The sequence below is a fragment of the Agrobacterium sp. fls2-241-TYG-188a genome (assembly GCF_030209845.1).
On the sequence record NZ_JARVRD010000006.1, the window covers coordinates 57672 to 241131 of the forward strand.

At 56.3% G+C, this 183460-nt stretch carries 158 protein-coding genes, 3 pseudogenes and 1 riboswitch (1 of these 162 running past the window's edge); of the genes and pseudogenes, 62 read left to right on the forward strand and 99 right to left on the reverse strand.

The features are described 5' to 3' along the window. The 5 genes from QRN85_RS18100 to QRN85_RS18120 form a co-directional block, all read left to right on the forward strand. A protein-coding gene (locus QRN85_RS18100) for a cytochrome-c peroxidase (RefSeq protein ID WP_284759647.1) crosses the window boundary here: on the forward strand, positions 1-740 show its 3' portion. Its footprint begins 286 nt before the window's first position; only the last 740 of its 1026 coding nucleotides appear in the window; its start codon lies off the left edge, out of view; its stop codon occupies positions 738-740. After that, a complete protein-coding gene (locus QRN85_RS18105) occupies positions 697-3210 on the forward strand; it encodes a two-component system VirA-like sensor kinase (RefSeq protein ID WP_284759648.1) in 2514 nt (837 codons plus the stop codon). Before QRN85_RS18100 ends, QRN85_RS18105 begins: the two co-directional genes overlap by 44 nt. Before the next feature lie 658 nt (positions 3211-3868). Continuing rightward, a complete protein-coding gene (locus tag QRN85_RS18110; protein ID WP_062588499.1) occupies positions 3869-4606 on the forward strand; it encodes a response regulator in 738 nt (245 codons plus the stop codon). Between the two features lie 302 nt (positions 4607-4908). After that, complete coding sequence (locus QRN85_RS18115; protein ID WP_284759649.1) at positions 4909-5772, forward strand: DODA-type extradiol aromatic ring-opening family dioxygenase; 864 nt, start codon at positions 4909-4911, stop codon at positions 5770-5772. Further along, positions 5765-6136 carry a hypothetical protein gene (locus tag QRN85_RS18120; protein ID WP_284759650.1) on the forward strand — a complete coding sequence of 124 codons (372 nt, stop codon included), beginning with the start codon at positions 5765-5767 and terminating at the stop codon, positions 6134-6136. Before QRN85_RS18115 ends, QRN85_RS18120 begins: the two co-directional genes overlap by 8 nt. Before the next feature lie 18 nt (positions 6137-6154). Here QRN85_RS18120 and QRN85_RS18125 read toward each other — a convergent pair whose 3' ends face one another. Beyond that, on the reverse strand, positions 6155-7237 hold the full coding sequence (locus QRN85_RS18125; protein ID WP_284759651.1) for a GAF domain-containing protein: 1083 nt from the start codon (positions 7235-7237) through the stop codon (positions 6155-6157). A gap of 210 nt (positions 7238-7447) precedes the next feature. Here QRN85_RS18125 and QRN85_RS18130 point away from each other — a divergent pair, with 210 nt between their 5' ends. From QRN85_RS18130 to QRN85_RS18150, 5 genes are all read left to right on the forward strand, one after another. Then, the gene (locus tag QRN85_RS18130) at positions 7448-7660 is read left to right on the forward strand and encodes a hypothetical protein (RefSeq protein ID WP_112962516.1); all 213 of its coding nucleotides are present in this window, start codon (positions 7448-7450) and stop codon (positions 7658-7660) included. Positions 7661-8016: 356 nt separating this feature from the next. Beyond that, on the forward strand, positions 8017-8796 hold the full coding sequence (locus tag QRN85_RS18135) for an alpha/beta fold hydrolase (protein WP_502870799.1): 780 nt from the start codon (positions 8017-8019) through the stop codon (positions 8794-8796). A 186-nt stretch (positions 8797-8982) separates the two neighbouring features. Further along, a complete protein-coding gene (locus QRN85_RS18140) occupies positions 8983-10596 on the forward strand; it encodes a GMC family oxidoreductase (protein ID WP_284759652.1) in 1614 nt (537 codons plus the stop codon). Between the two features lie 128 nt (positions 10597-10724). Further along, on the forward strand, positions 10725-11828 hold the full coding sequence (locus QRN85_RS18145; protein ID WP_284759653.1) for an FAD-dependent monooxygenase: 1104 nt from the start codon (positions 10725-10727) through the stop codon (positions 11826-11828). 558 nt (positions 11829-12386) lie between these two features. Then, positions 12387-13301, forward strand: a complete 915-nt coding sequence (locus tag QRN85_RS18150) for a fumarylacetoacetate hydrolase family protein (RefSeq protein WP_284759654.1) — start codon at positions 12387-12389, stop codon at positions 13299-13301. A 93-nt stretch (positions 13302-13394) separates the two neighbouring features. Here QRN85_RS18150 and QRN85_RS18155 read toward each other — a convergent pair whose 3' ends face one another. Both QRN85_RS18155 and QRN85_RS18160 read right to left on the reverse strand, forming a co-directional pair. Further along, positions 13395-14003, reverse strand: a complete 609-nt coding sequence (locus QRN85_RS18155; protein WP_284759655.1) for a Urease operon accessory protein — start codon at positions 14001-14003, stop codon at positions 13395-13397. 2 nt (positions 14004-14005) lie between these two features. Next, entirely contained in the window at positions 14006-14356 is a 351-nt protein-coding gene (locus QRN85_RS18160) for a lysozyme inhibitor LprI family protein (protein WP_284759656.1), read from the reverse strand. 557 nt (positions 14357-14913) lie between these two features. Here QRN85_RS18160 and QRN85_RS18165 point away from each other — a divergent pair. Together QRN85_RS18165 and QRN85_RS18170 are read left to right on the forward strand one after the other, a co-directional pair. Next, on the forward strand, positions 14914-16239 hold the full coding sequence (locus QRN85_RS18165; protein WP_284759657.1) for an O-antigen ligase family protein: 1326 nt from the start codon (positions 14914-14916) through the stop codon (positions 16237-16239). A gap of 180 nt (positions 16240-16419) precedes the next feature. Beyond that, complete coding sequence (locus QRN85_RS18170; protein WP_284759658.1) at positions 16420-17511, forward strand: polyamine ABC transporter substrate-binding protein; 1092 nt, start codon at positions 16420-16422, stop codon at positions 17509-17511. 136 nt (positions 17512-17647) lie between these two features. On the opposite strand, the gene QRN85_RS18175 is transcribed toward QRN85_RS18170, so the two are convergent. Beyond that, positions 17648-18553 (reverse strand): LysR family transcriptional regulator, encoded by a 906-nt coding sequence (locus QRN85_RS18175; RefSeq protein ID WP_284759659.1) that lies wholly within the window; start codon positions 18551-18553, stop codon positions 17648-17650. A gap of 151 nt (positions 18554-18704) precedes the next feature. On the opposite strand from QRN85_RS18175, the gene QRN85_RS18180 reads away from it, so the two are divergent. Both QRN85_RS18180 and QRN85_RS18185 read left to right on the forward strand, forming a co-directional pair. Then, a complete protein-coding gene (locus QRN85_RS18180; RefSeq protein ID WP_284759660.1) occupies positions 18705-19484 on the forward strand; it encodes an SDR family oxidoreductase in 780 nt (259 codons plus the stop codon). A gap of 99 nt (positions 19485-19583) precedes the next feature. Beyond that, positions 19584-19913 (forward strand): nuclear transport factor 2 family protein, encoded by a 330-nt coding sequence (locus QRN85_RS18185; protein WP_284759661.1) that lies wholly within the window; start codon positions 19584-19586, stop codon positions 19911-19913. Positions 19914-20030: 117 nt separating this feature from the next. Here the strand turns inward: QRN85_RS18185 and QRN85_RS18190 are convergent, their stop codons facing one another. After that, on the reverse strand, positions 20031-20531 hold the full coding sequence (locus QRN85_RS18190; protein WP_284759662.1) for a cupin domain-containing protein: 501 nt from the start codon (positions 20529-20531) through the stop codon (positions 20031-20033). Positions 20532-20908: 377 nt separating this feature from the next. Here QRN85_RS18190 and QRN85_RS18195 point away from each other — a divergent pair, with 377 nt between their 5' ends. From QRN85_RS18195 to QRN85_RS18205, 3 genes are all read left to right on the forward strand, one after another. Further along, entirely contained in the window at positions 20909-21715 is an 807-nt protein-coding gene (locus QRN85_RS18195; protein WP_284759663.1) for a GNAT family N-acetyltransferase, read from the forward strand. A 169-nt stretch (positions 21716-21884) separates the two neighbouring features. Continuing rightward, complete coding sequence (locus QRN85_RS18200) at positions 21885-22751, forward strand: methyltransferase domain-containing protein (protein ID WP_284759664.1); 867 nt, start codon at positions 21885-21887, stop codon at positions 22749-22751. Positions 22752-22861: 110 nt separating this feature from the next. Continuing rightward, complete coding sequence (locus QRN85_RS18205) at positions 22862-25114, forward strand: heavy metal translocating P-type ATPase (protein ID WP_284759665.1); 2253 nt, start codon at positions 22862-22864, stop codon at positions 25112-25114. Positions 25115-25301: 187 nt separating this feature from the next. Here QRN85_RS18205 and QRN85_RS18210 read toward each other — a convergent pair whose 3' ends face one another. From QRN85_RS18210 to QRN85_RS18235, 6 genes are all read right to left on the reverse strand, one after another. Continuing rightward, on the reverse strand, positions 25302-27236 hold the full coding sequence (locus tag QRN85_RS18210; RefSeq protein ID WP_284759666.1) for a beta-galactosidase: 1935 nt from the start codon (positions 27234-27236) through the stop codon (positions 25302-25304). Beyond that, the gene (locus tag QRN85_RS18215; protein WP_284759667.1) at positions 27236-28327 is read right to left on the reverse strand and encodes an ABC transporter ATP-binding protein; all 1092 of its coding nucleotides are present in this window, start codon (positions 28325-28327) and stop codon (positions 27236-27238) included. Before QRN85_RS18215 ends, QRN85_RS18210 begins: the two co-directional genes overlap by 1 nt. Beyond that, a complete protein-coding gene (locus tag QRN85_RS18220; RefSeq protein ID WP_284759668.1) occupies positions 28320-30425 on the reverse strand; it encodes an alpha-galactosidase in 2106 nt (701 codons plus the stop codon). The genes QRN85_RS18215 and QRN85_RS18220 overlap by 8 nt, the downstream gene beginning before the upstream one ends. Further along, entirely contained in the window at positions 30422-31273 is an 852-nt protein-coding gene (locus tag QRN85_RS18225; RefSeq protein WP_284759669.1) for a carbohydrate ABC transporter permease, read from the reverse strand. Before QRN85_RS18225 ends, QRN85_RS18220 begins: the two co-directional genes overlap by 4 nt. Next, positions 31273-32181 carry a carbohydrate ABC transporter permease gene (locus tag QRN85_RS18230; protein ID WP_284759670.1) on the reverse strand — a complete coding sequence of 303 codons (909 nt, stop codon included), beginning with the start codon at positions 32179-32181 and terminating at the stop codon, positions 31273-31275. The genes QRN85_RS18225 and QRN85_RS18230 overlap by 1 nt, the downstream gene beginning before the upstream one ends. An 89-nt stretch (positions 32182-32270) precedes the next feature. Further along, entirely contained in the window at positions 32271-33500 is a 1230-nt protein-coding gene (locus QRN85_RS18235; protein ID WP_284759671.1) for an ABC transporter substrate-binding protein, read from the reverse strand. Between the two features lie 143 nt (positions 33501-33643). Between QRN85_RS18235 and QRN85_RS18240 the strand changes: the two genes are divergently transcribed. Next, a complete protein-coding gene (locus QRN85_RS18240) occupies positions 33644-34555 on the forward strand; it encodes a helix-turn-helix domain-containing protein (protein ID WP_284759672.1) in 912 nt (303 codons plus the stop codon). Between the two features lie 11 nt (positions 34556-34566). On the opposite strand, the gene QRN85_RS18245 is transcribed toward QRN85_RS18240, so the two are convergent. The 5 genes from QRN85_RS18245 to QRN85_RS18265 all read right to left on the reverse strand — a co-directional run bounded on the left by QRN85_RS18245 (position 34567) and on the right by QRN85_RS18265 (position 39645). Then, the gene (locus QRN85_RS18245) at positions 34567-35367 is read right to left on the reverse strand and encodes a phosphodiesterase (RefSeq protein ID WP_284759673.1); all 801 of its coding nucleotides are present in this window, start codon (positions 35365-35367) and stop codon (positions 34567-34569) included. Between the two features lie 66 nt (positions 35368-35433). Beyond that, positions 35434-36726 carry an ABC transporter substrate-binding protein gene (locus tag QRN85_RS18250; protein WP_062586151.1) on the reverse strand — a complete coding sequence of 431 codons (1293 nt, stop codon included), beginning with the start codon at positions 36724-36726 and terminating at the stop codon, positions 35434-35436. Between the two features lie 41 nt (positions 36727-36767). After that, positions 36768-37589, reverse strand: coding sequence for a carbohydrate ABC transporter permease (locus QRN85_RS18255; RefSeq protein ID WP_062586149.1), 822 nt, complete (start codon positions 37587-37589; stop codon positions 36768-36770). After that, complete coding sequence (locus QRN85_RS18260; protein WP_284759674.1) at positions 37589-38503, reverse strand: carbohydrate ABC transporter permease; 915 nt, start codon at positions 38501-38503, stop codon at positions 37589-37591. Before QRN85_RS18260 ends, QRN85_RS18255 begins: the two co-directional genes overlap by 1 nt. After that, entirely contained in the window at positions 38500-39645 is a 1146-nt protein-coding gene (locus QRN85_RS18265; protein WP_284759675.1) for an ABC transporter ATP-binding protein, read from the reverse strand. Before QRN85_RS18265 ends, QRN85_RS18260 begins: the two co-directional genes overlap by 4 nt. A 401-nt stretch (positions 39646-40046) precedes the next feature. On the opposite strand from QRN85_RS18265, the gene QRN85_RS18270 reads away from it, so the two are divergent. Next, complete coding sequence (locus tag QRN85_RS18270) at positions 40047-40697, forward strand: BA14K family protein (RefSeq protein WP_284759676.1); 651 nt, start codon at positions 40047-40049, stop codon at positions 40695-40697. Positions 40698-40902: 205 nt separating this feature from the next. On the opposite strand, the gene QRN85_RS18275 is transcribed toward QRN85_RS18270, so the two are convergent. Continuing rightward, entirely contained in the window at positions 40903-42675 is a 1773-nt protein-coding gene (locus QRN85_RS18275; protein WP_112962494.1) for an SLC13 family permease, read from the reverse strand. A 231-nt stretch (positions 42676-42906) separates the two neighbouring features. On the opposite strand from QRN85_RS18275, the gene treY reads away from it, so the two are divergent. Further along, complete coding sequence (gene treY / locus QRN85_RS18280; RefSeq protein ID WP_502870800.1) at positions 42907-45402, forward strand: malto-oligosyltrehalose synthase; 2496 nt, start codon at positions 42907-42909, stop codon at positions 45400-45402. A gap of 116 nt (positions 45403-45518) precedes the next feature. Here treY and QRN85_RS18285 read toward each other — a convergent pair whose 3' ends face one another. From QRN85_RS18285 to QRN85_RS18310, 6 genes are all read right to left on the reverse strand, one after another. Beyond that, entirely contained in the window at positions 45519-45836 is a 318-nt protein-coding gene (locus QRN85_RS18285) for a hypothetical protein (RefSeq protein ID WP_112962492.1), read from the reverse strand. Between the two features lie 131 nt (positions 45837-45967). Next, entirely contained in the window at positions 45968-46933 is a 966-nt protein-coding gene (gene corA, locus QRN85_RS18290) for a magnesium/cobalt transporter CorA (RefSeq protein ID WP_284759677.1), read from the reverse strand. A gap of 119 nt (positions 46934-47052) precedes the next feature. After that, the gene (locus QRN85_RS18295; protein ID WP_284759678.1) at positions 47053-48081 is read right to left on the reverse strand and encodes a hydroxyacid dehydrogenase; all 1029 of its coding nucleotides are present in this window, start codon (positions 48079-48081) and stop codon (positions 47053-47055) included. Positions 48082-48123: 42 nt separating this feature from the next. Continuing rightward, positions 48124-48765: a ThuA domain-containing protein gene (locus tag QRN85_RS18300; protein ID WP_113098206.1), complete on the reverse strand. Its 642-nt coding sequence runs from the start codon at positions 48763-48765 to the stop codon at positions 48124-48126. A 17-nt stretch (positions 48766-48782) separates the two neighbouring features. Further along, positions 48783-49883, reverse strand: a complete 1101-nt coding sequence (locus tag QRN85_RS18305) for a Gfo/Idh/MocA family protein (RefSeq protein ID WP_284759679.1) — start codon at positions 49881-49883, stop codon at positions 48783-48785. A gap of 33 nt (positions 49884-49916) precedes the next feature. Further along, complete coding sequence (locus QRN85_RS18310) at positions 49917-51122, reverse strand: ROK family transcriptional regulator (RefSeq protein WP_284759680.1); 1206 nt, start codon at positions 51120-51122, stop codon at positions 49917-49919. A 262-nt stretch (positions 51123-51384) separates the two neighbouring features. Between QRN85_RS18310 and QRN85_RS18315 the strand changes: the two genes are divergently transcribed. Then, positions 51385-51726 carry a hypothetical protein gene (locus QRN85_RS18315; RefSeq protein WP_284759681.1) on the forward strand — a complete coding sequence of 114 codons (342 nt, stop codon included), beginning with the start codon at positions 51385-51387 and terminating at the stop codon, positions 51724-51726. Here the strand turns inward: QRN85_RS18315 and QRN85_RS18320 are convergent. From QRN85_RS18320 to QRN85_RS18335, 4 genes are all read right to left on the reverse strand, one after another. Beyond that, a complete protein-coding gene (locus tag QRN85_RS18320; RefSeq protein ID WP_284759682.1) occupies positions 51721-52842 on the reverse strand; it encodes an RHE_PE00001 family protein in 1122 nt (373 codons plus the stop codon). The two genes, QRN85_RS18315 and QRN85_RS18320, sit on opposite strands and share 6 nt — an antisense overlap. 71 nt (positions 52843-52913) lie before the next feature. Beyond that, the gene (locus QRN85_RS18325) at positions 52914-54242 is read right to left on the reverse strand and encodes a sensor histidine kinase (protein WP_113098211.1); all 1329 of its coding nucleotides are present in this window, start codon (positions 54240-54242) and stop codon (positions 52914-52916) included. Positions 54243-54247: 5 nt separating this feature from the next. Continuing rightward, positions 54248-54901, reverse strand: coding sequence for a response regulator (locus QRN85_RS18330; RefSeq protein ID WP_062586122.1), 654 nt, complete (start codon positions 54899-54901; stop codon positions 54248-54250). Between the two features lie 83 nt (positions 54902-54984). Beyond that, positions 54985-56646: a phosphoethanolamine transferase gene (locus tag QRN85_RS18335; protein ID WP_284759683.1), complete on the reverse strand. Its 1662-nt coding sequence runs from the start codon at positions 56644-56646 to the stop codon at positions 54985-54987. A 318-nt stretch (positions 56647-56964) separates the two neighbouring features. On the opposite strand from QRN85_RS18335, the gene QRN85_RS18340 reads away from it, so the two are divergent. Next, complete coding sequence (locus tag QRN85_RS18340; RefSeq protein WP_284759684.1) at positions 56965-57570, forward strand: hypothetical protein; 606 nt, start codon at positions 56965-56967, stop codon at positions 57568-57570. Between the two features lies 1 nt (position 57571). On the opposite strand, the gene QRN85_RS18345 is transcribed toward QRN85_RS18340, so the two are convergent. Both QRN85_RS18345 and QRN85_RS18350 read right to left on the reverse strand, forming a co-directional pair. Continuing rightward, positions 57572-58588 (reverse strand): DNA topoisomerase IB, encoded by a 1017-nt coding sequence (locus QRN85_RS18345; protein ID WP_284759685.1) that lies wholly within the window; start codon positions 58586-58588, stop codon positions 57572-57574. A 107-nt stretch (positions 58589-58695) separates the two neighbouring features. Next, positions 58696-59925: a PQQ-dependent sugar dehydrogenase gene (locus QRN85_RS18350; RefSeq protein WP_284759686.1), complete on the reverse strand. Its 1230-nt coding sequence runs from the start codon at positions 59923-59925 to the stop codon at positions 58696-58698. A 178-nt stretch (positions 59926-60103) separates the two neighbouring features. On the opposite strand from QRN85_RS18350, the gene QRN85_RS18355 reads away from it, so the two are divergent. Beyond that, positions 60104-60289 carry a hypothetical protein gene (locus QRN85_RS18355; protein ID WP_062586112.1) on the forward strand — a complete coding sequence of 62 codons (186 nt, stop codon included), beginning with the start codon at positions 60104-60106 and terminating at the stop codon, positions 60287-60289. A gap of 8 nt (positions 60290-60297) precedes the next feature. On the opposite strand, the gene QRN85_RS18360 is transcribed toward QRN85_RS18355, so the two are convergent. Genes QRN85_RS18360 through QRN85_RS18370 form a run of 3 tightly spaced genes read right to left on the reverse strand, consistent with a single transcriptional unit; the run spans position 60298 to position 62232 of the window. Beyond that, positions 60298-60921 carry a class I SAM-dependent methyltransferase gene (locus QRN85_RS18360; RefSeq protein ID WP_284759687.1) on the reverse strand — a complete coding sequence of 208 codons (624 nt, stop codon included), beginning with the start codon at positions 60919-60921 and terminating at the stop codon, positions 60298-60300. Positions 60922-60928: 7 nt separating this feature from the next. Then, positions 60929-61597: a pseudouridine synthase gene (locus QRN85_RS18365; protein ID WP_284759688.1), complete on the reverse strand. Its 669-nt coding sequence runs from the start codon at positions 61595-61597 to the stop codon at positions 60929-60931. 44 nt (positions 61598-61641) lie between these two features. Further along, a complete protein-coding gene (locus QRN85_RS18370) occupies positions 61642-62232 on the reverse strand; it encodes an IMPACT family protein (protein ID WP_284759689.1) in 591 nt (196 codons plus the stop codon). A gap of 80 nt (positions 62233-62312) precedes the next feature. Here QRN85_RS18370 and QRN85_RS18375 point away from each other — a divergent pair, with 80 nt between their 5' ends. Further along, a complete protein-coding gene (locus QRN85_RS18375) occupies positions 62313-63527 on the forward strand; it encodes a TIGR03862 family flavoprotein (RefSeq protein ID WP_284759690.1) in 1215 nt (404 codons plus the stop codon). Positions 63528-63666: 139 nt separating this feature from the next. Next, positions 63667-66264 (forward strand): response regulator, encoded by a 2598-nt coding sequence (locus tag QRN85_RS18380; RefSeq protein WP_284759691.1) that lies wholly within the window; start codon positions 63667-63669, stop codon positions 66262-66264. A gap of 12 nt (positions 66265-66276) precedes the next feature. Here QRN85_RS18380 and QRN85_RS18385 read toward each other — a convergent pair whose 3' ends face one another. The 10 genes from QRN85_RS18385 to QRN85_RS18430 form a co-directional block, all read right to left on the reverse strand. After that, complete coding sequence (locus QRN85_RS18385; RefSeq protein WP_284759692.1) at positions 66277-67221, reverse strand: 2-hydroxyacid dehydrogenase; 945 nt, start codon at positions 67219-67221, stop codon at positions 66277-66279. 119 nt (positions 67222-67340) lie between these two features. After that, positions 67341-69689 (reverse strand): polysaccharide biosynthesis tyrosine autokinase, encoded by a 2349-nt coding sequence (locus tag QRN85_RS18390; RefSeq protein WP_062586097.1) that lies wholly within the window; start codon positions 69687-69689, stop codon positions 67341-67343. Positions 69690-69764: 75 nt separating this feature from the next. After that, positions 69765-70670, reverse strand: a complete 906-nt coding sequence (locus QRN85_RS18395) for a UTP--glucose-1-phosphate uridylyltransferase (RefSeq protein ID WP_062586095.1) — start codon at positions 70668-70670, stop codon at positions 69765-69767. Positions 70671-70710: 40 nt separating this feature from the next. Beyond that, positions 70711-71706, reverse strand: a complete 996-nt coding sequence (locus QRN85_RS18400; protein ID WP_502870801.1) for a glycosyltransferase family 2 protein — start codon at positions 71704-71706, stop codon at positions 70711-70713. Continuing rightward, entirely contained in the window at positions 71703-72647 is a 945-nt protein-coding gene (locus QRN85_RS18405) for a glycosyltransferase family 2 protein (RefSeq protein ID WP_284759693.1), read from the reverse strand. Before QRN85_RS18405 ends, QRN85_RS18400 begins: the two co-directional genes overlap by 4 nt. Beyond that, positions 72644-73660, reverse strand: coding sequence for a glycosyltransferase family 2 protein (locus QRN85_RS18410; protein ID WP_284759694.1), 1017 nt, complete (start codon positions 73658-73660; stop codon positions 72644-72646). Before QRN85_RS18410 ends, QRN85_RS18405 begins: the two co-directional genes overlap by 4 nt. Positions 73661-73672: 12 nt before the next feature. Next, positions 73673-74854: a glycosyltransferase gene (locus QRN85_RS18415; protein ID WP_284759695.1), complete on the reverse strand. Its 1182-nt coding sequence runs from the start codon at positions 74852-74854 to the stop codon at positions 73673-73675. Between the two features lie 50 nt (positions 74855-74904). After that, the gene (gene exoK / locus QRN85_RS18420) at positions 74905-75765 is read right to left on the reverse strand and encodes an endo-1,3-1,4-beta-glycanase ExoK (protein WP_284759696.1); all 861 of its coding nucleotides are present in this window, start codon (positions 75763-75765) and stop codon (positions 74905-74907) included. Continuing rightward, a complete protein-coding gene (locus QRN85_RS18425; RefSeq protein ID WP_284759697.1) occupies positions 75762-76910 on the reverse strand; it encodes an acyltransferase family protein in 1149 nt (382 codons plus the stop codon). The genes exoK and QRN85_RS18425 overlap by 4 nt, the downstream gene beginning before the upstream one ends. 370 nt (positions 76911-77280) lie before the next feature. Continuing rightward, positions 77281-78753: a lipopolysaccharide biosynthesis protein gene (locus QRN85_RS18430; RefSeq protein ID WP_284759698.1), complete on the reverse strand. Its 1473-nt coding sequence runs from the start codon at positions 78751-78753 to the stop codon at positions 77281-77283. Positions 78754-78870: 117 nt separating this feature from the next. Here QRN85_RS18430 and QRN85_RS18435 point away from each other — a divergent pair, with 117 nt between their 5' ends. Beyond that, a complete protein-coding gene (locus QRN85_RS18435; protein ID WP_284759699.1) occupies positions 78871-79836 on the forward strand; it encodes a glycosyltransferase family 2 protein in 966 nt (321 codons plus the stop codon). A gap of 37 nt (positions 79837-79873) precedes the next feature. Beyond that, the gene (locus tag QRN85_RS18440) at positions 79874-80833 is read left to right on the forward strand and encodes a polysaccharide pyruvyl transferase family protein (RefSeq protein WP_113092742.1); all 960 of its coding nucleotides are present in this window, start codon (positions 79874-79876) and stop codon (positions 80831-80833) included. An 18-nt stretch (positions 80834-80851) separates the two neighbouring features. Here the strand turns inward: QRN85_RS18440 and QRN85_RS18445 are convergent, their stop codons facing one another. After that, a complete protein-coding gene (locus QRN85_RS18445; protein ID WP_284759700.1) occupies positions 80852-81847 on the reverse strand; it encodes a glycosyltransferase family 2 protein in 996 nt (331 codons plus the stop codon). Positions 81848-81956: 109 nt separating this feature from the next. Continuing rightward, positions 81957-82310, reverse strand: coding sequence for an exopolysaccharide production repressor protein (locus QRN85_RS18450; protein ID WP_284759701.1), 354 nt, complete (start codon positions 82308-82310; stop codon positions 81957-81959). 328 nt (positions 82311-82638) lie between these two features. Between QRN85_RS18450 and QRN85_RS18455 the strand changes: the two genes are divergently transcribed. Beyond that, the gene (locus QRN85_RS18455) at positions 82639-82908 is read left to right on the forward strand and encodes a DUF6074 family protein (RefSeq protein WP_284759702.1); all 270 of its coding nucleotides are present in this window, start codon (positions 82639-82641) and stop codon (positions 82906-82908) included. A 36-nt stretch (positions 82909-82944) separates the two neighbouring features. Here the strand turns inward: QRN85_RS18455 and QRN85_RS18460 are convergent, their stop codons facing one another. Continuing rightward, positions 82945-83976 carry a LacI family DNA-binding transcriptional regulator gene (locus QRN85_RS18460; protein ID WP_062586068.1) on the reverse strand — a complete coding sequence of 344 codons (1032 nt, stop codon included), beginning with the start codon at positions 83974-83976 and terminating at the stop codon, positions 82945-82947. Between the two features lie 160 nt (positions 83977-84136). Between QRN85_RS18460 and QRN85_RS18465 the strand changes: the two genes are divergently transcribed. The 3 genes from QRN85_RS18465 (at position 84137) to QRN85_RS18475 (ending at position 87732) form a co-directional block, all read left to right on the forward strand. Continuing rightward, on the forward strand, positions 84137-85663 hold the full coding sequence (locus tag QRN85_RS18465; protein WP_113092744.1) for a sugar ABC transporter ATP-binding protein: 1527 nt from the start codon (positions 84137-84139) through the stop codon (positions 85661-85663). 48 nt (positions 85664-85711) lie between these two features. Beyond that, a complete protein-coding gene (locus tag QRN85_RS18470) occupies positions 85712-86719 on the forward strand; it encodes an ABC transporter permease (protein WP_284759703.1) in 1008 nt (335 codons plus the stop codon). Positions 86720-86784: 65 nt separating this feature from the next. Next, positions 86785-87732: a substrate-binding domain-containing protein gene (locus tag QRN85_RS18475; protein WP_062586062.1), complete on the forward strand. Its 948-nt coding sequence runs from the start codon at positions 86785-86787 to the stop codon at positions 87730-87732. Positions 87733-87789: 57 nt separating this feature from the next. On the opposite strand, the gene QRN85_RS18480 is transcribed toward QRN85_RS18475, so the two are convergent. The 3 genes from QRN85_RS18480 to QRN85_RS18490 all read right to left on the reverse strand — a co-directional run bounded on the left by QRN85_RS18480 (position 87790) and on the right by QRN85_RS18490 (position 93142). Further along, positions 87790-89043, reverse strand: a complete 1254-nt coding sequence (locus QRN85_RS18480; RefSeq protein WP_284759704.1) for an NAD(P)/FAD-dependent oxidoreductase — start codon at positions 89041-89043, stop codon at positions 87790-87792. Positions 89044-89116: 73 nt separating this feature from the next. Further along, entirely contained in the window at positions 89117-90601 is a 1485-nt protein-coding gene (locus QRN85_RS18485) for a glycosyltransferase family 39 protein (RefSeq protein ID WP_284759753.1), read from the reverse strand. 252 nt (positions 90602-90853) lie between these two features. Then, positions 90854-93142: an NADP-dependent malic enzyme gene (locus QRN85_RS18490; RefSeq protein ID WP_113098235.1), complete on the reverse strand. Its 2289-nt coding sequence runs from the start codon at positions 93140-93142 to the stop codon at positions 90854-90856. 320 nt (positions 93143-93462) lie between these two features. Between QRN85_RS18490 and QRN85_RS18495 the strand changes: the two genes are divergently transcribed. From QRN85_RS18495 to QRN85_RS18505, 3 genes are all read left to right on the forward strand, one after another. Continuing rightward, the gene (locus QRN85_RS18495) at positions 93463-94893 is read left to right on the forward strand and encodes a mannose-1-phosphate guanylyltransferase/mannose-6-phosphate isomerase (protein WP_284759705.1); all 1431 of its coding nucleotides are present in this window, start codon (positions 93463-93465) and stop codon (positions 94891-94893) included. Between the two features lie 279 nt (positions 94894-95172). Further along, on the forward strand, positions 95173-95706 hold the full coding sequence (locus QRN85_RS18500; RefSeq protein WP_113098237.1) for a DUF992 domain-containing protein: 534 nt from the start codon (positions 95173-95175) through the stop codon (positions 95704-95706). An 84-nt stretch (positions 95707-95790) separates the two neighbouring features. Next, positions 95791-96180 carry a c-type cytochrome gene (locus QRN85_RS18505; RefSeq protein ID WP_284759706.1) on the forward strand — a complete coding sequence of 130 codons (390 nt, stop codon included), beginning with the start codon at positions 95791-95793 and terminating at the stop codon, positions 96178-96180. 3 nt (positions 96181-96183) lie between these two features. Here the strand turns inward: QRN85_RS18505 and recX are convergent, their stop codons facing one another. The 4 genes from recX to QRN85_RS18525 all read right to left on the reverse strand — a co-directional run bounded on the left by recX (position 96184) and on the right by QRN85_RS18525 (position 99620). Next, entirely contained in the window at positions 96184-96735 is a 552-nt protein-coding gene (gene recX, locus QRN85_RS18510) for a recombination regulator RecX (protein WP_112962454.1), read from the reverse strand. A 95-nt stretch (positions 96736-96830) separates the two neighbouring features. Continuing rightward, positions 96831-98057: an adenylate/guanylate cyclase domain-containing protein gene (locus QRN85_RS18515; RefSeq protein WP_284759707.1), complete on the reverse strand. Its 1227-nt coding sequence runs from the start codon at positions 98055-98057 to the stop codon at positions 96831-96833. Positions 98058-98272: 215 nt separating this feature from the next. Continuing rightward, positions 98273-98503 (reverse strand): helix-turn-helix domain-containing protein, encoded by a 231-nt coding sequence (locus QRN85_RS18520; protein ID WP_284759708.1) that lies wholly within the window; start codon positions 98501-98503, stop codon positions 98273-98275. Positions 98504-98723: 220 nt separating this feature from the next. Next, positions 98724-99620 (reverse strand): helix-turn-helix domain-containing protein, encoded by an 897-nt coding sequence (locus QRN85_RS18525; RefSeq protein WP_113098241.1) that lies wholly within the window; start codon positions 99618-99620, stop codon positions 98724-98726. 84 nt (positions 99621-99704) lie between these two features. On the opposite strand from QRN85_RS18525, the gene QRN85_RS18530 reads away from it, so the two are divergent. The 5 genes from QRN85_RS18530 (at position 99705) to QRN85_RS18550 (ending at position 105887) form a co-directional block, all read left to right on the forward strand. Beyond that, entirely contained in the window at positions 99705-100979 is a 1275-nt protein-coding gene (locus QRN85_RS18530; RefSeq protein WP_113098242.1) for an ABC transporter substrate-binding protein, read from the forward strand. A 77-nt stretch (positions 100980-101056) separates the two neighbouring features. Continuing rightward, positions 101057-101917 (forward strand): carbohydrate ABC transporter permease, encoded by an 861-nt coding sequence (locus QRN85_RS18535; protein WP_062586042.1) that lies wholly within the window; start codon positions 101057-101059, stop codon positions 101915-101917. Beyond that, the gene (locus QRN85_RS18540) at positions 101914-102750 is read left to right on the forward strand and encodes a carbohydrate ABC transporter permease (protein ID WP_284759709.1); all 837 of its coding nucleotides are present in this window, start codon (positions 101914-101916) and stop codon (positions 102748-102750) included. The genes QRN85_RS18535 and QRN85_RS18540 overlap by 4 nt, the downstream gene beginning before the upstream one ends. Positions 102751-102765: 15 nt before the next feature. After that, positions 102766-103851 (forward strand): ABC transporter ATP-binding protein, encoded by a 1086-nt coding sequence (locus tag QRN85_RS18545; protein WP_284759710.1) that lies wholly within the window; start codon positions 102766-102768, stop codon positions 103849-103851. Between the two features lie 32 nt (positions 103852-103883). Then, positions 103884-105887 (forward strand): aldo/keto reductase, encoded by a 2004-nt coding sequence (locus QRN85_RS18550; RefSeq protein WP_284759711.1) that lies wholly within the window; start codon positions 103884-103886, stop codon positions 105885-105887. A 94-nt stretch (positions 105888-105981) separates the two neighbouring features. Here QRN85_RS18550 and QRN85_RS18555 read toward each other — a convergent pair whose 3' ends face one another. After that, positions 105982-107154 carry an AGE family epimerase/isomerase gene (locus tag QRN85_RS18555; RefSeq protein WP_284759712.1) on the reverse strand — a complete coding sequence of 391 codons (1173 nt, stop codon included), beginning with the start codon at positions 107152-107154 and terminating at the stop codon, positions 105982-105984. Between the two features lie 371 nt (positions 107155-107525). Between QRN85_RS18555 and bcsN the strand changes: the two genes are divergently transcribed. The 5 genes from bcsN (at position 107526) to QRN85_RS18580 (ending at position 116504) form a co-directional block, all read left to right on the forward strand. Beyond that, positions 107526-108422, forward strand: a complete 897-nt coding sequence (gene bcsN, locus QRN85_RS18560) for a cellulose biosynthesis protein BcsN (RefSeq protein ID WP_284759713.1) — start codon at positions 107526-107528, stop codon at positions 108420-108422. Between the two features lie 111 nt (positions 108423-108533). After that, entirely contained in the window at positions 108534-110729 is a 2196-nt protein-coding gene (gene bcsA, locus QRN85_RS18565; protein ID WP_284759714.1) for a UDP-forming cellulose synthase catalytic subunit, read from the forward strand. Further along, a complete protein-coding gene (locus QRN85_RS18570) occupies positions 110726-113182 on the forward strand; it encodes a cellulose biosynthesis cyclic di-GMP-binding regulatory protein BcsB (RefSeq protein WP_284759715.1) in 2457 nt (818 codons plus the stop codon). Before bcsA ends, QRN85_RS18570 begins: the two co-directional genes overlap by 4 nt. Beyond that, positions 113179-114228, forward strand: coding sequence for a family 8 glycosyl hydrolase (locus QRN85_RS18575; protein ID WP_284759716.1), 1050 nt, complete (start codon positions 113179-113181; stop codon positions 114226-114228). Before QRN85_RS18570 ends, QRN85_RS18575 begins: the two co-directional genes overlap by 4 nt. Next, complete coding sequence (locus tag QRN85_RS18580; protein ID WP_284759754.1) at positions 114228-116504, forward strand: tetratricopeptide repeat protein; 2277 nt, start codon at positions 114228-114230, stop codon at positions 116502-116504. Before QRN85_RS18575 ends, QRN85_RS18580 begins: the two co-directional genes overlap by 1 nt. A gap of 27 nt (positions 116505-116531) precedes the next feature. On the opposite strand, the gene QRN85_RS18585 is transcribed toward QRN85_RS18580, so the two are convergent. Further along, positions 116532-118178 carry a GNAT family N-acetyltransferase gene (locus tag QRN85_RS18585; RefSeq protein ID WP_284759717.1) on the reverse strand — a complete coding sequence of 549 codons (1647 nt, stop codon included), beginning with the start codon at positions 118176-118178 and terminating at the stop codon, positions 116532-116534. A gap of 169 nt (positions 118179-118347) precedes the next feature. Continuing rightward, positions 118348-119688, reverse strand: coding sequence for a dicarboxylate/amino acid:cation symporter (locus tag QRN85_RS18590; protein WP_284759718.1), 1341 nt, complete (start codon positions 119686-119688; stop codon positions 118348-118350). A gap of 257 nt (positions 119689-119945) precedes the next feature. Between QRN85_RS18590 and QRN85_RS18595 the strand changes: the two genes are divergently transcribed. Next, positions 119946-121766: a sensor histidine kinase gene (locus tag QRN85_RS18595; RefSeq protein WP_284759719.1), complete on the forward strand. Its 1821-nt coding sequence runs from the start codon at positions 119946-119948 to the stop codon at positions 121764-121766. 1 nt (position 121767) lies between these two features. Further along, the gene (locus QRN85_RS18600; protein WP_284759720.1) at positions 121768-123129 is read left to right on the forward strand and encodes a sigma-54-dependent transcriptional regulator; all 1362 of its coding nucleotides are present in this window, start codon (positions 121768-121770) and stop codon (positions 123127-123129) included. A gap of 30 nt (positions 123130-123159) precedes the next feature. On the opposite strand, the gene QRN85_RS18605 is transcribed toward QRN85_RS18600, so the two are convergent. The 6 genes from QRN85_RS18605 to QRN85_RS18630 form a co-directional block, all read right to left on the reverse strand. Beyond that, on the reverse strand, positions 123160-123642 hold the full coding sequence (locus QRN85_RS18605; protein ID WP_062586018.1) for a BA14K family protein: 483 nt from the start codon (positions 123640-123642) through the stop codon (positions 123160-123162). Between the two features lie 142 nt (positions 123643-123784). Further along, complete coding sequence (locus QRN85_RS18610; RefSeq protein WP_284759721.1) at positions 123785-124531, reverse strand: aspartate/glutamate racemase family protein; 747 nt, start codon at positions 124529-124531, stop codon at positions 123785-123787. Positions 124532-124541: 10 nt separating this feature from the next. Continuing rightward, on the reverse strand, positions 124542-125360 hold the full coding sequence (locus QRN85_RS18615) for an ABC transporter permease (protein ID WP_284759722.1): 819 nt from the start codon (positions 125358-125360) through the stop codon (positions 124542-124544). Position 125361: 1 nt separating this feature from the next. Continuing rightward, the gene (locus QRN85_RS18620; RefSeq protein ID WP_062586012.1) at positions 125362-126273 is read right to left on the reverse strand and encodes an ABC transporter permease; all 912 of its coding nucleotides are present in this window, start codon (positions 126271-126273) and stop codon (positions 125362-125364) included. 82 nt (positions 126274-126355) lie between these two features. After that, positions 126356-127645, reverse strand: a complete 1290-nt coding sequence (locus tag QRN85_RS18625) for an ABC transporter substrate-binding protein (RefSeq protein WP_062586010.1) — start codon at positions 127643-127645, stop codon at positions 126356-126358. A gap of 28 nt (positions 127646-127673) precedes the next feature. After that, positions 127674-128759: an ABC transporter ATP-binding protein gene (locus QRN85_RS18630; protein WP_062586008.1), complete on the reverse strand. Its 1086-nt coding sequence runs from the start codon at positions 128757-128759 to the stop codon at positions 127674-127676. Positions 128760-129018: 259 nt separating this feature from the next. Between QRN85_RS18630 and QRN85_RS18635 the strand changes: the two genes are divergently transcribed. Beyond that, a complete protein-coding gene (locus tag QRN85_RS18635; protein WP_284759723.1) occupies positions 129019-129729 on the forward strand; it encodes a GntR family transcriptional regulator in 711 nt (236 codons plus the stop codon). Positions 129730-129770: 41 nt separating this feature from the next. Here the strand turns inward: QRN85_RS18635 and QRN85_RS18640 are convergent, their stop codons facing one another. After that, positions 129771-131027, reverse strand: coding sequence for a D-amino acid dehydrogenase (locus tag QRN85_RS18640; protein WP_284759724.1), 1257 nt, complete (start codon positions 131025-131027; stop codon positions 129771-129773). Positions 131028-131034: 7 nt separating this feature from the next. Then, positions 131035-132201, reverse strand: a complete 1167-nt coding sequence (alr, locus tag QRN85_RS18645) for an alanine racemase (RefSeq protein WP_284759725.1) — start codon at positions 132199-132201, stop codon at positions 131035-131037. Positions 132202-132326: 125 nt separating this feature from the next. On the opposite strand from alr, the gene QRN85_RS18650 reads away from it, so the two are divergent. Continuing rightward, positions 132327-132788, forward strand: a complete 462-nt coding sequence (locus QRN85_RS18650) for an Lrp/AsnC family transcriptional regulator (RefSeq protein WP_062586000.1) — start codon at positions 132327-132329, stop codon at positions 132786-132788. A gap of 37 nt (positions 132789-132825) precedes the next feature. Here the strand turns inward: QRN85_RS18650 and thiD are convergent, their stop codons facing one another. From thiD to QRN85_RS18695, 9 genes are all read right to left on the reverse strand, one after another. Next, positions 132826-133626: a bifunctional hydroxymethylpyrimidine kinase/phosphomethylpyrimidine kinase gene (gene thiD / locus QRN85_RS18655; RefSeq protein WP_284759726.1), complete on the reverse strand. Its 801-nt coding sequence runs from the start codon at positions 133624-133626 to the stop codon at positions 132826-132828. Then, positions 133623-134279, reverse strand: coding sequence for a thiamine phosphate synthase (gene thiE / locus QRN85_RS18660; protein WP_502870802.1), 657 nt, complete (start codon positions 134277-134279; stop codon positions 133623-133625). Before thiE ends, thiD begins: the two co-directional genes overlap by 4 nt. Then, positions 134269-135006: a hydroxyethylthiazole kinase gene (locus QRN85_RS18665; RefSeq protein ID WP_284759727.1), complete on the reverse strand. Its 738-nt coding sequence runs from the start codon at positions 135004-135006 to the stop codon at positions 134269-134271. The genes thiE and QRN85_RS18665 overlap by 11 nt, the downstream gene beginning before the upstream one ends. Before the next feature lie 68 nt (positions 135007-135074). Continuing rightward, a riboswitch (TPP riboswitch) is annotated at positions 135075-135177 on the reverse strand. A gap of 73 nt (positions 135178-135250) precedes the next feature. Next, positions 135251-136243: an inositol 2-dehydrogenase gene (gene iolG, locus QRN85_RS18670; RefSeq protein ID WP_113221202.1), complete on the reverse strand. Its 993-nt coding sequence runs from the start codon at positions 136241-136243 to the stop codon at positions 135251-135253. Between the two features lie 243 nt (positions 136244-136486). Next, positions 136487-137824, reverse strand: a complete 1338-nt coding sequence (telA, locus tag QRN85_RS18675) for a telomere resolvase TelA (protein WP_113170790.1) — start codon at positions 137822-137824, stop codon at positions 136487-136489. Between the two features lie 80 nt (positions 137825-137904). Further along, complete coding sequence (locus tag QRN85_RS18680) at positions 137905-139047, reverse strand: M24 family metallopeptidase (RefSeq protein WP_113221203.1); 1143 nt, start codon at positions 139045-139047, stop codon at positions 137905-137907. Between the two features lie 89 nt (positions 139048-139136). Next, positions 139137-140501 carry an AcvB/VirJ family lysyl-phosphatidylglycerol hydrolase gene (locus QRN85_RS18685; protein ID WP_113221204.1) on the reverse strand — a complete coding sequence of 455 codons (1365 nt, stop codon included), beginning with the start codon at positions 140499-140501 and terminating at the stop codon, positions 139137-139139. Further along, positions 140498-143098, reverse strand: coding sequence for a bifunctional lysylphosphatidylglycerol flippase/synthetase MprF (gene mprF, locus QRN85_RS18690; RefSeq protein ID WP_113092779.1), 2601 nt, complete (start codon positions 143096-143098; stop codon positions 140498-140500). Before mprF ends, QRN85_RS18685 begins: the two co-directional genes overlap by 4 nt. A 176-nt stretch (positions 143099-143274) precedes the next feature. Further along, positions 143275-144312, reverse strand: a complete 1038-nt coding sequence (locus QRN85_RS18695) for a dipeptidase (RefSeq protein ID WP_284759728.1) — start codon at positions 144310-144312, stop codon at positions 143275-143277. Between the two features lie 114 nt (positions 144313-144426). Between QRN85_RS18695 and QRN85_RS18700 the strand changes: the two genes are divergently transcribed. Next, positions 144427-145938 (forward strand): serine hydrolase domain-containing protein, encoded by a 1512-nt coding sequence (locus QRN85_RS18700; RefSeq protein WP_284759729.1) that lies wholly within the window; start codon positions 144427-144429, stop codon positions 145936-145938. 22 nt (positions 145939-145960) lie between these two features. Here the strand turns inward: QRN85_RS18700 and QRN85_RS18705 are convergent, their stop codons facing one another. From QRN85_RS18705 to QRN85_RS18735, 7 genes are all read right to left on the reverse strand, one after another. After that, a complete protein-coding gene (locus QRN85_RS18705) occupies positions 145961-146827 on the reverse strand; it encodes a D-amino-acid transaminase (protein WP_112962425.1) in 867 nt (288 codons plus the stop codon). A gap of 12 nt (positions 146828-146839) precedes the next feature. After that, positions 146840-147904, reverse strand: coding sequence for a P1 family peptidase (locus tag QRN85_RS18710; protein WP_284759730.1), 1065 nt, complete (start codon positions 147902-147904; stop codon positions 146840-146842). A 117-nt stretch (positions 147905-148021) separates the two neighbouring features. After that, on the reverse strand, positions 148022-150025 hold the full coding sequence (locus tag QRN85_RS18715; RefSeq protein WP_284759731.1) for an acetyl-CoA carboxylase biotin carboxylase subunit: 2004 nt from the start codon (positions 150023-150025) through the stop codon (positions 148022-148024). Between the two features lie 11 nt (positions 150026-150036). Further along, complete coding sequence (locus tag QRN85_RS18720) at positions 150037-151569, reverse strand: acyl-CoA carboxylase subunit beta (RefSeq protein ID WP_113221209.1); 1533 nt, start codon at positions 151567-151569, stop codon at positions 150037-150039. 96 nt (positions 151570-151665) lie between these two features. Next, positions 151666-152421: an amino acid ABC transporter ATP-binding protein gene (locus tag QRN85_RS18725; protein WP_284759732.1), complete on the reverse strand. Its 756-nt coding sequence runs from the start codon at positions 152419-152421 to the stop codon at positions 151666-151668. After that, positions 152418-153098 (reverse strand): amino acid ABC transporter permease, encoded by a 681-nt coding sequence (locus QRN85_RS18730; RefSeq protein ID WP_062585969.1) that lies wholly within the window; start codon positions 153096-153098, stop codon positions 152418-152420. Before QRN85_RS18730 ends, QRN85_RS18725 begins: the two co-directional genes overlap by 4 nt. Positions 153099-153203: 105 nt before the next feature. Further along, complete coding sequence (locus tag QRN85_RS18735) at positions 153204-153977, reverse strand: amino acid ABC transporter substrate-binding protein (RefSeq protein ID WP_284759733.1); 774 nt, start codon at positions 153975-153977, stop codon at positions 153204-153206. Positions 153978-154350: 373 nt separating this feature from the next. Between QRN85_RS18735 and minC the strand changes: the two genes are divergently transcribed. From minC to minE, 3 genes are read left to right on the forward strand one after another with little or no spacing between them, the layout of a single operon-like run. Beyond that, on the forward strand, positions 154351-155088 hold the full coding sequence (gene minC, locus QRN85_RS18740; protein ID WP_162723360.1) for a septum site-determining protein MinC: 738 nt from the start codon (positions 154351-154353) through the stop codon (positions 155086-155088). A gap of 31 nt (positions 155089-155119) precedes the next feature. Further along, complete coding sequence (gene minD / locus QRN85_RS18745; RefSeq protein ID WP_062585963.1) at positions 155120-155932, forward strand: septum site-determining protein MinD; 813 nt, start codon at positions 155120-155122, stop codon at positions 155930-155932. Continuing rightward, the gene (minE, locus tag QRN85_RS18750) at positions 155929-156189 is read left to right on the forward strand and encodes a cell division topological specificity factor MinE (RefSeq protein ID WP_062585961.1); all 261 of its coding nucleotides are present in this window, start codon (positions 155929-155931) and stop codon (positions 156187-156189) included. Before minD ends, minE begins: the two co-directional genes overlap by 4 nt. 64 nt (positions 156190-156253) lie before the next feature. Here minE and QRN85_RS18755 read toward each other — a convergent pair whose 3' ends face one another. Next, positions 156254-157450, reverse strand: a complete 1197-nt coding sequence (locus tag QRN85_RS18755) for an MFS transporter (protein WP_062585959.1) — start codon at positions 157448-157450, stop codon at positions 156254-156256. A 114-nt stretch (positions 157451-157564) separates the two neighbouring features. Here QRN85_RS18755 and QRN85_RS18760 point away from each other — a divergent pair, with 114 nt between their 5' ends. Further along, positions 157565-158410, forward strand: a complete 846-nt coding sequence (locus QRN85_RS18760) for an AraC family transcriptional regulator (RefSeq protein ID WP_284759734.1) — start codon at positions 157565-157567, stop codon at positions 158408-158410. Here QRN85_RS18760 and QRN85_RS18765 read toward each other — a convergent pair. Further along, positions 158393-159316, reverse strand: a complete 924-nt coding sequence (locus QRN85_RS18765; protein WP_284759735.1) for a choline sulfate utilization transcriptional regulator — start codon at positions 159314-159316, stop codon at positions 158393-158395. The two genes, QRN85_RS18760 and QRN85_RS18765, sit on opposite strands and share 18 nt — an antisense overlap. A 94-nt stretch (positions 159317-159410) precedes the next feature. On the opposite strand from QRN85_RS18765, the gene QRN85_RS18770 reads away from it, so the two are divergent. Then, positions 159411-160364 (forward strand): choline ABC transporter substrate-binding protein, encoded by a 954-nt coding sequence (locus tag QRN85_RS18770; protein ID WP_284759736.1) that lies wholly within the window; start codon positions 159411-159413, stop codon positions 160362-160364. A gap of 14 nt (positions 160365-160378) precedes the next feature. Beyond that, positions 160379-161893, forward strand: coding sequence for a choline-sulfatase (gene betC, locus QRN85_RS18775; protein WP_113218296.1), 1515 nt, complete (start codon positions 160379-160381; stop codon positions 161891-161893). 467 nt (positions 161894-162360) lie between these two features. Here betC and QRN85_RS18780 read toward each other — a convergent pair whose 3' ends face one another. Together QRN85_RS18780 and QRN85_RS18785 are read right to left on the reverse strand one after the other, a co-directional pair. Then, positions 162361-162612, reverse strand: a complete 252-nt coding sequence (locus QRN85_RS18780) for a hypothetical protein (RefSeq protein WP_284759737.1) — start codon at positions 162610-162612, stop codon at positions 162361-162363. Positions 162613-162738: 126 nt separating this feature from the next. After that, the gene (locus QRN85_RS18785; protein ID WP_113218295.1) at positions 162739-163251 is read right to left on the reverse strand and encodes a cupin; all 513 of its coding nucleotides are present in this window, start codon (positions 163249-163251) and stop codon (positions 162739-162741) included. A gap of 161 nt (positions 163252-163412) precedes the next feature. Here QRN85_RS18785 and QRN85_RS18790 point away from each other — a divergent pair, with 161 nt between their 5' ends. Continuing rightward, entirely contained in the window at positions 163413-163721 is a 309-nt protein-coding gene (locus QRN85_RS18790) for a hypothetical protein (protein ID WP_113218294.1), read from the forward strand. A gap of 24 nt (positions 163722-163745) precedes the next feature. Here QRN85_RS18790 and QRN85_RS18795 read toward each other — a convergent pair whose 3' ends face one another. After that, a complete protein-coding gene (locus tag QRN85_RS18795; protein WP_062585942.1) occupies positions 163746-163985 on the reverse strand; it encodes a BrnA antitoxin family protein in 240 nt (79 codons plus the stop codon). Positions 163986-164351: 366 nt separating this feature from the next. On the opposite strand from QRN85_RS18795, the pseudogene QRN85_RS18800 reads away from it, so the two are divergent. Further along, positions 164352-164564: pseudogene (locus QRN85_RS18800) on the forward strand (nucleotidyltransferase); the annotation flags it as partial. A gap of 210 nt (positions 164565-164774) precedes the next feature. On the opposite strand, the pseudogene QRN85_RS18805 reads toward QRN85_RS18800, so the two are convergent. After that, positions 164775-165574, reverse strand: a pseudogene (locus QRN85_RS18805) (site-specific integrase); the annotation flags it as partial. 256 nt (positions 165575-165830) lie between these two features. Between QRN85_RS18805 and QRN85_RS18815 the strand changes: the two are divergent. After that, positions 165831-166424, forward strand: coding sequence for a recombinase family protein (locus tag QRN85_RS18815; protein WP_284759739.1), 594 nt, complete (start codon positions 165831-165833; stop codon positions 166422-166424). 255 nt (positions 166425-166679) lie between these two features. Further along, positions 166680-166968, forward strand: a pseudogene (locus QRN85_RS18820) (integrase core domain-containing protein); the annotation flags it as partial. A 230-nt stretch (positions 166969-167198) separates the two neighbouring features. On the opposite strand, the gene QRN85_RS18825 reads toward QRN85_RS18820, so the two are convergent. The 10 genes from QRN85_RS18825 to tssI all read right to left on the reverse strand — a co-directional run bounded on the left by QRN85_RS18825 (position 167199) and on the right by tssI (position 177141). Next, positions 167199-167681 (reverse strand): type VI immunity family protein, encoded by a 483-nt coding sequence (locus QRN85_RS18825; RefSeq protein WP_284759740.1) that lies wholly within the window; start codon positions 167679-167681, stop codon positions 167199-167201. Between the two features lie 290 nt (positions 167682-167971). Further along, positions 167972-168115: a hypothetical protein gene (locus QRN85_RS18830; RefSeq protein WP_284759741.1), complete on the reverse strand. Its 144-nt coding sequence runs from the start codon at positions 168113-168115 to the stop codon at positions 167972-167974. Positions 168116-168129: 14 nt separating this feature from the next. After that, entirely contained in the window at positions 168130-169122 is a 993-nt protein-coding gene (locus tag QRN85_RS18835; protein WP_113218291.1) for a type VI immunity family protein, read from the reverse strand. Between the two features lie 9 nt (positions 169123-169131). After that, a complete protein-coding gene (locus tag QRN85_RS18840; protein ID WP_284759742.1) occupies positions 169132-170268 on the reverse strand; it encodes a DUF4150 domain-containing protein in 1137 nt (378 codons plus the stop codon). Continuing rightward, entirely contained in the window at positions 170265-171332 is a 1068-nt protein-coding gene (locus QRN85_RS18845; RefSeq protein ID WP_113218289.1) for a hypothetical protein, read from the reverse strand. Before QRN85_RS18845 ends, QRN85_RS18840 begins: the two co-directional genes overlap by 4 nt. Beyond that, positions 171329-172354, reverse strand: a complete 1026-nt coding sequence (locus QRN85_RS18850) for a DUF2169 family type VI secretion system accessory protein (protein ID WP_113218288.1) — start codon at positions 172352-172354, stop codon at positions 171329-171331. The genes QRN85_RS18845 and QRN85_RS18850 overlap by 4 nt, the downstream gene beginning before the upstream one ends. A gap of 5 nt (positions 172355-172359) precedes the next feature. Next, complete coding sequence (locus QRN85_RS18855) at positions 172360-172608, reverse strand: hypothetical protein (RefSeq protein ID WP_284759743.1); 249 nt, start codon at positions 172606-172608, stop codon at positions 172360-172362. A gap of 77 nt (positions 172609-172685) precedes the next feature. After that, positions 172686-173768, reverse strand: coding sequence for a hypothetical protein (locus QRN85_RS18860; protein ID WP_113218286.1), 1083 nt, complete (start codon positions 173766-173768; stop codon positions 172686-172688). 105 nt (positions 173769-173873) lie between these two features. Next, on the reverse strand, positions 173874-175022 hold the full coding sequence (locus tag QRN85_RS18865; protein ID WP_284759744.1) for a hypothetical protein: 1149 nt from the start codon (positions 175020-175022) through the stop codon (positions 173874-173876). A 7-nt stretch (positions 175023-175029) separates the two neighbouring features. Beyond that, the gene (gene tssI / locus QRN85_RS18870; protein WP_284759745.1) at positions 175030-177141 is read right to left on the reverse strand and encodes a type VI secretion system tip protein TssI/VgrG; all 2112 of its coding nucleotides are present in this window, start codon (positions 177139-177141) and stop codon (positions 175030-175032) included. A 200-nt stretch (positions 177142-177341) separates the two neighbouring features. Between tssI and QRN85_RS18875 the strand changes: the two genes are divergently transcribed. Together QRN85_RS18875 and QRN85_RS18880 are read left to right on the forward strand one after the other, a co-directional pair. Continuing rightward, positions 177342-178286, forward strand: a complete 945-nt coding sequence (locus QRN85_RS18875; RefSeq protein ID WP_284759746.1) for a hypothetical protein — start codon at positions 177342-177344, stop codon at positions 178284-178286. Positions 178287-178382: 96 nt separating this feature from the next. Beyond that, positions 178383-178688 (forward strand): hypothetical protein, encoded by a 306-nt coding sequence (locus QRN85_RS18880; RefSeq protein ID WP_162746575.1) that lies wholly within the window; start codon positions 178383-178385, stop codon positions 178686-178688. A 129-nt stretch (positions 178689-178817) separates the two neighbouring features. Here QRN85_RS18880 and QRN85_RS18885 read toward each other — a convergent pair whose 3' ends face one another. The 4 genes from QRN85_RS18885 to QRN85_RS18900 all read right to left on the reverse strand — a co-directional run bounded on the left by QRN85_RS18885 (position 178818) and on the right by QRN85_RS18900 (position 182362). After that, on the reverse strand, positions 178818-179228 hold the full coding sequence (locus tag QRN85_RS18885; RefSeq protein ID WP_113218282.1) for a hypothetical protein: 411 nt from the start codon (positions 179226-179228) through the stop codon (positions 178818-178820). Between the two features lie 929 nt (positions 179229-180157). Then, complete coding sequence (locus tag QRN85_RS18890) at positions 180158-181090, reverse strand: hypothetical protein (protein ID WP_284759747.1); 933 nt, start codon at positions 181088-181090, stop codon at positions 180158-180160. A 397-nt stretch (positions 181091-181487) separates the two neighbouring features. Next, positions 181488-182141 (reverse strand): hypothetical protein, encoded by a 654-nt coding sequence (locus QRN85_RS18895; RefSeq protein WP_284759748.1) that lies wholly within the window; start codon positions 182139-182141, stop codon positions 181488-181490. After that, a complete protein-coding gene (locus QRN85_RS18900; RefSeq protein ID WP_284759756.1) occupies positions 182138-182362 on the reverse strand; it encodes a hypothetical protein in 225 nt (74 codons plus the stop codon). The genes QRN85_RS18895 and QRN85_RS18900 overlap by 4 nt, the downstream gene beginning before the upstream one ends. A 65-nt stretch (positions 182363-182427) precedes the next feature. On the opposite strand from QRN85_RS18900, the gene QRN85_RS18905 reads away from it, so the two are divergent. Continuing rightward, the gene (locus QRN85_RS18905) at positions 182428-183066 is read left to right on the forward strand and encodes a hypothetical protein (RefSeq protein WP_162729405.1); all 639 of its coding nucleotides are present in this window, start codon (positions 182428-182430) and stop codon (positions 183064-183066) included. Positions 183067-183460 lie beyond the last annotated feature (394 nt).

Below are 183460 nucleotides of genomic sequence, written 5' to 3' on the forward strand. Positions count from 1 at the left end.
TCGGCTATCAAGGCAAAACACATGCTTTCAATGCGCCGACAATTTTCAATGTTGGAAACAACTACCGGCTGGGATGGCGCGGGAAGTTCACGTCGCTGCTGGTTCAGAACGAGGCTATCTTGCATGATCCGAACCTCATGGCCGTGGACTGGCCCACCTTGCTGTCGAGGTTGAACGACGACAGCAGCTACGACGCGGTATTCAGGGCCCAGTATGGAAGAGCCGCGGACCGGGAAAGTGTCCTCGACGCGTTGGTGACCTATCAGCAGTCTTTGTTCACGCCAGACTCGGCATTTGATCTGTATATGCGAGGTGACCAGAATGCCCTTTCGCAAGCTCAGAAATCAGGTCTCAGGCTGTTCATGGAGTATGGTTGCGTGTCGTGTCACCAAGGGTCAAACATAGGTGGCAACATGTTCCAGATATTTGGCGTCTTTGGCGAACCCGGGACAACAACACTGCCGACGCCTGATGATCTGGACGAGCGCCTGAGATTGCATGATCGGGAGGAAAATGTCTTTCGGGTGCCGAGCCTCCGCAACGTAGAGCTAACAGCGCCTTATTTTCATGATGGTCGGACCGAGACCCTGGCAGAAGCGATAGCAATCATGGGAATGAGCCAGTTGGGACGTCAATTAAGGGACGAGGATATCGCTGCTCTCGAAGCATTTCTGAAGAGTTTGACTGGAGTATATGATGGCAAACATCTATCGACGGCTGTCGCTGACGAGCCTCGCTGATTTTTTGCCCATCGGGCTCTTGACCATATCAGCGATTGTTATCGGGTTTGCGCTGGCGGGCAGAGATCCAAGCCGGGCGGTCCATGAAGCCGTCATGACCAATCTGAGAGCAATCGATTTTCATTACGCCTCACTACAACGAGATGTCTTGAGAGCACGTGCGGGAATGCTCCCATCCTACGATCCGCTCGTTCGTTCTGTCGGCAACCTCCAGCGTACAAGCGGCGAATTGGCTGAACTCTTCAAAACCAAGCCTTTCGATGATGACTTGACGCTGCATCAGCTGCTCAAAGATCTTCGGGAGGGCATAGAGAGCGATGATGCGCTCGTAGAAGAATTCAAAACCCGCAATGCTCTTTTGCAGAACTCGATCAATGTCTTTGGGCAGACGATGACGGCTTTGCATGAATCGGACGATGATGTCGTCAAACGGGTCGTTTCGCGCGTAAGCGACCTCGGTACTCTCATGCTGCGCTTTTCGACCAGACCGGATGAAGAGCTGCACGAATTGATTGGACGTAGGCTGACCGAGATACCTGAGTTTGATACCGCGGCACCAGCCCTCGTAAGCCTTGGCGCTGTGATCGTGCATGCCAAAATGATCCTTGCCGTTCTTCCCCGCGTGGATTCCAAGATTGCAGCAATCCAGGCCTCCACAACGCCTGTGCGGGCGGAAAACCTCCAATCGGAATATGTGAGTATTGCTGCAGACGCAGCGTCTCGGGCATCGACCAGCCGCATCATGCTTGGCGTCGTGGCATCATTTCTTTCCATCTATATCTGTGTGCTCATTTACAGGCTCCGCGCGCAGACAAAGCGCCTCAGGCGTCGTCTCCACTACGAAACGATCATCGCAGATATCAAGGCCCAGCTCGCTGATTGCGAGGCGGGGCAGATCCAATCCTTTATGGACGAAGCACTGAAGCGAATGTCAGGCTTTTTTGGCGCTCGGAGTGTCGGTTTCGCGGTATATGGGCCTAGCCAGAACAGCTTCAGACACGCGTACCAGTTCGAGGATCACACCAGGAACCAGCAAATATTGGAGAGTTTCGCCCAACACACTGAATGGCGGCAGGAAACATCGACACGTCTGTTTCAAGATGATGCGCCGCACGGCAGCCCACTGCCGCTGGGCTGCATGTTGAAATTGCAAGAATGCAGATTGGTTGTCGGGACGCAGTCACATGAGCAGGACATTGCGGCTCTGATATTTGTCTTCGACAGGGGCCACCGTCATTTTACATCCGACGAAGCCCACCTGATGACGGCGACGCTGCAGACCTTTATGGAATTTCTAGACGCGTATAATGGTTGCCAGGAGCGCCAGGCGCTCGAGCATCGCTTGCAACATTCTCAGCGTCTGGAGGCAATCGGCACCCTTGCGGGCGGCATAGCCCATGAATTCAACAATGTGTTGAGTGCGATTCTCGGTTATGGAGAGATGACGGTTCAGCTGCTGAAAAAGCCATCTGCAGCGCTCAATTATGTTGAGGAGATTTTGAAAAGCGGCGCGCGTGCCAAATACATCGTTGATCAGATCCTGACGTTTAGCAGAAAGCGGGAACGTACGGTCAAGCCCTTTGATGTTTCAGACGCCATTGCCGATATTCTTCCCCTTCTGCACGTCACGATCTCCAATCACGTGGAACTGGATTGTCATCTTTCCACGACGCAGGCGGTGATCGAAGGCAACCCGGTCGAGATACACCAGCTTGCGATGAACTTGTGCAAGAATGCAAGCCAGGCGTCGGCGAGAGGTCAGAAAGTCACGATAGAGATCCGGACTATTGACGTGCCTAGCATGCGTCCATTGACGCACGGCGAGATTTCCCGCGGTGCCTATGTATGCCTGTCCGTCAAGGATGAAGCAGCGGGAATTCCCGCTCACGCCCTACCGCATATATTTGAGCCCTTCTTCACAACCAATTCCAGTTCCGGAGGCTCCGGTCTCGGCCTGTCTGCTGTCCATGGTATCGTGTCCGCACTCGGCGGTGCTATCAATGTTGAAAGCAGGCCTGGAAAGGGATCGACGTTTTCCCTGTATTTCCCTGCCTCTACCCTTCCGCCATTGCCGATAGACAGTTTCTACAACGAGCGTGCCGTGCCAATCGGAAACGGAGAGCAGGTGATTATCGTCGAAGACGACAACGCTCTACTCGAACTCTACGAGGAGAAGGTCGCAGCACTGGGTTATGAGCCAATAGGCATTTTGGGTATGGCGACTTTGAGACAAAAGCTGGATGCCGGCCTTCGTGCTGATCTGGTGATATTTAATCATAAGGCCATTAAGACGGCGGCCGAGCTTGCACGTGTCGAGAGCAGCATCGGTAACGGAAAATCACTGTTACTCTGCGAGCGAACCTCTGAGCTTCTTCCTGAATTTCAAAGCCTCGGCCCACGGATTTTAAAAACGCCCTTCAGTTCGGCCGTTCTGGCCAGTGCTATCTTTGACAGGCTGAAGCGATCATAATGCAGGGTGCCCCGGGTCAGGTTCGCTGAGATAGCTGATGCCTTTGTCTGACAGTGCAGCATAGGCGTCCACTGCAAAAGGGGCTCCGTCGAGGACTGCATCACTCAAGGCTTGTTTTCAGAAACAATTCCGTTGTGCGCTTGGTATTCCTCGGGGTCGGCCCGCGAACGCACGCGCTTTCCAAGTCTCATCGTCAACACTCTCTCGAGCATGATGATCGCGCATCAGGCCTGGCACGTCGCGTCCATTGCATCTGCAATCTTTGCCCACACTCTCGAAACCGCTTTGAAACCTCGAAGCGCGAGCACAACGCCAGCAGCATCTGCACATTATTTGCTACGCAGGCGCGAAGAAATCATCTTATTGCGCTTTACAAATTGATGGAAATGATACAAATGATATAAATATAAGTACAGCAGACATATATACGCGATATTTGCGACTTGTTGAATTGGAAGGAAGCGAACGTGAATGACTTGCTAGCGCACCGGCCGGGCGGAGATTGTAGCCGGCCCATCCAACCGAATCCTGGCTCCGAACACACTGCAAACTCCGTGCACCGAAAGCGTGGGGCTGCAGGATCGAAACCGCGAATGCCCCTCGGCACACCAAAAGCCCGTCTCGGGCGCAGTTGCCTCAAACGAGTTGGAGCGGGCCTGTGAAACACGTATTGGTGATAGATGACGACTCGGCCATTCGCAGTCTGTTGAGAGACTATCTCTCGCAGCACGCTTTCAGGGTAACCGTCGTCAGTGGAAGCCAGGACCTTCCGCGCATTATGGCAACAGATCCGGTCGACTTGATTATCGTTGATCTCAATCTCGGAAACGAAGACGGTCTGGATATCGTCCGGAAGCTTTCAAGTTCATCGGATTATCCCATCATAATCATAAGCGGTGATCGGCTTGAAGAAGCGGACAAAGTCGTCGGGCTGGAACTTGGTGCCGTCGACTATATCACGAAGCCCTTTGGTACCCGGGAACTTCTGGCACGCGTTCGTTCATCCCTGCGGGAACGACCGGTCATCGAGACCAAAAAAGACAAGAAAATATATACGTTTAATGAGTGGGAGCTGAATATCAAGCTTCGTCGGTTGACCTGCAGAGGCGAACAGGAGGTCAAGTTGACGGCAGGAGAATTTAACCTTCTGACCGCTTTTCTAAGATCACCTCGCCAGGTGCTGTCCAGAGAGCAACTGCTCTCGGCAAGTCGGGTCTATAATGAAGAGGTTTTCGATCGCAGTATAGACGTGCTGATCCTGCGGTTGCGCCGAAAGTTGGAAAAAGACCCTTCGCAGCCCGCCCTGATAAAAACCGAAAGAGGCGCGGGTTATCTGTTTGATGCAGAAGTCGCAGTCACGCACAGGGGAAACGGCAAAATGATCGGAAACGCCTAGAGGTATCACCCAGCGCTAGGGACGATTGCGACAACGGTATTTTATCCCGGGTAAGACCATTGGCACTGACAGGTGTGCTTGGTTGAATATTACAGAAGCAACGAAAAATCTTGGTTTGAAACGGCGGTGCAACGCTGGAGCACTAGTTGAGCCTCGTCAGGTCAGGGCGTCGCGGTGGTGCCGCAGCTCAGCATGCATGGAAGTACGGCAGTTGGAAACGCAGCGCCCTCGACCTGAAGACGTTTTGCCTTCGTTTCGGGGAACGTCGTTCCTAGACGCCAACTTACTGAGGGAGCCGACCTGTGGCCCAGCTCGTTGCTACATTAGCATCCACACATCACCCATTTTATTACAAGGCGACCACGGCATCACCTGAAGATCAGATGCCGCAAGCGGCGGAATGGAAGCGCAAGATTGAAGCATATCGCGCGACCTTGGCGCGCGCCGAACCAGACATTCTGGTGATGATAGGGTCGGATCATTTTCATCAGATTTTCCTGGATAATTGCCCGCAGTTTCTGATCGGCAAAGCCCCCCAATATGATGCAACATTTTATAATGAGGAGCGGGAATTCGGATTGCCGAGATACCTGTTGCAGGGTGACGAGGCTATGTCCCGCTTCATGCATCAGTCATTGATGGATCAGGATTTTGATCTGGCGTTTTCAAACGAGTTGAAGGTCGATCATTCGATTGTTTGCCCCATCATAACCCTGCGACCGCAAAATGATCTCCCGATCGTTCCTGTCTACACCAATATCTTTGCTCCGCCTCTCGCTTCGCCCCGTCGATTTTATGATCTTGGGCGGGCGATCAGGCAGGCGATCAACGAATATCCATCGTCGCAAAGAGTGGCGGCGATTGGAACTGGGCATCTCTCGCTGGAGCTGGGTGGACCGCGACAGTTCATGGAAACTGGCCCCGATCCTGTGTTTGATCGGCAGGCCATCGAGTGGCTAAGGGCAGGCGATGTCGATGCCATTCTCGAACACGTCACACACGAAAGCATGGAAAAAAGCGGAAATGCTACTCACGGCTTCCTCAACTTCCTGTTGATGCTGGGAGTGGCTGGTGCTCAGGGCGCCGACTATGTCGATAATCTCGATCTTTTTCACACGATGGAAGCCTATTTCACGTGGTATCCGCAGGAGGGAAAACATGAGTAAATACTACGTCAACAAGTTCCTCTACACGGTTGATCGTGATCCTGACCTCCTCAGGCGCTATATTGAGGAGCCGTCCAGCCTAGTTGCAAGCTGGGAGCAATCGATAGGTCCGGTGCTATGTGGGAATGCGACCGAGCTATCCACAGTCCATGCGCTGACAGAAGACGAGCGGGATGCGCTTGCCGGGCACGACTTCGTTGCGCTGTTCGAAATGGGAGCCCATTTCTTCCTGAATCTGACGATCTTTATCGGGGTCTATGACGAACCCTACATGGCGAGGTCAGGCCCGCTTTCCTTTCAACGGGAGTTCGCCAGCAAACTGGCTCACTGGAAGGGCAGGGAGTATCCGTCTGTCGCGACATGACCCGAGCGACAGACGCCTCTAGATCCCCGATGTAAGCTTATTGCGCTCTTCGCGTTGCTGCATGCGGACACGGATGAGATTCGACGTCGCTTCTGCGATCGTCGATAGCGCCTCTAGTTCGTTGCTATCAAGCTTTCGGGGAACGACATCGATGACGCATATTGAGCCGAGCGCGAAATCCTGAGGATCACGGACCGGCGCGCCGGCGTAAAAACGAAATCCGAATGGCTCCGCGAGAGCAGGGTTCTGGACGAAGTTCTCGACCTTGGACAGATCTTCGATCACCGTGAACTGGTTCGCCAAAAGTGTCTGATTGCAGAAAGACCAGTCGCGCGGCGTTGTCTCTCCGTCAAACCCGATGCGTGATTTGAACCATTGTATATCGCGCGTGATAAGCGTGAACATTGCGACGGGCGTACGGGCGGCGTGAGCTGCGAGGCGGACAAGACGATCAAAACTTGGGTCCGGCGCCGAGCCAAGAAGATCGGATTGTTGGACTGCCTCCAGGCGCGCGCTTTCATTCCAGGGCGGCAGGAAGCCTGCGGATCTCGGCGTGGCAGGTATCGTCGATCGCAAATAGTCCATAATCGCTGAACTCAGTTCCGCGACACTGCCCGACATTTTCAACTGTACGCGGTGATGCGCCCGAGCCACCGGGCGCTCAGGACCCTTGTCGACAAGGCTAAAAAGCCCGGTCTGTCTAAACCGAAAATTGCTCCCCACCGATGCAATGAATTTTCTGCGATCATCATCGTCGGCATTCTCAACAATGATCAGCATGGGAGGGGTCACTGCGAGTAGCCTGAACGCGGCCTCAACATCGTCAACCACGTCCAGAAGAAGACCTGAGCCAGGAAGGCCTACAAGTCGCCAATCCTCTGCACGACCTTTCGCTGCGACAACGACCGCTCTGGCCGCCATCGAGACCTGCTCCGCATTGCTTTCTTCTACCAGATCCAGCACGGCTTGACGGGGTATTCTTCGGTGCCCACCCGGCGTTTTCCAAGAGGGCAACTGGCCGCTTTCCACCCATAGCTGCGCCGTTCGCACCGATACGCCCAGTATTTCTGCTGCACTCGCAGTCGTCAGAATATCTTTCATGTCAATACCCACCCATGTGACAACATATATGGGAAAAAATGAAAGATATGCAAGAAGTGTTAGAATCGGCAGGCTGTTAGCTCGGTGAGCCCCACGGTTCTGTTGTCCATATTACATTTGCCAACGCTCTGTTCGGATTAAGTGCGATGCCGAAACACGAGCCGTCCATGCTGTGACCAAGCTCAGATTGGTAAAGCTGAAAGGACGGTCATGGCGCATCATGTTTCACCAAAAGAGAATGTCCCGCGCAAGCGCTTGCGCTCTTTTTTTCTATCCGCCTGCTCGCGAACAAGCAATCTGTTCAAGAAACTCGTCGAAGGTGGATCAGCGGCGTACTATCTTTCCCCGTATTATCCTCTTCCTGACGATGAACCGCTGACGGCGTTTGAAGAGAAAAAGGATCATCCCAACCCATCTGAGTGATGGGCCTAAGGTGCTTCGACCTTCAGCAAATGCATTGGCCATGCTCCGCAAACTTTCGCGGTAATCGACGGTGCCTCCGCGCGATCCGTCCCTCGATTTCCGCTTACAAGTTGGGGGCCATCACGCCAGTCGAACGAAAAGGTTCATTGGTATCATACCAACGGATGAGCCATCGATACGCACGTTCAATGGGCGCTACCGGTCCGTCCTGTCATCTTACTCGTGCTGAACAACGGCTCTGTTGCCTCCTGGAGCCCACGGCACATGCCTCCCGATGCCGGACAACGGTCCTTCCGTTGTCCGGAGAGGAGACGATCCTAAAACCGTAGAGACCTCAAACGAATAGGAACAAAGTCATGGATTTCGCTCACCTTACTCTCTCTCTCGCTGGTTCGGCTGCGCTGGCTCTTGCAGCGCTCACGCCCGTGATGGCCCAGGCCCAGCCAGTCAAAAATGTTGTTCTTGTGCATGGCGCTTTTGCCGATGGTGCCGGCTGGCGCGGCGTCTACGACGAACTGACGAAACGCGGCTACAACGTGACGATCGTGCAGAATCCGCTGACGTCTCTCGATGACGATGTTGCCGCTACCAATCGCGCACTCGACCGGACAAACGGCCCAACGATACTCGTCGGCCATTCCTGGGGCGGCACGGTTATTACGGAAGCAGGCGTCCATCCCAAGGTCGCAGGGCTTGTCTATGTCTCAGCGCTCTCGCCGGATGCTGGAGAGACCACGGCTCAACAGTATGAGGGCTTTGCGCCCGCCTCCGAATTCGTCCTGGATATTGGAAAGGATGGCTACGGGTTCGTTGAAGCCAGCAAGTTCAAGGTCGGATTTGCCAATGATGTCAGCGATGACGATGCCGCATTCATGCGCGACTCCCAGGTACCCATCAACATGTCTTCCTTCGCAACGAAACTCAAGAACGCTGCCTGGCGCACAAAGCCAAGCTGGGCCGTGATCGCCACCGAAGACAAGGCTTTCGATCAGGCGATGCTTCTCCATATGGCAGACCGGATCGGCGCCAAGGTCACCAAGGTTCCGGCAAGCCACGCGCTTTTCAAGACCCAGGCGAAGGTGGTTGCCGACACGATTCATGCGGCCGCCGAGAGCATTGACAAGCCTGCAAACTGACCATGCAAAACCTGGCAGGCGGCGTGCTGTCGCCTGCCAGGCCGGCATAATGTCCGGTGATACCTCCCATTACAAATGACATCGGAAGCCCGCGGCATGAAATCTGCGCCTGACAGGCCGCCGCTATGTCCGCCCCACTCCTTGCTTTCCAAGCGATGCGGAGTACCCCAACCTGCAAGGTGAAACATGGAACATTCTAGCAAGAACAACCACGACTCCGAAATCTGGGTAAACCCGGCTGATAAGCGGGGTGATTTTCGAACGCATTTTGACTTCATTATATGCGGCGGCGGCTCGAGTGGTTCTGTGGTCGCTGCTCGCCTCGCGCAGGACAGCAATGTGCAGGTTCTGCTGCTTGAGGCGGGTGGAGATGATACGGCCCCTTCGATCTCCAATCCGGCGCAGTGGCCGCTTAATCTGGGCTCGGCACATGATTGGGCTTTCCAAGGAGAACCATCGCCTTATCTCAATGGCCGCCGGATGCCGCTCAACATGGGCAAAGTCCTTGGTGGAGGATCTAGCATCAACGTGATGGTCTGGGCCCGAGGTCACAAGAGCGATTGGGACCATTTTGCTGAGGAATCCGGCGATTCTGGCTGGGGATATGAGTCCGTTCTGGATTATTATCGGCGAATTGAGAACTGGCAGGGTGATGCCGATTCCCTTCGTCGTGGTGTGGGCGGGCCCGTCTATGTTGCTCAATCGGATACGCCGCAGCCCTTGGCAAACGCGACGGTGGAAGCGGCCAATGCGATGGGTATCCGGAAATTCGAAAGTCCCAATGGAAAAATGATGGAGGCGGATGGCGGTGCGGCCATTGCCGATCTTCTGATCCGTGACAATAAACGGCAATCGATATTCAGATCCTACACCTATCCGAGTATGCACCAGATGAACCTTACGGTGCTGACCGGCGCGCATGTCACCCGGGTTATCTTTTCCGGCAAGAAGGCCGTCGGCGTCGAAGCTGTGATTGACGGCAAGATGTTGCGTCTGGGCGCCGATCGGGAAGTCATCCTGTCTTTGGGAGCTGTTCATACGCCAAAAGTTCTGATGCAGTCTGGCGTTGGACCGGCAAAAGAGCTCCAGCACCATGGAATTCCCGTTGTTCAGGATCTGCCGGGTGTAGGCGAAAACCATCAGGATCACATCGCCTTCGGGTGTACCTGGGAATATGTGAAGCCCCAACAGGTCGGCGGTGGCGGATGTGAAGCGGTGCTTTATGCCAAGAGTGATGCCAATCTGGCCGCGCCTGACATGGTACAATGCCAACTGGAGTTTGCCGTACCGCCGCCGCCGGAAGTCGGCATGGAGGCGCCCGAGCACGGCTGGACGATGTTTGCAGGGCTTGCACAGCCCAAAAGTCGTGGACGTGTCAAGTTGTCGGGCCCGCGCCCGGAGGACCCGGTCGTCATTGCGCCCAACTCATTGAGTGAGCCCGAGGACCTGGAGACAGCATTTCGAACAATCGAATTGTGTAGAGAGCTTGGGAATAGCGATCTTTTACGGCCACTGGTCAAGCGGGAGGTTCTTCCGCTTGAGAGGACCCGCAGTAGTATGGAGGACTTCATTCGCAACTCTGCAGTCACCTACTGGCATCAGTCCTGCACGGCCAAAATGGGTCGCGACAAGATGTCTGTCGTAGACGCTCGACTGCGGGTCTACGGGGTCGAAAACCTGCGGATCGCAGATGCATCGATCATGCCCAAAATACCAGTCGGAAATCTGATGGCTCCTTGCGTCGTCATTGGCGAGCGCGCCGCAGATATGCTCAAGGCAGACCATGGCATTCAGAGCTGAACCATAAGTCTGCCTTCAGGAACATGGCGATCGATTGCCAGGCCTCTCTCTGGGAAGCACTGGCGTCGGTGCTCACTCGCATCGCAGCAAGCTCACCAAGGTCGCGCATATTACAGGGAATATTTCTTATGAAAATCATCGTTGCCGGTGCCGGCATTGCTGGCCTTTCTGTTGCCAAGGCGCTGGAGCTGAAAGGGCACCAATGCCATATCGTTGAGCAATCGGAGGAGTCCATTTCCGGCGGCATGGGTATATTCCTGTTGGGAAACGCAACGAGGGCATTGCAGCAGCTTGGCGTTCTGGAAGCGATCGAGCCCAACGCATACCCGATTAAAAAACAATTGATCTTCGCGAGCAACGGCCAACTGATCCATGAAACGGGGTCCCAGGAGTTCTGGTCGGAGTGCGGTCCCTGTCTTGCTATGCCAAGGTCGCTTCTTGTCCAGTCGTTGCTGTCTTCGTTGGATAACACCGATATTTCCTACGGAAAGGCAGTCGTGGATGTAGAAAACACGATGTCGGGCGTCCGTGCCTTGTATTCCGACGGCTCGTCCCAGTCATGCAATCTGGTTATTGCGGCAGACGGGATCCATTCACGTCTACGCAACGCCGCGTTCAACATTCAGCCTCGCCCTCTCGGCATCACCTGTTGGAGAACGGTTGTGGACAATACGACCGGTATTGGCACATGGACCGCCATGCTCGGCCCTGGACGTACGCTTCTCGCCATTCCCCTTAGCGAGACAAAGGTTTATTTATATGCGGATTGTCGCACAGCCGATGTCCGAAACAATACCGTCCTCGGTCTTCGGGACCTATTTGCAGCGTTTCAATCTCCGCTGGGGGAACTTGTTGGCCAGTTGAATAGTCCGACCGAAATTCACTTTGGGGAGCTACAGGAGGTTCCCGAACACAATCGCAACAAACATGGTCTTGTTCTCATGGGCGACGCTGCGCACGCCTGTTCTCCCAGCATGGCGCAAGGTGCGGGCATGGCACTGGAAGACGCGCTGGTGCTGGCTGACCTGATTTCAAGATACGCGTCCACTGCGGTTATAAACAGGGCGTTCGTGGCACAGCGTCGTGACCGTGTGGCATGGGTCCGAAAACAGTCTCGTGTCCGTGACAAGGTTCGCAACCTGCCGCCCACTGTCAGGAACCTCATGCTGAGAAACTTGGGCGACAGGCTTTACACGCGGTCTTATGCGACGCTGAGAAAGCCCCTCATCTAGGCGGAAGCCTCAGACAGGGGGCAAATTGTTTCGTGTTTAAGAAACGGATGACAAATCGTAATCGCCGTGAAATCTGACGCTGAGATTCTGATGTCTCATCAAGAGGAGATCTCGGTATGAAACACCCAGAGGAGCATACCGACGGCGGGCAGACAACTCGCCTTGAGATCTCAGTGGGACGCCTGAGCAGCAAACGTACCCAGCGTCCAATGAAGGACACGACACGGAGCGGATGTTTGCTCCAAGCAAGCTCACGTTTGGCTTGGGTCGCTGCGGTCGAGCCGCCGCCGGAGTGCAGTTCAGGCACGTCCAGCCAGCAAGAAAATGATCAGTATGCAAGCCCTGGGGACAAAGGTCTGGACGAGACCGAAAAGCTGTTGCGAAGGGGCGTTATGGCGATCTCGCTCCTGAGTTTGGTTGCAACAGTGCATTTCCTGCTTTGCTCTCATTAAGCGCCTGGCCGATTAGGCTGTTTTGGAGCACTGCCGACCACACCGCACCGCACGGCAAGCTCGCCATCGGATTTCGCATTGAGTTTTATGTAAGAAGGATTGCAGCATGAAATTGGGTTTAAGTCAGGCCCGCACCGTAGGTTTTGACGAGGAGCAAAACACCTGGCGGCATTTGAGCCACCCACTCTTCAGTGATGTCGTCTCTCTGCTGTCAATTGGTTCTGGCGAACTACGCCAGTTCTTCGGTGAACAAAGTTCAACACCCGATGGCCTCCCGTTTGTGCCGGGCACCTTGCGGTCGTTTGCTCTGTGGGAAGAGCATATGATCAAGGCGGCCAAAGGCATGGTTTCGAAGTTTGGTTCCGGGTCACTTCAGGCCCTTGCCGCCGGGTATGAAAGGATGACGGGAAACGTGTTGGCGCCGATGCGTCCGCGCGCCAACTACTATCGCTACCCCCAGTATTATATGGGCAATGGGCGCTCTCTGATTGCTGATCAGGACGAACTGGAATGGCCACTATTTTCTACAGTCCTCGATTTCGAACTGGAAATCGGCCTGATAATTTCGAAACAAGTCCGCGATTGTTCCCCAGAAGAGGCTCAGTCCGCGATCGGCGGTCTATGCATCATCAATGACTGGAGTGCGCGCGACACCCAGTGGGACGATACAAGACGAGGGACTTTTGGCGGCGTGGTCAAAGCCAAAACATTTGCGGGTAGTATGAGCGCGATCGTTGTGACGAGCGACGACGTGTTGTCACAGTTCAGCAAGCTCCAGGGCAGAGTCCGTGTCAACGGCGAGATCTGGTGCGAGGGGCAGACCGCCGGTGCCATGTATGAGCCTTGGGAAATGGTGCGCTATGCGGCCACGGGTGAGACCTTGTATCCCGGCGATATTCTGGCAACCGGGTGCTTGCCGGGCTGCTCCGGCCTTGAACTGGGCCGTTTCCCGAAAAAGGGGGATCTGGTCCAGCTTGAAATTAACGGGATAGGCACGCTTGCTAACAGAATAAAGCCTTAGCCGATCAAATTAAACGCCATCAACCTGCACGCTTTAACCGACGCGTTGATGGCATTTCTGAACTTTCTGAGGATCGGTTTTTCATCGCCCTGATCAAGCGTCGTAACGGATCAACGACCCTGCGGCGACATATTGATCGACAATCTGCCTCTCTGCTGAAAACGGGTGTCCGGCCCATCCGGTATGATTAAATCCGGTTAGCGCAATATCCGCAGACGGGAATCTTCTGAGCGTCTCGACTATAGCTATCAACCCCGTACTCGGGACGACATAGGAAGGAGGCGCTAAGGCTGAGATCGCTTCGTCTGCAAATGCGTGAATTGCTCTGTCGATGACGACATGTTGCTTGCTGGACATCTTGCAAAACCTGTCGAAGGCGTCTGTGTAGTCGTCGCAGAAATCATCGAGATCGGGGTGTGTCTGTGCCAGCGGCTCACGCATTTCACGAAAAAGCGCCGGATCGCGTGCGCTCCATATCTCAACGGTATCTCTAACCGCAGGCAGATTGCGCCATTCATCAGCTTCTGCCATCCGTTTGCCAGGTCTGCCTGTATTGCAAACGGCAACGACGTCGGTGCGACAGGAGCTGGCCGCGTAGGAGCGGCACTCGTTGAACCGAATGATGAAGTCGGCCTTGGCGGCGGCCACGCGGCCATTTTCGCCAATTTCACCATTACCAACAATCATGATGTCGTGCCGCATATTCAGTTGTCCTCTGGAGAGGTTGCAAAGGCTTTGAGCTCTTCGACACGATTATCAGTTACATCCGCCAGGCAGCCGGCCACGACGACCGGTTGGAGTGTTCCGCCGCCTGACTGGACGCCCACGGCTTTGCAATGCAGATCACGGAAGCTGATCCATGCTCGTTGTGTATCAAGGAGTGCTTTCTCGACGTCTGGCTCATTGGCAATCCTCGCCAGTGCAAGACCCCATTGGGCGTTCAAAGCTCGGTCCGCGTCCAGATAGCGGGCCTGCTCGCATTGCCGCAATTCTGCTTGCGTTTCCGCCTTGTCGCAATCCGTGCTCTGTGCTGTCGCGCCACTTGCATCAGGCATAGGGCTGCTAGCCCCGGCAGGAGTTTCTTTGTCGGCATTTCCGCCCTCCAAATCTCACATACTACTTCGAATTTTTCATCCGGACAGAGCCGGGGTAGCGCGGCGGACACGAGTGTCTTCTGTCACGTCTGCGTCAGCCATCGCCACGGCATCTTTTTGAAACGGTAGGTTCATTTCCTTGTTTCACCGACAGGCGATCGTCTTTCATTTGTATTGGAGGAGTTGCCACGCCAGCTTTGTTTGCGAGCAAGCAGGAGACATCAGGCACGAACCAGTGCTTATGATCGGCGCCATGCACCGCAGCGACATGAACAATCGCTTCGCTTCAAATGTAACATCACCATCTTGATCCGAAATCATCCTGCAAGGTCCAAGCGTCAATCCCGTGTGGATTGTTCCTATCCCATGCTTGCCTCCGTGTGAGCCCATACAGGCGAGGTGCCGCGCGCTTGACGTTCTGACAATTGCCGAGAGGCTCGCTGCCGGGCGACACCAGCATGCAAAGCTGCGTTCGCTTGTTGCTGCCCACATTTTAATTTGGCTGTTCAACGATCTCAATGAAAATTCTGAAATCGACGCTGATCGACCCTGATCACAATAAAATATATGGTATATTTGCTATGGCAAGTTCATTCCTGGTCTTTGCATATTCGCAACAGATTGGCGCGATTGCTGTCGTTTTTTATTACGGGCTGTGGATCTCGCTCGTCTTTGTCGATTACCGCCGTGTTCTGGGCAATTATTCCCGCTATTTCTGGATTTTTGCTTTTGCGGTCTTTTGCTTTCTGTCGGCGTTCTGGTCGCAGGCGCCCGGCGTCTCGTTTAGAGCGGCGATCCAATATTTGTCCCACATTGCTTGCGCGCTGATTGCGATGCGCGTCTTATCGACCGCCACGTTGACGCAAGGTGGGGCGCTGGGGTGCGCTGCCGTGCTTGTTTATTCGCTTATTTTCGGCAGGTACGAAAGTGACGCGCTGGACGGTAGTTACACCTTCGTTGGAGCATTCGCGTCAAAAAATCAACTTGGCCTGTTTGCCTCGCTAGGCTGTCTGCTATCCTACGGGACCTTGATTCTGAGTGCGCGAAAGGGTTGGGTTTTTATCGCCCTGATCACTGGTGCGCTATCGTTCTATAATCTTCTGGCCTCTCAATCCGCGACGTCAATTATAACGACGATGGCGGTCCTTGCTTTGTCTGTCGCGATGCAATCGACCCTGGTCCTTGCGCCAAAGCATCGCGTCATATTGTGTCTGATGGTTTTTCTCGGTGCACTGTTGTGCGGAACTGTCGTCTTACAGATCGGCGGCACCGGATCGTTGCTTGAGGCTTTCGGCAAGGATTCGACGTTGACTGGCCGCACCTATCTTTGGCAACAAGGTATCGCTGCGCTCAGTGAAAGTCCCTTGTTCGGCGTGGGCTACCAAGGCTATTGGGTGACTGGTCTGGCGGATGCCGAGCGTTTGTGGGATGAGTTTTACATACCGTCGCGCAACGGATTCCATTTCCACAACACCTATATCGAAACCGCGGTCGAATCCGGCATCTTTGGAACCGTGTGTCTCATATTGGTCGTTCTGACGACCCTATGGGGCCATCTCGCCCGTTTTTTAACGCGGCGTAGACACGTGGAATCTCTGCTGTTGTTTGCAGTTGCAGCGCTGCTCACCTGCCGGTCATTTGTCGAAATCGATGTGCTTTTTGCATATCAGATAGGCTCGTTTCTCCTGTATTTTGTGGCGGGCAAACTGACGGTTTGCCGTGCCGTCATCGTCCGCCCAGTCACGCGAACAATAAGAACGGTGCGATACGCTTGCACCAAAGATACATGGGCGGAAGGATCGGGAGCAAAAATTCTCTCGTCGCTTAGCCACATCGCGGATTGATGCAATTGAAATTCAACATGGCGCGCTGGAAATATGGATGAAACCGGTTCGCTTCAAAGATCAGCCGTCGATCTCATCGTGAATGGGGGTGACGGCTGGGTCATGCATTGGTCTTCGTTGCGCCGCCGGGAACTCCTCAAAAGATCGACTGCGCAAATATCGAAAAAGTCGAGGTTCAAAATGTATAAAACCCTGCAAGGGCTCGCAGTGGCTGCTGTTCTTCTGAGTTCATCGTCCGTCATGGCGGCTGATCGCGTCGTTCATGTCTATAACTGGTCGGATTATATCGACCAGTCGATCCTTGAGGATTTCACGAAAGAGACCGGCATCAAGGTCGTCTATGATGTCTTTGATAACAATGAACTATTGGAAACAAAACTCCTCGCAGGCGCTTCCGGCTACGATGTCGTCGTGCCAACAGGCCCTTTCCTTGCCCGGCAAATCAAGGCGGGTGTCTTCCAGAAGCTCGATAAGACAAAGCTGCCGAATATCGGAAATCTGTGGCCAGATATCATGGACAGGCTGGCCGCCTATGACCCCGGAAACGAGTATGCCATAAATTATATGTGGGGTACGACGAGCATCGGTTACAACGTCGATAAGGTAAAAGCGGCTCTTGGCGATGTTCCGATCGACAGCTGGAACATCATCTTTGATCCCGCGAACGCAAAAAAGTTGAGCTCCTGCGGCATCAACATTCTCGATGCGCCTGACGAGACCATGGCCATCGCCCTGAACTATCTCGGGAAAAACCCCAACAGCAAAGAAACGGCTGACCTTAAAGCTGGCGCTGAGGTTTTCAAGAAGATCCGGGCCTCGGTGCGTTCGTTTAATTCGTCCGCCTATATCAACGAACTTGCGACGGGCGATATCTGCGTGACCATTGGCTTTTCCGGCGACGTGCTGCAGGCAAAGGCGCGCGCGGAAGAAGCCAAGAACGGCGTCAAGGTGGAGTATGCGATCCCCAAAGAGGGAACTTACATGTGGTTCGATAACCTCGCGATCCCCGCGGACGCCAAAAACGTAGAAGAAGCTCACGCATTCATCAATTATCTGATGAAACCGGACGTCATCGCCAAAGCCTCGAACTACGTCAGATACGCCAATGGAAATCTTGCTTCGCAAACGCTTGTGGACAAGGAGGTTCGTGAGAATGCCTCTGTTTATCCGCCGGACGCCGTGCTCGACAAGCTCTTCACGATCTCACCCTATGATCAGAAGCAACAGCGCGTTCTAACCAGGCTTTGGACGGGTATTAAGGCGAAAAACTAGCGCGTACGGTACCAGAAGAAAAGCGGCGCATCGCTCAATGGTACGAGATGCGCCGCCATCGACAGGTGAGACGGTCACCTTTGTTAGCTCAATTTGTTGAGCTGGACTCAACCGACCGTGAGGGCTTGACTGTTCTTCATCTGGCTTGAGCCGTTGCGTGAACCCTTGCCAGCGCCAGGAACGCCTTCACGCCTGCCGACAGGTTGCGGCGACCGGGATAGTAAAGGCAAAGTCCTGGAAAGGGTGGTGTCCAGTCATTCAGGATGCGTATGAGGCGGCCTTCTTCAATGTCGGCCAGAACGCTTTGCTCCATGAAGAAGCCGATGCCCGTGTCTTCAAGGACTGCCACTCTGGCGAGGCTGGCTTCGTCCAGGATAATCTGACCACGAACATCGATCTGTGCCGTCTCTCCGTCCTTCTCAAAGCGCCATCTGAAGATTGCTCCATCGGGCAAGCGTACGCGGATGCACTGATGGCTCAGAAGGTCGGGCGGCACCAAAGGGGTGCCGTGTTTTTCCAGGTATTTCGGGGAGGCAACGACGGCATATCGCTGCGGGCGCCCAAGAGCGACCGTGATCATATCGGTGGGAACGAGACCCGCGACACGGACGCCGATATCGAAGCCGTCAGCAACGATATCGACCAGCTTCCCCTCGGTCACGATGTCCACGACCATATCAGGATAGCGACGAAGATACTCCAAAACGAGCGGTGAAATGATCTCTCTGGCGGCAAAGGGTGCGGCGTTGATCCGTATCGTGCCAGATGGGGTATCGCGCTCTGACCGGACCGCCTCAAGCGCTCCGTGAATATCCTGTAGGGCCGGGCCCACCTGTTCTACGAAAAGCCGCCCTGCACCCGTCAGCGAAAGGCTGCGGGTCGTGCGATTGAACAGACGGACACCCAGATTCGCTTCCAGCTTGTTGATGGCAAGGCTCAATGCAGTCGTGGACATATCAAGATCAATAGCTGCCGCCCGAAATGTGCCTCTTCTGGCGATTGCGATGACGGCGTTGAGTTCTGTCAATCCTGCTTTGTTCATTGTCCCGATTTCCGCTGCAGCTCATCCCGGTTTATCCCACTTATAACTATAATTGTCGAATGTTAACTTTACTCATGGACGCATCAACCAAGAGGAAGAGAGACATGTCGACCGACAACGTGAACGACCGCATCACAGAGGAGATGTGCTGATGGACAATTTTCTCAATTTGAAAGGCAGACGCGTTCTCGTTACCGCGGGTACGAAAGGAACAGGCAGAGCGACTGTAGATCTGTTTCGCGACCTTGGGGCCCAGGTCATAGCGACCGCACGTTCCAGGCCAGAAGGGTTTCCAGAGGAGCTCTTCTTTGCCTCCGACCTCACGACTGTCGATGGCGCTTTGGCGGTGTCAAACGCGGTCAGAGAGCGCTTAGGAGGCGTCGACGTCATCGTGCACATGTTAGGCGGTTCTTCGTCCCCCGCTGGCGGCTTTGCTGCACTCGACGACAACCAGTGGGACGCCGAGATGAATTTGAACCTGTATCCGGCCGTCCGCCTCGACAGGGAGCTCGTGCCCGGCATGGTCGCCCAGGGACGGGGTGTCGTAATTCACATTACCTCAATCCAGCGGGTTCTTCCTCTGCCGGAATCGACGACCGCCTATGCAGCAGCGAAAGCCGCTCTTTCGACCTACAGCAAGGCGTTGTCGAAAGAGGTATCGCCCAAAGGCGTACGCGTGGTGCGGGTTTCACCGGGCTGGATCGAAACGGAAGCTTCCGTACATCTGGCTGAGCGTCTGGCTGAGCAGGCTGGCGGAGACTACGAGGCCGGGAAGAAGATGATCATGGACGGACTTGGCGGCATCCCGCTTGGGCGGCCTTCAAAACCTGCTGAGGTCGCGAACCTGATCGCCTTCCTCGCGTCTGACCGCGCCGCATCGATAACCGGCACCGAGTACACCATTGACGGTGGAACTGTCCCGACAGTCTGAGCACGATGGGCAGAGGTGACGGACCGGTTGCAAGGATCTGCCGCCCGCGCGTGGCAGAATGATGCTTCAAACTCGATCAATTCAACAAGGAGACTGATCATGACTATTGAACTGCCAAAGGCAATCCAATCCTATTTCGAAGCAGACAAGAATGGCGACACCGACGGTGTTTCGAAGTGCTTCGTGGAGACGGCCTTCGTAAAGGACGAAGGCAAAACCCATCTTGGCCGAGACGAAATTCGAAACTGGAAAAGCAACTCGTCAAAGGAGTACGAATATACGGTCGAGCCGTTCAAAATCGTAACGGAAGGAAACCGCACAGTGGTGACAAGTCATCTGAAGGGCAATTTTCCCGGTAGCCCGGTCGATTTGCGCTATTTTTTCGTTCTCGATGGCGACTTGATTCAAGAGCTTGAGATCAAGCCCTAGTCTGGGGGCATCGGCGAGAGCTACGGAAGCCCGAAAGCCGGCCTTTGCACCGGAGGGTGATTTCATCCTCCGGGCGTCGCGCCGACTTTCGGGCATTGGCCGCCGAGGCCACAGCACCTATTGCTTCGGTCGCGGTGACATGACGGAATAAACATTGTCGAAAGGCGGAGGCCCGACGATCGTAGAGCCGCCAGCATCCGCCAGTTCGGCAATGGCAGACAAATCGCCGTCTTTCAGTGAACCGATGAGCCTGAACGTCTTTTCCATGTGCCCAGGCGAAAAAAGGATCAACATCCGGACCGGCCTGTCTCCAAGATTACACCAGGCGTGCACTGTTCCCCTTTTGACGGTGGCAGAACCGCCAGCGGAAAGCACCAGTTTCTCGTCACCATTGGCCAGATGAAGGCTACCATCCAGAACGATGAAATGTTCTTCTTCGTTGGCGTGGATATGAAGCGGTACGCCATTGCGAGGTTCTGCGATAACCTCGATCATTGTGTACCTGCCTTCGGTCTCCGTGACAGACGTGCGCAGCGCAAATTGCTCGCCGGGCGTAACCTCACACCATTCACTGCCCGCAGCAGCTTTCTGGGTTAGCCCATTAACCGACGTATCCATTCGAAATTTCCTTTCAGACGTTGCATGACACCGTGTCAGCATGATGTGTCTTGGAAGGTCCGTGTTACATTTCGGATGCAGAGACATTTTTTGAAGTTACGATTGAAGCCTGAAGACGAAGCGTGAACTGGCGGTCGCAGCAAGAAAGATTGTCGCTCCCAGCCTCACGTCCGCGGCCTGCGATTGGGTTCCTGGTATCCTCATGTCATTCGTAACGTGAATTGCGAATTCGGAAACCTCAATTCCATCTTCAGCAAAGACACTCCCGCTTGCTGTGACCCATAAAATCTGTCGGCGGATGAGTCGGTTCGGTGCTGCTCAGATTTGGGAAGAGCAGGTCCTGTCGCCACTGGATTCGATGTATTGAGGAGCTGACTATGAACTCTCTGTTCCCTGTCTACGGGGCATCCGCGCACGAAGATGCTATAGAAGCGAAGGCCTTTGTAGACTGGCACCGGGTTTGTTCCAGCAAGGTTCAGGATGATCACGGCTTTCAGTGCCTTCCGCTCGAACGTGGATGCGCGATCTCACTTCCAGACGCGCCGGGCCCCACCCTCAACCGCATTTTTGGAGTGTCGACGGTTGAGGAACTGGAGGAAGCATTCACATGGATGAGCACAAAGGCTGGCACCAAATTTCTGCAGCTCAATATCGAATCCGCCTCTGACGAGGTGAGGCATTGGATCGATGTACGGGGGCTGCGTGAGCAAGGTCCTGCATGGGCCAAGCTGGTTCGTAGTAGCGAATTCGATCTGGCTTCTCCGCCACATGAGGTGACATGCCGCAAAGTTCGCTCGACTGAAGGTGAGCTCTTCGGGGCGATCATCTGTAGCGGCTTTGGCTTGTCTGAAGCGCTGATCCCCGTCTGGGCGTCAATTGTCGGAAAAGACGACTGGTCATGTTTTTTTGCTCTGGACGGAGATAGGCCGATTGGAACCGGCGCGATGTACTCGTCCGGAAACACAAGTTGGTTGGGTGGGGGAACCGTGCTGCCCGATTTCAGAAACCGCGGGGCACACAAGGCTCTGATTTTAGCCCGGCTAGACGAAGGCAAGGCGAGAGGGGCATCTGCATTCGTGGTTGAAGCCAAGATCTCTCCGCCCAGCACGGCCAGCGTTTCATACGAGAACCTGAAGAAGCTTGGTTTTGAGCATGTCTACAGCCGTAGCAACTTTGTTTTTTGAGCGCGTCAATTCTTATGACGCTGCCTGCTCCGACCAGCTCCCATAGGAAGTGTGTCCCACCCCGACCTGACGATAAACGTCCGCATTTCAAGCTTTGGGGAAGAACCTCCCATGCCGCGGCAATGTAAAACGGGTCGAATTGTCATTGAATATCCAGGAAGGTTACAAAATGTCTGAGACTTTCATTCCGCAGCTTCAGGAACTCGCCAAATCTGCACGGATGCTTGCGCTCGTGGGTGCTTCGATCAAGCTGCGCTCCGATGCTTCGGTTGCTCCAGCCATCCGCGAGCAAATCGACGCGGGCGCGCGCATGGCTCTGGGCGATGTGGTTGACGTGACCGATGAAGAACAGCTGTCTCTTGCCCTGGTTATGGTCGAGATGGCGTTGAGCGAGGCGAGTGAGCTCTTTCGCAATCCTGACCGAGGTTCAAACTGGGAAATATTGGATGTCGCTGCGATGCAGGCCATGGGTCGTGCGTCCAAGAGTGTTTTCACGCGCATCCAGTCCATAGCCGAGACGCATCTGGGAATGCGCAAGACGTTTCACGGTACTTTTCTCGACGTCGGTACTGGGGTGGGGGGAATCGCGCTTGAAGCGGCGCGGCTCTGCCCGGATATCAGGGTTGACGGGATCGACATATGGGAGCCAGCCCTGGAGCTTGCTCGACAAAATATCGCTGAAAGCCCCTATGCGGACCGTGTTAGTGTGCGCAACCTCGATGTTTCAATGCTGGACGAGGACAGAAGATACTCACTGGCCTGGTTGCCAACCATGTTCCTCAAACGTCCGATTGTTGAAGCCGCGCTGGACCGTATCGCCCGCGCCTTCGTCAGCGATGCCTATCTTGTAGCGGGTGTGTATAGCCGTCCAGACGATCCGTTTCTAGCGCTGATGTCCAGTCTGAGAACACTTCGGAGTGGCGGAGAAATCAGTGATCCGGCCGACATCAAGGCGATGATGGAAGCACGAGGATATGTTGATATAGGGACGAGCGCGACGCCCATTGCAACTTTCGTTTTCGGAAGGCTACCGTGAGGAGGTCGGACAATCTCGGCAGCCGCGATAGTCCATCGCATCAAATTTTTCTCTTGTAGCTACAGGGGCTAGAGGTCGTAGCACGCATACATGAGCAGGAGTAATGCCACATGAATACGTCGTTGCAGACCAGATTTCGCGTTGAAGGGATGGATTGCGCATCTTGCGCATCCAAGATTGACACTGCCGTGCGGAGAATGCCAGGCGTCGAAGATGTTTCCGTATCCGTGACCATGGGCACGATGACCATCAGCCATGATGACAAAAGCGACCTCGATGCGATCACGCGGAAAGTGAAAGGGCTCGGTTACAAGGCCGAGCCGCTCGTTGACACGGCCAGAACGAGGGAAGAGCCATCACACACCCATGGAGTCGGGTGTGATCACGGTCACCACGACCATGATCACAAACATGCGCATCCGCATAAGGAAACGCCGAGCGGCACCCGCGCCCCAGATCACGCCATGGAAGGCGTCCATGGCCATGATCATGGAATAAGCGAAGGCCCATGGTGGAAGACCAGGAAGGGACGCACGACAATTCTCGCCGGAGTGGCCCTCGTTATGGCCTATGGCATCGGGCACCGCTACCCGGCAATTGAGACCTACGCCTTCACAATCGCCATGCTGGTCGGGCTCATACCCATAGCACGCCGCGCGGCCATGGCAGCTATTGCTGGCACGCCCTTTTCCATCGAAATGTTGATGACAATTGCCGCTATTGGTGCGCTTGCGATCAATGCGACGGAGGAGGCTGCCGCCGTTGTTTTCCTTTTCCTTGTCGGAGAGTTGCTGGAAGGTGTCGCCGCTGGCAGGGCGAGAAAGAGCATCACGTCGCTCGCAGCCCTCGTCCCGAAAACCGCTTTACAGGAGGTGGACGGCAAGACGATGGAAGTGCCAGCCGAAACTCTCGAGATCGGTGCCGTCATCCTTGTGCGCCCCGGTGATCGCATCTCTGCCGATGGTGTCATTCTGTCGGGAGAAAGCGCAATCAACGAAGCGCCGGTCACCGGTGAAAGTGTTCCTGTCAGAAAGGGCAAAGGTGATGTCGTCTTCGCGGGCACGATCAATGGCAATGCAACATTGCGGGTACAAGTAACCGCTGCAGCACAGGACAACACGATTGCCCGTGTTGTGAAACTCGTTGAGGAGGCACAGGAGAAAAAAGCGCCGACGGAACGTTTCATCGACCGCTTTTCAAGATATTACACGCCCGCTGTTGTCGCTGTAGCCCTGCTTGTAGCGGTAATGCCGCCCGTGTTGTTTGGGGCCTCCTGGAACGAGTGGATCTATAAGGGGCTGGCCATTCTCCTGATTGGATGCCCCTGCGCTCTGGTCATATCAACTCCGGCGGCAATTGCGGCTTCGCTTTCGGCTGGTGCTCGGCGCGGGCTTCTGATGAAGGGTGGTGCCGTCCTTGAGGGCCTCGGCAAGCTGACCGCCATCGCATTCGACAAGACGGGAACATTGACCGAGGGAAAGCCTGAGGTCACCGATATCCTGGGATTTGATTTCGCCAACATGGACGTGCTGCGCATGGCTGCAGCTCTTGAAACGGGCTCGAGCCACCCGCTCGCACAATCCATCCTGGGCAAGGCGGCAGAGCTAGGCGTCGATATTCCATCGGCAAGCAATGCCCAGGCACTGGGTGGGAAAGGTGTTAGCGCCGATGTGGAAGGCCAGCCTGCGTTTCTGGGCTCACCGCAGGCTGCCAGTGAGCGCATATCGATTGCGCAAAGCTATCGGGACATGATTGCAGCGCTGCACGCAGAGGGTAAAACCGTCTCGGTGCTGGTGGTTGGCGAAACACTGGCTGGCGCCATTGCCATGCGCGATGAGCCTCGCGCGGATGCCATCAAGGGCATACAATTTCTCAAGGACAGGGGCGTTAAGGTTGTCATGCTGACCGGCGACAATGCCAGGGCGGCACAGGCCATCGGGCGTTCCCTTGGTATGGAAGTCCGCGCCGAGCTTATGCCGCAGGACAAGCAACGGATTGTCACGGAATTGCGTGACGAAGGCTTCACTGTCGGCAAGGTTGGCGATGGTATCAACGATGCACCGGCGCTTGCTGCGGCCGATATCGGGATTGCCATGGGTGGCGGCACGGATGTGGCACTGGAAACTGCCGATGCCGCGATCCTGCACGGCCGCGTGGTTGACGTGGCGCGAATGATCGATCTTTCCAAACGGACAATGCGCATCATTCACCAGAATATTGCCATGTCATTGGGCTTGAAGGTGGTCTTTCTTGTAACCACGGTTCTTGGCGTTACGGGCCTTTGGCCAGCCATTCTGGCGGATACCGGTGCCACGGTTCTGGTGACGCTGAATGCCTTGAGGCTTCTCCGCAGTGAGCGCTAGGACTTCGCGACCTCACCCAGACCAGGGACTTGACCGGTCTGGTCGTACGGTGGGTGAACAATGGTGATGGAAGATCCAATGCCAAGTCCCGAGGGATGGGCATTTGCCAGCCGAGGCGTTAACTGGAGCCGCAGGGTTTTGGGAGGCTGCATTCATCAAGAGCGAATGCAGCCTCCGCCATCGGCTGCTAGGCGTGTTTCCAGGCCGACACGGCCTGCGGTTCCAGAACCGCTTGACCAAACAAGACGCTCGCCTCTTGCGGGATGGGCCAGGCCTCTGTCCCATAATTGAAGGCGAAGGTCAGATTGCCTCTGCGGCGAATGCGGATATGGGCCGGCAGGGAAAGCGTCTCTAGGCCCGCCTTGCGCGCCGCGAGCGCCAGGACGCTCGTCAACAGCTCTTCGTCTGCCCAGCAGGCGAGGTAGAGCATGTTGCCGCTTTCGGTCAGCGCCGGGTCCCCGTTCGAGAAGCGGGCAAGAACATCAGCCGTTGTTTCAACGGTCTCGCGCCAGCGAATGGCCGCACCCTTGACGTCTCCCGCGACAGCGTCCGACAGACCCGGACGAAGCGTCGAGACCTGGATCACGCGGTTGCCGGTTCGTTGGCCAAGAGGTCCGGGCGGCAGGTTCTTCGGGATCACGAAGTTGCGGTCACGCGAACCTGTTCTTGCGCCGATCAGCACCGTGCCGGTTGCCTTTGCGAGTGCCGCTTCGGTTGCCAGGTCGACCTCGGTCATGCAGGGAACAACCACCAGCGGATAGCCTTCCAGAGACGTGCCCGGACGCACGAAATCGATATCGAGGCCAAGGCGGCGCAGGCTTTCATACCAGCGGAAGCACAGTTCCTCGTAGCGGAAGTCCTTGCCCTGCGGCTGGATCATCGTTGTCCAGTAGCTCTGGTAATCGAAGACCAGTGCCACCTGCGCCTTCTGGACATCGGGCAGGTTTCCGAAAAGGGTCAGCTCTTCGCCGGCCTGTCGGGCCTCAAGGCCACCGGGCGAAAGCTCATCCAGGCCTGCCATGTTCAGACCGGCGTGCATCTGCTCCTGCGCGAACGGTGCCTGGCGCCAGCGGAAATAGCTGACGACTTCAGCCCCGTGGGCCAAGGCTTCCCACGTCCACAGGCGCACCATGCCTGGCTTGGGCACCGGGTTCCAGGGCGCCCAGTTGACCGGGCCGGGCTGCTGTTCCATGACCCAGAAGCGGCCTCTTCCAACACCGCGATAGAGATCGTGATGGTAGGGCGCAATATCCGGATGCGAGGTCTCGGCCCAGCGATTGCGCTCCTCTTCGGTGAAAGGGAACTTCTCGACAAAGCCGATCGGGTAACTGTCCCAGGATGCCAGATCAAGATTGTCCGCCACCTTGAAATGATCGAAATCTGAAACGAAACCCATGAAGTTGTGGGTTATCCAGCGTTCAGGCGAATGCGCGCGGAGGATGTCACACTGCATCTTGTCGTAGGCGGCGACCTGATCCGACTGGAAACGCCAGAAATCAAGCCGTGTGGCAGGGTTTGCTTCCGTGACCGTAAGGTTCGGCAAACGCACGTCGTCGAAACTTTTCAGTTCCATCGACCAGAAAACCGAGCCCCAGGCTTCGTTCAATTGGTCCGCAGACTGGTAGCGCAGACGAAGCCACTGCCTGAATTCCTTCAGATCTTCGGGGCCCCAGGATAGTGTCGTATCGTGGCAGCCATATTCGTTATCTGTCTGCCATCCGGCAAGACCGGGATGTTCGCCGTACCTTTTGGCAACGACCTCAACGATGCGGGCGCTTTCGCGCCACCATGTTCTGGAGGAAAACGTATAGTGTCTTCGAGAGCCGAACCCGCGGATCTTGCCGTCTTCGTCATAGGGCAAAATGTCGGGATGCTCATCGACAAGCCATTTCGGCGGTGTCGCCGTTGGCGTGCCGAGCACGATCCTGAGGCCAGCGGCGTGAAGCACATCCATGGCCCTGTCCAGCCAGCCGAATTCAAACTGCCCGCGAGATGGCTCGATGCGGGACCAGGCAAATTCACCGATGCGCACAAAGGAAATGCCGAGTTCGACCATCCGGCGAGCATCATCGACCCACCGCGCTTCGTCCCAATGTTCGGGATAATAACATACACCCAGCATTAACGCGTCAAATCTCCGTTGATGATTGCCCTGCCATTGCTGTCGAAGAGGTGGCAGGCCTTTGCATTGATGCCGAGTTTCAGGCTGTCGCCGGGCTTGGCGGCGGCAAGACCATCAGCCTTGACGGAAATCTCCGAGCCATCGGCCAACTCGACAAAAAACAGGGTTTCCGATCCAAGATATTCAGCAAGCCGAACGGTGCCCTCGATGACCACATCGCCTGTGCCGGTTGCGCTGATATGTTCCGGGCGGACGCCTAAGGACGCTCCTGCAAGCGCAGTGTCGGTTTGGCCGTCGAGGGAAAGCATCGTGCCTGAGGGCAGTTCGACCAGGATTTTTCCGTCCTGGCTTGTCGCGTTCACCTTCAGCACGTTCATTTTTGGCGAGCCGATAAAGCCTGCGACAAAGAGATTGTTTGGACGATGGTAGAGTTCTAGCGGCGAGCCAACCTGCTCGATCTTGCCAGCCGAGAGCACGACGATCTTGTCCGCCATGGTCATGGCTTCGACCTGATCGTGGGTCACGTAGATCATGGTGGCCTTGAGGTCCTGATGTAGCTTGGAAAGCTCTCCGCGCATCTGGACGCGCAGGGCGGCATCCAGATTAGATAGCGGTTCGTCAAACAGGAAGACTTCGGGGTTGCGAACAATCGCACGACCAATGGCGACGCGCTGACGCTGGCCGCCGGAAAGCTGGCCTGGCTTGCGCTGAAGCAGCGGTTCGAGCTGCAACATCTTGGCTGCGGTTGCAGTGCGTTCGGCAATGAGGTCCTTCGAATGTCCCGTCATGCGCAGGCCAAAACCGATGTTTTCAGCAACGGTCATGTGCGGGTAAAGCGCATAGGACTGGAACACCATCGCCACGCCGCGCTCGGATGGCCCAATCTTTGTCATGTCCTGCCCGCCGATGGACAAAGCGCCGGAGGATATTTCTTCGAGCCCGGCGATCATCCGCAGGAGCGTGGACTTGCCGCAGCCCGAGGGGCCGACGAAGACGCAGAACTCGCCATCCTTGACGTCGAGATCGACGCCCTTGATGACGCTGAGCGCGCCGAACTCTTTCTTGACGTTGCGAAGACTTACGTCAGCCATTGGTCTTGCCTCCCATGACAGGTTCCAGTTCGAGGAGCAGCGCGCTTTCCGGCTTCAGCATCGGCAATGGCAAACCGGCAAGTCCGGCGCTGGAAAGCTCGAAGCTGATATTGCCCGCGAGCAGCTTTTTCTGGCCCTCGGATATACGAATGAATTCCGGCGTTGCCGGAAGAACGGTGGTGATTTTCCATTTGCCGCCAGCCGCGACGACATTTTGAGGCAGGATCAGGGGCGCGGGCTGCTCGCTGACCATCTGCGGCCCTTGAGCAACGATAACGGCGATTTTCTCCGCACTTACCGCACCCCAGACATAGCGTCCGTCCTGCGGCTCGACCTGAAAATTCGCACCCGGCGCATGGAAGAGGCTGCGCAGGCGTTTGTAGGTGCTGATGTAGAGCTCAAGCTCGGTACGCTCCTGCGGAGTGAGCTCCAGCGGATTGAGTTCAACGCCCATGTGATAGGCCACGGCAACGAGTGCGCGGAATGCCAGCGTGTGGCGGCGCCCTGTCTGGTGATTTGGCGACGCGGAAATGTGGCTGCCGAGAATTTCCGGCGGGACGAATGTCGATGCCCCGCGCTGGATTTCCAGCCGCTCAAGCGCGTCCGTGCAATCGGATGTCCAGACGCGGTGTGTGCGGGCCAGAACGCCAAAGTCGATGCGGCCGCCGCCGGAAGCGCAGCTTTCGATTTCCACATTCGGATGCGCCGCGCGGACACGGTCCATCAGCGCATAGACTGCGCGCGTCTGTGCAGAGATCTTTGCCTTGCCATCGCGTCCGCCGGCGTGGGTCAGGTCGCGGTTCATGTCCCACTTCACGTAGGAAACGGCGTGGTTGGCCAGGACAGCATCGATCTTGGAAAAGAGATAGTCGCAGACCTCTTTGCGGGTGAGGTCCAGCACCAGCTGGGTGCGCGATTGCAGCAAGGGTCGACCATTTATCTGCAAGGCCCAGTCCGGGTGCTTCTTGAAAAGCTGCGAAACGGGATTGACCATCTCGGGTTCGAACCAGATGCCGAACTGCATTCCAAGGCCTGTAACGTGATCGACCAGCGGCTTCAAACCATCCGGATATTTGCGGGCATCGATATCCCAGTCACCAAGGCTCGTCGTGTCGTCGTCACGCTTGCCGAACCAACCATCATCAAGCACGAAACGCTCGATGCCGACCTGCGCCGCCGCAGTCGCCTGCGCTTTCAAGGACGTCATCTTGTGGTCGAAGTAATTACCTTCCCACGTATTGAGCGTGACCGGTCTCGGCGACATTTCGCCGCCGGGCCAATCAAGGAGATCATTGCGCACGAAAGCATGGAATGCTGCGCTGTCCCGTCCGGCATAGGCAACGGGGCTCCGGTAGGTTTCGCCACGTCCAAGCACGATTTCGCCTGGCTCGAACAATTCGCCGAGATGGATCAGTCGCTTGCCGTCGTCCGTGCGGTCTACGACAATCTGGTGATTGCCGCTCCAGCCGAGTGTGACGCCGAAACGTTGTCCTGCAGTCTCCAGGAAGATCACGGGAAAACGATCATGCGACGTGCGACCGCGACGGTTTTCCTGAAGCCAGACGCCGTTGCCGAGCACCTCCCGGCGCATCTGGAATTCACGGCCCCACATGCCGGTGAAACTGGTCAGTTCCGTTGTGCCGACGGGTGCGGCAAAAGTGGCCGCCATGCAGCGATCAAGCTGGTAGTCGGTGTCGCCCTTGTTGGTGAGTGCCGTCGACATCGCGATAACGCCGGAGCGATGCGCAGTCAGCCGGATTGCAATGTCGATGCTTGCGACCGCATCCTGAGCTTTCAGGACTGTCGTCTCACCATCTTGCTGCACCGTCCATGAGCCGAATTGCAGGGTGAAGTCGCTGCCACCACGATGTCCTGATATCGCTGGCCATCCGAAGAAGCCCATTCCGCCCGTCGGCAGCAAGACTGACGATGGAACTGCGACATCCATGCCATTGACCCGGCTGGAACGCTCGATATCGAAGAGTGCATCATCGCTGGTCGCAAAACTGGCGAAGGAGAGGATTTCCGGCATACCGAGCTCGGGCAGGCGCAGATTGAGCGTGAAGCCATCTGCACCGATTGTGATTACCTCGTTCATCCCTTGGTCGCTCCCAATGTCAGTCCGGCTATGAAGTGTTTTTGCATGATGAAGAACATGGCGACCGGTGGCAGCGCCGCAACCAGAGACCCCGCCGATACCAAGTGCCAGGCGGCGACCCACTGACCGTTCAACGAATAGAGGCCTGCGGTAACCGGCATGGCGTGTTGTCCCTGCACCAGAACAGTCGCCCAGAAGTAATCATTCCAGACGAAGGTAAAGACGAGAACGGAAAGGGCCGCAATGGCAGGGCGCATCAACGGCAGCACGATGTGCCGGAAGATCTTCCATTCCGATACGCCTTCGACGCGCGCGGATTCGATCAGCGCAAAGGGCAGCCCCTTGATGAAATTGCGCATGAACAGCGTGCAGAAGCCGGTCTGGAAAGCGACATGGAAAAGCACCAGTCCCATCGTCGTGTCATAGAGACCGGCCCGCAGTGTCATGTCGCGGACCGGGACCATCAGGATCTGGAACGGAATGAAGTTGCCTGCAACAAACATGAAGAACAGCAGCAGGTTTGCCTTGAATTTGTAGACTGCCAAGGCAAAGCCGGTCAGGCAGGAGAGGGCGACGGCACCGATCACGGTCGGGATCGTGACCTTGAAGGAATTGAGGATGTAGAGGCCGATCGGCGAATCCCGGAAAACGGCCGTGTAGTTTTCAACGCCTGCGAAGCCGGAGGGAATGCCGAAATAGTTGCCAGCCGCAAAATCGCCGGCAGGTCTGATGGAGGTGATGGCGACACCGATCAGGGGCACGAGCCACACGAAGAGTGCGATGGGCAGCATGATCTTGTAGCCGCGCTGAACAAGGTTCGACGACTTTTGGATGGGTGCGGGGAACATCAGGAATTCCTTTCCTGGCTGAGCATACGCACGATGAAGAGCGTGATGAAAATCATCATGATGAGGAAGAGAACGACGGCAATGGCCGCGCCATAACCCATGCGGAAACCGTATTCGGAAAGAGCCTGCTCATACATGAAATAGGAGAGGACGGAACTGGAGCCGTACGGGCCGCCTGCCGTCATGACCGAGACGAGGTCAAAGGACCGGAGCGAACCAATGACGGTAACGACCATGGCGATGAAGGTTGCCGGGCCCAGTTGCGGCAGGATGATGTTCCACAAAAGCTTTAGACCCTTGGCGCCGTCCATGCGCGCAGCCTCTACCTGTTCGGGATTGATGTTGTTGAGACCGGTCAGATAGAGGATCATGCAATAGGCCGTCTGCGGCCATAGGCCTGCGGCGATGATACCGTAGGTGACGTAATTCTCGTCCGCGAGAACGGCGATCTGCTCGCCCGTCAGCCACTCCATAATCTTCGAAAAAAGCCCGAAATCCGGTGCGTAGAACCAGCTGAACATCAGGCCGACAACGACCTGGCTGATAACGAATGGGAAGAAGAAAAGCGACTTGTAGAGCCGGATGCCATAAACATTCTGGTTGAGGAACAACGCGACCGCCAGTCCCGCCGGGATGGAGAGCAGATATAGAACCAGCCAGATGATGTTGTTTTTCAGGGAAACATAGAACGTATCGTCGTGAAGCAGTTCGGCGTAGTTGCCGATGCCGATCCAGGTCATTTCGCCCATGCCATCCCAGTCGTGGAAGCTGATCCAGATGGACTCCACGATGGGAACGAGGACATAGATGATGAACATCAACAGTCCGGGAGCGAGAAAAAGCCACGGCGCCAGCTTTTGCTGATTGCGCTTCCAGAAACTGGGCGATGGGGTAACGGCGTTGCTCACGGCGGCACCTTTGGAATTTTACAGGAAGAAAGAGCTGCCGGGTGCCTTGTGGCTGTGCCTTTGTGACACCCGGCGCTGGGAGGAACGCTTTATTTGTAGACGCGAGCGCGTATCTTCTCGAGCCGTGCCAGAATGGCGTCGATCTTGTCCGGCTTCACCATGAACTCCTGGAAGCCCTCCATGCCAGCCTTCGCCATTTCCGCCTGTGCGTCGCGGTCGTAGAACTGGGCGATGGCGGTGGCCTTGGACAGCATTTCAAAGCCAGCAAGAAGGAACGGGTCGGCTGGCTTTTCCGCCTTGTTGTTGACAGGCAACTGGCCAAGCGTCGCGTTCATTTTGGCTTGCGCTTCAGGCGATGCGACATAGGCGAGGAATTTCTTCGCATCGTCCTTGTTCTTGGCACCTTTCGGAATGTGGAACGTGTCGGTCGGTGCTTCCTCCGCAACGGGAAGGCCCGCGGTAATTTCCGGGAAGGGCAGGAAGCCGATCTGATCTTCTTTCAGCCCGCCATTTTTCATGGTCGCAACAGCGAAGTTGCCCATGAGATACATGGCAGCCTTGCCCTGTACGAGCTGTGGAATAGCATCCTGCCAGTCGACGGCAGCATGATTTTCGATGAAGTAGCCGGGCTTGACCAGTTCTGCCCACTTCTCGAAGACAGCCTTCACGCGGGGGTCGGTGTAGGGAACCTTGCCAGATGTCAGCTGCATATGGAAATCATATCCGTTGACGCGCAGATCGAGATAGTCGAACCAGCCTGCTGTTGGCCACAAAACCTTGGTGCCGATGGTGAACGGCGTAATGCCAGCGTCCTTCAGCTTCTTCGAGGCAGCGAGAAGCTCATCCCAGGTCTTGGGCGGGTTGATGCTCTGGCTCTGGAAAATGTCTTTGCGGTAATAGATGCCCCACTGGTAGTAGGTATAGGGAACGCCCCACTTCTTGCCGTCAATCGTCATGGACGATGAGGCCGATTTCAACTGGTCGTCGAGACCATTTGCGGTCCATAGGTCGGTCACGTCCTCGAACAGTCCGGCCTTGACGAAGGGCTCCATCCGGTTGCCGGCATACCATGCCACGACATCAGGGGCATCGGCGGTCAGGAAGTTGCGGATGGCAGACTTGTAGCCTTCGTGATCGAAGTTGTTCCACTTCACCTTCACGTCCGGATTGGCCTTCTGGAAGTCTGCGATCAACTCTTCCATCGCCTTTTTCGGGACGGGATCGGAGTGGTCGGAATTGACGGTGATTTCTCCAGCAAATGCCGAAGAGACCAACGAAACAGACAATGCAAGCCCGCCAAGGCTTTTCAAAAGGGTCATGTTTTCCTCCCTATGACCGTTATGTGTCTGCTCCGGATGCATTTGCGCATGCCGGAGCCATGTCCAAGTTGGACTTGATCATCAAGCGCAAACCCGCAATAATCTACCGAAATTTTGGCTATTTTCTCCAGGATTCTAAGATTATGCACATTGTGACCACCGCTATCCGTGACGAATCCGTGCCGGTTCACCCCGAGCACGATCCGAGACACCCGCTGGTTGTCTTTGGTGATCACAGGTTTTGCAGCGGGGAAGCCTCTCTCGTGCAGGTCATGCCGGGTCCGCATATGCACAGCCAGGTCGAACTTAATTTCGTGCTTAAAGGCAAGATGACCTATTGGTTCGACGGTCGGGAACTCACGATTGACGAGGGGCGGCTCTGTCTGTTCTGGGGAATGATCCCGCATCAGGTCATCGCTCGAGATGAGGGAACCCGTTTCGTGTGCCTTTATGTGCCGATGTCCTTCTTTCTCGGGCTTGCAAGCCTCACCCGCTTCAGGGATGCGGTGTTTCGCGGGGCGATGATCGAGGCGTTGGAGCTTCGATCCTACGACAATGAAATCTTTGAGCGCTGGCGCGACGAGCTGCGCTCAGGCGACGAGGGCCTGATCGAGATCGTGCGCAACGAGCTTGGCGCGCGGGTGCTGAGAATCGAGCGCGATGGCTGGCGCGACCTGCGCGAAGAGGGCTCCGCAATTGCAAGGCTCGGGGTCAACGAAAGCGAGCGCGTGGAGCATGTGGAGCGAATGCTGCGCTACATTGCCGAAAATGCGCTGAACGACATTTCCGCAGATGATGTCGGCAGAAATTCCGGGCTTCACCCGAACTATGCCATGTCCGTATTCAAGCGTGCTGTCGGCATCACGATCAACCAGGCCATCATTCGCCACCGGCTGGATACGGCACAATCCCTTCTGATCGCCACGGATTTACCCATCACCGACGTGGCTTTCGATTCCGGCTTCGGTTCGGTATCTCGCTTCTATCAGGCGTTTTCGGAGCGTTTTGGCATGAGGCCGAAGCAATATCGCGCCAGTATGCGAAGCAAGGTATGAGTGGCCGAGCGTTACGGCCCTTCGCAGACCGGCGCCTGTCCGGTGATGGTTTCGCCGACTTCGACGCCGTAGGCGCGAAAGCCTTTCTCATCCAGCATGATGATGCGGTAGCAAGGATTGCCGCCCGTCCAGAAGGGTACTGGGCTGGTAATATCCGTGATGAAGCGATGGGCGCAGGCCTGGCCTGAGCTGTAGGCGATGCCCTCGGCACTGGTTCCGGCCAGTGGCACATGGATATGTCCGAATACGATATGCCGCACACCTCCCTCATGCGCAGCGAGCGTGCGCATCATCGCGCCATCGTCATGCATGCCGATCCTGTCGAAATGGGCGATGCCGCAATCCATGGGGGGATGGTGGACGAACAGCGTAACCGGCGTTTCGCCAGCCTGTGCCAATGCGTCCGAGAGAAAGGCCATGCGGTCTTCATCATAAATGCCGCCGATGACATCGCGCTGGTGGCTGTCGAGAAAGAGAAGTCGCCCGAAATCCGTATCCAGCCAGGACTGGATATAGTCCTTCCCATCACGTGGATGGTCCGGAAACGCCGCGATGAAATTGTCGCGATCATCATGATTTCCAAGAAGCAGTCGCACCTCTGTTTGCAGCGGCGCGAGAATGTCTCGCAATATCTCATAGGCTTCCGGCTCACCAAAGTTACAGAGGTCGCCGGTCATCACCAGCAGGTCGGCATCTCCATGCTTGGCAATGATATCATCGATTGCAGCCCTCAGATGCTTTTCGGGATCGACACCGTGGACGGTCTGGCCCGACTTGACGAGATGCGTATCTGTAATCTGGATAATCTTCACAAGAACCTCTGGCGTGTTGTCGGCCGCGGAACCTCGGTCCCGCGGCCTTTGTATCGGCTTGGTTGCTTATTTCATGAGACCGTTTGTCTGCTCGACAATCTGCTTTAGGCCATCTTCCGGCGTCACTTCACCACGCATGACCGTGCCGATGATATCGCGCTGGGTACGCCAGATGCGCACGGAATCGCCACCCGGATAACCTGCCCAGGGGAGCGAGCGTTCTGCCTGCAGCGAAGCGGTCTTCACGTTCGGATGCTCGGCATAGTAAGGCGCCAGAAAGTCAGGGCCGGTCGCCAGCTTGTTTGTGGGAAGGTAGCCGGTGATGCGCACGATCACGTTCTGGGCCTCAGGACCGGTAATCCATTTCATGTATTTCCAGGCGGCGTCCTGCTTTGCCTTGTCCTGGGTCAGCATGACAGCCGAGTTGCCGCCGGTCGGTACGCCACCCTTTTCAGGATTGTCGAGAGGGAAGGTGGCTGTCTTCAGCTCGAAACGGTTGCCGACGAGGCCTTCAACGGTCTGGACGTGGGCAGGAGTGGAGAAGATGAAGCCTGTAAGGCCAGCGCCGAATTGCTGGCGCGACTGGTCCCAGTCGAGCAGGTTCTGGCCACCTTCGGTAACGAAGCGACGTGTCAGCTTCAGCGCGTTGAGACCGATCTCATTGTTGAAGGCAACGGTCTTTGAGGCTTCGTCCACCAGCTTGCCGCCCTGCTGGAAGATCAGCGCCTGCCACAACCAGTCATCTGGCCAAAGGTTGATGTCGTAGCCCATGCCGGCAACCTTGCTGTCCTGCTCATGGATCTTGCTCGCAAGCTTGATCAGGCCATCGAAGGTCTTGGGCATGTTTTCCGGATCGCCACCGGCTTTGCGGACGAGTTCGGCATTGATGTAGATGATGGGCGACGACGCATTGACCGGCAGGCCATATTGCTTGCCGTCTATCTTGCCGAGTGCTGCCATGTTGGGCGTGTAGTTCTTGTCAAGAAACGCCTGACCGCCCTCAGCCTCGATAAATGGCGCAAGATCGGTGATCTGCTGGCGTGGTACCAGCGAATGCACCAGTTCCGCCGTCAGATTGTAGCCGGAGAAATACACGTCCGGCAGGCTGCCGGTAACAGCGGCGCGCAGAACCTGCTGCTGGCCTTCATTGTAACCCGGTGCCGGAGCCAGGAAGTTGATCTTGATATCCGGATTTTTCTTCATGAATTCATCGGCCAGCGGCTGATGGAATTTAGTGAAGCCCGGCAGATTGTAGAGCACATTCAGCGTGACATCGGCAGCAAGGCTCGGGGTCGCGACGCTGGCCATGGCAAGGCTTAGGGCCAGGCCACCAAGAGCGGTCCGTCGGTTGATTTTCATGGCGGTCTCCAGAGTTTACGTTTGGGAGGAGGAGAGGGAAGTTACTTCACGCCGGTCATGGTGATGCCTGCGATGAAATGTCGTCTGGCCAGCAGAAAGCAGATGACCATGGGAGCGGTGATGATGGTTGCGCCAGCCATGAGCGCGCCGTAGTTTGCGCCCGACTCGACATCGGCGAAGAACAGCATTCCAAGAGGCGGCGGTGCGAGATTGGTGTCGGTAACGACGATCATCGGCCAGTAAAGGTCGTTCCAGTGCGCGACCAGCGAGAAGACGGAAAAGGCCGCGAGTGACGGCAGGGAGCCGCGCAGCACAAGCCGCCAGCAAATCTCCAATTCTGAAAAACCGTCCATCCGCGCGGCCTCGATGACCTCATCCGGGTAGCTTCGAAACGACTGGTTGAAGAGAAAGATGGCGAAGACCGACAGCAGGAACGGCATCATCATGGCGAAATAGGTGTTGAGCATTTCCGCCTTCGCGAGCCCCACGAAAAGCGGCAGCGCCAAGGCCTGGATCGGGACGCAAAGCGCAGCGATAACCAGTGTCAAAAGCAGCTTTCTGCCAGGAAAGCGCAGTTTGGCCAGAGCGTAGGCTGCCGGGACGGCGGTCAGGATCTGTACGATCAGAATACCAAAGCAGACGATTACGCCGTTCAGCATGAAGCGCAGCATAGGCACCTGGCTGGCGGCACGTGCGTAATTATCCACCGCCGAGAATGTTTCCGGGATCGGCCAGAGAGATACGCTGAAGATTTCCGATGACGAACGGATGGATGTCAGGAACATCCAGTAGAAGGGCAGCAGCATCAAGAATGCGCCAATAGCCAGCACCAGATGCGGCAGATATTTGCGGATGATGACCATCAGTAATGCACCTTCCGGTCCATGTGCAGAGTTTGCCCAATGGAAAGAATGAGAACGATCATGAGGAAGATGAGCGTCAGGGCTGCCGCATATCCAGTGTTGGAATATTCAAAACCTTCAAGGTAAAGCGCAAACAGAAGCACTTCCGATCCCGAACGTCCCTTAGTCAGCACTGCAACAGTCTCAAACACCTTGAAGGCAGAGATGGACGTGGTGACGATGACGAACATTGTCGTGGGTCCGAGCATCGGCCATGTGACATTGAGAAAGCGATCGATAGGGTTTCTTGCACCGTCCAGCCGGATCGCTTCGTGAAGGTCTTTTGGAATGGCCGTCAGCCCCGCCAAAAACAGGACCATGTTGAAACCCAGCACCTGCCATATCCCGATGATGGCCATGGTGGGGATGAGAAGGGACGGGTTCGACAAAAAGCCGACCGGCTCAAAGCCCATCCATTTGATCGCGGCATTGACCGGACCAAGAGAGGGGTGCAGCAGGAACTGAAAAACGGTTGCCATGGCAACCAGCGTTGCCGTCACCGGAAGGAAATAGGCAACTTCCCAGAAGGCTCGGCTGCGTTTGCGATTATAGACGAGCAGCGCAATGCCGAGGGCCAGGAAGACGCCAACGGGAATGACAATGATCGCGTAGAGAACAGTGTTTGCCATGGCGCGCAGAAAGACTGGGTCGCTGAATGCTTTCTGGAAATTCTGCAGGCCGACGAATTTCGTAGACAGGGCGCCGAGCTGATAGTCCGTCACTGAAAAAATGGCGAGGACGATCATTGGGATGATGTAGATTGCCAGCAACAGAGCAACCGCTGGCAATACAAACAGAATGCCGCGCCGTGCCATGGACGATCTGCGCGCCTTTGCCTCCGGTGCCGCCGCTGTCATTGGAACGACCGCGCTCACGCCGGCACCTTTTCACAAAGTGCCGTCTCGCAGCGTTTCTCGTCAGTGCCAAAGAGATGCACCTTGCTTCTCGCAAAGCTGATGCGCAGGTTGCCGTCAACGATGGGACCGAGATCATCGCCAGTTCTTAGTCGCATGACAAGCTGGATAGAGCGATCATCCACCAGAGCGCAGGTCACATAACGATCCGCCCCTTGCGTTTCTGTTCGCAGAATGCGCGCGTCGAAACCGTCGGCAGCGGGAAAGATGTCTTCGGATCGAATGCCGAGTGTTGCAGGAGCAGATGCAATATTGGTTGCGCGCAGGCCAAGTTTCTGGCCGTGCAGGGCGATATTCCCCGATGCATCTGCTTCAACCGGGATGAGATTTATGGACGGTGTGCCGATAAACCGTGCGACCGTTAGAGTGGCGGGCTTTTGATAAAGCTCCTCCGGCGTGCCGAGTTGCTCTATGCCACCGTCGGACATCAAGGCAATTCGGTCCGACATGGTCATCGCTTCAATCTGGTCGTGCGTTACATAGATGAATGTCGCGCCGAGACGGCTGTGAAGATTTGTCAATTCGACACGCATATGTGCGCGCAGCTTGGCGTCGAGATTCGAAAGAGGTTCGTCCATTAAAAAGGCGGCAGGCGAACGGACCAATGCGCGGGCGAGTGCTACACGCTGACGCTGCCCGCCAGAAAGCTGTGCGGGCTTGCGGTCAAGCAGGTGGCTGATCTGCAGAACATCAGCTGCATCCTTGACCGACTGATCAATGTCACGCAGCGTGTCCTTGTTCGCAATGACGCGTCCGATCAGCGGAAATCTCTGCCAGAAGGTCAGACGACGCATCCTCAACGGCGTTGCGATGTTTTCATGCACTGTCATATGCGGATAAAGCGCATAGGACTGAAATACCATGGCAAGGTTGCGATCGGCAGGGTCGAGCTCGGTTACGTCGCGGGCGCCGATGGATATCCTTCCCCGGTCTGGCGTCTCCAGCCCGGCAATGATCCTGAGCAGGGTAGATTTACCGCATCCTGACATTCCGACCAGCGAAAGAAATTCACCGGGACGTATGGAAAGATCGATCCCCTTAAGGACATCATCGGCTCCGAAACCTTTTCCGATTCCAGAAATCGTAAGCGATTGAGGCTGCATACTGCGCTCCTTTTCAAGGGGGCGTATGCAGCCGCGACATGACGTTGGTGCGACAGTTTTGAGAAGTTTCCGTAACGCATCCCGGAGCCGAAAATCACAGGTTGCGCGTGACGCTTCGCTGTCTCGTCTGACGCGATAAATATCGAAAGATCAGATATTTATCACGCTTTTGGTATGGATTGCTGCCGATGCTGCGGGATTTGCAAACCTGACTTTGGAGCGAGGCTTGAATGTGCGCTTGCTTGAAGAACAATCAAACCATCTCGCAACTGTCCAACACGGTCTTTCGGATAATAGCTATTCGAAGGCAAGCTGTCTCATTGCGACCAAGATATGCTGCTGGAGTGGGAACCGATGAGAACAAAAAGCATTACCTGAACTGAAAAACAGGAAATGCTCAAATGCGCAATATCATCACCGGCTTGATCCTTACAGGTTGCATGTTGCCGATCGCGGCTGGCGGCATGAAGATCGCCACCGAACTGACGAAGGTTACGGCTCCGCACCAGTTTGCCGCTTTGGGCGGCGAGCCGCTGTGGACACCTGATGTCAAACGGGTTGATGTTGCTTCGCAGTCATATGAACGCGTGCCTGGCACCGCAATGCCAGAAACCCTTGTCGCAAAGGCGAAAAGCTCGGCCCCTGCGCTCTCCCCAACCCTACAAGCTGCAGCAGACAGTTCTGAGACAGCTGACAACAGGTTTGCTGAGCAGCAGATCGAGGCCGCGGCGCAACAGTGGTGCAGCGAACGCTACCGATCCTACGACGTTTCTGACAATAGCTACCAACCATTCGGCGGTGGCCCACGCAGACCATGTTCGGCCCCGCTTGCGGTAACCGCGTCAATACAACAGGCGGAAGTCGCATCTTCCCCTGCAGCGCTTGACGAACATGCCCGTTGGTGCAGCAGCCGGTACAGTTCCTACCGTGTTGAAGACAACACTTATCAGCCTTTTTCTGGTGGTAGAAAGCAATGCAACTCCCCAGAAATTCAATCTGCCAGCAATAACATGTCCGACGATACGAGCGATCTAAGCGCTTCCATCAACTAGGACGCCGAACTAGCTCCCTAACGAACTTCGACAAACGTCAGACAGATGGCCCGGTCAACTCTTTGACCGGGCCATCTGTGTTGGCGATCATTCTTGTTTCGAAAAGCCGGATTCTCAGCATTGGCTGACGCCAAAAAACACGGTGTTTGTCAGCCGCTTCAAAGCAGCTTTATAGGCCAGTAGACGTTTTACAGTCGTTACCCGGTCAGCTTACAGGCCACACGAAAAGCAAGGCGGGCACGCAGACCACGATAATCAGGACCGACAGAGGAAGCCCAAGCCTTGGGTAATCCGAGAATTTATATCCGCCGGGACCAAAGACGAGCGTATTGCACTGGTGGCCAACCGGGGTCAGGAAGTCCGACCCTGCACCAATGGCGACAGCCATCAGAAATGCTTCCGGTCTGAACCCAAGATTTGTGGCAAAGGTTGCCGCAATCGGTGCCATGACCAAAACGGTCGCAGCATTGTTGAGGAAAGGGGTAACGGCCATGGCTGTGACAAGGATCATCGCCAAAGCGCCCCATGCGGGCATATTTGCGGCCACGGTGCCAAGCCAGCCCGCAATCAGCTCACTACCGCCGGTCGTTCGAAGGGCATCGGAGACGGGTATCAGCGCGGCGAGCATGACCAATATCGGCCCATCGACCGACTTGTAGAAGTCCGTAAGTGGAATGGCTCGGAAGACGACCATACCTAGTGCTGCGCCAAAGAAAGCCACCGGAACCGGCGCAAAACCGAGAGCCGTTGTTGCCATTGCCAGCAAAAGGATGATTAACGGGATAATTGCGCGACGGCGCGTGCCCAGCAGTACCTCGCGTTGTGCCAATGGCAGAAGCTGGAAATCCTGAAGCATGGCAGTCAAACTGTTGCGGCTACCTTGTAGCACCAGAATGTCTCCCGTCGTCAGCGTAAGGCTGCCCAGCCGTTCCTTGAGCCTGTCGCCGCGGCGGCTTATGGCCAGAAGATTGACGCCTCGCGTATAGGACAAGGCGAGATCCTTCGCCGAACGGCCGGCGAGTGGAGAATCCTGACTGATGATGGCCTCAAGCGATATGATTTCAGTCTTGGCGTTTCCGTCCTCTTTGAGGGGTTTGCCAGAGAGCTGCAACTTGCCGCCGGAAACGATACGTTCTATTGCCGCCGATGGACCTTCCAGAAGAACGCTGTCATTCATGCGCAGCTTCAAATCTGGAAACGGCGCCATTCTCGTTGCACCACGAAGCACAGCATTCGCGATAACTTCGCCGTCTCCCATTTTCAGAAGGCCGCTTAGTGGCTGGTCGATAAGAACAGAGCCTTCATTGATGGCGACTTCACTGGTGTAATTCTTGATTTCGACCGCATCTTCTATCGAATTGTTCGATTTGGTGCGGCTTGGTACGAGCCAATGAAAAAACAGCAGGAACGTCACGCCGACAATCGTCAGCAGACCTCCGACCGGCGTAAAATCAAACATTGTGAAGGACGTTCCGGTCATCTCTTCCCGCAACCGCGAAACAACGATGTTGGGCGATGTCCCGATCTGCGTCATCAGGCCGCCGAGCAGTGCGGCAAAGGCCATCGGCATCAGATATTTCGAAGGGGAGACGCCGGACTTTTTGGCAAACTGAAACGCGACAGGCATCATGATTGCCAGTGCGCCGATATTCTTGATGAAAGCGGACAGCACCGCGACGACAATCATCAATAACGCAAGTTGGGTATGCACCGTCTTGAGATTGGGAAAGAGTTTCTTGATCGCAATATCAACAATGCCTGATCGTGCCACGCCAGCGCTGACCACAAGCGCGCTTCCCACGATGATCACGATATCATCGGAAAACCCGGAAAATGCCTGATCAGGCGGGACTATGCCGACTGCAACGGCAAGAACGAGCGCGCAGCACGCGACGACGTCGTATCGAAATCGGTCCCAGATGAATACCGCCATCATGATCGCGATAACGGAGAAGGCGAGAATCTGCTGAGTTGTCATGTGGAACCAGTATATGTGGCCGGGGTGTCACCGACAACCAGACATTGGGAAGAAGCTGCCCTCCAAACGCGCTGTCAGGGTGCAAGTTCCACCGTCATAAGCGGCAGGAGACGCTTCTGCAATATTTGTTGGCGCAGCACTCCCCAGCTTTTCAGCATCGCCTGTTTCGAGCGCATTGTGGAACCAGATGCTCCCTTTTCAGTTTGGGGTCCTCTCCCATTGGAGCCTCCCATGACTTTTCCGACCGCAACATATCGCATTCAATTCCGCGACGGCATGACCTTCGATCGCGCCGTAGCCATCGTGCCCTATCTCAGAAAACTCGGTATCAGCCATCTCTACGCGTCACCAATATTCACCGCGACAACGGGTTCGACCCACGGTTACGACGTGATCGATGCCAACGAGATAGACCCGGCAATTGGTGGAAGGGAAGGCTTCGACAGGCTGGTCGCCGCCCTCAAGGGTGAAGGGCTCGGCCTTATCCTCGATATCGTCCCAAACCACATGGCGGCGTCTCTCGAAAACGTCTGGTGGAAGGATGTCATCGAACACGGCGCTGACAGCCGCTTTGCCCGCCATTTCGATATCGATTGGTCTCGCCGTCTCACGCTGCCTTTCTTGGGAACGGATTTCACGGAAGCCCTGGAAAAGGGGGAACTGAGAGTCGAAAGCGATCCGCTAACAGACAAGCCATCTTTCAAATACCACGACGCCTTTTACCCGCTTAATCCCGCATCCTATGCCGGGCGAGAAGAGGAGCTGCTCGAAACAACCGATACGAAAACACTCAGCGCCCTCCATGATCAACAGCATTACCGCCTGATGTCCTGGCGGGATGCAAAATCAGACCTCTCATACCGACGATTTTTCGAGGTCACCGGCCTAGTGGGCGTGCGGGTTGAAGACCCCACAATCTTCGACGACACGCACCGTCTCATACTCGAACTGGTGCGGAGTGGAGCGGTGGATGGTCTTCGAATGGATCACGTCGATGGTCTCGCCGACCCAGCTGAATATCTTAGAAGATTACGAAGCGAAGTCGGCCCTGATTGCTACCTGGTCGTTGAGAAAATTCTGGGGCCTGGGGAAACATTGCCGGCCGACTGGCCGGTATCAGGCACGACCGGATATGAATTTATTGCCGCCTTGAGCAATCTCTTCGTTGACGAAAGCAATCTGCCGCAACTGAAGTCCGCTTATGAAACATACGTAGGCCGACCGCTCGATTTTGCGGAGGAGCTGCGGAACGCAAAACTTTTGATGGCCGATGTCAATTTTGGTGGCGAGTCGGCTCGACTGTTTGCATTAGCCAAGACCCTGCTAAAGAACGAAACTTCTGCTACCGCTTTCAGTGATGAGGAATTGCAGGAAGCATTGCGGACACTTCTCGTTTCCTTCGCCGTTTACCGAACCTATGGCGATGAAGATGGTCTTCCCGCAGAGAGCGAAGAGGTGTTGGCAAATGTGATCAGCGAGATCCGTAAGGCCGATCGCCGTGTCAATTCCGCAGCGCTTTCGAGCCTCCAAGATTTGCTGCGCAACGGGAAAGGCAAGGATGCGCTCGAATTCCGGACCCGTTTTCAACAGCTTACCGGCCCGCTCATGGCAAAGTCTGTGGAGGACACGCATTTCTACCGGCAAAACACGGCGTTAGCGGTGAATGAAGTCGGCGCCGAACCGTTGAAGACGACTTTCTCGGTGCAGAATTTCCATGCTGAAATGGCAGTTCGGCTGGAGACACAGCCGGACGGACTGTCTGCCACATCCACCCATGATACCAAGCGGGGCGAGGACGCTCGGGCACGCCTTTATGCGATTACGCAATCACCCGAAATGTGGACGCAAGCCGTCGGAAGATGGCGCGAAATGAACGCTCAACTGCGTCAAACATTAGAGGGTGAGCCATTGCCGGAGCCTTCGGTGGAATGGATGATCTATCAGGCGCTGCTGGGGGCTTGGCCATCCGATGGTGCTTTGATAGATGAGACCGAACTTGCCGATTTCCAGGAGCGGTTTGTCGCTTATCTGGAGAAAGCACTGCGTGAGGCGAAGCTGCGCACCAACTGGGGCGACAGCAATGAGGCTTACGAAAATGCGGTTGTGAACTACGTGCGAAAAATGCTCTCACCGGACAATCGTGCGTTTCTCAACGATTTTAACGACAGGATCGAGCCATTTGTCCGGGTAGGCTACTCCAACAGCCTCGCGCAGACGCTAATCAAGCTCACTGCTCCCGGCGTGCCGGATGTCTATCAGGGAAGCGAAGGCCTTGATCTCAGTCTCGTCGATCCTGACAATCGCCGGGCACCGGATTTTGATGGGCTGAACCGCATGCTGATGGAAGGAGCGTCCTCATTTCCTCAAGATGGGTTCGTGCCGAGCAAACAGCGGCTGATCGCCATCATGCTCCAGTTTCGCAAGGAGCAATCGGAGCTGTTTCGGAAGGGCGCATATGTGCCCCTGGAAACGGAGAATGGGGATAACAGTAGGTTTGTTGCCTATGCGCGCAACACGTCCGCGGATGCGCTCATCGTCGTTGCATGCCTCCGGCCACTTGGAAAAGATGGTTCGCAAGAGGAGGCTGCGCTGCCGCTTCCCGATCATCTTTCGGATCGCGCTTACATCAATCTGTTGAACGGAGAGGCGTACTCCATTTCAGACGGTATCAATATCCGGGAAGTCGTTGGTGACATTGGTGTCGCAGCTCTGCGCCGAATGAGTTGAATTTAGCTGACAACAAAGCGGGTCGGTGCAGCCGCCCCGCCTCGAGATGAAGGACACCGCTGAACGCACAAAAAAACCGAGGCAAGAGCCTCGGTTTTTTCTTTAGACCATATAGATCACTTGGGGCAGGCAGTGCCTGTTGTAGCGGTGCCGCCAGAACCCTGGGCAGTCGACGGCGTACCGTTGACGCAATTGGTGTTGTTGGTGTCACCATTTTGCTGGCCGGAGCCCATTGAGCCGCCTGTTGTTCCGCTAGCGTTGCCGCCGGTCGAACCGGAGGAGCCAGAGCCGGTGGTGGAGCCATCAGATGCGCCTGCACCGGAATTCGATCCACCGCTACCGCCGGACGCTCCGCCGCTGCTGCCGGCTCCCTGCGCAACGGCAAGTGATGTGAAGCTTAGGGCAAAAACGGTTGCGATAAGATACTTTTTCATTGTTTCCTCCGGGATGTGATTGTTCGCACTATACTAACCGGAAGCGTTCATTAGAGTTCCATTAAACATTGTGGCATTTGCTAGGCTGGACAACTATCGGGTTTGATCAGTCATGGTTCTCGCAACTGTATTTAAAGCCAGCCCGCTTTCTTGAAGCGAACGTAAAGAATTGAACAAAGCGCGGCGATGACCGCGAGAACGATGAAATAACCGTAGCGTGTTTCCAGCTCCGGCATATTCTTGAAATTCATGCCGTAAATGCCTGCAATCGCAGTCGGCACCGCTAGAATGGCGGCCCAGGCCGCCAGTTGCCGGGTTATCGCGCCTTGCCGCTGTTGTTCCAGCAGGTTGGACGCTTCGAAAACCGAGGTCATGATTTCCCGCAGGCCGCTGACCATGCTGTCCACTCTGCGGATATGATCGTGAACATCCTTGAAGAACGGCTGGACGTTCTCATCCACGCAGGGCAATTCCAGATGGCTCAATTTGCCGACGACTTCGGCCATGGGTCCAAGTATTCGCTGAAACCGTATGACCTGGCGGCGCATCCTGAAAATACGCCTGATCTGCTCCGGCTGTAGCAGCGACACTAGAACATGTTTTTCCAACTCCAGCACCTTGTCTTCCAAGACCTCGATGATGGGAAGATAGCCATCGACGACAAAGTCGATGATCCCGTGCAGGACGTAATCGGGACCTTGGCGCAAGAGCTTGGGCGAGCGCTGCAATTGTTGGCGCAATTCGCTGTGGGCCCTGGCAGAGCCGTGCCTGACGGAAATCAGATGGTTTGCCCCGACGAAGATGCATGTCTCGCCATAGGCAATCTTTTCCCCTTCAAGATGGGCTGTCTTCACCACCACGAAAAGCTGGTCGCCATAAATATCGACCTTGGGAACCTGTTTGCCATTCAGCGCATCTTCAACGGCAAGCGGATGAAGGTTGAACATCGCCTTCAGATCGGCCATTTCGTCTGCCGTGGGATCTACAAGGCCGATCCAGCTGAATTCTCCCTCTTTGTGCTCGATTGCCTGACGACCAAGGGGAACCTCCTCGGCACAGGTGCCGTCTTGGTAAAGGTAGGATGCAACAACTGTCATGGGTGCCTGTTTATGGGTGGGATGCAATGATTGCAAAACGCGCAAAGCCCGGATTCGGTCCCTAGCGACCTCCGACTATCAAGTCGGACAGGGTAATGCTTGGGCCTTTTCGCGCGTCTTCAGGAAATGGTGACGGGTTTTGATCGAAGACGGCTTGCCGTTGCCGGATCGGCACGTCGGCACAGCTGCGGCGGCAGGCCCTTCATGATGAGCTCGGCATCTGATACCGCCATCGATCCCAATCTGTAAAACGCATCCCGTGTGCCACCGGTGCGATGGGCCGACAGAAGCAGGCCCGGCAAAGACCGTACCGGATCATCCGAGGCGACAGGCTCATCGGGGAAGACATCTGTTGCGGCGCGGATATGCCCTGACCGTACGGCATCCAGCATGGCAGGAAAGTCGACAACCGCTGCGCGGCTCATAAGAAGAAAGGCAGATCCCGGCCGCATGGATTGAAATTGCCGCGCGCCGATGAAGCCTTCGTTTTCGCTTGTAACGCTCGCGAAAACATAAACGACCCGCGACTTCGAGAAGACCTCATCCAGCGAACTCGGAATACAGTCAAGGCGGTGGATGATATCGTCGGGAAGCCAGGGGTCGTAGACGTGGACAGCGTTCTTGAATGGGCGCGTCAGCTCCCGCAGCTCCTTTCCAAGATCTCCAAAACCGATGATGCCGATCGGCGACCCTGCATAGCGAAATGTCCCTGTGTTTCCCGCCAGCCCGTATTCCTCCACGCCCTCGCGGAACTGACGGTCTGCAAGCGTGATCCCGCGCGCCAGATCAAGCGCCATGCCCAGCGATGCCTCCGCAACGGGCGATGAGAATGCCGAGGCGGGGGTGATCACCCATATGCCTCGCTCTACACAGGCCTGATAATCAATATTCGGGAGAAAATTCGACTCCACATTGATGATCGCCTTGAGTTTTGGCGCCCGTTCCAGCCGCTCTCTGGGCATGTCGGTCTGGCCGAATATCAGCACGGTATCGGGAAGCAGTGCGTCCACTTGCTCGGCAGGCATCTGCCGGTCCTCTGAAATGACGAGCTCTCCAAGCTTTTCCAGACGGGAGCGAACATCTGCCTCCATGATCAGGTCAAGCGTCCGCGGCAGCGGATCGACCAGCACGATGTTGCGTCCCGTCATGTTTCCTCCTTGCAAAGCGCCTTATGCCGCCTTCCCCAGATGTCAGCGTGCCGCCCAGTTGGCGCCGCGCCTGAAGATTTCCCGCATCTGCGGGACGTCAAATTCCTTGGCCTGATGGCCGAGTGACGAGTAAAAGACGCGGCCCTTGCCATAGTTCCGCTTCCAGACCACAGGCATTACAACACCATCGATCCATGACGCGTGTTCGCCGGTGAACGTCGTCGTTGCCAGCACCTCGTTCGATGGATCAACATGCATATAATATTGTTCCGACGTATAGGGGAAGTCTGTGATGCCTGCCATGAGAGGATCATCCGGGCGGGTTATGTTGACTGTGTAGTCAATTATGTTTCCGGGATGGGCCACCCATTGGCCACCGATCATGAACTGATACTCCACGCACTCACGGAAACTGTCACCTGCACCACCGTGATAGCCTGCAATACCGACACCGTTTTCGACGGCGGCGGCAAGGTTCTTGATCTCTTCCTTCTCGATCTTCGACATGGTGACGATGGGAACGACGAGGCTTAGATCGTGAACCGAGGGGTCCGCAAACGCCTCCGTGCTTTGCTCGACATAGACCTTGAAACCGTCGGCCTCGAGTAGATCCTTGATGATGACAGAGCATTCCTGCGGTTCGTGTCCGCTCCATCCACCCCAGACAATAAGTGCTTCACGCATGTTCTTCCTCCTCAGGATTACTTGGATAGCTGACCGTCGACCAACGATTCCGCCAAAGGCGCAGGGCGATCAACGGGTGTGGTAATGGCGATTGTCGTTCCGCTGTCGGACGCGCTCTGGAAGGCTTCCATGACTTCAAGCACATGAAGGGCCAGGTCGCCATTGGCGCGATGGGGTCTGTTCGAGCGGATGGCGTGCGCCATGTCGGCGACCCCGATCGATCGATAATTGCCGTCAGAATAGGGCGACGTCAGGTCTTGATGCTCAAACTCTCCGCCTTTCTTCAAAAGCTCGACGTTTCCACCGAAATAATTCGGATCGGGAACGATCAGTGTCCCTTCCGTTCCATAGAGTTCGAGCGGCACGTGTCTGTGTCCGGCGACGTCAAAGCTCATGCCGACCTGGACAATCGCTCCGTTCTCGAATGCCATCGCGCCTGTAACGTGAGTGGCGATCTCGACCGGAATAACCTCTCCGTTGCGAGGTTCGCTGGTGATGATCCGCTCTTTGCGTGGTGAGAATGCAAATCCGGCCACCTTTGCGACGGGGCCGAACAGGTTGACGAGATCCGTGATGTAGTAGGGGCCCATGTCCAGCATCGGGCCACCGCCGGTCTCGTAGTAGAAAGCAGGATTGGGGTGCCAGCGTTCGTGGCCGGGGCACATGAAGGTTGCGGTTCCCCCAACGGGTTTCCCCAAAACGCCTTGATCTATCAAGGTCCGGGCTGTCTGGTGACTGCCGCCGAGAAAGGTATCGGGAGCAGCGCCTATGCGCAGATTTTTCGCTTTCGCTGCGTCCGCAAGCCGCTTTCCCTCTGCGAAGGTAACGCCGAGCGGTTTTTCGGAATAGGTGTGCTTGCCAGCGTCCAGCGATCGGAGTGCGACCTCGACATGGGCTTTCGGAACGGTCAGGTTGACGATGATTTCGATTTCCGGATCGCCGAGCAAATCCTCGACGCTGCGGGCGCGCAGATTGAATTCTTCGGCTCTAGACTTGGCCATGTCGGCGTTCATATCCGCGACGCCGCGTATATCAAGGATCGGGAAGGAGGCCATCGCCTTCAGATACGCACCCGAAATATTACCGCATCCGATGATGCCTATGCCAACTTTGTTCATGCTCTCTCTCCCGTCGCAAAATTCCAGCCTGCCTCACTTGAAAGGGGCAGGGCCTGAGGTGTTCCATGGTGACTCGTAAAGCGCGTTAAGGGCCACGGCTGCTGCCCCCTGGGCCCAAAGCTCGTCGCTGGATTTCTCAAAGACCAGCTCTGCAACGCCCTGAAGGGAAGTGGGCACCGCCTGCGCAAAGGTGTCGCGGATGCTCTGGACGAAGGGCTCCCCCAGTTCCAGGCTCGATCCCACGACGATGACGCGCGGCGGCGCAAACAGAGTAACGATATTTGCGAGCGTCAAGCCGACCGCCGTTCCGGCCCGCTTCGCTGCCTTCGTCAGTTCCGGCTGCTGTGTCATCATCAACTTGCCCGCGTGGTGCATTCCCTGGCCAAGCCGAATTGCCTCCGCAAAGCGTCCATCAATGTTGCACTCTTCCAGAATTGCCGTTTCTCCAGCATGGCTGGCGAGCCGCAGAACGCCCTGATCATTGGTGACCAGAGCGAGGTCGCCGAGGTTGTGACTAAGGCCACCCGCCCCGCGAAACAGCGAGTTTCCTGACAAGACGCCAAGCCCGATGGTCTGTTCGAGCGAGACAAGAACCATGTCATCGATATCACGCGCGCGTCCAAACCAGTGGTGACCAAGGGTTACGGCATGGGCGTCGCTCTCGACCATTGTCGGCGTCCCCAAACGGGTCGAGATGGCGCAGGCTAGATCGACATTCAGCTCAATTAAAACCGGGCTGGAGCGAATATGGCCACTGCGGTGCTCGATGACCCCGGGTAGACCCAGGCAGACCATGTCGATGTCTTCGAGCGAAAGCCCGGCATCGACAACGCAACGACGAACGCCATCCTCGATGAGGTCGATCACGACATTGGTTGATTGACGGTCCAGCCTGATTGGAAGCGTCAAAGCGGAAAGGACGTTTCCGCAGAAATCCGTCACCGCCAGAACCGTGCGGCTGGCAGCAACCTTTGCGCCAACAACCCGAGCCGCCGCGGCGTTCAACTCCAGCATGACCCGGGGACGCCCACGCGCGGTCTCGTTCCTGATGTCGCCGACGTGACGTATTAGTATGAGCCCGTCATCGAGGAGTGATGCTGTTATTGCCGAGACCGTGGTTGTCGAAAGCTGTGTTTTATGGCTGAGTTCCACCCGTGAAATCGGGCCGTGGCGCCTGATGGTGTCGAGAATGCTCCGGCGATTGATTGCTCGCATCAGTTCCGGATCTGCTGTCTTCATGATCTGACGGCCAAATATCGAGCTATGTTATTTAAAACGGATCGCGGATTAAATAGAGGCCATACGCCCACCCAAGTCAACTAAAATCGCGAATTTCAACTTTTGGCGAGTTTGGCGCTCGGTATTTTTCCGCTTTCGGGAAAAATTCTGAACAGCGTCGGCGCGCTAATTATGTGTCTTTGCGTAGCCGTCATGAAAGAGATTGCGCCGCGAAAACGCTGCGATATGGATAGTCTGAACAGACTTGCAAGGGATCCTATTCATGCTGGTTCGAACTTGGAAAACGCAATTTGACGCCGCGCAAAAACAAAAACTGCTCGACTATGCCCACCACGTTTCGCTTCCTGTTCTCTCGACCAGAGAGGGCGCCCGGGGGGTAATGTTTTTTTCCAGTGGCAACCAGTGGACCACCATGACCCTCTGGGATGACCAGGCCTCAATAGACAAGCTCGACGGCGACGCCGAGTACCAGCAGATCGTTGCGGGCATAGAGGCGCTCGGAGTTCTCGGCGACGAGCACTCGGTCGATGTTTTCGACTATGATGGCGGCAGTCTGTCGATGTTTGTTGCTGGTGCAATGAAGAGGGCGGGCACTGACCTATAAAACGCCCCACGCGCGGAAACGACCGCGCCCGGTCATTTCTCGCAGCTCCAGATCATTGGCGAGGCCAACTGCTCCTTGCGGTGTGGTGCCCAAGGCTTTGACGATCATCGCGGTGGACACGACAGGGCGAGCGAGAACGAGAGCGATCAGTTCCGGCAGGCGAGAACTGGATCTGCGTCCCAGAAGTCTGCGCTCCATTCGATGCTTGGCATTCAGCAACCGGTCGTGTTCCTTCAGGCCAAGCATAGCGGCCTCCCGAATGCCGTCCAGGAGGCCGATGAGACGTTGGTGGCGGCTTCCGGCCCTCCTTCGTTCCCGGGGAATGGCACGCAGGCCAGTATTGAGTGCTGGCAGGAATGCAGGTGTCAGGCCATCGCTCCGGATGAGGGCGGACGCGAGTTGTCTGCCCAGCCAGGGGCTGCTCTGTAGCACATCCATTTTTTGCCAGGCATCGATGGCAATTGCGGCTCGCAGCGTGGCCGGAAATCCGTCAGTCGATCTCAGGGCCACATTCCATTCCTCCAGCCGCTCATCCTCGTTCCAGTCGGGATCTCGCAACAGGTTCTGAAACGATGAGGGGGGCACTGACCTTTCGTCTTTCTTGATCGCTTCCAGCGTTGCGGTGCTTCTGGCAATCAGCCGGTCGATCTCGGATAATTCGTCGCTGAGCGTGGAATCGGCATCGACGTCGTCCTCAGCCTCTTCGCTCGTTTCAACGGTCTTGGCTCCGAGGCTCACGTCTTCGTCTTGTCGCCGCTCCCCCTCCTTTGGCTCATCACCACGCAGCCGCGCCAGCCCCGCCGGGCTGAGTGCCCATTCGGCCTTGTTGGCGACGATTTGTCGTCGCGTTCTCAATATCCGGCTTGCGATGCCCATTTCGGACGTGGGTGGCCTTATGTCCATATGCGCATCGTGGAGGACGAGATCTTCGATGTGAACCAGTTCGCCGTCTACCCACAGCGAGGAGGCGGCCTCAGCGAAATCCTGTCTTTCGAGAAAGCCCTGCCCTAAGGACGAGCGCGAGATTCTCTCATCCAGGCGCGCCAATGCTTCCGTTGCCGCAACACAGGGCAACATCAGCGACTCGAGCCGTAGTTGGTGGACGTCATAAAGCATCTAACGCTGATAGAATGCGGCCTTTATGAAAGCAATTTAGGAATTGGCTTTCATATGTGTTTTGTCCGCCTTTATCTTTCGGGCAAAGCGATTCTTGCTTCAAACCCATCTTCCCGGCCACTCGCCGGCGAGGAAAGTCCAAGCGAGCCGCCCATCTGTTCGACCAGATTGTGAACGATTGCCAATCCCAGGCCGGAGCCCGTTGCCTCAGTTGCACCGCGGGTAAAGCGCGTTGTCAGTTTGGGTAGAAGCGACTTTTCGACAATTGCGCCGGCGTTGACGACCCGTAACCCATTGTCCTCATCGATGTACACATCGACAAGGCTGCCTTTCGGGCTGTGGACGAGCGCGTTTTCGAGGAGGTTGCGAACCACAATGCCATAGGCATCCGGGTTGACCCTGCCGTGCAGACTTCCCTCAGGCGAGAGATGAAACTGGATTCGTTTTTCCCCGATATCTGAGCGGCCAATGTCTTCCACCACAAGTTCCACGACGGGCAAAAGGTCGACATCCGTCTCCGATGCACCGATCCCGGCTTCTGCACGAGACATCTGGAGAAGCTTTTCGGCAAGTTGAGCGAGATGAGAAAGCGATCGCTCGATCTGGCCCACCCTTGGAGCGAATTCCGCCGGAATATCGGCCTGCAAACGCTGTGCCTGTGCGAGGGCACCGGCAATGGGTGTTCTCAACTCATGGGCACTATTGGAGGCAAAGGCTCGCTCGGATTCAAGGGCTGCTCGCAGTCGTTCAAGAAGCAGATTGACGGATCGGGCAATCGGGTGCAGCTCGGCTGGTAGGTGCGTGTCATCCACCGGAACCATGTTTCCGCTGTCCTTGGTGCCGATTTCATCGCGCAGCGACTGAACCGGGGCGAGGGTGCGTCTGACAACCAGAATGACGGCAATCATGCTTGCCGGTATGAGCAGCAACAGCGGCAGGATCAGTGCTGTGCCCGCTTCAACAATGGCCTCGCGGCGATTGGCAAAGGCGTCTGCCATTTGCAGGTAGAGATTACCATCTGCGGTGACGACGGTGTAGATCCTTTGAGTATCGGTATCGGCAAAGCCCGGCGCCAGCGGGACGTCGAATGGTTCGGCATCGCTGTCGTGGGATCGAAGGACGACCTCGCCTTCGCGGTCTCGCAGCTGATAGGTAAGATACTCCGTACCGCTCGCTGGCTGGACCAGATGACGTTCCGCTTCCGGGCTGCGCTCCTTCAAATCGTCCGCAATCAGCGGCAGCAGCCGGTCGGCCGTTTCCTGCACCCCGCTGTCGAAGATTTCAGCGAATTCGTCCTGCATGACCATGATGCCAAGCGATGATGCGATAAGCCATGACAGCGCGACAACGCTTGTCAGAGCGATCACCATGCGGCGTGTCATGCTTTCACTTCGTTTCATGTGACTTACCTGATGGTGTAGCCGAGGCCCCGGACGGTCTCGACGCGGTCCGCACCGATTTTCTTGCGCAACCGGCTGACATAGACTTCCACCGTGTTGCTTTCTATTTCCGCGCCGAACTCGTAGAGCGTTTCGTGCAACTGTGCCTTGGATACGACCGCGCCCGGGCGTTCTACCAGCTTTTCCAGAACAGCCCACTCTCTGGCGCTAAGCGTCAGGGCCGTGCCGTTGACAGTGATGTTGCGTGCCACCTGGTTGATTTCTATTCCCGGCAATTTGACCACGGGTGCCGAGCGGCCCTCATAGCGGCGTGAAACCGCCAGCATACGGGCCGTCAGCTCTCCCAGATTGAAGGGCTTGACCAGATAGTCATCCGCGCCCGCATTCAGGCCTTCGATACGGTCCGAAACCTGATCATGCGCGGTCAGAATGATAACCGGCGTAGGATCGTTGCGTTTCCGCAAGCCGCGCAGCAGCGTGAGACCTTCTCCATCCGGCAGCCTTAGGTCCAGCAGTATAAGGCCGTAATCGACGGTCTGCGTCGCAGCGATGGAGTCCGATACCGTCTTGAACCAGTCCACAGCGTGTCCTGCCGCTGCCACATGGTCGCGAAGAGCTTCGCCCAAAACCCCATCATCTTCGACAAGCAGAACCCGCAAGCATACCTCGCTTCCAGCCCGGACTGAGACGGGCATGGTTAGTGCGTATGCTGTGCCTCTCGTCCCGTCAAGCGGTCCGCCTTTCACGCCGTCGGACGGTGGGTGCATGCGCTGAAGACATCGAGTGACGGTTTATAGACCGAAGTCGAAATATTCATCATGCCCAGAATGCTGTGAAAGAAATTGTCATGAGATTTTCCGCCAGCCTGTGCTTCCTTGGAAAGGCAACTGGTGTCCAGCCCCATGGACTTTGCAAAGTCATCATCGACCCACACGATGAAGGGGACATGTGTCTGTTCCGGTGGCGCGAGAATATATGGCGCTCCATGCAGGTAAAGCCCGTTTTCACCCAGCGATTCACCGTGGTCGGAGGCGTAGATCAAGCCCGTGGCAAGTCTGTTGGAGCGGGCTTTCAGCTTGTCGATGACGCTTGAAAGAAAGTGGTCCGTGTAGAGCAGGGTGTTGTCGTAGGCATTGACGATCTCACCGTCCTTGCAATCGGGAAGCTCTGCCGTCTGGCAATCGGGCTTGAACTGGCGGAACTCGTCGGTATAGCGCAGATGATAGGTCGGCCCGTGGCTTCCCATCTGATGCAGAACGATGACGCTGTCCTTGGTCACATTATCGAGCCAGCTGTCGAGCCGATCCAGAAATATGTCGTCGCGGCATTCGCCGGTCGGGCAGAACTTTGGATCAAGCGCAGCGGTCAGGTCGAAATAAGGAATACGGTCGGCGACGTTCTTGCTGCCTGTGTTGTTGTCCCACCAGCGTGCGTCTACGCCAGCATGAACGAGAACATCGAGGACATTTTCGTTCGAAAGCGCCTTGCTATGGCTGTACTCCGAGCGCGGAAAACGGGAAAACATGCAGGGTATGGAAATTGCGGTCGCGGTGCCACAGCTGACCGTGTTCGGGAAATAGATGACATTCCGTTTCTTGAGCTCGGGATTTGTCTCGCGACCATAACCATTCAGCGAGAAGTTTGCTGCCCGAGCCGTTTCCCCTGCGACGATGATGGTGACGCGTGGCTTGGTGATGCCGCCCAGCGCAGGCACCACTTTGGCATCCTGCCCGGTGGGTGAAACAGTGAGTTTTGCTTCCTTGTCTGCCTGGGAGAAATAGTGGATCGTCGACGAAATCGGCGTCAACGGATTGAGGGTTTTGACGATATCCTTGTGCTGGCGCACAGCGGTTGTGAATGTCTTGGAATTTGCCGCGGCCACCGCTGCGACCACGGAAAGACATGCCAGAATGGCCAGCGTATTCCACAAAACTTTGCCAAGGATGGGCCGGTGATCGATGCGCACGAATGCGAGCAGGGCAATCGGAATTCCGGCAAACAATACCAGATGGAGGGCAAAGCCTGCTGTCATCAGATTACCTGCTTCAGCGTTCGTCGTCTCAAAGGCATTGCGAACCATGTCGCTGTCGATGATTGCGCCAAAACGATCCATGAACCAGGACGAAACGGCGGCGATGATGATCAGAACCGAAAACACGGGTTTCGTTATGTACTTTGCGGAAAAGAAGATGAAAACAGCAGTAAAGGCTGCGCTCATGGCGATATAGAGTCCGTATATCGCGACGGGATATGCGGACAGATAAGTGTGAACCTTTGTCCAGAACGTGTGGTTGGTGAAAAACAGTAGATAGAGAGCGGTGACAATACTGAGCGGCACGCTGCCAATTGTCGGTCTTCTAATGTCGCTATGCCCACCTCTGATTGTCTGAATTTGTAGTGCCATTGTCTTCTTTCCGCCATGCTAGCTCACGGAGGCGCGGCTTTCAGAAAGCTGCGCGTCGATAACATCTCGATGCGGGGATGTGTCATCTAGCTGACATGAAACTGAACGCTCGACCACGTGGTCTGGCGATGCCGAATAAATGTGCACAGGGTTGGCTGTTAAAATCCACCCTTCAGAACGCGTGGTTTTTCTCAGGGCCTATATCTGGTTAGTTCACACATGCGTGAAGAGAAAAATGCGCGGCAGAGTCGCTCCGATTTTTCCTTCGCCGGGTCGCATATCCATGACCTGCCTCGTGTTCGATGGATTGGAAATCCGATGGCCCCTTTGTCTCGTGTTCTGGCGCTTTTGCTTTCAGTCCTGATCTTTCCTTGCGGGGCTGCATCCGCCTTCGATGAGTTGCCACGGCGTGATCAGATCGCCCTTATGGCGCAAGCGAAACATCGGGGCACGACAGGCATCGCCAGAAAAACCAGGGAGGTCGATGCTCGTCCTGCTTCTCCAGGCGAGATCGTTATCACCTTCATAAAAGGGCAGGGCGTAGAAACCCGATCCAAGCCCGCTGAAATTGGCGACTGGGTTGTCAGAAATCGCTGCGAAGAAACGGGTAATGAGGAAAGCCTGGTAAAGGCTCGCGTTTTTCGGGATCGCTATGGTGAACCACTTACCGCTCAGGACGCAGCCGGTTACAGGTCGTTCAAACCTGACGGCCCCGAGATGACCTATTTCATCGTCACTGAGGCGGCAGGGCCCTTCAATTTCAAGGCTCCCTCGGGCGACACTGCAGTGGCGCTGCCAGGCGATGCGATCGTTCAGTTGCAAACGGATGAAGGCGAGACGTTTGGTGTGGCCCAGGCCACCTTTGCCTGCACTTATGAAATCGTCGAGCCTGCGAGAACGATCATCGACGCCGCGATGAGATAATTCAGGGCAGGAATTCAAGCAATCTGCGCTCATCCATGCGCAGACCCGCAACGCTTTTCTGTTCCGCCGCCATTATTTTTTGCAGCCTGCGCACGGCCTTTTCGTCGGATGCCAGATCAAGAACGCTTGGGTGCACATAGCTTTTCCGGCAAATTGCGGGGGTGTTGGACAGTTCTTCGGCAGCCGCCACACACATTCCCTTCATCGTCGGCTTCTCATCCGCCGCAAGCGCACGGCTTGCATTGCCGAAAGCGGCCAGCGTGCCGCCCCATGTCCTAAAAGTCTTGGCTGAAATGCCTTCGCCTGCGACCTCTGAAATATAGGCGTTGAGTGCACTGGAATCGATCGGATGAACAAGTCCCTTTTCATCCTGCCAGACAAAGAGCTGCTTTCCCGGAAGATCCGCGATGTTTTCCAGAATGCGTTGGAGGCGTGGATGTCTCAGTTTCCGCTTTACCCGCTGGCCGCCCTTCGCCGCAAATCTGAGCTCTATCGTTTCGCCGAAGGAGATGTGTTTCTTCAGCAACGTCGTTGCCCCGTAAGTGCCGTTGGTTTCGAGATAGGTCTTGTTGCCAACTCTCAAATAGGCTGCATCAAGCAGGAGAACGAGCGCCGCAAGCGTGACCTTCTCACCATGAACCTGCTTTGCAATATCATTTGCAGCACGGCGTCTTATTGCAGGCAGCGCTTCGCCAAAGGTCTTCAGTTGGTAAAACTTGGTCTCACCTCTGAGCGTGTGCCAATCAGGATGATAGCGGTATTGCTTGCGTCCACGTGCATCGTAGCCGGTTGCCTGAAGGTGGCCATTTGGGTCTATGCAGATCCAGACTTTCTTATAGGCTGGGGGCACGCCAAGGGATTTCAGGCGGGTGATTTCCACCTTGTCTGAAAGCAGCGCGCCATCTGGCAGCCGGTACGAAAAGCCTTTTCCGCGCCGCTCACGCGATATGCCTGGCTCCTGATCGCTGACATAGGTCAACCCGATTTTCTTCAAGAGACGAATTGGAAGCTGGTTCATGCTTTTGGATGCTCCTCACGCTGTGAGGAATAATGCGCCCGCCCTATGTCAGTTCCCATCGTGTGCTGAAGGATGCGGCATGGCAGCCGCATCCTTTGAAAGCAGAATTATGCTTCGGGGCTAAGCTTCAATATCTGTGATTTCCCGCCGCCTCGTTCTTCGGTCACGGCGTATACGGAGCCATCCTTGTCGATCTTGACATCGCGGATTCGAGCTTCAAGCGGAAGACGCCCTTCTGACACCACCTTGTCATTTTCCAGCTTCAGTACCACAAGCCCCTGCGTAACAAGGCCGCCGATGATGAGGGACCCTTTCCACTCGGGAATAGCGTCAGAACTGTAATAGGCCATGCCGGATGGTCCAATCACCGGGTCCCAGTAGTAGACGGGTTGTTCCATTCCCTCTTTGGCAGTCAAGCCTTCGCCCACCGTTCCCCCACTGTATTCAATGCCATAGGTGATAATCGGCCAGCCGTAATTGAGGCCCGCCTTGGGCAGGTTCAACTCGTCACCGCCCTTTGGCCCGTGTTCCACGGTCCACAGTCTTCCGTCGCCATCGATCGTCGCGGACTGGATGTTGCGATGGCCATAGCTCCAGATTTCTGGGAGCGCGTTGTCCTTGCCGACGAAGGGATTGCCTTCGAAGGGCTTGCCGGAAGTGTCGATGCGGAAAACCTTGCCCAGCCCGCTCGCCGTGTCCTGCGACTGCCCACGCATCTCGGCATCGGATCTCTCGCCAACGGTCACGAAAAGCTCGCCCGCGGGTCCGAATGCTAAGCGCGATCCAAAGTGCTTGTCGCCGTCATAGGTCGGCATCTGCCGGAAGATTACGCGCGTATCTTCCAGAACGGCCTTATCGCCGTTTTGCACAAGCTTCGCTGAGGCGACCGATGTGCCGTTGCCGCCATCGCGAGGCTCAGAGAATGAAAAGTAGATGTTGCCTGAGGATTCGAAGTCTGGGGCAAGGGCGATATCAAGCAATCCCCCCTGTCCGTCGGATGAAACTTGCGGGACGCCTTCCAGCGCAGGACCCGCTTTTCCATCCGCAATAATGTGAATTGCCCCTTCTTTAGCAGCCACGAGAAGGCGACCATCGGGCAGGATTTCCATCGACCAGAGATGGGGCAGATCATCAGCGACGACAGTCTTTTGCAAGGATGGCATCTTTTCCGGCTGAGCGGCTCGTGTCTGCTCCTTGAATGCCGGTTTCTGATCGGGCGCGTTCGGTTGTTTCGTCTCTGCCGTATTCGCCGACTGGGCATTGGCCAGAGGTGCGAGCGGGACGAAAAGGCACATCGCAAAGGCAGTGGTCGTCAACAGGCGCTGTGGTCTAGGCATTGGTCTCCCTTCCATGGATTGATTGCCAACCGAAAACACATCCTGGAAAAATTCGTTTCGACACGGCCGTATCAATAAAACTTGAAGAGTGCGGGGCGAAAACATGTGACCCAGAATTCACAAGGAACCTTTCCTCGTTATGCGAGTTTTGCAGTGTCGCAAATCGCAGGAGGGTGCCATGCAAATCATAGACAACAAAGAAATAGAAGCGACGGAGATCAAGCCAATCCTGAGCGTTGTGGAATTTTGTCAGCGTTATCGTCTGGACAAGGTCGAGGAAAGCCGCTTGAAAGCGCTGTTTGGCGACTTTGCTTCCCGCCATGAGTTGCTCATGAATGCTCAGCGCAAGGCAACATTCCGGTAAATGGTGCGTCAGGGATTAGCGGTGGCAATGATCATGAAGACGTCGAACCGGGTGCTCTTACCCAGGATTTGATGTGAAGGTTTGCGTATGCCGGGCATTGGCTCGGCTCGCAAGGGCCACTTGAGAACAACGCGTTTCTGCGCATTTGCAAGGGCAATTTCCATAAGTTCAGCCTGGTCGGGATCCGCGCCGACCAGCTCCCTCAAAACCCGCATCTCTTTCTTCACCAATGCGGTGTTCTGCCGTGGCGGGTGCATGGGATCGATCAGAATGACCTCAGGCGAAAGTGTAGGGATAAGCTCCCGGGAGTCACCGTGAAGCAGTGTCATTCGCGAGACTATCTCCTCATAGACTCCATTTTCCTGTGAAGCGCGCGTGAGCGCATCGGACAACATGTCGTACATCGGCTTTGATCGTTCGATGAGCGTGACGTTGCAGCCGAGCGACGCGAGCAGAAATGAATCGCGTCCCAATCCCGCCGTGGCGTCAACAATGTCAGGGGTTTTGCCAGCCTTCAGCCCTGCCGCCTTCGCAAGCGCCTGACCGCGTCCTTCACCGGAGCGTAGCCTGTGGCCGACGGCGCCGCCGACGAAATCTATTCTGAAACCTGCGTCTTGATCTTCTGTCTTCATTGTCGTCTCAAAAAGGGCAGGGGCTGCTAAAGCTGATATCTTGCCCGTCCGGGTGGCGAAACCCAAGTTTTTCCGCGTGCAGCAGCAAACGCGGGGCAGCGGCCAGCGCATCGCCCTCGGAATAAAACTCGTCTCCGAGGATGGGATGCCCAAGGGCTTTCATATGCACACGCAGTTGATGGGTTCTGCCGGTTAGGGGATGGAGCCTCAGCCGCGTGGCGGGAAGTGAAAGACGCTCCAGCACCTGCCAATCCGTCTGGGCGTTCTTTCCGTTTGTGAAGTCCACACGGTGCCTTGGCTTGTTGTCGGGGTCTATTGCAAGTGGCAGATCGATATGGCCACTTTCGTCCGCCACAGTGCCCCAGACCACCGCGACATATGATTTCTCGGTCGTGCGCTCCTCGAACTGCCGCGCGATTGCCGCATGGGCCCTTTTGTTCAGAGACATCAGGACGATGCCGGACGTGTCCTTATCCAGCCGATTGATCATCAAAGCGTTGCGGAATGTCTTCTGAACTCTTGTCGCCAAACTGTCCGACAAAGCAGGATCCCGGCCAGGTACGGACAGCAGTCCGCTCGGCTTGTCGAGAACAAGAAAATCCTCGTCCTGATAGATGATCGAGACGTAAGGCTCCATGGGAGGATTATAGACAGGATTGGCAAGCTCTGTTGTCATGCTGCCTCATATCACGAATCTCTGCGAAGGCGAGGTCTGCATTGTCACTGGTTTGGCAGGGGAAGGGTGACCCGACCGCTTGTCAGATCCATGACCATTTTCGCCGTCTCAACAGCTGTTGCCAAGGGCACAGCGAGATGCAGCGTAGCGCCATCGGCGGTAAAGGTCTCGGCGGTGATGGAGAGATTTGGAACAGCCTGCAACCTTGATTTCACCAAGGCGAGGTCGGAAAATCCACATTCCATCTGCGCTGCAGTCACCGGTATGATCTCGGTCTTCTCACCGTTTCTCAGGCAGGTTGCTGCCGTCCCGCCATAGGCCCGCATCAGCCCGCCACTTCCAAGCAATATGCCGCCAAACCAGCGGATGACGACGACCGCCACCATGTCGAGCGACTGTCCGTCCAGAGCTTGGAGGATAGGCTTGCCTGCGGTGCCGGAAGGTTCTCCGTCATCGCTGAAGCGATAGACCTGGCCGGTGCGCCACGCCCAGCAATTATGCGTCGCGGTGGGGTCAGAATGTTCCTCGATGAAGCGCTTTGCCGCATCTTCATCCGCAATGGGACTGGCCAGCGCGATGAACCGGCTTTTCTTGATGTCCTGAGCAAAGGTTTCGGGGCGGGCGAGTGTGAACATGTCCTGTCATTAGCGCATGTACCGCAACACGCAAATCGTTATAAGGCATAGAAAAGAAACGCATATGGATTTTTCGGATAATGGACGGCAGGCAAGTGACGATCATCGGTGGCGGCCCGGCGGGCCTGATGGCCGCAGAGGTTCTGTCCTCAGCCGGTGCGATGGTAACCGTGTTCGAAGCCATGCCGACGGTGGCCCGTAAATTCCTCATGGCTGGCAAGTCCGGCCTCAACATTACCCATGCCGAGGACTATAGCGCATTCGTCAGCCGTTTCGGCTCCGCTCAGACGAGACTTCGATCTGCGCTGGATGATTTCACTCCGCAGATGCTTCGCGACTGGGCGCTGGAACTGGGGCAGGAGACATTCGTTGGCACGTCCAACCGGGTATTTCCCGTCGCGATGAAAGCCTCGCCGCTTCTTCGAACATGGCTGAGCAGGCTAGAGCGCCAGGGTGTGACGATCAAGACCCGGCATCGCTGGGTCGGTTTCGAGGGCGACGCTCTTGCATTCGAGACACCGGATGGGCGGATTGTGGTCGAGAGTGATCTGATCCTGATCGCCCTCGGCGGGGCAAGCTGGCCTAGGCTCGGCTCGGATGGTGCCTGGGTTCCTTGGCTTAAGGCAGCGGGCGCTGAGGTCGTTGATTTCCAGCCCGCAAATTGTGGCTTCAATGTTGGATGGAGCGATTACTTTCGGGACAGATTTGCCGGTACTCCCATAAAATCCGTTGCGCTGACGTCAGGCGAAGAGCGGTTCGAGGGCGAATTCGTCATCAGCACTCACGGCATCGAAGGAAGTCTGGTCTACGCGCATTCGGCAAGCGTCCGTGATGCCCTCAAATCGGGAAAAGGTTCGACGCTCCTTGTCGATCTTGCGCCCGGCAGGACACAAGACCGTATTGCAAACGATCTGGAGCGGCATCCGCGCAAAGACAGCCTGTCCAACAGGCTTCGGAAGGCCGCCAGCCTCTCGCCGGCGAAGATCGCCCTTTTGCGGGAATGTCACCCGGACCTCGCCGACATGTCCTTTCAGCAGCTTGCTGCGGCCATAAAGGCTTCGACCATTCCCGTAACTTCGCCACGACCCATCGCGGAGGCAATATCCAGCGCAGGCGGAGTAGGCTGGTGTGATATTGACGATCATTTCATGCTGAAATCCCGTCCTGGAATATTCGTCGCCGGAGAAATGCTGGACTGGGAAGCGCCCACCGGCGGTTATCTTTTAACTGCTTGTTTTGCGACGGGAAAAGCAGCGGCAAACGGTCTTCTCCATTGGAGGAATCGGACGTATTAGCTATATGTTGCAATGCGCTATTGCGCAGGCGACAAAAAAACGCTTGATAGCTCTTTACGTGTGAAATGGGTAGAGACCGTTGCCGGTTGTAGGCGCGGCCTGGGTGGATGAGAGCAGCCGTTCTCGTTGGTGATGATTTATGACTGAAGCATCTGCATTGGGTCAATGGCCGATCGGTGGTGGCGAAGCGGGCGATCTCGTCCGTTCTTACGACTGGTCAAAGACATCGCTCGGCCCCATGTCGTCGTGGCCGGCCAACCTGCGCCACAAGGTAAATTCCGTCGTCAACTCCCCAATCCCGCAAGTTCTGATGTGGGGAAAAGACCACGTCATGATTTACAATGACGGCTACATCGAAATTGCCGGAAATTACCACCCCCGCGCTCTGGGCGACACGGTACCTACGATCTGGCCGGAAATATGGGACTGGAACCAGAAAATTCTGGAAGCCGGTTTTCGCGGTTCGGTCCAGTCGTTTCGTGATCAGAAAATGGTGCTGAAAAGAAACGGGCAGCCGGAAGAGGTTGTCTTCGATCTGTTCTATACGCCGATTCATAACGATGCAGGCACAGTCGATGGCGTCTTGTGCACTGTGCTGGAGAACACCGACAAGGTGAAGGCCGTTCAGGAACTGGCAGAGAGCCGGGAAAATCTGATGGCCAGCAACAATCGCTTTCGGGCGGCGGTTGAGGCGGTTCACGGCGTTTTGTGGACCAATAGTCCCGACGGACGAATGCTCGGCGAGCAAACGGGGTGGTCCGGGCTGACCGGGCAGAGCTACGAAGCCTATCAGGGTTACGGCTGGGCCGATGCGGTTCATCCTGACGATCGCCAAGGATCCATAGACAGCTGGAACCGCGCTGTTGCTGCCAAGTCTACCTATATCTGGGAGCATCGCGTAAGGCGTCACGATGGCATTTACCGGACTTTTGCCATTCGCGCAGTACCCACCCTCAATGACTTGGGCGCGATAACAGAATGGGTCGGCGTCCACACCGACATTACCGATCAGCGCGAGGCGGAAGAAACCTTGCGTGAGCATTCTGCCAATCTTGAGCGGGAGATCCGGCATCGTATAAGGGCGGAAGATCAACTCCGACAACTCAACGAGGGGCTGGAGGCGCGCGTCGCTGCCGAAATCGCTGAACGTCGCCACGCTGAACGGGCCCTCCAGCAAGCGCAAAAAATGGAATCCATCGGTCAGTTGACCGGCGGCGTCGCTCACGATTTCAACAATCTGCTGCAGGTCGTGGCTGGCAACCTGCAACTGCTCGCCAAGGACGTGGTTGGCAACGAGCGCGCAGAACGCCGGGTTACCAATGCGCTGGCAGGGGTGAGCCGTGGCGCGAAGCTGGCGAGCCAGTTGCTCGCTTTTGGACGCAGGCAGGCGCTGGAGCCGCGTGTCATCAATATCGGCCGCTTTGTCGCGGGAATGGATGATCTGTTGCGCCGTTCGATTGGCGAGGCTGTCGAGGTCGAGGTTATCACCGCAGGAGGACTGTGGAATACCTATGCCGATCCCGCACAGGTGGAAAATGCCTTGTTGAACCTTGCCATCAATGCCCGCGATGCAATGTCGGGATCTGGCAAACTCACCATCGAAGTCGGCAATGCGTCTCTCGATCTCGATTATGCCCGCACCCATGCTGAGGTGGAGCCGGGTCAATATGTCATGCTGGCGGTCACCGATACCGGGTCTGGCATGACGCCTGATATTATCGACAAGGTGTTCGAGCCATTTTTCTCCACCAAGCCCGAGGGCAAGGGAACTGGCCTTGGCCTTTCGATGGTCTATGGCTTCGTCAAGCAATCCGGCGGTCACGTGAAGATCTACAGCGAGGTCGGACAGGGCACGACGGTCAAGGTCTATCTTCCGCGCTCGCTGTCCGACGAAGACCGCGAAGTCGTGGTCCAGACCGGACCCATCGTCGGCGGGACAGAAACCATTCTCGTCGTTGAAGACGACGATGAGGTCAGAAGCACCGTTGTCGAGACGCTTTCCGACCTCGGATACCAGGTGCTGACCGCACGTGATGCTCAGGCGGGCCTGACGGTTGCAGAAAGCGGAGTTCCCATCGATGTCATCTTCACAGATGTCGTCATGCCGGGTCCGTTGAAAAGCAGCGAAATGGCCAGACGCGCAAAGGAGCGACTGCCGCATCTCGCGATACTCTTCACCTCCGGTTACACGGAAAATTCCATCGTTCACGGCGGCAAGCTCGATGCTGGCATAGAGTTGCTGTCCAAGCCCTACACTCGCGAAGCATTGGCGCGGCGGCTGCGGCACGTTCTTGCCAACCAGAAGCAGAGAGTGGAGTCAGGCAGGGAGCGGGACACCGACAGGAATGTTGTCGCCAATCGCCCAGATCGGGCATCCATACGGGTCCTTCTGGTGGAAGACGACGAACTGATCCGGATGAACACCGCTGACATACTGCTTGAGAGTGGTCATGTGGTGGTGGAAGCAGCTAACGCGACACAGGCGCTTGATCTCATCGAGCGGGAGGAAATCGATGTCCTGATGACCGATGTGGGCTTGCCGGATATGAGTGGCGCAGACATGTCAGTGCTGATCAAACAGCGCAAGCCGGATATCGGGATAGTGTTCGCAACTGGGGACAGTTTCCTGCCGGGCAATGCCCCTGCCGGTTCCGTTCTGCTGTGCAAACCCTATAACGACAATGACGTGCGTTTCGCGCTCGCCCATGCCGTCAGCGAAGAGATTGGCGGCAAATAAGATGTGGGACGATCAGTAGCCGCGGCTCATGTCCACCGTTGCAGGCAATGTACCGGTCTGTCGCCATGATCTGATATTGTCGGCCACGATATGGGCCGCAGTCTGGCGGTTCGTTGGTGCCGATATATGCGGTAGCACGGTGACGTTCGGGTGCTGCCAAAAGGGCGATTCCCGCTCAAGTGGCTCTTTTTCAAACACATCCAGCACTGCGTGGGATAATTGTCCTTCGGCCAATGCCGCCAGCAAGTCATCGGATACGATCACAGCTCCACGCGCAAAATTTATGATGGATGCGCCTGTCTTCATCTCTGAGAAACGTGCCCTGTTGAGCAGTCCGCGCGTTTCAGCCGTCAGGGGGAGCAGACAGACGAGAATATCGCTCTTAGCAAGCAATTGTGTGAGCCCGGCGTCACCAGAAAAAGTCTCGACCCCTTCGATCACTTTGTGGGAGCGGCTCCAGCCAATTGTATGAAAGCCCGCCTGCTGCAACCGCTTGGCGGCTTGTGTCCCGAGTGTCCCCAGCCCCATGAGTCCGACGGTCACATCTTGCGGATGCCGGTATTCCAGTTCGGCCCAGATGTGCTTGCTCTGGTGGTCACGGTAGGCTGGCATGTCGCGATGCAGGTAGTAGGTCCAGGCGAGAACGGCCTCGGACATGACGCGAGAAAGCTCGGGATCTGTCAGGCGAACGATGGGTGGGGCGTCCGCTCCAAGTTCCGCCACGAGCCTCTCCACGCCGGCCCAAAGACTGTGGATCCACCTCAGGCCTTTCAGCTGTGCGATATCCGAAGGGTCGGGATTGGCGACAATGGCTATCTCGGCGAGATCGCGCTCTTCTGCCGACATGCTCCCGAACGGCAGGATTGTTTCGGTTGGCAGTGCGGTAGCAAGTACCCTTATCCATTCGGCTTCATTGGCGTCGGTCGTGCGGGAAACAAACGCGATGGGTGCGGCCATGAGGGTATCCTGATCATGAAGGTTTACGCATCAATGCGCAAAAGCTCCGTATAAATCCAGTGCAAGACCGCCATGCACAAGAAAAAATGCCCGCAGAACGCGGGCATTTTTGAATTGATTTATGCCGGTTCAGGCGCGGGCTTCTTTGCATCCCCATAATAGGCAGAGAACTGCTCGTGATAATGCTCGGAGCCGCCAGGGCCAGCGTAACGCTGCAATTCGTTCATGTCCGTCTTGTTGAGGACAATGCCGAGCGTCTTGTTGGCAATCTGCGGCTCATGGCTCATCAGGTTCTGGACCATCTGAATTGGCGTCTTGCCCCACTCGGTCACGAAGACAAAGCCATCGACCTGGGAAGCGAACGCCTTGGCGTCGATGACCGGCACGACGGGTGCAAGGTCAACGATGATGTAATCACAGGCTTCACGTGCCGAGTCCATGAACTTGCGCATACCGGAGGATGCCAGCAACTCGCTGGAGTGAGCAAACTGGTTGCTGGTCGACACCGGCAGAATGCCCATTTTGGTGCGGCTGTCGACCTTGACGGCTTTCGTCCAGGGAACCTCGTCCAGAACCACTTCCACCAGACCAGCAGACTGACGCGTGGTCAACATGCGGCTGAGGCCGGGATTGCGGATGTCGGCATCCACAACGAGCGTGCGCTTGCCTGTGGTAGCGATGAGACCGGCCAGATTGAGCGCAACGACCGACTTGCCTTCGTTGGGCAAGCAGGAGATGACACCGATCACCCGGCACTCGCGTTCCTGTATGACGACATCGGCTGTCAGTTTCACGTTGCGAAGCGTTTCCGTAAAACTGGAGCGCGGGCTGTCGACCGCAAGGCGGAGCATTTTCTGGAACGAGACGTGGCCGTTGTCCTCGATATCCGTATCAGGAACATCCGGCGTCGCCGCCCCGGTTTCCGCTCTTGTCGTCTCAACTCCCTTTTCTCCAATGAAGGGAAGGTAGCCAAGGAAGCGCATGCGCAGATTGTCGCGCACATCGTTACCCGTGTGGAAATAACGATCCCGGAATTCCAAAACAGCCGCGACACCACCGCCCAGCATCAGGCCGAGAACGATGGAGAGAGCCATCGTCATGGTCTTTTTCGGGCTGGATGGCGACGTGGGAAGACCTGCATCGGAGATGATGCGGGCTTTCGCAATCGGGAAGGATTGCTTCTGTGAAGCTTCTTCGAAGCGACCGAGATAGGACTCGTAAAGCGTCTTCAGTGCTGCGGCCTGTTGTTCCAGTTCACGCAGCTTGACCATGGTCATGTTGGCTTCGGAATTGCGGCCCGCAACACGGTCGATGTTTTCACGCAGCGACTGAACGCGCGACTGCGTTACGTCGAAATCATTCTTGAAGCTGCCGGTCAGTTGCTGGAGTTCCTGGTAGATCTGACGGGACAGATCGCCCTTTTCGCTGGCGAGAGCAATGGCCTGAGGGTGATCCTTGCCAAATTGCTGCACCACACCGCGCTCGCGGTCGGAAATGGCGATATAGCGTTTGCGCAGATCCTGTATGACGGAGTTGTCAGTGTCGCGTGCCGAAACGATTGCGTTGTTGACTGCGTTTTCCGGCCCTTGATCGACAATCGACTTGTACTGGGTGTAACGCGCTGACGCCGTTGCCGCATCCGCCTGGGCGGCGATCAGCTGGCCATTCAGATCGGAAAGCTGACCCTCGGAGATCAACTCCCCGCGGGAAGACACGATATTATTTGCAGCCTTGTATTTCTCGACAGCCAGCGATGCCGCCTGTGAACGCTGGTTCAGGTCGGTCAGTCGCTCCTGAAGCCAGACCGAGGCCCGTTCGGTGGCGTCGAAATTGGCATTCAGCTGTTCTGTTAGATAGGAATTGGCGTAGGTTCTCGCGATCTGCGTTGCCAGCTGCCGGTCAATGGAGCGGATCGAAATTGCAATGACCGAGCTTCGTCCGACACGTTCGACCGTCAGAGCCTGCTGGATGACGGCAGCCGCTTTCTCACGACGTCCATTGCGCATGGCATCTTCCGAAGCGGGCGGGGAATTCGGTGTCAGGAGATCGACCACGCCCTTGACGGATGCCTTGATGAGATCCACCGGCGACATCGGCGGATTGACGATCGTCTCGTTGCTATCCAGCTTCGCCTTGTCGACGACTGTCAGCGCCATTTCCTTGGATTTGAGGATTTCGACTGCGCTTGCGATGCGGTTGTCGATGATCTGTGCCGCTGGCACGGGAGATTCATCTTCAGCATAACGGGACAAGCTTTCGTCCAGCAGCACCTGTGTCATTGCGGTATAGACGGGTGTCGCCATCACGAGATAAAGACCGGCGAGTGCCATCGCCGCAATGACGCAGGCGGCGATGATGTTGGCGCGGCGTACCACGGCGGCCCATAGGCGGTCGAGGTCTATAAACGTATCGGCGTCCTTGGACGATTCCGGGAAATTCATGTTCGATCTAAAGGTCTTGTGGTGCATTGACCCACCTTGTGTTTAAAAACGGCGAGCGGGAACGCAGTTCTCGTGCTTTCCCGCCTCACTCAACTTCATCGATCAAGCCGCTTTGACGCGACCTTCGTGGTTCCTCACCAATTCCTTGATGGAGGCCAAAACCTGGGCCTCCATATCTGCGCGCATCAGGGAAAACGCGACATTCGCCGCGATAAATCCCTGCTTGCTGCCGCAGTCGAATGTCCGCCCGCCGAACTTCTGTCCGTGGAACGGCTGTATCTCCCCCAAACGCTTCATGCCATCCGTCAACTGGATTTCATTGCCTGCACCGCGCTCCTGCTTGGCAAGAATATCGAAGATTTCTGGCTGCAGAATATAACGGCCATTAAGGTAGTAATTGGATGGAGCCGCAGATGGTTCCGGCTTTTCAACCATTTCTGTTACGCGAAAACCGTGGCTGACGGTGTCACCAACGCCGACAATGCCGTAGGACGATGTCTCATCCGGAGCACATTCTTCCGTACCGACGATATTTCCGCCGACCTCATCATAGAGTTCCATGAGACCAGCGATACAGCCGCGGGCACCATAAGAAACCATATCCGGCAGGAGCAAGGCGAACGGCTCCTTGCCGACGAGTTCTCTTGCGCACCATACGGCATGACCAAGGCCGAGCGGCACCTGCTGACGTGTATAGCTGACTGTGCCGGCAATGGGGAGCATCTTTTCGAGTTGCAAGACCTGCATGGTCTTGCCAGAGCGCGTCAGCGTGTTGACGAGTTCGGGAGCGCTATCGAAATAGTCTTCGATGGCTGTCTTGTTTCGGCTGGTCACAAAAATAATGTGCTCGATACCGGCCTGCATAGCCTCGTCCACCGCATACTGAACCACCGGCCGGTCAACGATGGTCAGCATTTCCTTGGGCATTGCCTTGGTTGCGGGCAGGAAGCGCGTGCCGTTACCGGCGACGGGGATTACGGCCTTTCTGACTGTCCTGTTAAGGTCCATGGCGTTCTCCTTGAAGGTTCGATAAGCGGGTCCAAACAAATCAGGATGCCTGCCGCTTCATGTCTGTGGGAAGGGGTGTCGGAAAAACCGCGCCGCGCAATTTCTTCAGCCTCGCCTCGATCGGCATCCGCAGATGCCGAAGCGCAACTGGGTCCTTTGCAGCTATTTTTATGACATCCATGATCGACCGGCGCTTGATACTGGAAACGAGCATCAGGAAGTGACGTGCTTCTACCAGGCTGCGTGTTCGCATCCTTTGTGCTTCGCTCGCTGCGGGTGGAAGTGTGTATCGGGACAGAAAATCCTCATCCGCGGCGATCATGGCGTCAACATGCTGAATTTCCAGAACGCGCGAAATCGAACCTTCCCGAATATTGTAGATATAACCGGGCGAGGGCTCGATGGCGCAGCGCGCGCCAACGGCCAGTGCCGAGGCCAGCAGGAGATAATCTTCGCCGATCCGAAGGTCAGGCCGGAAGCGCAGGGCATTCTCGTTCAGGAACTCACGCCGGAACATTGGCTTCATGTAGCCAAAATTGAAGGTCGAGCGGAAGATGATATTTGAGGCTATGAAATTTTCGAGTGTGAGTGTGCCTTGCTGCTCAAGGAAGTTGGCCGAAAACATCGTTTCCCTGGCACGCCCATCCGTATAAACGACATCCAGATTATCGACGACGATTTCTGCCGGACCGCTCTCGGCCCGGTCTATCATCCGCCGTGTTCTGAGTGGCTGAATGACATCGTCGGAATCGAGAACCGCGATCCAACGACCTACCGCTGCGTCGATGCCTGCGTTACGGGCACCACCGGGGCCGAGATTGCGTTCAAGGGCGATCAGTCGGACACGGGCATCCTGTTGCGTTAGCCCGGAAACGACCTCACGCGTGTTATCTGAAGACTGATCGTCAACGACGATGACTTCCACCGTGACCTCGTCTTGCGCCAGGGCGCTTTCGATAGCTGCAGCGATCGTGTCGGCCGAGTTATAGGCGGCGATGACGAAGGTAACATCGGGCGGCAACGGAGCGTCCATCATGTTGCCTCCACTGTGCCGTACTGGCGTATTTCGCGTACACCGAAGGCGCCGCTAACGGAGCCCATATGCAGCGCCATACGCAGCAATTGACGATTGCGGCGGACAGGGCTGAAAGTGCTCAGTAGCGCTGAAGACGCGCAAAATGCCACTTTCGACGCGGCCGTGACGATTTGCCCAATTCTGCGTGTTCCCGGTTTGCGTTCTGCAAGCAGGCGTCCATGGGTCTGGCCTGAGCGGAAACGCCGTTTGGCGAGCCACATGAAGCTTGCTCGGCTGTCCGGCACGGGTTCGGACAATATGGCTTTTTCGGCAAAGGCGATGCGCCCGCCATCCGCGTGCATGTGAGAGAAGAAATGCGTGTCTTCTCCACCGCTCTGGCCGAGAGACAAAGCAAATCGGCGACCCGCGACGGAAGGCGCAGTCATGCGCAGAAGGGTGTTGCAGGTATAACCTGTCACGATGTCTCCGTTGACCCAGACAGGAGCCGTCGAATGGAAATCACCCTTGCGCATCCAGCTTGGCGCACTCGGCTTGTAGACGGCAGTAACAGGTCCAAGAACCGCCTCTGCACCCGTCTCCTTTGCCGTTTGTAGCAATTCGCAAAGCCAGTCTCTCGGGGCAGTCTCGTCATCGTCGATGAAAGCGAGATAGTCCGCGTCGGAGGCGGAGAGACAGGCGTTCCGCGCGATGGAGATATTCGATTTGGGGCAGTGGATGTAAATGATCTCGAAGGGCGATTTTTCGCGCAGCCGATCGATCGAGTCTTTTGCGCTGGGCTCTGCATCGTTGTCCGCAACAATTATACGAAGCTTCGCTCCAGCCGGAACCTCCAGCTCGAACAAGGAGAGCAGTGTCGCGACAACTGCAGGGCGGCGGAACGTGCAAACGCCGATATCGATCCGGATCTGATGAGTTTCGATAATTGCAGGAGTGGCTGTCATGACATCGCCTTTCCCGCCAAGGGGGCAGGCGCACCCATCGAGCTGACAAGTTCCAGCCAGAACCCTGTCGACCAGGCGAGATGCATGATCATGGCAGAGAACGCAGCCAGCAGGCCGTATGAATTCTTTTCCACGATGGCCATCCACAGGCCATAGCCAACGCAGGCGGCGATCCAGAGGCAAAGCGGTACCAGAGCAAGCCAGTGGAAAACGCCAAGCAGTGCCAGGAGCGCGACCGGCATGACCGCCAGTGGGATCATCTGCCGGAGCTTGGGCATGGAGCGATGCTTGAGGAGATTTTTCGCGCGCCCACGGCCGTAGGCCATATACTGCTTGAACAAGGGCCGCACGTTGGAGCGCGGGTAGTAGGTCATGCGGGTCTTGTCGGTCATCCAGATGCGAAAGCCAGCCTTGCGCAGCCGATAGTCCAGTTCGGCATCCTCATTGTGGCTGAAACTCTCGTCGTAACCGCCAACCTCGGTAAAGGCCGATATGCGCATCAAGGCGTGGTGCCCGTGATCGATCCAGTGCCCCTTCGCTCCTTCGCGATGCTTGGAGCCGCCGTTTCCGAGCTTGGAGTTCTGAGCGATTGCGGTGGCTTTCTGGAACGTTCCGTGGCCAACCGTGTCCATTGCCACGACGACAGAATCAGCGCCGGTATGGACGGCGTCTTCCAGCAACCGGTTGCAGTAGTCGTCGGGATAGTCGCCATGGGCGTCGATGCGGATGAGGTAATCATAACCCTGTCCAAACATTTCCACCGCCAGATTAATGCCGGCACTCTGGATGCGCTTCGGGTTGGCCAAAAGAATGACCCGCGCATCCTGCATTGAGAAATTTGCGACAATATCACGCGTTCCATCGGTACTACCGCCATCGGCAACGATGATCCGGTCCGCCGGATTGTTGAGGGTGCTGGAAAATTTAAGCAGCAGATCGTCGATCGTGCGAGCCTCGTTGAGGCACGGTATGACGATCAATGTCTTCACATCCAGTATCTTGTGCGACTTCATAGGGCGGTCCCGTCAGGCGGTTGAAAGTGAAGCTTCGAGGGCGCGGCCAGATTTCGGCGCTGCCAAAGAAGCGAGTTTTTGGACGAGTTGAAGGCAGTCCTGTTGATCGGCCATCCATTGTGTCCGGTCGACCGCCGCAAGGTTTTCTGCGGATTTAAGGTAACTCTCTTCGGTCAGGCCGGTGAAAAAGGCTTGCAGACTGTCAGCATCGGCGGTCTGCAGCACATGGCCGATGCTTCGCTTTTCGAGAAAGCGCGCGGTCTCCGTTCCCGTAACCGCTATCGGAAGCGCACCATAGAGGCACCCTTCATAAAGCCTGTTCGGCAGCAGCCAGCTGGAGTTTTGCCCTTCCTCGAAGAAATCGATAGCCCAGGTGAATTGAACATCCTGGTAGATAGACTGGAGATCTTCGGGATTTTTGTATGCGCCGTGAAAACTCATGTGAGGGGACTTTGCGACGAAGCCCTCGAAGTCATCAAACTCGGAATGGGCTGGACGTCCACGCAGCACCACTTCAACCTTGCCATCCATCCGCCCGGCGAAATCGGCAAGAATGCCAAGTGACTTGCGGCAACGCAGAGCACCAAACCAACCAATTTTCCAAGGCTGACCCTCTTTCGGAGGCCGTGCCGTTGGCTTGTCCTGCACTGTGCCATGCAGTGCCAGCACCTTGTTCTCTTGCAGCAATACCGGGAGTGCCAAGCCGGAGCGAGGGGCGAAGTAGTGAGTCACGAAGGCGGGCGAGCTCGTTATCAGGAGCTTTGCGTCGGAGGCGAGATGACGCTGAATGGCATTGACGAGTTTTCCGGCAGCACCCTCATTCAAAAGCAATCGGTGGATGTCCAGGCACTCGTAAACCACAGGAATGTCGCGGCCGAAAATGGAGGAGGCGCGGCGTGCAACTGCCAGCATTTCGAGATTTCGAGCGATAATGACATCAGGTTTCTCCACACCACGCATTTGACCGCTAAGTGCGACGCAGGATTTGCCAACGGCTGTGATGCGCTGGGCAAACCGTCCATCTGCCGTCTCGCCGAGCACGATCGGCGACAACCCATCGACGCTTGCCAAGGCGTTTTCACCGCGTGTGAAACCGGCAAGGCTCACTCTGGCACCACCAGCCTGCAGCATCATGACCCGGCGACGAATGGCCGGGTCTGCAAGGTCATGTGCTAGATAAAGAACATGCGTCATAAAATGGTCCTGAGCGGGAAATAATCGAGAGGCTTCGGTCAAAAGGCCGCTCAGTTTGAAAGGCAGGCGACGGACTCTGGGAACTGGCACTTGTCGCCGAGCGCTGTGAAAGCGAGCCGGTCGACATTCATGACTGTCGGTCCATTATAGGCAAACTTGCCCATCCAGCTTTTCAGGGTGTCCGTGCCCCACAGGCTGAAGAAAATCTTCTGCGGATTTTGTGGGATTTTTGCCGGGTCTGTAACTTCATGAACCATCTTCCCGTTCACGAAATAACGCAGACGCTGCGGCTCCCATATGAAGGCGTAGTCATTGAAGGCCTTGTCCGCGCCACCTTCCACGTCGACCAGCTTCTCATTCCCGCCTTTTGCGGAAATATACTGGTTGAGCTGGACCTTTGCCGGGTCCTTGCCCAAGACTTCCATATCAATTTCATCATGCGGCTTCTTGTCGGTTGGCCCGATATAGGTAAAGAAAGCCGAATTGAGGCCGGAGCCGGTTGCCGTCTTGATCCGTGCCTCGTAGGTGCCGTAACGATAGCGGCCCTTGGTCTGGATTTCTCCGCAGGAGAAATTGCGATCCTTGACCTTTCCTTCCTGAAATCCGAGTTGAAGTTGCCCACCGTCAAATTTCACGAGCTTCTTCGACCAGGTACAGTTTTGATGCGGTCCATTGTTCCAGCCATCGGAAACGTACCAGAAAGACCGGTCCATGGAATCGAAATTCTCGACGAAAGATTTGCCGTTTCCGGGCGCTGCCGTCGGACCTGATGCGGAGCCGGGCGCTGGCTCCTTGCCAGGCGCGGGTGGGGCGACAGGGCTCTGCGCCATCGCTGCAGACGCACCGAGTGTAAGGGCCACACATGTGGACAGGAACATGCGCGACTGAACGCGGGTGATAAATGCGATCATTGGTTCACCTTTGCAGTTGCAGGCAGGGCTTCGACAGGACGCTGTGCGGGATGGGAAGTCTTTGGGGCTTTGACAGAAGGCCCCGGCTTGTCACTGCGACTGCCCGTCAAGACAGCGTAAAGTTTAGGCAGCTTGGACCGCACCTGCGCATTGCTGATAACGAGGATGATAAAGGACAGTGCTACCGCACCGAGATAGAAGGCGGGATAGAAATCCGGGCCGCCTCTGTTCCAGACCATCCACATCATTACCAGCAGAGGATAGTGGGCGCAGAAAATCCAGAAGCTGAGACTGCCCGTTTCCGAGAGACGTTTTCCAGCCTTGCTGCGAATGAGCAAAGAGGAGGACGCCCACAAACCCATTGCGCCAAAGACCGCAAGGAGGTTGCGAAGCAACTCAAGCTCGAACGGAAAATCTGGTCCGGTAAAATAGAGAGCCGTTGCAAGGATTGCAGACGCCCCCAAAACCGCAGCCGTGATTTTAACGGCATGGGCGTCGAGAGCCTTGAGATCGATCTTGTACAGCGCCAGCGCAATTCCCAGCGTGAAGCTGAAGAGGATGGATTTCTTCTGGACGATGAACAGGGTGACTTCAGGCCATGCGGTAATGACGAGCAGAACCCCCAATGTGGCCCATGCGTATCTGCGAACCAGAAATGCGAGGATCGGCGAAAGAAGGATGCAGACGAAAAGATCCCGCAAGAAATACAGCGGCACGTTCAAAGGAAATTCTTCGACTGCGGCACCGTGGCTCATCATTTCCCGCGGCGTTGCGTTCCATAAGTCCGGAAAATAGCCGACGCCCACTCCGAAACGCTGCAGGAGGAGAACAGCGGCAACAAGTGCGCCATTCCATAGCAAAAATGGGAGGAGCACTGTCCGCGCCTTCGACTTGACGGTGGCCAGATAGTCAAATGCCTGCATTCCCTTGCGAAACAGCAGATAACCTGAAATCGCACTCAGGCAGGGCACACCGATGCGGAACAGCGCATCACCCAGGAACACGCGCAGCCAATCAAAAAAGCCGTAGACGCCGAGAAAAGGGCTAGTCTCCGGATTGTGTGGAACATGCACAAAAACAATGCCCGATATCAATATAATGCGCATCAAGTTGATGCGGGAAGATAGGTTCTGATCAAAAGTCACGTCAGTTCCCCTCAATTAGGCGGTGTCTCCCCCCACCGCGTTAAAATTAGGACGAACGAAAGCCCGTGCTAAAGTGTCTGGTCTACATGAGGGTAAAATGTGGCAGCGCGGCAAAAGGGGTCTTCTAATTGTTGCGGGTAAAACTCTGGAGGTCCATATCTCCCCTAAGGAGAGACAGGCCAGATCATTGAAATATAACGGGATTTTCCTTGGTCGCCTCTGGGGCAGTCCCTCCGTCGGCGGCGGGAGAAATAATAGCGATGCTGCGATGCAGCATTATCGTGCCGCTTTGCCCGCAGTGGACGGCGCAACAGTGTGGCAAAAGTTCTCAATTGTGGCAGAAAGACGGCAAGTTTCCCCGCAGGCTTTTTCAAGCCGCCGCCTGTTTTGCTTTCCGCTCACGCACGAGACCCAGTATCTTTCGCAGAAGTTCTCTTTCTGTGATGAGAATCAGAACTCCATAGATTGCGCCTCCGGCGACAGCTCCCACAAGCACCTGCATATAGGCGTGAGGCAGGCTGTCGGAGAAGATATGAAGGATATAGCGTACCGCAAGTGCCATCACGAGGGACGCAATCATCGGGCGGCTACTGACATAGAGACCCTTCAACAGCGGCGTTTCGCTGGCCTTGAAAACGGCCCAGGAATAGAAAATCAGTGTCACCCCATTAACGATGCAGAGCCAGACCATTGCATCGATGAGTGTGCCGTAAATTGCTGCAAGCCAGACTGCACCTGTCGTGACAACCGCACGGATTGTCGCGGACCAGAAGAGAACCCGACCGTAGCCGGCGCCCTTCAAGTAAGGAATAAATGTGCTGCAGGGCGTCAGTATTGCTTTTGATAACGCCAGTAGCCCAAGCACCGGCCAGGCATAGGCCCAGTTTGGTCCGAAAATCACGAGCATGGCGGGTTCGGCAATGGCCCATAGGCCAAACATCATCGGTGCCAGAAGCACTGTCAGCACCTGTGTGCTGAACATCAGCGCATCGCGGCGACGCTGCTTGTCATCCATCATTCTGCTGAATGCCGGGAACAGAACACCCATCACAGCGGAAAGGACGACCTGGTTTGGAATGCTGGCGAATCGGTTGGATGCCGAATAGGCGCCAGCATCTGCAAGTCCCAGATGTCGGGCAATAATCACCATCGGCGACTGGAACGTCACGAAATTCGCTATCTCTGAGCCCATGAGGCCCGAGCTGAATCCAAGAAGCGGAACGAGCCGCCGAGGCTTCATTACAAAGCTTGGCTTGTAATGGGAGACCGCGTAGAGGCCCACGAGCCTTATCAGCGCAGCGGCGAAAAGCTGGATGATCAGGGCCCAGACACCGAACCCGGCGAAGGCAAGTACGACTGCGACGATGGCCGCCGCACTTTCCGACGTCATGCTCCAGATGGCGTCCTTGCTGAAATTCATGCGTCTGGCCAAGAGGGAATAGGCGACATCGCCAGCCAGTTGCAGCGGAATGAGAAAAGCCATGATTCGCAGAAGATAGGCGCTTTCGACTGCGCCGAGCAGCTCCCCGAAAAATTCCGCGCCGAAGTAGAGTATGGCTGCCATCGTGCATGAAATTGCAAGATTTGCCCAGAAGACAGTATGGATCGTGTCCATATCCTCTTCCTTTTCCACAATCAGGGCGGATGTTAGTCCTGCGCCCGCAATCATGGTTAGAAACTGCACGACCGTCAGGCCGACTGCGACGACGCCGAACTCTTCTGGCGTCAGCAATCGTGCGAGAATCGGCACCGTGACAAACTTAAGCCCGAATGTGCCTGTTTTTGATAAAACGCTCCAACCGACATTCGCGGTAATCGTCTTGACGCTCGGAGCTGGGGGCATACGTGCTTCCTATATTTTGGAGGCCAGCAACCATTTTGCTGGCGGGAGGTTTGCCACTCATCGGGGCCGCATTCGGTCGGGCCCGACCACTTCTTGATCAACACAAGGGGCGAAACAATGGCGAAATTTACTGTCGTTATTCCTTATTATCAAAAACAGCATGGCGTACTTGGTAGGGCACTAGCATCCGTTTTTTCACAGACCCTGCAGGATTTCGATCTCGTTATCGTTGACGATGAGTCGCCTTATCCGATTGAAAAAGAAATTGATGAACTGACTGAAAGCCAGAGAAGCCGGATCAAGATCGTCAAGCAGACCAATGCCGGTCCCGGCGGCGCACGCAATACGGGGCTCGACCACGTTCCAGCAGAAACGACCTATGTCGCATTTCTGGATTCGGATGATATCTGGACGCCCGACCATTTGAGCAACGCCGCCTTCAGTCTCGATACATTTGGGGGAGATTGCTACTGGGCATCGATGCAGGCCAGCGACGAGTTCTATTACCACTTCGCCATGTCGGAACTGGAAAAGAATGAGGCAGCGAACCGACTATCCGAAACTCCGAAGGTCATTGAATTGCCGGACCTTGCGAGCGTCATGCTGCGCAACTGGAGCTTTCTGCACCTCTCCTGCATGGTCATAGGCCGTCCTCTTTTCGAGAAGGTTCGTTTTGACCCTGCCTTGAGGCTGGCTGCGGAAGACGTTCTCTTCTTCTGCGATTGCATTCTTGCATCCAGCCGTACCCTTTTGTGTGACGACGCTGGTGCTATGCGGGGAATGGGGGTGAATATATTTCACAGCATCGACAATACGTCGCCCGAGTTCCTGCGCCAACAGTTCAACACATGGGTAGCGCTCGACACGTTGCAGGAGAGGTTTTCAACTCGTCCCGCCGACGTAGAGTCGATCGCATCCTATAAAAACACGGCTCGTAAACAGGCGCTTTGGAGCCAGGCTGGCAAGTTGAAGCGCCGCAAGGCGCCGGAAATGGGCCTCCTGTTCAAATGGATGATGCGCGATCCTGCTATCCTGCGCGCGGCGGTGGAGCTGGGAACCGGTAAACTGACCGGCCCACGATGACGCGTAGCGCCTGCCTTTTTTTATTCAGGAGTAATCCATGAGACCATATCACTGGGAATCGCACCACGGAAATTTTGGCGATGACCTCAATCTCTGGCTTTGGGATTTCCTGCTGCCAGGCCTGCGGGACGTTCATCCTGACCTGCTGCTGGTTGGCGTCGGCACCGTTCTCAACGATGTGCTGTTTCCACCGGCGCAACGCAAACTGGTTATTGGCAGTGGCTATGGATACGGTGCGGTACCGGATATATCCAACAAGGAGCTTTGGGATATCAGGTGCGTTCGCGGTGAAATGACAGCCGCCAAGCTGGGCCTCCCCTCGGAAATGGGAATAGTGGACCCTGCCGTGATGGTAACGGAAATGCCCGAATTTCAGGGTTTGCCGAAGATCCACAAAAAGACATTCGTGCCCCATTGGGAATCAGCTGAATTCGGCATCTGGGACTTCGCCTGCGAGCCTGCCGGGCTGACCTATCTCGATCCGCGCGGTGAGGCAAAAGCTGTCATCAAACATATCGCGCAGTCGGAATTCATCGTTGCGGAATCGATGCACGGCGCAATTCTTGCCGATGCGTTCCGCGTCCCATGGGTTGCCGTAAGCACATCGACATCCATCAACAGCTTCAAATGGAGTGATTGGGCTGGAAGCGTTGGTGTCAAGTACGAGCCACGTTATGTTCCCGTCTCGACCAGAGCGGAAGCGGCTAAGAAGGGCTCGAAATTCTGGGGCATGAGCTTTCCGCCGCCGCCTCCACCCGTTGAAAGTGCTGAGCACGCCTCTTCTGGCCATCCTCACGATGGCGATGTTCTCGTTCGCCCCGTTCAGGAACAGAGGTCGCTCCGCAAACTTGCAAAGCAGGTTTTGGCGGCACCTTCCACGCTCGCATTGTGGCAAGCAAGCCGCGCCGAGCCACGGCTTAGCCCAGATGGTCGACTGGAAGAACGCAAGGAGCGTTTTCAGGCGGTCCTAGAAACGATCAAGAGGGACTATTTCTAAGCAAGCATGCCGCTCAGATCATTGTTTGAGCGGCTTTGCCGGCAGCAGGTATCTGATATCGGCAACCTGTTTGGGTTTGCTGCGATAGCGCGCCGTTTTGTCCAGCCATATGCCCTTTACAATCATTGGAACTGCGGTCGGGCGTTGCAGCGCATGTTTCAAAGCACCAGCCATCCCACCTCTTGCTTTGGCATCCAGAAAATCTCGAAGCTCGAATTTTTCCCGGATGTGACGCTCATGCTCTTTAAGAAGAGCCGTCTCCTGCGGGTTCAGAGCACAGGTTGCCAGAATGCGTTTGTCTGCTTCGTAGAGTTGACGGAGATCTTCTGTGCGATGGCGGCCGCTCAGCGAGTCACCGCGAACAATCGCGCCATATCCGCAATTGCAAATGACCTTGTAGCGAGCGCCGAGGGCGAGCGCCCGAACATATAACTCGTAATCCTCGCCAAGCCGCATCGCTTCGACATAGCGGAGCTTGTGTTCATCGAGGAAGGAGCGTCGGATTACCGGCTTCAGAAATCCGGTTTCGCCACGCTCGACGCCACGCTTCGAGATATTGCCCTCAACGAACTCGGAAAGCTGAAGGAAGTGTTCCTGAGGCTCGAATCGTGCAGGCACGACTGCTGACGCGTCGGGCATTGACTGCTGAATGAAAGCGATGTTGTCCGCAACGAGATCCCAGTCATCATTTGCAAGCATCGCAGCAAAACGTCCAGGGAAATAGAAATCGTCTGCGTCCAGAATGGCAATCAGGGGAGCTGTCGAAATGGCTATGGCATGATTGCGAGCGGCCGATGGGCCTCGGTTGACGTCAAACCTCTCGACTTTCAGTCGTCCGCTTCCATCATCGCAAGACCGTGCAACGTCGGCGGTAGCGTCGGTTGAACCGTCGTCTATGACGACAACTTCACTGACCTGAGGTTCAGCCAAGGCGGAGCTGATGGCGGTGCCGATCGTATCGGACGCATTCTTGGCTGCTATAATGACGCAAATGGACTGCAAACCCGGGGCCATGCCTACTCCTCGTTTCGTTTCACGGACATTTTTCTGTAGAAAATGTCAGAGATAAGGAAACTGTAAGCCAATTTCGTATCAGCGATAAGTCTGATGGCGACGAGTTTTTTCAGAAATCGCTGAGCTTTGGGCTATGAGCGATAGGGGGAAGGTTTTCAGCTCCGGACTTCTCAGCCGAGGGGCCAGCTTCTTTTGAAAATCCGTATTTCTGCTGCATCCGCTTCTGTTCTTTGGCGACCATCAGGAGAACGCCAATGAAATATCCCACCTGAATGATGACGAGACACAGCACCGTCTGGAGGAAAGCGGTATAGAAGGACCCATGGATAATATATGTTGCAATGGCGAAGACCAGCAACGCGCACATCATGCTCACAAAAAAGCGCGGGGCGTACATGCTATTTTCCTCCGCCATAACATGTCCCGATAACGGAGCATGCATTTTATAAAGCTTGTTTTGCATTTAATATATTATCATTCGCACGGGGTTTCAACACAGTTGTACTTCCATTACAGCCCCCTGGATGAAATTTCCGTAATGTTTAATGGTAAAATTTACACAAATTGCCGAGAAACTCCCGTCTGGCTGAGGCAACGCTCATTCTTTGCCTTTTGAGCAGCTGGGTTAGGGTTTGATACTCCAGCGAATGCAACTTTATATTGTCGTCTTGCGACTGTGATTGGCCTGTTTTATGGTCTTTTGGCAGCAAGAGTTTCGCATCTGCAGACTTCGTTAACCATGCCCCCGGTAAAGATAGAGCGTTGATTCCCCCGAGCATTAAGGTGTGCGTGTGACCAAGCGTTCAGAAGTAATTGCGTTTCCTGCCAAAAACCGTATCGCTGACATAAAGCGGTGCGCTCAAATGCTTGATGACCTTCATGGAGAAGAGGCAGACCGCTTCTGGCGCGACGAGTGTCGTGCGCTGGCCGCCCGGTTGCTGAACCTCGGATACAGCGATAGCGCCATGCGACAGGAAGTCGCCGATTTCCAGGGGGCCGTTCAGGCAGAACTCTGGGCGTCAGCGCATCAGGAAGAACCTGCCCGCCGCGAAGGCTATTGATTCTCTAGGAATCCCGCGAGGCGAGCTTGCGTCGGTTTATTTCTGGATCGGCCGTTTCGTTGGCGCTCCAACGGAATTTCTTACGATCAGATCAGGTGTCAGCAGGATTTCCGGCTGTTCCGGTTGCTGGCCGCCTAACAGATCCAGCAAAAGTGCCATTGCGTGTTTGCCGATGGACGTCCTGGGTTGGCGTATTGTCGTTAGGGCGGGAGACATGAAAACTGCCTGAGGAATATCGTCGAAACCAGTGACGGAAAAATCGCGCGGTATATCGTATCCGCGCGCAGTAAGACCAATCATGACGCCGATGGCTGTCTGATCATTCACGCACATGAAAGCGGTCGGCAATGTGTCGCGCATGAACAGTTGTTCCACGGCCAGACGCCCGCTCTCCAAGGTTCCGTCGCCCTCGATCATCATGCTGGGAGTTGGCGTAAATCCGGCTGCCGTCAATCCTTCCACATATCCTTGACGACGGCGGCTGTAGGCGAGGCGTGTGCGTGAGTCCCCGATGAAGGCGATTCGCTCGTGGCCCTCTGCTATTAGCATGTCCACAATCTTGCGAGCGCCTGCGCTGTCATCCACACCCACATAAGGGATACCGCCATTATAAATAGGCTCGAAAACCCCGACACATGGCGGCAGGCGAGCCGTCATCGCCTGATGTCCAAATGGCAATATGCCGGTAAACAGGATGAGCCCGGCGGCCTGGTTGGAATTGAGAAATTTTAAGTATTCCAGGCCGCGCTGCGCATCATTTTGCGTATGGCCGATCAAGATGCCGTAGCCATGGGCACGCGCCTCGTTTTCCAGACCTACGAGAATGTTCGAAAAATTCGGATCCCCGATGTCGGGGGCAACGACGAGGATCATGTTGGAGCGGCCCAATCGCAGGCTGCGCGCCATCGCATTGGTTGTGTAACCGGTTACGGCGATCGCCTGATTGACCTTCAGCCGGGTGGAATTAGCGACTTTTTCAGGCGTGTGGATAGCGCGCGAAACCGTAGCGATTGAAACTTCCGCGATACGGGCAACGTCTTCAATGGTGGCAGATGAAGGATTCGACAATGTGGGCCTCGGATATATGCGCGACCGGACACTACACAGACTTGCCGATCCGTCAAACAGGATCAACGAAATGTGTTGATTGACGCCAATGTAAACCTTTACATCGCCAGTGTAAAGGTTTACACGAATTGCAGACGTAGGGAGACGTCTGGAGGAAATCATGCAGTCGGATGTCACGGAAGGCGAAGGCACAGTGCTGTCTGCGCGGCGCATTTCTAAATCTTTCAACGGTGTTCAGGTCCTCTTCAGCGTCAATTTCGACCTGAAGGCTGGTGAAATCCATGCGTTGATGGGCGAAAATGGCGCAGGCAAATCCACGCTTGTCAAAGTTCTGTCGGGCTTCGAGCAACCGAGTTCAGGCGAGATCCTTCTTGATGGCAAGCCGGTCAAGCTGCCTCCCAATGGTGCTGCCGAAGCGCTTGGGATCGTGATCATTCACCAGGAATTCAACCTCGCCGAACATCTGACGGTTACCGAGAGCCTGTTTCTTGGCCGTGAGTTAACGCATTTCGGCGTGCTCAATCGAAAAGCCATGCGTGCGGAAACCCGCCGCGTGCTCGATGTGCTCGGCTGTCATGTCGATGAGAACGCGCTTATTTCCAGCCTTTCCATAGCTGAAAAGCAGATGGTCGAGATTGCCAAGGCAATCAGCCGCGATGCCCGCATCGTTTTCATGGACGAGCCGACAGCAGTGCTGTCTCGGGAAGAAACGAACTATCTGTTTCAGCAGGTCAGAAAATTGCGGGACAAGGGGACAAGCTTCGTCTTCGTTTCTCACAAGCTCGATGAAGTCATGGAGCTGACGGACAGGGTCACTGTCTTGCGTGACGGCCACTGGGTCAAGACGGCTCCAACCTCCATGCTGGATGGTGAGGCGATAGCGCAGCTGATGGTCGGACGAGAGCTTTCCAGCCTCTATCCTGCAAAGCGCGAGCCGGATGTTGATGAGAGGGTTGTTCTCAGCGTCAAAGGCGTTTCCACACGTTACGTTCAGGATGCGACATTCGATCTTCGCAAGGGAGAAATCATCGGCTTTTCCGGTTTGATCGGCTCCGGTCGCACGGAACTGGCGGAAGCGATCGTCGGTTTGCACGCGCGGTCCTCCGGAGAGGTTCGCGTGAATGGCGAGCTTTTGCCGCCGCACGATCTCCATGCGTCCATTGACGCCGGCCTTGCCTATATGACCAAGGATCGAAAATCCAAAGGCTTGCTGTTGAATGCTGGCATGAGACTGAACCTGACGCTTCAATCTTTGGAGCGTCACGGCAGGTTCGGCTATCTCAGTTCAAACAGTGAAGCCAGGTCTCTCGAAAGGGCACGCCGCCGGTTCGATATTCGGGTACGCGATGGCAGTGTGGCTGCTGGACGCATGTCTGGCGGAAATCAGCAGAAATTGCTGCTTGCGAAGGTCATGGAGACCGAGCCGAAGATCATCATCATCGATGAGCCGACACGCGGCATCGATGTCGGCACCAAGCAGCAGATCTATCATTTCATTTCGGCACTCGCGCGGGATGGCCACTCGGTCATCGTCGTTTCGTCGGAAATGCAGGAAGTCATCGGCCTATGCACCCGCGTGGCGGTCATGCGCGAGGGACGCATGGTCGGTATGCTGGAAGGCGACGAAATCAATGAACGGGAAATCATGCGTTATGCCGCCGGGCTTAAAGCGCAATCGGCAGCATAGCAAAGGCCGTACGGCCTTATGTGACAGGGTGGGAGGTCTGTTTTGGGTATGAGTGTCAGTGAAGATGGCAGAGAAAAGCGGGTAGGGCGGTCGCTGCGCGATATCGATTTGCGCGCCGTTGCACCTTTCGTTGCCCTGCTTTTGTTGTTGATTGTCGGGGCCTTGGTGAACCCGAATTTCATCAGCATCAACAATCTGGCCAATGTGGCAACACGCAGCGCCTTTATTGCGATCATCGCGGTCGGTGCAACTTTCGTCATCTCTGCCGGGGATCTCGATCTTTCCGTGGGGTCGATGGTCGCATTCGTGGCCAGCCTGATGATCCTGCTGATGAATTCCGGTGCTGTGGCTGATCCGGCAGCGATGCTGCTGCTGGCCGTGGTGTTTACTTTGGTTGCGGGCGCCTTGTGTGGACTGGCCAATGGTCTCATTACCACCGTAGGCAAGATCGAGCCTTTCATCGCGACGCTCGGCACCATGGGCGTCTACCGTGGTCTGACGACCTGGCTTTCGCAAGGCGGTGCCATTACGCTGCGCGAGCCTCAATTGCAATCCATGTATCGTCCTGTCTATTTTGGCTCCTTTCTTGGCGTGCCAATCCCGATCCTCGTCATTCTGGCGGTCACCGCCATAGCGGCCTTCATTCTCTATCGCACCCGCTATGGCCGCCACGTCACAGCCGTTGGTTCAAACCGCGACGTCGCGAAATATTCAGGCGTCGCCGTCAACCGGGTGCGTACCGTCGCCTTCGTCATTCAGGGCGTGTGTGTTGCCATTGCGGTTCTGCTTTATGTACCGCGCCTCGGCTCGACCTCCGCAACAACGGGAATGATGTGGGAGTTGCAGGCCATTACCGCTGTCGTTGTTGGCGGCACAGCGCTGAAAGGTGGCGCCGGTCGGGTGTGGGGCACGATTTGCGGTGCCTTCATTCTGGAACTGGTCGGCAACATCATGCTGCTGTCCAACTTCATCAGCGAATATCTGATCGGCGCGATACAGGGCGCGATCATCATCATCGCCATGCTGGTTCAACGGTCTCTGATGCGCAGATCGTGAAAGCTGCCGGGTCAACAGGTCGCCCGGATTGACAACCAAGACCTATCTATGTGGGAGGAAAACACATGCGGAAACGATTACTGGGAATGGCTGTCGCGCTGGCAGCACTTGCAGGGGCAGCGCAGGCACAGGACAAGAAGGTGACCATTGGCGTCTCCATTCCAGCCGCAGACCACGGTTGGACATCCGGCGTGGTCTATCACGCCGAGCGGGTAGCGAAGCTTTTGATGCAGGAACATCCGGGCCTCAACGTCATCGTGAAGACGTCGCCCGATGCGGCAACGCAGGCCAATGCGGTGCAGGATCTTGAAACGCAGGGCATCGACGCACTCGTCATTCTTCCTTCCGATCCAGATCCGCTGGTCAACGCCATCAAGGAAGTCAAGAGCAACGGCAAGTTCGTGGCGCTCGTTGATCGCGCACCCAGCGTAAACGACGATACGGTTCGCGATCTCTATGTCGCCGGCAATAACCCGGCGCTTGGCGAAGTCGCGGGCAAATACATTGCCGAAACCACACCAGAGGCAGAAGTTGTGGTTATCAGAGGTCTTCCGATCCCAATCGATCAGCAGAGACAGGATGGTTTCGACAAGGGCATAGCCGGTTCCAAGGTCAAGATTCTCGACCGCCAGTTCGGCAACTGGAACCGTGACGACGCTTTCAAGGTCATGCAGGACTATCTGACGAAATATCCGAAGATCGATGTCGTCTGGTGTCAGGATGACGACATGGCAGTTGGCGTTCTCCAGGCTATCGAGCAGGCAAAGCGCACCGACATCAAGTATGTCGTCGCAGGCGCAGGTTCCAAGGATATGATCAAGAAGGTCATGGATGGCGACAAGATGATCCCTGTCGACGTGCTCTATCCGCCAGCAATGGTAGCGACGGCCATGCAACTGACTGCTGCCAGCTTCTACGATCAGATTCCTGTTCGCGGAACCTATATTCTGGACGCGACGCTGGTAACGAAGGACAATGCCAAGGACTTCTACTTCCCGGATTCTCCGTTCTGATCATCAAGCATAGTGCATTTGGCCCGTCCTTCTGGACGGGCCCTTTTTGCTTTTGGCTTAGCCAAACCTGCTGGCGCGGAACGGATCGACGGATATCGTTGGATGCGCCCCAGTCACAAGATCAGTGACGAGTTTCGCGGTTGCCGCTGATTGCGTCAGGCCGAGGTGGCCATGGCCGAAGGCGTAAATCACCGAATTGCTGGCCCTGGAAGGGCCGATGACGGGCAGGCAATCCGGCAGTGAAGGCCTGAATCCCATCCATTGCTTTCCGCCTTCGGTCTTCAAACCAGGCAAGAAGCGCTTTGCCTTGTTCAGCAGAGCTTCTGAACGGCGGAAGTTTGGAGGCAGATCGAGACCGCCGAGCTCAACCGCGCCACCGACACGGATACCGGATGATAGCGGCGTGACCACGAAGGCGTGGTCGTTGAAATAGAGTTGCCGTGTCAGATCGAATGCGCCTTCGGGAAGCGTCGTGTTGTAACCGCGCTCAGTCTCCAGCGGCACAACATCCCCCAACGATGCCGCGAGTGTTTTTGACCATGCTCCGCAGGCAATGATGACCTTGTCGGCATCTATTTTTTCGCCTGATTTCAAGGAAACGATCGTGCTCTCGCCGACCATCTCGATGCGCGTGGCTTCGCCCTTGTGAAGCGTTGCGCCGCGCGCAAGGACAAGATCGGCAATCGAGCGCGTAAACTCGTAAGGGTCGGCAACCTGAAGACCGCCAGGTGTGAACATGGCATGTTGGAATTGCGGGGCGAGCCCCGGCTGCAGCCGCTCGATTTCGCTTCGATCAACCCGCGAAAAGGCAATCCCTGCCTTTTCTTTCAGGTCCCAGTCGTGGCGTGCTGCGTCGAAACTGGTTCTGTTGTCGTAGAGGTCGAGGGTGCCGGTGTTGGAGATATGGCCGGCGAGTTCTGGAACAGCGGCTACCTTCTGCATCTCGCTTGCGGCCAACGCCATCATTCGCATCTGCACATCAAGACCATACTGGAACCTGCGCGGAGAACTGGCTTTCCAGAAACGCCAGAGCCATGGCGCTATTTTCATCGCATAGGCGGGTGGCACGCTGAGGGGACCCAGCGGATCGACAAGCCAGCGCGGCGCTTTCTTCATGATCCCCGGTGCCGGGATGGGTATAATTTCAGGAAACGCCAGAATGCCAGCATTACCCGCGCTCGCGCCGCGGGCAATTTCACCGCGTTCCAGAAAGGTCACCGACCTGCCGGCATTCTGAAGATAAAGTGCTGACATCACGCCGATGATGCCGGTTCCGATGACCAGCACGTCGCATTTTCCTGAAGATTTCATAGGCTGCATCCCGCAAATCGATGGGCATTGACTACCACGCCTGAATACAATCTGTCGACAAGATTGCGTTTGGCTATTTTAACAGGTCGTTTGGTGTCACGACGGCGTAATTGTAGCGCACTGCGCGATCCTTGATGGGGTAGAAATGCGGGAGATCAACAAGATGTCTGGTAGGGGTTTTGACCTTCAGGTTCAGCTGTCCTTCAACCCACTGGGAAAGTTCGGCGACGGAATCATCGTCTCCTGTCCAGACAAGCAATGCAGGATGCTCATCCGTTATTTTGAACGGCGGATCGTAGTCGTTATAGATTGTTGTGGCGACTGGCACCTGCGGGAATACAAAACGGAGGTTTCCGCCGGATGGCCAGTCCGGCGTGACGATGACCGAGGGCGAAATGCCTTCCTTCTCTGCAATATGGCGTTGGAAAGCCTGCCAGTCATAGTTGGAACTGGAAGCCCTGCCTCTAGCAGCCGTTAGTGGCTGCGCCAGCAGCATGGCGACAGGGATAAGCGCCAGCATGATCAGTGGCACTGGCAAGAACCTTACGGCAAATTCCTGGATATCGGCCAGCCGTTGTCCCAGAAAAAGCGCGGCGAGGATCGGAAACGGCAAGAGAAGCGGCAGCAACCACCTGTCGCGCAATTCCGTCATTGTCGTCATGAGAATGACGATGGCCATCAGCGTTGCGATGGCAATGAAATAGTGAAGGAAAAAGCGCAGCCACGGATTTGAATGCGTGGCGCTTCTGGTCAGCTTTCCTTTGGAAGCCAGCGCCAGGAGAGCTGTGGGTATGGCAATGATGATAAGAGAACCGGCGATAAAGCGGCCCAGTCCGCGCCCGATCTGCAGAGCGCGACTTTCCGGCGCGTCTTCTGCCATCCTCTTCAGGGTCACTTCCGATGCGAAGGCCAGATTATCGATCAGCCAGAATATGTGAGGCAGAAACACAATGATGCTGACCGCGATGGTGAGCAGAAACCGGCGATCGAAAATCCGGCTACGGCCCTGCGGGTGCAGCATGACAGCGAACAGAACTGCTGGCAGCGCTAGCGCGAAATTGTACTTCGATAACATTCCCAGTCCTGCGATCAGGCCAACCAGAAGGTAGCCCATTGTCGTTGGTCGCTGGAGAAGGCGGATGCTGCAATAAAGAAGAAGTGAGAAGGTCAGCATGAACATGGCGGTATGGGTCAGATCCCGCTGCGCCTGCCAGAATACCTGTGGAATGACGAAAAGCGCCATGGCGGCCACAGCCACCAGACGCTTGTCCTCGAGAACCCGCTCTGCCGTTTTCACGAAGACAGCGAATGTCAGAAAAAGTATTAGATTTTTTGCAAAGGCAAGCGTGGCCATCGATGTTCCCAAAAGGGCGAACACGGCCTGCTGATACCAGTTATAGAGTGGCGGTTGCGCATCGTAACCGAGAGCCAGCCATTGCGAGAAAAGGATCTGCTGCGCCTCGTCGATCCTCAGTGCCGGGGGTATGATCTGCCTTACCACGACCTGCAGCAGAAAATAGGCGCCAAACAAGGCTATGACCGCATTCGGGCTCCGCATGAGGCCCAATGACAGTCGCCTGAAAAAGCCGGAGTGTCTTTCATTTGACGGTTTCTCCGCCGAATGCCCCGATATGTCCATGAGCCGTCCATTCTGGTGGAAAGCGCCGTATTCCTATCGGCGCTTCGATAGCGGTGAAAAATCCGAACAATGTGGCCGAACCAAGGGTTCGACCACACCTTCTACGGATACTACCGCTTCATGCAAGCATGTTTGCAGGCGCAGTGCGCGTCACCTCAACACGCCGATGTCTCAGTGCCCGGCATTATATGCGGCAATGGCGGCCATGTTGACGATATCGCTGTCCTTCGCCCCCATCGCGGTAATCTGCACTGACTTGTCCAGCCCCACCAGCAAGGGACCGATGACAGTAGCGCCACCCAATTCCTGAAGCATTTTCGTAGAAATGGAGGCAGAGTGGATGGCAGGCATGACTAGAACATTGGCCGCGCCCGACAGGCGGGTGAACGGATATTGGCTCTGCATCCTGTGGTGATTGAGGGCAACGTCGGCTGCCATTTCGCCATCGACTTCAAAGTTGACGTTACGCTTGTCCAATATCCGCACGGCTTCGCGCACCTTGTCGGAACGCTCGCCAACCGGATGGCCGAAGGTCGAATAGGCCAGCATGGCCACCCGAGGCTCGTAACCAAAGCGACGGGCAAGACCAGCAGCTTCCACGGCGATATCGGCAAGGTCTTCCGCAGACGGCATATCGTGAACAGCCGTATCGGCCACAAAGACAGTGCGGTTGCGTGAGACGACGAGGGACACCCCGATGACCCGGTGTCCCGGCTTGGTATTGATGCAACGCCGGACATCTTCGAGCGCAGTCGAATAGTTTCGGGTTGTTCCCGTTACGACGGCATCCGCGTCACCCATCGCGACCATGCAGGAGGCGAAGTGGTTTCTGTCGTTGTGAACGAGGCGCTGGACGTCACGTAGCAGGAAGCCCTGGCGCTGGAGGCGGGCATAGAGGTAGTCGATATAGACATCGACGCGTTGGGACAGGCGGGCATTGGTAATCTGTATGTTGGAGCGGTCGAGGTCGATGCCCGCCCGTTCTGCATTGGCGCGGATGATGTCATCCCGGCCCAGCAGGATTGCGGTCCCAAGACCCTGCGCGGTGAAGGAAATCGCAGCGCGCATGACCTGCTCTTCCTCTGCCTCCGCAAAGACGACGCGCTTTGGCGAACGGCGAACGCGTTCGTAGAGGCGCTGTGTCGTTGAAGCCATTGGATCGCGCCGGGCAGAAAGCTCGCGGGCATATTCTTCCAGGTCGCTCATGGCGCGTCGTGCAACGCCGGTTTCGATTGCGGCCCGGGCGACGGCAACGGGGATAGCCGAAATGAGGCGCGGATCGAAGGGAACGGGTATGATGTATTGCGGCCCGAAGCGGGGACGCACGCCCTGATAGGCGGCGGCAACATCGTCCGGAACGTCTTCGCGCGCGAGATCGGCGAGCGCCTTGGCTGCGGCAATCTTCATCGCATCGTTGATCTGGCTGGCGCGCACATCCAGTGCACCGCGGAAGATATAGGGGAACCCGAGAACATTATTGACCTGGTTTGGATAATCCGAACGCCCGGTGGCCATGATGGCGTCGTCGCGGATACGCGCCACTTCCTCAGGTGTGATTTCCGGATCCGGGTTCGCCATGGCGAAAATGATCGGCTTGGGCGCCATGGATCGGATCATGTCCTCGGTAAATGCTCCCTTCTGGGAAAGGCCGAAGACGACGTCAGCGCCCTCCATTGCCTCAGCGAGAGTGCGGTTGTCTGTCTTGGCTGCGTGGGCGGATTTCCACTGGTTCATGCCCTCGGTGCGACCCTGATAGATGACTCCCTTGGTATCGCACAGCGTGATGTTGGCGGGGTTGAAGCCCATGGCCTTGATCAGATCCATGCAGGCAATAGCGGCCGCTCCCGCACCATTACAGACCAGCTTCGTCGTTTCGAAGTCGCGTCCCGTCAGGGCAATTGCGTTGATGAGGCCTGCTGCGGCGATGATGGCGGTTCCATGCTGGTCGTCATGGAACACGGGAATATCCATGATTTCCCGCAGGCGGCTTTCAATGATGAAGCATTCCGGCGCCTTGATGTCCTCAAGATTGATACCGCCGAATGATGGCCCGAGATAGCGCACACAGTTGATGAACTCATCTGCGTCTTCGGTATCCACTTCCAGATCGATGGAATCGACATCGGCAAAGCGTTTGAAGAGAACCGATTTGCCCTCCATGACCGGCTTTGACGCCAGCGCACCGAGATTGCCAAGACCGAGAATGGCGGTGCCGTTGGAGATGACCGCGACCATATTGCCGCGGGTCGTGTAGTCATAGGCCGTGTCAGGGTTTTCCGCGATTGCCTTAACGGGAACTGCAACGCCGGGAGAGTAGGCAAGGGACAGGTCGCGCTGCGTCGCCATCGGCTTCGTCGGCGTGATTTCCAGTTTGCCGGGTCGTCCCTGAGAGTGAAAGTCCAGTGCTTCCTGATCGGTTACGGAAGTCTTCCCGCCCGTGGTTTTCGCGTTGTCTGACATGGCTCCCCACTTTTCTCGTTCGTTGCAAATGGTTGTCGTTATTATTGTATTTTCCACAAGCCTGCCAGCATCGAGTGCCCGCCGCGGTGAGAAATCGCAATATTGAGCACCGCGCGAACGCTTCAATCGATTAACCGTTCTTGAATTTTCGGGAACCGGCGGGATGCCCGGTCGTTGGTCAAACGGCGGGTCGGGGCAAGATGACATGATAATGTGCCTGGAGTATGCGAAATGGCAATGCGACCTTGGCATTCATCGCCACGCATGTTTTCTTGCCTGCCGTGTAAAGAGTGAAGAGTTGACTTTGAAAGGTGATTTCAGTGAACGGACAAGTTCGAAAGATTATTCCGGTCCTTCTGGCAGGGGGCGCAGGCTCCAGACTTTGGCCAGTCTCGCGCGACCAGCTGCCAAAACAGTTCCAGCCTCTGGTCGGGGACTTGTCCACATACCAGCAGACTTTGCAACGCGTGAGCGACGAATCTCTCTACGATGAGCCACTCGTTATCACCAATGAGGATTTCCGCTTCTTTGCACGTCGTCAGGCGGAAGAGATCGATGTCAAGGCAACCGTCGTTTTGGAACCGGCTCGACGCGATAGTGCTGCGGCGATGGCAGCTGCCGCCGTGCTCGCAGAGCGCAGGCAGCCGGGCTCGCTCGTTCTTGCACTTGCTGCAGACCACGTTGTGCTTGAAAACGAGAAGTTTTCCGATGCCGTGAGACTCGGCTCGCAGGCTGCAGAAGAAGGCAACATCGTTGTTTTTGGTCTCACGCCGACAGAGCCACGAACCTCGTATGGCTACATCAATCCCGGCCACCCCATCGACGGCAACGAGGACCTGTGCGTCGTCGAAGCCTTCGTGGAAAAACCGGATGAGGAGACCGCCGTCCAGTACGTGGAAAAAGGCTATCTTTGGAACTCCGGCAATTTTCTGTTCCGCGCGGATGTAATGATCGCCGAACTCAAGGCCTATGCTCCGGAAATTCTCGAAGCCGTGACACGCTCGGTTGACGAGCATGAGAGCGACCTTGGTTTTGTAAGACTTCACAAGGAAAGTTTCGAAGAGTCTCCGAAGAATTCGATCGATTATGCCGTTATCGAGAATACCAAGCGCATGGCGGTCGTAAGAGGACATTTCCGCTGGTCGGATATCGGCAGCTGGGATGCAATCTGGGAGATTGCCGACAAGGAAGAGTCCGGAAACGCAGTCGAAGGGCAGGGCATTTTCGTTGATTCGGAAGGTTGCCTCATCCACTCGCACAACATTCTGACAACCGTTGTCGGAGCCAAGGATCTCGTCGTGGTAGCAACCAAGGACGCGGTGCTTGTAACGCCCAAGGACAGGGTCCAAAGCGTAAAGGGTCTGGTTGAGTCTCTCAAATCCAGCGATCATGCGCGCAAAACCGAGATACACAGGCGCGCATATCGTCCATGGGGACATATCGAGCAAACCGACTCAGGCACGCGTTACAGAGTAAGCCACCTCAAGGTGGAGCCCGGTCACCGCATTTCATTGCAGCAGCACTACCACCGGTCCGAACACTGGATCATTGTGCGCGGCACCGCGACGGTGATGATTGATGGTGAAAGCCGCCTTCTGACGGAAAACGAGTCGATCTATATTCCGCTGGGCAAGCCGCATCGTCTCGCAAATGACGGTCAGATCCCGCTCGAACTGATCGAGATCCAGACAGGTTCGTATTTTGGCGAGGACGATATCATCCGACTTCAGGACGACTACAAACGTAGCTGATGCAGCAAATCGTGGGCCGAATTGGCACGCAGGAAGCGCTTGCGCCTGCGTGCCGAATTGACACGAAACCCTTGCCCGTAGGGAGAATTTGGGCGCCCTAACTGCGCCTTAAATGCTCCATACCCAAAATGTCTGACTTGATCAGACCGGCCTCTTTTCAGGCCTTGTTGACGTGGCGTGGATCGTTTTTGAAGAACAAACGTTACTCCTGCGCCATTCAATATCCGAAAAGGGCAAAAGGGCTGCTGCGGGTCAAGAATTAAAACAGGAGAAAACAAAATGAAAAAGGCTTTTGCCGTTACTTTCGCCGCAATGACGCTGGGCCTCGCTGGTACCGCAAGCGCAATCGCTGCTGACCTCGCGACCTATCCCGAAGCGACATATCAAGAGCAGGACGACCGTAACGGCGTCAAGATCGGCTACCTGACCTGCGAAGTGGGTGGAGGCGTTGGCTACGTTATCGGTTCTGCAAAGGAGCTTGATTGCACATTCCAGTCCACCATGGGCGCTCGCCGCACCGACCATTATAGCGGTGCGATCCGCAAGATGGGCGTAGATCTCGGCTTCACCACCCAGGGCAAGCTGGTATGGGCAGTATTTGCACCGACAGCTGGCTACCATAAGGGCTCGCTCGGCGGCCTCTATCAGGGTGCAACTGCAGAAGCAACTGTTGGTCTTGGTGTAGGCGCCAATGTCCTCGTCGGCGGAACGTCCGGCTCCATCCAGCTGCAGACAGTGAGCGTCACCGGACAGGTCGGCCTCAACCTTGCCGCAACCGGCACATCGGTCACACTGAGCCCGATCAACGGCTGATCGTAACGTCGATCTGACGCAGTCACAAAACGCTCCTCATGTCGTAAAAGACGGGGGAGCGTTTCTGCTTTTAAGGGTGAAGTGATGTTGAAGAAGACGAGATTTCTTACTGGCTGTCTGATTGTCCTGTCAGCATCTGCTGCCTTGGCAGACGGCGATCCGCAACGCGGTGAGCGTTCCTTCAGCAAATGTTCCGCCTGTCACAGCATTGAAAAGCCCAGAACCCGGTTGGGACCACATCTCATGGGCGTGGTTGGCAGACCTGCAGGTTCAGTTGCCGATTACGGCTATTCCGATGCCATGAAGAATGCCGGGGCGAATGGGCTGGTGTGGACGGAGGAGAAGCTGCATGCTTTCCTTTACAGTCCCAAGAAGACAGTGCCCGGTACCTCCATGCGTTTCTTCGGCTTATGGAGCGACAGCGAAATCGATGACCTGATTGCCTATCTGAAAACGGTCCCTGCGCCGCAATAAGCATCAAGGGGATGGTTGCGAGAGGATTTCCTCGGCGTCCTCAGGCGACATCCGGTAGACACGGTTCGCGATGTCGAAGCTATATCCATTGCGAGCGAAAGCCGAAATTTCCTTCTGCATTCTTTTCTCGTCGGGCTCTTCCCGACGAAAAGGTCCGAAGCGACGTTTGCGGGCCATGATGACGGCGGAATAAAGGTCGTCAGTATCGGTCAAGGCCTGGGCAGCGATCTCCTTGCTCACGCCTTTCAAACTCAGTTTCTGCGCAATCGCCCGTTTTGATCTGCCGCCACGAATTGACGAGCGCGTAGTGATCTCAGCGAACGCAACGTCATCGAGCGCCTTGATGTCATAGGCAAATTTTACCGCAGCATTGGCAAGGGCCTCGATCTGCTCTGGCGTAATCTCTTCAAACTTCTGCTTTGCCTTGCGCGCAATCGCATCGAACAGCTGCTTTTCCGTCATCATTCGGCGTTCAAGCCGATAGATCGTGGAATTGCGCACCCACGTCATCATTCTGGCAGTGGGAGCCGTTGCGGCTTGGTCTTCTTCTGTCATCGCAGACAGTCCTGTTGTCCATTCATCTGGATTGGCTTTTAGGACAAAATGTCGGTTTGTGAAATCCGCAGCGGAACTGCATCGCCCGCTAGTGGTCACGGATGTGACGGGAGCGCATAGACATTGATCGGGGTTTCCAGCCCTCTGAGCGTGCGCAGGCCGACATTTTCGAAATTTCGGATGTTGCCAGCCATTTCGACGAATGTATCCGACATCAATACCGGCCGCTTGATTTCCTTGGTCAGGCTTTCAAGACGTGAGGCAATATTGACGGCTGGGCCAATGACCGTGAAGTCGAGGCGTCGTTTCGATCCGATATTGCCGTACATCACGTCACCCACATGCACGCCGATGCCATAGCCTAGGGGATCGTGACCGCGTTTGATATTTGCCTGGTTCAATGCGTCAAGATGAACCTGTGCTTCCTCTATGGCGGCCACAAGGTTTGCGCATGCATCAGGGTCGCTCAAGGGGAAAATAGCCAGCAATCCGTCGCCCATGAATTTCAGAATTTCGCCGCCAAATTTCTCGATCGGCTCCGACATGGCGTCGAAATAGCCGTTCAGCAACTCGATCACATCGTCGCGTGGCCACATATCGGAAATGTGTGTGAAATCGCGTAGATCGCAGATCAATATGGCAGCGCCAACCGTGGTGCCACTGCCGCGCCGTGTTGCGCCATCAAGAATGGCCTGGCTGGCATGGGGGCCGACATAGGTTTCGAGCAAAGTGCGGGCGATGCGGTTTTTCAGGCGAATTTCCGAAACGAGTGAGATCGCTGGAACCAGATTTCGCAGCGTTTCGATTTCGTCGTCGGTGAAGCCGCCCGGCTGGTCACTTGAAAACGTGACGACATGGCGTTTGTCGAAGGTGTGGTTCAGCGGCCATGCACAATATTCCGTCAGTCCCTGAGCGCGAAGGTCGGCATAGATCGCGTATTCGCCGGGAAGTGGCGGGGTATCGAGCCGGTAGCGCAATTCAGTGAGCCCAGCATGGATGTCATGCACAGGGCTATTGCGGTACTCCACGGTATTCTCGGACCCATATGCGTAGGTCGTGAATTCCGCCTCCTTCAACTCCCTGCGCCAGAGAATTCGGGCGCCGCGAAACTGCGGATTTTCCACCATGAAATTCAAGGCTGCTCTGGCAACCGACACACCCATATTGTTCAGCCGCTGGCAAAGCTCGACAAACAGGTTGTCGATGAAACGCTGCCCGCTGGTTTCCAGCACAAGCCAGTTCAATATCTCGTAAGGCCTGGAGGGCCACAAATGGCTCGATGCGCGAGAGGGCGACAGTTCAGCGTGGTTTGCTTCTGTCATGGGGGGCTCACAATGCAGGTTTGGAATCTCGAAATCTTTGCATCACGCCGATGTTATCGAACATGATGGATTCTGCATGTGGTATATGAGGCGTCATTTGTTAAGGGCCAGAAAACGACAAAAGCGTTTTTCCAGAATTTCTCGCGCATCAATGGTAAATTTGATGGAGATAACAGGCGAGAAAAAGCCCTCGCGGAGAGGGCTTTTTTATACAGTCAAACGATTGTCGAGAAAGGTATTTGTAACGCTGCCGCAACTCGCTGGATGTGAGATGGATTGCTGTCCGCCCCATTTTCCAGGTCGGTGATTTCCTGCACGGTCAAGCCGCAGGTAATGGCCAGTTGTTCGACCGTGTATCCGGCGCTGTTTCGAGCAGAGGCAATTTTTTCCGCAAATGGCGCGTTGGTATGATCGCTGGAATCAGGCTGAGAAACAGATATTGTCATTATGATCTCCCTAGAATGGACATTGAATGGAACCGGCGCCCATTGGAGTTTCCGGCATTTAATGCGACCGCGCTGCATAGGAGAGGTGTATGCTGCAGCGCAGCACGGAAAATAGCCATCTTTCCCGTTCAAGCAATAGTTAAATTTTCGTAAGGATTTTGAAGGCCTGATTGCAGCCGCCCTACCGTCCAGTTCGCGACGTCTATGAAATGCCAGCGGCTCACGCAGCGCCCCCGGAACGCATGTCCCGCCTGAAGTCCGACGGGGACATGCCCGCCACCTGCCGGAACGCTTTGTTGAAAGCGCTGACGGAGCCGAAACCGCTTTCCATCGCCACGTGCAGAATATTGTCGTTGTTGTTGATAAGCATGGCCTGGGCGCGGGAGAGGCGCAACAACGTCAGGTACTTGATCAACGTCATGCCGGTCGATTTGCGAAACAGGTTCATGGCGTATTTCGGGTGAAGGCTGGCGGAACGCGCTATATCTGTGGCGTCTATATCGTCCAGAAAATTGGCGGCGATGAAGTCGCACATTCTCACCACACTGAGTGAAGGAGAGCTTTCTGCATCGATTGTCTTGCACTCCTGAGGGCTGGGCGAAATGACCGTGTATGGCTCCAGGAACATTCTCTCCACCCGCAGCAAAAGCTCTTCGACTGCATTTTCGGCCTTGAATGGATCGCCTGACGTCGCATAGCGGAACCAGCGGGCAAAATTCTCATCATCCGAGGGGTCGGTAACCGAAGTCAGCATGGTTGCACCGCCCATAAGCCTGCTGGACACCGCAGCCGGTAATCGCATTCTGAAAAAGTGAACGAGCGGCAGGTGAGCGCCCGCATAGAAGGAATCGTCGGAGGATTCGTCCATCTGGTGAGCCTGTCCACCCCAGAAGAGGCACATTTGCCCCGCTTCGATGCGAAAGGAATGGTCGCCCATGCGATAGTGAACGCTGCCCCTCATCACATAATTGATCTCGATCTGCGCGTGCCAGTGGGGCATGAGCATGACGGGCGGATGGGCGTGGAAAAATTGCAGCTTGGTAGGCGCACCTTCGATGCTGCTGGCGCCCGGCTGATAGATCGCTCTTTCCGAAATCTTACTTTCCGCCAAATCCATGTTCCCTTTCTACGAGACAGTTCATCTCGTGCCGCTAATCTGCACGTGTCGTTGGAGGACGGCAATTGAAAAGGGAGGTTTTCAATGAGCTTTAAAATTATCGGCGCATCCGTATCGCTTGCGCTTCTTGCTGCCGCACCCGCTGCCGCACAATCCACCACAATCACCGTCTGGAGCTGGAACGTTGCAGCATCTGCCCTGAAGTCTACACTTGAAGGCTTCAACAAGAAATATCCTGATATCAAGGTGGATGTTCAGGATCTCGGAAACAATCAGGTTTACGACAAGGCGATTGCAGCCTGCGCCGCTGGCGGAGAAGGTTTGCCCGATATCGTGACCGTGGAAAACTTCGAGGCAGAAGTGTTCTGGAGCCGTTTCCCGGATTGCTTCACCGACGTCACAGCGCTTGGCTATACACCCGAAAAACAGGCGCTTTTCCCGGAATTCAAGCGGACCGAGCTTGAGGTTGATGGCGTCGCTTACGCGGTGCCGTGGGATTCCGGCCCGGTTGCCATGTTCTACCGCCGTGACTTCTACGAAAAGGCGGGCGTTGATCCGGCCACCATCAAGACCTGGGATGACTTCATCGCCGCGGGCAAGAAAGTCATGGAGGCCAATCCCGGCACGGTCATGACACAGGCAGACTTCAATGGAGACAGCGAGTGGTTCCGCATGATCTCCAACGAGCAGGGATGCGGTTACTTTTCGACAGACGGCCAGAGCATCACCATCAATCAACCGAATTGCGTGGCAACGCTCGAAAAGCTCAAGCAGATGAAGGACGCAGGCATCATTACGGCCGCCATCTGGGACGAGAAGATCCAGGCAAATACCGCAGGCAAGGTGGCCACGCAGATGTATGGCGGCTGGTATGAGGGCACGATCCGCTCCGGTTCGCCGGATCTGGCAGGCAAATGGGGCGTCTACGCCATGCCTAGCCTGACTGCGGATGGCCCACACGCGGCCAATCTCGGCGGCTCCTCGCTTGCCATCAGCTCGGCCTCGCAGCACAAGGAAGATGCGTGGAAATTCGTGGACTATGCCCTGCTCACCAGCGAGGGCCAGGTCACGATGCTGAAATCCTTCGGGCTCGTGCCGTCATTGCTTTCAGCTGACAAGGACGCCTTCGTCAAGCAGCCACAGGCATTCTGGGGCGGTCAGGCCGTCTGGTCGGATATTCTGGCGACCCTGCCGAAAATCGTTCCGAGCCGTGGCACCGCATTCCAGTCCGATGCTGAAGGTATCTACCGCGCCACGCAGACCAAATATCTCGCCGGCGGCTTCCCCGATGCCAAGACGGCGCTTGATGATGCAGCAAAGCAGATCGAAACCGCGACCGGCGTTCCGGTTGCGCAGTAGCCTCCCAGACCGACCGTTGCCGGACGCCTCCGCGCGAGGCGTCCGGCTAAAATCTCATCTGGCTTTGCGAGGTTGATATGCCGTTGCGCAACAGGATCGCATATGCGTTTCTTGCCCCCTATCTGCTGATCTTCGCTACCTTCTGGCTGTGGCCGATCATCAATTCGTTTCTGCTGTCGTTTCAGAACACGCGAGTCAATCCGTGGCGTTTTGCGCCATCGATGAACTGGGGCCGTCTTGTCGCCGATCCCGCTTTCTACAATGCCTTGCAGAACACCCTGATCATCCTGATCGTGCAGGTGCCTGTCATGATCGCGCTGGCAACGGTCATGGCGGTTCTCTTGAATTCGCCGCTGTTAAAGGCCCGCCCGCTCTTTCGCTTCGCCTTTTTCGCGCCTGTTGTCGTCGGCGAGGTCGCTTATGCTGCCGTGTTCCGGCTGATGTTCAGTGCCGATTTCGGCATCATCAACAAGTTGATCACATCTGTGGGGTTGTCGCCGGTTCCGTGGTTCGACAATTCCACGGCAGCCATGGCGCTCATCATCATCGCGGTCACATGGCGCTGGGCAGGATATAACGCCATCATCATCCTTGCCGGGCTGCAGTCTATCCCAGGCGATGTCTACGAGGCGGCGCGACTGGACAATGTCAGCAGGCGCCAGCAGTTTCTCTATATAACGCTGCCGCTGCTCAAGCCGATCATCATGTTCTGCGTCGTGCTCTCGGTTATCGGCACCATGCAGCTGTTTACTGAACCCTTCCTCATTACCAACCGCGGAGGGCCCGGGGGCGCCACGGAGACGCTCGGCATCTTCCTTTATCGCCAGGGCTTCACCTCACTCAATTTCGGTTACGCCTCGGCCATCGCCTATACGATTGCGGCACTCGCAGTTGCCATTTCACTCTTCAATATGTGGCTCGGGAGGGATGCGAAATGAGGTCCAGATCAAGATCCCTTTTCTGGCAGAAAGTTGCCCTCCACGCGATTTTGACACCGCTCGCGATCATCTGGCTGTTTCCAATCTGGGTCATGTTCGTCTTCTCGACGATGCCCGATTACGGCATCTTCAGCCCGGAAATCGTACTCCTGCCTTCCACGCATTTCGTGGAAAATTTCCGCAATCTTCAGGCCGATACGGATTTTCTGCGTGCCATGTCCATCTCCATCGGGGTTGCGGTTGTCTATACGGCTGTTTCTGTGATGCTGACATCCATGGCGGGGTGGGCGCTGGCGCGGTACAGATTTGCCGGGCGCACAGTCGTCGTCGCCATCATTCTGGGAACGATCACGCTGCCTTACGCGGTGGTCGTCATTCCGCAGTTCATCATGGTGGCGCGGGAATTCAAGCTTGCCAACACCTGGGTCGCGCTCATCGTGCCACCCCTGTTCAATTCGCTGGGCGTTCTGTTCATGCGTCAATCCTTCTCGATGATGCCGGGTGAACTCTTCGATGCGGCCCGCGTGGAAGGCGTGAAGGAGTGGCAGATTTTCCTTCGTATCGCCTTGCCTCTGGCAAGACCCACCATGGCAGCGCTTTCTATCATCCTCTTCCTCGCATCCTGGAACAACTATCTCTGGCCGCTCCTGATCAATTCGCGGCCAGGCATGATGACCGCTCCGGTGGCGCTGGGAACGCTGATCGGGCTGACCAAGGTGTCCTGGGGCGGCATCATGGCAGGCGCCATGCTTCTGACTGCGCCCATCCTTGTCGTCTTCGTGCTGCTGCAGCGCCATTTCATCGCCGGCATTTCCGCCGGCGCCGTCAAGTAATCCGGGAGGAACCGCATGGCGGAACTGTCACTGAACAATGTGGTCAAACGTTATGGTGCGCTGGAGGTCATCCACGGCGCCAATCTGGAAATCGCCGATGGCGAGTTCGTCGTCTTCGTGGGGCCCTCGGGCTGCGGTAAATCGACCCTTTTGCGCATGATTGCCGGGCTGGAAGATATATCCGGCGGCGAAATCAGCATCGGCGGCAAGGTGGTCAACGATGCCGAGCCGACAGAGCGGGGCATCGCCATGGTCTTCCAATCATACGCGCTTTATCCGCATATGACGGTCGAGGAGAATCTGTCTTTCGGGCTTCGCATGAACGGCAATCCGAAGGCCGATACCGAGCAGCGTGTTCGCCGCGCCGCCGATATCCTGCAGATCAATGAGTTGATGCAGCGTCGACCAAAACAGCTCTCCGGCGGGCAGCGGCAGCGGGTGGCGATCGGCCGCGCCATTGTGCGCCAACCGCGCGTCTTTCTGTTCGATGAACCGCTTTCCAATCTCGACGCTGAATTGCGTGTGCAGATGCGGGTAGAAATATCGCGGCTGCACAAGCAGCTTGGCACGACCATGATCTACGTCACCCACGATCAGACCGAAGCCATGACGCTGGCCGACAAGATCGTCGTGCTGCGGGCTGGAAATATCGAGCAGGTCGGTGCGCCGCTCGATCTTTACGATGATCCCGCCAACCGCTTCGTCGCCGGTTTCGTCGGCTCCCCAAAGATGAATTTTCTTCCCGGAAAAGTCATCGCGAAGGGGGCAGGAGGCGTCACCGTGCAGGTGTCGAACGAAGCCGGCGCGACGATTACCCTGCCGGTTAGCTCCACGGTCGCAGTTGGCAGCGACGTCGCGCTTGGCGTGCGGCCCGAACATTTTGGCGATGCCGGCTCAGGTGATGCCGATCTGACCGTCGAGATCGATGTGGCCGAGCATCTGGGCAATACCAGCTACGTCTATGCGCGCATGGCTGGCGACATCCCGCTCATTATCGAGCGCCCTGAATCAAGACATTCGACACATCAGCAGCAGCTGACGGTCTCGATTGTCGCTGCCAGAACCTTTCTTTTCGACAGCGCCGGTGCCCGCCTGCGCTGAGACGTGATCCATAGACAAGGAATGAGGATTTCATGACTGACGTTAAACATATCCGGTGGGGCATCATCGGGCCCGGAACAATCGCACGCACTTTCGCAGATGGCGTTGCCCACTCCAAAACGGGGAAGCTTGTAGCCATTGCCACTCGAAACCCTGAAAAGCCGGGTCTTGCCGAGGCCTTTCCGGGGGCGCGGATCGTCAACGGCTATGATGCTCTGTTGAGCGATGCCGAGATCGATGCCATCTATATCGCAACGCCCCATACGGGCCACGCGGAATGGGCCATCAAGGCTGTTCGCGCGGGCAAGCATGTGCTGGTTGAAAAGCCGATAGCGCTGTCTGCCTATGATGCGGATGCTATTTTTCACGAGGCGAAAAAGGCCGGGGTCTTTGCCGGTGAAGCCTATATGTACCGTCTTCATCCGCAGACGGCAAAGATCATCGAACTGGTAAAAAGCGGTGTCATCGGCGACGTCAGAATTATCCGCACGAGCTTTGGCTTCAACATGGGAGGCTTCAAGCCGGAGCACAGGCTATTTGCCAATGATGCAGCAGGCGGTGGCATTCTCGATGTTGGCGGCTATCCCGTCTCCATGGCGCGCCTGATTGCGGGTGCCGTGGCGGACAAGCCCGTTCTGGAGCCGGAAAAAGTGGCTGGTGTTGCGCAGCTGGGGCAGTCCGGCGTGGATGAATGGGGATCTGCCGTGCTGAAGTTTCCAAATGGAATCGTGGCCGAAGTGTCGTGCTCCATCATGGCGCAGCAGGACAATGTCCTGCGCATCATCGGTTCCCAGGGACGGATCGAAGTCGAAAACTTCTGGTTTGCCTCCGGTCACAAAGGCGGGGTTGGCAAAATCGAAATCATCAAGGGCGATGACCGCCAGACGGTTGAGGTGCGGGAAGACGGTTGGCTCTATGCCTTCGAAGTCGATGCTGCAGGCGAGGCCATTCTCGCGGGCAGGTCGGAGTTTTCCTATCCCGGCATGAGCTGGGCCGACAGTCTGGGCAACCTGCGCGTTATGGACCAGTGGCGTGCCTCGGTCGGGCTGGAATACGGCGTTGAAACCTCTGCCAAACGGGTTTCAAACATCGTCGGCTCAACTGTCGTCGCTGGCAACGGCGTGCCGATGCGCACCATTCCGGGGCTGTCCAAGCAGGCTTCGGTCGTGGCGTTGGGCTTTGAGTTCTTTCCCAATTTTGCATCAGCTTCCCTGACGCTGGATGCCTTCTACGAGGCCGGCGGAAATCTGTTTGATACCGCCTATGTCTATGGCGGCGGCAAGACCGAAAGCATTTTCGGAGACTGGCATACCAGCCGCAATGTTCCCCGTGAGGACATCGTCCTGATCGGCAAGGGCGCGCATTCGCCACTTTGCTATCCGGACATGATCTCCAAACAGCTGGATCAGTCGTTACAGCGACTGAAAACGGACTATGTCGATGTCTACTTCATGCACCGGGACAACACGGATGTACCCGTTGGCGAGTTCGTGGATGCCATGGACGCCGAGGTGAAACGCGGACGCATCAGGGGCATTTTTGGCGGTTCCAACTGGACCCGCGAGCGTATGGACGAAGCTGCAGCCTACGCCAAGGCAAACGGCAAGGAAGCCCCCGCAGCACTGTCCAACAATTTCTCGCTGGCTGAAATGCTCGACCCGATCTGGGCCGGATGTGTCGCTGCATCCGATGATGGTTGGAAAACATGGCAGCAGGAGCGGCAGATCCCGAATTTTGCCTGGTCCAGCCAGGGCCGTGGCTTCTTTACCGATCGGGCGGGTCGCGACAGGCGCGACGATGAAGAGCTTGTCCGTGTGTGGTACTCCGACCGTAACTTCGAGCGGCGGGACAAGGCGATCCAGCTCGCAAAGGAGCTTGGACGCAGCCCGATCCACATAGCGCTCGCCTATGTCATCGCGCAGCCATTCCCGGTCATTCCGCTTATTGGCCCGCGCACGATCGGCGAATTGGAAGACAGCCTTTCGGCACTCGATATAAGATTGACGGCTGAACAGGTACGCTGGCTGGAAGGGTAACATCTACCCTGCCACCCTTTAAAACGACTACCCCGGCGTTCGCCGGGGAGTCCATTGGCAGTTGTGAGTTCACCAGGAAAACGTGCCCAATCTCTTACGTCAAACTCTCCTTCAACACATCTTCCGCCTCGTAGATCGCGCAGACGATGTGGTAGAAAGTGCTGGCAGGGGCGGGCTCGTCGATCATGGGCGCATCTGCGGGCCATTTGTCGAACCAGAGGCCTGGCACGGGTGTGTCCAGGAATGGCTGAAGCGCACCGATCGCCCGGACGGCCGAGCCGAGATAGGCGTACCGCGCTTCTCCGTGGGTTACGGAGGCCAGTCGCACTGCCGCCTTCAGCCACTCTGTTTGCGGCCAAAGACGCGCCAGAGCATCATGGACGCTGAAGTCGTCATAGAGGCTCATGATTGCGACCTTGCGCTGCGGGCAAATGCCGTATTTTTCTCCAATCTCAAAAAGTCGCTTCGCCTTGGTTATCGCGTCTTCGTTCTTGCGCAGATCTCCCCAGCGGGTTAGCAGCCACGCCCATTCGAACTGATGGCCGGGCTCCATGATGCGGCCCTTGTCTCCCGGCATCGGGTTCCAGTCGTGGTCAAAGAACTCGCGCAGTCCGCCGGACTGGGCATCGATGAACTTGCTCATCGCAAGATGGGCGATGTCGTCGGTCAGACCATGCCAGGGCCCTTGCGGATCCACCTTTTCCCACGCCAGCATCGCCTCGAAGAAATGCATGTGAGGGTTAGAGCAGAGAGGTTCGCGAGGCGGGTTGGCTTCCTCGAAGCCGATAACGGGGTGTGCGTAATCCCGCTGCAGGATGGCAAGTATCGAACGGGCCTTCGCGAGCACTTCGTCGCGCCGTTCTGGGAAAACTAGCGCCGTTTGCGCGGTGGCAAACAGCGCAAAAGCCTGATTATAAAAATCAAAGCTAGGATCGATTAGATTGCCTGAGGCATCGGCGAGGTTGCCGTACAGGCCGTTTTCCAGGCGGTAAACGCTGTCAAACCATGTCAGACCGTGGTTGACGGCTCTTTTCCAATCGCCGTTCCAACCTTTTTGCCCTGCTGCTGCATAGCAATATGCCTGTCTTGGCTGCACGCGGGAGCGCCTGTTGTCGCCCGTCATAGGCTTGGCGTCCTGGCCGATGCGCTCGAAGAAGCCGCCGTCCGGCTTGGCAGCACCGACATCCCACCACATCGGCAAGGCATCTTCATCGAGCCACCGGCGCAGCGTCTTGACTTCATCAGAAAGTTTGCCCGTTACGCTCATTGGTTGATCCGCCATGTTCATCCTTTGTCGTTCAGCTTTCTAAAGACGTTTCATTAACACCGTCGCAATGCCAATTGTCTTTCTCTTGTAAAGTTCCATCCAAGTGGCAGATTGATCTGTTCCCGTCGAGATTGCCGAGAAGTCGATAATATGTGAGCGAAATATGATATTGCTAAATCGGCATCGTCACGTATTTCATAGCCATGGTCTGGTCATATTTGATTCGTTGCGCGCACGACCTTACCAAATATGGTAAAGTGGTGAGTGCCGCGGTGGTTAAGAACGCCGCTTTTGTGCTATTTCCGTGTATCGGCGTTGTGCTCGTGGGTTGCAATAATCCAGGCGGCATAAGGCCTTCAGGCGCGCCGAAGATGCTGGCACCCGAGGAGGCGTTGATCTTTCCGCCACCCGGTGGACCGGAAATCATCAGCGTCATCAGCCGCACCTACTCGAATGCCGTCCAGCAAGATGTCATCCTGCGCTCGGATGCCCGCACGCCCGGACAGAATTATTTCAAGATCGAAATGTTCGGCCCGCAACGTGCAGAAGATACTGGCAAGGATGGCCTTTCCAGCGGCAGCCTGCGGGCATCTTCCATCTCGCGTGAAATAAGATCTGCCTTTCCGGGCCTACCCGTTTCCACCTCTGCCGAGTATCTGCAGAATGCCTATGGCGCATTCTCCTACGCCTCGGGAAGAGGTGCGGGGGACGACAGCTGTATTTATGCCTGGCAGTATATCCGCTCGCCGGAAGACATGCGGCAGGGCTTCAAGAACCTTGGCCGGATCAATGTTTCGCTCAGGCTGTGCCAGTCAGGTGTCACTGTCCGGGATTTGCTGGCGGTCATGTATAATTACACAATCACCGGCAGCTACGATGCGGAGAACTGGAACCCCTATGGTACGGCACAAAAGCCGCCCGAGGGAATGGGCAGATCCGGCGACCCGATCTATCCGGTGAGCGCAACGGAATTTCCGATGCAGCCAGGCACGCAGACCCCGTCAGGGCAAACGGCTGCCCCGGTTCGTCGTCCCGCTGTTCGTACGAATGTGATGCAGGCTCCGCCGCAAGCGCCGCCGCAGCAGCCCGCAACGGTGGTAAGTCCCGCACCGGCACGCGTCATTATTCCGGCACCATCTGGAGCGGCGCCCACGCTGCCGCGCCCGGCAGACGTGCCCGCGTCCGGAGCAAAAGCGCAAACGACACGAGTGGTCATTCCATCACCGGATTGCATGTCTTCGGCAGAAGGTTCGCAAAGATGCAACTAGCGTTCTGTGCGTTACGTCTTTGGATCAGTCTGGCGGCTCATGGCCGGAACGTTGCGATGAATCATTTCGGGGCGATGCGCCTCCATCTCATTTGAAAGCGAGGGTTTGCAGATGAGCAAGGTCATCACCGTCATTGTCTGGATGCTTGTCTCAGTCTGCGTTCTGGTCATCGTAACCCTGCCGGTCAGCCTGCAGACCCATCTCATCGCCACGGCAATCTCGCTTGCACTGCTTGCCACCATCAAATCGCTAAACGGAAAAGGCGCGTGGCGGCTGATCGGTCTGGGCTTTGGAACCGCCATCGTTCTGCGCTATGTTTACTGGCGAACGACGAGCACCCTGCCGCCCATCAACCAGCCCGAAAACTTCATTCCCGGGTTTCTGCTTTACCTTGCCGAGATGTATAGCGTGCTCATGCTGGCGCTCAGTCTCGTCATCGTCTCCATGCCGCTTCCCTCGAGAAAGACCAGACCGGGTTCGCCGGAATACACCCCGACGGTTGATATTTTCGTTCCGACCTACAATGAGGATGCGATCCTCTTGGCCAACACACTGGCCGCAGCAAAGAACATCGATTATCCCGCGGACAAATTCACCGTCTGGCTGCTGGATGACGGCGGCACCGTTCAGAAACGGAACGCCGTAAGCGTACCGGAAGCGCAGGCCGCAACAAAGCGCCACGAAGAATTGAAGAAGCTATGCGCAGATCTGGGCGTCAACTACCTGACCCGAGAGCGCAATGTTCATGCCAAGGCGGGCAATCTCAACAACGGGCTTGAGCACTCCACCGGTGAACTCGTTACCGTCTTTGATGCGGACCATGCCCCGGCGCGCGACTTCCTGCTCGAAACCGTTGGCTATTTCGATGAGGATGAGCGACTGTTTCTGGTCCAGACCCCGCATTTCTTCCTCAATCCAGACCCGATCGAGCGCAATCTGCGAACATTCGAAACGATGCCCAGCGAGAACGAGATGTTCTACGGCATCATCCAGCGTGGTCTGGACAAGTGGAATGGTGCGTTCTTCTGCGGCTCTGCTGCGGTCCTGCGTCGAAGCGCGTTGAAGGAAACCGATGGTTTCAGCGGCGTCAGCATCACAGAGGATTGCGAAACGGCGCTGGCCCTGCATTCGCGCGGCTGGCACAGCCTCTATGTCGACAAGCCGTTGATTGCCGGTCTTCAGCCGGCCACCTTCGCCAGCTTTATCGGTCAGCGCAGCCGCTGGGCGCAAGGGATGATGCAGATCCTGATCTTCCGCCAGCCGCTTTTCCGTCGCGGGCTCTCCTTTACACAGCGGCTTTGCTATATGTCATCGACGCTGTTCTGGCTGTTTCCGTTCCCGCGCACGATCTTTCTTTTCGCGCCTCTGTTCTACCTCTTCTTCGATCTCCAGATTTTCGTGGCATCGGGCGGAGAATTCCTCGCCTACACTGCTGCCTACATGCTGGTTAACCTGATGATGCAGAACTTTCTCTATGGCAGTTTCAGGTGGCCATGGATTTCCGAGCTCTATGAATATGTCCAGACGGTCCATCTTCTTCCCGCCGTCGTCTCCGTCATATTCAATCCATCCAAACCAACCTTCAAGGTTACGGCAAAGGATGAGTCGATCAGCGAGGCGCGCCTGTCGGAAATCAGTCGGCCCTTTTTCGTCATTTTCGGCACGCTCATCATCGCGATGATTTTCGCGATCTATCGAATATATGCAGAGCCCTACAAGGCAGACGTTACGCTTGTGGTTGGTGGGTGGAACCTGCTCAACATCATCTTTGCGGGCTGTGCCCTTGGCGTGGTGTCAGAACGCGGAGAGAAGTCTGCCTCGCGGCGCGTGACGGTCAAGCGGCGGTGCGAATTGAAGATAGGCGATAGCGACGCGTGGTTGCCTGCCACGGTCGAGAATGTGTCCGTGCATGGTATGCTCATCAACATTTTCGAACCCGGCCTTGCCCCTGTCGGAAAGGACACCACAGCGACCATCCGCGTGAAGCCGCACAGTGAGGGCGTGCCTGAAACCATGTCCATCAACATTGTGCGCTCGGTCAAGAAAGATGGCTTCACGTCAGTCGGCAGTACCTTCTCACCCAAACAGGCCGTGGACCATCGCCTGATTGCCGACCTCATCTTCGCCAACTCCGAACAGTGGAGTGAAATTCAGCGCGTGCGCAGAAAGAACCCCGGTTTGATCAAGGGTACGGTGACCTTCATGGCCATCGCCATCTACCAGACACAGCGGGGTCTGTTTTACTTCTTCCGGTCGCTTAAACCTCAGCGCCAAACGAAACCGGTTGTCGGAACGGCACGCCCATGAGGAAACCGCTGCTTCTCACGGCTTTTCTGGCCTCCATTTCAACGCTGGTATTTGCGCAGTCCGCCCCGTTCGACATGTCGCCGGAAAAGCCGAACGCAACGCCCGCGCGCCCGCCAGTCGTCGCCCCGCCTGCGCCTGCCCAACCTGTACAGCCACCCATCGGGCGGGTTCCTCCTGCGGCACCAGTTCCTGCGGCCCCAATTCCTGCGGCCCCAATTCCTGCGGCGCCTGTTCCGGCGCCTGCGGTCACCGCCCCGGCACCAGTTCCACAATCGAGTGCGGTTACGCCGCGTGCTACGCCCAGTGATGATGATCGTCGTCGCTACATCCTGCCATACCGTGATCTGAGCCTTGCCGGAGAGACGGATCAACGGCAGTGGACGCTGTATCTGACATCGGAACAGGCAAGATCAGCCGTTTCGCTCAACATCGGCTATCAGAATGCCATCGTTGTCGCGCCTGAAAGCTCAAACCTGCAGGTGTCGATCAACAACGTTCCGCTTGAGCCCAAAAGCGTTTCTTCGCCGGATGCCGAGGGGCGAGCATCCATGGCCATTCCGCCGGGAGCCTTGCAGGCGGGCGCTAATCTGATTTCCTTCGGGGTGGAGCAACGGCACCGAACGGACTGCACGGTTCAGTCTACCTATGATCTGTGGACCGAGGTTAATCCCGCCAGCACCTACATCGAATTCAACGCCGATGTCGGAAGCCGGTTCAGCACCATAGACGACATTCAGGCCACGGGTGCGGACCAGTCTGGTCTAACCGCCATCAACATTGTTGCACCCGGCCTGACGAACCCCATTTCTGCGCAACCGTTGCTGAAGCTCGCGCAAGCCCTGGCATTGCGCACACAAATGCCAAATCAGAAGATAAGCTTCGATACGCGCCTGCCAACGGAGCGGCAGCCGGGAACGCTGACGGTCATTGCTGGCACCTCGCGTGAGATTGCGGCCGCCACACAGGCGGTTCCGCCGGAAGCACTTGCCGGTCCCTATGCGGGTTTCGAGAACAATATCGTCAACGGGGTATCCGCACTCATTGTCAGCGGACCTACACCACAAGCCATGGAAGTGGCTATTGACCAGTTGACATCATCCGTGGAGCGTCCGGCTGGGGCCTCTCGGGCAACCTTGTCAACGAAGACGTGGCACACGCCCGATGCGCCGCTCGTCATGTCGGACCGCCGACTGTCGCTTTCGGCACTTGGGGTAAAAAGCACGGAGTTCTCCGGCAGACGCTTTCGTACGGATTTTACGGTCGGCGCGCCTGCGGATTTTTATGCGGCGGCCTATGGCGAAGCCACGTTGCTGCTGGATGCAGCCTATGCCAATGACGTTCTGCCCGGCAGCCATATCGACGTCTATGTCAACGGCAATATTGCCTCGACCGTGCCTGTATCGAACAGGGGCGGCGGCATTTTCCGCCATCTGCCGATCAACGTTACGCTTCGCCACTTCGTGCCGGGTGTAAACACGATTGCGATTGAGGCCGTCCTGATGACGGAGGCGGATGCCGCCTGCCTCCCAGGGGCGCCTGCCAGTCAGACACCCCGCTTTGCGCTGTTCGATACCACTGAACTGCACATTCCAAATTATGCGTTGATTGGCCGAGCGCCTGATCTAGCCGCGACAAATGGTGTCGGCCAGCCTTACCGCGTAGGGGGGCAGCCGGTTGCGGTCTGGCTTGAGCGCGTCGATGCCGATACGATGTCTGCAGCCGCAACACTTCTGGGGCGTCTGGCAATTGCGGGCGGGCATCCCGTTACGGTCGAGCTTGTCGCAACGCCTGCGGCAGTGGGTGAGCGTAACGCGCTTTTCTTCGGAACCCTTGCGCAGATGCCGCAGGCGCTGGTCACCCAGCTCAATCTTGCACCTGCAAGCCAGGTTGCCTGGAAAGAGAGCGACGGGGCGGTGCAGCCAGCCCAGACGGATCAGCTTTTCGACCAGTGGCGCGAGCGCGTGGACAACGGTGTGTGGCAGGGGCAGGTGTCGTCCTTCGAGGAATGGATGAAGCGGAACTTTGACATCACCTCCGATACGCTGCGGTTTTTGCCCGGTGCCGAGCAGGTCTATACACCTCCTGCCAATGTATCATTCATGCTGGCCCAGGGAATGAGCCCCGGCGGCGAAGGCGTATGGACGATTGCAACCGCACCCACCTCGGCAGATTTGCGCACGGGAATGGCGGCCATGGCCGAACAAGGGAGGTGGAATGCGCTTGCGGGACGCGTTGCGACCTATGATGCCAGCGCCGACAAGGTTGAAACGGTCGCGGCGCAACAGCCAAGCTTCATCGTCACGCGGTCCTTCAGCTTCTCGAACTGGCGTCTGATTGCAGCCAACTGGCTTTCGACGAATACGCTGTCTTATTCCCTTGTTTTCGTCGGCTTTTTGACGTTGCTTGGCTTTGTCACCTTCCTGATGTTGCGCGGCATGGGGCGACGGAAATGAAAAAAACCTTCAGCCTCGCGCTCAAATCTCTGGTGATGTTGGCAATGATGTTCTCTGCATTCGGCGCCAGGGCAGCGTCGATCAACCAGGCTGACTGGTCTGCTTACAAGGCTGCATTTCTGGACCCGACGGGCCGTATCGTTGACACCGCCAATAACAATATCAGCCACAGCGAAGGCCAGGGATATGGCATGTGGCTTGCCGTCCTTGCAGATAATCCTGCCGATTTTGAACTGATCTGGTCGTTCACCAAGACGGAGTTGCTCGTTCGTGACGACGGGCTTGCCGCATGGAAATGGGATCCGCAGACCGACCCACATATTTCCGATGTCAATAATGCCACCGATGGCGATATCCTCATCGCTTATGCCTTGGCGCTGGCATCGAAGCAGTGGGGCAGGGCAGATTACCAACAGACGGCGCAAACCATGGCCCAAACCATCGTGTCGACTGCGGTGGTGAAGCGGGGAGGGAGAACCCTCTTGCTGCCCGGAACCGTTGGATTTGGCGAAGCTGATCGCCCCGACGGACCCGTCGTAAACCCTTCCTATTTTGTTTTCGAAGCCTTTCCGGTCTTGAACGAGATCGCTCCGTCACCGCTTTGGGAAGCGTTGTCGAAGGATGGATTGGCCCAGATTGCCGCCTATTCCTTCGGCCCCAGAAAGCTTCCTGCCGATTGGGTGTCAGTCAAGACAAAACCGCGGCCAGCGGACGGATTTCCGCAGGAGTTCGGATATAATTCCATCCGTATCCCGCTTTATCTGGTTCGTGCGGGCTTGGGTGATGAGAAGCTTCTGGACAGGTTGGCTACCGGTATCGTGATTGACGGGGGCAATATGGCAACCTTTGATTTGCGTACAGGCGCCACGAAAGATGTCCTTTCGGATCCCGGATATCGGATCATTCCGGCACTTTTGGCGTGTTTGGTTAAGAAAACACCTTTGCCAGACGATGTTCGCCGCTTTTCGTCAACACTTTATTATCCATCTACGTTGCATCTGTTGGGTTTGTCATTCGCGACTCAGACGCATCAGGAGTGCTTGTGATCGGAAAGCCGCTTTACATATCAGCCGCTCTCTTGGCACTTTTCGGTGTCACGGCCTACCAGTTCCGCGACGAGCTTTTGGGCAGGGTTTCACGCATCCACACGACCGGGTCCATAGCGCCTGGTGAAGGTGGCTCTCTTCTCTCGGTCAACGATGGCGGTTCTCTGCCTGCAGCGAACCGTATGCCGCCGCCGGTGCGTGTTGCGCAGACGCAGGCCCCGATCCCCGCGCCGCCCGTGACAATTCCCGCTGTGAATGCGGATCAGGACGCCATATTGGCGCAGGCACGACGCCAGACGCCACCGCAGGCTCCTGCCGCGGCTACGCCAGCGACGCCTGCCACCGTCGATGAAAGCGCGTTGCGCTACTTCGCCGCGCAGGGAGATAAAGCACGGCTTGAAGCGGAAATCGCTCGTCTGAAGGCCCTTTACCCGCAGTGGACGCCACCAGCAGATCCGCTTGCTGTTCCTGAGCAGGGTGATCCGCAGCTGGAAACCATGTGGCAACTTTATGCCAACGGCCGCTATTCCGAAGTCCGGAAGGCCATCGCAGACCGCCAGGCCGCCGATGCCAGTTGGCAACCGCCAGCAAACCTCACCGATATGCTGACGCTTGCAGAAGCCAGGCAAAAGCTCGTCAATTCTTCCGACCTCAAGCAATATAATGCAGTCGTTGAAACGGCAGCCGGTAATCCTGGATTGCTGACCTGCGGCGAGGTCGATGTTCTCTGGCGTGTCGCGGAAGCCTTTGCACGTACGGACAAGCCGGAGCGTGCCCGCGACGCCTATAACTACATATTGAGCAATTGCGACGGCGCAAGCGAACGCCTTGCAACGGTCCAGAAAGCATCTGCCTTGCTGCCGCTCGATATGATGGACGACCTGCTCTCCAAGGAAAAGGCGGGTGCCGACGGACAGCTCGAATTCGAGCCGGTGAAGGACGACCTTGCACGCCAGTTCGTAGCGGCCGCTGGCGAAGACAAGGATGTGACGGTGCCACCCGCATATCTTCTGCGTCTTGAGAGGGCGGCCGAGACGAACAAGCTTGCAAGCGACGCTCTCTTGCTGGGTTGGTACAATCTGCGCCGCGAAAAGAACCAGGATGCCGAGAAATGGTTTCGGCAAGCCCGCAGCGCTGAAGACTCTGCTTCTGCATCTCAAGGCCTGGCGCTCGCCCTGATCGCTCGCGGCGAACCCCGCGAGGCCGAAGAAGTAATGTACGAGTGGCGTCAGTCGTCCGACGATGCCCGCAAGACCTATCTTGCCGCGACGGCCAATCTCCTTGCGCTCGAGCCACCTTTGGCCCTTGAGCCGGAGGTCCTTAAACGGATCGCCGAGGAAACAGTCTCGCAGAAAGACGCAGCCACGGCGCAGGAATTTGGCTGGTATTCGCGAGCATTCCTGCAGCCGCAAATGGCCGTCCAGTGGTTTTCCACGGCGCTGAACTGGAAGACGGATGATGAAGCTTCGGCCTATGGTCTGGCATTGTCCTATCAGGAACTGAACAATGTTGCGGAGGTGCGCAGGCTTCAGCAGCAGTGGGGTGCGCAGTCGGAACGAATTCGCATGGTTGGGATGGCTCAGCCCGACCCCGCCCAGCGTGTTGCCACCGGCCAGCCAGCCCCGGTGCAAGTGGCACAGCAAACGATGACGACAGCGCCGACAAATGTCGTTTACCAGCAAAGTTCCAGCCAGTCCGTTGGCCGCCAAGGTCGCGTCGTGGCGCAGAACCAGGCCTCTCGCAAGACGAGCAGATGTGGCGCGACCTTCAATCCGGATGGACTTCCCCCGCAACAGGCGTTGCAACAGGGCTGGTGCCTCATGGATGCCAACCGGCCCGCGGAGGCGCTCAAGGCGTTCGGCGCTGCTCTTGCTGGCGGGCAATCCACTGTGCGAAGCGATGCGGCCTATGGACAGAGCCTTGCCTATCTGCGGATGGGGCTGACCGACAACGCAGCCGTCTCCGCTACAAAATCCGGCATGGACAAGACAAAGGCGACAGAACTTCAGATCGCGATCCTGACGGACCGCGCTTTGGCCGCATATAATAACGGCCAGTATGAAAAAGCTTTGATCCTTTTGGACCAGCGCGCGCGCTTTGCGACAGAGCGTAACGACTTGATGGTCATTCGCGGCTATGCCTATCTGAACCTGAAACGTTATGCCGAAGCTGTTCAAGTGTTCGAAGGGCCAGCCTCAACCGGTCACAGGGACGCGGTGCGTGGACTTGCCGCGGCGCGGGATGCTCGTCCAAGCAAGGGGCCGCAAGGCGGTTGAAGAACGGCCTGATGCCCTGTCAAGCCGTCAGTGCAAAACCCTCGGCGGATGCCAGTGTCGAGGCTGGTCGCTGTCGGTCCCCGCAAGAACAACGGATCCCACGAGGATTGAGGGTGGGGCGACGAAAGCCCGGAGACGTGAAAGCGCTGATTTTGCTTTCTCGGCATAGTTCATATTGGCAGCGTCGTCAGAATGAAAGTTCTGCAGCTTCTCGAAAATCGCTGTAGCTTCGTTTCTCCGCCCCGCTGCAACAAGCGCAATGCCACATTTGTAAAGCGCCTCGTGGTGAAACGGTGCGCGGCTCGTGACATCCTGAAACGCCCTGATAGCGCCTGGAAAATCCTTTTGGGCAAGGCGCGTTTCTCCCAGGCGCAGCAACGCGGGGACGGGGTCTTCGACTGCCCTGCTGATGGCGAGATAGGATACTTCCGCTTCGTGAAACTCTCCCTTTTCGAAGAGAAGATTGGCAAGACCAAATTCCGCGCCCCGGTGGTCGGGCACCGTTTCCAAAACCTGCCGGAAGGCCACTTCCGACTTTGCCTTTTCACCGGCCTTGTAGAACTTCAACGCCTGTTCATAGACAAAGCGGATGCTGAACGGATGGAGCCTGCCGTTGAGGTTCTCGCCGGAGCGGGTTCTGAACTGGGTGCAGCTGATGGGTCTTTCCCACGGCCCGAACATGTATTTGTAGGGCTCGTTCCCGCGAAGGAAGTCGTACTCGCGAAAGCCCATTTCGATTGCGCGGCGGATGCAGAAGCCATGCAGGACAAGGCCGGGCGATGGTGTCGTCCATGTCTCGTCCCGGCCAGTGATATAGAAAAGCACCACGCCTTTGCTTTTGTCGATGATGTTTGCAAGTGCGCCAAGCGGTCTGTCTTCGTACCAGAGGACGGGTACTTCCAGCGTCCCATCCCTGAAACAGTCCATCAGCATGTCACGGGTTGAAACGATGATCTTCTCGGCACGGTCCTTTCCTTTGTAGGGAGCCCATTTTGCGCGCCAGAACTTAAAGAGAATATCCATGTCACGCCCGATCGTTTCATGCGTAGCAAAGGATATGCGGTAGCTCGGGTCACCCTCCACCTTTCGCAGAAACCGCCGCAACTTCTGCCGCGTCTGGCTGCTCATGCTGGTTTCCAGATACTCATCGAAACTCGCGGGCAGTGTCACCACCGGGCAGACGCAATTGTTGATATCGTTCAGGCTCTTCGGCGTGCTGTCACGAAACATGACCTGCGGTCCCTGGAGCGCCCTTATCATCGCGTCGCGCCGGGAAAGGGGGCCGCACATATATTCCAGCTTCAAATGCGTCCAGCTTTGCTGCTTGAGAAAGGCGCAAAACCCGGCCACCGCGTGATGCTCATACGCCGGCAGCGTGATGAACCCGGTATAGTCGGCAGCAAAATTGCCAGCCATGATGATCTCATCGAAGAAGCGGCCAGTCTTCTTGTCCTGCTGGGTAATCACTCGAAGCGGAAAGAACGCGACATAGGCAGAGCCCTCGGCTTTCTCTCTCAGCGCAAGAATGAACCATCGACCTCGCCGCCAGAGATAGGCCTTCAACCAGGTGAAGGACAGGAAGTGCTGGGCATGCGGGTCCGCCATGAACACCTGGTCCCAGTTGTCCCGCAGCGCGTCAAAGCCCGCGCGGGTGTTGATGACGTCGATATGCATGGCCCCCTCCCAATACGATTGACTGCCCTTTGGGAGGCTTCATTCTAGGCGGAAATATCCTTCTTCAAATATACCCTTCTGGTTAGGTAGGGTCATCAATTAGAGCTAGAAACGCAAACGGCCCGCGCCGAAAATTCGGGCGGGCCGCGCATTCATCTGGACAATTGTGCTATTCGGCAGGCTGCGCTGCAGAAGCAGTTTTGACTTCGCCGATGCTTGGCACATCTTCGCCGCTCAGGACGAGGGCCAACTGCGCCTCGTCAAGTTCGCCTTCCCAACGGGCAACGACGATTGTCGCAACCGCATTGCCAACGAAGTTGGTAAGCGCACGGCATTCCGACATAAAGCGGTCGATGCCGAGGATCAGCGCCATACCGGCCACGGGAACGGATGGAACGACAGAGAGCGTGGCGGCAAGCGTAATGAAGCCTGCGCCCGTGATACCGGCGGCACCCTTGGAGCTGAGCATCGCGACGAGAAGCAGCAGAACCTGCTCACCGAAGGACAGATGGATCCCCGTTGCCTGTGCAATGAACAGGGCGGCAAGCGTCATGTAGATGTTGGTGCCGTCGAGGTTGAAGGAATAGCCTGTGGGGATAACGAGGCCAACGACAGAGCGTTTGCAGCCCGCCTTTTCCATCTTGCTCATGAGGCCCGGCAGTGCGGCTTCCGAAGACGATGTGCCCAGAACGAGCAGAAGCTCTTCCTTGATGTAGCGGATCAGCGCCAGGATCGAGAAGCCGTTATAGCGGCAAACCGCGCCCAGAACGACCAGCACGAAGATCAGCGAGGTCAGGTAGAAAGTGCCGATCAGCATCGCGAGGTTGGTGACTGACGAGATGCCGTATTTGCCGATGGTGAAAGCCATGGCTCCGAAAGCGCCGATCGGTGCGGCTTTCATCAGGATCGCGACCAGCTTGAAGATCGGATACATCAGCGCGTGCATCAAATCGACGACCGGCTTGCCGCGATCTCCGACGATGCCCAGCGAAATACCGAACAGAACCGAGAAGAACAGGACCTGTAGAATATCACCCTCCGCGAAGGCTCCGACAATCGTCGTCGGGATGATGTTCATCAGGAAGCCGGTGATGCTCTGCTCATGCGCCTTGGCGGCATAGGTCGCAACCGCCTTGCCGTCGAGCGTCGCGGGGTCGATGTTCATGCCAGCGCCCGGCTGGATGACATTGGCGACGATCATGCCGACGATCAGTGCGAGGGTCGAGAATGTCAGGAAGTAGATCATTGCCTTGCCGGCAACACGCCCTACCTTCTTCATGTCGTTCATGCCGGCAATGCCGGTAGCGACAGTAAGGAAGATGACGGGCGCGATGATCATCTTGACCAGGCGAATGAAGCCGTCGCCAAGCGGTTTCAGCTGCTCGCCGAGAGCCGGATAGAAATGCCCGAGTGCAATACCGGCCAGAATGGCGACGATAACTTGAAAATACAGGTGCCGGTAAAATGGCAATTTGACGTGGCTGGTTGCCACGGGGGTGCTGTCAATCATGTTGGTTCCTCCTCGGTCACAACCCTGCCGTATTGGCCTCCCGGGTCCGCCGTCCTTGGTTCACGGCCCTGCGACCGTCTGCCAGTCTTTTTGCAAGAGGCGTGCCAAGATCCGTCACATTCTGCAACCCTATGAAAATGCTCGAATATTTTCTGCGTGTGTGTCGTGAGAAACGATCATGTGTGGTTTGCCGCTCGTTTTTTCTTGCTGTTTGTGTGGAAATCCGCACAATATAATCAGCATTGGATGTGGTGCGCATGGCAAAAAACTTCGAGAATGCGCGGTCGCGTTGGGTCGCGTTCGTGATGATGTGGGTGATAATCGCGCTCGGTGCGTTTCTCGCCGCAGACAAGCTCGGCCGAATTCAGGCGATGAGAACGCTGCTGGTGACGGCAAGTACCGATGGCCAGCTGAAATCCGCGCTTCTCAATGTTGCGCTTGAGCGTCCCAGGGTTCTGCCATTGGTCCTGTCTCGGGATCGGGACATCACCGATGCGCTGGAGAATGGCGGCGCGTCGGTCGAGCGGCTTGACCAGAAGCTTGAGGGGCTGATTGAAGGCACGCAGGCTTCGGTCATCTATGTCGCCAATATCGATGGCGTAACGATTGCGTCGAGCAACTGGCGCACGCCGGAAAGCTTCGTCGGCTCCAACTATGCGTTTCGAGATTATTTCAAACGCGCCTTGGAAACGGGCAGGGCAGAGCACTATGCGCTCGGCAATGTCAGCCGTAGACCCGGCCTTTATATCTCGCGGCGTGTCGATGGCACAGATGGCAAGCCGCTTGGCGTCGTCATTGCCAAAGTGGAATTCAACCGGCTTGAGACAGACTGGAATATTGGCGGTCGCCCGGTCTACATCGTTGATGATAACGGTGTTGTCCTGATGACGAGCATTCCGGAATGGCGGTTCAAGACGGTAGCGCCGATCAATGAAGCGCAGCGAAGTAAGATCGCTGAAAGTCTGCAATTCGGCGACGAAAAGCTTTCTCTCATGCCTGTGACGACGGTTTCGACGCCCGGGCCGCAGGTCGCTATGGTCACGGTCAACGCGCCGTCTTCACTCAAGGGAGAGTTCCTGCGTCTGGAACTTCCCGTGCCGACAACGCAGTGGTCGCTGCATTATCTTCAACCGGTGGCCGCTACCATGAATGCCGCGATCCGGGAAAATCGCATCATAGCAGCGGCGAGCCTCATGCCTCTTCTTGCGATATCGGCCATCTGGTTGCGTCGCAGGCAAAAAGGAGCCGAGCAGCGTGCGGCGGATGAACGTGATCGTGCCGAGCTGGAAAGACGCGTGCAGGAGCGGACAATCGATCTGACAATGGCGCGAGACCGGCTGCAATCTGAAATTATCGGCCACGAACAGACCGCCAAGGAGCTGCAAAGCGTCCAGCACGAGCTGGTGAAAGCCAATCGCCTTTCGATTTTGGGGCAGGTGGCAGCCGGTGTCGCGCATGAAATCAATCAGCCTGTGGCGACCATCCGTGCCTTTGCCGATAACGCACGCGTCTTTCTCAAACGTGACCGCGCCCAGGAAGTCGATGAAAACCTTGAAAGCATTGCTTCGCTGACGGAGCGCATCGGCGTCATAACCAGCGATCTCAAGATACTGGCGCGAAAAGGACGCACCGCTGCAGAGCCCGTCAGTATGCGTCTCGTCATGGAGGGTGCGGTGGTTCTGCTGCGCAGTCGCTTTGCCGGTCGTCTGGAAGCACTGGAAATTACCCTTCCTCAAGATGGTCTCATGGTGCTCGGAAGCCGGATCCGGCTGGAGCAGATCGTCATCAATCTCCTGCAGAACGCGCTTGAAGCGATTGAGGACAAGCCGGATGGAAGGGTGGCTGTGCGGGTCGATGAGGCTGGCGATGAGATTGCCCTTGTTATAGCGGACAACGGCCCCGGCATTTCGTCGGACATACGCGAGCAGCTGTTTTCCCCTTTCAATACCTCAAAGGAGGGAGGGTTGGGCCTCGGTCTTGTCATCTCCCGAGACATTGCCTCGGATTATGGAGGCCGGATCGACGTCGAGACCGGTGAGACCGGCACGTGTTTTTCTGTTTATTTGAAGCGGGCGTAAGATGACGATGGGCGGTACGGTATATCTGGTCGATGACGATTCTCAGTTGCGCAAGGCCATGCGCCAGACGCTCGAACTGGCAGGCATAGCGGTTGTGCCATACCCGAAGGCCGAGCAGGCTTTGGAAGCGCTGTCTGAAGATTTCGATGGTGTCGTCATAACGGATGTCCGAATGCCCGGCATGGACGGCCTGCAATTCTTTGATCGCGTGCGGCAGATCGATCCGGACCTCCCGGTCATCCTCATTACAGGCCATGGCGATGTGCCCATGGCGGTCGCTGCTCTCCACAATGGCGCGTATGATTTCATTTCCAAGCCGTTTCCCGCCGAACGGATGGTGGAAAGCGCACGCAGAGCGTTGGAAAAGCGTCGGCTGATCATGGAAAACCGGGCATTGAGGCAGGCCGCGCATCAGGCAGAAGACGATCTGCCGTTGATAGGCCAGACGCCGGCAATGGAACGGCTTCGTAATACGCTGCGCCATATCGCAGATACGGATGTCGATGTGCTGGTGGCCGGTGAAACGGGAAGCGGCAAGGAAGTGGTTGCCACAGCGCTCCACAAATGGAGCAAACGACGCTCGAAGGGTAATTTTGTTGCGCTGAATTGCGGCGCGCTTCCGGAAACGGTCATCGAGAGCGAATTGTTCGGCCACGAAGCGGGCGCGTTTACCGGTGCGCAGAAGAAGCGGATCGGTCGGATCGAACACTCCAGTGGCGGTACGTTGTTTCTGGACGAAATCGAAAGTATGCCGCCAGGCGTGCAGGTGCGCATGCTGCGCGTGCTGGAAATGCGGCAGGTCTCACCTGTCGGCTCCAATGAGGAGAGGCCAGTCGATATTCGTGTCGTCGCCGCAGCCAAGGTGGACCTTGGTGACGCGCAGCAAAGGGGCGATTTTCGAGATGACCTCTATTATCGGCTAAACGTCGTCACCTTGTCGATTCCGCCACTTCGGGAGCGTCGAGCCGATATACCGTTGCTGTTCTCCCATTTTGCGAAGAAAGCTTCGGATCGTTTCGGAATGCCGGTTCCGGCAATCACTGCCGCCATGTCGCGGCATCTTAATGACCATGACTGGCCGGGAAATGTCCGGGAACTGGGCCATTTTGCAGAACGGGTGGTTCTGGGGCTGGAAGCCACGGCTCAACCGGCCGCCCCAGCGGCATCGCGTGACGCAGCATCAGGCACGCTGTCTGAAAGACTGGACCGCGAGGAGGCCTCCATTATCAGGGAAGCTTTAGAGAAGTGCGACGGCGATGTTGCTGAAACGATTGCCGCTCTCGGCATTGCTCGCAAGACATTCTATGACAAGCTGCAGCGCCATAACATCAGCCGCGCCGACTATGTCCAGAAGGGCGCATAGGCAACGCGGCGTCTTTGTCTATCGGAACGGTCAGCCTGCGACGCAGAAGTGGTTCTGGCCATCGTAACCGAGATACGTGCCGGTACGTGGGTTGAAGCTGCCATAGCGCTGCGAGCAGTAGTCATACCATGTGGATGTCCATGGCTCGATGGTGCGATAGGTCCGACGCGGCTGGTAGGCCGGGCGGGTATCGTAAACCGGCTGGGCTCTGTAAACCGGGCGCGGTGCCTGGCGGTAATAGTAGTTGTCGTCGGGTTCGCTGTAGGTGTAGCTCGGCTGATAGGCGGGATAGCGGCGTACCGGCGGTTCGTCGTAGACGCGCTCTTCCGAGTAGCGGGGCTGGGCCAGTGCGGAACCGACAGCCACACCGGCTGCAAGACCCAGCACGCCGCCCAGAAGCGCAGCGTCACGGTCATGACGGCGCCAGTCACCGGCGGATGCGGAGTTCAAGGGAGCGATGACGGTTGCAGACACTGCAAGAGCCAGAAGCGTTTTTGCTGCAAAAGAGGCCATGTTCGTTTTCCATCAAAGCGGCAACTGCGTGCCAGTGATTATCTGATGGTTAAGAATTAGCGATATGTGGCTGAACGGCTGCTGAATGAATTATGGCGCTGCTGTGGCGTGAAGGCGTACCCATGTCTGCATTGCTTACGCCTCAGTGGTCGCTGATTTCCGTGGGTGAAAACATACTCAGCATTCCGCCGTATGGTTTGTGCAGCGGCGCGGCATAGGCGCCCTGTTTGGCTGTTTTCAGACCCAGTGTAACCAGCCCTTCCACGTGTTTGACCGCAGCACTCACCCCATCGATGACGGGCACGCCGAACTCTTCGGAAAGGCGTGATGCAAGGTCTGCCATGCCTGCGCAACCCAGAATGATGGCCTCTGCGCCATTCTTGCTGACGGCGGCGTCGATCTCCCGGCGCAATTTTTCAAGCGCGTCAGACATGGGGTCTTCAAGCGACAGGACCGGAATATTGGCAGCGCGAACGGTCGCGCGGCTGCTCATTCCGTAGCGATGAACGAGATGTTCGATAGGCAGGCGGGACCGTTCCATAGTGGTCACGATGGCGAACCGCTGGGCGATGAAGGAGGCGGTGGCAACCGCCGCTTCGCAGATGCCGATCACTGGAATGGTCGCAAGCGCTCTTGCCGCATCCAGCCCCGTATCGTCAAAACAGGCAATGATGGCGCCGTCCGCGCCTGCCTTTTCCCCCTTGGCGATTTCCACCAACAGGCCCGGCACGGCAAACACCTCGTCGTAGTAACCCTCTATTGAGACAGGCCCCATCTGCGATGTGACGGCGACGATTTCCGTTTCGCGTGCAGCCACTCCGCTTGCAGCAGATGCAATCGTTGCGGTCATGGATGCGGTGGTGTTGGGATTGACGATGAGAATGCGCATGATGCTGTGTTCAGGCTTTCAGTTGGCGTCGGTTCAGGTAAACGATGAGGCCGAGGGTGGCCGCAATCACCAGAAACGAGAAAAATGTGGTGACCGCTCCCAGCGCGTAGAGAACCGGCGTCGTTACGTTGGTCGTCATCCCGTAGATTTCGAGCGGCAGGGTGTTGTAGGTGCCTGATGTCATCAGCGTGCGCGCAAACTCGTCATAGGACAGCGTAAAGCCGAAAAGACCGATGCCGATGAGGCTTGGCGCAATCATGGGTAAAACGACATTAGTAAATGTCTGCCAGGGTGTCGCGCCAAGATCGCGTGCGGCCTCTTCATAGGATGGAGAGAACCGGTTGAAGACGGCAAGCATGATCAACACCCCGAAAGGCAATGTCCATGTCATGTGCGCGCCGAAGGCGGAGCTGTACCAGGACGGTTCAAGCCGCAATTGCTGAAAGAGGACGCCGATGCCCAGCGAGATGATGATGGAGGGAACCACGAGACTGGCGACGGAGAGATAGAACAGCGATGTCGCGCCAACGAATTTTCGGCGAAATGCGAGACCCGCAAGAAGCGAGACAAGCACGGTCGAGACCATCACCATAACGCCCAGAAACAGCGAACGCCGGAACGATCCGCCAAAATCGCCAACCGCCTGTTGCTCGAAGAGGTTTCTGAACCAGTGCAGCGAGATGCCATTCAGCGGAAAGGTCAGCCCGCCATTCGGTCCCTGAAAGGCCAGTATCAGAATGGCCGAGAGCGGGCCGTATAAAAACAGCACGAAGAGCGCAAAGAAGAAGGAAAGCACATAGAATTCGCGACCGCGTTTTTCCGAATACATCCTAGAGCTCCTTCCTGATATCGACGACGCGTAGAATTCCAGCCACCATCAGCAGCACGAGGGCGAGCAGGATGACGGCATTGGCAGCGGCTGCGGGATATTGCAGCAGCGACATCTGGTTCTTCATCATCAGCGCAACCGAAGCGCTCTGGCCACCGGACATGACCTGAACCGTTGAGAAATCGGCCATGACCAGTGTGACGACGAAAATCGTACCGATGGCCATTCCGGGCTTTGCCAGGGGAATGATGACATTCCAAAGGATCTGCCAGCTTGTGGCGCCGGCATCCCGCGCGGCTTCCACCAGCGACTTGTCGATGCGCATCAACGTATTGAAGATCGGGGTTACCATGAACAGCGTGTAGAGATGAACCATCGCAAGCACGACGGCAAAATCGGAATAGAGCAGCCATTCCACCGGAGCCGGAACGATGCCCGTGCCGACAAGCGCGCTGTTGACCAGCCCGTTTCGACCCAGAACCGGTATCCAGGATATCATTCTGATGATGTTGGAGGTCAGAAAGGGCACGGTGCAGATCAGAAAGAGCACCATCTGCATGGTGGTGGTTCTGATGTGGAATGTCAGGAAATAGGCGACCCAGAAGCCGCAAAACAGGGTGATTGCCCAGACGATCGCCGCGAATTTCAGGGTGTTGAGGTATGTCTGCCAGGTCACCCAGGAGCCGAGAGTTTCGGTGTAGTTGAAGGTGACGAAGCCCGGATACATCTGGGCGAAGTCGTAGTCCCAGAAGCTGACAGTGGCGATCATGAGGATCGGCAGGGCGAGGAAGAAGCCGAGTATGACGGCCAGCGGTGCTGCCTGCAGATAGGCGACCAGCTTTTCCGGCAGTGCAAAGCTGCGGCTTTTCTTGTCCGTCTTGTCGCTGACGCCGATCAATCGCACGGTCACCATGATGAGGCCTTTCGTGGCTAAGGGGGCAGCGCCGCCAGCTTTCAGCTGGCGGTCGCTTAAGGTTTGATGTTCAGGCTCAGGCTCAGGCGGCGATGAACTCGTTCCAGCGGCGAACCATGTAGCGGTCTTCGTCCATCACGGAGTTCCAGCACGCCACCTTGCCCATGCGCTCCTGGAAGGAGCCGCCGTCGCGGACTGCGCCGGCCTTTTCCATGACCTTGCCGTCTGGTGCGATGATGTCGCCCTGAGCGGCCTTGCCCTCGACCCAATAGCCCCATTCATCCGCAGTCATGTGTTCCTTTGCGGTGTCCATGGCGGCGGAGTAGTAGCCCTGGCGGTTGAGATAGGCGCCGACCCAGCCGGACGTGTACCAGTTGATGTATTCATAGGCCGCATCGAGCTTTGCGCCCGAGAGATGCTTGGCAAGACCCAGACCGCCGCCCCATGAGCGGTAGCCTTCCTTGAGCGGCTGGTATTTGCAGGCAATGCCCTTGGAGCGCACGGCAGCCACGGCGGGCGACCACATGGACTGGATGACGACTTCGCCAGATGCCATGAGGTTGACGCTCTCGTCGAAGCTTTTCCAGAAGGCGCGGAACTGGCCGTCCTTCTTGGCCTTGATGAGGAAGTCGATCGTCTTGTCGATCTCTTCCTTGGTCATGTTGCCCTTGTCGGCATATTTGATGTTGCCCATCGCTTCCATGATCATGGCTGCATCCATGATGCCAATCGAAGGAATATTGAGGATGGACGCCTTGCCCTTGAACTTCGGGTCCATGATATCGGCCCAGCTGCTGATCTCGCGGCCAACCAGGTCAGGCCGGATGCCGAGCGTATCGGCATTGTAGATGGTCGGGACCATGGTGAAATAATCGGTCTCGCCCTTGGCGAATTTCTTGTCGCCCTGCTTTTCAACGAAACCGACAGTATGGGGCGCTGTTCCCTGGGCGATGACACTGTCGGGTGTCAGCTTGCCGGTTTTGAACAGCGGCACGATCTTGTCATAATATTTCAGCTTCTTGATTTCCATCGGCTGGATGACGCCTGCCGGATAGACCTTCTTCAAGATCCAGTATTCGATGTCTGCGATGTCGTAGGAGTTTGGCTGGGTGACGGCGCGTTGCGCAGCCGCGTCGGAATCGGTCGCCGTCATTTCAAGCGTGATGCCGAGGTCGGCCTTACATTTTTCAGCGATGGCATTGAGGTTCGAAACACCGGTGCCGAACTGACGCAGCGTGATCGGGTTCTGGGCCCAGATGGTCGGGAAGCCTGTAATCAGGCCAGAGCCGATGGCGGCACCGGTTGCTGCAGCGCCAGCCTTGAGAAGACCGCGACGCGAAAGACCTTTTTTCGAATTGGATGTTATCGACATGATGAGTTCTCCTCTGGTTGTTTTTTGGTCATTTTTCTATTCGGCCGAGCACGATGGCATCTGCCGCATTCCATGACAGTGGAATTGCTTCACCGATCTTGATGGGGCTTGCAAAGAAAGCGACGTCGCTGAGAATGACGTTGAAGTCCTCAAAGCCCGCGCCTGCGACGGTGATTTTGACCGTCGCCCCGTGATATTCGACATTGGAAACGATACCGGTGAAGCCATATCCGGGTTCCTCAGCTTCGCCGATGCGAACGCGGTCGGTGCGGATTGCGATATCGACGAGACCGTCCTGCATGGGCTCGCCTGTGGCGGTGAAGGAGCCGCCTGCGGGAACGTCAATGGTGATCAATTCGCCATATTGCGCGCTCACCCGCCCGGAAATGACGTTGTGGTGGCCCATGAAGCGGGCGACGAAGCCCGTCGCCGGACGCTCGAAAACGTCACGCGGCGTTGCAGCCTGTTCGATGCGCCCGTCATTCATGATGACGATGATGTCGGCGAGCGCCATTGCCTCTTCCTGGCTGTGCGTCACGTGAACGAAGGTAATGCCGAGCGTCGTCTGGAGCTTTTTCAGTTCCGCGCGCATCCGTATCTTCAGAAAGGGATCGAGCGCGGAGAGGGGCTCGTCCAGAAGCAGCGCTTCCGGATCGGTAATGAGCGCACGTGCCAGGGCCACACGCTGCTGCTGGCCACCGGAAAGCTGCGCGGGTCTGCGGTTGGCATAGGGTTCCAACTGCATCAGTTGCAGCATGGTCAAGGCCTTTGCCCGGCGTGTGTCGCGGTCCACGCCTTTCATCTTCAGGCTGAAGGCGACATTGTCCAGAAGGTCGAGATGCGGAAACAGGGCGTAGGACTGAAACATCATTGCAGTCCCGCGGCGCGCCGGTGGAAAATCGGTAACGACGGTATTGCCCAGCCGAACGTCACCGCTCGAAATCGTCTCGTGACCGGCAATCATGCGCAATGTCGAGGTTTTTCCGCAGCCGGAAGGGCCAAGCAGGCAGCAATAGCTACCAGCCGGTATCTTCAGGCTGATGCCGTGGACGGCGGTGGTGGTTCCGTAGACTTTTGAGACGGAGACAATATCGATCTCGGCGGCTTTGCTCATGCATCTTCCCCTGCTGTCGATCATCTCCTTGCATAAGACGTGCCAGTTGGCGGAGCGCAGGGTAAGTTTCTGTAATTCAATCCGATTTTTCGAGCGTGGATTTCTTGGTTAACATCCCGTTCGTGGCGCTGATTAAAAAAGAAGCGATTGTGAGCGATTATGCATCACGATTGTATCCAATATTTTTAGCGATTGGGTACTTTTGCCTTTGCAGGCCTTGGTTGGTGTGAGTACAAAGGCTGGACCACCGGAAGATACAATGACAACAGCTGATATTACGCCAGACATCGACGCTACTCAGGAAGATCGCGCCCAGTCTATCCGCGACACGCTGCGCGATGCAATTGTGGACAGAAGGCTTGCCCCGGGAACGAAATTGTCCGAGGCCGAGGTCGGCACGCTGTTCGATGTCAGCCGCACCGTCGTCCGCGCCGCCTTGCAGATGCTGGCCTTCGAGGGGCTGGTCAAGACGGAGCGAAATCGCGGCGCCTTCGTTTCCAATCCTAGTCCGGAAGAAGCGCGGCAGATCTTTGCATCCCGCAGGCTGATCGAGCCGGGAATCGTCCAAAGCGCAATCGAACGGCTGTCAGCAGATGTGATTGCCGAGATGCGGGCTCACCTGACGGAAGAAGCCCGCCATCAGCATGAACGGGGGCCAAGCGCACGTCGGTCCGAGATCAAGGCCTCGGGCGATTTTCATCTGATGCTCGCCTCCGTTGCCGGAAATGCCATCCTTGAAAAATTCATGGCCGAGCTGGTCGCCAGGTCGTCGCTGGTCATCGCGCTCTATGGGCGCTCCGGCGTTTCCAGTTGTGGGCATAGCGATCACGCCGCCATTCTCGATGCTCTCGAGAGCGGCGATGCCGAAAAGGCAAAGCGTTTGATGCTGCATCACATCGATCACATCGAAACGGACCTGGACTTGCGCAACAAGGAAGGTCTGGCGCTTAAAGATGCGCTGTCCTTGTAACGTGTATCGGCAGCCGGTTGCCGCCGATACGGGTGTGAATGTCAGGCGGCATATCTGCTGATAGCAAGATCCCCGGTTTCGATCTCGGGTCTGGTGCCACTCACTATGTCGGCGAGGACCCGCGCAGAACCGCAGGCCATTGTCCAGCCAAGAGTGCCATGGCCCGTATTCAGATAGAGATTGGTGTAGCGCGTGGGGCCGATAACCGGCGTGCCATCCGGGGTCATAGGGCGAAGGCCAGACCAGAATTTCGCCTGGGATTGGTCGCCGGCACCGCCGAACAGATCCTCGATCGAATGGGTCAAGGTCGCCTGCCGCTTGGCTGGCAGGTCTTTGCTAAAGCCCGCAATCTCTGCCATTCCCCCAACGCGAATACGGTCGCCAAGGCGGGTGATCGCGATCTTGTGCGCTTCGTCCATGACGGTTGAAACCGGTGCGCGCGCAGCATTGATGATCGGTACCGTGATCGAATAGCCCTTGACCGGGTAAACCGGCAGATCGATGCCGAGCGGCTTGAGGAATTGTGGCGTGTAGCTTCCCAGTGCGCCTATGAACGTATCGGCCTCCAGAGTGCCCTTCGTCGTCTCAATGGCCTTGACGCGGTTGCCTTCGGTGATCGGCCGCAAAATGCCGGTGTCGTAGAGGAATGTCACACCGGCCTGTTCGGCAAGCTTTGCCAGTTCGGTGGTGAACATGAAGCAGTCGCCGGTCTCGTCACCGGGCAGACGCAGGCCGCCGACGATCTTGTCTTTGGATGCTGAAAGGCCTGGCTCCACGGCGGCACAACCATCGCGATCCAGAATCTCGTAAGCCACGCCGCCAGCCTTCAGCACCGCCACGTCCTTGGCAATGCCATCAAACTGCTTCTGCGTTCGGAAAACCTCCAGCGTACCCTGCGTCCGCTGGTCGTACTGGATGCCGGTTTCATCGCGCAGAGCCATCAGGCAATCGCGGCTATATTCGGCAATGCGCACCATCCTGCTCTTGTTGACGGAATAGCGCGCGGATGTGCAGTTGCGCAGCATCTGGCCCATCCAGCGCCATGCAGCCGGGTCCACTGTCGGTCGAATGATAAGAGGGGCATGTTCCATGAAAAGCCACTTCATGGCTTTCATCGGAATGCCTGGAGCAGCCCAGGGCGAGGAGTAGCCCGGCGAGACTTCTCCCGCGTTGGCAAAGCTTGTTTCAAGCGCCGCAGCAGGCTGGCGGTCTATCACTGTCACCGAGTGACCCGCCTTTGCAAGATACCAGGCGGACGTGACGCCGACGACACCGGCACCGAGAATAACGATTTTCATATCTGCCTCACTCGTCTGCGTTGCTTGTTTCGCCGGTAACACCGGCTCTGTCTGGCTGAATATAGGTTCTGCGATAGCGTTGGCCGAGGCCCGTTAAAATCTCATAGGATATTGTCCCGGCATCCTCGGCAAGCGCTTCAAGCGATTGGTCGGGTCCAATCAGTTGCACAAGGCTGCCATGGGTCAGGCTTCCCGCGGGCAGGGCTGTAATGTCGAGGCTTATGCTGTCCATGGAGACGCGGCCAGCAATTGGCAGGCGGATGCCATTGAAATAGGCGGCTCCGCGATTGCTGAGAGAGCGGGGAAGACCGTCCGCATATCCCGCTGCAATCGTAGCCAGCCGCGTTTCAGCGGACGCGCGAAACGTGCCGCCATATCCGACAAGCGTATCTGTGGGGACTGTCCGCGTCTGGATTACCGCGACATCCAGCCGAACCACAGGTTTCATCGCGTTGGGGCGCAACGTTGAAGGCGCGCCGCCGTAAAGAGCGATACCCGGGCGCATCAGCGCGTTGTGGTAATCGGCACCGAGGAAAACGCCGCCCGAGTTTGCAAGGCAAACCGGCGTGCCGGAAAACATGTCCGATGCCTTGCGCATCACGGCAAGTTGCGATGCATTGAGCGGGCTCGCGGGTTCATCAGCGCAGGCGAGATGGCTCATGAGATAGCTTATGGCGATGCCGCGAAGACGTGCCGGCTCTGCTTTCAGCGCATCTAGCTCAATGGGTGCCAGACCAAGCCGCGACATGCCGGTGTCGATCTGGATCGCCGCCGGGAGAACCTGTCTCAGTGCAGCTGCGTGGGCTGACCACTGCGCGATTTGCTCAAGGCAGTTCAGAACAGGCGTGATGTTCATCGCTGTGCAGGAGGTTTCGTTGCCCGGCTGTAATCCGTTGAGAACAAAAATCTGTGCATCACCGGCAAGGCGAAGGCGCAGGGCAATCGCTTCATCCATATGGGCGACGAAGAAATGACGGCAGCCAGCGTCGTAAAGCACGGGCGCGACCATGTCTGCACCCAAACCATAGGCATTGGCCTTCACAACGGCGCTCGTTATCGAGGCGGGTGCCTTTGCCTTCAATAGGAGATAATTGTCACGAAGCGCGCCAAGGTCTATCGTCAGATAGCCGCTGGCACCGCCACTTACCGTCTGGCGATTGATCGTCATATTCATCGTCGTTCCCTTATTATTGAGAACAAGTCTATTGCAACAATCATTGAATTTTTGCAGTTTGATGTGCAGATTATTCGAATGATTGCCTCAGCACGCAATTTTCAACGGCAGAACGGAATATCTTTATGTCTTCTCTGGACGCTACCGATCGCCACATCATCCGCCTGCTTCGGCTGAATGCCCGCATCAGCAATGCCAAACTGGCCGCCGAAGTCGGGCTTTCGCCGTCTGCCTGCCTTCGCCGCGTCGATATTCTCGAGCGTGAAGGCGTCATCCGAGGCTATACTGCGCTGACGGGAAGCGCGGCTGGTGGCGATGTCATCTCCGTTATCGTCCAGATCACGCTTGACCGGCAGACGGAAGATTTCCTCAATCGTTTCGAGAATGCCGTTCGCCGTTACCCGGAAATCCGGGAATGCTATCTGATGACTGGCGGATCGGACTATTTTCTGCGGGTAGAAGTTGAAACCGCAGGGGATTTCGAGCGCGTCCACAAGGATATCCTGTCGAAACTGCCCGGTGTATCCCGCATCCATTCCAGTTTTGCCATTCGCAACGCCTTGGCAAGCCCGAAGCCGAGAGCGTGATAACGGTCGACCGCGCTTTCGGTGTGCCAAGCTGCAATCAGGCACTCCACCAGCGATAAAAATGATGCACGGGGCCGTGCCCACTGCCTACCCGCAAGGTGCGTCCCGCAGCCAAAGCACCCTGGAGGTAGTCTTTTGCCAGACCAATAGCGTCGGCCAAGGGATAACCCAGAGCCAGATTGGCCGTGATGGCAGATGCCAATGTACAGCCGGTCCCGTGGTCGTTTCGGGTTTCGAGCCGGGGCATGGCGAATTCCTGAACGCCCGTCGAATCCAGGAGAATATCGATACTCTCCGAGCCGGAGGCGTGCCCGCCCTTGATCAGGACTGCGCCGACGCCGGTCTTCAGGATTGTTTCGGCCTGCTGGATAACCTCATTGCGGGATGCGGCCATTTTCATTCCGCACAAGAGAGCAGCTTCAGGCAGGTTTGGTGTTGCCAGCACCGCCAGGGGAAGCAGCATGGACCGCAGACCCTCGACAGCATCTTCCTGCAGCAAGCGATCTCCAGATGTCGCTACCATCACCGGGTCCAACACCACAGGCATTTTGCGGCCTTGCAGGCCTGCGGCGATGTATTCGATGGTCTCGGTGCGGGAGACCATCCCGATCTTGACGGCATCGACCTTGAGATCAGAGAATACAGCGTCCATCTGGGCCCGCACCATTCCGGCCGAGACGTCTTCGACGGCGATAACGCCTCTGGTGTTTTGTGCTGTGATGGCGGTCAAAACGCTGGCGCCATACACGCCCAAGGCAGAGAATGTCTTGAGGTCGGCCTGTATGCCCGCGCCTCCGCCGCTATCGGAGCCTGCAATTGTCAGTGCGATGGCTGTCATCTGCGTGCCTCCAGCGCAATATCCACATGATGGCGGAAGTACCGGGCTGCGGCGGCAATATCGGTGGCGCGAAACAGCCCGGAAATAACCGCCACACCGTCTGCGCCAGCGGCGATGAGAGCGGGCACTTTTTCCAGTGTGATGCCTGCGATAGCGCCGACCGGCATATCGGGCCGCATGTCTTTCAGAACGTTCCTAAGGCCCCTGAAGCCTTCCAGCCCCACAGGAGCGTCGGGGTTTACTTTCGAGACGGTATCGAAAACGCCGCCGATACAGGCATAGTCTGCCGGTGCGTTGCCCGCGCGCTCGGCGTCGTCCATGTTTTTGACCGTCAGGCCAATAATGGCAGCAGGCCCGAGCAGCCGCCTTACCGTTGCCGCGTCCATGTCATCGGCACCCAGATGGACGCCATCCGCGCCTGACGCGAGCGCTACGTCGACCCGGTCATTGATGACGAGCGGAACGCCCGTGCCTTGCAGAGCTTGCAGAATGAGAACTGCCTGCTGGATCATCTCTCGGGTCGAGGAATGCTTGTCTCTGTACTGGATGATGGTCGCCCCATGCCGCGCCGCCACCGCTGCGAGTTCCGGCAGGGGGGCGATATCGGCCAGTGATGCATCGACCAGCGCGTTCAGCCTGTAATCAATTCTCATGTCGTTCAATCCTCGCAAACGAAACGATTTCATCGGTACTCAGTCCGTTGAGGGCATCGAGAAACGCCGCCTCGAACGTCCCCGGACCACGCGAATGCCGTGCCGCAATTTCCGCAGAAACGCCTGTGGCTGTCAGGGCGGCTGCGGCCGCGAGAACCGGGTCTGTCTCAACCGCCATGAATGCCGCAATAACGCCGCCGGAGAGGCAGCCGGTGCCGGTAACTTTCGCCATCCAGGGATGACCGTTGTGGATGGTCGCCGCCCTGTTCTGGTCCTGAAGCAGGTCCTGCGGCCCGGTCTGGATACGCAGCGCCTTGGCGACATCGCCGATCACGGACATTTCCGCCTGGTTGCCGCGCACGATTGCGGGGCCGAGCGCAAGCATCTCCCTGGCAAATGCTAGGCGGGATGGGGAATAATCGCAGTGAACAGGGTCAATGATCCAGGGCTTGCCCTTGGCGTTTGCAATGGCGACTGCTTGCCGGATGACCTTGCGGCGTGCCTCGTCCAGCGTGCCGAGGTTGATAGTCAGCGCATCGACCATGAGGACGAAATCCTCAATCTCCTCCGGCGATGACGTCATGGAAGGAATGCCGCCGACAGCGGTTATTCCGTCTGCCGTGAATTTCTGGACGACGGTATTCATCAGGCAGTGCACCCGCGGACGTCGCTCGCGCACCCGCGTTAAAAGCTCGCCCGCCTTTTGGGCCGTGGGGAAATCGATCATGGTTTTCTCAGCACTCCAGACGTCTCGATGCAGAGACCCGGGCCAGGCGGAGAAGAGAAAAGCATTGCCTGCGCAGACTGTTCCGTTCCTACGCCGGCATGACCCGGATCAGGTTCAAGGGTCCGGCTCAGCGCCATCTCAGCATCGTCAGATGCTCCCCTCGGAATGTCTCGAAAGTGGCGTCTTTTACGCCTGCTGTCAATGGCGCGAAGGCATGGCAAGTGCCACACCTTCGCGGCAACGATCAGGTCAAATGCACAACGGTTTTTTCGCGTGCGGATTTGAGTGCGGCATCGGCCAGCTTCAAGGCGATGAGGCCGTCCTTTGCGGAAGGCGAGGGTGCGGCATTGTTCTCGATGGCATCGATGAAGGCCGCTATTTCTGCCGCGTAGGCTGCTGTGTAACGCGTCATGAAGAAATCGTGCAGAGGCGGACGCGTATAGCCATGCTTCGTCGCAATCTCGATGGAAACGGGCCGCTGGTTTTCTGCGGCTACCGAGCCGAGCGAACCGTGGACTTCGATGCGCTGATCATAGCCATAGGTCGCGCGGCGTGAGTTGGAAATCATCGCCTGACGTCCCGTCGCCGTGGTCAAGACGATACTGGCGCTATCGTAATCGCCGAGTTCCCCGATCTTGGGGTCCACGAGAACGGAGCCGCTTGCAAACACGCTGCCAATCTCTTCGCCGAGCAGGAACCGGGCGATGTCGAAATCATGGATGGTCATGTCGCGGAAGATGCCGCCCGAAACCTTGATATATTCCGGCGGCGGCGCGCCCGGGTCACGGCTGGTGATGGTCACCATCTCGACCTTGCCGATCTGGCCGTCATCTATTGCTTTGCGCACGGCACGGAAATGCGGATCAAAACGGCGATTGAAGCCAAGCATGATCTTGGCGCCCGTCTCTTCCACCACATCGATGCAGGATTGGGCACGTGCGACATCCAGATCGATCGGCTTCTCGCAGAAAATAGCCTTGCCAGCGCGTGCAAAGCGCTCGATCAGATCGGCGTGGGTATTGGTAGGTGTGCAGATGATAACCGCATCAATGTCGGGATTGGCGAGAACGGCATCGATGGTGCTGATCTCGCAACCGGTTTCATCGGCAATCGCCTGAGCTGCCTCCTGAAAGGCGTCTACCACGGCAACCAGCTTTGCACGCTTGTCAGAGGCAATTGCCTTGGCGTGGACTTTCCCAATGCGCCCGGCACCCAGCAAGGCCAATTTCGTAACCATCGTTTCCTCCCGATCTGGTCATCTGGGCGCGTTGGTCGCGGTCGAGAATAGAACGTCGGCGCGAGCACGAAACCCATTTTGGAATATATGTTCCATCTTGCTAGATGCCCGTTTCATTTGTGTCAAGCAGTCTTGAGCGAGAGGTGCAGGCCAGATATTTTGAGCAGCTGAGATCCCATGCGCACACGCCCGCGCACTCCTTATCGGCTGCACCGGTTTGGTAGTGTCTGGAAGGTCTTGCCCTTAGCTCTCCGGCATTCCAGGTATCTGATTGATCGTCCGCATCTGGTTGATGGTGCGATCCGCCAGATGCTCCGCGCGCGCCTTGGACTGGTCAGCATCTTCGGGAAAGGTGTAGGTCATGTAGGACAATGAGGTTTCAAGGTCATTGTTGTTGTGGCCAAGGATAGCCGCGAAATAGCTGTTCTTGGTGACCCGTGGGGGCGCGAAATTGCGGAATGCAATTTCTGCATAGAGATGACGCAGGCCATAGGGCTTGGCGGGTTCTTCCTTGGGCCAGATATCTTCGAATTTGGCGATGACGGCATCCCGCAAGGGCAGACGAACTTCCGAGGTGAAGTCGTCGACGCTTAGCCCCAGCCAAAGCTTGCCATCGCTACTCTCGCGCAGGCGGCGATAGGCGTCGAGGACGATTTTCGATTGCTCAAGCACAGGAATTTCATAGGTAACACCGAATTTCGTGCCTTCGCCCTGCTTGGTCTTGGCCTGACCGTTGAAAAGCACACTCCATTTCGAAACGCCCTTGCCATAGGGCGCAGGCTTAAGTTCTGCCTGTGTGAAGATTTCATAGGGGCGACGCCCGGTCGTTCCCATCAGGCCAATAGCAATCGTCATGGGATCGGATGCGAGCAGGTAGCGGCGACACCGCTTCATGACTTCGGCATGGTTTTCGAATGTAATCAAAGAACCGTGCTTCTTGGCAATCTTCGCCATCTTGATCTTGCGTGCCTCATCGTAGAGCTGAGGCGTTCCGGCGGCGATGCGCAGCATCGGGTGCTCATCGCCAAAGGCCTCACGCAAGGCATTCCGGTATTTCGTGATGTAGGAGATTACGGTTGCCTGCGCCTTGTCCTTCATCGAGTCCATTTCGCGATCCCACAGGGCCTGCATCTCCGCCTTGGTCGAAACACCGTTCGTGGCGGCAATGAAGTTGGCAACGCGCAGGAGAAAACGCGGCTTGCGGCCAACCATATTGGCCTCGGCCCGCTCGAGCTTTTCCCTGATGGAAGTGGCGACACCGACGGCGGGATAGTCTGCCGCCTTTATATAGGTATCCAGCCGCTCCCGAAGTTTTTTCATGTTGCAGATGGCAAGCGGAGTCGTCTTGGGACCGAAGGCGTCTTTCAACGCGTATCTATATTTTACAATATATAGCTCGAGCGTCTTTTCCGTGCGTCCGTTTTCGAAGTGAAATCGCACCTCTTCGTTCCAGAGTGCGCCAATTTTCTTCGTGTCATACGTGCCGTCTGACTTTTTGGTATTTTTTATTTTTTCGATAAATTCCCCTATGCGGTCTACCAGCACGGGTGTTTTGGTTTTTCTTTTTTCGGCAACGGACATGCTTGACCCCGGCAATATGATTCGCACTGCAAAAAGTATATTTTATAATGACTTTGAAAAGCCAGTCTTCTTTATTAGCTCTATTGAAACGGCTGTGTCGGAGCTATGGCAGGGCGTGTAAACCACTGTGGCCCATCATCCGACATATAGATGTGGTCTTCCAGACGTATTCCGAATTTGCCCGGATAAACCAGCATCGGTTCGTTGGAAAAGCACATTCCCTTTGCAAGCGGCAAAGTATTGCCACGAACGATATAAGGCGCTTCGTGGATTTCCAGGCCAAGCCCGTGACCGGCCCGATGCGGTAATCCCGGCATGGCATAATCCGGCCCAAGGCCATGTTTCCCAAACACCGCGCGGGCCGCGTCGTCGAGGCTGCCGCAGGCTGCGCCGATTCTGGCTGCGTCAAAAACCGCCTGCTGCGCTTCGCGCTCGATAGCCCATGCATCCGCAAAGGCAGCGTCGGGTTTTTCCAGCACATAGGTGCGGGTAATATCGGAGTGGTAGCCTTCGATGCGCAAACCGGTGTCTACCAGAATGACATCGCCTTCCTGCAGCACCTGGTCGCCATCCGCGCCATGCGGGAGTGACGTTGCCGTTCCAAAGGAAACGATGCAGAAGTAGGAACCGCTGCCGCCGCTGAGTGCCCGGTGCTGTTCATCGATGAACTGAACAACCTGCGAGGCGCGAATGCCGGGTTTCATTGCCGCGTGCGCGCGCCTGTGGACCTCAAGCGTAAGATCCATCGCATATTGGATGATCTCGATTTCTGCCGAAGACTTCAGACTGCGAAGGCCGCTGATGAGATGTCCGCCGTCGACAAGCCTGTCCTGTCCGCAGGCCTTGGCCAGTGCGTGATAGACAAAAAGCGGCAAGGCATCATCCAGCGCGATTCGGCCCGCTCTGCCAACAATCCGTGCCACCAGTTCCGCCGGGCTTTCTTCTTCCTGCCAGAGGTGAATGTCGCCTTCGATATGCGGCAGCGTGTCGACGCGCGACTTCTCAAATCCCGGGACAATATAGTGCAGCGCAGATTGCGTGATGACGGCTCCCAGAAGCCGCTCGCTCTGGTGCCAGACGAGGCCGGTAAAATAGCGCAAACTCTCGGTCGAGCCGAGAAGCAGTGCGTCTATATCTTGCTCGCGCATAGCAAGACGCAATCGCTCCAGCCGTTGCAGGCGTTCTGCGGTGGAGATGGAGGCTGGTCCTGGGGGCTTGAACATCCGTCGATCTCAAATTGATTTGACACCACATGGATTAGCGGCTTGCAGTGTTGTATTCAATATGTCGACCGAGAAATTACAGCCTTGGGCTACTGACCGAGACGCTTTTTCAACGAGGAAACAATGCGTTTGGTCAGGGCCTCGTAATCCTCATCGAAATGGTGCCCTCCCTCAATCCCGATCGTCTCCACACCCTTGTCTTTGAGTGCAGGGCAAGCAGCTTCTTCGTCTTCGGTGCCGTAAACGCACTGCACGATTTTCGGGTTGATCTTTGCCAGATCCGCGACGGGGTCCTGCGCTCCGGAACCTGACACACCAAGCCATCCGCCGACAGAGATTTCGTATGATACTTCATGCGAGAGCGAAAGCAGGCTCATCTGAACGACGCGGGCTTTGTCCTTTTCCGGCAGGGTATTGAAGGTCACGGGCAAAACGTCGGCACCAAAGGAATAGCCGATCAGAAGTACGTTCTTGACCTTCCACTCCTTGCGATAGGTATCGATGATACGTGAAAGGTCCGAGGCGATATCCTGCGGTTTTTTCTCCGACCAGAAATAACGCAAGGAATCCACGCCGATGGTCGGTACGCCATCCTGCTGAAGGAAGCTGCCGATATCCTTGTCCAGATCGCGCCATCCGCCGTCGCCGGAATAGATGATCGCCATTGTGTCCATGGTGGGCTTGGCCTCAAGCACGGTCAATGGCAACCCAAGTGGATCATCGCTGTTTCCGGCTGCGTCGATACGGTCGGTAAGAGCCTGCGCGAGAGCCGCCTGCGCCTCATCCGTCACGTCTTTGACGTCAATGTCCGGGTGGGATTTGGTAAGCTCTTCCACATGCGCGCGGCCCTTGGCATCGGCCTTCGGGCTAAAGACGACGCTGACCGGCGCCGGCAGGGGTCCGTCTGTCAGGCCGTAGATCATGCGGCCATTATCCGGCTGTTTGGTCGCCGGCGTGCAGAGAATTTTTTCAAGCGGAATGCCCGCAACCGGATCAACGGCCACAGCCTCGCTGATTGTCGCTGCAGGGCTTTGCGCGATCATGGCAAGCGCAAGCGTCGCGCCATCTCCGACACCGGCGATGATGGGTGGGCGGTAGTTGGACACTCCGGCCTTGCGCTGAATTTCCTGCGCAAGTTCCTCAATGTCCGAGATCATGTAGATGCACTCATCCTCATTGGCCTTGAGTGCCTCTATGTATTTCGGCATGTCTATTCCAACGACAGCCGCGCCTTTCTCGACCAGCGCCTCTGCTTCCGTCTGCTCTGCCTCTCCCCATCCGCTTGCGCCCGATATCAGGAACACATTGGCGGTCAGGTCTCCGTCCGGCAGGAGGATGTGGTCTGCGGGGATCATGCCTGTCTGAAAACCATTGGCTTCCTGTGCGGATGCACAGACCGGAACGAAGGTCGTAGCCGCCAGCAATGCGATTTTCAGGTATTGGAGGGCTGTCATTTACCAATCACTCCTCTGACGCCGCCGCTGATGAGGACGGTTGCGTCCATAAGCGCCAAGGCGGCACTCGTTCCGTTGGAAACCGCGACATAGCGTGGCTCCCATTTCGGGTGAAATTTCGACTTGAACGCCCTCAGACCCTTGAAGTTGTAAAAACGTTCGCCGTGTTCGAACAATGTGCCACCAATCCGGTCCCAGACAGGCGCTGCCTCTCTCTTGGACATGCCGGAAAGTGGCGCCATGCCAAGGTTGAAGTAGGAGTAACCCTGTTCGCGCATATATTCAATAATGCTGACAAACAGGAAGTCCATCGACCCCCGTGGCGCATCGGGCGAGAAGCGCATGAGATCGACGGTCACTTCATCCTTTGTCTCGGTCATCAGCAGGTTCGCAAAAGCGGTTATCTGGCCGTCCTTGCGCAATACCGCGACGGGTTGCGAGAGGATGTAGTCCTTTTCGAACGATCCGAGCGAGAAGGTCTTTTCCCGGGTGTTGTGATGCGCCAGCCACGAGTCCGATACGTTCTTCAGAGCATCGTAGATTTCAGGAACATCCGGCGTATCAACGACGGAGAACGTCAAGCCGTCGCGGGCGCCACGGCTGAGCGACTGCCTCAGATTGGCGAGCTTTCCGCCTTTCAGTTCGAACCGCTTGAGATCCACCATGGCGAGTTCACCGAGCTTGAAAGCCCGAAGTCCCGCATCGGCGCAGTAGGGAAGAATGGCAGGCGAGATCTGATAGAAGACCGCTCTGGCGCCGGATGCGCGCGCCTGCTCGACGAATTGCCAGACAAGGTCGGAGAAATCGTTCTCGTCACCGACCGGATCGGCCAGCGCAATCCATGAGCGGCCTCGAATGCCGTACATGATGAAGGCATTACCGCTCTCCGACAGCATGACGTGCTTGTCGCCCATACGTACGAGATTGGCGTCCGCAACGCCCTGTTTTTCGACGATCGCGGTTGCCTTTTGAATATCCTCAGGATGGATTTCATCCGGTCTGTAGATGACGGGTCGCAGCAGGCTGAAAATGGCGACCGTTGATGAAGCCAGCACGAGGCCAAGGAGCGCACGCAGGCCGCGTGGTGCTTCCTCGGAAAACTCGAACTGCCACCACAGCGTCTGGCTGTAATCGGTGTCACGATAGACAAAGAACAGGATTGTCGCTGCACCGGCAACAATAACCGCCATCGCCGCGAGCCAGGTCGGTCCCAGAGCCTGACGCAACAGAGAGGCATGACGGTTGAAGCTTCTGACATTGAAGAACAGCGCGACGATAAAGATGCCGAGGAAGATCGCCTCGAAAACGGCAATGGCCTTGATCAGCGAGAGGAAGAGGCCGCCCGCCGCGGAGACCAGCGCCACCCACCATGCACCGTCCAGCCTTTGGCTTAGCCCGCGCGACGCGACCACGAGCACCAGGCCAAGAATACTGGAGAGAAAGTGTGCCGCCTCGATAATGGGCAAAGGCACGAAGCCGGACAGGAAATCGAGATTGCTGTCCGGCGTTGGCGTCACACTCGAGAAAATCAGCATGGTGCCGAGAATGAGGGCAAATGCGGACAGCAGGGACGGTGCCAGACGCCCGGCAAGACTGCCGATATCCGCCATGATCGGCTTGGAGGCGAACTGCTTCATTTCCGATGCCAGCATGAGGCAGATGGCGACGAGAAGCGGCAGCACGTGGTAGATCATGCGGTAAAGGACGAGACCGCCCAGAAGCTGATCAAGGCTGATGGCGTTGCCCAGACCGGCGACCATGACTGTTTCGAAAACACCGAGGCCCGCCGGAACATGGCTGAGAACGCCAAGGCCGACAGCGGTGGCATAGATGGCAAAGAAGCTTGGCCAGCCGACATTCGTTTCCGGCAGGAGCACATAAAGGACGGATGCCGATGCCGCGATATCGAAAGCCGAGACCAGAAACTGGCGTGACGAGGTTCGGCTATCGGGAAGGCGCAATTTCAGCCGCCGGATCTGGATAACCCTGCCGTTGCGGCCAAGAAACATCAGAGCGGTCATGACGCAGATGATCGCCAGAGCGCCACCGCGTAACCATGAGGGTTCTATGCCAAGAATGCTGGCTACCCTTGGGGCGACGATAAGAGTGGAGAGCGCGCTGACGGCGAGCAATCCCAATCCGAAAGAGAGCGTAACGAAGGCGATGATGCGGGCGATATCCGAAGGGCTGAGCCCCATGCGCGAATAGGCGCGGAAGCGGATAGCACCGCCACTCAAGGGGCCAAACCCGGCGGTGTTGCCAACGGCATATGCAATGAATGCTGTCGCGATGACCGAGGGCGCTGGCAATTTCTTGCCGATATACTCTATCGCGTTGAGATCGTAGCAGATCAGGGCGGCAAAGCTCAGGCCGGTGAACAGAACGGCAAGGGCCGCAGCACGCCAGCTGGTATCGGCGAGTGCGACGACAATGTCGTCGTAGCGAACTTCAGATGTCAGCTTGTAGATGGTAAACGTCATCATCAGGAAGACGACGGTTACCGCAATCGAGGTGAGATGAGGTCGGTATCGCTCGAAAAAGCCCTCGAGTCCGGCTTCAGCCACTTCAGCCTGCGCTACGTCGTTCTTCTCTGTCATATGCTTTTCCACAAGATTGCGTCAGGCCAACCACAGCATTGTGACGCTAGTTCGTTGTGTTCTCAGAAATACGAAGATTTGCTTTTTATTTCATAAATTCTGAACACAAAACCGGTCGGGCAGCGCAGACCTTTTCTGGGCGCCCGTAACCGGCCTGTGGATGGCAAGGCTTCCGCTTAAGCGCCCCAGGTTTTTTCCAGAACCCTGATCCAGTTTCCATGGCAGATTTTATCAAGCGACGCCTGATCATAGCCCGCATCCCGGAGTGCGTTGACGAGCATTTGCAGGTCGGATGCATCCTTCATTGCGGCAGGAATTGTGGTGCCATCGAAATCCGATCCCATCGCAACGTGATCGATGCCCATCCTGTCGACCATGTAGTCGACATGCCGTACCAGCTCGCTGAGGTCTGTATCGGGGTTCTTGACCCCGTCCTGGCGCATGAAGAGGACGCCGAAGTTGATACCGGCCAGGCCGCCGCTATCGCGGATGGCATCCAGCTGTCTGTCGGTGAGGTTGCGACTGTGATTGCACAGCGTGTGGGCATTGGAATGGGAGGCAACGAGGGGCGCATCCGTGATCTTGGCGATATCCCAAAAGCCCTGCTCGTTCATGTGGGAGAGATCGACAAGGACCTTCAGCTCGTTGCAGGTCGTGACCAGCCGCTTGCCGGCATCGGTCAAGCCGGGGCCGATATCGGGTGTCGACGGGAAACGAAACGGCACGCCATAGGCAAAGCTGTTGGGCCGGCTCCACACGGGGCCGAGCGAGCGCAGGCCAGACTGGTGGAGGACATGCAGGGCGTCCAGATCGGTATCGAATGCCTCCACGCCTTCGATGTGCAATACGGAGGCAAAAGCGCCATCGGCCATGGCGTTACGGATATCTGCAGCGCTCCGGCAGACCTTCAGCCCGCCATTCGAGGCGGCTTCGATGCGAAACAAAAGGCTGGCCATGCCCAGTGTGGTCGCCAAAGCCTGCGTTTGTTCGGGAGCGATGAAGTCGCGATTGGCATCGAAGCCCTGAGGCGACGGCACGAAGATCGCACATAATCCACCGGCAAGACCGCCCTTTTTCGCGCGCGGCAGGTCGATATGTCCAACGGTGTCGCCATCAACGAAAAGACGTTCCGGGGACGGGTGCCCTGAAAGTTTCAGACGTAGCAGGACGTCGTTGTGACCGTCGAATACGGGTACCGCTTTTGGGCTGCTCATGGGGAGGTCGCTTTCCGAAAATGTATGACAGGCGTTGCTGTAAACGGCAGATAGGTGCAAATGCAATGCAAGAACAGGGTAACGCCGCATCAAAAAAGGCATTGGACGGAAAACATGCAGAATGACTTGGACTGGAGCCGCGCCGCGAAGGTTGCTGACGGTTTCGCCTCTCAGTGGGGAAGCGCGGAACCCGGTGGCGCGATCATAGGCTTCGATCTGTCCGGTATCCGTTTCAAAAGTTCGGGCGGAGTTGAAAGCCTTTCCACGCGCGCTCCATTCACGTCGGAAAGCGTTGTTCGTTATGCCTCGCTGACCAAGCACGTCTTCTGCGCCATGGTGCTGCAGAACAGCGACGTGATTTCACTCGATGATCCGCTCTCCATGCATCTAGACGAATTGCAGTCGCCTCTGGCGGACCTCACGGTGGGCCAGGCGCTGGATATGTCCGGTGGCTTGCCGGATGTGAGGGAATGCCTGTCCTTGCTCGGTCTCTCCGTCTACACGGAAACGAAAGCGGAGGCGCTGCTGTCCTATCTCTGCCGCATGACGAGGCTCAATTTCAAGCCGGGCCATGAGGTATCCTATTCGAATACCGGGTATCGGCTGGTCGAAGCGGCGCTCCAGCGAAAGGGGCTGTTCTTCGACGCTTTCGTTCAGGAAAGGCTCTCTCAGCCGCTCGGTATTTCCCTGAATGCACCTGATGTCTGGAACGATCCGGTCAGCGGACTCGCACCGGGTTACTGGAAAAGCGACAGAGGCTGGCAACTCTCAGCCGCGGGCCTGCATCTTTCCGCTTCAGGAAGTCTGACGGGCAGCGGCGAGGCGCTCGTGCGCTGGCTACAGGCGCTTTTGCGCGGTGAAGCGGGCTTTGCCGGGGTGCTGGACCGCCTGTCGGCGCAACGTCCGCTTGCAGATGGCAGAATGAGTGATTACGGGCTGGGGCTGCGCTGGTCGCGTCTTGGAACACGCCGCTTCGTTGGCCATGGTGGTTCGCATCCGGGCTACAAGAGCTATTTCCTGACTGATCCTGACAATGGAACCGGCTTTGCCGTTGTCTCGAACCGGGAGGACACGAATGGCTACAAGATTGCACTGGAAGCCATGGCGGCTCTGACCGGCCTGCCGCTGCCAAAAACGTCAAACACGCTGCCAGAAGGGCTGTATGTCACCCAAAGCGGGCCCTATTGGCTGGAGATAAGGGGCAGTGTCGCCACCTATATCGACGCTGAAGATACCCTGTATGAAGACGTCGACGGTTGGGTCTCCTCCCGCTCCGCATCATCACCGATGCGCCTGCGCAAAGACGGGATTGCGCTGGTGGGAGAGGTTGGACATGCGCAGCGGCGCTTTCTGCCGGTCGGCCAGCATGACGTGCCAGCGGCGCTTTCCGGGCGGTGGGTATCACCAGAGGGGGCAGAGTTCGACATTGCTGATGGCGCCCTGTCTATAGGGACAGGTCCTGTGCGCCACACCATGCCACTGACGGCGCTGGGCAATGGTCGCTATCTCTTCACCCTCATCGATGGACCCTGGACGAAACGGGTCTGCCTCAACATGCTGGGCGAAGACCACCTCGAACTGGTATCGAACCGCGCACGGATGGTCGAATATCGACGCTCGATCTGAGCCGATCAAGCGCCGTAAAGTGTCAGATTGCCGTGCGACGGGCGTGCTCGAGATAGAGCTCGCGCAGGCGCATGACCAGCGGCCCCGGCTTGCCGGTTCCAACAGGCTTGCCATCGATTGTGGTGATGGACATGACGAAGTTAGAGGCGCTGGTCAGGGCGGCTTCCTGTGCTTCCATCGCTTCCTGCAAGGTGAATGCACGTTCCTCCAGCGTCAGTCCCGCCTCCGCCGCCAATTGCAGCGCGGCCTGCCGCGTGCATCCGGGAAGGGTCTTGTTGCTGTTGCCGCGCGTGACAAGCTTCCCGTCCGCTGTGACGATATAGGCCGTCGATGACGCACCCTCGGTCACGAAACCGTCCTCGATCATCCACGCCTCGTCGCATCCGTCCGCTTTGGCCAGACGCTTTGCCATGACTTGCGGCAGAAGGCATACGGATTTGATATCGCGGCGGGCCCACCGCTGGTCCGGCACGGTTTTTACCGACAGTCCGGTTTCTTCCTGCGCACCCCCCAGCAGCTTCTTCGCCTGGGTAAACATGACGAGGGTGGGAGCCAGATCGGCGGAAAAAAGGAAGTTGCGGTCTTCCGCGCCGCGTGTCAGCTGCAGGTAGATCATGCCTTCTTCCAGCTTGTTTTCCCTCACCAGTCGGCGCTCGGCTTCGACAATCTGCTGGGTGGTGACGGGCAGCTTAATGTCAATCTCACCGGCGCTGCGTTGCAGGCGCGCCATGTGAAGATCACTGTCGATCAGCTTGCCTTCCAGCACCGAGGTAACCTCGTAGATGCCGTCACCAAACAGAAAGCCACGGTCGAAAATGGAGAGTTTGGCTTCTGTTTCTGGCAGAAATTCACCGTTGAGATAGACGATACGGCCGTTATCGGTGGGCATGTTTGTTCCTTTTCAAGGTCGAGAGGAGAGCAGCGCCTTGAGCGCGTCAATTGATATGGCGGATATCTTCAATGGTTTGCCGGTTGCCGCGTTGAACCCTGCCGTTGTGGTCGCCATGCAGAGCGAATTGAGGATTGCTTCCTCCGTCGCTTCTATCGCCGCTTCGAAAAGCGGTGAGATCACATCGTTGGAAAGCTCCGGATAGGCATGCAGCCCGCTGCGGCGAGATGGCGTGCGGCGTACGGATTCGGCGGTCGAAAATGCCAGCGCGTAATCTCCGGAACCATTGCTGAGCGCAGCGCCGGTGCGGGCAAGGCCACCAAAACAGCGTGATGCCAACCGTTTGAGATTGCGCGATGACAAGGGCGCATCGGTTGCCAGCACGATCATGATCGAACCGTCCTTGTCTTCATGCGGCGGGTTTACATATGGCTGGCCGCAGACAAGAAGATTGCCACCGTAATTGGACTGGACGAGAAGGCCGATCGTGTAGTTCTGCCCCGCCACATTTACGACGCGCGAACTGGTCCCGATGCCGCCCTTCATGCCAAAGGCGACGGTGCCGCACCCGGCGCCGACAGCACCCTCATCGAATAAGGCTGCGCTTGCACTCTCCAGCGCTTGGGTGATTTCTTCCACACTTGGGCGCGCTGAGCGAATGTCATTGAGGCGAGAATCATTGGTCTCGCCAACCACGGCATTCAGCGAGACGACCTGCTCATTGCCCGGTTGCGCCAGCGTGTACCGGTTTATGGCTTCGACGGCACGTCCGGTGGCCAGCGTGTTCGTCAAGACAATGGGCGTTTCGATTTCACCGAGTTCTTCGATCTGTGTCGCGCCAACGAATTTGCCAAATCCGTTATAGGTGGAAAGCGCTGCAGGCACCTTCTCCTGAAAAATATTGCCACCATGCGCGATGATTGCAGTTGCCCCGGTGCGGATGCTGTCACCTTCGATTGCGGAAAAATGGCCTACGCGCACGCCCGCAACGTCAGTGATGGCATTCAATGGGCCTGTTTCATAAATTCCAGGCGTAAAACCGATATCGCGCAGTCTTACTCGGATTTCGTCAGGCATTTGGCATAACTCTTTGGATGCGCGGCTACGATAGAATACGGAGTTGAGCCTAAGACTCATCGTTGGTCAGATTTAACCCCATTTGCGGCGAAACGGCAGCGCAAACTGCCGCTCCTTCTATTCGAACTCCAAAATCACCTCGTCAACCGCGAGACTGTCTCCGGCGTTGACGGATATCTTGCTCACGCGGGCGCGGCGCTCGGCACGAAGGATGTTTTCCATCTTCATCGCTTCCACCGTCGCCAATGCCTGTCCTGCTTCCACCTGATCCCCGACCGCGACCGCTATTGATGTCACGACCCCGGGCATGGGGCAGAGCAGGAACTTCGAGGTATCAGGCGGCAGTTTTTCCGGCATGAGGCGCGCCAGTTCTGCCACACGCGGCGTGCGAACCTTTGCCGAAACATCTATTCCTTGCCAGCGAAGGCGAATTGCAGAGGGTGAAAGATCGATTTTGACCGCCATGGTCTGGTTGCCAACCGTAAACACCTGCAACGTCTGTCCCGGCGACCACTGCGTTTCGACCGGCAGCGATGCACCGTCATCAAAGGTGACGATAGCGCCGCTCTCTGCCGTCTGGAGCGATAGCCGATGCTCGCTATTGATGAATGCAACCACCCATTCGCTGCCGACCACGCGACGGTGATTGCCAATCGTTCCCGAAATCTGCGTCGCGCGCGTCTGGACGCGGTGGTGGGCGACAGCGGCAATGGCGGCCAGTTTGCGCGCAGCATCTCCGCTAGGCCCGATATTTTCAAAGCCCTGTGGAAACTCTTCGGCAATAAAGCCCGTCGTCAGCCTGCCATCCCTAAACCGGTCATTCTGCATGACTGTCGAAAGGAACGGCAGGTTGTGGCCAATGCCTTCCACTTCAAAGCCGTCAAGCGCATCTGCCATCGCATCGATGGCAATCGTGCGATCTTTGCCCCATGTGCACAGCTTTGCGATCATCGGATCGTAATACATGGATATCTCGCCACCCTCGAAAACGCCCGTATCGTTGCGAATGACGGTGCCGTCTGGCTGATCGCCCTCACTCGGAGGGCGGTAGCGTGTAAGCCTGCCGATAGATGGCAGAAAGTTGCGATAGGGGTCTTCGGCGTAAAGCCGGCTTTCGATGGCCCAGCCGTTCAGCTTCACATCGTCTTGTGAGAAAGAGAGCTGTTCACCGCAGGCAACACGGATCATCTGTTCAACCAGATCGATATCAGTCACGAGTTCAGTGACCGGATGTTCCACCTGCAGGCGGGTGTTCATTTCCAGAAAGTAGAAGTTGCGCTCCCCATCCACAATGAATTCGACCGTTCCGGCAGAATGGTAGCCGACCGCCTTTGACAGGGCGACGGCCTGTTCGCCCATTGCCTTGCGTGTGGCCTCATCCAGAAAGGGCGAGGGGGCCTCTTCGATGACTTTTTGATTTCGGCGCTGGATGGAGCATTCCCGCTCGCCGAGGTAAAGAACATTGCCGTGTTGATCGCCCAGCACCTGAATTTCGATATGGCGTGGCTGGTTGACGAATTTTTCGATGAAGATGCGATCATCGCCAAATGAAGCCTTGGCCTCATTGCGCGAGGATTGAAACCCTTCACGTGCCTCGGCATCGTTCCAGGCAATGCGCATTCCCTTGCCGCCGCCGCCAGCGGACGCCTTGATCATGACGGGGTAGCCGATGGATGACGCGATGTGAACGGCCTCATCCGCATCCTCGATCAGCCCCATATGTCCCGGCACTGTCGATACACCCGCTTCGGCGGCAAGCTTCTTCGAGGTAATCTTGTCGCCCATCGCCTCGATTGCCTTGACCGGCGGGCCGATGAAGATGACACCGGCTTTTCCCAGCGCTTCAGCAAAAACCGGGTTTTCCGACAGGAAGCCATAACCGGGATGCACGGCATCGGCACCCGTCTTCCTGACCGCGTCCAGAATTTTGTCGATAACGATATAGGACTGGTTGGAAGGGGCGGGGCCTATATGGACAGCTTCATCCGCCAGGCGCACATGCAAAGCGTTGGCGTCAGCATCGGAATAGACAGCCACGGTCTTGATGCCCATGGCTTTCGCCGTGCGGATGATGCGGCAGGCAATTTCACCTCTGTTGGCAATGAGGATTTTGGAGATCATCTGTTTTGTCCTCACAGCGGTATGGTGTCGTGTTTCTTCCAATGCGTCGCCACCTGCTTGTTGCGCAGAGACGCGAATGCGCGTGCAATGCGGCGACGGGAGGAATGTGGCATGATGACTTCATCGATGAAGCCCCGTTCCGCCGCCACGAAGGGATTGGCAAAACGCTCCTCATATTCCCGTGTGCGCTCCGCAATCTTTTCAGGGTCAGATAGTTCGGAACGGTAGAGAATTTCGGTTGCGCCCTTTGCACCCATCACGGCAATTTCCGCGGTTGGCCAGGCATAGTTCACATCGGCCCCTATGTGTTTGGACGCCATCACGTCATAGGCACCGCCATAGGCCTTGCGGGTGATCAGAGTAACCAAGGGCACGGTTGCTTCCGAATAGGCAAAAAGCAGCTTGGCGCCGTGCTTTATGACGCCTCCATATTCCTGCGCCACGCCGGGAAGGAAGCCCGGCACATCGACCAGTGTCAGAATGGGAATGTTGAACGCATCGCAGAACCGAACGAAGCGGGCCGCCTTTCGCGAGCTGTCAATATCCAGGCAGCCGGCCAGCACCATCGGCTGGTTGGCGACGACGCCAACGGTTTGGCCTTCAAGGCGGATGAAGCCGGTGATGATGTTTCTGGCAAAGGCTTCCTGTATCTCGAAGAAGTCACCCTCGTCGGCCAGGGCGTGGATCAGCTCCTTCATGTCATAGGGCTTGCTGGAGCTGTCAGGGATGAGGGTATCGAGCCGGTTTTCCAGCCGTGCCGGATCGTCATGGAAGGGGCGTGTCGGTGCTTTTTCGCGGTTGTTCAGTGGAAGGAAATCAAACAGCGCGCGCACGGCTTCCAGCGCCTCAATGTCGTTTTCATAGGCGCCGTCGGCCACGGAGGATTTCTTCGTGTGGGTCAGTGCACCACCCAGCTCTTCTGCCGTGACAATTTCGTTGGTTACGGTTTTGACGACATCAGGACCTGTGACGAACATGTAGGAGGTATCGCGCACCATGAAGATGAAATCCGTCATGGCTGGTGAATAGACCGCGCCGCCAGCGCAAGGACCCATGATGACTGATATCTGCGGGATGACACCCGAAACCTCGGCATTGCGACGGAATACTTCGGCATAGCCCGCAAGCGATGCGACACCTTCCTGAATACGCGCGCCGCCGCTGTCGTTGAGACCGATAATGGGTGCGCCGACACGCGCGGCCATGTCCATGACCTTGCAGATCTTTTGCGCATGGGTTTCAGACAGCGATCCGCCCAGAACGGTGAAGTCCTGGCTGAAGACGTAAACCTGTCGGCCGTTGATGGTACCCCATCCCGTAACGACGCCATCGCCTGCAATTTTCTGCTCGGCCATGCCGAAGTCCACCGCGCGGTGGGTGACATACATGTCATATTCTTCGAAGGAGCCTTCATCGAGCAGCACTTCGATGCGTTCGCGCGCGGTCAGCTTGCCCTTGGCGTGTTGCGCATCGATGCGTTTTTGTCCGCCGCCCATACGGGCCTGCGCTCGGCGCGCTTCCACTTCCTCAAGAACCGTCGGCATGCAGCCTCCCTCATGCAAATGTCTTCACACCGACTTAGATATCAAATTCGGGCGTGAAAACAGTCTACGATGGTAGCGAATGCCGATTTTTTGGGTTCAGAACGTCTGTGCCGCGTTGATGGACGAAACAAAACGGCGTGTCCGCTCCTGTTGCGGTGAGCGGAAAATCGAGTCGGACGAGCCCGTTTCGACCACTTTGCCCGCTTCCAGGAAAACAACGTTGTTTGCAATGCGCGATGCGAGCCGCAGGTCATGTGTCGCCATGACCATGGTCGTGCCTTCACGCGCCAACTGACCAAGCACGTCCACCACCTCTTCCGATAGCTCCGGATCGAGCGCGGATGTCGGCTCGTCGCACAACAGCACCTGCGGCGATGGACCGAGCGCCCGCGCGATCGCGACGCGCTGTTGCTGGCCGCCGGAGAGGTTGGCGGGCCATGCATCGGCCTTGTGTTCCATGCCGACCTTTGTCAGCAGCTCCATGGCGCGCGCCCGCGCCTTGTCGCGCGACCACTTCTGCACGATGAGAAGTCCTTCCATGACGTTTTCAATTGCCGTGCGATGCGGGAATAGCTGGAAGTTCTGAAACACCATGCCGGTCTGTCGGCGGATTTTCTGGATCGATTGCCATGCGACCTTCTTGCCGGAGGTAAAGCTTATCTCGTCGGTGCCAATCTTGACCGTGCCTTCGGTTGGCAGTTCCAGCAGGTTGATGCAACGCAGCAGCGTGCTCTTGCCGCCGCCTGAAGGGCCGACCAGCGCGGTCACGCTGCCTTCCGCGAAGATCAGCGAGATGTCCTTGAGGATGACCGCTTCGCCAAAGCGTTTCTCGATGTTTGTAAGCTCGATCATCGGCTGGTCTCCATCATGCCACCATATCGCGCGAAGCGAACCTCCAGTCTGGACTGCAGGTTGGACAGCACGGAGCTGAGCGCCAGATATATCAGTGCCGCCTCGATATAGAGGATCAGGGGTTCATAGGTCGTCGCGACGATACGTTGTGCGGATTGGAAAAGTTCCGGCACGGTGATGGCTGCGGCGAGCGAGGTGTCCTTGACCAACGATATGAACGTGTTGGAGAGCGGTGGCACTGCAACCCGGCTTGCCTGTGGCAGAATGGTGCGCTGCATGGCCTGGCGCCAGCTCATGCCGGTCGAGAATGCCGCTTCCCATTGGCCCTTTGGAACCGAAGAAATGGCCGCCCGGATGATTTCGGAGGTATAGGCGCCGACATTCAGCGTAAAGCCGATGAGCGCGGCAGAAAATGCATCGAGAAGAATGCCGACGCTCGGCAGGCCATAGAAGATTACGAAGAGCTGCACCAGAAGCGGGGTGCCGCGGATGACCCAGACATAAAAGCGCGCGAGCAGCCTCAAGGGCATGGGGCCGAAAAGCCTGGCAACGGCTGTGGCAAGGCCAAGGATCAACCCGAAAAAGAATGAAAGAAGTGTCAGAGGGATGGTGAACTTGACGCCCGCCCAGAGCAATGTGGGCAGGGAATCCATCATCAGTTGAAGCCAATGTGGCACGTAAAACCCCTTGATGAAAAAAGAAGTCCGGCGCTGACGCCGGACTGTATGATCTGGTTTAGTATGACTTATTTTTCAGCGGGATAATAGACCCCGGACCACCCCTTACTTGGAGACGTCCTGGCCGAAATATTTGTCCGAGATCGTCTTGTAGGTGCCATCTGCCTTGATGTCGCTCAGCGCCTTGTTGATGGCGGCGACCAGATCCTCGTCACCCTTGCGCACGATGATGCCGGAATAATCCGCATCCGCCTTTTCAGCAACGACCTTGACGGGGGCCTGCGGCTGCTTTTTCTTGAAATCGAAGTAGGAAAGGCTGTCATTGACGGTAGCATCGGCGCGACCGGTTAGAACAAGCTGGATCGACTGGTCGAAACCATCGGTGCCGACAAGTTCTGCGCCAGCTTCTGTCGCAAGCTTGCCGAAGTTGCTGGTCAGCGACTGTGCCGATTTCTTGCCCTTCAGGTCTTCAAAACCCTTGATGTCTTCGTTTTTGGCACTGACGATCAACACGGCCTTAGACGCGATATAGGGCTCGGAAAACGCATATTTCTGTTTGCGAGCCTCGGTAATTCCCACCTGATTGATCACGGCGTCGTAACGCTTGGAATCGAGGCCAGCGATAAGACCATCCCACTTGCCCTCTACGAACTCTGCCTTCACGCCAAGCTTCTTGGCGACCGCCTCACCAATTTCGACGTCGAAACCGACAAGCTTGTTGCTGGCATCGTGGAAGGTAAAGGGTGCGTAGGTGCCCTCGGTGCCAATCTTGATTGTTCCGGCAGACTTGATCTGGTCAAGGTTCTCGCCGGCATGAGTGTAGGAGAACAGGGCGGCGTTGATTGCTGCCGCTGCCGAAATTGTCTTGAGCCAGTTCATTGGTATTCCTTCCAGAATTTCTATTGGTCTTTCATCCCACAAAAGCTGCACATTGAAATGGCAGAAAGACGCAAAAAGATGCATTTTAGGAGAATATTTTTCTCTTGCTTGTCGCGCGCGTGATCGCCCGGCCAGCCACCCCATCGGCGCCAGTTTCTGGAGGCCCAACGAAGCGTTGTCAGGAGGCCCAGGGCACGTGGGTGCCCAAGCCAGAATCACGTGTCATTTCAACTGGCTGGCGATTCTTTTGAGCTTAAGAAAATGGTGCAAGTCAAGGCCCCCAGGAAGTTAATTTATGAAGGCCAAAAGGGGTGGCGTTAACCATTTGTTAACCATATCCGGGCTACCTAAAGTCAATGATTTGTTTACCAAGATGACCAAAGTGCTAACAGACTCACGCTCAATCCGTATCAAAGGCCGTTCATTTCTGGCGGTCGTGCTGTCCCCGGAGCAGCCACTGGACCAATGGCTGGAGCGACTCGATGACCTGGCGGCGCGGTCTGCAGGCTTCTTCCTTTCGCGTCCCGTCGTGCTCGACGTTGCGGAACTGAAGCTGGACAAGGCCGGGCTGAAATCGCTTCTGGCCGAGCTGGTGTCGCGCAACGTGGCCATCATGGGCATCGAGGGCGCGCGTCCTTCGATGATCGAGCCGGGAATGCCACCTGCGCTCAAGGGCGGCAAGGCAGCCTCCGATATCGAGGTCGAGCCGGTGTCGCTTGCGACGACGGTCGAGGTGTCGGAAGAGCCGGCAAAGGCGCCGGTGACGGAGATTCGCAGTGTGGTCCAGTCGCTGATGATCAGCGAACCCGTTCGTTCCGGCCAGTCGGTCATCTTCCCCGAGGGGGATGTGACCATCGTCGGTTCGGTTGCTTCCGGTGCGGAGGTTATCGCGGGCGGATCGATCCATATTTACGGTGCCTTGCGGGGTCGTGCCATGGCTGGCTCCCTCGGCAACGCTTCTGCGCGGATTTTCTGCAAGAAGCTGGAAGCGGAATTGCTCGCCATCGATGGTGTTTACAAGGTGGCGGAAGACATAGACCCGAAACTTCGTGGTCAGGCGGTCCAGCTTTGGCTGGAGAACGATACGATCAAGGCGGACAAACTCAATTAAGCCGGAAACGGCCAGGAACAGGAGAGCAAGGATGGGGAAGGTAGTCGTCGTTACTTCCGGTAAAGGAGGCGTTGGCAAGACCACGTCAACAGCCGCGCTCGGTGCAGCGTTGGCACAGAAAAAGGAAAAGGTCGTCGTCGTGGACTTCGACGTCGGTCTGCGCAATCTCGATCTCGTCATGGGTGCGGAACGCCGCGTCGTTTATGATCTGGTCAACGTCATTCAGGGCGATGCAAAGCTGCCGCAGGCGCTGATCCGCGACAAGCGTCTGGACACGCTGTTCCTGCTGCCAGCATCGCAAACCCGCGACAAGGATAATCTGACGCCTGAGGGCGTGGAGTGGGTCATCGGCGAACTCAAGAAGCATTTCGACTGGGTTATCTGCGATAGCCCCGCCGGTATCGAGCGCGGTGCAACGCTTGCCATGCGTCATGCGGATGTTGCCGTCGTCGTGACCAACCCGGAAGTGTCTTCCGTCCGCGACTCAGACCGGATCATCGGCCTGCTCGATTCCAAAACGCTCAAGGCTGAACGCGGCGAGCGCATGGAAAAGCATCTGCTCCTGACCCGCTATGACGCGGCACGTGCCGAACGTGGCGACATGCTCAAGGTCGAAGATGTTCTGGAAATCCTCTCCATCCCGTTGATCGGCATTATCCCAGAAAGCATGGACGTTCTGCGTGCATCGAACGTGGGTGCCCCTGTAACCCTGGCCGACGCGAAATCCGCGCCCGCCATGGCATACTTCGAAGCCGCACGTCGTCTTTGCGGCGAAGATCTCCCCGTTGTTGTGCCCGGTGAAAAACGCGGCATCTTCTCAAAGATTTTCGGGAGGGCCGCATGAGCATCTTCAGCCTTTTCCGAAAACAGAAATCGGCGCCGCTCGCTCGCGAACGGCTTCAGGTCCTGCTGGCCCATGAGCGCAACGGCGTTGGCAATGAGCTGGTAGCTGTCCTGCGTGAGGAAATCCTCGCCGTCATCGCCAAGCATGTGCAGATCGATAGAGACAAGGTTCATGTGACCATGGACAGCGACGAGCATGTCTCGCTTCTGGAGATCGATGTCGAAATACCATTGAGCGCAAGTCTTCGCGCCGCGTGAACATCAACATGACGAAAAAAAGCCGCCGGGATGCATGTCCCGGCGGCTTTTCATTTCCCTTGATCTATCGGTGGTTTGGCAACCGCGGCAGGAAAACCGTGAGCAGACCAAGCAATGGCATGTATGAGCTGATACGGTAGACGAATTCTATGCCTTCCCGGTCCGCAAAGACGCCAAGCACAGCTGCCCCGATGCCACCGAAACCGAAGGCAAAGCCGAAGAACATACCCGCAATCAATCCCACGCGTCCCGGCACGAGTTCCTGGGCAAAGACCACGATAGCCGAGAAAGCCGACGAGAAGATAAAGCCGATCAGGACAACGAGTGTAATCGTCCAGAAAAGATTGGCATAGGGCAACATAAGCGCAAACGGGATGACACCGAGGATCGAAAACCAGATGACGATCCGTGAGCCGAAGCGATCACCAATCGGGCCTCCGAAGAACACGCCCGCTGCGGATGCACCGAGGAAAAGGAACAGCAGCAACTGCGCATCCTGAACCGAAAGCCCGAACTTCTCGATGGTGTAGAAGGTGAAATAGCTGGAAATGCTCGCAAGATAGGCATTCTTCGTGGCGGTCAGGATCAGCAGAACGACCAGCGTGATCAGCACCTTGTTTTTGGCCAAGGGCAGGGCGCGACTGACATGGGCGCGGCCCGCTGTGCTGCGGCGGTGACGGCTATACCAGACGCTGACCCATGACAGGACGGCGAAACCGGCAAGCGCGATCAGCGAGAACCAGCTGAGGCTCTGCTGGCCGTAGGGAAGAACGATGAAGGCCGCCAGCAGCGGTCCGATCGCCGTTCCCGTATTTCCACCGACCTGGAAGAATGATTGCGCCAATCCATGTCTCCCGCCGGAGGCGACACGCGCAACCCGTGATGCCTCGGGGTGGAAAATCGCAGAACCGATGCCAATCATGCAGGCGCCGATCACCAGAACCGGAAAGCTGTGAGCAAAGGCAAGCGTGATCAGGCCAGCGCAGGTGGACAGCATGGCGACAGGCAGGGAAAACGGCATCGGCCACTTGTCGGTCGCAATACCCACTGCTGGCTGCAGAAGTGAGGCGGTGACCTGGAATGCGAAAGTCAGCAGTCCAATCTGGACGAAATCCAGCGCGTAATTTGCCTTCAGCAACGGATAAAGCGACGTCAGCAGGGATTGCATGATGTCGTTGAGCATGTGGCAGAAGCTCGCCGCCGCAATAATGGAAAAGGTCGTTCTTTCGGCATTGAAGCTCGTGCTGGTCACACTCGCCATGGGTCTCTCTCCAGATATCATGCACGGATTGGAATTTGGTTTTTCGGTCCTTGTAGCCGCATTGTCCTCGGCCTGCTTTTGTGCTGTGGTCTAGTTTTTACGAGAGTGGGCCAAATGAGAGACGGTTCGTCCCCAGTTGTGGAGTTTCCAGGCGACCATGAGCAGGACTTGATGCTCGATTTTATCGATGGCAACAACGAGTCTCTGGTGGCGCTTCGCCGCGTCTATCAGGACGGGTTCAAAAGCTCTGTCCACTCGCATAAAAAGACGCAACTGTGGTTTGCCCGCAGCGGCGTCGTCATCGTCAGCTCGGGCGACGGCCGCTGGATGCTGCCGCCGGGCCACGGCCTTATCATTCCCGCAGGATTGCTGCATTCAAGCGAGGTCGTCAGCCAGGTTGAAATGCATTCGGTCTATGTGCATTCGGATTTCATCAATCCGGCCAGACCGCGCGTTGTCGAGGTTACCGTGCTTGCTGAAAATCTCATCGCTGAGCTGTTGCAAGATGAGGATGCCATACGAAAGGGTGAGCGCAGGCGCGCACTGGTCATGGAATTGCTGATGGATGAAATAAGTCATTTGCCTGAAAAGCCGTTGGGACTTCCTTTCCCGTCCCACCCCAGCATCGCGGCCCTTTGCCGACAGTTCCTTCGCGCTCCCAAAGCCAATGCCAGCATCGATGATTGGGCACAGACGCTGGGAATGAGCCGCCGGACGTTTACCCGTATGTTCCGCATAGAGACGGGAGTAAGCTTCGTGACCTGGCGACAGCAGGCCTGTATTTTCGCCTCGCTGCCACGCCTGGCAAGCGGAGAAACCGTCACGAATGTCGCGCTGGATGCGGGCTATGAAAATGTTTCCGCCTTCACCACCATGTTCCGGCGGATGCTTGGCAGCTCCCCCAGCGCCTATCTCAAGTCTTCCGGAATGCGAGATGCCCTGTCAGCCGCCGCCTCCTAAATCCACGTCGTCCCGGCCTGCATGTGTAAGAAGCCAATCGACCAGTTTCTGGGCGGCGGACTGCCGGTTTTGTGGGTGTACCAGCCAGTAGCCCCTTTCCGGTGCCGAGAGCACAGGGCCGACACCAATCAGCGCGCCACTCCTGATCAGTTCATCCACAAGGCCGGACCAGCCAAGTGCAAGGCCCTGACCCTCGATGGCCGATTGGACGACCAGTGAATAGGTATTGAAGCTGATGTCTCCTCTTCCCTGGCCCAGGCTCCGGTCGATTCCGATGTCGGTGAGGTAGCTGCGCCAGTCGAACCATGTGGAAGCCCAGGAACTGTCGAGGTGGATGAGCTTGGATTGAGCGAGCTTCTTCGGCGTGATGTTTTTAGGCGGGCAATCCAGGAAACCAGGCGCGCAAACGGGCCGCACCTTCTCGGGCAGCAGCAGCGTTGCATTATTCCCTGCTTCTACGCGGCTCCCGAAAACAATCAGCACATCGTCACGATCCGTATGATGTTGTCTGGGATTTTGGGTCGCGGCAATCTGGATGTTGATCTCGGGGTAAAGTGCGCGAAATTCCTGCATACGCGGGATGAGCCATAGCGACGAAACGGCGTAGTCGGTGTGGATCCGTATGGTTGGCCGTTGCGGTGCCTTGAACTCGCGTGCCATTTGGTCGATTTCGCAGACGTTGCGCTCGACGACGGCCAGCAGTCGTGCTCCCTCTACCGTCAATTCGACTCCGCGATGCTGTCGCTTCAAAAGCCGGATGCCAAGCTCCTCCTCCAGACGGCGTATTTTGTAGCTGATGGCGGGTTGCGTCAGCCCAAGCTCTTCTGCGGCTGCGGTGAGACTGCCCTTTCTGCCGATTTCTACCAGCATCCGCATCCATCCAAGGTCGATTGGTCTCTCAGCCATAAAAATTCCTTTTGTCAGGCATCAAAAAATATCCGCTTCACGGAAGAGATCAATCTGTTGATGTTTTATTTTTTCCAAACATGAGGAGACGGCAATGCAGGTGAAAAAGCGTTTAAGGCAGCTCACATCAGGCCTCGTTCTTCTTGCTGGCGCGTTTGCCGGCTCAGCCCAGGCCGCGGACGACGCTGCCTGCAAGACCATTCGCATGAGCGATCCCGGCTGGACAGATATCACCGCGACCAATGGCGTCGCATCCGTCCTGTTCGGCGCATTGGGCTACGAGGCCGACGTGAAGACACTTTCCGTGCCTATTGGCTACCAAGCCATGAAAAACAAGGAGATAGACGTTTTCCTCGGCAACTGGATGCCCGCACAAAAATCTTTCATCGATGATCTGAATTCTGCAAAAGCCATCGAGGTCGTCGGCCAGAACCTTGAAGGTGCCAAGTTCACGCTGGCCATCCCGTCCTACATGGCCGAAAAAGGTATTAAGAGTTTTGCGGATCTTGCCAAGCACGCAGATGAATTCGATCGCAAGATCTACGGCATAGAGCCCGGCGCTCCCGCCAACCAGAACATCCAGAAAATCATAGCAGACGAGAAATTCGGACTGAAGGACTGGGAGCTTGTCGAATCCGGTGAGCAGGCGATGCTAGCGCAGGTGGCGCGCGCCGAAAAGTCGAAAAAGGGCGTGGTGTTCCTGGCCTGGGCTCCCCATCCGATGAATGAGAGCTTTTCCATCGAATATCTGGCTGGGGGCGATGATTATTTCGGGCCGAACTTCGGTGGCGCCCAGGTTTACACGCTTGCGCGCACGGGCTGGACGGCGCAATGCCCCAACGCCACGGCCCTGTTGAAGAACCTCAAATTCGATGTCGGAATGGAAAACAAGCTGATGGGAGACATCCTGGGTGGCCAGACCGCGCAGGATGCGGCTAAAGCGTGGTTGAAGGCCAATCCGGGCGCCATCGACACCTGGCTTTCGGGCGTCATGACGCTGGATGGCAAACCGGGTGCGCCGGCAGTCAAGGCCGCTGTTGGTCTGTAATACGGAGTAGATGCATGGCGCGTCAGAATTTTCTTATCCTCATGGTCGATCAGTTGAACGGAACGTTCTTTCCCGATGGACCTGCGGATTTCCTTCACGCGCCACATCTGAAGCAATTGGCGAAGCGTTCCGTGCGCTTCGCCAACACCTATACGGCAAGCCCATTATGCGCGCCCGCTCGTGCATCCTTCATGTCCGGCCAGTTGCCCAGCCGTACGCGCGTCTACGATAATGCGGCCGAATTCGCCTCAGACATCCCCACCTATGCGCATCATCTGCGCTCTGCCGGATATTACACCGGGCTTTCCGGCAAGATGCACTTTGTCGGGCCGGATCAGCTTCACGGGTTTGAGGAGCGGCTGACAACAGACATCTATCCTGCCGATTTCGGCTGGACGCCCGACTATACCAAGCCGGGGGAGCGGATTGACTGGTGGTACCACAATCTGGGTTCGGTCACGGGCGCGGGTGTTGCCGAAATCACCAATCAGATGGAATATGACGATGAGGTTGCCTATCACGCAACCCGCAAACTGTACGATCTGTCACGCGGGCTGGACGACCGGCCCTGGTGTCTGACCGTCAGCTTCACCCACCCGCATGATCCCTATGTCGCGCGGCGCAAATACTGGGACCTTTATGAAAATTGCCCCGCGCTTGATCCACAGGTCGGCCCGTTGGATTTCGATGAGCAGGACCCGCATTCACAGCGGCTTCTGCAAGCCTGCGATCACAGGGCGTTCGATATCTCTGCCGAAGAGGTCAGGCGCGCAAGGCGAGGGTATTTCGCCAATATCTCCTATATCGATGACAAGATAGGCGAAATTCTCGATGTGCTGAAGCGGACGCGAATGGATGAAAACACCACGATCCTGTTTTTGTCGGATCACGGAGACATGCTTGGCGAACGTGGCTTGTGGTTCAAGATGTGCTTCTTTGAAGGCGCGTCCCGCGTCCCGCTGATGCTGTCCACCCCTGAATGGGCACCCGCCCGGATCGATCAGCCGGTATCGACGCTCGATGTGACGCCAACCCTGTGTTCGCTCGCCGGACTTGATATTACCTCGCTGAAACGATGGACGGATGGCGAAGACCTGACCGGGCTCGTAAAGCAGACCACCGGCCGCAGTCCTGTGCCGATGGAATATGCGGCGGAAGGATCGATCGCTCCCCTGGTTGCCATACGCGAAGGGCGCTACAAGCTTTGTGTGTGCGAACAGGATCCACCGCTGCTGTTTGATCTCGAAGCAGACCCACAGGAAAGCGTCAATCTCGCGGGCGATCCCAGACACGCGCAGCTGTTGAGTTCGATGACGCAGCAAATCCGAGATCGATGGGACCTCGCAGCCTTTGATGCCTCGGTCCGCGAAAGTCAGGCAAGACGCTGGGTGGTTTACAAGGCGCTGCGCAACGGCGCCTATTTCCCGTGGGATTATCAGCCCCTGCAAAAGGCGTCGGAACGCTACATGCGAAATCACATGGACTTGAATGTTCTGGAAGAAAACCAGCGATACCCGCGAGGCGAGTAGCACACGGGTCCGCCCGGCTGCCCAATTGCACGGAATCGTCAAAATGACATTGCCCAAACATCTCTGATGAGGTATCCAAGCCCCGTGAAAAAATGAGAAATGTCTACGTAGCTCAGCAGGATAGAGCACAGGATTCCTAAATGTAATTGGGGGTTATGGTCGGAAACGCCATAATCGATCTGCTCAAAGTCGGGGAAAGCTTCGTTGCACTCGCAACATGCCAATCCCGAGCCAAGCTCCGGGCGAAAGCCCGTTGAAGGTGTAGAGACTGGATGGGCAGCGCCTAAAAACCGAAAGGTTCATGGCGAAGGGACAGTCCAGACCACGAACGTCTGCGGACGGCGGCTAAAGCCGAAGTGGTATGAATCCTGGGGTCGGAGGTTCGAATCCTCTCGTAGACGCCACTCACATTTTGCCGGACTGTGTACACAACAAGAAGTCCGCACCACCGCACCAGCCACCCCCGCTTACTTCGCCTGTCCAAGGTCTTTCAGCAACGCCTCTATTTCCTGCGAAACAGGCACATCCGGCGGGCGGTCCAGCTTGGCGCGCTGGCGATAGGAAGGGGTCTTCACATACCAGTCGATCAGGGCTGATGCCACTTCCACCGCTCTCTCATCAGTTTTGCTGACGTCGTTTTCCTCACACCAGGCGGTGTGAAACCGGTCAATTTCTTCAAGGTCTTGAGGAGAAATCAGGGGAAGAGAAGCGTTGGCCACGCGAGAATCCATTTTGCACCGCATTTGAGCAATTTTCGGCTAGTGCAAAACAACAAACCGCGTGGCCGTTTGTTCCGTCAGCCCATCACCCATCTTCGTGAAACCCTTTATTTTCCAAGCCCATCATCACCGCATGGTGCTGGCAGCCGTCTCCTGCCACAGCGTAATCAGACCACCAGATGAAGCCAGAACAGGATCGCTGTCTGGTCGGGGTAGCGCCGCAATCGTGGCCAGCATCGCGGCGGTCGGCGCATCGCGCTGAATATCGGCACTTTGCCCGGGCGGATAAGCGCCAACAACCTGAAACTCCGGCGAGCTCTCAATGTTGCGATGCCCCGTTCCCGCAGGCAGTATCAGGCAATCTCCCTGGCTCACATCCAGCACAGGCCCATCCGGCCCGCCGAGTTGAAGCTTGGCGCCCCCACGGCCCACGCCCAGAACCTCATGCGCCTGGCTGTGATAGTGGTGATAATCGAAAACGCCGTTGCGCCAAATGCCCGTCCACCCGCAGGCAGCAAAGACAGCCTCAAAGTCAGCAGAGCCACCGGCCAAATCAATCTGCCGGTAGATGATGACGGGAAAATTCGGGTTGTTCGGCACCCAGTCGCTCTTGGGCAGCATAAAATGTTCAGTCCGCATGTCGCATCCTCACCATCGCCTTCGCAAGATCATCGCCTGCGAGAGATAACCATCGAAGCCTGATGCGGTTCGATCACATGCAAAATGAAACGAAAGCCACGTCTAATATCCGCCCCCACCCATGCTTGACGTATCAGGCGCGGCTGGCATTCTCATGAAGCATGAGCCTGACGACAGATATCATTGGTGAACTTGTTCGAGATGCCAACCGCATGGAGCGCCTGAATGCGTCCCAGAAGCGCAACATTCTGCAACGCGCTGTGGCAACCATTGAAAATTTGCGCGAAGCCGCAGGCATACCCAAAGGCCCCGGCCACGATACCCTCGCAGATATCAAGACAACCGCCTCAGCGGCAGAACACGGCTTGGCTGATGATGCGCAGCTGCGGGAAACGTTTCTGCAAGCCGCCGGAATGATCCGAGACCTGCACATCGTCCTGGATAGCGGCACAAAGGTGTCTCTGGTCTAAAACCAGAAACGACCCGCCGCCGCCTCAAGCCTCCTCGTCGCCCTGCGCCAACATATGCGCCCGTAGAACATCGTTCATCCGCTCCTGCCAGCCGGGGCCATCTTCTTGAAAGTGCGCCAGAACATCGCTGTCAATCTTCAGGCTCACCAGTTCCTTGGTCCCGGGAATAGCCCGTTTCTCCACGGCAGGAGCCGCGACCTTCTTGGGCGCAGAAAACAAGGCTTCGGCTGCGTCTCGTGGGTTTAGCGGTCTGCGGGGTGCCATGGGGTGCTTTCTAAGGGTTGGTGAACCCGCAAGCCAGCGAGTCACAAATGCTTGCGTTGCTTCCACTATCGTCCGGCAGATGCCGCTCCGCAAGGCGGTTCTTGCCCGCTGAGATCGAGAGCGGCAGCCGAGGCGGCAGAATTGAATGCTTGGACCACCTGGCAAACAGCAGTTTCGAGATTGGCGCGACCCGCCACAAGCCACCAGCATCGTGAAACCACCCGCAGCCGAGCCGGTTTGCGCCGCACCACCCAACACCACGAAACGGCCCTTCCCGAAACCGGGATTGTTCTGCTAAGGCAGACAGGCGGTCGGGGCAGGTGAAGCGTTCCCCTGCCACCTTTCGGGAGTTGCAAGGATTGTGAAATGGACATCGAGCGTCTGAGCCATTTGCCCGAAAAGAAGCGCCGCGAATTGCAGCGCATCGCGCAAATCCTGTTTGATGAATTTGACGAGTCCCTGGAAACCAAGCTCTCGGAAAAGGCCAAACGCGGACGCATCTTGAAGCTCATCCTCTTCGGCTCTTACGCACGCGGCAACTGGGTGGAAGATAGAAAAAGCGGCTACCTCTCGGATTATGATCTGCTCATCGTCGTCAATTATGAGCAGTTTGCCGAAAAATATGATGCCTGGGAAAAAGCCGCCGCACGCTTCGCGCAAGAGTTTGAAATCGCCGGACACCTCTCCGCGCCGGTCAATTTCATCGCGCATTCATATCAGGAGGTAAACTCGATGCTGGCAAGGGGCTGGCCCTTCTTCCGTGCATATCGCCCGCGATGGCATCCCGCTCTACGAAGCCCCCGGCCATCCGCTGGCCTCACCAAAAAATCTGGCGCCAGAAGAAGCGCGGGCCGAGGCGCGATGGCGTCGTCTGTGTATACCATACGTGGTGGCGGGCGGAAACTCCCCCGGCTCCAGCCCGGCCATAACCACACGCTGTTTCAGGATCGCGTTGATGGCGCCCGGTTCCAGCGCATGTCTGGACAGATTTCCCCAGCGATCGATCTTGCGGAAAATGCTTCCGCTATCGATGCGCGCGGCTGTCATCCATGCATTCAATGCCTCGACGGGCCGCCCCGTTAGATAAACAACATCGTCGTTTTCACTTCCGGAAGTTTTTGTCCGGCCGAGATGCATCGAAAGCGAGGGGAGGGGAGGTGCGTTGTCGACCGCAATCGGGGCCTCGACGGTCAACTGCTCTTTGCGCAGTCCAGCGATTTCGCTGCGCCGACGACCACCGGAGGCAAACGCCACCATCAAAATTGCCCGGTCACGGACGTCGCGCAGGCTATCGGTGCTACAGGTCGCAAGGAGCTTTGCCAGGACGTCACCGGTCACAGCCTTAGCGCTTTTGCGTTTTCGCGGACGGGGCGTGGCCCGGACCGCCAGCCGGATCGCCTGCTTGAGGGCAGGGGAGGCTAATACCCATTGATGGCCGCGCCATTTCGTTAGCGTCGACCACTTGCCAACCGTCTGCGAACCGTATCGGGTGGGTGAGAACCAATGGATTTCAGAAAGCCTTGCTCGCGCAGGAGATGATAGACGTTCTGCGGCATGCCATGATCACGATCAGTGATACGCTTTTCGGGATGGATGCATCGATAATAAAAGTCATCAACGACGGCCCTCGTCGCGCCATGACAAGATCTCTTCATTCGTCGATGGCATCGCCCGTGATCGTGCGGCGCGGACTTCGTTCATCAACAGTTGCAGATCGCTCTCCTTAGGGATCCTCGGCATGCGAACAATCGGGTCGTTGCCACGCGAAATAATCACATCCTCACCGGCTTCGACCGGCACCAGCAGTCTAGTCGGCATTCTAATATAAGTGTGGGACAGATCCCAATGCTGCGCACTTTCGTCTATGACCGCGTTTCGACGACCGGACAAACAACTGAGAACCAGATAAAGGAAATCGAAGCCGCAGGCTTCCAGATCGAACCACGCAGGATCGTCGCGGAGACAGTTTCAGGCAGCACCGCCATTGCACAGCGTCGCGGGTTTTCCCGGCTCATGGACCGCTCGGAATCGGGTGACAGTCTAATTGTCACGAAGCTTGATCGGCTCGGCCGTGACACGATCGACGTCAGCACCACCGTCAAGCTGCTCGCGCAAATAGGCGTGAAGGCCTACCGTCTCGCTCTGGGTGGTGCTGATCTCAATAGTTCCTCCGGTACGATGACTATGCAGGTTCTAAACGCCGTCGCGCGGTTCGAACAGGATTTGCTGATCGAACGGACGCAATCAGGCCTCAGGCGGCCAAAGTTCGAAGGCAAGACCCTCGGGCGACCTTCCACATTCAGCGATGGACAGAAGCAGGACGTGCGTGAGGATCTTGCAAAAGAAATGAGCGTTTCTGCCATCTCCCGGAAATTTGGAACCAGCCGCCAGACCATCATGCGAGGACGTGACGAGAGTTCACGGTCCGTTCGACCTTAGCGTACAATTCCGGACTACTCTTGTTCTGCCCCCCCCTTACCCGACGCGGACAACTGACTGAAGCGTTCTTACGAGATATAGTTGAGTAGAGTCCAATCTCTGCGCGTCCTTTCCAAGGGGAGGGGCGGTCAGTATACTAAAGTGCTCGGCAGGCTCTGAAGGGAGCATGGCAAACGGCAGGGGGTCCCTATGACGATAAGCACGATAACGCTTTAATATTTCTCACGTTGACGGGTCCATTTCTGTATCACTGATCACAGTTATGTCGAGAGTTTCAACGGCCGCATGCGCGACGAGCTGCTCAACGAGCGTGTTCTTTGGGCTTGATCATGCCCGCAGTGCCATCGCGGAATGGGCTGACGACTACAACAATTTCCGGCCGTTTTCATCGCTCGGATACCGGACCCCGGCCGACTATGGAGGGATCATCGCCGCAACCGGCTCCAACGCTACGCAATGTGTGAGCTACGCGTTTCCGCCGGTTGCTCACACCACGCCATATGGCTTATCGAAAACCGGCGAGGCTCTAATCGCACCCGGATGAAACTTGAGTGGCAGGTCAAAGTAAATACAATGGCTTGCGGGCGTGGAAAACCCAAATAGGTTTACTTGGGCAGCTAAACGTGTTATTTGGCCTCAGTCGGAACTGACGCTATCTTAGCGTACGATTTTGAACTGCCCTTGTTCTGTCCCCGACCACCCGAGCGCTCACCACCATCGCACCGGCGTGTCCATTATTCGGTGTACTCCATGTTATCGACATCATGTGGCGCTCTAAGATAGGCGCTCCCAGTTTTCATAACGCAGGGGCTTGAGAAAATCGTTGATTGCGCGGTAGGCCGCGGGCACGCACCCTTTGTTCAAGTCACCGAGCACAGGCTGCTCTCCGGCCTGGAAAACGACACCGCCCTCGTAAGGGTGGAGGATGGCTTCCTCAGCAAGTAACGTTCGTGCCTTATCAATGCCGCCAACCCGCTCGAGCAGCTCATCGTTGACGGCCGTCAGCCACTTCACATCGCGGATCGTGTCCGTCCTGTCTCGTATCGCCAATCCAAAACGCGCGACATCCTCGTAAAACAGCCCGGGAAACCTGCGAAAATGAGGGTAGGCTTTTGCCGTTGCACCCGACGCGTAGGAATAAAAAAAGAGCGAAAAACCCGATACGGCGTAGAAAACCCGCAGATCGCGGCAGGCGTTAACGAAAAAACAGACCAAACAATCCCGATGCGCGACAGCGCCGATAGCCTCGTTTGGCACATAAGGTGTCCATTGCCACCGCGATAGCCGACGCCGGGAAGAAGGGCAGTGAAGTAGTCGTGGACCGGATCCGTCGAACGCAACGCCTGTTTTGGCATATGCCTTAAATAGAAACTCGCCGTCTCCTTGTCGTCGTAATAGCCGCCCTGCAACAGATATTCCTCGATCTGTTTTCCTGCTGAAATACGACATGTCCGCTCATTGAATGACAATAAATTGGTGTTACCCTTTGCCAGATCGTAATAACGCAATGCCAAACCGAGCATGGATTGGCGTATTTGACGCGTTTCTCAGTCCGCAAAATAGAAGCCGGAGGTCAGCCCAAACAGCCATTGGATGGTATTGTCAGGGGGCAAACCGATTTCATCCAGTTTTTCGAGTTCACCTCGCGCCTCAAGGATCGCCATCGTGGTGATGAGTTCGTTTAAATTCATGAGGCTTAGCAAGCTCAACGTTCACCATCGTCAAACCGATGCATCCACCATTGCGTATACTCCATCTCGTCAACACCGTAAGGAGCTTGTAGATAGGGGTAATCCCAGGCCTCGTAACGCAGGGGCTTGAGAAAATCGTTGACTGCGCGGTACGCAGCAGGCACTCGCCCCTTGTTCAAGTCGCCGAGCACAGGCCGGGCACCCGCTTGGAAAACGACGCCTCCCTCGTAAGGATGGAGGACAATCTCGTCTCCCAGCACATCTCTTGCTTTTTCAAATCCACCGAGCCGCGCCAGCAGTTCGTCGTTGATGGCTGTCAACCAATTCACGTCTCGGATCACATCGGTGCGACGCAATATTTCCAACGTGAAATTGCTGCCATCTTCGTAAAGAAGGCCTGGAAACCGACGAAACAAGGGATATGCCTTCTCAGTCGCACCTGCCGCATAGGAATAGAAGAAAAGCGACATGCCGGACACTGCATAAAAAACCCGAAGATCGCGGCAAGCGTCAACAAAGAGGCGAACGACGCCGGTTGGATTGCGTGACAATTCCGATAGCCGCGTCTGATACATCAGCCGCCCGTTACCACCGCGGTAGCCAACGCTTGGAAGAAGGACAGTGAAGTAATCGTGAACCGGATCGGTCGAACGCAACGCCTGCTTTGGCATGTGCCTGATATAGAAGCTCGCGGTCTCTGCCTCGTCAAAATATTCATCTTGTGACAGATAATTCGCGACGTCATCCCGTGACGAGATACGGCGTACACGCTCGTTAAAGGACAACACATTTGCGTTGCCTTCCGCAAGGTCGTAGTAACGTAGCCCCAAATCGAGCATGGCTTGGCGTGTACGCCTTGTTTCACCATCCGCAAAATAAAACCCTGACGTCAGGCCAAACAGCCATTGAACAACATTGCCAGGCGGTAAACCGATTTCGTCCAGTTTTTCGAGTTCCCCTCGCTCTTCGACGTTCGCGACAACAGCGACCAGTTCGTTCAAATTCATGACATCATCCTACCAGCTTGGCACGGGCGGGCGGCGCCCGCCAGGGATCCGGGGCCCGGGCAACGGAAGCCAGATCGGCGGAGCATTCTCAAGCCCCTTTTTCAGCTGCCGCCATCGTTCTTCGGCTTCCCACTGGCGTTCCTGTTCGCGCTGTCTCACAGATTCTTCGCAATTGTCGCACTCATCCAACACCACGAACTCCCTGTAACGAGCTCTGTACCGTCTTGCGATAGCACGATAAGCATCATCCTTCGCCGCATCATTTGGAAACTTGTCACCCGGAAACTTCATGTCGTACGTATGGGTCATCTGGCCGTTCTCGACTTTCACCACATCAAGCCAGCGGGAGCCACGCACATTGAACCATCGCGTACCGCCCCAGGGCGCCCTGCGGGGAACCTTGGGAATGTCGTATTCCTCTCCTTGGAGGATGACATTTCCGGGTGGTTTGTCCGGGAATGTGTTGCTTGGATTGTTCGGGTCCCAGAATCCAAGCTCGGAAATATAGCCATAATTGGTGCGCGGATCGCCGACCGGCATGCTGCCGCCAAGAACCGTGTTCGGATATTGTGCCTGGATCGTCGCGTCGACACAGCGCTGGTAGCGACCGGGGCTCGCCTCGTCGTCGCGCGGCAGAACCTCGTCCATCCATTCAAGCCCCTCGGTAACGCTGTTTCTCGGGCGATGCAGCGCATAACAGCGGCAGCCCACCTCGCAGAGATAACGTTCGGGATGGCCTTCGGGCAGGTCGGTCTTGTAGCCACCGACCGATACGGTGTTGCCCCTGTTGAGGAGCATTTTGTCGGTAAGGCGCGTCACTGCGCGGCCTTGCATGAACACGTTGGGAGACCAGGACAGAAAGGTGGCCTCATGCAGATGCGTACCGGATTTGACACCTCCGGACGAACCGGGTTCGTCACCTATCGATTTGGAGAACCGGGAGCCGCGCACGCCATTCATCGCCCCACCGTGCGAAAACACCGTGGTGGTACCGTTGGCGAGGTCGCGGGCGAATGCGGTGTTCGTATACGGCACAGGCACAGGCTTGGGCGGGGTGAGGCATACATCCGGCAGAGTCGAGCGAACATAGCCATTCGAGTTTTTGTGGCAGAGTGTAATCCCATTGATGCGGATTGTTTCCTTCATGTGTCTATCCTGCCGGTTTCAATGTCATGCTGGACGCTTTCCACGATTGTCGCCGCTCTCAACCCGTTACGGGAACTCGCGGACAGAAGGGTGTAGAGAAATTCCTTGCCGCCCAGCTCTGCCTTTTCTACGGTCAATCTTGGCGCGGACCCAAGCGCAAGCGCGGTCATTACAAGCCCGCTTGCGGATCCAAGGTCACCCAGCTGAAGCGTCGGGATTTCCGCTCTGTCAGACAGGTCGGCCATTTTCGCAGCATTGGTTGTGATCGCGTATCCGAATTCCTCGGCGCGGACACGATCACCATTCAAATCAACAATGAAGCGGTCCGGAGAAAAGCCGCCTTCGAGGAGGGTTCCATAACAGCTCGCCAAGGCGCGCCCCATCAATCCGCGTTCGGGATCAACAGGGCTCTCAGGCTCTTCCATGATCGAAAGGCGCGCAATCCGGCCAAGCCGCGTTTTGTCTTCCGGTCCTAGCGCGATCACAGCAGCCGCTTCACCGGGAACCATGCCGTAAGGATTGTCCCGTGTCAGCAGCTCCCCGTGATAGGCCAGACTGTCGAGCATATCCGAGTGAATATAGCTGTCAACAACCGCAACAAGGACAACTCTTCCTGTTCTCCTTACGATTTCCGGACCATCCTTACCAACAAGCTGCAGACTTTCTGCCTGTCCGCCGAAGGAAACGGAAAGGGTCTTCACCGGCGCAAGTGGGGTTTTCTGGAGCTTGGCCTCGAAGGCCTCCGCGACGGTTCCGCCTTCCATCCAATAGGGCAGCAGCAGAAGCATTGCATAATCGGCGCTTTCCTGCCCACGTTGCGCCAATTGGGCAAGGCAATCAGCAAGCGCGCAGGAGAGTAACTTGCGCAGCCGCTCGACATAGTCCCTCTCTTCCGTCAACGGATAGACCGGCGCTAGGGTCGGTGGTTGCCCGTCCGCCATAACCAGGTTGCGGTCCTTCTCGGTGAACCGTTCGCCGCTCGAATAGGCGGCAGTTGCCGCTTCAAAATCTTTGCCCGCGGGACATGTCAGACCAGCTGCTAAGATCGAAACCGCTGCTCTCATGAGATGACCCCGGCCATTTGCCTCAGTCGAAGGAAAGACACCTCGACGTCCTGATCGCGCCCACCACATGGCACATGGGCGTTCCAGACCATATCTACCAGTCGCTCATCACCAGTGATTTCTACCTGAATAAGCTTAAACCTGTGCGTCAACATTTTGCCAGCGATCCGCGTATCCGCCTCAAGGATACATTGCGGAAGGCGAAATGCATAACTGCCTTCTGGATGAAGCCCTTCCAGACGGACCGGTTCGCCACCACGCAACTGGCCGGGATAGATTTGATCGATCGGAGCGGTCTGGTAAAAATTCTCCGAGAAATCGGCAGGCAAAAGCGGCGACCGGTGTTTCATCCACGCGTCATCATAGGTCCCGGCGTGAATACACCGCGCTGCCCAGGCCGGCTGAATCGCGCCGAAGCCGAACGGCTGCGAAAGCGGACGGTCTGGATCGAAGACATCGGTAGGAGCCGCGATCTGCGGCATAATCACTTCTGTTCCCTCCGGCGCGCGGTCGAAATGCCGGGACCAGCCGCGGCCAATGGGATTAGCTTCGCACGCGTCGCCATCGTCATAAGAAAAGGGATCTTTTCCGCCGAGCGACCGCGTCCATGACAGTTCAACACGTGAGGCCCTCTCTCTTTCGACAGTCTCCCACCCACGTTTTTTTTTGATCATGCGCGCTTCGCCCGTTACGACGGCCTGCTTAGTCATTATGCCGACAGCGACCATTACATCGATACGGTCCAGGGCCTTCTCGTCCTTCACAACGGCTGAGCCATGGAGAAGAATATCTGCGGCGGGCCTGAACGGCGCAAAATCAGCATCCGCGAGGAGCTCATTTGCACATTCATCACGATAGGCCGGCGAGAGCCGGACAGGCTGTGGTTCAAGAAGATCTGTCATGCCATCGGCACGCGCGCGAAACCGCCCGCGCACGGCGACACACCAATATTCCTTTCCATCGCGGTCTCGAACGAAGTAACCGTCCGCGGAGAAAGGCGTGTTGTTGCTGACAGCCCACATGCTGGTCAGTTCAGATCGATATAGGCGGCGTCCAGCGCGATATTCTGGCGAGCCATTTGGATAATTTTTTTGCCTTCCACCCTCACAACTCCATCGGAACCCAATGAAATACGGGCTTCGCCGTTGCGAATCGTCAGCGTACCCGAACCATCAAGTTCGATCATCGTTGCGAGTTTCAAAAGCTTGCCAAACGCGTCGTCCGGCAATGGAAGAACCTCTTCCAAAAGCATTTTACGATCAGAGATCTGATTCATATTGTGGAAACTCCCTCTAAAACTCACCAGATGGAACGCTGATCGCAAACGTCGGCGCTTCCATCGACCCCAACTCTCTATTTCAGCTGATCCACCAATCCGTCTCCAATGGTGCGCGTGACGAAGTCCGTATGGATCATTGTTGCAATGTCCGTTGGTGTGGCAGGAAACGCCGTGAGCGAAGCTATTGCGACAACCACGCCCTTCTTGAGACTTAGTAGGGTCTTGGCACGTATCTTCTGTCCGCTACCTTGGAGGGTGACGATATCAATAAAGCCTTTGTCCGCGTCGCCGATTTTTTCCTCCGGAACGAAGCTTACATCCTCATCCAATTTAAAGCCGACGTCTGGCATAAGGTTTTGCAATTCGATCTCTACTACCTTCGCAGCGAGTTGACGCAATTGTTCATCAGTGGGAGCGAGGTTCGCCTTTGGTGTCGGAAAAACGAATAAAGATACAGCCGAGTTTCCGTCGGGATCATTAGAGTTTGTAAAGATCGCACCAGCGTAGGAAGGATTCGGATCGCCGTTTTGAGAAAGCTTTTTCCATCCATCGGGTAGTCGAGCGGAGTATGCAGCATGACCGCTGGACGGCAGCTGTTCCGAATGCATCGCGCCGTCAATGCTATCAGCTTCCTTGTTGTCAAGCTTTAGCGCCCCCAGAAATTTTGCGATTTCGGGTTCGACACGTTGAGCCTGATCTTGCGCATAGCTGGCTCTTATGATGAGCAAAGATGTGTCTTGACGCCAAACAGCGACCCTTTCTCGGCGTTCGAATCCGTTATCAGGCCCAATAGCGAAAACGTCACCTGCATCTCTGCCATATTCCTTCATTGCAGAGACCGACGCTCCCGACTCTGTTGCGAAGAGGCGTGCGTAATCTACGCCTCTCGCCACTTTTTCGGGCTTGATTTCGGCGCTAATAATCTGAATTTCCAGATGGTCCCGGTTAGAGGGGTCATAGCCAATAGATTTCAGCTCAACTTTGTCGAACACGGAATAGGCATCCCATTCCGACAACGTTCTATCTTCATTAAACCATCTGACGCCATCAATTTTTACAGCGTGAAAATTCAAATTCTTCGAACCTTTAACGCTGAATGCTTCTGAAGCCTCGGCGGTTTTGTCTAATTTCAAACGGCTCGCATAATCTTCAGCCATCACATTCAATCCAATTGCGGTGGTCAATAAAACTAGCGCTGAAAGACACGTCCAACGCGTCACAGAGAATAGGTAATGCAACGTTTTTTCTCCCTGTCATTTTTATTACCATCCCTTGATAAGGTCAGCTGCCTTATCGAGACCAGTCAAACCAGCCGATCCTTTTACACCGCCGCCCAAACCAAGGCCCAGTTTTACACCCGCTTCAGCTCGAGCCTTACCATTCTTAACCCCCGCTTCGGCGGATCCCTCCGCTTGAGCACCCACAGCTCCCTGCAGTTCGCCGCCTAAACACACGCCGATGTCCCATTTGTCATCTATATAGGGCTGGTGGGAGCCAGATAGCTTGTTCCATAGGAAAACCCCAGCATTACCAACACGTGTCGGAGTAACGCAGAGCTCTCCTTTGATCGTACCCTCAACTACGTTAGCCTTAGCCCCCAACTTACCGGTTAAGGTAATCTCCTCGGGATTTTTAACAAAGGCTACTTCCCCTTCCGCCTCAGCTTTTAGAAGGGCGCCTTCTGCGGATCCTGATAGTAGTTGGTCTTTTAGTACCTCTACTTTACCTTGAGCTGCCGCATAGCTTGCCTTTGCTGTGGCTTTGGCATCAATACCGCCCTTCGTGAAAGAAAAGCCTGTTTTTGCGTCGCCTTCTCTTGCGTGTATTTTGTACTCGCCTGAAGCCCAGTCTGTTTTTGGATCCCCGAATTTATCTTCGTAGGCGCTTTTATCGAGCTTCCACCAAGTATACTCTGCGATCTGGAAATTGCGTTCCTTCCACTTTCCCCGCCAATCTGTGTCATGGTCAGTTTTGCCATTGGGATTACGTCTAGTGTAGCCGGACGCCAAGTACTCTCGGACACCCCGCTGAATCCCCCTGCGTTGTCCAAAGTCCTCATACTTTTGACTGAATTCCCCGAACTTCCATGCCTGCTCTTGTTCTTCTTCTTGCTTTTCGTTTTGGCGTTCTTTTGGTGGAACAAGTTTGTTGACAGTCGATGCACGTGCAAAGGAGACTGCGTCCGCAACATCAGGAATGTGCTCGCAAAGCCTTCCACAAGATTGAGCGTTTGACGCTGGTACATTGTGCGAAAGGGATGGAGAAATCCGCGGGGAGACCGGAAAAAAGGGGTGCCGTTTGTACGTCGATAGATCTGTCTCCAGCATATCTAAGACGTTTTCGTCCTTATAGGCTGAAAACGGGACCCCCATCCAAGGTGACCTCTCAAGTTCTTTAGGTTTTTCCGCCATTATGATCTCAGTTTTGAGTTATTTGATCAGCTTCAAACGCTATGTGTTTCCCTTTGATGACAATGTGGCCTTCTCTGGACATCGTCAGCATCGAGTTCTCGCCAACTTTGATGGTTAACTGTTCCCCCACCCGAATATTCATGATGCGTCCAATATCCGTATCAGAACGGCCCCTTACTATGACGCTATGAGATTTACCTACTGTCGTTTGATAAGTATGGCCAACAATTGTAGATTTCGCTCCTCCCACAACCTCTGACGATCCGATACCCACGACTTGAGAATGATTCTTCTCTACAAAGAGTTGGAAATTCCCTTTTGCAAAATTAAAGGGATCAGGAATTTTAAGTTTTCCGAGTGCTGTTCCAACCGCATCAAAGACGAGTTTCGTCTTATCTCTTAACAGGGTGGATAATGCATTCTCACCAACCGCAATAGACATGTTGCCAGCGATTACTTCATCATGGTCCCCAAGAACCTCTGTTGACTTGTCGTTGGCCACGAGTTCAGACTTATCGTGGCCAACACGTTTGGAGTAATCGTTTAATATTTCGAAGTTTGTATCTTTCTGAGCATGTAGGAATACCTCTTCGTTGTCTGCCGCATCCTCAAAACGCAATTCGTTGAACCCTACGCCTTTGTGCGTATTCGTCCTAAAGGTACTTCGCGTCTTATTCGCCGGCAGATCATAAGGCACGGTCTGTCGTGCATTCGGTACCACCCCCGTCACTAGCGGCCGATCCGGATCGCCATCGACAAAAGCGACCATCACTTCCATCCCAATGCGTGGAATGATCTGGCCGCCCCAGGTGGAGCCCGCCCAGTTTTGGGCGACGCGGACCCAGCACGTATCCGTTCCATCCTTCTTAGCCTTGCGGTCCCATGGGAACCATAGCTTGATGCGGCCATATTGATCGGGGTGGATTTCTTCGCCTGCCGGACCGGCAACGATGGCAACCTGCGTGCCTTCTATCTTCGGACGCTTGGTGGTGCGGTGCGGAGTGAGCGGAACGCGGGCGGGGATGGCCTCGAACTGGTTGCGGTATTCCGGTTCGTTGCTGTTGGTCTCATAAGAACGATCCACGATGGTGTGGCTTGCTTTTATGATCACATGCTCTTCATATTCGTGCTCGGGATGGGCAACTTCGTAAGGCGTGAAGCGGCGGCCTGCCTCGAGTATGCGGGAGGTCGATCCGCCGAAGACACGGTCGTGGTCGGCTTCGATGGATTGCGCCCGCAGTTTCTGGGCCCGCTCTGCCTCTTCCACGGTCTTGATACGGGCGGGGTATTCGTAAAGCTCACGCTTGGTCGCATCCGGCATCTGCACCAGTGAAGGTGTCATATTGCTGGGCACCATGCCGGGTGTCTCGAAGTTCCAGTCTGCACCTGCGCGTTGGCCTGGCACATAGGAAAACCGACGGGCCCAGTCATTGATGTGGTTGCGATCCGAGGAGCCCTGAGCCAATCGCACCCTGCCTTCGCCTTGTGTAGAGGGAGATGGACCAAGCCAGCCATTGGCGGTATCGGCCACATGCAGCTTGTGAGAACCGTCTTCGTGGCTAAACCAGTAGAACAGTCCGTCCTCTTCGAAACGGCGGAGCAGATAGTCCAAATCCCGTTCGTTAAACTGCACGCTGTAGTGCTGCGGTGGTGGAACCTTGATGATGCCGGATGTATCCGGGGCTGGAATGCCGTGTTCGGAAAACAGCGTTTCGGCGATCTCGATGGATGTCTTGTCCATCCAGATGCGGCAGTCTGAACGGCGAGAGAGCAGCCACATTTGTGGGCGGATAGTCATGGCGTAGGAGCGCAGGCCTCGGGTGATCGGCGGCCCTTCATGCAGGTCGGTCACCAAACCGTTGAACGGGCGACGAATACCGCCGCCTTCTCCATCGCCTTGGCTCACCTCAATCGAGACGTCGACCAGCCTGCCGATCAGTTCCTCTGGCTTGACCGATTCCTTTTTGGCGCGGACATTCAACTGTATCTCGAAAAGCTGCGAAACGCCTTCATTGATCACCATCCGCTCGGGCAGCAACTGATCTTCGCCGAGCGGCGACTTGACCTTCAAAACACGGCTGGCCTGGATGAACTCGGACGACGATGGCTGCTCGGTCATTGGACACCCCGGTGATCGGATTGGGTAAATTATCAATCAGCTGTCAAAATCTGGACGCAATGCAATCAATCATTGTGGCAAAAGCATGGAGCTGTTTACATTTGTACAACCGACTGCTCAGAGAATCGTTCCGCAACCCCAAACTCGCCGCAATCTGCCGACTAATTCACGATGAAAGCAGGTGAGGAAAGGGAAGAGCCATGGCATTAATGGATGGGGACACTGCGGTGGAAAAGATCCGCCTGAAGGCTCATAGCCCCAACACGAAACACGACGCCGAGTGTTACGGTCTCCACCGGGAGGAGGCCAATGAACGTCGTGGTGCCAGCTGGTGGGTCAGCATCCGGCGACGTGGCCACAAGATCGTACGGCTGTTCAAGGACAGCATCTATGGCTCGGATGATGCAGCCTACGCTCAGGCCCGCGCCTATCGCGATGCCATCATTGCCGCCATTCCCCCTGCCACCAATCACGAGCAGGCGGTTCTTCTGCGAAAGAATAACGAAAGTGGAATCTCCGGGGTACGGCGGGTCGAAACCCGCGAGGGCGACGCCTGGCAGGCGACATTGATGACCAATGACGGCCAGAAGCGCGAGAACTTTACCGTGTCGAAGTTCGGTGAGCTTGCAGCCAAATCCATGGCTATCGCCCAACGACGCAAATGGCTCGCGACCTTGCCCGTTACATATCTCGCCTACGCCCATCACGCAGCGGAAGTGGCGCACGAGCATTTTGCCGACGATCTGATTCCGGTTAGCGACGTCATGCCGGAGACCCAGCTCGAGGATGACGAGATCGAAGCCCGCATCCAGTTGATCAATGATAAATTCGACAGAACGCGCCCTAAGCGGCTGCGGGTCCGCATTAAAAGCTATAACACCGACAAGCTCTCGGTGTTCGTATCCGATGCGGGCAAGCCCGCAAAACGCAAGCTAATTCAAATCAACACACGAAAGCTGGGAAAGCTGAACGTTCTGACCGAGGCAAAAGCAAAGGTCGAAGCCGCCATTGCGGAGTTCTACGATCCCCACACCGCAAAGTGGTTCATGGACGCGCACGGCAATGCGTTGCTAGCTGAAGACAGGTTTGATGTGCGGGAGGGCTTCAACGTGCTGGTCATGGTCGAGGCCGCAAAACGCCCTTAGGCTATCGCCAAAACAAGGGCCATCCGCTGCTCCGTTTGAGTCGAACGTGAAGCGAGACGTCAAATTAAAAATCCTTGTATCACTTGGTGTGCGTTCATGCTGAAACGCGATTTCTGGAGCGCCCCAAGCCAAATTGCATGTCGCATCTGTTCGAGTTCGTTCTTGCTGGAATTTTTGCAGCGTTGCTTGAGCAGTACATTTGCGCCGATGATCAGCCCCAGGCTTGGCCAACCGGTCGACTGGATCAAGATGCAAGGTCATGAGGGAGCGGGTGATTGCGCACTCTTGGCTTTAGCTGTTCGTTTTTCATATGAGTTTGATCCATTTTTCCGTTTGATCGTGATCCACTTGCGCCGGATAAAACTGTTGTCAGGCAACTCATACACCGGATCTGCGGGCTAACAAGAAATGGATAACGGGTTACATGTCGCTGAAACCCAACAAAATCATGTTAACGTCGATATTCGGCCTGACCTCAACATTTCACTTCACGAAATTCCGCACCTCACGCAAATGCCCAAATAATAAATATCAAGTGATTGACGTTGTTTCCGGGAAGATTTTTTTCCACCAGATCTGGTGTTCTGTGAGTGATCCCACGTCGGCCCAAGGGGCGGCATCAAACAAAAAGTATAGTTTTGTTTTGTCAGGCTTATCTAGATGATCACAAGCATATAGCAGCAGACCGGCGTTAGCATCTCTGACAAGAGGCGACATGTATGCTCGAATGCGAGCACCATTACATAAGAATTTGTACTCACCATCGACGCGGCTTCTTATTCTATTAAAAGCGCTCCAAAACAAGTTGCCCGTCCTAGCCTCTTCCAGAAATATCTCTCCGGCTACTCGAGCGCTTAACGTAAGATTCTGCACGTCATAAGTAAACTCACATTCTCCTAGTGATTCGCCAAATATATAACTCACTAAGACTGTTTTTTTCATCGATTTTACTTCAGATAAATTAGGTTAGAAATAGATGGGACAATTCTAACGCCTGGCAGTACCGGGCGGGCACCAATAATATCGCGAGCTAGAATTGCATTTGGTACCGGAACCTCTAGTTTATGTGAATAGAAATCTGCAAAGCTGGGTCCGAAATCGTCGTAGTCGATCAGCTTCCCACCACTCGATAATCAATTTCATATCCGTGGTTTCCTTTGTCCTGAAAATTCCTGCTTTAATGATGTAGCTTCGTCAATGGATGTCGGAAGATAGCCAGATTCATCGTTACCCAAAACATGTTGCCTAAAGCCCACGTTTGAACCTTTGGCTTTGAAAAATGTCGGTATAATACATCAAGAAAATTCGGGATTATTGCGGGTACTTCTGGATTTAGGGAGGACATAAGTTGGCGTTCACCAGCAAAATCGCCCGCTATGACAGTCGGTGGCGTGTTCTGTTTCCGCTGAGAAAGACCGGATTGCAACAAGCTTCCGTGTCGAGCTTGACAGGATTCATCACGTCGGGAGCACGGCCGTCCTGCTTGGCTGCCATTTGCACAGCAAGAGCGCAGTTCTGAACCGCCTTTGGAGACCGCTGCAGAATATACCTACGCTGAGAGATGCAACGCCGAAGGCAATCTGATTGCGACAGTGCACCCATTATGTAGATCTCAATCACTATGCGTTCGTCTACGGTCCTGTCAGCAAAGCCTTTGTGAAGTGCCTGCATGGGAAAACCGGCAGAGCTGCTGCTGTTCGGAAAAGGAAAGGTGGTGAGGACAGCAATCAACCTGGTGAAAAAGATGCTGAAGTTTCGGGCTCAAAACGGAGTGAATTCTCCTTGCTGATACCGCGCTGCCAAGCCGCGATGGCAGGTGCCGCAATCCTCCCTTAACGTGTGATTTCGCCCGCAGCAGGAACTGACCCACATCAATCAAAACGTGTCAGATAAGCTTCGACCTTACTTTTGTGTTCCGGCGTGCCGTTGCCACCGAAGCCGAAGGCTTCCAAAACGCCATGGGGCATGCGAACAGGAGCAAGATAACGTGCAGACACCTTATAGGCACCGATATCTTCGCCCTTGTTGACGTCACCCCAGATCGGGCGCTCGCCGGCGGTTATGCAAAGAACGCTATCGGATTTTTCTATTTCTACATTCGGCGTTTCATTTAATTTCGATTGATCGGGCAAACGATCCCAAAACTCGGCGCCCACAAACGTCCGCCAGCCGATATCGCCAATGCCCGGTTGCTCACCTGGCTTCCAGCGATAGGCCGAGCCTTCCTTGCGAATGCCTTCCATAAGCATATCTGGCGTGACGTCGATCACAGCCCTATACCGAGCTGTCGTGCCGCCCACCATGAACTGTAAGCTGCTTTTATAAGGGGGCAGGAAAAAGCCCATTCCCATGACGCCGCTGATCACCGGCGCCTCCATGAGCTGCTCTGTCACAAAATTTGCATAATCCATCGCCGAGCTATCGTCTTCAGGGATAGCGATCTCAAGAAAGTTGAAGTAGCTGCGCTGCTCGACACCAAAAAAAGGGAGTGCTGGCTCCTTGAAACTATCCAGAGCGTAGCCGTAGCGTCTGATGCCCTGGCCGTATTTCGTTCTTTGCTTTTGAAAAAACGAGCGTCCGTCTTCAATGATCTTGGGGTTTGCCCAGCGAATCTTGCCTGTATATCCCGGGAAATTGTAAGACGTGACATTGGCGCTTTCACCAAAAAGCGCCTCGAATTTTGCATAGATCGAAGTCAGGATCTGTCGATTGCGCTCGCCGTGTATATCACCATCGATGATCGCTATGATGCGAAAAGCCGGCACGGCAGTCGGATCTCCTTCATAGAGAATGAAATCAGGCATGAGGACTCCAAATACGTTTATTAACTAGAAGGCAAAATCAGACCGCACTTTTTGTCGCACTGGCAGCTGTCGTTGTAGATTTTTTGGATGACGGGACGGCCTTTTGATTTGAAGCCTCCAGCAGTTGGTTGTCGCAGTACTGAGAGCCATGCTGCGCTTTTCCGCTTGGACTATGTTCACACGCCGCGCACTGACCCTTCCATAACGCACCGCAAACAACGATCGCCATCTTCGATTGGCAAAGTTTCTGTTGCCTTGTCCAACCCGATCATCTTGCCAAGAGCTAAAACCTCGAGTCGCCCGGAATGTCATTCACAATGGTCTCCCTGCCTCCCGGTCTGAGTGATTTCATATGAAGGACCGAAAACGGCTCCTGCATGCCGAAGGACAATCAGGGTTATTTAGTTCCGCTTACAAGATGGTTGAGGCTTTCGTTCTTCCATCGTGAAAGTTCATCTAATAGCTCGACCGCAGATCTTTTTTCTTCGTCTGTGAGTGTCTCTTGTTGGTTAGCGAGATCTGTCACGCCGCTGAAGATAATCGCAGTTTGTTCACCAAACTCACGGACACCGACATCCCAGGTCATGGATCCGGCTGGGCCTTCGATACGATTTGCACGCATTTCAATCTGTTCGAACAAGAAACCTTGCAAATTTTCGGATTTAAGACTTGAAAGCTCTAGATGCAGATTTGGCCCTCCGCCTGCTTTGGCTAACATTTCGATCAACTGGCGCCGTGCTGCGGAATATTTCTGTGCCTCTATCACCGGATTAAAAATGAATCCGCCCGCGAAAGCGATCCTCTCATCAGAGTCACTATCGGTGAAGACGTAGACCTTCCCGCACATATCCTCGGCAGAGACGATGTTTTGGGTGGAGTAGGGAGGCATGGCTATTTTAAGCTCTGACTTAACGCATATAGGCGTGGCTTTGAACGCGTCCTCTTCTCCAACCCACTTAGACGTGTCATTCGCCTTCGCCGTTCCGGTCCCAAATATCAGGGGCAATATTAAAACAGTTGCGTAACATCCTTGGGCGGTTTGACTAATCATCGGGCGATCTTTCCTCCTTCGATAGACCCGCCGAGGGTTCCACCCGCTCCAACGGCCACTTTACGTTTCCCACCAAGCTTCCATTTAGCATTTTTCTCAAAACTGCCCTCATCCACGAAGGCCTCAATGGAACAGACCGGGTTGTCCTGCCCCACGTAATCATCCCCCGCCTCCGGCAGAGGCAGCAATTGCGAGCGGTCCGTTCCTGAAAGATGCGTCATAGCAAAGTATAACATCAACCGCTATCTTCAGGAATCGACGAGGAGTTTTCATACCGGAGAACTGCATGGGACATTTTAAGCTTGTTTATCAGAGCTATCCGCTCGACCTTAAAGTCCAGGAACCGCGCATCACCTTGCGAGCCACAAGTGGATCTTGGCCTGGTCAGAAACTGGAGGAGGACTACGTCGGCCTGAATTTAGAAGTGAAATCTCCGAAATTCTTCTTCGATCCCAACAACGACCCCGAGGATGACGTCTCGCAGTGGTTGAACCCGGGTTTGGATACACAGTGGCTAAAAATTCCGCTGAAGCGCTTTGAGAATCGTGATTATCGCAGTCTCCAAGAAATTCGGGCAGACTTCCAAGGCGAAGGAACTCGAAACGCTTTGACTGGGGAGGATTGGTGGGAAGCCCCCGGCCTTATCTCCACTTACAGCGACGAGTTCTTCGCTCGTGCGGAAATCTCCATGCGTCACCATGGTGGCGGCACGTTTTTGGTTCAGCTTTCAGGCACCACCCAGTTCGACACGGCATTTGACATAGCCTTCAGTGCTCCCCTGACTGTCAAGCTGGTCGGCTATCGCAACTCGTCGACCACAGATGATCTTTTAGGCTGGTTCGACCGCTTTCTCAGAAAAGACGACTTCACTTTCACGCGGCTGCAACGAGGTGAAGATCTTTATCTCGATGGTGCGGTCAAGTAACAGCCGCACCAATCGTGCTGAGCGCTTCGAGTTCGAGGATGATCGGCGAAGATCCACAGACCATATGACGGTCGAATCGGGATTATTAGGCCGCATGAAGTTTCGGACGCTCTGCCCAATTAAAGCGACACTTGTCTTCCTGACTTTTGCAACGTCGCAGGATAGAGAAATTTTGCGCCAGCCGCGATGTCCGGTATTGGCGCAAAATTGATTGGCCATCAATGGGGTGTAATGGGTTTGTTCTCAAAGCGAATTCTGAAGTTGCGACGTTGGAAATCTTCTCTGAAACAGACGAAAATCAGTTCGAGATCTTCCAAAGTATCTTTCCGTCCCAGGAGGCTTAACGTAGCGACGATGACGCCGTTATAGCCGCGTGTGATACGAAACGCTGCAT

Bases quoted from the DNA above. Each gene is read 5' to 3' on its own strand.
- QRN85_RS18220 (WP_284759668.1), bottom strand. From the start codon at position 30,425: ATGAACGAGGTAATCACAATCGGTGCAGATGGCTTCACGCTCAATCTG.
- QRN85_RS18490 (WP_113098235.1), bottom strand. From the start codon at position 93,142: ATGTCAGACAACGCGAAAACCACGGGCGGGAAGACTTCCGTAACCGAT.
- iolG (WP_113221202.1), bottom strand. From the start codon at position 136,243: ATGGTTACGAAATTGGCCTTGCTGGGTGCCGGGCGCATTGGGAAAGTC.
- recX (WP_112962454.1), bottom strand. From the start codon at position 96,735: ATGACAGAAGAAGACCAAGCCGCAACGGCTCCCACTGCCAGAATGATG.
- QRN85_RS18680 (WP_113221203.1), bottom strand. From the start codon at position 139,047: ATGTTCAAGCCCCCAGGACCAGCCTCCATCTCCACCGCAGAACGCCTG.
- betC (WP_113218296.1), top strand. From the start codon at position 160,379: ATGGCGCGTCAGAATTTTCTTATCCTCATGGTCGATCAGTTGAACGGA.
- QRN85_RS18150 (WP_284759654.1), top strand. From the start codon at position 12,387: ATGAAATTGGGTTTAAGTCAGGCCCGCACCGTAGGTTTTGACGAGGAG.
- QRN85_RS18225 (WP_284759669.1), bottom strand. From the start codon at position 31,273: ATGTTCCCCGCACCCATCCAAAAGTCGTCGAACCTTGTTCAGCGCGGC.
- QRN85_RS18475 (WP_062586062.1), top strand. From the start codon at position 86,785: ATGCGGAAACGATTACTGGGAATGGCTGTCGCGCTGGCAGCACTTGCA.
- QRN85_RS18845 (WP_113218289.1), bottom strand. From the start codon at position 171,332: ATGAGAGCAGCGGTTTCGATCTTAGCAGCTGGTCTGACATGTCCCGCG.
- QRN85_RS18410 (WP_284759694.1), bottom strand. From the start codon at position 73,660: ATGAAGTCGCACAAGATACTGGATGTGAAGACATTGATCGTCATACCG.
- QRN85_RS18830 (WP_284759741.1), bottom strand. From the start codon at position 168,115: ATGAATTTAAACGAACTCATCACCACGATGGCGATCCTTGAGGCGCGA.
- QRN85_RS18310 (WP_284759680.1), bottom strand. From the start codon at position 51,122: ATGAAGACAGCAGATCCGGAACTGATGCGAGCAATCAATCGCCGGAGC.
- QRN85_RS18685 (WP_113221204.1), bottom strand. From the start codon at position 140,501: ATGACAGCCCTCCAATACCTGAAAATCGCATTGCTGGCGGCTACGACC.
- QRN85_RS18620 (WP_062586012.1), bottom strand. From the start codon at position 126,273: ATGGTGACCGTGCGATTGATCGGCGTCAGCGACAAGACGGACAAGAAA.
- QRN85_RS18700 (WP_284759729.1), top strand. From the start codon at position 144,427: ATGCAGAATGACTTGGACTGGAGCCGCGCCGCGAAGGTTGCTGACGGT.
- bcsA (WP_284759714.1), top strand. From the start codon at position 108,534: ATGAGCAAGGTCATCACCGTCATTGTCTGGATGCTTGTCTCAGTCTGC.
- QRN85_RS18650 (WP_062586000.1), top strand. From the start codon at position 132,327: ATGTCTTCTCTGGACGCTACCGATCGCCACATCATCCGCCTGCTTCGG.
- QRN85_RS18235 (WP_284759671.1), bottom strand. From the start codon at position 33,500: ATGACCCTTTTGAAAAGCCTTGGCGGGCTTGCATTGTCTGTTTCGTTG.
- QRN85_RS18770 (WP_284759736.1), top strand. From the start codon at position 159,411: ATGCAGGTGAAAAAGCGTTTAAGGCAGCTCACATCAGGCCTCGTTCTT.
- QRN85_RS18595 (WP_284759719.1), top strand. From the start codon at position 119,946: ATGGCAAAAAACTTCGAGAATGCGCGGTCGCGTTGGGTCGCGTTCGTG.
- QRN85_RS18885 (WP_113218282.1), bottom strand. From the start codon at position 179,228: ATGAAAAAAACAGTCTTAGTGAGTTATATATTTGGCGAATCACTAGGA.
- corA (WP_284759677.1), bottom strand. From the start codon at position 46,933: ATGACAGTTGTTGCATCCTACCTTTACCAAGACGGCACCTGTGCCGAG.
- QRN85_RS18185 (WP_284759661.1), top strand. From the start codon at position 19,584: ATGACTATTGAACTGCCAAAGGCAATCCAATCCTATTTCGAAGCAGAC.
- QRN85_RS18340 (WP_284759684.1), top strand. From the start codon at position 56,965: ATGGCCCCTTTGTCTCGTGTTCTGGCGCTTTTGCTTTCAGTCCTGATC.
- QRN85_RS18895 (WP_284759748.1), bottom strand. From the start codon at position 182,141: ATGATTAGTCAAACCGCCCAAGGATGTTACGCAACTGTTTTAATATTG.
- QRN85_RS18445 (WP_284759700.1), bottom strand. From the start codon at position 81,847: ATGGCCCCGGGTTTGCAGTCCATTTGCGTCATTATAGCAGCCAAGAAT.
- QRN85_RS18355 (WP_062586112.1), top strand. From the start codon at position 60,104: ATGCAAATCATAGACAACAAAGAAATAGAAGCGACGGAGATCAAGCCA.
- QRN85_RS18320 (WP_284759682.1), bottom strand. From the start codon at position 52,842: ATGCTTTATGACGTCCACCAACTACGGCTCGAGTCGCTGATGTTGCCC.
- QRN85_RS18440 (WP_113092742.1), top strand. From the start codon at position 79,874: ATGAGACCATATCACTGGGAATCGCACCACGGAAATTTTGGCGATGAC.
- QRN85_RS18640 (WP_284759724.1), bottom strand. From the start codon at position 131,027: ATGAAAATCGTTATTCTCGGTGCCGGTGTCGTCGGCGTCACGTCCGCC.
- QRN85_RS18840 (WP_284759742.1), bottom strand. From the start codon at position 170,268: ATGAAGGAAACAATCCGCATCAATGGGATTACACTCTGCCACAAAAAC.
- QRN85_RS18850 (WP_113218288.1), bottom strand. From the start codon at position 172,354: ATGTGGGCTGTCAGCAACAACACGCCTTTCTCCGCGGACGGTTACTTC.
- QRN85_RS18285 (WP_112962492.1), bottom strand. From the start codon at position 45,836: ATGAAAAAGTATCTTATCGCAACCGTTTTTGCCCTAAGCTTCACATCA.
- telA (WP_113170790.1), bottom strand. From the start codon at position 137,824: ATGTCCGTTGCCGAAAAAAGAAAAACCAAAACACCCGTGCTGGTAGAC.
- QRN85_RS18615 (WP_284759722.1), bottom strand. From the start codon at position 125,360: ATGTATTCGGAAAAACGCGGTCGCGAATTCTATGTGCTTTCCTTCTTC.
- QRN85_RS18390 (WP_062586097.1), bottom strand. From the start codon at position 69,689: ATGCACCACAAGACCTTTAGATCGAACATGAATTTCCCGGAATCGTCC.
- QRN85_RS18195 (WP_284759663.1), top strand. From the start codon at position 20,909: ATGAACTCTCTGTTCCCTGTCTACGGGGCATCCGCGCACGAAGATGCT.
- QRN85_RS18865 (WP_284759744.1), bottom strand. From the start codon at position 175,022: ATGGCGGAAAAACCTAAAGAACTTGAGAGGTCACCTTGGATGGGGGTC.
- QRN85_RS18585 (WP_284759717.1), bottom strand. From the start codon at position 118,178: ATGCATATCGACGTCATCAACACCCGCGCGGGCTTTGACGCGCTGCGG.
- QRN85_RS18880 (WP_162746575.1), top strand. From the start codon at position 178,383: ATGCTGAAACGCGATTTCTGGAGCGCCCCAAGCCAAATTGCATGTCGC.
- minD (WP_062585963.1), top strand. From the start codon at position 155,120: ATGGGGAAGGTAGTCGTCGTTACTTCCGGTAAAGGAGGCGTTGGCAAG.
- QRN85_RS18785 (WP_113218295.1), bottom strand. From the start codon at position 163,251: ATGCGGACTGAACATTTTATGCTGCCCAAGAGCGACTGGGTGCCGAAC.
- QRN85_RS18875 (WP_284759746.1), top strand. From the start codon at position 177,342: ATGGCATTAATGGATGGGGACACTGCGGTGGAAAAGATCCGCCTGAAG.
- QRN85_RS18270 (WP_284759676.1), top strand. From the start codon at position 40,047: ATGCGCAATATCATCACCGGCTTGATCCTTACAGGTTGCATGTTGCCG.
- QRN85_RS18170 (WP_284759658.1), top strand. From the start codon at position 16,420: ATGTATAAAACCCTGCAAGGGCTCGCAGTGGCTGCTGTTCTTCTGAGT.
- QRN85_RS18370 (WP_284759689.1), bottom strand. From the start codon at position 62,232: ATGTTCACACTCGCCCGCCCCGAAACCTTTGCTCAGGACATCAAGAAA.
- QRN85_RS18540 (WP_284759709.1), top strand. From the start codon at position 101,914: ATGAGGTCCAGATCAAGATCCCTTTTCTGGCAGAAAGTTGCCCTCCAC.
- QRN85_RS18735 (WP_284759733.1), bottom strand. From the start codon at position 153,977: ATGAACTGGCTCAAGACAATTTCGGCAGCGGCAGCAATCAACGCCGCC.
- QRN85_RS18145 (WP_284759653.1), top strand. From the start codon at position 10,725: ATGAAAATCATCGTTGCCGGTGCCGGCATTGCTGGCCTTTCTGTTGCC.
- QRN85_RS18790 (WP_113218294.1), top strand. From the start codon at position 163,413: ATGAGCCTGACGACAGATATCATTGGTGAACTTGTTCGAGATGCCAAC.
- QRN85_RS18205 (WP_284759665.1), top strand. From the start codon at position 22,862: ATGAATACGTCGTTGCAGACCAGATTTCGCGTTGAAGGGATGGATTGC.
- QRN85_RS18135 (WP_502870799.1), top strand. From the start codon at position 8,017: ATGGATTTCGCTCACCTTACTCTCTCTCTCGCTGGTTCGGCTGCGCTG.
- QRN85_RS18345 (WP_284759685.1), bottom strand. From the start codon at position 58,588: ATGAACCAGCTTCCAATTCGTCTCTTGAAGAAAATCGGGTTGACCTAT.
- QRN85_RS18240 (WP_284759672.1), top strand. From the start codon at position 33,644: ATGCACATTGTGACCACCGCTATCCGTGACGAATCCGTGCCGGTTCAC.
- thiD (WP_284759726.1), bottom strand. From the start codon at position 133,626: ATGACAGCCATCGCACTGACAATTGCAGGCTCCGATAGCGGCGGAGGC.
- QRN85_RS18200 (WP_284759664.1), top strand. From the start codon at position 21,885: ATGTCTGAGACTTTCATTCCGCAGCTTCAGGAACTCGCCAAATCTGCA.
- minE (WP_062585961.1), top strand. From the start codon at position 155,929: ATGAGCATCTTCAGCCTTTTCCGAAAACAGAAATCGGCGCCGCTCGCT.
- QRN85_RS18140 (WP_284759652.1), top strand. From the start codon at position 8,983: ATGGAACATTCTAGCAAGAACAACCACGACTCCGAAATCTGGGTAAAC.
- QRN85_RS18305 (WP_284759679.1), bottom strand. From the start codon at position 49,883: ATGAACAAAGTTGGCATAGGCATCATCGGATGCGGTAATATTTCGGGT.
- QRN85_RS18120 (WP_284759650.1), top strand. From the start codon at position 5,765: ATGAGTAAATACTACGTCAACAAGTTCCTCTACACGGTTGATCGTGAT.
- QRN85_RS18505 (WP_284759706.1), top strand. From the start codon at position 95,791: ATGTTGAAGAAGACGAGATTTCTTACTGGCTGTCTGATTGTCCTGTCA.
- thiE (WP_502870802.1), bottom strand. From the start codon at position 134,279: ATGAGAATTGATTACAGGCTGAACGCGCTGGTCGATGCATCACTGGCC.
- QRN85_RS18905 (WP_162729405.1), top strand. From the start codon at position 182,428: ATGGGACATTTTAAGCTTGTTTATCAGAGCTATCCGCTCGACCTTAAA.
- QRN85_RS18395 (WP_062586095.1), bottom strand. From the start codon at position 70,670: ATGGACCTTAACAGGACAGTCAGAAAGGCCGTAATCCCCGTCGCCGGT.
- QRN85_RS18250 (WP_062586151.1), bottom strand. From the start codon at position 36,726: ATGAAAATCAACCGACGGACCGCTCTTGGTGGCCTGGCCCTAAGCCTT.
- QRN85_RS18575 (WP_284759716.1), top strand. From the start codon at position 113,179: ATGAAAAAAACCTTCAGCCTCGCGCTCAAATCTCTGGTGATGTTGGCA.
- QRN85_RS18720 (WP_113221209.1), bottom strand. From the start codon at position 151,569: ATGCCGACGGTTCTTGAGGAAGTGGAAGCGCGCCGAGCGCAGGCCCGT.
- QRN85_RS18435 (WP_284759699.1), top strand. From the start codon at position 78,871: ATGGCGAAATTTACTGTCGTTATTCCTTATTATCAAAAACAGCATGGC.
- QRN85_RS18325 (WP_113098211.1), bottom strand. From the start codon at position 54,242: ATGAAACGAAGTGAAAGCATGACACGCCGCATGGTGATCGCTCTGACA.
- QRN85_RS18570 (WP_284759715.1), top strand. From the start codon at position 110,726: ATGAGGAAACCGCTGCTTCTCACGGCTTTTCTGGCCTCCATTTCAACG.
- QRN85_RS18515 (WP_284759707.1), bottom strand. From the start codon at position 98,057: ATGACAGAAGCAAACCACGCTGAACTGTCGCCCTCTCGCGCATCGAGC.
- QRN85_RS18215 (WP_284759667.1), bottom strand. From the start codon at position 28,327: ATGGCTGACGTAAGTCTTCGCAACGTCAAGAAAGAGTTCGGCGCGCTC.
- QRN85_RS18520 (WP_284759708.1), bottom strand. From the start codon at position 98,503: ATGACAATATCTGTTTCTCAGCCTGATTCCAGCGATCATACCAACGCG.
- QRN85_RS18400 (WP_502870801.1), bottom strand. From the start codon at position 71,706: ATGATGGACGCTCCGTTGCCGCCCGATGTTACCTTCGTCATCGCCGCC.
- QRN85_RS18125 (WP_284759651.1), bottom strand. From the start codon at position 7,237: ATGAAAGATATTCTGACGACTGCGAGTGCAGCAGAAATACTGGGCGTA.
- QRN85_RS18415 (WP_284759695.1), bottom strand. From the start codon at position 74,854: ATGACGCATGTTCTTTATCTAGCACATGACCTTGCAGACCCGGCCATT.
- QRN85_RS18760 (WP_284759734.1), top strand. From the start codon at position 157,565: ATGAGAGACGGTTCGTCCCCAGTTGTGGAGTTTCCAGGCGACCATGAG.
- QRN85_RS18530 (WP_113098242.1), top strand. From the start codon at position 99,705: ATGAGCTTTAAAATTATCGGCGCATCCGTATCGCTTGCGCTTCTTGCT.
- QRN85_RS18265 (WP_284759675.1), bottom strand. From the start codon at position 39,645: ATGCAGCCTCAATCGCTTACGATTTCTGGAATCGGAAAAGGTTTCGGA.
- QRN85_RS18705 (WP_112962425.1), bottom strand. From the start codon at position 146,827: ATGCCCACCGATAACGGCCGTATCGTCTATCTCAACGGTGAATTTCTG.
- QRN85_RS18635 (WP_284759723.1), top strand. From the start codon at position 129,019: ATGACAACAGCTGATATTACGCCAGACATCGACGCTACTCAGGAAGAT.
- QRN85_RS18430 (WP_284759698.1), bottom strand. From the start codon at position 78,753: ATGCCCCCAGCTCCGAGCGTCAAGACGATTACCGCGAATGTCGGTTGG.
- QRN85_RS18815 (WP_284759739.1), top strand. From the start codon at position 165,831: ATGCTGCGCACTTTCGTCTATGACCGCGTTTCGACGACCGGACAAACA.
- QRN85_RS18160 (WP_284759656.1), bottom strand. From the start codon at position 14,356: ATGCCTGATGCAAGTGGCGCGACAGCACAGAGCACGGATTGCGACAAG.
- QRN85_RS18605 (WP_062586018.1), bottom strand. From the start codon at position 123,642: ATGGCCTCTTTTGCAGCAAAAACGCTTCTGGCTCTTGCAGTGTCTGCA.
- QRN85_RS18625 (WP_062586010.1), bottom strand. From the start codon at position 127,645: ATGTCGATAACATCCAATTCGAAAAAAGGTCTTTCGCGTCGCGGTCTT.
- QRN85_RS18500 (WP_113098237.1), top strand. From the start codon at position 95,173: ATGAAAAAGGCTTTTGCCGTTACTTTCGCCGCAATGACGCTGGGCCTC.
- QRN85_RS18175 (WP_284759659.1), bottom strand. From the start codon at position 18,553: ATGAACAAAGCAGGATTGACAGAACTCAACGCCGTCATCGCAATCGCC.
- bcsN (WP_284759713.1), top strand. From the start codon at position 107,526: ATGCTGGCACCCGAGGAGGCGTTGATCTTTCCGCCACCCGGTGGACCG.
- QRN85_RS18795 (WP_062585942.1), bottom strand. From the start codon at position 163,985: ATGGCACCCCGCAGACCGCTAAACCCACGAGACGCAGCCGAAGCCTTG.
- QRN85_RS18405 (WP_284759693.1), bottom strand. From the start codon at position 72,647: ATGACAGCCACTCCTGCAATTATCGAAACTCATCAGATCCGGATCGAT.
- QRN85_RS18190 (WP_284759662.1), bottom strand. From the start codon at position 20,531: ATGGATACGTCGGTTAATGGGCTAACCCAGAAAGCTGCTGCGGGCAGT.
- QRN85_RS18590 (WP_284759718.1), bottom strand. From the start codon at position 119,688: ATGATTGACAGCACCCCCGTGGCAACCAGCCACGTCAAATTGCCATTT.
- QRN85_RS18210 (WP_284759666.1), bottom strand. From the start codon at position 27,236: ATGCTGGGTGTATGTTATTATCCCGAACATTGGGACGAAGCGCGGTGG.
- QRN85_RS18610 (WP_284759721.1), bottom strand. From the start codon at position 124,531: ATGCGCATTCTCATCGTCAATCCCAACACCACCGCATCCATGACCGCA.
- QRN85_RS18630 (WP_062586008.1), bottom strand. From the start codon at position 128,759: ATGAGCAAAGCCGCCGAGATCGATATTGTCTCCGTCTCAAAAGTCTAC.
- QRN85_RS18365 (WP_284759688.1), bottom strand. From the start codon at position 61,597: ATGACAACAGAGCTTGCCAATCCTGTCTATAATCCTCCCATGGAGCCT.
- QRN85_RS18450 (WP_284759701.1), bottom strand. From the start codon at position 82,310: ATGCAAAACAAGCTTTATAAAATGCATGCTCCGTTATCGGGACATGTT.
- tssI (WP_284759745.1), bottom strand. From the start codon at position 177,141: ATGACCGAGCAGCCATCGTCGTCCGAGTTCATCCAGGCCAGCCGTGTT.
- mprF (WP_113092779.1), bottom strand. From the start codon at position 143,098: ATGACAGAGAAGAACGACGTAGCGCAGGCTGAAGTGGCTGAAGCCGGA.
- treY (WP_502870800.1), top strand. From the start codon at position 42,907: ATGACTTTTCCGACCGCAACATATCGCATTCAATTCCGCGACGGCATG.
- QRN85_RS18375 (WP_284759690.1), top strand. From the start codon at position 62,313: ATGGACGGCAGGCAAGTGACGATCATCGGTGGCGGCCCGGCGGGCCTG.
- QRN85_RS18835 (WP_113218291.1), bottom strand. From the start codon at position 169,122: ATGAATTTGAACGAACTGGTCGCTGTTGTCGCGAACGTCGAAGAGCGA.
- QRN85_RS18695 (WP_284759728.1), bottom strand. From the start codon at position 144,312: ATGAGCAGCCCAAAAGCGGTACCCGTATTCGACGGTCACAACGACGTC.
- QRN85_RS18710 (WP_284759730.1), bottom strand. From the start codon at position 147,904: ATGCCTGACGAAATCCGAGTAAGACTGCGCGATATCGGTTTTACGCCT.
- QRN85_RS18715 (WP_284759731.1), bottom strand. From the start codon at position 150,025: ATGATCTCCAAAATCCTCATTGCCAACAGAGGTGAAATTGCCTGCCGC.
- QRN85_RS18855 (WP_284759743.1), bottom strand. From the start codon at position 172,608: ATGAATCAGATCTCTGATCGTAAAATGCTTTTGGAAGAGGTTCTTCCA.
- QRN85_RS18295 (WP_284759678.1), bottom strand. From the start codon at position 48,081: ATGACGGGACGCAACATCGTGCTGGTCGATCCGCTGCCGCGGACGCTT.
- QRN85_RS18550 (WP_284759711.1), top strand. From the start codon at position 103,884: ATGACTGACGTTAAACATATCCGGTGGGGCATCATCGGGCCCGGAACA.
- exoK (WP_284759696.1), bottom strand. From the start codon at position 75,765: ATGATCGCATTTATCACCCGCGTTCAGTCGCGCATGTTCCTGTCCACA.
- QRN85_RS18600 (WP_284759720.1), top strand. From the start codon at position 121,768: ATGACGATGGGCGGTACGGTATATCTGGTCGATGACGATTCTCAGTTG.
- QRN85_RS18380 (WP_284759691.1), top strand. From the start codon at position 63,667: ATGACTGAAGCATCTGCATTGGGTCAATGGCCGATCGGTGGTGGCGAA.
- QRN85_RS18335 (WP_284759683.1), bottom strand. From the start codon at position 56,646: ATGGCACTACAAATTCAGACAATCAGAGGTGGGCATAGCGACATTAGA.
- QRN85_RS18105 (WP_284759648.1), top strand. From the start codon at position 697: ATGGCAAACATCTATCGACGGCTGTCGCTGACGAGCCTCGCTGATTTT.
- QRN85_RS18275 (WP_112962494.1), bottom strand. From the start codon at position 42,675: ATGACAACTCAGCAGATTCTCGCCTTCTCCGTTATCGCGATCATGATG.
- QRN85_RS18465 (WP_113092744.1), top strand. From the start codon at position 84,137: ATGCAGTCGGATGTCACGGAAGGCGAAGGCACAGTGCTGTCTGCGCGG.
- QRN85_RS18360 (WP_284759687.1), bottom strand. From the start codon at position 60,921: ATGAAGACAGAAGATCAAGACGCAGGTTTCAGAATAGATTTCGTCGGC.
- minC (WP_162723360.1), top strand. From the start codon at position 154,351: ATGACCAAAGTGCTAACAGACTCACGCTCAATCCGTATCAAAGGCCGT.
- QRN85_RS18890 (WP_284759747.1), bottom strand. From the start codon at position 181,090: ATGCCTGATTTCATTCTCTATGAAGGAGATCCGACTGCCGTGCCGGCT.
- QRN85_RS18180 (WP_284759660.1), top strand. From the start codon at position 18,705: ATGGACAATTTTCTCAATTTGAAAGGCAGACGCGTTCTCGTTACCGCG.
- QRN85_RS18315 (WP_284759681.1), top strand. From the start codon at position 51,385: ATGCTGGTTCGAACTTGGAAAACGCAATTTGACGCCGCGCAAAAACAA.
- QRN85_RS18255 (WP_062586149.1), bottom strand. From the start codon at position 37,589: ATGGTCATCATCCGCAAATATCTGCCGCATCTGGTGCTGGCTATTGGC.
- QRN85_RS18480 (WP_284759704.1), bottom strand. From the start codon at position 89,043: ATGAAATCTTCAGGAAAATGCGACGTGCTGGTCATCGGAACCGGCATC.
- QRN85_RS18165 (WP_284759657.1), top strand. From the start codon at position 14,914: ATGAAAATTCTGAAATCGACGCTGATCGACCCTGATCACAATAAAATA.
- QRN85_RS18665 (WP_284759727.1), bottom strand. From the start codon at position 135,006: ATGATCGATTTCCCCACGGCCCAAAAGGCGGGCGAGCTTTTAACGCGG.
- QRN85_RS18525 (WP_113098241.1), bottom strand. From the start codon at position 99,620: ATGGATTTGGCGGAAAGTAAGATTTCGGAAAGAGCGATCTATCAGCCG.
- QRN85_RS18300 (WP_113098206.1), bottom strand. From the start codon at position 48,765: ATGCGTGAAGCACTTATTGTCTGGGGTGGATGGAGCGGACACGAACCG.
- QRN85_RS18350 (WP_284759686.1), bottom strand. From the start codon at position 59,925: ATGCCTAGACCACAGCGCCTGTTGACGACCACTGCCTTTGCGATGTGC.
- QRN85_RS18900 (WP_284759756.1), bottom strand. From the start codon at position 182,362: ATGACGCATCTTTCAGGAACGGACCGCTCGCAATTGCTGCCTCTGCCG.
- QRN85_RS18545 (WP_284759710.1), top strand. From the start codon at position 102,766: ATGGCGGAACTGTCACTGAACAATGTGGTCAAACGTTATGGTGCGCTG.
- QRN85_RS18555 (WP_284759712.1), bottom strand. From the start codon at position 107,154: ATGAGCGTAACGGGCAAACTTTCTGATGAAGTCAAGACGCTGCGCCGG.
- QRN85_RS18535 (WP_062586042.1), top strand. From the start codon at position 101,057: ATGCCGTTGCGCAACAGGATCGCATATGCGTTTCTTGCCCCCTATCTG.
- QRN85_RS18130 (WP_112962516.1), top strand. From the start codon at position 7,448: ATGGCGCATCATGTTTCACCAAAAGAGAATGTCCCGCGCAAGCGCTTG.
- QRN85_RS18470 (WP_284759703.1), top strand. From the start codon at position 85,712: ATGAGTGTCAGTGAAGATGGCAGAGAAAAGCGGGTAGGGCGGTCGCTG.
- QRN85_RS18155 (WP_284759655.1), bottom strand. From the start codon at position 14,003: ATGCGGCACGACATCATGATTGTTGGTAATGGTGAAATTGGCGAAAAT.
- QRN85_RS18485 (WP_284759753.1), bottom strand. From the start codon at position 90,601: ATGCGGAGCCCGAATGCGGTCATAGCCTTGTTTGGCGCCTATTTTCTG.
- QRN85_RS18755 (WP_062585959.1), bottom strand. From the start codon at position 157,450: ATGGCGAGTGTGACCAGCACGAGCTTCAATGCCGAAAGAACGACCTTT.
- QRN85_RS18385 (WP_284759692.1), bottom strand. From the start codon at position 67,221: ATGGCCGCACCCATCGCGTTTGTTTCCCGCACGACCGACGCCAATGAA.
- QRN85_RS18765 (WP_284759735.1), bottom strand. From the start codon at position 159,316: ATGGCTGAGAGACCAATCGACCTTGGATGGATGCGGATGCTGGTAGAA.
- QRN85_RS18725 (WP_284759732.1), bottom strand. From the start codon at position 152,421: ATGATCGAGCTTACAAACATCGAGAAACGCTTTGGCGAAGCGGTCATC.
- alr (WP_284759725.1), bottom strand. From the start codon at position 132,201: ATGAATATGACGATCAATCGCCAGACGGTAAGTGGCGGTGCCAGCGGC.
- QRN85_RS18860 (WP_113218286.1), bottom strand. From the start codon at position 173,768: ATGGCTGAAGATTATGCGAGCCGTTTGAAATTAGACAAAACCGCCGAG.